This window comes from Marinactinospora endophytica (genome assembly GCF_054780875.1).
The window spans coordinates 115,343-343,486 of the sequence record NZ_BAAGVM010000003.1; the positions used below are offsets into that span (position 1 = coordinate 115,343).

210 protein-coding genes, 3 tRNA genes and 2 CRISPR repeat arrays (1 of these 215 running past the window's edge) are annotated in these 228,144 nt (G+C 71.3%); of the genes, 123 read left to right on the plus strand and 90 right to left on the minus strand.

What is annotated here, in order from left to right; all coding sequences use genetic code 11:
• Both ACYVHU_RS07135 and ACYVHU_RS07140 read right to left on the minus strand, forming a co-directional pair.
• Window positions 1-1,727: the 5' portion of a hypothetical protein gene (locus ACYVHU_RS07135; RefSeq protein ID WP_498947916.1), read on the minus strand. Its footprint begins 229 nt before the window's first position; the window shows 1,727 of its 1,956 coding nt (coding positions 1-1,727); its start codon is at window positions 1,725-1,727; the stop codon falls past the left edge of the window.
• 131 nt (window positions 1,728-1,858) lie between these two features.
• Window positions 1,859-3,283, minus strand: coding sequence for a sigma 54-interacting transcriptional regulator (locus ACYVHU_RS07140; protein WP_078763401.1), 1,425 nt, complete (start codon window positions 3,281-3,283; stop codon window positions 1,859-1,861).
• A gap of 165 nt (window positions 3,284-3,448) precedes the next feature.
• Between ACYVHU_RS07140 and ACYVHU_RS07145 the strand changes: the two genes are divergently transcribed.
• Together ACYVHU_RS07145 and ACYVHU_RS07150 are read left to right on the plus strand one after the other, a co-directional pair.
• Window positions 3,449-4,609 carry an FIST signal transduction protein gene (locus tag ACYVHU_RS07145; protein WP_078763497.1) on the plus strand — a complete coding sequence of 387 codons (1,161 nt, stop codon included), beginning with the start codon at window positions 3,449-3,451 and terminating at the stop codon, window positions 4,607-4,609.
• Window positions 4,610-4,692: 83 nt separating this feature from the next.
• The gene (locus ACYVHU_RS07150; protein ID WP_159457294.1) at window positions 4,693-6,087 is read left to right on the plus strand and encodes a DUF8814 domain-containing protein; all 1,395 of its coding nucleotides are present in this window, start codon (window positions 4,693-4,695) and stop codon (window positions 6,085-6,087) included.
• Here ACYVHU_RS07150 and ACYVHU_RS07155 read toward each other — a convergent pair.
• The 3 genes from ACYVHU_RS07155 to ACYVHU_RS07165 form a co-directional block, all read right to left on the minus strand.
• A complete protein-coding gene (locus ACYVHU_RS07155; RefSeq protein ID WP_498947919.1) occupies window positions 6,043-6,570 on the minus strand; it encodes an RDD family protein in 528 nt (175 codons plus the stop codon). The genes ACYVHU_RS07150 and ACYVHU_RS07155 overlap by 45 nt on opposite strands.
• Window positions 6,571-6,673: 103 nt before the next feature.
• Window positions 6,674-7,174, minus strand: a complete 501-nt coding sequence (gene greA / locus ACYVHU_RS07160) for a transcription elongation factor GreA (protein WP_078763400.1) — start codon at window positions 7,172-7,174, stop codon at window positions 6,674-6,676.
• A 200-nt stretch (window positions 7,175-7,374) separates the two neighbouring features.
• Window positions 7,375-7,803 carry a DUF4307 domain-containing protein gene (locus ACYVHU_RS07165; protein ID WP_078763399.1) on the minus strand — a complete coding sequence of 143 codons (429 nt, stop codon included), beginning with the start codon at window positions 7,801-7,803 and terminating at the stop codon, window positions 7,375-7,377.
• A 155-nt stretch (window positions 7,804-7,958) separates the two neighbouring features.
• Here ACYVHU_RS07165 and mca point away from each other — a divergent pair, with 155 nt between their 5' ends.
• The 3 genes from mca to ACYVHU_RS07180 all read left to right on the plus strand — a co-directional run bounded on the left by mca (window position 7,959) and on the right by ACYVHU_RS07180 (window position 10,071).
• Window positions 7,959-8,837 (plus strand): mycothiol conjugate amidase Mca, encoded by an 879-nt coding sequence (mca, locus tag ACYVHU_RS07170; protein ID WP_078763398.1) that lies wholly within the window; start codon window positions 7,959-7,961, stop codon window positions 8,835-8,837.
• Window positions 8,838-8,842: 5 nt separating this feature from the next.
• Window positions 8,843-9,037, plus strand: a complete 195-nt coding sequence (locus ACYVHU_RS07175) for a hypothetical protein (protein WP_078763495.1) — start codon at window positions 8,843-8,845, stop codon at window positions 9,035-9,037.
• Between the two features lie 191 nt (window positions 9,038-9,228).
• Complete coding sequence (locus tag ACYVHU_RS07180) at window positions 9,229-10,071, plus strand: SDR family NAD(P)-dependent oxidoreductase (RefSeq protein ID WP_432938515.1); 843 nt, start codon at window positions 9,229-9,231, stop codon at window positions 10,069-10,071.
• A gap of 39 nt (window positions 10,072-10,110) precedes the next feature.
• Here the strand turns inward: ACYVHU_RS07180 and ACYVHU_RS07185 are convergent, their stop codons facing one another.
• Window positions 10,111-10,491 carry a VOC family protein gene (locus tag ACYVHU_RS07185; RefSeq protein ID WP_078763397.1) on the minus strand — a complete coding sequence of 127 codons (381 nt, stop codon included), beginning with the start codon at window positions 10,489-10,491 and terminating at the stop codon, window positions 10,111-10,113.
• 116 nt (window positions 10,492-10,607) lie between these two features.
• Here ACYVHU_RS07185 and ACYVHU_RS07190 point away from each other — a divergent pair, with 116 nt between their 5' ends.
• The 7 genes from ACYVHU_RS07190 to ACYVHU_RS07220 all read left to right on the plus strand — a co-directional run bounded on the left by ACYVHU_RS07190 (window position 10,608) and on the right by ACYVHU_RS07220 (window position 19,344).
• A complete protein-coding gene (locus ACYVHU_RS07190; RefSeq protein ID WP_432938520.1) occupies window positions 10,608-12,638 on the plus strand; it encodes a thioredoxin domain-containing protein in 2,031 nt (676 codons plus the stop codon).
• 206 nt (window positions 12,639-12,844) lie between these two features.
• Window positions 12,845-13,450 (plus strand): RNA polymerase sigma factor, encoded by a 606-nt coding sequence (locus tag ACYVHU_RS07195; RefSeq protein WP_078763395.1) that lies wholly within the window; start codon window positions 12,845-12,847, stop codon window positions 13,448-13,450.
• A gap of 104 nt (window positions 13,451-13,554) precedes the next feature.
• Complete coding sequence (locus tag ACYVHU_RS07200) at window positions 13,555-14,316, plus strand: isoprenyl transferase (protein ID WP_078763394.1); 762 nt, start codon at window positions 13,555-13,557, stop codon at window positions 14,314-14,316.
• Between the two features lie 364 nt (window positions 14,317-14,680).
• Complete coding sequence (gene phoH2 / locus ACYVHU_RS07205) at window positions 14,681-15,946, plus strand: RNA 5'-3' helicase PhoH2 (RefSeq protein ID WP_078763393.1); 1,266 nt, start codon at window positions 14,681-14,683, stop codon at window positions 15,944-15,946.
• 132 nt (window positions 15,947-16,078) lie between these two features.
• On the plus strand, window positions 16,079-17,608 hold the full coding sequence (locus tag ACYVHU_RS07210) for an alkaline phosphatase D family protein (protein ID WP_078763392.1): 1,530 nt from the start codon (window positions 16,079-16,081) through the stop codon (window positions 17,606-17,608).
• Window positions 17,609-17,713: 105 nt separating this feature from the next.
• The gene (locus tag ACYVHU_RS07215) at window positions 17,714-18,328 is read left to right on the plus strand and encodes a histidine phosphatase family protein (RefSeq protein WP_432938528.1); all 615 of its coding nucleotides are present in this window, start codon (window positions 17,714-17,716) and stop codon (window positions 18,326-18,328) included.
• A 347-nt stretch (window positions 18,329-18,675) separates the two neighbouring features.
• Complete coding sequence (locus ACYVHU_RS07220) at window positions 18,676-19,344, plus strand: lysozyme family protein (protein ID WP_498947924.1); 669 nt, start codon at window positions 18,676-18,678, stop codon at window positions 19,342-19,344.
• Window positions 19,345-19,816: 472 nt separating this feature from the next.
• On the opposite strand, the gene ACYVHU_RS07225 is transcribed toward ACYVHU_RS07220, so the two are convergent.
• Complete coding sequence (locus ACYVHU_RS07225) at window positions 19,817-21,208, minus strand: class II fumarate hydratase (RefSeq protein ID WP_498947925.1); 1,392 nt, start codon at window positions 21,206-21,208, stop codon at window positions 19,817-19,819.
• Between the two features lie 266 nt (window positions 21,209-21,474).
• Window positions 21,475-22,071: a DUF1707 SHOCT-like domain-containing protein gene (locus ACYVHU_RS07230; protein WP_235001123.1), complete on the minus strand. Its 597-nt coding sequence runs from the start codon at window positions 22,069-22,071 to the stop codon at window positions 21,475-21,477.
• A 272-nt stretch (window positions 22,072-22,343) separates the two neighbouring features.
• On the opposite strand from ACYVHU_RS07230, the gene ACYVHU_RS07235 reads away from it, so the two are divergent.
• On the plus strand, window positions 22,344-23,297 hold the full coding sequence (locus ACYVHU_RS07235; RefSeq protein ID WP_432938533.1) for an ABC transporter ATP-binding protein: 954 nt from the start codon (window positions 22,344-22,346) through the stop codon (window positions 23,295-23,297).
• Window positions 23,294-24,106 carry an ABC-2 transporter permease gene (locus tag ACYVHU_RS07240; RefSeq protein WP_498947929.1) on the plus strand — a complete coding sequence of 271 codons (813 nt, stop codon included), beginning with the start codon at window positions 23,294-23,296 and terminating at the stop codon, window positions 24,104-24,106. The genes ACYVHU_RS07235 and ACYVHU_RS07240 overlap by 4 nt, the downstream gene beginning before the upstream one ends.
• 43 nt (window positions 24,107-24,149) lie before the next feature.
• On the opposite strand, the gene ACYVHU_RS07245 is transcribed toward ACYVHU_RS07240, so the two are convergent.
• Entirely contained in the window at window positions 24,150-25,730 is a 1,581-nt protein-coding gene (locus ACYVHU_RS07245; protein ID WP_498947931.1) for a DUF3352 domain-containing protein, read from the minus strand.
• Between the two features lie 137 nt (window positions 25,731-25,867).
• A complete protein-coding gene (glpX, locus tag ACYVHU_RS07250) occupies window positions 25,868-26,893 on the minus strand; it encodes a class II fructose-bisphosphatase (RefSeq protein WP_078763386.1) in 1,026 nt (341 codons plus the stop codon).
• Between the two features lie 160 nt (window positions 26,894-27,053).
• On the opposite strand from glpX, the gene ACYVHU_RS07255 reads away from it, so the two are divergent.
• The 3 genes from ACYVHU_RS07255 to ACYVHU_RS07265 all read left to right on the plus strand — a co-directional run bounded on the left by ACYVHU_RS07255 (window position 27,054) and on the right by ACYVHU_RS07265 (window position 28,780).
• A complete protein-coding gene (locus tag ACYVHU_RS07255) occupies window positions 27,054-27,659 on the plus strand; it encodes a TetR/AcrR family transcriptional regulator (RefSeq protein ID WP_078763385.1) in 606 nt (201 codons plus the stop codon).
• Window positions 27,660-27,729: 70 nt separating this feature from the next.
• Window positions 27,730-28,275, plus strand: a complete 546-nt coding sequence (locus ACYVHU_RS07260) for a DUF4245 domain-containing protein (RefSeq protein ID WP_498947933.1) — start codon at window positions 27,730-27,732, stop codon at window positions 28,273-28,275.
• Between the two features lie 136 nt (window positions 28,276-28,411).
• Window positions 28,412-28,780: a hypothetical protein gene (locus tag ACYVHU_RS07265; RefSeq protein WP_078763383.1), complete on the plus strand. Its 369-nt coding sequence runs from the start codon at window positions 28,412-28,414 to the stop codon at window positions 28,778-28,780.
• Window positions 28,781-28,867: 87 nt separating this feature from the next.
• Here ACYVHU_RS07265 and ACYVHU_RS07270 read toward each other — a convergent pair whose 3' ends face one another.
• The 3 genes from ACYVHU_RS07270 to ACYVHU_RS07280 form a co-directional block, all read right to left on the minus strand.
• Window positions 28,868-29,110 carry an exodeoxyribonuclease VII small subunit gene (locus tag ACYVHU_RS07270; protein WP_078763382.1) on the minus strand — a complete coding sequence of 81 codons (243 nt, stop codon included), beginning with the start codon at window positions 29,108-29,110 and terminating at the stop codon, window positions 28,868-28,870.
• On the minus strand, window positions 29,107-30,333 hold the full coding sequence (xseA, locus tag ACYVHU_RS07275; protein ID WP_498947936.1) for an exodeoxyribonuclease VII large subunit: 1,227 nt from the start codon (window positions 30,331-30,333) through the stop codon (window positions 29,107-29,109). The genes ACYVHU_RS07270 and xseA overlap by 4 nt, the downstream gene beginning before the upstream one ends.
• 82 nt (window positions 30,334-30,415) lie before the next feature.
• A complete protein-coding gene (locus tag ACYVHU_RS07280) occupies window positions 30,416-31,282 on the minus strand; it encodes a DUF8129 domain-containing protein (protein WP_078763380.1) in 867 nt (288 codons plus the stop codon).
• Between the two features lie 313 nt (window positions 31,283-31,595).
• Between ACYVHU_RS07280 and ACYVHU_RS07285 the strand changes: the two genes are divergently transcribed.
• Complete coding sequence (locus ACYVHU_RS07285) at window positions 31,596-32,600, plus strand: 4-hydroxy-3-methylbut-2-enyl diphosphate reductase (protein ID WP_078763379.1); 1,005 nt, start codon at window positions 31,596-31,598, stop codon at window positions 32,598-32,600.
• Window positions 32,601-32,617: 17 nt separating this feature from the next.
• Here the strand turns inward: ACYVHU_RS07285 and ACYVHU_RS07290 are convergent, their stop codons facing one another.
• From ACYVHU_RS07290 to ACYVHU_RS07300, 3 genes are all read right to left on the minus strand, one after another.
• The gene (locus tag ACYVHU_RS07290) at window positions 32,618-33,139 is read right to left on the minus strand and encodes a DUF6542 domain-containing protein (RefSeq protein WP_235001122.1); all 522 of its coding nucleotides are present in this window, start codon (window positions 33,137-33,139) and stop codon (window positions 32,618-32,620) included.
• Between the two features lie 32 nt (window positions 33,140-33,171).
• Window positions 33,172-34,557, minus strand: a complete 1,386-nt coding sequence (locus tag ACYVHU_RS07295; protein WP_144390227.1) for a DNA recombination protein RmuC — start codon at window positions 34,555-34,557, stop codon at window positions 33,172-33,174.
• An 81-nt stretch (window positions 34,558-34,638) separates the two neighbouring features.
• The gene (locus tag ACYVHU_RS07300) at window positions 34,639-35,592 is read right to left on the minus strand and encodes an FkbM family methyltransferase (RefSeq protein ID WP_432938557.1); all 954 of its coding nucleotides are present in this window, start codon (window positions 35,590-35,592) and stop codon (window positions 34,639-34,641) included.
• 234 nt (window positions 35,593-35,826) lie between these two features.
• On the opposite strand from ACYVHU_RS07300, the gene ychF reads away from it, so the two are divergent.
• Window positions 35,827-36,921, plus strand: coding sequence for a redox-regulated ATPase YchF (gene ychF, locus ACYVHU_RS07305; RefSeq protein ID WP_078763377.1), 1,095 nt, complete (start codon window positions 35,827-35,829; stop codon window positions 36,919-36,921).
• 122 nt (window positions 36,922-37,043) lie between these two features.
• Here the strand turns inward: ychF and ACYVHU_RS07310 are convergent, their stop codons facing one another.
• Both ACYVHU_RS07310 and ACYVHU_RS07315 read right to left on the minus strand, forming a co-directional pair.
• Window positions 37,044-37,307 carry a type II toxin-antitoxin system RelE family toxin gene (locus ACYVHU_RS07310; protein WP_032763468.1) on the minus strand — a complete coding sequence of 88 codons (264 nt, stop codon included), beginning with the start codon at window positions 37,305-37,307 and terminating at the stop codon, window positions 37,044-37,046.
• Window positions 37,300-37,569, minus strand: a complete 270-nt coding sequence (locus ACYVHU_RS07315; protein WP_078763491.1) for a type II toxin-antitoxin system Phd/YefM family antitoxin — start codon at window positions 37,567-37,569, stop codon at window positions 37,300-37,302. Before ACYVHU_RS07315 ends, ACYVHU_RS07310 begins: the two co-directional genes overlap by 8 nt.
• A 391-nt stretch (window positions 37,570-37,960) precedes the next feature.
• On the opposite strand from ACYVHU_RS07315, the gene ACYVHU_RS07320 reads away from it, so the two are divergent.
• The 17 genes from ACYVHU_RS07320 (at window position 37,961) to ACYVHU_RS07400 (ending at window position 58,780) form a co-directional block, all read left to right on the plus strand.
• The gene (locus tag ACYVHU_RS07320; RefSeq protein WP_078763376.1) at window positions 37,961-38,509 is read left to right on the plus strand and encodes a GNAT family N-acetyltransferase; all 549 of its coding nucleotides are present in this window, start codon (window positions 37,961-37,963) and stop codon (window positions 38,507-38,509) included.
• A gap of 746 nt (window positions 38,510-39,255) precedes the next feature.
• Window positions 39,256-40,227, plus strand: coding sequence for a conjugal transfer protein (locus tag ACYVHU_RS07325; protein ID WP_078763375.1), 972 nt, complete (start codon window positions 39,256-39,258; stop codon window positions 40,225-40,227).
• Window positions 40,228-40,312: 85 nt separating this feature from the next.
• Complete coding sequence (locus ACYVHU_RS07330; protein WP_078763374.1) at window positions 40,313-40,627, plus strand: hypothetical protein; 315 nt, start codon at window positions 40,313-40,315, stop codon at window positions 40,625-40,627.
• Between the two features lie 12 nt (window positions 40,628-40,639).
• On the plus strand, window positions 40,640-44,191 hold the full coding sequence (locus ACYVHU_RS07335; RefSeq protein WP_078763373.1) for a conjugal transfer protein: 3,552 nt from the start codon (window positions 40,640-40,642) through the stop codon (window positions 44,189-44,191).
• Window positions 44,192-44,447: 256 nt separating this feature from the next.
• Window positions 44,448-46,916, plus strand: coding sequence for an ATP-binding protein (locus ACYVHU_RS07340; RefSeq protein WP_078763372.1), 2,469 nt, complete (start codon window positions 44,448-44,450; stop codon window positions 46,914-46,916).
• Complete coding sequence (locus tag ACYVHU_RS07345) at window positions 46,916-49,267, plus strand: type IV secretion system protein (protein WP_200813726.1); 2,352 nt, start codon at window positions 46,916-46,918, stop codon at window positions 49,265-49,267. Before ACYVHU_RS07340 ends, ACYVHU_RS07345 begins: the two co-directional genes overlap by 1 nt.
• 187 nt (window positions 49,268-49,454) lie before the next feature.
• Window positions 49,455-50,108 carry a hypothetical protein gene (locus ACYVHU_RS07350; protein ID WP_078763370.1) on the plus strand — a complete coding sequence of 218 codons (654 nt, stop codon included), beginning with the start codon at window positions 49,455-49,457 and terminating at the stop codon, window positions 50,106-50,108.
• Window positions 50,108-51,271, plus strand: coding sequence for a C40 family peptidase (locus ACYVHU_RS07355; protein WP_078763369.1), 1,164 nt, complete (start codon window positions 50,108-50,110; stop codon window positions 51,269-51,271). Before ACYVHU_RS07350 ends, ACYVHU_RS07355 begins: the two co-directional genes overlap by 1 nt.
• 35 nt (window positions 51,272-51,306) lie before the next feature.
• Entirely contained in the window at window positions 51,307-52,071 is a 765-nt protein-coding gene (locus ACYVHU_RS07360) for a hypothetical protein (protein WP_498947940.1), read from the plus strand.
• A 699-nt stretch (window positions 52,072-52,770) separates the two neighbouring features.
• A complete protein-coding gene (locus ACYVHU_RS07365) occupies window positions 52,771-52,944 on the plus strand; it encodes a CsbD family protein (protein ID WP_078763367.1) in 174 nt (57 codons plus the stop codon).
• Between the two features lie 453 nt (window positions 52,945-53,397).
• Window positions 53,398-53,598, plus strand: coding sequence for a CsbD family protein (locus ACYVHU_RS07370; protein ID WP_078763366.1), 201 nt, complete (start codon window positions 53,398-53,400; stop codon window positions 53,596-53,598).
• 210 nt (window positions 53,599-53,808) lie between these two features.
• Window positions 53,809-53,985: a CsbD family protein gene (locus tag ACYVHU_RS07375; protein ID WP_078763365.1), complete on the plus strand. Its 177-nt coding sequence runs from the start codon at window positions 53,809-53,811 to the stop codon at window positions 53,983-53,985.
• A 294-nt stretch (window positions 53,986-54,279) separates the two neighbouring features.
• On the plus strand, window positions 54,280-54,720 hold the full coding sequence (locus tag ACYVHU_RS07380; protein WP_498947941.1) for a hypothetical protein: 441 nt from the start codon (window positions 54,280-54,282) through the stop codon (window positions 54,718-54,720).
• 239 nt (window positions 54,721-54,959) lie between these two features.
• Complete coding sequence (locus ACYVHU_RS07385) at window positions 54,960-56,168, plus strand: benzoate/H(+) symporter BenE family transporter (RefSeq protein WP_432938583.1); 1,209 nt, start codon at window positions 54,960-54,962, stop codon at window positions 56,166-56,168.
• A gap of 457 nt (window positions 56,169-56,625) precedes the next feature.
• On the plus strand, window positions 56,626-57,594 hold the full coding sequence (locus tag ACYVHU_RS07390) for an SEC-C metal-binding domain-containing protein (protein ID WP_078763362.1): 969 nt from the start codon (window positions 56,626-56,628) through the stop codon (window positions 57,592-57,594).
• A 394-nt stretch (window positions 57,595-57,988) separates the two neighbouring features.
• Window positions 57,989-58,276: a hypothetical protein gene (locus tag ACYVHU_RS07395; RefSeq protein ID WP_144390225.1), complete on the plus strand. Its 288-nt coding sequence runs from the start codon at window positions 57,989-57,991 to the stop codon at window positions 58,274-58,276.
• A gap of 66 nt (window positions 58,277-58,342) precedes the next feature.
• Window positions 58,343-58,780: a (deoxy)nucleoside triphosphate pyrophosphohydrolase gene (locus ACYVHU_RS07400; RefSeq protein WP_078763489.1), complete on the plus strand. Its 438-nt coding sequence runs from the start codon at window positions 58,343-58,345 to the stop codon at window positions 58,778-58,780.
• Window positions 58,781-58,827: 47 nt separating this feature from the next.
• Here the strand turns inward: ACYVHU_RS07400 and ACYVHU_RS07405 are convergent, their stop codons facing one another.
• A complete protein-coding gene (locus ACYVHU_RS07405) occupies window positions 58,828-59,874 on the minus strand; it encodes an iron-siderophore ABC transporter substrate-binding protein (RefSeq protein ID WP_498947944.1) in 1,047 nt (348 codons plus the stop codon).
• Between the two features lie 345 nt (window positions 59,875-60,219).
• Here ACYVHU_RS07405 and typA point away from each other — a divergent pair, with 345 nt between their 5' ends.
• Complete coding sequence (gene typA, locus ACYVHU_RS07410) at window positions 60,220-62,106, plus strand: GTP-binding protein TypA/BipA (protein ID WP_498947945.1); 1,887 nt, start codon at window positions 60,220-60,222, stop codon at window positions 62,104-62,106.
• A gap of 257 nt (window positions 62,107-62,363) precedes the next feature.
• The gene (locus ACYVHU_RS07415; protein WP_432938590.1) at window positions 62,364-63,539 is read left to right on the plus strand and encodes an FAD-dependent monooxygenase; all 1,176 of its coding nucleotides are present in this window, start codon (window positions 62,364-62,366) and stop codon (window positions 63,537-63,539) included.
• Between the two features lie 31 nt (window positions 63,540-63,570).
• Here the strand turns inward: ACYVHU_RS07415 and ACYVHU_RS07420 are convergent, their stop codons facing one another.
• The 5 genes from ACYVHU_RS07420 to ACYVHU_RS07440 all read right to left on the minus strand — a co-directional run bounded on the left by ACYVHU_RS07420 (window position 63,571) and on the right by ACYVHU_RS07440 (window position 70,298).
• On the minus strand, window positions 63,571-64,422 hold the full coding sequence (locus ACYVHU_RS07420; RefSeq protein ID WP_078763357.1) for a succinate dehydrogenase/fumarate reductase iron-sulfur subunit: 852 nt from the start codon (window positions 64,420-64,422) through the stop codon (window positions 63,571-63,573).
• Window positions 64,419-66,329 (minus strand): fumarate reductase/succinate dehydrogenase flavoprotein subunit, encoded by a 1,911-nt coding sequence (locus tag ACYVHU_RS07425; protein WP_078763356.1) that lies wholly within the window; start codon window positions 66,327-66,329, stop codon window positions 64,419-64,421. Before ACYVHU_RS07425 ends, ACYVHU_RS07420 begins: the two co-directional genes overlap by 4 nt.
• Before the next feature lie 30 nt (window positions 66,330-66,359).
• The gene (sdhC, locus tag ACYVHU_RS07430) at window positions 66,360-67,178 is read right to left on the minus strand and encodes a succinate dehydrogenase subunit SdhC (RefSeq protein WP_432938596.1); all 819 of its coding nucleotides are present in this window, start codon (window positions 67,176-67,178) and stop codon (window positions 66,360-66,362) included.
• Window positions 67,179-67,561: 383 nt separating this feature from the next.
• Window positions 67,562-68,932 carry an amidase gene (locus ACYVHU_RS07435; protein ID WP_078763488.1) on the minus strand — a complete coding sequence of 457 codons (1,371 nt, stop codon included), beginning with the start codon at window positions 68,930-68,932 and terminating at the stop codon, window positions 67,562-67,564.
• Between the two features lie 34 nt (window positions 68,933-68,966).
• The gene (locus ACYVHU_RS07440; RefSeq protein WP_078763354.1) at window positions 68,967-70,298 is read right to left on the minus strand and encodes an amidohydrolase; all 1,332 of its coding nucleotides are present in this window, start codon (window positions 70,296-70,298) and stop codon (window positions 68,967-68,969) included.
• Between the two features lie 609 nt (window positions 70,299-70,907).
• On the opposite strand from ACYVHU_RS07440, the gene ACYVHU_RS07445 reads away from it, so the two are divergent.
• Complete coding sequence (locus tag ACYVHU_RS07445) at window positions 70,908-71,861, plus strand: Lrp/AsnC family transcriptional regulator (protein WP_078763353.1); 954 nt, start codon at window positions 70,908-70,910, stop codon at window positions 71,859-71,861.
• A gap of 15 nt (window positions 71,862-71,876) precedes the next feature.
• Here ACYVHU_RS07445 and ACYVHU_RS07450 read toward each other — a convergent pair whose 3' ends face one another.
• Window positions 71,877-72,818, minus strand: coding sequence for a LysR family transcriptional regulator (locus ACYVHU_RS07450; protein WP_078763352.1), 942 nt, complete (start codon window positions 72,816-72,818; stop codon window positions 71,877-71,879).
• An 80-nt stretch (window positions 72,819-72,898) separates the two neighbouring features.
• Between ACYVHU_RS07450 and ACYVHU_RS07455 the strand changes: the two genes are divergently transcribed.
• Genes ACYVHU_RS07455 through ACYVHU_RS07465 form a run of 3 tightly spaced genes read left to right on the plus strand, consistent with a single transcriptional unit; the run spans window position 72,899 to window position 76,287 of the window.
• Complete coding sequence (locus ACYVHU_RS07455) at window positions 72,899-73,603, plus strand: succinate dehydrogenase cytochrome b subunit (protein ID WP_078763351.1); 705 nt, start codon at window positions 72,899-72,901, stop codon at window positions 73,601-73,603.
• Entirely contained in the window at window positions 73,604-75,544 is a 1,941-nt protein-coding gene (locus ACYVHU_RS07460) for a fumarate reductase/succinate dehydrogenase flavoprotein subunit (RefSeq protein ID WP_078763350.1), read from the plus strand.
• Window positions 75,541-76,287: a succinate dehydrogenase/fumarate reductase iron-sulfur subunit gene (locus ACYVHU_RS07465; protein WP_078763349.1), complete on the plus strand. Its 747-nt coding sequence runs from the start codon at window positions 75,541-75,543 to the stop codon at window positions 76,285-76,287. Before ACYVHU_RS07460 ends, ACYVHU_RS07465 begins: the two co-directional genes overlap by 4 nt.
• A gap of 160 nt (window positions 76,288-76,447) precedes the next feature.
• Here ACYVHU_RS07465 and ACYVHU_RS07470 read toward each other — a convergent pair whose 3' ends face one another.
• The 7 genes from ACYVHU_RS07470 to ACYVHU_RS07500 form a co-directional block, all read right to left on the minus strand.
• The gene (locus tag ACYVHU_RS07470) at window positions 76,448-79,264 is read right to left on the minus strand and encodes a DEAD/DEAH box helicase family protein (RefSeq protein ID WP_498947949.1); all 2,817 of its coding nucleotides are present in this window, start codon (window positions 79,262-79,264) and stop codon (window positions 76,448-76,450) included.
• Window positions 79,261-79,920 carry a TrmH family RNA methyltransferase gene (locus ACYVHU_RS07475; protein ID WP_078763347.1) on the minus strand — a complete coding sequence of 220 codons (660 nt, stop codon included), beginning with the start codon at window positions 79,918-79,920 and terminating at the stop codon, window positions 79,261-79,263. The genes ACYVHU_RS07470 and ACYVHU_RS07475 overlap by 4 nt, the downstream gene beginning before the upstream one ends.
• Window positions 79,921-80,031: 111 nt before the next feature.
• The gene (locus ACYVHU_RS07480) at window positions 80,032-80,397 is read right to left on the minus strand and encodes a hypothetical protein (RefSeq protein WP_078763346.1); all 366 of its coding nucleotides are present in this window, start codon (window positions 80,395-80,397) and stop codon (window positions 80,032-80,034) included.
• Between the two features lie 131 nt (window positions 80,398-80,528).
• The gene (locus ACYVHU_RS07485; protein WP_498947951.1) at window positions 80,529-80,912 is read right to left on the minus strand and encodes a DUF3054 domain-containing protein; all 384 of its coding nucleotides are present in this window, start codon (window positions 80,910-80,912) and stop codon (window positions 80,529-80,531) included.
• Window positions 80,913-81,017: 105 nt separating this feature from the next.
• Window positions 81,018-82,355 carry an MFS transporter gene (locus tag ACYVHU_RS07490; protein ID WP_200813723.1) on the minus strand — a complete coding sequence of 446 codons (1,338 nt, stop codon included), beginning with the start codon at window positions 82,353-82,355 and terminating at the stop codon, window positions 81,018-81,020.
• A gap of 241 nt (window positions 82,356-82,596) precedes the next feature.
• Entirely contained in the window at window positions 82,597-83,742 is a 1,146-nt protein-coding gene (locus ACYVHU_RS07495; protein WP_078763344.1) for a S1 family peptidase, read from the minus strand.
• Window positions 83,743-84,177: 435 nt separating this feature from the next.
• On the minus strand, window positions 84,178-86,346 hold the full coding sequence (locus ACYVHU_RS07500) for a S9 family peptidase (protein ID WP_078763343.1): 2,169 nt from the start codon (window positions 86,344-86,346) through the stop codon (window positions 84,178-84,180).
• A gap of 109 nt (window positions 86,347-86,455) precedes the next feature.
• Here ACYVHU_RS07500 and mshB point away from each other — a divergent pair, with 109 nt between their 5' ends.
• Window positions 86,456-87,316 carry an N-acetyl-1-D-myo-inositol-2-amino-2-deoxy-alpha-D-glucopyranoside deacetylase gene (gene mshB, locus ACYVHU_RS07505; RefSeq protein WP_078763342.1) on the plus strand — a complete coding sequence of 287 codons (861 nt, stop codon included), beginning with the start codon at window positions 86,456-86,458 and terminating at the stop codon, window positions 87,314-87,316.
• Between the two features lie 67 nt (window positions 87,317-87,383).
• A complete protein-coding gene (locus ACYVHU_RS07510; protein ID WP_144390223.1) occupies window positions 87,384-87,827 on the plus strand; it encodes a DUF6113 family protein in 444 nt (147 codons plus the stop codon).
• A gap of 10 nt (window positions 87,828-87,837) precedes the next feature.
• Here ACYVHU_RS07510 and ACYVHU_RS07515 read toward each other — a convergent pair whose 3' ends face one another.
• The 3 genes from ACYVHU_RS07515 to ACYVHU_RS07525 form a co-directional block, all read right to left on the minus strand.
• Window positions 87,838-88,773: a site-2 protease family protein gene (locus tag ACYVHU_RS07515; protein ID WP_078763340.1), complete on the minus strand. Its 936-nt coding sequence runs from the start codon at window positions 88,771-88,773 to the stop codon at window positions 87,838-87,840.
• 120 nt (window positions 88,774-88,893) lie between these two features.
• Window positions 88,894-90,264: a hypothetical protein gene (locus tag ACYVHU_RS07520; protein WP_078763339.1), complete on the minus strand. Its 1,371-nt coding sequence runs from the start codon at window positions 90,262-90,264 to the stop codon at window positions 88,894-88,896.
• A 97-nt stretch (window positions 90,265-90,361) separates the two neighbouring features.
• Window positions 90,362-90,610, minus strand: coding sequence for a putative acetyltransferase (locus ACYVHU_RS07525; protein ID WP_498947954.1), 249 nt, complete (start codon window positions 90,608-90,610; stop codon window positions 90,362-90,364).
• 172 nt (window positions 90,611-90,782) lie between these two features.
• Between ACYVHU_RS07525 and fdxA the strand changes: the two genes are divergently transcribed.
• Window positions 90,783-91,106: a ferredoxin gene (gene fdxA, locus ACYVHU_RS07530; protein ID WP_078763486.1), complete on the plus strand. Its 324-nt coding sequence runs from the start codon at window positions 90,783-90,785 to the stop codon at window positions 91,104-91,106.
• Between the two features lie 118 nt (window positions 91,107-91,224).
• Entirely contained in the window at window positions 91,225-92,343 is a 1,119-nt protein-coding gene (dapC, locus tag ACYVHU_RS07535; RefSeq protein ID WP_498947956.1) for a pyridoxal phosphate-dependent aminotransferase, read from the plus strand.
• A gap of 60 nt (window positions 92,344-92,403) precedes the next feature.
• Here the strand turns inward: dapC and ACYVHU_RS07540 are convergent, their stop codons facing one another.
• Window positions 92,404-93,258, minus strand: coding sequence for a hypothetical protein (locus ACYVHU_RS07540; RefSeq protein WP_235001121.1), 855 nt, complete (start codon window positions 93,256-93,258; stop codon window positions 92,404-92,406).
• Between the two features lie 259 nt (window positions 93,259-93,517).
• Between ACYVHU_RS07540 and ACYVHU_RS07545 the strand changes: the two genes are divergently transcribed.
• The 3 genes from ACYVHU_RS07545 (at window position 93,518) to ACYVHU_RS07555 (ending at window position 96,421) form a co-directional block, all read left to right on the plus strand.
• Entirely contained in the window at window positions 93,518-94,354 is an 837-nt protein-coding gene (locus ACYVHU_RS07545; protein ID WP_078763335.1) for a 2,3,4,5-tetrahydropyridine-2,6-dicarboxylate N-succinyltransferase, read from the plus strand.
• Between the two features lie 75 nt (window positions 94,355-94,429).
• Window positions 94,430-95,500, plus strand: coding sequence for a succinyl-diaminopimelate desuccinylase (gene dapE, locus ACYVHU_RS07550; protein WP_078763334.1), 1,071 nt, complete (start codon window positions 94,430-94,432; stop codon window positions 95,498-95,500).
• 99 nt (window positions 95,501-95,599) lie between these two features.
• On the plus strand, window positions 95,600-96,421 hold the full coding sequence (locus ACYVHU_RS07555; RefSeq protein WP_498947959.1) for an LOG family protein: 822 nt from the start codon (window positions 95,600-95,602) through the stop codon (window positions 96,419-96,421).
• Between the two features lie 4 nt (window positions 96,422-96,425).
• Here ACYVHU_RS07555 and ACYVHU_RS07560 read toward each other — a convergent pair whose 3' ends face one another.
• Window positions 96,426-96,755 carry a hypothetical protein gene (locus tag ACYVHU_RS07560; RefSeq protein WP_078763332.1) on the minus strand — a complete coding sequence of 110 codons (330 nt, stop codon included), beginning with the start codon at window positions 96,753-96,755 and terminating at the stop codon, window positions 96,426-96,428.
• Between the two features lie 79 nt (window positions 96,756-96,834).
• Here ACYVHU_RS07560 and ACYVHU_RS07565 point away from each other — a divergent pair, with 79 nt between their 5' ends.
• The 3 genes from ACYVHU_RS07565 (at window position 96,835) to ACYVHU_RS07575 (ending at window position 98,599) form a co-directional block, all read left to right on the plus strand.
• Entirely contained in the window at window positions 96,835-97,287 is a 453-nt protein-coding gene (locus ACYVHU_RS07565; RefSeq protein WP_235001119.1) for a hypothetical protein, read from the plus strand.
• Window positions 97,284-97,730, plus strand: a complete 447-nt coding sequence (locus tag ACYVHU_RS07570; RefSeq protein WP_235001118.1) for an SRPBCC family protein — start codon at window positions 97,284-97,286, stop codon at window positions 97,728-97,730. The genes ACYVHU_RS07565 and ACYVHU_RS07570 overlap by 4 nt, the downstream gene beginning before the upstream one ends.
• A 287-nt stretch (window positions 97,731-98,017) precedes the next feature.
• Window positions 98,018-98,599 carry a hypothetical protein gene (locus ACYVHU_RS07575; protein ID WP_235001117.1) on the plus strand — a complete coding sequence of 194 codons (582 nt, stop codon included), beginning with the start codon at window positions 98,018-98,020 and terminating at the stop codon, window positions 98,597-98,599.
• 45 nt (window positions 98,600-98,644) lie between these two features.
• Here the strand turns inward: ACYVHU_RS07575 and ACYVHU_RS07580 are convergent, their stop codons facing one another.
• The gene (locus ACYVHU_RS07580) at window positions 98,645-99,436 is read right to left on the minus strand and encodes an enoyl-CoA hydratase-related protein (protein WP_078763330.1); all 792 of its coding nucleotides are present in this window, start codon (window positions 99,434-99,436) and stop codon (window positions 98,645-98,647) included.
• A gap of 279 nt (window positions 99,437-99,715) precedes the next feature.
• Between ACYVHU_RS07580 and ACYVHU_RS07585 the strand changes: the two genes are divergently transcribed.
• Both ACYVHU_RS07585 and ACYVHU_RS07590 read left to right on the plus strand, forming a co-directional pair.
• Window positions 99,716-99,883 carry a DUF3117 domain-containing protein gene (locus tag ACYVHU_RS07585; RefSeq protein ID WP_078763329.1) on the plus strand — a complete coding sequence of 56 codons (168 nt, stop codon included), beginning with the start codon at window positions 99,716-99,718 and terminating at the stop codon, window positions 99,881-99,883.
• Window positions 99,884-100,013: 130 nt separating this feature from the next.
• Window positions 100,014-101,519 carry a leucyl aminopeptidase gene (locus tag ACYVHU_RS07590; RefSeq protein ID WP_078763328.1) on the plus strand — a complete coding sequence of 502 codons (1,506 nt, stop codon included), beginning with the start codon at window positions 100,014-100,016 and terminating at the stop codon, window positions 101,517-101,519.
• Between the two features lie 50 nt (window positions 101,520-101,569).
• On the opposite strand, the gene ACYVHU_RS07595 is transcribed toward ACYVHU_RS07590, so the two are convergent.
• Entirely contained in the window at window positions 101,570-102,178 is a 609-nt protein-coding gene (locus ACYVHU_RS07595) for an O-methyltransferase (protein WP_144390233.1), read from the minus strand.
• 328 nt (window positions 102,179-102,506) lie between these two features.
• Here ACYVHU_RS07595 and sigE point away from each other — a divergent pair, with 328 nt between their 5' ends.
• From sigE to ACYVHU_RS07625, 6 genes are all read left to right on the plus strand, one after another.
• Window positions 102,507-103,145 (plus strand): RNA polymerase sigma factor SigE, encoded by a 639-nt coding sequence (gene sigE, locus ACYVHU_RS07600; RefSeq protein WP_235001116.1) that lies wholly within the window; start codon window positions 102,507-102,509, stop codon window positions 103,143-103,145.
• Entirely contained in the window at window positions 103,142-103,927 is a 786-nt protein-coding gene (locus ACYVHU_RS07605; protein WP_078763326.1) for a zf-HC2 domain-containing protein, read from the plus strand. The genes sigE and ACYVHU_RS07605 overlap by 4 nt, the downstream gene beginning before the upstream one ends.
• 41 nt (window positions 103,928-103,968) lie before the next feature.
• A complete protein-coding gene (locus ACYVHU_RS07610; protein WP_498947962.1) occupies window positions 103,969-105,012 on the plus strand; it encodes a sigma-E factor regulatory protein RseB domain-containing protein in 1,044 nt (347 codons plus the stop codon).
• 136 nt (window positions 105,013-105,148) lie between these two features.
• Window positions 105,149-106,501: a S1C family serine protease gene (locus ACYVHU_RS07615; RefSeq protein WP_498947964.1), complete on the plus strand. Its 1,353-nt coding sequence runs from the start codon at window positions 105,149-105,151 to the stop codon at window positions 106,499-106,501.
• Window positions 106,502-106,677: 176 nt separating this feature from the next.
• Window positions 106,678-107,193: direct repeats of the CRISPR family, unit length 29 nt; unit sequence GTAAGCCCCGCGCACGCGGGGATGGACCG.
• A 574-nt stretch (window positions 107,194-107,767) separates the two neighbouring features.
• Window positions 107,768-109,507: a leucine-rich repeat domain-containing protein gene (locus ACYVHU_RS07620; RefSeq protein WP_498947966.1), complete on the plus strand. Its 1,740-nt coding sequence runs from the start codon at window positions 107,768-107,770 to the stop codon at window positions 109,505-109,507.
• A gap of 66 nt (window positions 109,508-109,573) precedes the next feature.
• On the plus strand, window positions 109,574-110,431 hold the full coding sequence (locus tag ACYVHU_RS07625; RefSeq protein WP_498947968.1) for a YwqG family protein: 858 nt from the start codon (window positions 109,574-109,576) through the stop codon (window positions 110,429-110,431).
• A gap of 763 nt (window positions 110,432-111,194) precedes the next feature.
• On the opposite strand, the gene ACYVHU_RS07630 is transcribed toward ACYVHU_RS07625, so the two are convergent.
• From ACYVHU_RS07630 to ACYVHU_RS07640, 3 genes are all read right to left on the minus strand, one after another.
• A complete protein-coding gene (locus ACYVHU_RS07630; protein WP_078763322.1) occupies window positions 111,195-111,395 on the minus strand; it encodes a DUF397 domain-containing protein in 201 nt (66 codons plus the stop codon).
• Between the two features lie 10 nt (window positions 111,396-111,405).
• Window positions 111,406-111,693 (minus strand): Scr1 family TA system antitoxin-like transcriptional regulator, encoded by a 288-nt coding sequence (locus tag ACYVHU_RS07635; RefSeq protein WP_144390221.1) that lies wholly within the window; start codon window positions 111,691-111,693, stop codon window positions 111,406-111,408.
• 294 nt (window positions 111,694-111,987) lie between these two features.
• Window positions 111,988-112,755: a GntR family transcriptional regulator gene (locus tag ACYVHU_RS07640; RefSeq protein ID WP_078763320.1), complete on the minus strand. Its 768-nt coding sequence runs from the start codon at window positions 112,753-112,755 to the stop codon at window positions 111,988-111,990.
• Window positions 112,756-112,926: 171 nt separating this feature from the next.
• On the opposite strand from ACYVHU_RS07640, the gene ACYVHU_RS07645 reads away from it, so the two are divergent.
• The 6 genes from ACYVHU_RS07645 to ACYVHU_RS07670 all read left to right on the plus strand — a co-directional run bounded on the left by ACYVHU_RS07645 (window position 112,927) and on the right by ACYVHU_RS07670 (window position 116,058).
• Window positions 112,927-113,442, plus strand: coding sequence for a hypothetical protein (locus tag ACYVHU_RS07645; RefSeq protein WP_498947970.1), 516 nt, complete (start codon window positions 112,927-112,929; stop codon window positions 113,440-113,442).
• Window positions 113,439-113,666, plus strand: coding sequence for a hypothetical protein (locus tag ACYVHU_RS07650; protein WP_498947971.1), 228 nt, complete (start codon window positions 113,439-113,441; stop codon window positions 113,664-113,666). Before ACYVHU_RS07645 ends, ACYVHU_RS07650 begins: the two co-directional genes overlap by 4 nt.
• Complete coding sequence (locus ACYVHU_RS07655; protein ID WP_498947973.1) at window positions 113,663-113,902, plus strand: helix-turn-helix domain-containing protein; 240 nt, start codon at window positions 113,663-113,665, stop codon at window positions 113,900-113,902. The genes ACYVHU_RS07650 and ACYVHU_RS07655 overlap by 4 nt, the downstream gene beginning before the upstream one ends.
• A complete protein-coding gene (locus tag ACYVHU_RS07660) occupies window positions 113,899-114,225 on the plus strand; it encodes a hypothetical protein (RefSeq protein ID WP_498947974.1) in 327 nt (108 codons plus the stop codon). Before ACYVHU_RS07655 ends, ACYVHU_RS07660 begins: the two co-directional genes overlap by 4 nt.
• Before the next feature lie 589 nt (window positions 114,226-114,814).
• Window positions 114,815-114,937 (plus strand): hypothetical protein, encoded by a 123-nt coding sequence (locus ACYVHU_RS07665; protein WP_432938647.1) that lies wholly within the window; start codon window positions 114,815-114,817, stop codon window positions 114,935-114,937.
• 62 nt (window positions 114,938-114,999) lie between these two features.
• Window positions 115,000-116,058, plus strand: coding sequence for a methyltransferase domain-containing protein (locus tag ACYVHU_RS07670; protein ID WP_432938650.1), 1,059 nt, complete (start codon window positions 115,000-115,002; stop codon window positions 116,056-116,058).
• 418 nt (window positions 116,059-116,476) lie between these two features.
• A CRISPR array of direct repeats spans window positions 116,477-116,928; the repeat unit is 29 nt; unit sequence GTAAGCCCCGCGCACGCGGGGATGGACCG.
• A 124-nt stretch (window positions 116,929-117,052) separates the two neighbouring features.
• Here ACYVHU_RS07670 and ACYVHU_RS07675 read toward each other — a convergent pair.
• Window positions 117,053-117,736 carry a response regulator gene (locus ACYVHU_RS07675; protein ID WP_078762601.1) on the minus strand — a complete coding sequence of 228 codons (684 nt, stop codon included), beginning with the start codon at window positions 117,734-117,736 and terminating at the stop codon, window positions 117,053-117,055.
• 232 nt (window positions 117,737-117,968) lie between these two features.
• Here ACYVHU_RS07675 and ACYVHU_RS07680 point away from each other — a divergent pair, with 232 nt between their 5' ends.
• The 3 genes from ACYVHU_RS07680 to ACYVHU_RS07690 all read left to right on the plus strand — a co-directional run bounded on the left by ACYVHU_RS07680 (window position 117,969) and on the right by ACYVHU_RS07690 (window position 121,949).
• Complete coding sequence (locus tag ACYVHU_RS07680) at window positions 117,969-118,556, plus strand: HD domain-containing protein (RefSeq protein WP_078762602.1); 588 nt, start codon at window positions 117,969-117,971, stop codon at window positions 118,554-118,556.
• A 241-nt stretch (window positions 118,557-118,797) separates the two neighbouring features.
• The gene (locus ACYVHU_RS07685) at window positions 118,798-120,258 is read left to right on the plus strand and encodes an outer membrane protein assembly factor BamB family protein (protein WP_159457279.1); all 1,461 of its coding nucleotides are present in this window, start codon (window positions 118,798-118,800) and stop codon (window positions 120,256-120,258) included.
• A gap of 836 nt (window positions 120,259-121,094) precedes the next feature.
• Window positions 121,095-121,949, plus strand: a complete 855-nt coding sequence (locus tag ACYVHU_RS07690) for a VanZ family protein (protein WP_078762604.1) — start codon at window positions 121,095-121,097, stop codon at window positions 121,947-121,949.
• A 378-nt stretch (window positions 121,950-122,327) separates the two neighbouring features.
• Here ACYVHU_RS07690 and ACYVHU_RS07695 read toward each other — a convergent pair whose 3' ends face one another.
• Window positions 122,328-122,888, minus strand: a complete 561-nt coding sequence (locus ACYVHU_RS07695; protein ID WP_078762605.1) for an NUDIX hydrolase — start codon at window positions 122,886-122,888, stop codon at window positions 122,328-122,330.
• Window positions 122,889-123,605: 717 nt separating this feature from the next.
• Window positions 123,606-124,799: an MFS transporter gene (locus ACYVHU_RS07700; protein ID WP_498947977.1), complete on the minus strand. Its 1,194-nt coding sequence runs from the start codon at window positions 124,797-124,799 to the stop codon at window positions 123,606-123,608.
• Between the two features lie 52 nt (window positions 124,800-124,851).
• On the opposite strand from ACYVHU_RS07700, the gene ACYVHU_RS07705 reads away from it, so the two are divergent.
• From ACYVHU_RS07705 to ACYVHU_RS07720, 4 genes are all read left to right on the plus strand, one after another.
• A complete protein-coding gene (locus ACYVHU_RS07705) occupies window positions 124,852-125,598 on the plus strand; it encodes an AraC family transcriptional regulator (protein WP_498947978.1) in 747 nt (248 codons plus the stop codon).
• Window positions 125,599-125,851: 253 nt separating this feature from the next.
• Window positions 125,852-126,619, plus strand: a complete 768-nt coding sequence (locus tag ACYVHU_RS07710; protein WP_078762607.1) for a DUF1963 domain-containing protein — start codon at window positions 125,852-125,854, stop codon at window positions 126,617-126,619.
• 159 nt (window positions 126,620-126,778) lie between these two features.
• A complete protein-coding gene (locus ACYVHU_RS07715; protein WP_498947979.1) occupies window positions 126,779-127,195 on the plus strand; it encodes a PNPOx family protein in 417 nt (138 codons plus the stop codon).
• A gap of 89 nt (window positions 127,196-127,284) precedes the next feature.
• Entirely contained in the window at window positions 127,285-127,884 is a 600-nt protein-coding gene (locus tag ACYVHU_RS07720) for a hypothetical protein (RefSeq protein WP_078762609.1), read from the plus strand.
• A 902-nt stretch (window positions 127,885-128,786) separates the two neighbouring features.
• On the opposite strand, the gene codB is transcribed toward ACYVHU_RS07720, so the two are convergent.
• The 3 genes from codB to ACYVHU_RS07735 all read right to left on the minus strand — a co-directional run bounded on the left by codB (window position 128,787) and on the right by ACYVHU_RS07735 (window position 131,879).
• Window positions 128,787-130,058, minus strand: coding sequence for a cytosine permease (gene codB / locus ACYVHU_RS07725; protein WP_078762610.1), 1,272 nt, complete (start codon window positions 130,056-130,058; stop codon window positions 128,787-128,789).
• Window positions 130,055-130,516 carry a nucleoside deaminase gene (locus ACYVHU_RS07730; RefSeq protein ID WP_144390171.1) on the minus strand — a complete coding sequence of 154 codons (462 nt, stop codon included), beginning with the start codon at window positions 130,514-130,516 and terminating at the stop codon, window positions 130,055-130,057. The genes codB and ACYVHU_RS07730 overlap by 4 nt, the downstream gene beginning before the upstream one ends.
• Before the next feature lie 223 nt (window positions 130,517-130,739).
• Window positions 130,740-131,879, minus strand: a complete 1,140-nt coding sequence (locus ACYVHU_RS07735; RefSeq protein ID WP_078762612.1) for an Mrp/NBP35 family ATP-binding protein — start codon at window positions 131,877-131,879, stop codon at window positions 130,740-130,742.
• 231 nt (window positions 131,880-132,110) lie between these two features.
• Between ACYVHU_RS07735 and ACYVHU_RS07740 the strand changes: the two genes are divergently transcribed.
• The 4 genes from ACYVHU_RS07740 (at window position 132,111) to ACYVHU_RS07755 (ending at window position 135,929) form a co-directional block, all read left to right on the plus strand.
• Window positions 132,111-133,334 carry a CPBP family intramembrane glutamic endopeptidase gene (locus tag ACYVHU_RS07740; RefSeq protein WP_498947981.1) on the plus strand — a complete coding sequence of 408 codons (1,224 nt, stop codon included), beginning with the start codon at window positions 132,111-132,113 and terminating at the stop codon, window positions 133,332-133,334.
• A gap of 53 nt (window positions 133,335-133,387) precedes the next feature.
• Window positions 133,388-134,047, plus strand: coding sequence for a DUF6758 family protein (locus ACYVHU_RS07745; RefSeq protein WP_078762614.1), 660 nt, complete (start codon window positions 133,388-133,390; stop codon window positions 134,045-134,047).
• Window positions 134,048-134,094: 47 nt separating this feature from the next.
• A complete protein-coding gene (locus tag ACYVHU_RS07750) occupies window positions 134,095-134,955 on the plus strand; it encodes a PHP domain-containing protein (RefSeq protein ID WP_078762615.1) in 861 nt (286 codons plus the stop codon).
• A 173-nt stretch (window positions 134,956-135,128) separates the two neighbouring features.
• Window positions 135,129-135,929, plus strand: coding sequence for an MBL fold metallo-hydrolase (locus tag ACYVHU_RS07755; protein WP_078762616.1), 801 nt, complete (start codon window positions 135,129-135,131; stop codon window positions 135,927-135,929).
• A 47-nt stretch (window positions 135,930-135,976) separates the two neighbouring features.
• On the opposite strand, the gene ACYVHU_RS07760 is transcribed toward ACYVHU_RS07755, so the two are convergent.
• Together ACYVHU_RS07760 and ACYVHU_RS07765 are read right to left on the minus strand one after the other, a co-directional pair.
• Entirely contained in the window at window positions 135,977-136,858 is an 882-nt protein-coding gene (locus tag ACYVHU_RS07760) for an alpha/beta fold hydrolase (protein WP_078762617.1), read from the minus strand.
• A gap of 84 nt (window positions 136,859-136,942) precedes the next feature.
• Window positions 136,943-138,457: a DEAD/DEAH box helicase gene (locus ACYVHU_RS07765; RefSeq protein ID WP_498947984.1), complete on the minus strand. Its 1,515-nt coding sequence runs from the start codon at window positions 138,455-138,457 to the stop codon at window positions 136,943-136,945.
• A gap of 541 nt (window positions 138,458-138,998) precedes the next feature.
• Here ACYVHU_RS07765 and ACYVHU_RS07770 point away from each other — a divergent pair.
• Complete coding sequence (locus tag ACYVHU_RS07770) at window positions 138,999-139,703, plus strand: ferritin-like fold-containing protein (protein WP_078762619.1); 705 nt, start codon at window positions 138,999-139,001, stop codon at window positions 139,701-139,703.
• Window positions 139,704-140,450: 747 nt separating this feature from the next.
• On the plus strand, window positions 140,451-140,693 hold the full coding sequence (locus tag ACYVHU_RS07775; protein ID WP_078762620.1) for a hypothetical protein: 243 nt from the start codon (window positions 140,451-140,453) through the stop codon (window positions 140,691-140,693).
• A gap of 104 nt (window positions 140,694-140,797) precedes the next feature.
• Here the strand turns inward: ACYVHU_RS07775 and ACYVHU_RS07780 are convergent, their stop codons facing one another.
• Window positions 140,798-141,421, minus strand: a complete 624-nt coding sequence (locus ACYVHU_RS07780; protein ID WP_078762621.1) for a TetR/AcrR family transcriptional regulator — start codon at window positions 141,419-141,421, stop codon at window positions 140,798-140,800.
• A gap of 173 nt (window positions 141,422-141,594) precedes the next feature.
• Complete coding sequence (locus ACYVHU_RS07785; protein ID WP_078762622.1) at window positions 141,595-141,822, minus strand: Rv3202a family protein; 228 nt, start codon at window positions 141,820-141,822, stop codon at window positions 141,595-141,597.
• A gap of 243 nt (window positions 141,823-142,065) precedes the next feature.
• Between ACYVHU_RS07785 and moeZ the strand changes: the two genes are divergently transcribed.
• The 5 genes from moeZ (at window position 142,066) to ACYVHU_RS07810 (ending at window position 150,759) form a co-directional block, all read left to right on the plus strand.
• Complete coding sequence (gene moeZ, locus ACYVHU_RS07790) at window positions 142,066-143,244, plus strand: adenylyltransferase/sulfurtransferase MoeZ (protein WP_078762623.1); 1,179 nt, start codon at window positions 142,066-142,068, stop codon at window positions 143,242-143,244.
• Between the two features lie 151 nt (window positions 143,245-143,395).
• Complete coding sequence (locus tag ACYVHU_RS07795) at window positions 143,396-143,749, plus strand: SPW repeat domain-containing protein (RefSeq protein ID WP_144390173.1); 354 nt, start codon at window positions 143,396-143,398, stop codon at window positions 143,747-143,749.
• An 89-nt stretch (window positions 143,750-143,838) separates the two neighbouring features.
• The gene (locus ACYVHU_RS07800; RefSeq protein ID WP_078762624.1) at window positions 143,839-144,156 is read left to right on the plus strand and encodes an MGMT family protein; all 318 of its coding nucleotides are present in this window, start codon (window positions 143,839-143,841) and stop codon (window positions 144,154-144,156) included.
• A gap of 40 nt (window positions 144,157-144,196) precedes the next feature.
• Complete coding sequence (locus ACYVHU_RS07805) at window positions 144,197-147,343, plus strand: ATP-dependent helicase (protein WP_498947987.1); 3,147 nt, start codon at window positions 144,197-144,199, stop codon at window positions 147,341-147,343.
• Window positions 147,344-147,408: 65 nt separating this feature from the next.
• Complete coding sequence (locus ACYVHU_RS07810; protein WP_498947989.1) at window positions 147,409-150,759, plus strand: ATP-dependent helicase; 3,351 nt, start codon at window positions 147,409-147,411, stop codon at window positions 150,757-150,759.
• A gap of 19 nt (window positions 150,760-150,778) precedes the next feature.
• On the opposite strand, the gene ACYVHU_RS07815 is transcribed toward ACYVHU_RS07810, so the two are convergent.
• The 4 genes from ACYVHU_RS07815 to ACYVHU_RS07830 all read right to left on the minus strand — a co-directional run bounded on the left by ACYVHU_RS07815 (window position 150,779) and on the right by ACYVHU_RS07830 (window position 155,985).
• Window positions 150,779-152,047 (minus strand): acyltransferase family protein, encoded by a 1,269-nt coding sequence (locus tag ACYVHU_RS07815; protein WP_078762626.1) that lies wholly within the window; start codon window positions 152,045-152,047, stop codon window positions 150,779-150,781.
• A gap of 23 nt (window positions 152,048-152,070) precedes the next feature.
• The gene (locus tag ACYVHU_RS07820; RefSeq protein ID WP_078762627.1) at window positions 152,071-152,910 is read right to left on the minus strand and encodes an alpha/beta hydrolase; all 840 of its coding nucleotides are present in this window, start codon (window positions 152,908-152,910) and stop codon (window positions 152,071-152,073) included.
• A 107-nt stretch (window positions 152,911-153,017) separates the two neighbouring features.
• Complete coding sequence (locus tag ACYVHU_RS07825; RefSeq protein WP_078762628.1) at window positions 153,018-153,671, minus strand: response regulator; 654 nt, start codon at window positions 153,669-153,671, stop codon at window positions 153,018-153,020.
• 58 nt (window positions 153,672-153,729) lie between these two features.
• A complete protein-coding gene (locus ACYVHU_RS07830; protein ID WP_432938697.1) occupies window positions 153,730-155,985 on the minus strand; it encodes a histidine kinase in 2,256 nt (751 codons plus the stop codon).
• A gap of 259 nt (window positions 155,986-156,244) precedes the next feature.
• Here ACYVHU_RS07830 and ACYVHU_RS07835 point away from each other — a divergent pair, with 259 nt between their 5' ends.
• Window positions 156,245-157,627, plus strand: coding sequence for a dipeptidase (locus ACYVHU_RS07835; RefSeq protein WP_078762630.1), 1,383 nt, complete (start codon window positions 156,245-156,247; stop codon window positions 157,625-157,627).
• Window positions 157,628-157,686: 59 nt separating this feature from the next.
• Window positions 157,687-158,652, plus strand: a complete 966-nt coding sequence (gene nudC / locus ACYVHU_RS07840) for an NAD(+) diphosphatase (protein ID WP_078762631.1) — start codon at window positions 157,687-157,689, stop codon at window positions 158,650-158,652.
• A gap of 35 nt (window positions 158,653-158,687) precedes the next feature.
• On the opposite strand, the gene ACYVHU_RS07845 is transcribed toward nudC, so the two are convergent.
• Both ACYVHU_RS07845 and ACYVHU_RS07850 read right to left on the minus strand, forming a co-directional pair.
• Window positions 158,688-159,173: an ANTAR domain-containing protein gene (locus ACYVHU_RS07845; protein WP_235001038.1), complete on the minus strand. Its 486-nt coding sequence runs from the start codon at window positions 159,171-159,173 to the stop codon at window positions 158,688-158,690.
• 76 nt (window positions 159,174-159,249) lie between these two features.
• Window positions 159,250-159,507, minus strand: coding sequence for a mycoredoxin (locus ACYVHU_RS07850; RefSeq protein WP_078762632.1), 258 nt, complete (start codon window positions 159,505-159,507; stop codon window positions 159,250-159,252).
• 271 nt (window positions 159,508-159,778) lie between these two features.
• On the opposite strand from ACYVHU_RS07850, the gene ACYVHU_RS07855 reads away from it, so the two are divergent.
• From ACYVHU_RS07855 to ACYVHU_RS07880, 6 genes are all read left to right on the plus strand, one after another.
• Window positions 159,779-161,866 (plus strand): ATP-dependent DNA helicase UvrD2, encoded by a 2,088-nt coding sequence (locus ACYVHU_RS07855; RefSeq protein WP_078762633.1) that lies wholly within the window; start codon window positions 159,779-159,781, stop codon window positions 161,864-161,866.
• Window positions 161,863-162,780 carry an acyl-CoA thioesterase II gene (tesB, locus tag ACYVHU_RS07860; protein WP_078762634.1) on the plus strand — a complete coding sequence of 306 codons (918 nt, stop codon included), beginning with the start codon at window positions 161,863-161,865 and terminating at the stop codon, window positions 162,778-162,780. Before ACYVHU_RS07855 ends, tesB begins: the two co-directional genes overlap by 4 nt.
• A 627-nt stretch (window positions 162,781-163,407) precedes the next feature.
• Window positions 163,408-163,686, plus strand: a complete 279-nt coding sequence (locus ACYVHU_RS07865; protein WP_078762635.1) for a WhiB family transcriptional regulator — start codon at window positions 163,408-163,410, stop codon at window positions 163,684-163,686.
• Window positions 163,687-163,753: 67 nt separating this feature from the next.
• Window positions 163,754-163,912 carry a hypothetical protein gene (locus tag ACYVHU_RS07870; RefSeq protein WP_200813677.1) on the plus strand — a complete coding sequence of 53 codons (159 nt, stop codon included), beginning with the start codon at window positions 163,754-163,756 and terminating at the stop codon, window positions 163,910-163,912.
• A 406-nt stretch (window positions 163,913-164,318) separates the two neighbouring features.
• Window positions 164,319-164,891 (plus strand): M48 metallopeptidase family protein, encoded by a 573-nt coding sequence (locus ACYVHU_RS07875; protein WP_235001039.1) that lies wholly within the window; start codon window positions 164,319-164,321, stop codon window positions 164,889-164,891.
• 45 nt (window positions 164,892-164,936) lie between these two features.
• Window positions 164,937-165,593, plus strand: a complete 657-nt coding sequence (locus ACYVHU_RS07880) for an NTP transferase domain-containing protein (RefSeq protein ID WP_078762636.1) — start codon at window positions 164,937-164,939, stop codon at window positions 165,591-165,593.
• A gap of 37 nt (window positions 165,594-165,630) precedes the next feature.
• Here the strand turns inward: ACYVHU_RS07880 and ACYVHU_RS07885 are convergent, their stop codons facing one another.
• Entirely contained in the window at window positions 165,631-166,449 is an 819-nt protein-coding gene (locus ACYVHU_RS07885; RefSeq protein WP_235001040.1) for a pentapeptide repeat-containing protein, read from the minus strand.
• An 837-nt stretch (window positions 166,450-167,286) separates the two neighbouring features.
• Here ACYVHU_RS07885 and ACYVHU_RS07890 point away from each other — a divergent pair.
• A complete protein-coding gene (locus tag ACYVHU_RS07890) occupies window positions 167,287-168,261 on the plus strand; it encodes a YbgA family protein (RefSeq protein ID WP_078762638.1) in 975 nt (324 codons plus the stop codon).
• Between the two features lie 13 nt (window positions 168,262-168,274).
• Here ACYVHU_RS07890 and ACYVHU_RS07895 read toward each other — a convergent pair whose 3' ends face one another.
• Together ACYVHU_RS07895 and ACYVHU_RS07900 are read right to left on the minus strand one after the other, a co-directional pair.
• Window positions 168,275-168,823, minus strand: a complete 549-nt coding sequence (locus ACYVHU_RS07895) for an NUDIX hydrolase (RefSeq protein WP_200813678.1) — start codon at window positions 168,821-168,823, stop codon at window positions 168,275-168,277.
• On the minus strand, window positions 168,820-170,211 hold the full coding sequence (locus ACYVHU_RS07900) for a zinc-dependent metalloprotease (RefSeq protein ID WP_078762639.1): 1,392 nt from the start codon (window positions 170,209-170,211) through the stop codon (window positions 168,820-168,822). Before ACYVHU_RS07900 ends, ACYVHU_RS07895 begins: the two co-directional genes overlap by 4 nt.
• A 61-nt stretch (window positions 170,212-170,272) precedes the next feature.
• Here ACYVHU_RS07900 and ACYVHU_RS07905 point away from each other — a divergent pair, with 61 nt between their 5' ends.
• From ACYVHU_RS07905 to ACYVHU_RS07915, 3 genes are all read left to right on the plus strand, one after another.
• Window positions 170,273-171,394 carry an NAD-dependent epimerase/dehydratase family protein gene (locus ACYVHU_RS07905; RefSeq protein ID WP_078762640.1) on the plus strand — a complete coding sequence of 374 codons (1,122 nt, stop codon included), beginning with the start codon at window positions 170,273-170,275 and terminating at the stop codon, window positions 171,392-171,394.
• Window positions 171,395-171,516: 122 nt separating this feature from the next.
• Entirely contained in the window at window positions 171,517-171,954 is a 438-nt protein-coding gene (locus ACYVHU_RS07910; RefSeq protein ID WP_078762820.1) for a molybdenum cofactor biosynthesis protein MoaE, read from the plus strand.
• A gap of 57 nt (window positions 171,955-172,011) precedes the next feature.
• Entirely contained in the window at window positions 172,012-173,061 is a 1,050-nt protein-coding gene (locus ACYVHU_RS07915) for a YlbL family protein (protein WP_078762641.1), read from the plus strand.
• A 52-nt stretch (window positions 173,062-173,113) separates the two neighbouring features.
• Here the strand turns inward: ACYVHU_RS07915 and ACYVHU_RS07920 are convergent, their stop codons facing one another.
• Window positions 173,114-173,632: a PPA1309 family protein gene (locus ACYVHU_RS07920; RefSeq protein WP_235001041.1), complete on the minus strand. Its 519-nt coding sequence runs from the start codon at window positions 173,630-173,632 to the stop codon at window positions 173,114-173,116.
• Window positions 173,633-173,877: 245 nt separating this feature from the next.
• On the opposite strand from ACYVHU_RS07920, the gene ACYVHU_RS07925 reads away from it, so the two are divergent.
• From ACYVHU_RS07925 to ACYVHU_RS07935, 3 genes are all read left to right on the plus strand, one after another.
• Window positions 173,878-176,892, plus strand: coding sequence for a UPF0182 family protein (locus tag ACYVHU_RS07925; RefSeq protein ID WP_078762643.1), 3,015 nt, complete (start codon window positions 173,878-173,880; stop codon window positions 176,890-176,892).
• Window positions 176,893-177,018: 126 nt separating this feature from the next.
• A tRNA-Met gene (locus ACYVHU_RS07930) sits at window positions 177,019-177,095 on the plus strand.
• Between the two features lie 229 nt (window positions 177,096-177,324).
• A tRNA-Met gene (locus ACYVHU_RS07935) sits at window positions 177,325-177,401 on the plus strand.
• Window positions 177,402-177,455: 54 nt separating this feature from the next.
• Here the strand turns inward: ACYVHU_RS07935 and ACYVHU_RS07940 are convergent.
• The 3 genes from ACYVHU_RS07940 to ACYVHU_RS07950 all read right to left on the minus strand — a co-directional run bounded on the left by ACYVHU_RS07940 (window position 177,456) and on the right by ACYVHU_RS07950 (window position 182,050).
• Window positions 177,456-178,865 carry a GntP family permease gene (locus tag ACYVHU_RS07940; protein WP_078762644.1) on the minus strand — a complete coding sequence of 470 codons (1,410 nt, stop codon included), beginning with the start codon at window positions 178,863-178,865 and terminating at the stop codon, window positions 177,456-177,458.
• A 171-nt stretch (window positions 178,866-179,036) separates the two neighbouring features.
• Window positions 179,037-180,650, minus strand: coding sequence for an N-acyl-D-amino-acid deacylase family protein (locus tag ACYVHU_RS07945; RefSeq protein ID WP_078762645.1), 1,614 nt, complete (start codon window positions 180,648-180,650; stop codon window positions 179,037-179,039).
• 71 nt (window positions 180,651-180,721) lie between these two features.
• Window positions 180,722-182,050 carry an alanine racemase gene (locus ACYVHU_RS07950; protein ID WP_078762646.1) on the minus strand — a complete coding sequence of 443 codons (1,329 nt, stop codon included), beginning with the start codon at window positions 182,048-182,050 and terminating at the stop codon, window positions 180,722-180,724.
• Between the two features lie 235 nt (window positions 182,051-182,285).
• Here ACYVHU_RS07950 and ACYVHU_RS07955 point away from each other — a divergent pair, with 235 nt between their 5' ends.
• The gene (locus tag ACYVHU_RS07955) at window positions 182,286-182,690 is read left to right on the plus strand and encodes a RidA family protein (RefSeq protein ID WP_078762647.1); all 405 of its coding nucleotides are present in this window, start codon (window positions 182,286-182,288) and stop codon (window positions 182,688-182,690) included.
• 95 nt (window positions 182,691-182,785) lie between these two features.
• Window positions 182,786-182,862, plus strand: a tRNA-Met gene (locus tag ACYVHU_RS07960).
• A gap of 108 nt (window positions 182,863-182,970) precedes the next feature.
• Here ACYVHU_RS07960 and ACYVHU_RS07965 read toward each other — a convergent pair.
• Both ACYVHU_RS07965 and hisN read right to left on the minus strand, forming a co-directional pair.
• The gene (locus ACYVHU_RS07965) at window positions 182,971-183,489 is read right to left on the minus strand and encodes a copper resistance protein CopC (protein WP_235001042.1); all 519 of its coding nucleotides are present in this window, start codon (window positions 183,487-183,489) and stop codon (window positions 182,971-182,973) included.
• Between the two features lie 93 nt (window positions 183,490-183,582).
• On the minus strand, window positions 183,583-184,389 hold the full coding sequence (gene hisN, locus ACYVHU_RS07970; RefSeq protein ID WP_078762648.1) for a histidinol-phosphatase: 807 nt from the start codon (window positions 184,387-184,389) through the stop codon (window positions 183,583-183,585).
• A 178-nt stretch (window positions 184,390-184,567) separates the two neighbouring features.
• Between hisN and ACYVHU_RS07975 the strand changes: the two genes are divergently transcribed.
• Both ACYVHU_RS07975 and ACYVHU_RS07980 read left to right on the plus strand, forming a co-directional pair.
• Window positions 184,568-185,275: an HAD family hydrolase gene (locus ACYVHU_RS07975; RefSeq protein WP_078762822.1), complete on the plus strand. Its 708-nt coding sequence runs from the start codon at window positions 184,568-184,570 to the stop codon at window positions 185,273-185,275.
• Between the two features lie 294 nt (window positions 185,276-185,569).
• On the plus strand, window positions 185,570-186,871 hold the full coding sequence (locus ACYVHU_RS07980) for a YeeE/YedE family protein (RefSeq protein ID WP_498947995.1): 1,302 nt from the start codon (window positions 185,570-185,572) through the stop codon (window positions 186,869-186,871).
• A gap of 61 nt (window positions 186,872-186,932) precedes the next feature.
• Here ACYVHU_RS07980 and rsgA read toward each other — a convergent pair whose 3' ends face one another.
• Window positions 186,933-187,955 (minus strand): ribosome small subunit-dependent GTPase A, encoded by a 1,023-nt coding sequence (gene rsgA / locus ACYVHU_RS07985; protein WP_498947996.1) that lies wholly within the window; start codon window positions 187,953-187,955, stop codon window positions 186,933-186,935.
• Window positions 187,952-189,226, minus strand: coding sequence for a 3-phosphoshikimate 1-carboxyvinyltransferase (gene aroA, locus ACYVHU_RS07990; RefSeq protein WP_078762650.1), 1,275 nt, complete (start codon window positions 189,224-189,226; stop codon window positions 187,952-187,954). The genes rsgA and aroA overlap by 4 nt, the downstream gene beginning before the upstream one ends.
• Window positions 189,227-189,376: 150 nt before the next feature.
• On the opposite strand from aroA, the gene ACYVHU_RS07995 reads away from it, so the two are divergent.
• A complete protein-coding gene (locus tag ACYVHU_RS07995) occupies window positions 189,377-189,871 on the plus strand; it encodes an OsmC family protein (RefSeq protein WP_078762651.1) in 495 nt (164 codons plus the stop codon).
• A gap of 80 nt (window positions 189,872-189,951) precedes the next feature.
• Here the strand turns inward: ACYVHU_RS07995 and ACYVHU_RS08000 are convergent, their stop codons facing one another.
• Window positions 189,952-190,470, minus strand: a complete 519-nt coding sequence (locus ACYVHU_RS08000; RefSeq protein WP_159457281.1) for a DoxX family membrane protein — start codon at window positions 190,468-190,470, stop codon at window positions 189,952-189,954.
• A 91-nt stretch (window positions 190,471-190,561) separates the two neighbouring features.
• On the opposite strand from ACYVHU_RS08000, the gene ACYVHU_RS08005 reads away from it, so the two are divergent.
• The gene (locus ACYVHU_RS08005) at window positions 190,562-191,422 is read left to right on the plus strand and encodes an SOS response-associated peptidase (RefSeq protein ID WP_078762653.1); all 861 of its coding nucleotides are present in this window, start codon (window positions 190,562-190,564) and stop codon (window positions 191,420-191,422) included.
• Window positions 191,423-191,657: 235 nt separating this feature from the next.
• Window positions 191,658-193,322 carry a phosphomethylpyrimidine synthase ThiC gene (gene thiC / locus ACYVHU_RS08010; protein WP_498947999.1) on the plus strand — a complete coding sequence of 555 codons (1,665 nt, stop codon included), beginning with the start codon at window positions 191,658-191,660 and terminating at the stop codon, window positions 193,320-193,322.
• 42 nt (window positions 193,323-193,364) lie between these two features.
• On the opposite strand, the gene ACYVHU_RS08015 is transcribed toward thiC, so the two are convergent.
• Entirely contained in the window at window positions 193,365-194,198 is an 834-nt protein-coding gene (locus ACYVHU_RS08015; protein WP_235001061.1) for a class I SAM-dependent methyltransferase, read from the minus strand.
• Between the two features lie 408 nt (window positions 194,199-194,606).
• Between ACYVHU_RS08015 and ACYVHU_RS08020 the strand changes: the two genes are divergently transcribed.
• From ACYVHU_RS08020 to ACYVHU_RS08045, 6 genes are all read left to right on the plus strand, one after another.
• Window positions 194,607-195,251, plus strand: a complete 645-nt coding sequence (locus tag ACYVHU_RS08020) for a sigma-70 family RNA polymerase sigma factor (protein WP_078762656.1) — start codon at window positions 194,607-194,609, stop codon at window positions 195,249-195,251.
• Window positions 195,248-195,535: a mycothiol system anti-sigma-R factor gene (gene rsrA / locus ACYVHU_RS08025; RefSeq protein WP_078762657.1), complete on the plus strand. Its 288-nt coding sequence runs from the start codon at window positions 195,248-195,250 to the stop codon at window positions 195,533-195,535. The genes ACYVHU_RS08020 and rsrA overlap by 4 nt, the downstream gene beginning before the upstream one ends.
• A 716-nt stretch (window positions 195,536-196,251) precedes the next feature.
• Window positions 196,252-197,598, plus strand: coding sequence for an HD-GYP domain-containing protein (locus ACYVHU_RS08030; protein WP_394330065.1), 1,347 nt, complete (start codon window positions 196,252-196,254; stop codon window positions 197,596-197,598).
• On the plus strand, window positions 197,598-198,887 hold the full coding sequence (locus ACYVHU_RS08035) for an HD-GYP domain-containing protein (protein ID WP_078762658.1): 1,290 nt from the start codon (window positions 197,598-197,600) through the stop codon (window positions 198,885-198,887). Before ACYVHU_RS08030 ends, ACYVHU_RS08035 begins: the two co-directional genes overlap by 1 nt.
• An 80-nt stretch (window positions 198,888-198,967) precedes the next feature.
• Window positions 198,968-199,180 carry a biotin/lipoyl-binding carrier protein gene (locus ACYVHU_RS08040; protein WP_078762659.1) on the plus strand — a complete coding sequence of 71 codons (213 nt, stop codon included), beginning with the start codon at window positions 198,968-198,970 and terminating at the stop codon, window positions 199,178-199,180.
• A 21-nt stretch (window positions 199,181-199,201) separates the two neighbouring features.
• Entirely contained in the window at window positions 199,202-199,579 is a 378-nt protein-coding gene (locus ACYVHU_RS08045; RefSeq protein WP_078762660.1) for a thioesterase family protein, read from the plus strand.
• Between the two features lie 34 nt (window positions 199,580-199,613).
• On the opposite strand, the gene ACYVHU_RS08050 is transcribed toward ACYVHU_RS08045, so the two are convergent.
• A complete protein-coding gene (locus ACYVHU_RS08050) occupies window positions 199,614-200,021 on the minus strand; it encodes a GNAT family N-acetyltransferase (protein ID WP_498948003.1) in 408 nt (135 codons plus the stop codon).
• Between the two features lie 35 nt (window positions 200,022-200,056).
• Here ACYVHU_RS08050 and ACYVHU_RS08055 point away from each other — a divergent pair, with 35 nt between their 5' ends.
• Window positions 200,057-200,224 (plus strand): hypothetical protein, encoded by a 168-nt coding sequence (locus ACYVHU_RS08055; RefSeq protein ID WP_498948005.1) that lies wholly within the window; start codon window positions 200,057-200,059, stop codon window positions 200,222-200,224.
• 112 nt (window positions 200,225-200,336) lie between these two features.
• Here the strand turns inward: ACYVHU_RS08055 and ACYVHU_RS08060 are convergent, their stop codons facing one another.
• Entirely contained in the window at window positions 200,337-201,998 is a 1,662-nt protein-coding gene (locus tag ACYVHU_RS08060) for an acetolactate synthase (RefSeq protein ID WP_432938742.1), read from the minus strand.
• A 132-nt stretch (window positions 201,999-202,130) separates the two neighbouring features.
• Window positions 202,131-202,871 (minus strand): GntR family transcriptional regulator, encoded by a 741-nt coding sequence (locus tag ACYVHU_RS08065; RefSeq protein ID WP_078762826.1) that lies wholly within the window; start codon window positions 202,869-202,871, stop codon window positions 202,131-202,133.
• 163 nt (window positions 202,872-203,034) lie between these two features.
• Between ACYVHU_RS08065 and ACYVHU_RS08070 the strand changes: the two genes are divergently transcribed.
• A complete protein-coding gene (locus tag ACYVHU_RS08070; protein ID WP_078762662.1) occupies window positions 203,035-204,591 on the plus strand; it encodes a sensor histidine kinase in 1,557 nt (518 codons plus the stop codon).
• Window positions 204,592-204,681: 90 nt separating this feature from the next.
• Here ACYVHU_RS08070 and ACYVHU_RS08075 read toward each other — a convergent pair whose 3' ends face one another.
• Both ACYVHU_RS08075 and ACYVHU_RS08080 read right to left on the minus strand, forming a co-directional pair.
• Window positions 204,682-204,945: a WhiB family transcriptional regulator gene (locus ACYVHU_RS08075; RefSeq protein ID WP_078762663.1), complete on the minus strand. Its 264-nt coding sequence runs from the start codon at window positions 204,943-204,945 to the stop codon at window positions 204,682-204,684.
• Window positions 204,946-205,282: 337 nt separating this feature from the next.
• A complete protein-coding gene (locus ACYVHU_RS08080) occupies window positions 205,283-206,221 on the minus strand; it encodes a diacylglycerol/lipid kinase family protein (protein ID WP_498948007.1) in 939 nt (312 codons plus the stop codon).
• Window positions 206,222-206,296: 75 nt separating this feature from the next.
• Here ACYVHU_RS08080 and ACYVHU_RS08085 point away from each other — a divergent pair, with 75 nt between their 5' ends.
• On the plus strand, window positions 206,297-206,710 hold the full coding sequence (locus ACYVHU_RS08085) for a hypothetical protein (protein ID WP_432938754.1): 414 nt from the start codon (window positions 206,297-206,299) through the stop codon (window positions 206,708-206,710).
• Between the two features lie 69 nt (window positions 206,711-206,779).
• On the opposite strand, the gene ACYVHU_RS08090 is transcribed toward ACYVHU_RS08085, so the two are convergent.
• The 6 genes from ACYVHU_RS08090 to ACYVHU_RS08115 form a co-directional block, all read right to left on the minus strand.
• Window positions 206,780-207,538, minus strand: coding sequence for an RNA polymerase sigma factor SigF (locus ACYVHU_RS08090; RefSeq protein ID WP_200813694.1), 759 nt, complete (start codon window positions 207,536-207,538; stop codon window positions 206,780-206,782).
• A 41-nt stretch (window positions 207,539-207,579) separates the two neighbouring features.
• On the minus strand, window positions 207,580-208,005 hold the full coding sequence (locus tag ACYVHU_RS08095; RefSeq protein WP_498948009.1) for an ATP-binding protein: 426 nt from the start codon (window positions 208,003-208,005) through the stop codon (window positions 207,580-207,582).
• 245 nt (window positions 208,006-208,250) lie between these two features.
• Complete coding sequence (locus ACYVHU_RS08100; RefSeq protein WP_078762667.1) at window positions 208,251-208,733, minus strand: GNAT family N-acetyltransferase; 483 nt, start codon at window positions 208,731-208,733, stop codon at window positions 208,251-208,253.
• Between the two features lie 124 nt (window positions 208,734-208,857).
• The gene (locus ACYVHU_RS08105) at window positions 208,858-209,649 is read right to left on the minus strand and encodes an amino acid ABC transporter ATP-binding protein (RefSeq protein ID WP_078762668.1); all 792 of its coding nucleotides are present in this window, start codon (window positions 209,647-209,649) and stop codon (window positions 208,858-208,860) included.
• Window positions 209,646-210,614: an amino acid ABC transporter permease gene (locus ACYVHU_RS08110; RefSeq protein ID WP_498948010.1), complete on the minus strand. Its 969-nt coding sequence runs from the start codon at window positions 210,612-210,614 to the stop codon at window positions 209,646-209,648. Before ACYVHU_RS08110 ends, ACYVHU_RS08105 begins: the two co-directional genes overlap by 4 nt.
• A 7-nt stretch (window positions 210,615-210,621) precedes the next feature.
• Entirely contained in the window at window positions 210,622-211,554 is a 933-nt protein-coding gene (locus tag ACYVHU_RS08115) for an ABC transporter substrate-binding protein (RefSeq protein WP_235001045.1), read from the minus strand.
• A 306-nt stretch (window positions 211,555-211,860) separates the two neighbouring features.
• Between ACYVHU_RS08115 and ACYVHU_RS08120 the strand changes: the two genes are divergently transcribed.
• Window positions 211,861-213,081, plus strand: coding sequence for an NAD(P)-dependent malic enzyme (locus ACYVHU_RS08120; RefSeq protein WP_498948012.1), 1,221 nt, complete (start codon window positions 211,861-211,863; stop codon window positions 213,079-213,081).
• 161 nt (window positions 213,082-213,242) lie between these two features.
• Here ACYVHU_RS08120 and ACYVHU_RS08125 read toward each other — a convergent pair whose 3' ends face one another.
• Entirely contained in the window at window positions 213,243-213,443 is a 201-nt protein-coding gene (locus ACYVHU_RS08125; protein WP_078762671.1) for a DUF397 domain-containing protein, read from the minus strand.
• A gap of 15 nt (window positions 213,444-213,458) precedes the next feature.
• Window positions 213,459-214,352 (minus strand): helix-turn-helix domain-containing protein, encoded by an 894-nt coding sequence (locus tag ACYVHU_RS08130; RefSeq protein WP_235001047.1) that lies wholly within the window; start codon window positions 214,350-214,352, stop codon window positions 213,459-213,461.
• Between the two features lie 202 nt (window positions 214,353-214,554).
• On the opposite strand from ACYVHU_RS08130, the gene ACYVHU_RS08135 reads away from it, so the two are divergent.
• The 3 genes from ACYVHU_RS08135 (at window position 214,555) to ACYVHU_RS08145 (ending at window position 216,583) form a co-directional block, all read left to right on the plus strand.
• On the plus strand, window positions 214,555-215,091 hold the full coding sequence (locus ACYVHU_RS08135) for an ATP-binding protein (protein WP_498948014.1): 537 nt from the start codon (window positions 214,555-214,557) through the stop codon (window positions 215,089-215,091).
• Window positions 215,092-215,214: 123 nt separating this feature from the next.
• Window positions 215,215-215,604, plus strand: a complete 390-nt coding sequence (locus ACYVHU_RS08140; protein ID WP_498948015.1) for a VOC family protein — start codon at window positions 215,215-215,217, stop codon at window positions 215,602-215,604.
• A gap of 10 nt (window positions 215,605-215,614) precedes the next feature.
• Complete coding sequence (locus tag ACYVHU_RS08145; protein WP_078762675.1) at window positions 215,615-216,583, plus strand: zinc-binding dehydrogenase; 969 nt, start codon at window positions 215,615-215,617, stop codon at window positions 216,581-216,583.
• Window positions 216,584-216,641: 58 nt separating this feature from the next.
• On the opposite strand, the gene ACYVHU_RS08150 is transcribed toward ACYVHU_RS08145, so the two are convergent.
• From ACYVHU_RS08150 to ACYVHU_RS08175, 6 genes are all read right to left on the minus strand, one after another.
• Window positions 216,642-217,607, minus strand: a complete 966-nt coding sequence (locus ACYVHU_RS08150; RefSeq protein WP_078762676.1) for a PadR family transcriptional regulator — start codon at window positions 217,605-217,607, stop codon at window positions 216,642-216,644.
• Window positions 217,604-218,458, minus strand: a complete 855-nt coding sequence (locus ACYVHU_RS08155) for a DUF4097 family beta strand repeat-containing protein (RefSeq protein WP_078762677.1) — start codon at window positions 218,456-218,458, stop codon at window positions 217,604-217,606. The genes ACYVHU_RS08150 and ACYVHU_RS08155 overlap by 4 nt, the downstream gene beginning before the upstream one ends.
• Window positions 218,459-218,656: 198 nt before the next feature.
• Window positions 218,657-218,833 carry a DUF6104 family protein gene (locus ACYVHU_RS08160; protein ID WP_200813681.1) on the minus strand — a complete coding sequence of 59 codons (177 nt, stop codon included), beginning with the start codon at window positions 218,831-218,833 and terminating at the stop codon, window positions 218,657-218,659.
• Between the two features lie 2 nt (window positions 218,834-218,835).
• The gene (locus ACYVHU_RS08165) at window positions 218,836-222,546 is read right to left on the minus strand and encodes a multifunctional oxoglutarate decarboxylase/oxoglutarate dehydrogenase thiamine pyrophosphate-binding subunit/dihydrolipoyllysine-residue succinyltransferase subunit (protein WP_078762678.1); all 3,711 of its coding nucleotides are present in this window, start codon (window positions 222,544-222,546) and stop codon (window positions 218,836-218,838) included.
• 284 nt (window positions 222,547-222,830) lie between these two features.
• Window positions 222,831-223,319 carry a pyridoxamine 5'-phosphate oxidase family protein gene (locus ACYVHU_RS08170; RefSeq protein ID WP_235001049.1) on the minus strand — a complete coding sequence of 163 codons (489 nt, stop codon included), beginning with the start codon at window positions 223,317-223,319 and terminating at the stop codon, window positions 222,831-222,833.
• Window positions 223,320-223,330: 11 nt separating this feature from the next.
• Complete coding sequence (locus ACYVHU_RS08175; RefSeq protein ID WP_432938783.1) at window positions 223,331-224,377, minus strand: NAD(P)H-dependent amine dehydrogenase family protein; 1,047 nt, start codon at window positions 224,375-224,377, stop codon at window positions 223,331-223,333.
• A gap of 219 nt (window positions 224,378-224,596) precedes the next feature.
• On the opposite strand from ACYVHU_RS08175, the gene ACYVHU_RS08180 reads away from it, so the two are divergent.
• From ACYVHU_RS08180 to ACYVHU_RS08195, 4 genes are all read left to right on the plus strand, one after another.
• Entirely contained in the window at window positions 224,597-225,493 is an 897-nt protein-coding gene (locus ACYVHU_RS08180; RefSeq protein WP_078762680.1) for an SDR family oxidoreductase, read from the plus strand.
• A gap of 212 nt (window positions 225,494-225,705) precedes the next feature.
• Entirely contained in the window at window positions 225,706-226,047 is a 342-nt protein-coding gene (locus ACYVHU_RS08185; RefSeq protein ID WP_235001063.1) for a BlaI/MecI/CopY family transcriptional regulator, read from the plus strand.
• Window positions 226,048-226,124: 77 nt separating this feature from the next.
• Entirely contained in the window at window positions 226,125-227,306 is a 1,182-nt protein-coding gene (locus ACYVHU_RS08190; protein WP_078762682.1) for a pyridoxal phosphate-dependent aminotransferase, read from the plus strand.
• 140 nt (window positions 227,307-227,446) lie between these two features.
• Window positions 227,447-228,067 (plus strand): class I SAM-dependent methyltransferase, encoded by a 621-nt coding sequence (locus ACYVHU_RS08195; RefSeq protein ID WP_498948082.1) that lies wholly within the window; start codon window positions 227,447-227,449, stop codon window positions 228,065-228,067.
• Window positions 228,068-228,144 lie beyond the last annotated feature (77 nt).

Genomic DNA, 228,144 nt, shown 5'->3' on the forward strand with positions numbered 1-228,144 from the left:
GAGAAGGACGAGGAACCGTCACGCTCCAGGTGGGCGGTCGGCTCGCCGTCGGTGACGACGAGCACGATCGGGTCGAACTCGGGGTGCCGATCGAGATGGCGGCCCGCCAGCATCAGCGCGTGTTGCAGGTTCGTGCCCTGGACGGGTTCCCACTCCAGCTCGGCCAGTCCCGACGCGGGGAGCTCGCGGGCGTAGTCGCTGAAGCCGACGACCTGTACCGCGTCCTGCGGAAAGCGCGTGGTGACCAGCGAGTGCAGCGCCATGGCGGTCTGCTTCGCGGTCGACCACAGGTCGCGCAGCGCCATCGAGTAGGACAGGTCCACGAGCAGGCACACCGCCGCGGCGTTGCGGCGCTCGGTCTCGACCACCTCGAAGTCGTCCGGGCGTAGCCGTAGCCGTCCCGGGGGGTCGCCGGGGGCGTGTGGCCGTGTGGCCGCGTTGCGCAGGGTGTGCACGACGTCGAGAGGCTGCTCGTCACCGTAGCGCCAGGGCCGGGTGGCGCCCGTGGGTTCCCCGGCGGCTCCGGCTCCCGTGCTGTCGTGGTGTCCGCTGCGGGAGGTCGGAGCGGCGGAGAGGACCTCGCGCAGCGCGGTCTCGCCGAGTCGGCGCAGGGCCTTGGGGGTCAGCTGGAGCCGGGACCGGGAGCCGCGGAGATACCCCTGGTCGTGTAGCTCCCGTTCCAGTTCGCGCAGGCGTGCGAGGTCGTCGACCGCCGAGCGTCCCAGCGCGCGCCGCACGGCGTCCTCGTCGATGTCGTCGAGCCCGGCGCCGGCGTAGTCCTGGCCCAACGAGGTTTCGAGTTCGGCCAGGTCGGCGAGTTCCTCCAGGACGGTGGTGGCGTCGCCGATGCCCAGCGGATCGGTCCCGCGCGTGGGCTCACCGCCGGTCCAGGCGAGCTCGGGACGGCGTGCCTGGAGGGCCGCGGACAGGCGGCCCATCTCGTCCTCAAGCCCCGCCTCCTCGACGGTGTGGGCCATGAGGTCGTTCAGCTCGGCGCGTTGTCGGGGGGTGAGGGAGTCCAGCAGCCGTCGTGCCGCGGCGGCCCGGCGGGCCAGGGAGTCCACCAGTTCGGTGAGGTCGCGTGGCCGATCGGGGAACATGTCACCGAATTCAGCCATGAAGCGGTCGAAGTCGTCCTGGGTGTGCTCGCCTCGGTCATCGGCCTCCAACATGGCGTTGAGGGCCCCGACCATCGCGCGGACGCGACGCAGGTCCTCGGGCCGTCCCGACTCCAGGGCGCGTTTCATCCCGCGGAAGTGGGAGTCGAGGACCTCACCGCGCAGGAGACCGCGCAGCTCATCGAAGGTGGCGCGGGCCGCGGCGGAGCGCCACTCGTATCCGGCCAGGCGGCGCACTGCCGCAGCGGTGTCGGAGGGGAGCGCGTCGAGTTCGGACTCGCGCAACCGGGCGTCGTCGGAGGGATCGGGGAAGAGCTCGGCCCGTTCCTGGCCGACGGCGCGGTCCAGCAGGGAACGGACCTGGTCCAGGGTGCCGTCCAGACGGCCCGCGGCGCGCAGGGCGGCGCGTTGTTCGCGGACCCGGCGCAGCAGGTGGTCCAGGCCCGGCACGTCCCGGGTCCCGTGGCGCGCGAGATCGCGCAATGCCTGTGCCGGGCGTGTTCCGTTCATGACCGAACGGCCTAGTTCGTCCAGTGCCGCGCGCACGTCGTAGGGCGGCGCCAGCGGATCGGGTCCGTCGTGGTACTCGCCGTAGCGGAACCGGCTCATCGGCTGCTCCCCGAGCATGGTGGGTGGATGTGCGGAGGCCGGGCGGCGTCCTCACCACGATCCTCGCCTCCGCCGGCCCCGCCCGCCAGCCGTGCCCCCCTTCCTGTGGACAAGCGATCCGGCGTGCCGTCTCAGAATCGGTAGACCGAGCGGTCTGCGAGGTCGTCCTTTGACAATCGGCGGTTCAGGTAGAGCCCCTCTAGCGCGAACTCCAGCGCGGCCGCCGCGTACCCCGGGGTCTCGCCCGGCCCCTCGTCCTCGGGCGCGACCCGGGCGACCAGCTCGGCCAGTCCCGGCAACGGTCCCACCCGCCGCAGCAGCTCCGCCGCGGTGACCGACTCGCCCGACTCGACCGTGCCCCCCTCGGCGAACCGCTCCAGCAGTGGACCCAGGTCCACACCGCCCAGCACGTGCCGGAACGTCTCGGCCGTCGCGCGACGCAGCAGATGGGTCAGCACCTCCGACTCGCGTCCCTCCTCGCCGACCTCGAACTCGACCTTGCCGCGCAGCGTCTCGACGACGGGGGCCAGGTCGCACACCCGGGCCATGGCGGGCTCCTCGCCCCACAAGGCGGCGCGGCGGGCGGCCGACGCGGCGACCGTCTCGACCGCGGCGATGGCGAAGCGGGCGGACACCCCCGAACGGGCGTCCACCGCGGACGACGCCCGGACCAGGCGGGTGAACCGGGCGACGATCTCCACCAGATGGCGGGGGACGGCCGGACCGCGCGAGGGGAGGTCGGCCTCTTGGAGGAGGAGCCCGACCTCGTCGTCGAGCGAGAGCGGATAGTGGGTGCGGATCTCCGCCCCGAAACGGTCCTTCAACGGGGTGATGATCCGGCCGCGGTTGGTGTAGTCCTCGGGGTTGGCGCTGGCCACCACCAGCACGTCCAGGGGGAGGCGCAGGGTGTAGCCACGGATCTGGACGTCGCGTTCCTCCAGCACGTTGAGCAGCGCCACCTGGATGCGCGCGGCGAGGTCGGGCAGCTCGTTGACACAGAAGACGCCCCGGTTGGCGCGCGGGATCAGCCCGTAGTGGACGGTCTCGGGGTCGCCCAGGCTGCGTCCCTCGGCGAGCCGGACCGGGTCGACGTCGCCGATGAGGTCCCCGACGCTGGTGTCGGGGGTGGCGAGCTTCTCGCCGTAGCGCTCGTCGCGGTGCCGCCAGGCCACCGGCAGGTCGTCGCCGAGCTCGGCGGCCATTCCGCGGCAACGGGCGCAGACCGGCGCGTGGGGCGAGTCGTTGATCGGGCAGCCCGCGACGACCGGGCTCCACTCGTCGAGCAGGCCGGCGATCGTCCGGATCAGCCGTGTCTTCCCCTGCCCCCGCTCTCCCAGCAGCACGACGTCGTGGCCGGCGATCAGGGCCCGTTCGAGATGGGGCAGCACGGTGGAGTCGAACCCCACGATGCCGGGGAACCGGTCGACCCCCGCGCGCATACGTTCCAGGAGGTTCTCGCGGATCTCGGCCCGGACCGTGCGGTGGGCGTGCCCACGGGCGCGCAGCGCGCCGAGGGTGGTGGGGCGGGGAGCGGATTCCCGTGTGGCGGCGGACATGGGGACGAGTCTATGCAGACGCGGGGGACAGGCCGGTGACGCGCGCCACCACGGGGTAGTGGGCAGGAGAAGGGAACAAGATCGTCCACGCGGAGGTTTCACCGAAGCGGCTCGGGAGCATGGACCCGGGTGTGCGCGGCACGGACGGACGTGAGGGGGCTGCCGGTGGCCAGGTTCGGCGATGCTCTGGCGACGGGGGCCGACCTCGTGAGCGCGGCCGAGCGCGCGGTGCGCGGGGCGCTCGCCCCGCTCGATGGCGCGGCCGACCTCGTGTGCGTGTTCGTCTCCGGTGCCGACCCCGAGGAGGTGGAGCTGGCGGCCGAGCGCGCCATGGCGCTGGCCGGCGAGGCCACCACGATCGGGTGCAGTTCGACCGGCGTGATCGGCGGCGGCCGTGGTGTCGAGGGCGAGGGGGCCGTCAGCGTCTGGGCGGCGATGCTGCCCGGGGTCGCGATCACCCCGTTCCGGCTCGACACCATCCCCGAAGGCGACCACTTGGCGGTGGTCGGCATGGTCGAGCCGGGCCCCGAGGACCGGGTCGCCCTGCTCCTGGCCGATCCCTACGAGTTCCCGGCGCACTCGTTCGTGCGCCGTTCGACGGCCGTGCTGGGCGGACTGCCGATCGTCGGTGGGCTCGCTGATGGGCTTCGCGGCCGGGAGTCGGTCCGGCTGTTCGCCGACGGGCACACCGTCGACAACGGCGCGGTCGGCCTCCTCCTGGGCGGGGAGGGGGTCGTGGGCACCACCGTCAGCCAGGGGTGCCGCCCCATCGGGCCGTCCATGGTGGTGACGGCGGCCGAGGGGAACACCGTGCTGGAACTCGCGGGCACCCCCGCCTACCGCAAACTGGAGCAGATCGTCAACGCGCTGCCACCGGAGGAACAGGACCTGCTGACGCAGGGGCTGCACATCGGCATCGCGATGGACGAGTACGCCGACCAGCACGAACAGGGAGACTTCTTGATCCGCGCCCTGATCGGCGCCGATCCGGAATCCGGGGCGCTGACGATCGGGGACGTGGCCGAGGTGGGGCAGACCGTCCGCTTCCAGGTCCGGGACCATGACACCGCAGAGGACGACCTCCTGCAACGGCTGCGCTCCTTCGGGGAGGACACCGGCGGCCGTACCCGGGCGGCCCTGTTGTTCTCGTGCAACGGCCGGGGGGCCGCGATGTTCTCCTCGGCCGACCACGACGTGCGCTGTGTCCGTCAGACCCTCGGCATCGAGGCGGTGACCGGGTTCTTCGCCGCGGGCGAGATCGGTCCCGTGGCCGGACGCAACCACCTGCACGGGCTCACGGCCTGCCTGCTCGCCTTCGAGAGCTGACCTCTCCGCAAGCTTTACCGATGAGGGCCGGGCTCCCCGGCGCGCCGTCTTCGTCGCCGAGCGTTGCTGCATGCTTACTGTTCGTGGTCGAACGCGCTCGTGGGATGGAGGAAGTGGTGCACGCCTGGAGGAGATGGGGGGCCGTCGCCCTGCTGGGGACGCTCGTGCTCGCGACGACGCCGAGCCCCCACCGGGGCGCCGCCGTGGCGGCGACGTGGCCCGACCGCGACGCCGGATGGTTCACCGAGGACCTGGCCGCGGCCGAACGGGTCGGCGCCCTGTTGGACGAGAACGGACTGGGCGTCGAGAACGCCGAGCGCGCGCCGATGGGGGCCTCGCTACGCGACGCCCGCGCCGCCGCTCCGGCCGCGCTCGCCACGTTCCCGGCGCGCGCCCTGGGGTACCGGACCGGGGCCGCCGAGATCGCGGTCGAGTCGACGGCCAGCGGACACGACCTCCTCGTGGAGGTACGGGGCAGGCGCGCCGACGGGCACTGGACCGAGTGGCGTGGTGCGCCGTCGCCGACGGGGGGTCGGTCCCGTCGGGTCGTGTTGCCCGTGCCGGTCGACCAGCTCCAGGTGCGCATCGGACTGGGTCCCTCGGCGGCGCGTGAGGACGCGAGGGTGAGCGCGGTACGGCTGCGTCCGCGCGTCGGGGCCGCCGAACGGCGCGCGCTGCCGGCCGAGCCCTTCTCCGCCCGGCTGTACGCCACCCGGATCGGCCGGGAGGGAGAGGTCACCGCCAACGGCCACGAGATCCGGGTCGCGGACCGCTTCGCCGCTCTACCGTCGCGCCGTCCCCTGGCCGCACGCGACGGTGGCGAGTACGTGGTGCGAGTGTGCGGTGAGCAACGCTGCGCCTACGTCCCGGTGTGGGACGTGGGGCCGTGGAACGTCAAGGACGACCACTGGAACGCGCGCCGGGAGATGTGGACCGACCTGCCAAGGGGTAAACCGCAGGCCCAGGCCGCCTACGAGGAGAGCTACAACGGGGGCGTCGACGGGTTCGCGCGCGACGTGCTGGACCCGGCCGGCATCGACCTCGCCGACGGGACGTTCCAGGAGGTGCTCGGAGCCGAACGGGGCGGATGGGTCGACGTCGACTACCTGTGGACCGGCCGCATCAGCCATCCGGTCCATCTCAGCGCCGAGAACGGCGGAACGGTCGAGCTGCGCTCCCAGCCCCGGAGCGGGGCCCGCCAGGTCGGCAGCGCGGCCTCGGGAGTGGTGGTGGACGTGGCCTGCCGGGTCCACGGGGACGAGGTGAGCGGTCCCCGCGGCACCGAGGACGAGTGGTACCGCCTCGCCGCGGGGGAGTACGTGCCCGCCGTCTTCGCCGAGGAGGACGCCGACGTCGAGGTGTGCGGCACGGCGGGGGAGACGACGGTTCCCGATGAGGCACCGCCCCACCACGCCCCCCTGGCGCCCGCCGGATCAGTAGCGGACGACGAGGGTGCGCGTCGCCCGATCGTGCAGTGACCGGCCCAGGCCGTCGAACCCCGCCCAGACGCAGTCGACGAGCGTGAAGACGTGTCCCAGGCAGGGCACCGACTGGGGCAGTCCGAACAGGGCGGCGCGGCCCAGGGTGCGCCACTGGCCCGGCCGCCCGGCGTCCTCGGCCCGGACCACCCGGATGCGCAGCAGGGCCTTGCCCGGGGTCATCCCCCAGCCGGCGTGGAACAGCCAGTCGTACAGCAGGGTCAGCGGCCCCCAACCGAACAGGAACAGCAGGGTCCAGGCGTCGACGAAGGCGACGGGGAAGGGTTCGTCCGGCGGGGTGGTCATGGCCAGGAGCATGACCACTCCGAGGAAGAAGAGGAGGGCGAGGACGGCTATCAGCACGTAGTCGACGATCCTGGCCATCAGGCGCGCGCCGAAACCCGCAGGACGCAGACCGGGAGCACCGCTGTAGCCCCCGAGGGCGGAGGAGGGTCCGGGATTCCAAGAAGGGGAGGAGTGCACTCTGGAATTATCGTCGCTTCGGACGGGGCGGGAGACGGTGAAAAGTGCCCCAACGCGGAAGGGGTGGCCCGTGGCCACCCCTTCCGCGTTGACGCTTCAGGGGTTATGCCCCGCCGTAGGGGACGGCGTCGAGAATCTCGACCGTCAGGTTGCGACCGTTGGGGAGGGTGTAGGTGGCCTTCTCGCCGACCTTCTTGCCGTTGATGGCGCTCCCCAGTGGCGACTTCGGCGAATAGACGTCGATCGGCGCGCCACTCTCCTCGCGGGAGGCGAGCAGGAAGGTGACCTCTTCGTCGTCACCCTCGAACTTGATGGTCACGGTCATACCGGGGCCGACAACGCCGGCGCTGCGCGGAGCCTCGCCGACGCGCGCGTTACTCAGGATGCTCTGGAGCTGGATGATGCGGGCCTCGATCTTGCCCTGCTCCTCCTTGGCGGCGTGGTAGCCGCCGTTCTCCTTCAGGTCGCCCTCTTCCCGAGCGGCTTCGATCCGGTCGGCGATCTCGATGCGACCAGGCCCCGACAGGTGCTCCAGCTCCGCTGTGAGCCGGTCGTACGCCTCCTGGGTGAGCCAGGTGACGTTGTCATCTCGGGTCTCGGTCACGGGAACTCCCTTGGTGCGTCTAGTGACCGCGTTACCTCATGAACGCGGCTGAACTTACGAGATTAGCACCGAGCCCCCTGGAAACCAGGGGCATGAAACCCTGCTCCCCAGGCCATGCGCCTCCCGGGTTTGCGGAGGTGACAGGCTGGGCAAGAGAATCTTTTCCCCTGGCGTCCGGACGGCCGGAGAGGCCGCTCGGGTCACTCCCCGGAAGCCTCCGCCGGCTCCTGTTCCCGGCAGGAGGCCACCTGAATCGAGGTGGCCTCGCGGACCGTCTCGACGGTCGCCCTGACGTCACGCAGTCCCGCCTCGACGGCCACCTCGGTCTGCCCCACCTGGACGTGCTGGGCGTCGGTGGCGGTGATGAGGCACAGGGTGGGGTTCCGGGCGTTGACCTGGAAGGTGATACTCGCCTCGGTCGCGGAGTCGACCTTCCAGGCGATCGTCTGGTAGTGCGCCTGGTTGAGGGTGCCGCTGTAGCCCAGCAACGCTGTTCCCCAACCGACGGTGAAGATCGCGGCAGCCAGGACGGCCAGGACGAAGAAGACCGGCCGGTTGCCCAGACGGCGTCGGGGTGCGGGAGCCGGCCCGTCGGCGTCGGATGCGTGGTCAGAGGGCTTCGGCTGCATACGGGAATCTCCGAACGTGGGGTCTACGTTGTCTAAGATAGCTCCGGTCCAGCAGGCTCCCGCTCCACCCCCACTTGGACGGGACCGGCGCGTCTTCCGCGCGGTTCCCGGAGCGGTCGACGTCGGCTTTCGCTATCCACCCAAGGGGATGTCCGTTGTCTGAGCGCTTGCGGCTGATGGCCGTTCACGCCCACCCCGACGATGAGTCCAGCAAAGGCGCGGCCACCATGGTCCGCTACGTCAACGAGGGTGCCGACGTACTGGTCGTCACACTCACCGGTGGGGAACGTGGCTCCATCCTCAACCCCGCGATGGACCGGCCCGAGATTCGCGAGAACATCGGCGAGGTCCGTCGTAAGGAGATGGAGCAGGCCCGTCAGATTCTTGGCGTCCGCCAGGAGTTCTCCGGGTTCATCGACTCGGGGTTGCCCGAGGGCGACCCCCTGCCCCCGTTGCCCGAGGGGTGCTTTGCCGTGCAGCCGTTGGAGGTGGCGGCCGAACCCCTGGTCCGTTCGGTCCGCGAGTTCCGCCCGCACGTGATCATCACCTACGACGAGCAGGGTGGCTATCCTCACCCCGACCACATCATGTGTCACAAGGTCTCGGTCGAGGCGTTCGAGGCCGCGGGCGACCCCGATCGCTATCCCGGTACGGGCAAGCCGTGGCAGCCGCTGAAGCTCTACTACCACGTCTCGTTCCCGCGCCAAAGGTTCGAGCGCATCGCCGAGATCATGGCCGAGCGCGGTCTGACCAATCCGTTCGCCGAGTGGATCGAGCGGATGAAGGACCGGAACTTCCCCCAGTGGGAGATCACCACCCAGGTCGAGTGCGGCGAGCACTTCGAGACACGCGACCGTGCGCTCATCGCCCACGCGACCCAGATCGACCCGAACGGCTTCTGGTTCGCGGTCCCGCTCGACATCCAGCGCGAGGCGTGGCCCTATGAGGACTACCACTTGGCGCGCTCGCTGGTCGACACCGAACTTCCCGAGGACGACCTCTTCGCAGGGGTCCGGGAGACGGTGAGAACATGATGGACATGAACGCCGCACCACTGTATCTGGCCAGCCTCTCGGCGGACTTCAAGGCCGACATCACGCCGGGTGTCCTCGGTTTCATCGTCATCGCGGGGATCGCCACCGCGCTGTACTTCCTGATGAAGAGCATGCGCCGGCACCTGTCGGTGACGAGGTCGGGGACCTTCCTGGCCGCGGGGGACAAGCACGAGGACTGAGCCGGAGCGGCCACCGCCAGGGGCGGGGCCACCGGTCGTGGGCGAGGGGCCGTTCGGCGCGTTGGCGCCGAACGGCCCCTCGCCGTCTCCCATCCCGCGCGCGGAGGGGGCGACTTGACGGGCAACGGGCCCGCGGGGCAGGATGGGCCCATCAAACAAGACGAGACGTCTCGTCTCGGAAAGGAGGGGGAATGACCCCGACCGGACAGCGGTCCCGAACCGCCGAACGCACCTGGTTCGTCACGGGTGCCTCGCGCGGGTTGGGCCGCGCGTTCGTCGAGGCCGCCCTGGAGGCGGGGGAGCGCATCATCGGCGTCGCGCGCGACGTCACCCCCCTCGACGACCTGCGCGCCCGCTTCCCGGAACGGCTGCACGCCTTCCCCCTCGACGTCACCGACCGCGACGAGGTCCTGGCGGGCGTCCAGCGGGCCTTCGACGTCTACGGCCGCCTGGACGTCGTGGTCAACAACGCCGGCCAGATGCTCTACGGGATGCTGGAGGAGGTCACCGAGGAGCAGGCGAGAAGGCACATGGACGTCAACTTCTTCGGCCCGCTGTGGGTGTGCCAGGCCGTCGTACCGCTCATGCGGGAGCAGGGATCAGGACACATCGTCCAGGTGGCCACCGTGGGCTCATTCGGCGGTTTCTCCTGCGTGGGGATGTACTCCGCGGGCAAGACCGCGCTGGACTCCATCAGCGAGGCCCTCGCCCTGGAGGTCGAGGAGTTCGGGATCAAGGTGACCGTTCTACAGCCCACCTCCTACGACACCGAGCTCTTCACCAGGGGCACCACCGCCACCGAGGAGCATCCGGCCTACGCCGGGCTACGCGCCCGCCTCACGCAGATGTGGAGCGGCGTGCAGGACCCGCCGCCGGCCAAAGCCGCCCCGGTACTCATGGAACTCCTCGACCTGGAGAAGCCGCCGCGGAGGCTGGCCGTCGGCGGCTACTCCCACGAGCTCGCGGCCCAGGCCGAGGACGCGCGCCGGGCGGAGGCCGAAGCGTGGAAGGAGCTGAGCCGCAAGGGCGACTAGGCCGCGCGACGGCCCCGCCCCGGCCGGAGGGGGCGGAACTCAGCGATAGGTGCAGACCTCGATCAGGTTGTGGTCGGGATCCCGGAAGTAGACGCTGAGGATCGGGCCGGTCGCCCCGGGCTGCTCGCCCGGCCCCTCCTCGATGGGAACACCGTGCGCGGCGAGCTCCTCGATCACCTGCTCCAGGGGTTCGACCGCGACCAGGCACAGGTCGGCGCTGCCGGGGAGCGGTCGGGCGGCCTTCGGCTCGAACTCGCGTCCGGCCTGGTGCAGGTTGATCTTGCTGCGACCGAAGGCGAGCGCGGTGCGCCCCTCGCCGAACCTCACCACCCTCATGCCGAGCACCGAGCTGTAGAAGTCCACCGTCGTCTCGATGTCGGCGACGGTCAACACCAAATGGTCCAACCGGTCGATGCGCATGGCCCCACCCTAGGAACCGCTCCTCCCCCCGTCCCTCTCCCCACGGACAGAACACCCATCCCTTGACACCGCGACCGGCCGTGTGTCGCCGACGCGCCGTGGGGCAGAGTGGGGACATGCCGAACCGTCTCGCCGACGCCACCAGCCCCTATCTGCTCCAACACGCCGACAACCCCGTCGACTGGTATCCGTGGGGGGAGGAGGCGTTCGCCGAGGCCCGGAGCCGCGACGTGCCCGTCCTGCTCTCGGTCGGCTACGCGGCCTGCCACTGGTGCCATGTCATGGCGCACGAGTCCTTCGAGGACCCGCGTACCGCGGAGATGATGAACGCCGGCTTCGTCAACATCAAGGTGGACCGCGAGGAACGCCCCGACATCGACGCGGTCTACATGGAGGCCACCCAGGCGATGACGGGCCAGGGCGGCTGGCCCATGACGGTCTTCCTCACCGCCGAGGGCGCCCCCTTCTACTGCGGGACCTACTTCCCGCGCGAACACTTCCAGCGGCTGCTGTTCAGCGTCTCCCAGGCCTGGCGGGAGGACCGGGAGGGGGTCGTCGGACAGGGCCAGCGCGTGGTGGACGCGCTCAGCGCCCCCCGGATCCTGCCCGGAGCCCAGCCGCCCGACGCGGCGGTACTCGACGCCGCCGTGCGCGGACTGGAGGACACCTACGACCGTTCCGGCGGCGGTTACGGCGGCGCGCCGAAGTTCCCGCCCTCCATGCTGCTGGAGTTCCTGCTGCGCCACCACGCGCGTACCGGCGACCCCGCACACCTCAACGGGGAGGCGGCGCAGACGCGCGGCACCGCGCTGGAGATGGCCGTCCACACCGCGCACGCCATGGCCCGAGGCGGCATCTACGACCAGCTCGGCGGCGGATTCGCGCGTTACTCCGTGGACGCCGGGTGGGTGGTGCCCCACTTCGAGAAGATGCTCTACGACAACGCGCTGCTGCTGCGCGCCTACACCCATCTGTGGCGTTCCACCGGGGACGCCCTCGCCCGCCGGGTGGCCCTGGAGACCGCGGACTGGATGGTCGCCGACCTGCTCACCCCCGAAGGGGGGTTCGCCTCCGCCCTGGACGCCGACAGCGAGGGGGAGGAGGGACGCTACTACGTCTGGACCCCTAACCAGCTGCGCACCGTCCTGGGAGACGAGGACGGGGCCTGGGCGGCGCGGCTGTTCGGCGTCACCGACGGGGGGACCTTCGAACGCGGCACCTCGGTGCTGCGGCTCCCGACCGACCCGGACGACCCCGACCGCTACGCCCGGATCCGCGACGCGCTTCTTCGCGCGCGGGCCGAGCGGGTGCCCCCGGCCCGAGACGACAAGATCGTGGCGGCCTGGAACGGCCTGGCGGTCGCCGCCCTGGCCGAGACCGGCGCGCTGCTGGACCGCCCCGACCTGATCGACCGGGCGCGTGACGCCGCCCGGTTGCTCACCGACCTCCACGTCACCGGCGACCGTCTGGGCCGGACCTCGCGGGCCGGGACACTCGGCCCGAGCGCGGGGGTGCTCGAGGACTACGCCGACGTCGCCGAAGGACTGCTCACCCTCCACGCCGTCACCGGGGAGGCGCGGTGGGTGCACGTGGCGGGACGGCTGCTCGACACCGTCCTGGAGCGCTTCTCCGACGGTCGCGGGGGCTTCTACGACACCGCCGACGACGCCGAAGGACTGTTCAACCGGCCGCAGGACCCCACGGACAACGCCGCCCCCTCGGGGTGGACGGCCGCGGCCGGGGCCCTGCTGTCCTATGCGGCGCTCACCGGTTCGACGCGACACCGCGAGGCAGCCGAGAGGGCGCTGGCAACGGTGACGCTCCTCGCGGAGAAGGCCCCCCGTTTCGCCGGGTGGGGGCTGGCGGTCGCCGAGGCCCGGCTGGCCGGCCCGCTGGAGATCGCGGTCGTCGGCCCCGCCGGCGACCCCGACACCGAGGCGCTGCACCGCGCCGCGCTGATGGCGACCTCGCCGGGCGCCGTGGTCAGCCGCGGCGACGGCGCCGACGACGGCGGGATCGGCCTGCTGCGCGGACGTCCGCTCGTCGAGGGCCGGCCGACCGCCTACGTCTGCCGGGGATTCACCTGCCGCCTGCCGGTCACCACCGTGGGGGAGCTCGTCGCGCAACTGGCCGCCGACGGGGGCTGAGCCCCCACCCGTTCTCGCGCGCTCGACTCTTCCGAGATGATCTTGGGGACGGCCCCGCCTCCACGGCGACATCGGGCCGTCCCAAGATCGATGTGGACCGGCCCTCTCCCGGCTGGGGCGTGACAGGGTGTCCGCCGCGTGAACCCCCGGGTGGGGGTCGCGCGTGTAATACCCAACCAACCGTTCCCAGTGGGGAGTTGTCAGTCGTGCGGAACACAGACGCGGGAGGAGCGGTCGTCCCCGAGGCGCGCCGTCCCAGCCCTACGATCACCGACTCCGTCGAAGAACTCGCGCGCAGGGCGAGGGACGGGGACAAGACGGCGCTGGAGGAGCTGCTGCGGCGCGTCCAGCCCGAGGTGCTGCGCCGTTGCGCGCGTTTCCTGCCCTACCGGCAGGACGCCGAGGTGGCCTGCCAAGACGCCCTGGCGCGGGTCGCCGCGGGCATTACCGGTTTCACCGGTGATTCGCTGTTCACCACGTGGCTGTATACGGTGGTGTCGAACTCGGCGCGGCAGACCTACAGGTCGATGAAACGGAGATCGGCGGAGCCGACCACCGGAGCCGAGCCCATCCCACGTCAACGTGATCCCCGGACCACCAGTGTCGTCGCGGGCTCGCGCATCGATCTGCTGGAGGCGCTGGACCGTCTGGAACGCGACCGTCCGCACCTGGTCGTCCCCCTGGTCCTGCGGGACCTGTTCCAGATGGACTACGGGGAGATCGCCGAGGAGCTCGACCTCGCGCTGGGCACGGTGAAGTTGCGCATCCACGAAGGGCGCAAGCACGTGCGCAGGTCGCTCAGCGCGGCCTGATCCCCGATCGTCACCGCGGTCGGGTCAGGCGACGGCGTGAGGGGGGTCCGCGCCGGGGACCGGAACGATCATGCGCTGTCGGAGCAGCGGGAAAGGTGCTAGTCATGGGGCTGCGTGATCCCCTCTACTGGCTGTACGAGCGGCGACTGGAACGCAAGCTCCAGTCCTGCCAGACCCCCCGGCACGTGGGGGTCATCCTCGATGGCAACCGGCGTTGGGCCAAGACGAGCGGACTGGCCAACGTCAACAAGGGGCACCAGGCCGGCGCGGACAAGATCTTCGAGCTGCTGGGCTGGTGCAACGAGGTCGGCGTCCAGGTCGTCACGCTCTGGCTGCTGTCCACCGACAACCTGTCCCGGGCGCGCGAGGAGCTCGACCCCCTCCTGCGGATCATCGAGGACACCGTCCGCCGTCTCCAGCGCGAGGGGTGGCACGTCAACCCCATGGGCGCGCTCGACCTCCTGCCGGGAGAGACCGCTGCTGTCCTGAAAGAGGCTGGATCGGCCACATCCGGCTATCCCGGTCTGATTGTGAACGTCGCCGTGGGGTATGGAGGACGGCGTGAGATCGCTGATGCGGTGCGGTCGCTCCTCCTCGCGGAGGCGGCGAAGGGCACCGGCATCGAGGAGCTCGCCGAGCGCCTCGATTCCGAGCACATCGCTGAGCATCTCTATACCCGCGGCCAGCCCGACCCGGATCTCCTCATCCGGACCTCGGGGGAGCAGCGCCTCTCCGGCTTCCTGCTCTGGCAGAGCGCCCACTCGGAGTTCTACTTCTGCGAGGTCTTCTGGCCGGCGTTTCGCAAGGTGGACTTCTTGCGCGCGCTCCGCTCCTACGGCGTGCGGCACCGACGCTTCGGCACGTGACCCCGGCGGCTTCCCGTTCTCTCCTGTCCCCGACCAGGGAACCGTCACGGTAACCCGGTGTTCACACGCCGGGAATTCCACGGGTCTTGCTCTTTTGCGCGCGCCGGGTAGCGTCGGTACCAGCGGACGGTGCGCATCCGTCCGTTCGGGAGGCCCCGACTCATTGACGGTCCTGGACACAGGAACCCAACGTGACAAGGGCCGGTCCCGGCCCTTTCGGGGCTGGACCCGGTCCTTGGAATCCCGTGAGTCTAGGGTGCCCTTGAGGCGCCCAAGGGGAGAACGCGTGGCTAGTTCCTCGTCCCACCGCCGCGACCTTCCGTCCGCTGTTCCCTCCGGCGAGGCAGGCGAACGGCGGACCTACGTGCTCGACACCAGCGTCCTGTTGGCCGACCCGATGTCGATCACTCGGTTCGCCGAGCACGACGTCGTCCTGCCGATCGTGGTCGTCACCGAGCTCGAGAGCAAGCGGCACCACCCCGAACTCGGTTACTTCGCCCGCGAGGCGTTGCGCCGACTGGACGATCTGAGGGTGGCCCACGGCTCCCTGGACGTCCCGGTACCGGTCAACGACCAGGGTGGGACCCTCCGTGTCGAGCTCAACCACAGCGATCCCAACGTCCTGCCGGCCGGATTCCGGCTCGGCGACAACGACACCCGGATCCTGACGGTCGCCGGCAACCTCGGGGCCGAGGGGCACGATGTCGTCCTCGTCAGCAAGGACCTGCCACTGCGGATCAAGGCGTCCTCGATCGGGCTCGCCGCCGATGAGTACCGCGCCGAGCTGGCGATCGAGCACGGCTGGACCGGCATGGCCGAGCTGGAGGTGCCCGCTCACGAGATCCAGGAACTCTTCGAGGACGGCACGGCCGAGATCGAGGCCGCGCGTGAGCTGCCCTGCCACACCGGTCTGGTGCTGGTGTCGGAGCGAGGCAAGGCCCTCGGCCGGGTCCTGCCGGACAAGTCGGTCAAGGTGGTGCGGGGCGATCGCGAGGTCTTCGGGCTGCACGGCCGCAGCGCCGAACAGCGCATCGCGCTGGACCTGCTCACCGATCCGGAGGTGGGCATCGTCTCGCTCGGCGGCCGGGCGGGCACCGGAAAGTCGGCGTTGGCGCTGTGCGCCGGCCTGGACGCGGTCCTGGAACGCCGCCTGCACCGCAAGGTCGTCGTGTTCCGGCCGCTGTACGCCGTCGGCGGCCAGGACCTCGGCTACCTCCCGGGCAGCGAGTACGAGAAGATGACCCCCTGGTCGCAGGCGGTCCACGACACGCTCTCGGCGCTGACCACCCAGGACGTCATCGACGAGGTCGTCGACCGGGGGATGCTGGAGGTACTGCCGCTGACCCACATCCGCGGGCGCTCCCTGCACGACTCGTTCGTCATCGTCGACGAGGCGCAGTCCCTGGAACGGGGCGTGCTGCTGACGGTGCTCTCCCGGCTCGGTGAGAACTCCCGCGTGGTGTTGACCCACGACGTCGCCCAGAGGGACAACCTGCGGGTGGGCCGCTACGACGGTGTGGTCGCGGTGATCGAGAAGCTCAAGGGGCACCCGCTGTTCGCCCACGTCACCTTGACCAGGTCCGAGCGGTCGCCGATCGCGGCACTGGTCACGGAGATGCTGGAGGGCTGATCGGGCGAGCCGTCCGGCTCCACGCGCGGGGCCGGACGGCTGTTCACGCGGCATTCGAGCGGAATTGGGGTCCGCGATGCGGGCCCCCGATACAACCTCTAGGCGTCCGTCTCCGAGCCGGAGGAGCGCCTGATGTCCCCTCACCCCCTGTCCCGACGAACCCTGCTGCGTGCCGGAGCGGTGGGGGCGGGAGCCGTGGCCCTCTCCGGCGCCGCGCCCGCCTTCGCCCAGGGACGTAACCGCCCGGTCCTCACCCACGGCATCCAGATCGGCGACCCGCGCACCGACGGCGCCGTCGTGTGGACCCGCGCCGACCGGGCCGCGCGGATGGTCGTCGAGGTGTCGACCCGCCCCGACTTCAAGAACGCCCGCACCGTCCGCGGACCCCAGCTCACCCCCGGCAGCGACGGCACCGGCCGGATCCGGCTGACCGGTATGAAGCCCGGAACCCGCGTCCACCTGCGCGTACACGCCGAAACGGAGCGGACGCGCAGTGAGGTCGTCGAGGGATCCTTCCGCACGCCCGGCGGCGAGGACGAGCCCATCCGCTTCGTGTGGGGCGGTGACGTGGCCGGACAGGGCTGGGGCATCAACCCCGACTTCGGCGGGATGAGGATCTTCCGCGCGATGGCCGAGCGCGACCCCGACTTCTTCCTGCACAGCGGGGACACCTGCTACGCCGACGGCCCCATAGCCGAGCGCGTCGAACTCCCCGACGGGCGGGTGTGGCGCAACGTGGTGTCCGAGGCCAAGTCCAAGGTCGCCGAGACGCTCGCCGAGTTCCGCGGGCAGTACGCCTACAACCTGTCCGACGAGGCGCTGCGCGCGTTCTCCGCGAGGGTGCCGCAGATCGTCCAGTGGGACGACCACGAGGTCACCAACAACTGGTACCCCGGCGAGATCCTGCCCGAGGGGGTCTACACCGAACGCGACGTCGACACCCTGGCGCGGCGGGCGCACCGGGCGTTCCACGAATGGCAGCCGATCATCGCCCGGGAGGCGGTCGACGGCCGGATCTACCGCAAGATCTCCTATGGCCCGCACCTGGACGTGTTCGTCATCGACATGAGGACCTACCGGGACGCCAACTCCGGCGGCTCGCTGCCCTACGAGCGGGTCCTCGGCGACACCCAGGCCCGCTGGTTGCTGGAGCAGGTCTCCGCCTCCACGGCCACCTGGAAGGTCATCGCCTCGGACATGCCGGTCGGCGTGGTCATCCCCGACGGGGAGGCGATCGAGGGCGTCGCCAACGACCTGCCGGGACAGGCGCTGGGGCGCGAGGCGGAGATCCAGTGGCTGCTGCACCACCTGCACCGCCGGGGGGTCACCGACGTGGTCTGGCTGACCGCCGACGTCCACTACACCGCGGCCCACCACTACTCGCCCGACCGGGCGACCACCCACCTGGACTTCTCTCCGTTCTGGGAGTTCGTGTCGGGTCCCCTGCACGCAGGGGCCTTCGGCCCCAACCGGCTCGACCCGACCTTCGGGCCGCGCGAGGTGTTCGTCAACGCGCCGCCGCGGGCCAACGCCTCGCCCATGGAGGGATTCCAGCACTTCGGGGAGGTCGAGATCGACCCGCGCAGCAGGGAGTTCACCGTCCACCTGCGCGACATCGACGGCCGGTCCCTGTGGACGAGGACACTGCGCCCCGAGAAGTAGGGCCGGGTCGGCCCCGGTCCGCGCTCCGCGGACCGGGGCCCTTCCGTTTGCTCCGGTCCGAACCGGTCAGGGGAGGGCCGTGAGTCCGGCGGAGGGGAGGACGCGATGAGCACCACGGTGGCGATCGCCCGGCATGGCCGCACGCCCTGGCACGCCGACCACCGTTATGTCGGGTCGAGTGACATCCCCATCGACGAGGTCGGCCGTAGACAGGCGCGTGAGCTGGCCGGCTGGGCGCGGGAGTTCGCGCCGTCCGCCCTGTTCTGTTCGCCGCTGAGGCGCACCCGGCAGACGATGGAGCCGGTCGTGGCGGCGGTCGGTGTCGAGGCGACCGTGGACCCGCGGCTACGCGAGGTCGACTTCGGGATCGGGGAGGGGCGCACCCTCGACGAGGTGGACGAGGAGGTGGCGCGCCGGTTCCGGGCCGATCCGGTCACCGACCACTTTCCCGGCGGGGAGGACCCGCGTGAGGCCGCCGAGCGCGCGGTGGAGTGGGTCGTGGAGGTGGGCCGGGGCCACGAGGGACGTCGCGTGCTCGCGGTCGCCCACGGGACGCTGATCCGCCTGGTGCTCTGTTCGGCCCTGGGCATCCCGCTGAAGGAGTACCGTCGCGCGATGCCCGCGGTCCGCTCGGTCGGCCTGACCCTGTTGCGGGTCGACGGCGAGCGCATCGCCATGGAGGGGTTCAACGTTCCGCCGGTTCCGGGGCGCATGGACTGAAACCCCTGTGATCCGGGCGGACCGTATCGAAGGTTTTCACACTTCGTAATAACCGCCTGGTCGTGACACCGCCTGCTGTATGACGCTATGTAGTGTGATCCACCCCACCGTGGATTTGGTGTTACTCGCCCGTGATCATGCGGCAGGCTGGGGGCCGTCCAGAAGGAACCCCCGAAGCGCGGTTGTGCGGCCCCCGACGGCCCGAAAGCCCGCGCAGAGATCCCGGTGGAGCCGGCGGCCGGTCCCCTCACAGTTCCCGCCGCTCCCGAACCTCCTCCCCGCCCACCGGAGACCGGGGGTCGATCGCGCGCGAAACACCGGGCGCGCGACTGACGAAAGGGCAGTCCTTGCTACTCAACCGGATTTCGCTGCGGGCCGCCGGTGCCGTCGGAGCGGCCGTCCTCGTCGGCGGCGGCGCATTCGCCATCTCCGCGTTCGCCGACAGTGGTACTCCGCCGGAGCAGGCCGCCTCCGCGGCCCTCCCGCAGCCCTCCGAGACCGCCTCGACCGCGTCCTTCTTCCCCGAGGCGCAGGAACTCCCCGCCGAAGAGCGCGAGGCGCGGATCAACGAGGCCCGCGCGCAGCGCGACGAGGCCAGCGGGGCCGCCTCGATCCGGGCCGCCGTCTCCGTCCAGGCAGAGAAGGAGGAGCCCGAGGAAGAGGAGGAGCCCGCCGGCGAAGAGAGCACCGACGACGGCGGCGCGCCCGCCCCCTCCGGCGACCCCAAGGCGATCGCCCAGGCCATGCTCGCCGACTACGGCTGGGGCTCCGACCAGTTCAGCTGCCTGGAACCGCTGTGGGAGAAGGAGAGCAACTGGAACCCCAGCGCCCAGAACCCCAGCTCCGGGGCGTACGGCATCCCCCAGGCGCTGCCCGGCGACAAGATGGCCAGCGCCGGATCCGACTGGCAGACCAACCCCGCCACCCAGATCAAGTGGGGGTTGGGCTACATCTCGGACCGCTACGGCACCCCGTGTGGTGCCTGGGAGCACTCGCAGGCCAACAACTGGTACTGACCCGAACGTGACGAAGGACCCGCGGACTCGTCCGCGGGTCCTTCGTCACGGATGGGGACGGAAGGAGTGGGAGACCTCCTCGATGATCGCCCGGTACTCCTCGCGTCCGGCCTCGGTGAGTCCTCGGGGAGCAGGATCCCCTTGACCGCGACTTCGCGCTCCAGGGGCGGATCCCACGCCCGCCACACGGCGCCCATGCCGCCGCGACCGAGCCGTCTGCGGATCTGATGGCGCCGGCGATGGCGCGGGTGTCGGGCGGGGAGGCCATGCCGCCGCCTTCCGGGGCCGCGGCGGTCCCCGCGGGGACGAGACGACGTCGACGGCCGGGAGGAGGCGCGCGCCCGCTCCTGGGGGCTGGGTTCCACGGCGGCGGACTTCGCCGCGGCCTCTCGAGGGAGGGAGAGGACGAAAGGCGGACGGGAAGGGCCGGCGCCCCCAAGGGAACGCCGGCCCGGCGGAGCGGCTGAAGGCCTCAGCGCCCGGAGTTGGTCATCGACAGCACGTCGAGGGCCTCGTCGAGCTGGGCCTCGGTCAGCTTGCCGTCGGCGATGTAACCGCGCTCGATGACGACCTGGCGGATCGTCTTGCGCTCGGCGAGCGCCTGCTTGGCGACCTTCGCCGCCTCCTCGTAGCCGATGTAGCGGTTCAGCGGCGTGACGATGGAGGGGGAGGACTCGGCGTACTCGCGGCAGCGCTCCTCGTTGGCCTCGATGCCGGCGACGCAACGGTCGGCGAACACCCGCGACACGTTGGCGAGCAGCCGGATCGACTCGAGGACGTTGCGCGCGATCAGCGGCAGCTGGACGTTCAGCTCGAAGTTGCCGCTGGCGCCACCGAAGGCGACGGCGGCGTCGTTGCCGACGACCTGCGAGGCGACCTGGAGCATCGCCTCGCACAGCACCGGGTTGACCTTGCCCGGCATGATCGAGGAACCCGGCTGGAGGTCGGGGAGGTAGATCTCGGTGAGACCGGTGCGCGGACCCGACCCCATCCAGCGGATGTCGTTGGCGATCTTGACGAAGCCGACCGCGATCGTGCGCAGCTGGCCGGACAGCTCGACCAGGCCGTCACGGGCACCCTGGGCCTCGAAGTGGTCGCGCGCCTCGGTCAGCGGCAACCCCGTCTCGCGGGCGATCTCGGCGATGACCCGCGCGGCGAAGCCCTCGGGGGTGTTGATGCCCGTGCCGACCGCGGTCCCGCCCAGCGGCAGCTCGGCCACGCGCGGCAGGGCGCTCTCCAGACGCTCCACGCCGTAGCGGACCTGGGCGGCGAAGCCCGCGAACTCCTGCCCCAGCGTCACCGGGGTGGCGTCCATCAGGTGCGTCCGGCCGCTCTTGACGACGGTCGCGAACTGCTCGGCCTTGCGCGAGAGCTCGCCCTCCAGGTGGCGCAGCGCCGGGATGAGGTCGTTGATGACGGCCGAGGTCGCCGCGATGTGGATGGAGGAGGGGAAGACGTCGTTGGACGACTGCGAGGCGTTGACGTGGTCGTTGGGGTGGACCGGCTCCCCCAGGCGGGCGCTGGCCAGCGTCGCGACGACCTCGTTGGTGTTCATGTTGCTCGACGTGCCCGAGCCCGTCTGGAACACGTCGACGGGGAACTGGTCGTTCCACTTGCCTGCGGCGACCTCCAGGGCGGCCTCGCGGATGGCCTCGGCGAGGTCGGCCTTGATCACCCCCAGCTCGGCGTTGACCTTCGCGGCGGCGGCCTTGATGTGGCCGAGCGCGGCGATGTGGGCGTGCTCCAGCCCCTGCCCCGAGATGGGGAAGTTCTCCACCGCGCGCTGTGTCTGCGCGCGCCACTTGGCGTCGACGGGGACCTTGACCTCGCCCATCGAGTCGTGCTCGATGCGGAACTCACTCATAGATGTAAGACACCTCCACGGAAACCTGCGTTCAAGACTGCCAGATGGGCAGGTGAGGTCGTGTCAGCGCCCCCGGGCACGGACACACGGATTCACAACCGGGGTGGCGGCGGACCATCCCCCGGGGACCGGCGCCGGCGGGCGCGTCCCACGCGCAAGGGCGCGGTTTCGCGTGGCGGGCCGGCGCGGGGGAAGGGCGCCGCCCCGGCGGCGAGTGGTGGAAGTCTCAGTTCCGCGTGGGCCGGGACGTGGGCGGTCAGGGAGGCTCAGGCCAGTCCCCGCCGCTCCCGGCCCCGGCCCAGCAGGCCACGGCGGCGCCGGGGTGAACTCACGCGCAGGCTGCCCAGCAGGGAGAACCCCTGGATCTCCAGGACCGGCGCGTCCCCGGACCGCGGCGGCCGGGTCGACGTGCTCCGCAGGCCCAGGAACGACCAGCCGCGTACCCGCACCTCGACCCCTTCGGGGACCTGGAGTCGGATCCGGCCGAAGAGGGCCGACGCCGTCATCCGAATGTGGCCGCGGACCAACAGGGCCTCGCGCATGTCCACCTCGGCCGTACCGCCCAGCGCGAACACCACCTGCCGGGCCTGGACCACCCAGCGTCCCGAACGGGTCTGGTTGCCGAACAGCGCCGCCACCGGGGCCTCGTCCAGCAGGATGGGTTGCCGCTCCGGCGGAAGCAGGTCGGCGGTCACCGGGGCGAGGTCCCCCAGGGTGCGCGCCGCGTTCACCCGGTCGGCCCGTTCGTCGAACTCCGAGAGGTCCAGACGACCGTCCGCCACGGCCGCGCGCAGGACCTCCAGGACACGCTCCCGATCGGCGTTGGCGGCCCGCAGACCGGCCGGCGGCACACTCTCGTTCACGAACATCACGTTATCCGTATTCTCCCTTTGCCGGCGTTACGTTCCTGTCGCCCCGTCGGCGGGAACGGCGGTGGCGGCATCGCGGAGGGAAGACCGACCCGTTCGGTGTACGCCTTCCCCGAAAGAGGATCGCGAATATCCATCCTCCCCTCTCGTTTTCTTTTCCCCCGACTGGCATCTTCCGCGTCCGCGGCGTGAATCCCACGGCAAGGTACGGCGGCGCGGGGGAAAATCGCTGGATAAATCGGGGAGACGGCTTCTAGCTTGTCCTCATGACTTCGTCTCGGCTTCGGGCCCCCTCCGAAACCCTCGCGCCCGCGACCTCCTCCGCCGTCTCCCTACGCGGGGTGGTCAAGCGCTTCGGCTCCTTCACCGCGGTGGACGGGCTGGACCTGGAGGTGGCGGCCGGGACCGTGCTGGGACTTCTCGGCCCCAACGGCGCGGGCAAGTCGACCACCATGCGGATGCTCACCGCCCAAAGCCGCGCCGACGAGGGAGAGATCACCATCCTCGGCCACCACATCCCCCGCGAGTCCAAGCGCGCCCGCGCGCTCATGGGGGTCGTCCCCCAGCACGACAACCTCGACGAGGAGCTCACGGTCCGGGAGAACCTGACGGTGTTCACCCACTTGTACCGGGTTCCCCGCGGCGAACGTCCAGCGGCGGTCCAGCGGGCCCTGCGCATGGCCCACCTGGAGGACCGCGCCGACACCCGCACCGACAAGCTCTCCGGTGGTATGCGGCGGCGCCTGCTCATCGCGCGTGGCCTGGTCCACCGGCCGCGCGTGGTCCTCCTCGACGAGCCCACCGTCGGTCTGGACCCCCAGATCCGTCAGGAGCTGTGGGGACTGATCACCGAACTGCGCGAGGACGGTGTCACCGTCCTGATGTCCACGCACTACATCGAGGAGGCCGAACGCCTCTCCGACGAGGTCGCGCTCATGGCCAAGGGCCGCGTCGTCAGCCGGGGGGCTCCGGCCGAGCTCGTCCAACGCTACGCCGGACGCGCCGTCGAGGAGTTCCCCGCCGCCCCCACCGACCTGGAACGGCTGGAACGCCTGCTCCGCCCCACCGGGCTCCCTACGCGCCGTACCGGTGCCTCCCTGGCGGTGCTGCGGGCCGAGGAGCTTCCCGACTCCGTGCGCGACGAGATCGGCGAGGGCGACCGCCGCGCCGCCAACCTGGAGGACGTGTTCGTGACCCTGACCGGGGAGACCGTGGAATGACGACGACCACCACCCCCGCGGCCCGCCCGCCCCAGACCCCGCCCGGCCGGTTCGAGTTCGCCCCGGTCCGCGGCGTGCTCGCCCGTGAATGGGCGCTGTACCGGCGCAGTTGGGCGCCGACCACCTTCGCCGCCGTCGTCGAGCCGGTCATCTACCTGCTCGCCTTCGGGTTCGGCATGGGGTCGCTGGTCGGCGCCATCGGCGGGTACCGCTACATCGAGTTCATCGGTACCGGGATCGTGGCGATGTCGGTCCTGTTCACCTCGATGTTCCCGGGCCTGATCGACACCTACGTGCGGCGCGTCTTCCAGCACGCCTACGAGGGCATGCTCGCCGCGCCGGTCGACGTGCGCGAACTGGTCACCGCCGAGGCCTCGTGGATCGCGCTGAAGTCGGGCGTCTACGGCTGCGCGCCGCTGCTCGTCGCGATCGCGTTCGGCCTGGAGCCCCGGGGCGCCATGCTGCTCGTCCCGCTCATCGCGCTGGTGACCGGATTCGGGTTCGCCCTCCTGGGCATCTGGCTGTCGGCGCTGGTGCCGTCCATCAAGACGATGGACTACATCATCTCGGGCCTGATCACGCCGCTGTTCCTCATCGCCGGCACCTTCTTCCCGCTCGACGACTTCCCGGAGTGGGCGCGCGCCCTCGCCCAGGTCAACCCCCTCTACCACTGCGTCGAGCTGGTACGGCACGCGGCGTTCGGCCTCAAGCCATGGGCCGACCTCGGCCACTTCGCCGCCATCCTGGCGTTCGTCGCGCTCGCCTGGTGCCTGGCGGTTTTCCAGATGAGGCGCCGGCTCATCGACTGAGGTCGGTGGCGGGGCGGGGGCGTGGCCCCGCCCCGCGCCCCTTCTAGGCGCCGCCGCTGGGGGCCCAACGGGCCACCAGGGAGCTGTTCCCCTCGTCGTCGTAGGAGACCGAGCCGCCGAGAGCCCCCCACTGTGCCGCGTCGCCCTGCCCCTCCGCTGCCAGGACATCGCGAACGTCCAGGTAGAAGCCGATGGTGGACTTCTCCAGACCGGCCATCGTCTGCCCGAACAGCGGATCGTCGCCGAGCCGCCCGGTGCCGGTGGTCCCGTAGGACACCACCACGGTGCCGCCGTCGTCGCTCACGCCGGGAGCCGGTCCGCCCCCGGAGCCGGCGAGCAGGTCCTCGAAGAGCTCCCGGTCGGCCCCCGCCGCGCGGTACTGGAACGAGGTTCCCGACGACCAGCTGTCCGAGGAACCCGCCAGCGAACCGGTGATCGCGAACGCGGTCCTGCTTCCCAGCAACCGGGGGAAGTCCCCCGGGAGGGACACCCCCATCTCGGCCAGGGCCATCTCGAAGTCGGGGAACTCCGGGATCTCCTCCAGCAGCTCCCGGTTGTCCTCCCACAGCCGGGTGGCGAGCGTGTCCAGGTTGTCCCCGCCCACCGCCAGCACCGAGTCGTCGGGGAGTTCGGCCAGCTCGCTGAGCCCCGGGTTTTCCCCGGCCAATCCCTCCATGGGGGAGCCGCCGTAGGTGACCTCGAACGTGTCACCACGCAGTTCCAGGTAGTCGCCCTCGATCCGCAGGGCCATGGCCAGGCGCCCGCTCACCTCGCCGAAGTCGTCGGGGTCGGTGCCATAAGGGGAGGACAGGCCCGTGGCGGTCGTGGCGACCTCCGCGGCCGCGGCCAGGTCGGCCCAGGCCGAGGCGATGTTGTCGGAGCCGATCGCGTTCATGTCGGAGGAGTAGTCGGGGGCGTCCGCCAGGGAGCCGTGCGCCTCCATCTGGGCGGCCAGGTCGTCGAGGGCGCCTTGGGAGTAGGACAGCAGCGCGAAGTCGTCGTCGACCTCGAAGAAGAAGTGCTCCTGCCGGGAGCGGACCTTGGCCAGGGCCTCGCCGGCCGCCTCCTCGTCCTCGACGGCGACCGCGAGCGCGAGGGCGAGCCCCTCGTCACCGGGCAGCGACGCCCCCGGAGTGCTGGTGGGCCACAGGGCCAGGCCGAAGCGCCGGCCGAGCCACGGCTCCACCTCGGAGTCGTAGTCGAGCTCGGGGAAGGCCTCCTCGACGAGCTGGCGGGCCGGTCCCTCCTCGACGTCACCGAGCTCGTTCTTGAGGGTGTCGGGAAGTTTTCCGGCGAACTGGGCGTAGGAGGCCCACTGCCGGCCGGTGGGCTTGAGGTCGAGCTCGGCGAAGACGATGGCCGAGGCGGGCAGCGCGCTCTCGGGCTGCGCGCCGCCGAAAACGTTGTCGACCAGCGCGGAGGAGGCCCACACGGTCGTTCCCATCAGCACCACGCTCAGACCGGCGGCGACGGGGATCAGCCAGGCGCGGCTGCGCGGCCCGGACGGCTGGGGCGGAGGGAAGGGCGCACCCGGAGGGGGAGCCTGGCCGCCGGGCGGCGGCGCCGACGGCCAGGAGGGCTGATTCGGGGGGTCGGGATAAGACATCAAACCTCCGGAAGGCATACGTATGCCGTACGAAGGTACCAACCCCTTTTTCGGTAATTCCCCCTGCTCTCAGCATCTTTGCGGTTTTGTGAGAAGGCGGAACGCGATTTCCCGGTCCCGGGAACGCCATTCCCGGGACCGCGGCGGGGACGCGTTCAGTTCGCGGAGTCGAAATCGATACCGCTGTAGGTGGCGAGTTTGCTCAGCCGGTGTTCGCTGCGGACCCGGCGGATCGTTCCGCTGCGACCGCGCATGACCAGCGAGTCGGTGGTCGCGCCGCCCGCGGCGTAACGGACCCCGTCGACCAGCTCGCCGTCGGTGATGCCGGTCGCCGCGAAGAACACGTCCTCGGAGGAGACCAGATCGTCGGTCGTCAGGATCCGGGACAGGTCGTGTCCGGCGTCCACCGCCTTACGCCGCTCCGCCTCGTCCTTGGGCCACAGCCGGCCCTGGATCACCCCGCCCAGGCACTTGATCGCGCACGCCGCGATGATCCCCTCGGGCGTCCCGCCGATCCCCAGCAGCAGGTCGACGCCGGTGCCGGCGCGCGCCGCCATGATCGCCCCGGCCACGTCGCCGTCGGTGATGAACTTGATGCGGGCGCCCGCCTCGCGGACCTGGCGGACGATGTCCTCGTGCCGGGGGCGGTCGAGGATGACCACCGTCACATCCTGGGGCCGCACGCCCTTGGCCGCGGCCACCGCGCGGACGTTGTCGGCGACCGGGGCGGAGATGTCCACGGCGTCGGCCGCCTCCGGTCCGGCGACCAGTTTCTCCATGTAGAACACGGCCGAGGGGTCGAACATGGAGCCGCGCGGCGCGACGGCGAGGACCGACACCGCGTTGGGCATGCCCATGGCGGTCAGCCGGGTGCCGTCGATCGGGTCCACGGCGACGTCGCACTCGGGACCACTGCCGTCGCCCACCCGCTCGCCGTTGTAGAGCATCGGGGCGTCGTCCTTCTCGCCCTCGCCGATGACGACCGTGCCGTTCATGGAGACCGTGCTGATGAGGTGGCGCATACCGTGGACGGCGACACCGTCGGCGCCGTTCTTGTCCCCTCGGCCGACCCAGCGCGCGGCGGCCAGCGCGGCGGCCTCGGTGACCCGCACCAGTTCCAGTGCGAGGTTGCGATCGGGCGCGTCTGCGGGAGTCGGCACGGGAGCTGACGGAGTGGTCATGGTCGGCCTTTCGTTCGGCTCTGGCACCCTGGTGGGAGTGGGCGCGCTGGTCCCCGGGGTCGCCGGGGCGTCCTCGGCTGCTGGGACCAGGGTAGTCACCTGGCGTAACCTCATCCCAGGCGGGCCGATCGCCCACTTATGAGCATGATGGGGTTGGAAGGTGGAGAAGGTGGACAGACCAGTGCGGACGTCGGTGCGAGGGGCGGCCACGCGCAGCGCCCTGCTCGACGCCGCGGCGAAGGTCTTTCGTACCGTCGGCTTCGCCAAGGCCGGGGTCAGCGAGGTCGTCGCCCAGGCGGGGGCCAGCGTGGGCAGCCTGTACCACCACTTCACCGGCAAGGCCGACCTGTTCCAGGCCCTGTACGAGGAGTTCCAGCAGCGCCAGCAGGACCGCACCCACCAGGCGGTCGCCGAGGCGCGCACCGCGGGTGAGTCCGATCCCACCCGGCTGATGAACACCGCCGCCCGCGCCTACCTCGAGGGGTGCATCGAGGAGCGTGAGACCGCCTGGTTGTTCTTCAGCGGGGACAGCCCGCCCGGGTTCGACTCCACGATGCGCGACCGGCTGACCGAGTGGACCGACCGCAACGTCGCCCTGTTCCGCAAGGCCGACGAGCCCGTCGACGAGGCGCTGCTGATGGTGGTCAGCGGGGCGATGCTCCTCGCCGTCACCGAGGTCGTGCGGCGCGAGGATCTGGCCCAGGCGCGCCGGCTCGCCGACGACGTCATCGCCATCCTCGCGCGTTTGGAGTCACCCCGGTCCTGACGACCGCGCGACCTGCGGCAAGCTGGACAATCGTGAGCAAGAGCAGCGAAGATCCCGGGGGCCGCGCGAGATGAGCAAGTACGACCGTTCCAACGCGACATTCGGCGGCTACGCGGTGGCCCTCGGCATCGTGGTCGCCGTGGTGGTGGCCATGGCGCTGGTGGTGAACGGGCGCCAGAAGGAGCACATCCCCAGCGTCGACTACAGGATCGACCTCGCGTCCTTCTCCGAGGAGGCCCCCTACCCCGTCTACGCCCCCGAAGGGCTGCCGGAGGGATGGGTGCCGACCAGCTCCCGCCTGGAGACCGGCGAGGAGGAGGGCGGCCCGGTGACCTGGACGCTGGGATTCGCCACGCCCGAGGACCGCCACGCCGCGTTCTCGATGAGCAACGCCCCCGCCGAGACGTTCATCACCGAGAAGACCCTCGACGGAGAGCCCGACGGGCGGTCCCAGGTCGGAGGACAGACCTGGGAGCGCTACTACAACGAGGACGAGAGCGAGCGTTCGCTGGTGCGCGAGGAGGACGGGGCGACCATCGTCGTCGCCGGCAGCTCCGACTACGCCGAGCTGGAGACCCTCGCGGGTTCGCTGCAACGTCCCGAAGGGGAGCGGTGAGCCTCCACGAGGGACGTGGGCCAGGTCACGGGCCGGATTCGGCGCGCTTTAGCGCGACGTTAAGGTAACAGCGGGTACACCTGGACCTCCACGACCCGGACGCGAACGAGGCGTCCCAGCTTGGAGTTGATGTCAGGTGCTCAACGAGATTTTCGACTGGTTCAAGGGGCTCGTCGGCGGCACGGTCGAGGAGGCCGCCGGAACCGTCCAGGAGACAGCCGGACAGGCCGGGGAGTGGGCGGCGGGGGCCGAGGGGCAGGTCGACGCCCTGGGGCAGACGTTCACCGACCAGGCGGCCGCCGCCGAGTCCTACGCCGCGGAGGCGGCCCAGACGTTCCAGGATCCGGCCGCCGCGGCCGAGGAGGCCGTCCAGGGCCATCTCGCCGAGACCGGACAGGTCGTCGACGGTTACGTCGACCAGGCGGGCCAGGTCGTCCAGGATCCCACCGGAGCCGCCACCGGCGCGATCATGGATCACCTGGCGGATCCGGACGCCGGGCGTTAGCCCGCTCCGGAACCGGGAGCCGCCGCCCCCAGGGCGGCGGCTCCTCCTCGTCTTCCGCCGGACGGATCGGACCGTTTCCGGCGGCGGTCAGAAGGGGGCGGAGGCGTCGTCCCCATCACCTGGTCCCTCGTCCAGGGCCGCGGCGAGCTTCGCCCGCGCCCCCTCCAACCACTCCTCGCAGGTCACGGCGAGACGTTCGCCGCGCTCCCACAGCGCCAGTGACTCCTTCAGCGTCAACCCGCCCGACTCCAGCCGGCGCACCACCTCGGTGAGCTGCTCGCGTGCCTCTTCGTAGCTCAGCTCGGGTTCGGCCGTTTCCTCGGTGCTCATTCGTCCCCCTCGTCGCCGGTCTTCTCCCCGGCCGTCACGGTGATGCCGTCCTCGGCGAAGCGCACCCGCAGCGTCTCGCCCGGTTCGACTTGCTCCGCCGAGCGCACGACGGAACCGTCCGCGCGTCGCACGATCGCGTAGCCGCGGGCCAGCGTCGTCGCCGGCGACAGCGCCAACAGTCGCGCCCGGGTGTGCCCCAGGTCGTCGCCGGCCCGGTCCAACGCCGTCGAGACCGACCGTCGCGCCCGGTCGCGCAGGCCCTGGACCTGTTCGGCCAACCGGTCGATCTCACGCAGCGGACTGGCGAGGACCGGACGCGACCGCATGCCCGCCAGCCACGCCTCCTCGCGGGCCAGGCCGCCGGTGATGACCCGCCGCGCCCGGTCGCGTAGCTGTTCCACGAGCTGGAGCTGCTCGCCGACGTCGGGCACGACCTTCTTGGCCGCGTCGGTGGGGGTGGAGGCGCGCAGATCGGCCACGAGGTCCAGGAGCGGGTTGTCCTGCTCGTGCCCGATGGCGCTGACCACGGGCGTGCGCGTCGAGGCGACCGCGCGTACCAGCGCCTCGTCGGAGAAGGGCAGGAGATCCTCCAGCGAGCCGCCGCCGCGGGCGACGATGATCACGTCGATGTCGGGGCGCGAGTCCAGCTCACGCACCGCCTCGATGACCTCGCCGACCGCGCGGTCGCCCTGCACCGCGACCTGCCGCACCTCGAACCGGACCGCGGGCCAACGCCGCCGACCGTTCTCCAAGACGTCGCGTTCGGCCGCGGAGTCGCGGCCGCAGACCAGGCCGACCGCGGTGGGCAGGAAAGGCAGCGGCTTCTTCCGGGTGTCGGAGAACAGGCCCTCGGCGGCCAGCGTTCTGCGCAACTGGTCCAGGCGGGCCAGCAGCTCGCCCAGCCCGACATGCCGGATCTCCAGCGCGCGCAGCGAGAACGTGCCACGCGCCACCCAGAAATCGGGTTGGGCGTGGACGACCACCCGCGCGCCGGCCTGCGGCTCGGGCGCCGCGGCGGCCAAGACGCTCGCCTGACACACCACCCGGGCCGAGACGTTGGCAACGGGATCGCGCAGCGTCATGAACACGGTCGAACCCCGGCGGTTCAGCTCGGCGATCTGCCCCTCGACCCAGATGCGGCCCAGTCGTCCGATCCACCCGCCGACGGCCTGCATGACGACGCGCACCGGCTGCGGTGATTCGGGCGAACTCTCCATCCCCATGGCAGTCGAGCCTAGAGGAGGACGAGGACAGGCGTGGGACGCGCGGGGGCGCGTCCCACGCGGGGACGGACCGCGTCGTGGATCACTCGGCGGTGGCCTCGGCCTCCAGCTTGGCGATGCGGTTGTCATACATCCGCAGGAACTCCGGCCGCGCGGCGTTGGCGCTCTCGTAGACGCGGAGCCGGCGCACCTCGTCGATGGTCAGGCGGCGCAGACGCGCCCGGATCGAGGGCAGCGTCAGCCCGTCGTAGCCGGGGACGGGCAGTTCCTCGGCCGGCTCGGGGCCACCGGCGCGGATCTCGGCGAGCAGGCGCGCGTCAGCCGCCTGGGTGGGCGCCTCGGCGACGTCGAGCTCGCGGGCGATCGCCGCGCCCTCGGCGGCGGAAGGGCCCTCGGCGGTCGGCGCGGCAGGGGCGCTCGGCTCGTCGGCGGGAGCGGTCACCAGCGCCGCGCCCGGGCCGGGGCGCGGGCCGCCGGCCGGGTCGTCGCCGGGAGGCTCCGGCTTCTCGTCCTTCTCGTCCTCACGGGGCCGCGCCGCGTCCCCCTGGGCGGCCGGGGCGTCCTCGGCCGCGGAGACGGCGGGTTCCTCCGCCCGGTCGCCGGCGTCACCGGCGGGGGGCTTCGCGGAGGCGTCCGCCCTCGACGGCTCCTCCCCGGCGGAGGGCTTCTCCGCTTCGGCGCGGTCCGACAGCGGGGTGGGCGTGGAGCCCACGTACCCGGTGGTCACGGGGGACTCGCTGGAGTTGACGGCCTCGGTGGTGAACTCCTCGGCGACGGAGGAGGAGGTGTCCGCGGGAAGCGCCTCGTTGGTCTCAGAGGAGCTGTCCTGCACGGCGGCGTCGCCGGCCTTGAGGTCTTCGGGCTTACTGGATACGACGGGCCGGGTGGATTTGCCGAAGAGGCGCTTGACCGCTCCGGAGAATCTGCTGGCGAACGACGGTTTCGACATGGACTCGGAGACTCCTGGGTACTCGCGGCCGGGAATGCGGAGTGTGTGCCTCCCCGGAAGGTGGTCGAGGAGGAGGGCCGTCCGGCGTGCGGGCCGCTGGCACGACGCTCTTGTATTACGCAGACTAGCCAGAATAAGGCAGAACAATGCGTCCACAGCGGGGCGAATGACGGCGAATTCGCTCTTCCGCGGCGGGGCGGGGCGGCCCGGAACCCCGTATCCGGCCCTCCCGTCCGGCCGGACCGGGGTGGAGCCGCTCACAGGCTGGTTCACACCGCGCCCCCGGCCCTTGCGTGGCCCTTAGGATGGGGGCATGACTGCGACGAATCGCCGCCGTGTCCTGCTCGCCAAGCCCCGTGGTTACTGCGCCGGGGTCGACCGTGCCGTCGTCACGGTCGAGAAGGCCCTAGAGCAGTACGGGGCGCCGATCTACGTGCGCAAGCAGATCGTGCACAACACGCACGTCGTGCGCACGCTGGAGGAGCGCGGGGCCATCTTCGTCGAGGAGACCGACGAGGTGCCCGAAGGCGCCACCGTGGTGTTCTCGGCCCACGGCGTATCGCCGGCGGTGCACCGGGAGGCGGCCGAACGCGGCCTCAAGACGATCGACGCCACCTGCCCCTTGGTCACCAAGGTCCACAAGGAGGCCCAGCGCTTCGCGGCCGAGGACCACGACATCATCCTGATCGGCCACACCGGCCACGAGGAAGTCGAGGGCACCAGCGGCGAGGCGCCCGAGCACATCCAGATCGTGGACGGCCCCGACGAGGTCGATAAGGTCGTCGTGCGCGACCCCGACAAGGTGTCCTGGCTGTCACAGACGACCCTGTCCGTGGACGAGACCAAGGCCGCCGTCGACGCCCTGCGCAAGCGTTTCCCCAACCTCATCGACCCGCCGAGCGACGACATCTGCTACGCCACCTCCAACCGCCAGGCCGCGGTCAAGGAGATCGCCCCGCAGTGCGAACTCGTCGTCGTGGTCGGCTCGGCCAACTCCTCCAACTCCGTGCGGCTGGTCGAGGTCGCCCTTGAGGCCGGCGCCGACGCCTCCTACCTCGTCGACAACGCCTCGTTCCTCAAGGACGAGTGGCTGGAGGGGGTCGCCACCGTCGGCGTCACCAGCGGCGCCTCGGTGCCGGAGATCCTGGTGCGGCAGGTGCTCGAATGGCTCGCCGAGCGCGGGTTCGGCGACGTCGAGGAGATCGAGACCGAGCGCGAGAAACTCACCTTCGCGCTGCCCAAGGAGCTGCGCCCCAGCCGCCGCGGCGACTCCGAGGGATCGCTGCGCCACCGCTCCCTCCCGGTCACGCCGGTCTGAGCCGGTCCCGGACCGGATCAGTGCGAGGTGTCGCGGTGCGTGCGTGGGCGCCGGCCGTTCAGCTCCGCGCTGAGGTCACGCACGTTCTGCGCCATCCCCCGCAGCAACGCCAGTACCAGGACCAGAATCGTGCCGCAGAACAGCCACGGCGCGGCCTCGGCCAGCCGGGTGCCCAACCCGATGGCCACGGAACGGGCGAACCCCGAACCGCCCAGGGATAGGACGATCTCGGCGGCCAGCGCGCCCACGAAATAGGCCAGCGGCGGGCTGACCGAAAGGGTCAACAGGTCCTCGCGTCGGACGAACAGCGCCGCGTTGGCGCCCGCCACCACGAACCCCGCGCCGTTGACCACGGGCAGCCCCACGGCCGAGTCGAGCAGCGCCGCCCCGAAGGCGACGAAGACGATTCCCAGGAGCGCGCCGCGCGCGGTGAGTCGGACGGGGCCGCGGGGAGCGGCGGCGGGCACCGCGCGGTGCCCACCGCGCCGCGCCCGGGCCGGGCGGGCCGGCCGGGATCCTTCCGCGTTGCGCGTGGGCATCGCCGTGGGCTCCCTCGTATAACTCACAGTGTTCAGTGTGTCATCTCGTGTGAAAAATCGTGATCTTTTCGACCGGCCGTGTCGCCGGACGGGGTGGGCCCGGCCGATTCCGCTCCCTGCCCGTCACCGTACCCAGGGGAACCCGCGCGCGGGAGTGACCCTCCACTCTCCTCCCCGACCGAATCCGGCCCCTCCCCGGCCAGCGCGGCCAACTCGGGCGCGGCCAGAGGACGCGCCTGCTCCTCCACCCCCGCCGGCGCCTCCAGCCCGCCCTCGACCAGCCCGAGACGTTCGAACCGCCGGGCCGTCACCAGCACCCGGCTCTCCAACGAACCCACCGCCTGGTTGTAGGCCACGACGGCACGCGACAGCGCCTTACCCAGCCCGTCGACGTGCCCGCCCAACGTGCCCAGCCGCGCGTGGAGCTGGCGTCCCAGCTCGAACACCTCACGGGCGTTCTCGCTCAACGCCTCCTGCTGCCAGGCGTACTGCGCGGTGCGCAACAGCGAGATCAGCGTCGTCGGCGTCGCGATGTGCACCCGGCGCCCCATCGCGTGCTCCAACAGCCCCGGATCGCGCTCCAGCGCCGGGGCGAGGAACGCCTCGCCCGGGATGAACAGCACCACGAACTCCGGGGCGGGGGAGAAGGCCGCCCAGTAGGACTTGGCGGCGAGCCGGTCGACGTGCGCGCGCACCTGCCGGGCGTGCGCGTCCAGCCGGGCGGATCGTGTCTTCGGGTCGTCACTCTCCACCGCCTCCAGATAGGCGGAGAGCGAGACCTTGGAGTCCACGACGATGTTCTTGCCGCCGGCCAGCCGCACCACCATGTCAGGACGCTGGAGACCGTCGTCGGTCACCGTCGACGGCTGCTCCTCGAAGTCGCAGTGTTCGGCCATGCCCGCGAGCTCGGCGACGCGGCGCAGCTGCACTTCACCCCACCGGCCGCGCGCCTCGGGGCGGCGCAGCGCCGTCACGAGCGCCCCGGTCTGGTCCCGCAACCGCTCCGACCCCTCGCGCACCATCTCCACCTGCTTGGCCAGCTCGGCGTGGGCGGCGCGACGACCGGCGTCAACCTCGCGGAGCTGTGCCTCGACCCGCGCGAGCGTGTCCTTCAGCGGGGCGACCAGGTGCTCGATCGCCTGGCGGCGCCGCTCCAGATCGTGGCCGGCGGCCTGGTTCTCCGCCCTCAACCGGCCCTCGGCGAGCTGGAGGAAACGCTCATTGGTCGCGTCGAGCGCCTGCGCTGACAGCGCCCGGAAGCGTTCGGCCAGCCGCTCCTCCACATACTCGGCCCGCTCCCGCGCCGCCCTCGCCTCGGCCCGCGCCTCGGCGTCGCGGCCGCGCGCCAGAACCCACCCCACCGCGGCGCCGACGCCCAGACCCGCCAAGAACACCAGGATCACGTAAAGCCCGTCCATGGCGGCCCATGCTCTCAGGGGCGCCGTCCCGCGGGCGCGGCGCCACGCCCGGCCAGACCGACGGCGGGGAGGGACGCGGGGTCAGGGAAGGCAGGCGCCGACGGCCTCCCGCCAGCCCAGGACGGTCCGCCAGAACCGCGGCCCGGGGGAGTCGGGGGCGAACATCCACATGCGTTCCCGCGCCTTGGGGCCGTGCCCGGAGATGCTGTCACGAGCCGGGTAGGGGGGATCGCCGCACAGGTGGTACCAGCCGTACCCCAGCGGCTCCAACAGCGCCATCAACCGTTCCTGCACGCTGTGATCGGGCAGCACGTCGCAGAACACCCACGGCCGGAAACGGCGCAACACCTCCAGCCCTCCGGCGATGACGTCGGGTTCGGTGGCCTCGGTGTCGATCTTGACCACGGCCGGCACCACGCAGGCGCGCTCCCGCCAGTGCGCCAACGTGTCCAGCGGCACCTGGATCCGGCCCAGCTCGCGCCGGTAGCCCGACGCCAGCGAATTGGACGCGTCGGTGGTCGCCGACAACCGCAACCACGCGCTCCCGGTGTGGTTGCTCAACGCCAGCTCCTCGACCCGCAGGTCGAGATCGTTGTCCGCGGCGATCGCCCGCGCCGTCACGGCGATCTCGGGGGTTGGCTCGAACGCGTGCACCGGACGGTAGGTGCGGGCGGCGGCCAGCACCGAGTACACACCGACGTTGGCCCCGACGTCCAACACCGCCCCTGGACGGGCGTGGTCCAGCGTGGCGAGGAAACAGGCCAGCGCCTCCGGCTCGTAACCGGCCAGGCCGGTGCGTTCCAGGTGCCGTGGCACCCAGTAGTCGCCGGGCGCGCGCACGCGCAGCACGTCGGGGCCGATGGCGGGGCCGCCCGGACGGCGGGGCAGCCGCAGATCGAACACGCGCACCCGGGGCGGCACCCGGGCCGGATCCAGGCCACCGAGACGTTCGGGCAGGTGGACCCGGATGCGCCGGGTCGCGTGCCGAATGGCCGGGTGGCGCCGGACGAACGCGCGCACCTGGTCAGGTACCACTGAAACCCTCCACTGCGGCCCGGGCCGGTCACGGCGGGGAACGCCGGTGCCGGACGCCCCCGGCACCGACGCTACTCCCAAGTCGGGGGAAGGCGCAGGTCATTGGATTTCCAGGGTGGGCGTGTGTCCCCTTGGACGTCCCCCCGGGGCCGTTCCCGGGGGTGGCCGACCTCGCGGGACGAGGGGAAACGGGCGGGAAGAGGGGAGGCGCGCGAGCGCCTAGACTTCGAAGTCGTGAGTCTGTCTATCGGGATCGTCGGCCTGCCCAACGTCGGCAAGTCCACCCTCTTCAACGCCCTGACCAAGAACGACGCTCTGGCCGCGAACTACCCCTTCGCGACCATCGAGCCCAACGTCGGTGTCGTCGGTGTCCCCGACGCCCGGCTCGACAAGCTGGCCGAGATCTTCGGCTCGGCCAAGATCATCCCGGCGACGGTGACGTTCGTCGACATCGCCGGCATCGTCCGCGGCGCCTCCGAGGGGGAGGGCCTGGGCAACCAGTTCCTCGCCAACATCCGCGAGACCGACGCCATCTGCCAGGTCATCCGCGAGTTCCGCGACCCCGATGTGACCCACGTCGACGGTGACATCGACGCCGCCCGCGACATCGAGACGATCAACACCGAGCTGATCCTCGCCGACCTTCAGACCCTGGACAAGGCGCTGCCGCGGCTGCACAAGGAGCTGCGGACCAACGCCAAGGACAAGGACAAGCAGCAGGTCCTCGCCGCGGCGGAGGCCGCCCGCGAGGTCCTCGACTCGGGGCGTACCCTCTCCACCGGGGGGCCGGCCGCCGGCATCGACCTGAGCCTGCTGCGTGAGCTCAACCTGCTCACGGTCAAGCCGTTCATCTACGTGTTCAACCTCGACACCGACGAGCTCGCAGACGCCGAACTGCGCAAGCGGCTGTCGGACCTGGTCGCGCCGGCCGAGGCGATCTTCCTCGACGCCAAGATCGAGGCGGAGCTGGTGGAGCTGGACGACGCCGAGGCGGCCGAGCTGCTGGAGTCCATGGGCCAGACGGAGTCCGGCCTCGCCCAGCTCGCCCGCGTCGGGTTCGCCACGCTCGGCCTTCAGACCTACCTGACCGCCGGTCCCAAGGAGGCGCGGGCCTGGACCATCAAGAAGGGGGCCACGGCGCCCGAGGCGGCCGGGGTCATCCACACCGACTTCCAGCGCGGCTTCATCAAGGCCGAGACCGTCTCCTACGACGACCTGGTCGCGGCCGGCTCCATGCAGGCGGCCAAGGCCGCGGGCAAGGTCCGCATGGAGGGCAAGGACTACGTGATGCACGACGGCGACGTCGTGGAATTCCGGTTCAACGTGTGAGCGGATGAAATAACACCACGTCGCTGACGCGACAAACATACAGGTCAGAAGGGGTCGGGCTCGTGGGAGCACGGCCCCTTCATGGATCCCGTGCTGGATTTCCGACCTGATGTCAGGCGCGCTCAGGTGTCGTAGACGGTGGAGCGATGCCCGACATGGACGACCCACACCACCAGCTCACCGTTGTCGATCGTGTAGATCACGCGGTAGTCGCCCACCCGTAGGCGGCGCCGGTCGGGCTGGGAGACGAGGGCCGTGGTGTTGAACCCCAGCGGGTCGCTCTCCAGCTCGGTCAGCTTGGCCAGAATGCGGAGGGCCATGTCTCGCGGGACCTTGCGGAGCTCGGCCTGAGCCTCGGGTCGGAAGACGGTGCGGTACTCACTCACTGCGCGCCAGGGTCTCCCTCATGACGTCCTCGATCGGGACGCCGGGAGCCGGGTTGGCCATGCGCTCGTCGATGATCCGGTTGATCTCGCGCTCTTCCCACTCCTGGTATTTCCGGAGCACTTCGATGGACACCACGGCAGCCACCTGCTTGCCCCGGCGCGTGATCACCGTGGGCAGGTCGTCGCGGTCAGCCCGCTCCACGACCTCGGCTAGGTGTGCCCGGACATCGCGGATGGACTCTATGGGCAGCGGCTGTGTCATGCGCACAAGAGTACCGAGTGTCGCAAGTGTACACAACGGCTCATTGTCGCGCTCCAGGGTGCCGGGTGGGCCGCTACCGTGCTGGATCTGTGCTGGATACGACCTCGAAAGGGTGCGTTTCCGCAGGTGGGGGCGTTGTGGCGGGAGTTCCGCTTCAACGTGTGACTCCTCGGGTGGCCTTCGCTCGGGACAGGGGAGCCCAATGGGGCCGGACCGTCAGGTTCGGCCCTTTCCCTCCTATGGTTCTGCGCCGGTCGGGCGGGTGGAGGTGCGGTCCTTCCGGATCGGGCGGCCTTCCCCGGAGCGGGCCGCGGGTGAAAATCCCAGGCGTTGGGATGCCGCTTATGCGAAGATCCTTCGCGTTGCGGGCTCGATGTGGCGGAAGGTGAAGATGTACGAGGTGTCCCTGGGAGACGACGGTGCCCGACTGCGTCCGCTGGAACCATGGCGGGCCGAGGAGTTCCTGGCCCACATGGACCGCGGACGCGAGCACATCGGGAGGCACGTCGGCCTCGCCGACGCCGTCACCGACCTGGAGTCCAGCCGCGCGTTCCTCCAGAGGTACGCCGACCGGGCCGCCGCCGACACCGGCCGGATCTACGGCATCTGGGCCGACGACAGGCTCGTCGGCGGGGTCCTCTTCCGCGTGATGGACGCCGGGCAGGGCACGGCCGAGGCCGGCTGCTGGTTGGAGCCGGCGGCGGTCGGCCGGGGACTGGTGACCCGGGCCGCGCGCGTGATCATCGACTGGGTCATCAGGGAACGGGGCTTCCACCGGGTCGAGTGGCTGGTCTCCACGGCGAACGAGCCCAGCATCGCCGTGGCCCGGCGGCTCGGGATGACGCGGGAGGGCGTGCTGCGCCAGAGCCACCTGCATCGGGGGGAGCGTCAGGACATCGAGGTCTGGTCGGTGCTCGCCCCCGAATGGCGGGCGGCCTGACGGGGCTCCCGCCCTCCCGCGCCGGCCATGGATCCTTGGCCCTTTGACGCCGTTGCGGCGGAGCTGAAGGGGGAGAGGTGTGCCACGCGCCGCCCGGCCGGACCGGTCTTCGGGCGGATGGTCCGCGCCTCGCCGCCATGACGATGGGGGAGGCCGGGGCGGCCGCCCCGGCGGTCTCGTGTGACGGGGAGGATCCGGCCCTCTGGGGCGTTTCTGGCGTCCTGCCCCGAATTTGTGTTCTTCCGGGGCAGGGCGGAGGGGAGAGCGAGATCACCTCCGCTCCCGGTCCGGACCTGTGGGCGTCCCGCGTCGGTATCCGACGCCCTCTCCGGGGCGGGCGGATGGGGGCGGGGGGTTGTCCACAGGGGCGTGCGTGTCCTCGACATCCCCAGGTCCGACCTCGGAAGATGGGGTTGCCTGAGTTGGAATAACCGGGAATGTTGAGCCCTCTTCGCTAAAAGATCCTCCAAGGTAACACTTGGCTAACGGAAAGGTGATTCTCTCCTTTCCGGACAGCCAGCAACGCGCCATCGGGTCAACCTAATTTCTCCGATTGGGTATGAAATACCCGGTCATGTGGCTTTGCTGGAATGTGGTGCGGGCAAGAAGCAGGAGTCCGGGAAGAAACACCATCCCGTAATGGCGATGGAGATCCCGGGTCATGCCGCACCATAGAGGATGGGACAGGCAGGCGACGGACGAACTCGGCCGCCGGCGACGGCGCGTCTGGGGTGGATGGAGGCGTGATGGCTCGCAAGTCGACCGCGAGGCGCGGCGGTGCCCTGGACGAGGGCGTCTCCTCCGCGCCACCGGCCGACGCCTGGGACGACGCCCCGGTCAAGGGCCGCCGTCCCCGTCGCCCCCGGGCGGGAGCGGGGGGACGCTGGTGGGTCTGGGTCGGCCGGGCCCTCCTGTGGGCCTTCATCCTCGTCGTCCTGATCAACGGAATCTGGATGCCCTTCCGATCGGGGATCGCCCAAGCCCCGGCCGGCGACTCCGAGGCCACCGAGACCGTCGACTTCCCCGAGACCGCGGCGGCGGCGTTCGCCCTGCGCTTCTCCCACGCCTACCTCAACGCCGACCCCGACCAGGCCCAGGAGCGCGCCGCGGCGCTCGCCGAGTTCGTGCCCGAGGGGCGGGCCAGCGCCCTCGCCCTCGACGGCGCCGCCCTCACCGGCGAGAACATCGAAGTCCTCGGCGTCGACGTCCAGGACGAGAACAACGCCGTCGTCCGGGTCAGCGCCGACGTCAACGACACCCCCATGAGCCTGGACGTCCCGGTCTACGCGGCCCCGGGCGGCGACGAGCTCGTCGTCTCCGGCGAGCCCGCCCTGCTTGCGGCGCCGGGCCGGGCCGAGCTGCCCGCCACCTCCGAGGGCGAGACCGACGCCCAGGCCCGTGGTGAGCTCGAACCGATCCTCGAGGGCTTTTTCGAGGCCTACGCAGAGACCCCCGAACACCTCTCCCGCTATGTCGAGTCCGAGGCGCGGATCACCCCTCTGCCCGCCGACACGCTGACCTTCGCGCAACTCCGCGACGTGGTGGTACCCGCGGGCGGTTCCGGAGGCGAGGACGTCCGTCAGGTCCGGGCCACCGTCGTGTGGCGGCTGGCCGGGAGCGAGGCCGACCTCTCCCAGAGCTACCGTCTGACCGTCGTCAGGGACGGCGACTGGTACGTGCGCGATATCCAGGGTGCCTCGAACTCCTTCGGCTCGTGACCGCCATGATGGTGAGCCGGCACAGGCATCAGTGAGGAGAACGATCATGAAATTCACATTCGAGACGAGGGAGGGCGTCCGCTAAATGCTCCCCCTGCTTTCCGACGCGGCGCAGACCGCCGCCGACATCGGCCCCCTCGTCCTGGCGGGTGCCGAGAGCACCGTGACGGACGGACCCGACACCTCCGGGCTCGCCGACTGGCTACGCGGCTTCTTCGGGCCGCTGTTCCTCGTGATCGTGTCCATCGTGGCGATCTTCTTCCTGTTCACGCGGGAGATCACGAGGTTCGCGCAATTCATCATCCTGGCGATCTTCATCGGGATCGTCTTCTATGTGCCGGGGATCATCGAGGTCATCGCCGTGGCCATTGCCCGGGCGATGGGCGTGCAGACCGAGTAGGAGGCCCTGGACGTGGATCTACCCACCTACACCAATATCTGGCGGATCGAGAAACGGCTCTACAAGCTGTACGATTTCCGGCTGCCCAGGCCGCTTCCGCTGGTCACCTTCGGTGTGTGGCTGGGTGTGTCCATCGTCTGGGCCTTTCTCATGAGCGTGCTACGCGTCCCCTTCCAGACGCCCTGGCACGTTCTGTGGCTGGTGCCGCCACTGGTGATCGCGTTCTTCGCGACCCGGCCCGTCATCGAGGGCAAACGGCTCACCGAACTACTGCTGTCACAGGCGCGCTTCCTCGCCGAGGCGCGCGTCTACACCCGACTCGCCCCCCAGTACGAACCCACCGAGGTCACCGTCGCGGTCAGGGTCTGGCATCGCCATCCCGATGCCGGACCCCTGCCCGCGGTCGGAGGCCGGGCGGCCCGCGGGCGCGGACGCGCGCGCGGGCCCGTCGAGGAGCGCGAGGTGGAAGAGCGCGAGACCACGGCCACCGACCTCGCCGTCCCCACGGCCGAGGACCACGCCGAGGTGGTGCTCCACCCCGCCGTCGAGACCGGACCCCGAAACGCCCCCCGATCTTCCTCTCGTCCCGCCACGGACGAGGAGCGCGAAGGGAGCGCCGATCGTGCGGCCGCCCCCTCAGACCGGCGCTCCCTGGGCCGCAAGGTCCTCAACTACTTCGGGTTCGCCCTGCCACGCCCGCAGGCCGAGGACACCGAGGCCGTGCCCACCGCCTCCCCGGCCGTCCCCGCCGCCGAGCGCACCGAGCTCGCCACCACCCGCCACCGCGACGACGCCCCCGACCCCTTCGGAGGCGACGGCCGCGAGACACGCGCCCGGGAGGTCGCGCCCCCGCCGAGGCCCGGCACCTCCGAGGAGCTGCGCGAAGCCGAGGAGGAACGCGAGAACGACGCCTGGTTCACGGCGCTGCGCACCCCCTCTGGTGAGACCCCGTGGCCGCTGTCCTCCAAGGTGGCCTACACCACCGGCGACACCGCTCCCATGCGCGTCCCCGATCCCGACCCCGAGCGCCTCATCGCGCGGCGGCGCGCCGAGGAGATCATGGCGGCACCGGATCCTTCGGTGTCGGACCGCGAATCGGCCATGGCCGTCCACGAGACCGCGCGGGCGGACGAGGGGACGGAGACGCCCCGCGTCCCAGAGGCCAACGGCTACTCGCGTCCCGCCGACATCAGCACCCCGAAGGAGCGGGCCGAGGCCCGCCGTGGAGCCGAGGCCCCCGGAAGGGAACCGGCCCCCGAAGGCGACCCGTGGCACGGCGCCGAAGCGCGTCGGCGTCTGCGCGGTCGCGTCCAGAGCGCGGCCGTCACCCGGCGGTTGGACCGCGAACGGTCCACCGTCGAGCCCGCCCCGCCGCCCTCCGTCGCGCGCGGGCTCGGCGATCCCGCCGGCCCGGAGGAGGCACGGGAGCAGGAACGGGTCGGCCGGCCCCGCCCCCGCCCGCACGCCGCCCCCTGGGACCTTCCTCCGGCCGGCTCCGGCACGGAGGGCGACGAGAGGCACGGCACCGCTCCACGCGAACAGGGACCGGACGACGAGAAAGCCGACGATAGGCCCACGACCGGACCGGACGTCCCGCAGGAGGCCGCGCCCGCACCGGACACCACGGCCGCGACCGTGTCGGCCACCTCCCGGACGGAGGAGGACGCCGAAGCGAGCGCCACCACCTGGCCCCGTATCGACGTCGTCCACTACCGGCGCGCTCCCAAGCCCACCGCCGACACCACCGCGTCGGCGACGGCGCCCACCGCCTCCGCCGAGGAACCGGTACGAACCGGATACGACGCTGGCGAACACGCGGACGCGCACGACCCCGTCGAGGGCCGGGCCGTTGACAAGGCCGAGGAGGAGCACGCCCCCGAACCGGCCGAGAGCACGGGGCAGGACCGCGAGGCCGGGCGGGCCGAAACCGACGAGGAGTCCCTCTCCGAGCGCGCGGCCACCCCCCGAGACGACACTCCCGTCACGGACGACACCCCCAAGACGGAGGAGACCCCACAGCCCTCGACCCCCCGGGCCGCTGACGACACGGCGCGGGAACCGGCCGTCGCCCCGTTGCTGCTCCCGGTCAAGCCCGTCCTGGAACTCGACCACGGCACCGGCGAGCACGAAAGCCTCAGCGACATCACCGACCCCCGGCCGCGCCGGACGCTGGAACAGCTCGAAGCCGCCGAACGCGCCGCCTTCCAGGCCCGCGACCGCCGGGACACGGGCGGACCCGAGGCCCGCGAGGAGGCCGCCACCCCCGACGACCACGGCGAACCGCGCCGCTCCGGCCGGCTCTCGCGCACCGTCCGTTCCGCCGGCACCGGACCCCAGCCCGCGGCCGGGCAGGAAGAGGACGCCCCGACGGGTGACGAACGCGGCGACCGGACCGGAGGGGGCGTCTTCTCCCGCGTCACCGACAACGCCCGCAGGCTCAGCCGCCTCTTCACCCCGCCCAATGGCGTCCCCACCCCCAACGGCCCCCAGGAGCGACCCTCCAGCGCGGCCGGCAACAAAAAACCCGAGCTCCAACTCGACCACGGCACCGGCGAACAGGAGGCGTTGCCCGGCGCCGCCGCTCCGGACGACGATCCGGTCGGCCGTCGCACCGGCGCCGGATGGCCCGCCCGTGGCAGAACCGAGCGGTCGGCGCCCTCCGACACACCCGACTCGGGGACGCGCGGATGGCGGCGTCTCGCCCGCGTCGTCACCGGAGGCAACGCCGTCCAGTCCCGCACCGACCTGCCAGCCGCCGACCTGGAACGGCTGCGCGCTCCCTTCGAGGGGAGCCGGCGCATCGTCGTGCTCGGCTGCACCGGCGGCGCCGGCCAGACCGTGACCACCCTGATGCTCGGCCACACCCTCGCCGAGCACCGCGACCGTCCGGTCGTGGCCGTCGACGTCAACCCCGGCGGCACGGGCCTGTCCCGGCGCATCCGCACCGAGACCCCCGAGACACTCACCTCGCTCCTGGCCAACACCGGCGGGGTCCAGGGCTATCTCGGCATGCGTCAGTACACCTCGCAGTCCAGCACCGGCCTGGAGGTCGTGACCACCCTCGACGACCCCTACGTGCAGACGCTCGACGACCGCGACTACGCCGGACTGACCGGGCTGCTGGAACGCTTCTACGAGATCACCCTGCTCGACCCGGCGGCCACCGGTGTCGCACGCGCCCTGCCGATCGTCGACGCGCTCGTGCTCGTCGCGCCGGCCAGCGCCGACGCCGCGCGCGCGGTCGCCATGACCTTCGAGTGGCTGGACGGCCATGGCTACGCCGACCTGCGCGCCAAGGCCATCGTCGTCATCAACGGCGTCAGCAGGCGCAGCCTCGCCGACGTCGACGCCGCGGAACAGGTCGCCCGAGGTCGCTGTCGCGCGATCGTGCGCGTCCCTTGGGACGACCACCTGGCCGCCGCGCGTGGCGTCGTCGACGTCACCACGCTGCGTGCCACCACACGTCGCGCCCACGCCGCCCTCGCCGGTGTCATCGTCACCGGATTCACCGGCGGGCACGGTGGCGCCGGAGGGTCCCGGGTCGCCTCGGAGGCGCAGAGGTGACCCGGGCGAGGCGGGCCGTGGCCTTCGCCCTGCCGGCCCACCGTCGTGCTCCGCGCCCGCCGGACGTCCCCACCACAGGCGGCGGAACCGTGGACGCGAGCGGGACCACGTCCGTTTCCCACCGCCCGTCCCCGGCCGGACGGCGTGTCCACGGCTTCCACAGGCCACCACACGGGTACCACTGTCCCGGGGCATCCCCGGACCACCCTTCCCGTGTCCACGAACCCGGTACCGCGACTCCGCAGGAGGACAACCGATGAACGGCAGCAGGGGCGCCAGCCGCCTGGCGGTCCGCTACTTCGACGATCGCGTCCTGCTGAGCGACGTCGAAGCCTGGGCCTACTTCCGGCTACCCACGGTGTCCTACGAGTTCTCCACCCCCGAGGAACGCGAAGCGCTCGCCACCAACATCACCATCGCCCTCGCCGCGATCCGCATGCCCGACGCCGAGGTCCACCTGCGCGTCGCCCACCGCACCTACCCCGCGGCCGACTGGGCCACCCGCCTCGACCGCACCTCCGACTCCGGGCCCGGCTGGTACGACTACCTCGACGAGATGTACCGCCACGTCTGGGCCAAGGACTTCTGGACCAAGGAGGTCTACCTCGGTGTCCGGCTCGGCCAGCGCGGCGTGCGGGCCCAGCTCTCCCAAGGGATGTTCGCCCAGCTCTTCTCCGCCTACCAGCGCACCGAGCAGGTCCTCGGCCTGGAGGACGACGCGATCGACGACAAGGAGATCGCCCGCTGGACCGAACAGGCCGAACGCCTGGGCCGGGCCCTCGCCGCCAGCTCCCTGCACGCCCGGCACGCCACCAGCACCGAGATCGCCTGGCTCATCCGCCACGCCGTCACCGGCAGCATCGAGGAACCCCGCCCCTCCGCGACGGGGCGCCGCACCTGGGGCAAGGGCGAGATCGAGGCGCTCGTCGAAGGGGTGCTGCACAACGGGCGTTCCATGCTGCGACTGGAACAGCCCAACGGCTCCACCCACGTGGCCTACCTCTCCTTCTCCCGCTTCCCCGACCTCATGCCCTTCCCCGACGGGGAACCCTGGCTGCACTACGCCGACGCCCTACCCTTCCCCGTCGAGGTCTCCCTGCGGATGAAGCTCGTCCCGCCGGCCAAGGCCAGCAAGGACGTCGGGCGCAAGCTCGCCCACGCCCGTGACATGGACGCGCACATCCGCGAGGCCGGGGTCGAGGCGCCCATCGCCCTCGCCGAGCAGATCGACGCCGCGCGCATGCTCGAACACGGCATCACCAAGGAACGGCTCCCCTTCGTCTACGGGTGGCACCGTCTCATGGTGTCCGCGCCGACCGAGGAGCTCCTCGTCCAACGGGTCGAAGCCGTCATCGAGCACTACCGCGACATCGGCATCGACATCGTCAACTCCACCGGAGACCAGTTCTCCCTGTTCTGCGAGTCCCTGCCCGGCGACCGCATCCGCCTCAACGCCTACGCGCAGCGCCAACCGTTGCGCACCATCGCCGGAGGGATGCCCACCGCCACCGTCGACCTCGGTGACCGTGTCGACTCCCACGGGGCCGGCTGGGTCGGCCCCTACATCGGCGAGACGCTGGGACGGGCGCGTTCCATCGTCCACTTCGACCCGATGCTCGCCGCGGCCCGCAACCGTCCCACCGCCATCGCCATCACCGGGGAACCGGGCGGAGGCAAGACGACCCTCGCGCTGCTGCTCATCTACCAGCTGGCCCTGCGCGGCGTCACCGTCGCCGCCATCGATCCCAAGGGGGACGCCGAGTCGTTGGTCAGGCTCCTCCAACGGCGCGGGCGCAAGGCGCGGATCATGTCCCTCGAATCGGCCGCGCCGGGACTGCTCGACCCGTTCGGGTTCGGTGACGACCTGCCCGCCAAGAAGACCATGGCCACCGAGACGCTGCGGCTGCTCCTGCCACGCATGAGCGAGGAACGCGAGTCGGCCATGATCCAGGCCGTCGCCGCCGTCGCCAACCAGCCGCGGCCCAGCCTCGCCAAGGTCGTCTCCTATCTGGAGTCCTCCCACGACCCCGCCTCCCGTAACCTCGGCGCGGTCCTCCGCTCCATGTCCGAGATGCGGCTGGCCAGCCTCTGCTTCGATCCTCAGGGCGACCAGCAGGTCGACACCGAGGGATGGACCACGGTGTTCACCCTCGGCGGGCTCACCCTGCCCGACTCCACCATCGGACGAGACGACTACAGCTACGAACAGCGCCTTTCCGTCGCCCTGCTGTACCTCGTCAGCCAGTTCGCCCGCCGGCTCATGAACGGGCTGGACCGGCGCCTGCCCAAGGCCATCTTCCTCGACGAGGCGTGGGCGGTCACCTCCACCCCGGAAGGGGCCAAGCTCGTCCCCGAGGTCTCCCGGATGGGACGTTCCCGCAACACCGCCCTCATCCTCGTCAGCCAGAACGCCGGTGACCTGCTCAACGAACAGGTCACCAACTGTCTCTCCTCCGTGTTCGCCTTCCGCTCCACCGAACGGGTCGAGGTCGACAACGTCATGGCCTTGCTCGGAGTGGACCCCTCAGAGGAACACAACGCCGTCCTGCGCAACCTCGGCAACGGCGAATGCATCTTCCGTGACCTCGACGGCCGCGCCGGACGCATCGCCGTCGACCTGGTGTCGGGTGAGCTGCTGCGCTGGCTCGACACGAACCCGACGCGACAACGGCCCGATCTTGAGGAGGACGGTGCTTTGGTGGGCACGGGGCAGGAGCTGCGGTGATGACGAAGAAACACGAAGGGCGCCTGCGTCGCGCCGCCATGATGGCGGTGCTCATGCTGGCGTTCCTCCTGGTTCCCCTCGGGTCGGTCAACGCGGCCGTCCCGGGCTGCGAGGGCGAACCGGCCCCTGTCCCCGAGGCGGCGGGATCAGGAGCCGACGGGTTGCTGGTGCCGCCGAGAACAGAGGCCGCGATCTCTGGTTCGCCTGACGGTCTTCCACCAGACGCGAGCCTCTACGGTCAGTACGGGACAGCTGGCCAACAATGGCATGTCATTCGTGAATCCTGCGTGGACAAGCTCAGCTCAAGTGCAGTCGCGACGCTCAGCAACACCGCATGGGACTTGTCGAAGACGATCAACCAGTCAACGATAACTGTCTATCAGGCAGCGACCTCTGACGGGCTTCTTAACAGTTTCAACTCTCTCGTTGAAGGGGTAATTGAAGGGCTCCGTGAAGGCGTCTGGCGACCACTTCTTCCGACGGTCGTAATCCTGGGGGCGGTCTGGCTCGGTTGGTATGGGCTAGTTCGCAAGAGGGTTACCTTGACCATCGAAAGCGCGGTTTGGATGGTCTTGGCGACAGTTCTTGGTATATGGATACTCGTCAACCCTTCGTATATCCTCTCGTCTGCGGGGACGTTGGTCAATTCGGGCGGCCAGCTCATTAACACGGCCATCTCTAGAGTGTCTGTTCCGGGTGCGGCTGTTGCATGTCCTTTGAATGCTCCAGAGATAGAAAAGGCTGATTGGGAAAGTCAAAATGACTTTGTGGTCAGAAATAATTCGCAGATGCTCTGGTCGGGACTTGTCTGCAGGCCGTGGGTTGCGGGTGTATTCGGAACCGGTCCTGCGGCTAATACGGCCGTCGAGCAGCACGGGGTTGCGCTGATTCAGGCGCAAGGGGTTAGTCGCTTTGAGCAGCAAGGGATAAGTGCTGGAGAGATTGATGCGGCACAGCTCTACGCGGACAAACAGGCTGCTTATGAAGATATAGCGGCGGATGTGCAGAATACTTACCCAGAGGTCTATCCTCTTTTTTCGGGTGAGCAGCAGGGGAGTAGGCTTGGAGTGGCGACTTTGGCGCTGTTTGCTGCAGTCTTCGCCGGAGGTCTAATACTCGCTGCTTCTGTGGCTCTCATCGTCTTGAAGATCGGTTTCCTGCTGCTTCTGCTTTTGGCTCCAGTATTCCTCCTGATTGGCATCCATCCGGGATATGGTAGGACTGTCCTTCTTCGCTGGTTTGAGATGCTGATCGGTCTGCTATTGAAGCAGATCTTTATCGTGTTGCTCATATCGTTGCTGGTGATGTGTTACGGGTTGGTTATGGCGACCAATCTCGGGTGGGGCCTACAGATGATTCTGCTGGCCCTGTTCACGTTGGCGACGTTCATCTACCGCAAGCCGTTCGCGCATCTCTTCGCCTCGGTCAACGCCAACACCTTCACCTCCCGGATGGTCAGCGACGCCGTGTCGAGCACCGCGCTGAGCAAGAGCGCCAACCTCCTGCCGCCGGTCGCCTACATGCGGGCGCAGAAGTGGGGACTGAAGCAGGCTCCGCAGCTCGCCGCCGCGGCCTCCGCGGTCTCGCCGGGTGGCGGTGTGCCTGATGGAGGCGAGACGGGACGCGGGGCCGCGGCCATCGCCGCTGCCGACACCGGTGCGAACGACGCTTCCACGGTCCGCGGCGACCAGGGGCGCGCACGCGGTGTCGCGGGGACCGGATACGGAAGGGCCCGGGGAGGGGCGAACCCGCCGCCGTTGCAGCTCGGAACGCAACCGACCGCGGGCGAGGGGGGACGGGCCTCCTCCGCTCCACCGTTGCGCGACTCCTCCCAGGCTCCTCGGCTCACCGAGACCGCCGCCGCCAGCGGTGGCCTCGGCAGTGGCCCCGCCACCCCGAGCGGGGCGATCCCGCCCCGTCCCGCCGGCGGCTACACGGGCGCGGGCGACACCGGATGGGCATCCGTGTTCGGAACGGGCGGGGGCAACGGCCGGCGGTCCGCCTCCGCATCGGACGGGGGAGCCGCGCCCGCCCCGCAGGCCCCGGAGCGCCCAGCCCCCGGCAACGGCCGGGGAATCTTCAACGGTCGTTCCGCCACCCCGCCCCAGGGCAACACCACCGCGAAGGGGTCGCGTTGGGGGGCCGCGCCCTCCCGAAGGGAACGTCCGGCACCTCCGCGAACCCCGCGACCGGCACCTGGCGGCGGTGGGGAAGAGGGTGGCAACTGGTTCAAGGGCTCACAGGGCGGCCGAGACAAGGACGCCCCCACGAGTCCCTTCTGGGCCTCCGATCCCCAACAGCAGCGGGACAGGAACAGGGACGTTCCGTTCTGGTTGCGGGACGAGGACTGATCCGGGGAGGCGGGAACGTGATGGCGAAGGCGCGTCTTCGACTCCATCGGTTTCCCGCCTCTCCCATGTTCCCGATATGGACGTCACGACAGTTGAAGCCGGAATGGGAACACGCGTGTCGGTGACGTCCGTCAGCAAAGACCCCCGTTTTGTCTCTACCGTCCATCGCTGAAGAGAAAGCCCCCACATGCCCAAGCCCCTCTCCGACGGCGCGCAGCGCCTCGTCTTCGGCGTCCTCGTCGTGGTCCTGGTCGCGTTCGGTGTCTATCTGAGTCTGGGAGGGTTCCAGGGGGATGGGGCAGAGGAAGAGCCACAGGCCGGAACGGTCGTGGAGACGCCACGGGATCCGGACGGTCAGGCCGCTGACGCGCCGCCTCCCAGCCCGATTCCGACCACGGACGCCCAGGACGCCGACGTCATGGAGTGGTTACCGTTCGGCGAGGAGGACTTCCGTGCCGCCGCCGCCGTGGCGCAGCAGTTCGCCACCGCCTACGGAACCATCGACTACTCCGAGTCCCCCGAGGCCTACTACGACCGGATGCGGCGCCTGGCGACCGCCGATTACGCCGAGACGCTCGCGAACAGCTCTGGCGCGGGCGCGTTGTGGGGCGAGATGCGGGAGGCCGAGGCCGTCGCCGAGGGACGGGCCTCCGTCGACTCGGTACGTGGATTCGACGACGACTCGATCGTCTTCGTCGTCACGGCCCAGTCCATCACCGAAGGCAGCAACGGAGCCCGCGAGGACCTTGGGGACTTCGCGGTGACCCTCGTCAAGGAGGAGGGCGGGTGGAAGGTGTTCGACTTCCAGCCCGCCGACGCCGGGAACCTGGGAGGCGGATGATGATCCGGCTGTTCGTACGGCCTACGCCCTCGGATGACGGGTCCTGCGCGACCCGTCTCGCGATCGGGGCCGGCCTGCTCATCGCGGGCGTGCTCGTGCTCGCGATTCTCGTCATCCCGATGGCCTCGATCAACCAGGGGATGACGGCCCTGACCTCGTTGCAGTGCACCCCGCGGACCGAACAGGTGGAGGCGTCGGGGTACGCGGAGGACTCCATCCCCGAGAACTACCTGGAGATCTACCGTGAAGTCGGGGAGGAGAAGGGCATCCCCTGGAACGTCCTCGCCGGTATCGGGCAGGTGGAGAGTCACCACGGCCGCTGGGAAGGACCGGGGATCACAGAGGGGCATAACGACTGGGGGGCCGCCGGACCGATGCAGTTCGGGGCCAAGGACGGCTCGGCGGCGGGCAACAGCTGGGGCGGCGAGCCGATCATGGAGGTGGAGGAACGGCCGGAGGAAGGCTACGGGCAGGACGGCAACGACGACGGGATCGTCAGCGTCTACGATCCGGCCGACGCCATTCCCGCGGCCGCCGACTACCTCATCGCCCACGGCGCGGAGGAGGACCTCCGCCAGGCGATCTTCGGTTACAACCACGCCTGGTGGTACGTGGACGACGTCCTCGGCTGGGCCGAGCAGTACGCCGAGGGGGACTACTCCACCGACCAGGCCATCGAGACCGCGGTCAACTGTCAGGTCAACGCCGACGGCACGCTGATCGGCCAGGCACCGGACGAACTGACGCAGGCCGTCGTGGACTGGGCGTTGGCCCAGCGCGGCAAGCCGTACGTGTGGGGCGGGGTGGGTCCCAACGGGTTTGACTGCTCGGGGCTGATGATGAAGGCCTACGAGAGTATCGGCGTCACGATCCCGCGTGTCTCACAGCACCAGTGGGAGTTCGGACCGCGCATCGAGAAAGGTGAGGAACAGCCGGGGGATCTGGTGTTCTTCGATGTCCAACGGGTCGGAACAGGCGAGCCGCCGGGGCCTGGGCATGTCGGAATGGTGATCGGGGACGGTCTGATGGTCGAGGCGTGGTGCACCAACTGCGGTCCGATCGCCGTTAGGGAGTACGACGATCCGAACCGCGCGGAGATTGTGGGATTTACTCGTCCCTTGGAGGAGCCGTCTGTGAAGGCGCAGCTAGAAGAGCGGGGATGAGGGGACGGTAAGATGCTTGTAGACGGAGGAGTTCTGTGTCCGAAGCGGCAGGGGCAGAAAAAAGAAGACGCGGTGTGAGTGGTTGGAAGGCTTTCTTTCTAGTCGTTTCTTCGGGAACAGCTGCCGCCTTCTTGGTTATAGGAGTCATATTTGGTGCCCTCCGTCTATTCTCATCTGCGATTAATGTAAATCCACAAGAGCGAGACTTCGCTGCTGCTGCGCCTACGAGGGGTGTGGTCTCCTCTTTGGCGCCCGGAGGATTTGATCTCTGTGATTCCCTAGGGAATATACAGGCTTTCAGTGCTGCCATGCCTCAAAGGGTGGACTCCGGGGAGAGGTATTCGGATACGGCTCTGGAAAACCCTGAGGAAGAGGCTAGGGTTATAGAGAACGAGTGCTCTTGGGTGTTGAATATTGGAGGGTTGGAACAGTCGCTCTTCACCCTCTCGTACAGGTCTATCGCTGCAGTTCCTTCTGGAGAGTCTGCGACGGAGAAGGCGTCTTTAGAATTCGAGCGGGAGAGGTCGGAAGTTGGCGAAGGGTTTTTAAGTGTTGTTTCTGAGGGGGATATCGGTGGACTTGAAGGAGGTGGATATTATGTCTACGGGGATGTGCGGGATGAAGAGGTGGTGCAGGCGATGCATTTCGTCGGTCTTGTCAAAAGTAGCGTATTTGAGATTTCCATAGAAGGGGAGAGTTCTTCGGGGGGCGGAGGGGATCTTGAAGAGGAGTATCGGTCCCTGATTCGACAGATGATGCCCGACATTCAAATGCGCTTCGATCGGATCATCCCCGATTGAGTGTAGAGATTTCTGTAGATGTTTCACGCTCTCTCGAGCGTCGAGCTGCTCGAGCGTCCCTTTCGGTGTCTTCGATGCTTCTCTGTCTGCTTTGCTTATTCTAGGGGTGAGTCGGTCCTTTCTGTCTTCAGTTGAAAGCCGTAGACTTGTGAAATATCGAGATACTCCTTTGAAGTTTTCTTCTGAGGTTCAATTTGTTCGATTCGCTCGAATGGGTTGCGACATCGTCCTTCCTGTCTGATTCGAGAATCATGGCGGATTTTATTAATGTCTTGTGTCATTTGCTTTTGGGGAGCTAGTGGTCATGGGCTTCTCGGAGTGAATGGCTGAGCATGGCGGGACGCCGCTCGTTCGGTGAGGGTGCTCTTGACGGGCTGACGTGCCCTGGCTGAGCGGGGTGCCTGTCTCTCGGGTCGGCCTGGTCGGTCGTGGTGGCGGGGTGGTCTGGTGGGGGCGCGTTCGGTCGGCTCTGAGTGTGGAGCCGGACGGTCTGGTCTTCCCCGGCCTCGATCCCGGCGGAACCGTGTTCTCGTCCCCGCTTGATCCGATGGCGCTCTGACGTGCGATATCGGCCGTTTTTGGGATTTTCTTGGCAGAAATATGTATAGGCGGCGCGTTGTGCGGCAGGCGTAAGGGCGTACGGACGGTTCGGACGCGGCACCTCGCCGCGCGGGCCACACGCACGAGCTGGAGGTCGAGATGAGCACCGGCAAGAAGGTCGAAGCCAAGGGCCAGCAGGTCAAGGGGAAGGCCGAGGAGACCGTGGGCAAGGCGACCGGAAACGACCGGCTCAAGAACAAGGGACGCGCCGACATGGTCGAGGGCAAGGGCCGAGAGGTCGGCCAGGACGCCAAGAGCGCCTTCAAACGCTGACCGGATCACACGCCGGCGTCGGCCGGTGTCCGGAAACGAGCGGCGGGTTTTTCGGGGGCCCGCCGCTCGTCCGCGTCGGGAAGGCGGCGTGCCCGCCGCGCCATCTGCCCGCGGCGGGACGGGGCGGCGAAAGGGGGCGACCATCCGTGCCGGCGCAACACGTTCCCGTGGTCACGCGGCCGTTTCGCGGCGGAACTCGCGCGCCGGCGGGAGGACGAACCGGGGCGCCGCCCCGACAGGAGGGCGGCCTCCGATCTCGGGGGCGGGGAAGCATGGTGCAGGGGCCGACCGGCGGGCGCTCTCCTCTCCTCACCGTGCTCCTGGAACGGTCGGTGACCGGCTCACGGCGCTCCTCCCGGTGCTTCCTCGCGCATGAAAGAGCTCAGGCGAGGCAGGGGATGGAGAAGGGGCGACCAGCCGTGGTCGGCTCGTACGAGTACCAAGGGGGACCAAATGGGGGATGGAAAGGCCCAGGGCAAGGGCGAGCAGATCAAGGGCAAGCTCAAGGAGGCCGCGGGCAAGGCCGTCGGCGACGAGAGGCTCAAGGCCGAGGGGAAGACCGAGCAGGCCAAGGGCAACGTGCGCGAGACGGCGCAGAACGCCGAGGACACCGTACGCGGCACGATTCGGGGCGCCCGCGACGACAAACGCTGACCGCTCGAACGCGGCATATGTGTTCCGCGTGTCGTGCGACCGGGACGGTGACCCTGCCAGGTCACCGTCCCGGTCGCGTTCCAAGGTGCTTTCGTCCTTTGGATGGGATCGCGGCCGAAAAGGATGCATGAAACCCCGGGAAACGCGGCAGGGGAAGGACACGAGGTCCGTTCTCCGATCCGGACCGACCATTCTCCGCTGGAGGTCCACGTGAACGCCGGCAGAAAGGCCGACAGCAAGATCCAGCAGCTCAAGGGCAAGGCCAAGGAGGCCGCGGGCAGGCTCACCGGCGACCGCCGTCTGGCCGCAGAGGGCCGGGCCGATCACGCCGAGGGGAAATTCCGCCAGGCCGGACACACCATCATGGACGTGTTCAGGAAGAGGTGACGCGGCGCCCGTGGGTGATCGCAGGAGCGGCGGAGCCGGTGGGCTCCGCCGCTCGTCTGTGCGGGCCGAAGAGGACGGACGTGACGTGACCCCGCGGCCACCCGTTCCGACGATCGTGCCGTCCGGGCCGCGATCCGGCGCTGTTTCGGAAAGGCATCCGAAAAAGACGGCTGGGGCGTTCCGTAAACCGTGTAGATCGTTTTCCCTATCGGATGGCGTTTTCCCGACCCGGGAATGAAGGATCTGAATTCGGAGAGGGAAGGGAAAAGGAAAAGCGCTCCGAGGAGGAGATCGATGAACCCCCCGATGCCTACCACGCTCAAAGTGGCGAGAGTGCTGCTCTTCATCACCGGAGGCACCGCCATCGTCCTCGCCGGATTCGCCCTCCTGGGGATCTCCCTGTTGTCGGACTCCCCGTCCGGGGGAGCGGGGGTGCCCGAGAGCGCCGTCCCCGCCACGATCTTCTCGTCGGTCTGGCTCGTCGCCTACGGGATCCTGTGCGTCGTGCTCGGTGTCGTCATGCGCAAGGGGCGCCGCTGGACATTTTGGACAATCGTCGGAATTCAGGGGCTCTCCCTGGTGATGGCCCTGGTCTCCCTGTCGTCCGGCTGGTCGGGTTGGGCGCAGCTTGTCATGCCGATCATCCTCCTCGCGCTCGTCCTGGTCACCCCGTCACGGGAGTTCTTCCTGCACCGGCGCTCGGGCGCGCCGGTGCGAGGGGCCGGCGGGGCCTGAACCGGCCGCGGTGGGCGGTACGCGCGGGGGCGTGGCCTGGTGGGCCGCGCCCCCGCCGTCGTGACCGTGAGGTGGGAACGCAGGAGAGGGCCGCCCCGGGGAAAGGCATGACAAGAGGGCGTCGGTAGGATCACCGGACCCTTTCCCCTCGCGGCCGTGGCGGCGTCCGGTGGGTGGCCGGCGGTCGCCCTCGGCTCCGGCTTCGCGGTCGGGTTCCCCGTCGTGGAACGCAGGTGCCCATGTCCGATTCCTCTCGCCTCGCCGGTTCCGAGCGCCTCCACCTCGCGGGAGCGGGGCTGGTCGCCGCCCTGGTCGGATTCTCGAGCTCGTTCGTCATCGTCCTCGCCGGGTTGCGGGCGGTGGGCGCCACCCAGGCCCAGGCCGCTTCGGGGTTGTTCGTCCTGTGTCTGGCCATCGGGGTGGCGATGCTGTGGCTGGGGCATCGGTACCGGATCCCCATCACCCTGGCCTGGTCCACCCCGGGCGCGGCGCTGTTGGCGAGCACGGGCGAGGTGGCCGGTGGATGGCCGGCCGCGGTGGGCGCGTTCCTACTGGTCGGCGCCCTTGTTGTGCTCAGCGGCCTGGTGGCCCCTTTGGGGAGGGCGATCTCCCAGATCCCGGTTCCGCTGGCTCAGGCCATGTTGGCGGGGGTGTTGCTGAGCCTGTGCCTGGCCCCGGTCCAGGGGGTGGCACAACAGCCGCTGCTCGTCGGCCCGGTGGTGCTGGTGTGGCTGGTGATGTTGGTGGTGGCGCGACGCTGGGCGGTCCCCGCGGCGTTGTTCACGGCCTTGGTGGTGGCCCTGGGGGCGTTGCGCGGTGGTGGCGCCGGTGTCGATCCGGCGGTCCTGCTCCCGGTTCCGGAGTGGACGACGCCGGCCCTGACCTGGCAGGCGGTCGCGAGCGTGGCCCTCCCGCTGTTCGTGGTCACGATGGCGTCGCAGAACGTGCCCGGAACAGCGGTGTTGGCCTCGTTCGGCTATCGGACGCCGTGGCGCTCGGCGATGGTGACGACCGGGGCCGCCACGGTTCTGACGGGGCCGTTCGGCGGGTTCGCGGTGAACCTGGCGGCGATCAGCGCCGCGTTGGCGGCGGGGCCGCAGGCCCATCCCGATCCGGCCCGGCGGTGGCGCGCGGCCGTCGCCGCGGGCTGGTCCTATCTGCTCCTGGCGGTCCTGTCGGCCGCGCTCGCCGCGGTGATCGCCGCCGCGCCGGCGGGCCTGGTGGAGGCCGCCGCCGGGCTCGCGCTGATCACGACCCTGGCCGCGTCTCTGAAGGGGGCGCTGGAGGAGGAGTCCTGGCGGGAGGCCGCCGCGGTGACGTTCCTGGTGGCCGCGTCGGGGGTGACCGTCGCCGGTATCGGTTCGGCGTTTTGGGCTCTGCTGGCCGGATTGCTGATGCGCGGGATCTCCGGCGGGCCGTGGCGCGCGAGGTCCACCGTCCCGCGGTGAGTGTGAGATGGGTCTCCGCGGCCTGGCCGGCGCGGGGCGGGCCGGGGGGCGACAGGTGCCTCATAAGGGGATAGAGAGGACGTCCTGCCGCTGATATTCGCGAAACTACCTAAAAAGCTACATAGTCCGCGATTCCATTTTTGATTTGTGCAGCACGCCCGTATTCGTCCGCGGAATTCGTGCAAGGTGCCCAATGGAATCCGTCCCCCGACGGTCTAGCGTTGGGCGTGCGGTCGCGTGGAGTCCTCCCCCTTATCCGACGTGTCACCGCGGGTCATGGCCCCCGCCCGACCTCCCTCCCAGGGCGCGGGCCATGTGGGCCGGGGCTGCCTGAACTTCGGGGGCTATTCTGCGAAACCCCTCCCTCGCAGAATGGGCGCGGGGCAGCCCCGGACCAGTACTCATCGATTTCCGGGTTTTCGCCTCCCGGTTCCCAACGTCGGTTTAGGCTCCCCTCATGAAGCTGAAACCGGGGGCGGGCCTGCTCGTCGGGCGGTCTCGGGAACAGGTCCGGGCCGAGGCCCTTCGCCTGGAGGCCGATGCGGAGGCATTCCCCGGCGACCGCGGCGAGATCCTGTGCGAGGCGGCGGGACTGTGGCACCGCCTGGGCGAGTCCGACCGGGCACTCGACCTGTGCGCGCGGGCGATCGCGTGCGGGGAGGAGGGGGTCGGATTCGCGCGGTTGCGGCGTATGGAGGTCTTCGCGGCCGAGGAACGCTGGGAGGAGTTCGAGGCCGAGCTCGGGGCGCTCAGAAGCGGCCGGATCGGGATCGGTCCCGCCCATCTCGTGGCCGAGCTGCTGGAGTCCCTGGGGCGGTATCGCGCCGCACTGGAGTTCTACGACCTCGCCTGCGCTCCGTTGCGGACCGATCTGGATCGGATCGATCCGGACGACCTTCCCAGGTACCTGGTCCAGTTCGAGTCGGCCGAGGGGCGGGCCCGCACCCGGGCCGCGCTGGGCATCGCACCCGACGACCTCGACGCCGTCGTCGCCCGTTCCTACGAGGAGGAGTCCGAGCCGTTCAACGGTGTCGACTGCGCGGCCCCCCAGCCCGTGGCCGGGCCGCCGGTGGCCGCCTTCGTGCCGCGCTCGGACCTGGCCCGGGCGTACGGGCGGGGGGTGTTGCTCCCGGGGGAGCTCGCCTCGGATGAGCCCGCCCATTACTTCGGGGTGCTGGAGCGCGAGTGGTGGGCGTTCGGTGGCCGGATCGCCCTGCTTCCGGTCCGCCTTGACGACTACCTCGGATTCGCCGCGCGGGCGGTCGCCGATCCGCGTTCGGGCCGCACCTGTGAGGAGTACCTGCGTCACCTGCTGGAGCGCCGGGTCGCACTCGCCTGGCCGCCGCGGCGGAACGCGCCCTGTTGGTGCGGGGCGGCGGCGAAGTACAAGAAGTGCTGTGGTTCCCTCTGGCGTCCTGGACGCTGACGCCCGCTCACTCCCCCTAGAGGGCGTCAGCCCCCGGGCACCGGCCGACCGTCCGGTGCCCGGGGTTTTCGTTCGGCGCGGGTGAGCGCGTGTCACCGGAGGTCGTGTGCCATAGCCTGCCCAGCCTGAAACGGAACGTAGCCAAACTGCAGAGCGGATGACCGTAATGGAGACCGGTGTTCTGGGAGGGGGAGAAGAGGGTGGGGAACCGCCCTGTTCCGAGCGAGTCTCCGTAATCAATTAGTAATGAAAATGAAAACGGAACGTTTACGCTTTCGGCCGGTACGGGTATGAGCCACGCTGGCAGCGGGACCGCACCTGCATGCCGCACCTCCTCGCAGTCATCACGGGTGTCCGGGGGCATCCGTGCGACCTCATGGAAAGGCACGCATCCGTGGGCACCATCTCGTGGATCGACGGCTCTCACCCTGCGACTCCCGCCGAGGCCGTCAGCATGCTGCACAGCTACCTCACAGCGGCGGGGGTGGAGCGGCTTTACGCCGCGAGCCGGACGACGGTCGCGTCGCTGTCCATTCGCGCGGGTCTCACGGTGTGGTGCATGAACGGGATGTTCCGCTGGCAGGACGAACTGGGACGCACGGTGACCCACTCGGCCGACGACCCCGAAGGCGCGGCGCGCCAGCTGTGCGGACTGGCGCAGCCGCTACGCGCCGCGGCCTAAGGCCGGACCGGGCCAATGTCCACCGCGTGCCTGTGGCGTCACAGCAGTTGAGTAGCGTTGGACGTCATGACCGAACCCCTGATCGTCGTCGGCGCCGCGATCGTCCGTGACGGCGCCCTCCTCGCCGCCCAGCGCGCCGAGCCGCCGCAGATGCGGGGTCGTTGGGAACTGCCGGGCGGCAAGGTCGATCCCGGCGAGACCGACGAGGCGGCGCTGGTCCGCGAGTGCGAGGAGGAGCTGGGCGTCCGGGTCCGCCTGCTGGAGCGCATCGGCCGGGACGTCGCCTTCCCGCAACGTCCTGGCGCTCCGCCGGCGCTGCTGCGGGTGTGGGTGGCCGACCTGGTCGAAGGGGAGCCGCGGCCGTTGGAACACCTGTCGTTGCGCTGGCTGTCGGCCGACGCGCTGCACGACGTCGACTGGCTGCCCGCCGACCTGCCCTTCCTCTCCGCCATCCGCCCCTATCTGGAAAGCGACGACCCCGTGGCCGGCGCCCGGGGCGGTTGAGCCGGCCGGGGCGGCACGGGGTCGTCTCGGTGGGAGCGCCGACGGTCTCAGGCCTTGCCCTCGGCGGCCTTGACGAGGTCGGGCAGGAACTGGTCGACCGCCCACGGCAGGCTCAGGGGGCTGACCGCGGACATCGCCATGGCCACCGCGTCGTCGTCGAACGCGACGTAGCCGCCGTCCTGCACCGCGGGGATCTGCTGGAATACCGGGTTGGCCTCGGCGGCCTCGCGCGCGTCCGCGCTGTTGTACCACATGACCATCACGTCGGCGTCGACCTTGTCGGCGTTCTCCATGCTCGTGGTGCCGAAGAACTGGCCTTCGGCCACGTCGAGCTGCTCGGTGATGCCCGCGGGGGTGAACCCGAGCTGCTTCATCACCTCGGCCCGGGGCTCACCGTCGATGTAGAAGGCGAGCTGCCCGTCCTGGGTGACGGTGCCGAAGGCGAAGGTCTTCTCCGCGAACTGGGGGTGCTGCTCGGCGATCCCGTCGATGTAGGCGTTGGTGTCGTCGACGAGCTGCTGCGCCTCCTCCTCCATGCCGACGGATCGGCCCACCGCCACGGTCTGGTCCTGCCAGGCGGTCTGCCAGGGCTTGTCCAGGTAGGGGATGGTCGGGGCGATCTGGGAGAGCTGCTCGTATTGGTTCTCCTCAAGGCCCGATTGGACTCCGAGGATGAGGTCGGGGGCGAGCGAGGCGACCTGTTCGACCGGGATGCCGTCGTCGTTGCTGATCAGCGTGGGCTTCTCGCCGCCGAGTTCCTCCAGCTTCTCGGCGTCCCACTCCAGCAGACCGTCCTCGCGGGCGCCGAAGGTGGACTCGGCGATGCCGACCGGGACGATGTCGAGGGCGAGCAGGGTGCCCTCGTCGGACCAGCCGACGGTCACGACCCGTTCGGGCTTCTCGGTGATCTCGGTGCTGCCGAAGGCGTGCTCGATGGTGACGGGGAAGGCGCCCGATCCCTCTCCGGAGGGCGCGGCGGTCTCTTCCTCGGTGGTGTCCGTACCGCAGCTGCTGAGGGCGATCGCGGCGACCGCGGCCACGGCCCCGGCGCGCAGGCCCCGGACGCGCCGGCCTGTCGGATGACTGAACAGCATGGATGACCCCCAGGTAGGAGAGGTGGTGTCCGCGGGCGGACGGAGCCGGGCGTGCGGCGGCACGACGGATCCACCCGCCCGTAAGGGTGAGGTTTGGCTATCCTAAGTCGGAGAGGGGGTTCTTGTCGCGTCAGGGTCCTTCGAGAGCGGGGAGCGGGAATAGCGGACCTGGTGACTCCGTTTCGTTGGGTGACGCGGCGCCCTCGACGGGCGGCCCGAAACCGCCATCGCGCCGTCGTCCCACGTGACTTGCCCGTTTCCCGGGGGGCAGGCCATCACCGCATAGACTGATGGACGGCCGCGGGAATCGCGGTGTTCCCCAGCAGATGAGATCGAGACTTTCGCATGTCCACCGCCACGCCCGAAGGCTCCGCCCGCCGCACCGACCTTCGTAACGTCGCCATCGTCGCCCACGTCGACCACGGTAAGACCACCCTCGTCGACGCCATGCTCTGGCAGTCCGGCGCGTTCCGCGCCAACCAGGACGTCGACGAGCGCGTCATGGACTCCAACGACCTGGAGCGCGAAAAGGGCATCACCATCCTCGCCAAGAACACGGCCGTCCACTACACGACGCCCGAGGGTGAGGATGTCGTCATCAACATCATCGACACCCCCGGCCACGCCGACTTCGGCGGCGAGGTCGAGCGGGGCCTGTCGATGGTGGACGGCGTCGTGCTCCTGGTCGACGCGAGCGAGGGGCCGTTGCCGCAGACGCGGTTCGTGCTTCGCAAGGCGCTGGCGGCCAAGCTCCCGGTCATCCTGGTGATCAACAAGGTCGACCGCCCCGACAGCCGTATCGCCGAGGTCGTCGACGACACCTACGAGCTGTTCCTCGACCTGGACGCCAACGAGGACCAGATCGACTTCCCGATCGTCTACGCCTGCGCCCGTGACGGCAAGGCGTCCCTGGAGCGCCCCGACAACGGCTCGGTGCCCGACAACGACGACCTCCAGCCGCTGTTCCGCACCATCTTGGAGACGATCCCGGCACCGGAGTACACGCCGGGAGCGCCGTTGCAGGCCCACGTCACCAACCTGGACGCCTCCCCGTTCCTGGGCCGTCTGGCGCTGTGCCGGATCCACCAGGGCGAACTCCGCAAGGGCCAGCAGGTCGCCTGGATCAAGGCGGACGGGTCCACCCAGCAGGTGAAGATCACCGAGCTGCTCATGGCCGAGGCCCTGGAGCGCAAGCCCGCCGAGAAGGCGGGCCCCGGTGACATCGTCGCCATCGCCGGCATCCCCGACATCATGATCGGCGAGACGCTGGCCGACCCCGAGGACCCGCGCCCGCTGCCGCTCATCACCGTCGACGAGCCCGCCATCTCGATGACGATCGGCACCAACACCTCACCCCTGGTGGGACGGGTCAAGGGGGCGAAGGTCACCGCGCGCCTGGTCAAGGACCGCCTCGACCGCGAACTGGTCGGCAACGTGTCGCTGCGGGTGCTGCCGACCGACCGTCCCGACGCCTGGGAGGTTCAGGGCCGTGGTGAGCTCGCCCTGGCGATCCTGGTCGAGCAGATGCGCCGCGAGGGTTACGAGCTGACCGTGGGCAAGCCGCAGGTGGTCACCAAGGTGATCGACGGCAAGGTCCACGAACCTGTCGAGCGCCTCACCGTCGACGCGCCGGAGGAGTACCTGGGGGCGATCACCCAGCTCCTCAGTGTCCGCAAGGGGCGGATGGAGCAGATGACCAACCACGGCACCGGTTGGATCCGCATGGACTGGCTCGTGCCCTCGCGCGGCCTCATCGGCTTCCGCACCGAGTTCCTCACCGAGACCCGCGGCACGGGCATCGCCCACCACGTCTTCGAGGACTTCGAGCCGTGGTTCGGTGAGCTGCGTACCCGCCAGAACGGCTCCCTGGTCGCCGACCGTTCCGGCTCGGCCATGACCTACGCCATGTTCAACCTCCAGGAGCGGGGCATCCTGTTCGTCGAGCCCGGCACCGAGGTCTACGAGGGCATGATCGTCGGTGAGAACGCGCGCGCCGACGACATGGACGTCAACATCACCAAGGAGAAGAAGCTCACCAACATGCGCTCCTCCACGGGGGAGGAGCTGGAGCGCCTGGTGCCGCCGCGCAGGCTGTCGCTGGAGCAGGCCCTGGAGTTCTGCCGCGAGGACGAGTGCGTCGAGGTCACGCCCGAGGCCGTGCGCATCCGCAAGGTCATCCTGGACCAGAAGGAGCGCGCCCGTATCACGGCGCACAAGAAGCGCTCCTCCTGACGGAGGTCCCGACGTCGAGCGCGGAGCGTCGCCCCGAGGGGGTGGCGCTCCGCGCTTTTCGCGTTCGGCGGGGAGGTCCGTCCGCTCCGGTGGCGCTGTCGGGATGGGAATGACGAGCTGGAAGTCCGGCTTGGGCCAGAAGTCCGGAAAAACGGGTGATCCGTGGCGCGTCCAGGGCCGGCCCGCCTAGCCTGGGGCATCAGGGCCCTTCCGGCATCCGGCGCCCAGGGGCCTCAGCCAATCCGGAGGTCGGCTCCATGGCACAACCGCACGCGGTCGTGGTCGGAGGCGGTATCGGGGGCCTGGCCGCCGCCGTGGCCCTGTACCGCAAGGGGTGGGCGGTGACCGTGTGCGAGCGCGCGCCGGCGCCCGACCCCGCCGAGGTCGGGTTGGTCCTGGCCCCCAACGCGCTTCGGGCGCTCGACACCCTCGGGTTGGGGGGTGCGGTCCGCGCGCGGTCGGCCCACACCTCGGGGATCGAGATCCGCCGGGGGGACGGGCGTCGCCTGCTGCGCCTGGCATCCCGCGCCAGACGCGGCTTCGACGGCGGGGCGCACGTGCTGCTCCGCTCCGACCTCGTCGACCTGCTGCTCACCCGCCTGCCGGCCGGCGTGGTGCACACCGCCACCGCGGTGTCCAGCGTCGAACCCGGCGACACCCGCAGGCTCGCCCGGGTCGGCACCGAGGCGGGCGAGGTGAGCGCCGACCTCGTCGTCGCCGCCGACGGCCTGCGCTCCGCCGTCCGTTCCGCGCTGTTCCTGGAGCACCCGGGACCGGTCTACGCCGGTTTCACGACCTGGAGCGCCGTCGTGCCGGACGCCGGTGTCCCGGTCGCCTTCGGCGAGACCTGGGGGCGGGGCGGCCTTGTCGGGGTGCTGCCGTTGCCCGAGGGACGCCTCCACTGCTACGCCACCGCCAACGCCCCCGCGGGCGAGAACGCCGGGGACGAGAAGGCCGAGCTGCTCGGCCGGCTGGCCGTCCGGCACGACCCGCTGCCGGCCCTGTTCGCGGCCGCGCCGTCGGAGTCCGTGCGCCGTGGGGACGTCTGGCACATCGACACCCCGCCGCCCGCCTACCACAAGGGGCGCGTCGCGCTGCTCGGCGACGCCGCGCACGCCATGACCCCCAACCTCGGGCAGGGGGCGGGGCAGGCCATCGAGGACGCGGTCGTCCTCGCCCACCACGTCAACGGCTCCACCGCCTACCTGCCGACCGCGTTGCACTCCTACACCGAGGCCAGGATGGAGCGGACGGCCCAGACCGTGCAACGGTCGGCGCAGCTCGCCGAGGCGGTGCAGAGCGAGTCCCCCTCGGCCGTCCGCCTCCGTGACGTCGGCGCGGGACTGCTCGGCCGGCTGGCGCCGGGGACGGTGACCCGTTTCCTGGACCGGCTCTATGACTGGCGTCCTCCCGTCGAACCCGCTCGGGTGTGACCCTTCCCCTGGCGGGGCGTGGGCGCCGCCGTCATGTCGTGTCCGGTCCGGGCTTTCGGCGGGGTTCCCCGGTCCGGGGGGCGGCGGCTCGGCCGTCCTGCCGGACGCCGGGCGGGATCGGGGTGTCCTGTGACGCCGGGCGCAGCCCGATGCGCCGGCCGAGCCACACCAGGGGGTCGTAGCGGCGGTCGGCCACCCGCTCCTTCAGGGGGATCAGCGCGTTGTCGGTGATCTGGATGTTCTCGGGGCACACCTCGGTGCAGCACTTGGTGATGTTGCAGTAGCCGAGCCCGAACTCCTCCTGGGCGATCTTGCGCCGGTCGGCGGTGTCGTAGGGATGCATCTCCAGTTCGGCGACCCGCATCAGGTAGCGCGGCCCGGAGAAGTGCGCGGTGTTGTCCTCGTGGTCGCGGATGACGTGGCAGACGTTGTTACACAGGAAGCACTCGATGCACTTGCGGAACTCCTGCTGGCGCTGGACGTCGGCCTGTGACATCCGGAACTCCCCGGGACGCGTCGCCGGGTCCGGGGTGAACGAGGGGATCTCGCGCGCCTTGCGGTAGTTGGCGGACACGTCGCAGACCAGGTCGCGGATGACGGGGAAGGTGCGCATGGGGGTGACGGTCACCGTCTCGCCGGGGGCGAAGAGGTTCATCCGGGTCATGCAGGCCAGCCGGGGACGCCCGTTGATCTCGACCGAGCACGAACCGCATTTGCCGGCCTTGCAGTTCCACCGCACCGCCAGGTCCGGCGCCGCGGTGGCCTGGAGCCGGTGGAGGACGTCGAGGACGACCTCCCCCTCCTCGACCGCGACGGTGTAGTCGACCAACCGGCCCTCGCCGCCCTCGCCGCGCCACACGCGCAGTGTCGTTTCGCCGTTCACGCGCCTTCCTCCTCGTCCGTGTCCTCGGGGGAGCCGTCCGCGAGTTCCTCCTCGGTCAGGTACTTCTCCAGCTCGCCGCGTTCGAACAAAGCGAGCAGGTCGCGGCGCATCGGCGGCGTCCGGCGGTGTTCCACGACGACGTCCGAGCCGTCGAGCCGGGCGGCCAGGGTGATCCGGCGCCACCGCGCCGACATCCGGGGGAAGTCGTCGCGGGTGTGGCCGCCGCGGGACTCTTCGCGTTCCAGGGCGCAGCGGGCGACGGCCTGTGACACCAGCAGCATGTTGCGCAGATCCAGGGCCAGGTGCCAGCCCGGGTTGTAGCATCGGCCGCCTTCGACGCGGACGCCGGCGACGCGCGCGTCGAGCTTCTCCAGCCTGGCGATGGCCTGCTCGATCTCCGCTCCGTTGCGGACGATGCCGACCAGGTCGTTCATCGTCCGCTGGATCTCGCGGTGCAGCAGGTAGGGATTGTCGCCTTCGGATCGGGAGAGGGGGGCCGTCGCCGCGGTGGCCGCCTCGGCGACCGCCGCGGCGGGGACGGCGGGCCGGTCGGCTCCCAGCGAATCGAGGTAGGCGGCCGCCCCCAGACCGCAGCGCCGGCCGAAGACCAGCAGGTCGGACAGGGAGTTGCCGCCCAGCCGGTTGGAGCCGTGCATTCCGCCCGCGACCTCGCCGGCCGCGAAGAGCCCCGGCACCGACGCGGCCCCCGTCTCGGCGTCGACGGCGACGCCGCCCATCACGTAGTGGCAGGTCGGTCCGACCTCCATCGGCTCGGCCGTGATGTCGACGTCGGCCAGTTCCTTGAACTGGTGGTACATGGAGGGCAGCCGGCGGGTGATCTCCTCGGCCGACAGGCGTTCGGACACGTCCAGGAACACCCCGCCGTGGGGGGAGCCGCGCCCCTCCTTCACCTCGGTGTTGATGGCCCGCGCGACCTCGTCGCGGGGCAGCAGTTCGGGGGGCCTGCGGTGGTTGCGCGGGTCGGTGTACCAGCCGTCGGCCTCCTCCTCGGACTCGGCGTACTGGGCGCGGAACACCTCGGGCACGTAGTCGAACATGAACCGTTTCCCCGCGGAGTTGCGCAGCACGCCGCCGTCCCCGCGGACCGATTCGGTGACGAGGATGCCGCGCACCGAGGGCGGCCAGACCATGCCGGTGGGATGGAACTGGACGAACTCCATGTTGATCAGTGCCGCGCCGGCGCGCAGCGCGAGCGCGTGGCCGTCACCGGTGTACTCCCAGGAGTTCGATGTGACCTCGAACGACCTGCCGATGCCGCCGGTCGCCAGGATCACCACCGGCGACTCCAGCAGCAGGAACTCCCCGCTGTCGCGGAGGTAGCCGAAGGCCCCGGCGACACGTCCGTTGTCGGTGACCAGTTCGGTGATCGTGGTCTCGGCGTGCACCTTCAGCATGGCCTCGGGGTCACCGTACTCGGCGGCGTCGGCCTGTTGGAGCTGGACGATCCGCTGTTGGAGGGTGCGGATCATCTCCAGCCCGGTGCGGTCGCCGACGTGGGCGAGGCGCGGGTACTCGTGGCCGCCGAAGTTGCGCTGGCTGATCCGGCCGTCCTCGGTGCGGTCGAACAGGGCGCCCCAGTACTCCAGTTCCAGGATGCGGTCGGGGGCCTCGCGGGCGTGGAGTTCGGCCATGCGCGGGTCGTTGAGGAACTTGCCGCCGCGGATGGTGTCGCGGAAGTGGACGCGCCAGTCGTCGTCGGAGGCGACGTTGCCGAGCGCCGCGGCGGCACCGCCCTCGGCCATCACGGTGTGGGCCTTGCCGAACAGTGATTTGGACACGATCGCGGTCCGCAGGCCGTGGAGGCGCGCCTCGATGGCGGCGCGCAGTCCGGCCCCGCCGGCGCCGATCACCACGGCGTCGTAGGCGAGGCGCGTCGTCTCGGTCATCTGCCCTGGCCTTTCGTGCCGGCGGGTGGGTCAGTTGAACAGCCGCACGTCGGTCAGCGTTCCGCTGGCCACCAGTGCCACGTACAGGTCGGTGAGCACGAGGGTGCCCAGGGTGATCCAGGCGAACGCCATGTGCCGGGCGTTGAGGTGGGACACCCAGGTCCAGGCCCGGTAGCGCAGCGGGTGCCGGCGGAAGCTGCGCAGCCTTCCGCCCACGACGTGCCGGCAGGAATGGCAGGACAGCGTGTAGCACCACAGCAGGATCACGTTGCCGAGCAGGATGAGGTTGCCCAGTCCGACGCCGAAGCCTCCGTTGTGGCCGTGCGCGAAGGAGACGAGCGCGTCGTAGGTGTTGAGCAGCGAGATGAGGACGGCGGCGTAGAAGAAGTAGCGGTGCAGGTTCTGCCCGATCAGCGGGAGGCGGGATTCGCCGGTGTAGCGCCGATGGGGTTCGCGTACCGCGCAGGCCGGGGGAGCCTGCCAAATCGCACGATAATACGCTTTTCGATAGTAATAACAGGTAAATCGGAAAAGTAGGAGGAAAGGAAGGGAGACGAGCGCGTAGGGGAGGAACCACGGGAATTCAAAGGGGAGCGTGCCGAACACGGCCGACCCCGGCGCGCACGCGGCGCTGAGACAGGGGGAGTAGAACGGGGTGAGGTAGTGGTAGTCGGCCACCCAGTAATGGTCCTGCTGGAACACCCGGAACGTGGCGTAGCCGACGAACGCGGCCAGCCCCAGCGCGGTGAACAGGGGTGGGACCCACCACCGGTCCCGGCGCAGGGTCCGCGCCCCCAGCCGGGCGCGGTCGAGTACGGGCTCGCGGGGTACGGGCGGTGGCGCTGTCATCGTCGCGGCATCTCCATCCCGTGAAGGGCCGGCCGGACGCCGCGACACGGAGCGGGCCGGCCACCCTCGCGCGTCGTACGGTCCGTGCGGAGGCGGGCGGGGTAGCCACGTTAAAACGGCGAGGCCGCGGAATTCGACAATGGGTTCACGTGTTTCCAGTGTGAAAAAAACCACTCGCCGAAATGGCGAAATCGCGTTTACGGAAAAGCGGACGAAAGGTGGGGCACATGGGGAACACACGCCCCACCGGTCCCTTTCCGCGCGCCCGGCCGGGAACCGGGAAGGGCCCCTGGACCGGGCGCGTCCGGCGTTTCGCCGGCGGGCGCGACGCCGGGGACCGTCCGGTCGCCTCGCCGCCCCGCGGCCACCGGCGGGATCCGGGCCTATCCCAGCGGCGGGCGGCGCCGACCGAACCCGGTGGCCTGTTCGAAGGCGTGGCCATAGCGGAGCAGGTCCAGGTCCGCGCCGTGGCGGGCGACCAGTTGAACCCCCACGGGCAGGCCGTCGGAGGTGAACCCGCCCGGTACCGACATCGCCGGGCAGCCCGTCACCGTCACCTGGTAGGCCGAACGCATCCAGTCCAGGTAGTCGGCCATCGGGGTGCCGGCGACCTCGGTCGGATACTCCAGGTCGGCGTCGAAGGGCGGGAGCTGGCTGACCGGCAGCAGGAGCAGGTCGTAGTCGCCGAAGAACCTCCCGAAGCGGTGGAAGAGCTCCGCGAGCCCCTGCTTGGCCCGGCCCACCTCCTCGCCGGACAGGGCCCGGCCGACCGCGGCGTTGGCGACCACCGTCTCCTTCACCCGGCCGGGGTTGGCCTCGATCAGCGGTCCGAGGTTCAGGTGGAACTGCCAGGCGCGCAGCGTGCGGAACACCTCGTCGGCGCCGGAGAAGTCCGGGGCGGCCTCCTCGACGTGGCAGCCCAGGGCGGCGAAGGTCTTGGCCGCCTCAGCGACGACGCGCGCCACCTCGGCCTCCACCGGGAGCGTCCCGCCGAAGTCGGGCGAGAACGCCACCCGCAGCCCGCGCAGATCGACGTGCAGGGGCGGGGCGAAGGTCGACCCCGCCTCGGCCAGGGCGAACGGGCAACGCGGGTCGGGGCCGGCGATGGCCGACAGCACCAGCGCGGTGTCGGCGACCGTCCGCCCCATGGGACCCGAGGTCGCCAGGGTCTCCCATGGCAGGGTGCTGGGCCAGGTGGGGACACGCCCAGGGGTGGGGCGCAGGCCGACCACGTTGTTGAAGGAGGCCGGGTTGCGCAGCGATCCCCCCATGTCCGTGCCGTCGGCGATGGGGTGCAGACCGGCGGCCAGCGCCGCAGCCGCGCCGCCGCTGCTGCCTCCCGCCGAGCGGCTGGTGTCGTAGGGGTTGCGGGTGGTGCCGAACACGGGGTTGAAGGTGTGGGAGCCGGCCGCGAACTCGGGGACGTTGGTCTTGCCGATGACGATGGCGCCGGCGGCGCGCAGGCGTTCGACGACGAGCTCGTCCCGTTCGGGAACGTGGTCGGCGTGGATGGGGGACCCGTGGGTGGTGCGGATGCCGGCGGTCTCGTGGGTGTCCTTGACGGCGATGGGCAGACCGTGCAGGGGGCCGGTGGGCCGTCCCGCGGCGTGTCGGTGGTCGGCGGCCGCCGCCTCGTCCAGGGCCCGTTCGGGGCACAGGGTGACGACGGCGTTGATCGCGGGGTTGACGGCCTCGATGCGGTCCAGGTGGGCCTGGACGACCTCGCGCGCCGACACCTCCCCCGATCGCAGCATCCGCGCGAGCTCGACGGCCTCACGGTGGTGCAACTCAGCGTTCAACGATTCCTCCGGTCACGGTGTCAAAGGAGCGGCGCAACTCCAGGTAGGCGTCGCGGGACAGTTTGGGGCCGCTGGTGGAGAGGACCTGCTCGGCGCGTTCGGCCCCCTCGCACAGCAGGTCGACGACGGTCATCGCCATGAACTTCGCCGGGTTCACCGCCGCGGCGACGTGGTCGGTGGTGAAGAACCCGGGACCGTGGAAGGGGGCGGCACTGCCCGAGGCCGCCCAGGGATGGGCGACCGGCATGATGTGGCCGAGGTCGCCCATGTCGGTGGATCCGCCCATGCGGCCGCTGTCGCGGATCACCGCGTCCGCGCCGAACAGGGAGACGCAGTTGTCGTGGAGGAGGTCGGCCAGCGGCTCGTCGACGGACAGCGGCAGGTAGCCGCCGACCGTCTCGACGCGCACGTCCACTCCCAGGGCGAAGGCGCCGGCGCGCAGGGCCCGGTCCACCTTGTCGGCGGCATCGCGCATGGCCGTGACCGAGCCGGCGCGGACCATCAATTCCATGTGGGCGTGGGCGGGGACGGCGCTGACGGCCTCGCCGCCGGTCAGGATCTGGCTGACCCGGACGGTGTCGGCGTCGTCGAACGTGTCCCGCTGGGCGTCGATCGCGGCGATCGCCAGGGTCGCCGCCTTCAGCGCGTTGGCGCCGGCCCACGGGGTCGCGCCGGCGTGGGCGGCCACGCCGGTGAAGGCGGCACGTTTGACCAGGGAGCCGTTGGCCGAGGCCGCGACCGCCGCCGCCGGCGCGGAGACCGTCGGGCCGGCGTGGGTCATCATCGCCATGTCCACGTCGTCGAACGCGCCGATCCTGATGAGTTCCGGCTTGCCCACGATGAACTCGAAGTCGCCGGCCTCGCGGCGCCGCAGCCGCCAGTCGACCTCGATGCACTCCTCAGCCGGCACCGCGAACAGGACGACGTCCCCGTCGAGCCGGTCCATCACCGGGGCCAGTCCGTAGCCCGCTCCGATCATCGACGCGATCTGGGCGTTGTGCCCGCAGGCGTGGGCGGCCGTGGTGGTGGGGTCGGCGTAGGGGTGGCCGTCGACCAGCAGCGCGTCGAGTTCACCCAGGACCGCGACGCTGCGCCGGGACGTCCGGCCGCGCATGCGGGCCTTGACCCCGGTCAGGGCGAGCCCGTCCTCGTGGGCGAGCCCCAGCCCGTCGAACCAGCGCCGGACCCGGTGCGCGGTTTCGCTCTCGCGCCAGCCGGTCTCGGGGTGGCGCAGCACCTCCTCGGAGATCGCGGTGATCTCGGCGGCGCGACGGTCGATCTCCGCGCAGACGGCCTTCTTGAGCTCGGCGTTTCGGGTCATGCGCGGCTCCTCTGCTCTTGGGCCGTGGACGGTTCCGAGGGGCGTGCGTCACGCCGGCGCGCGTTCACCGCCGGCGGGGCGACAACGACCGCCCCGACGTTCCCGGCCAGTCCCACGATTCCCTCACCGACCTGACCGAATCCCGCCGGTGCGAACGTCGTCGCCACGGCCACCCCGGTGCGGGCGAGCGGTGGGTGGGGACGGGGAATGGTTCGCCCGCCAGGGGGACCAGGGCGCCGGGGCCACCCCCGGTCCGCTGTGACCGGTTCGCCGTTGTCCCGTGGCCGGGCGTCCCGATGACGGCCAGGGCGGGGAAGGGAAGGGGGCCGGGTTCCGCGCCGGGGTTCACACGGCCAGGGTGGGAAGACCGGATCAGAGGCGGCCGGAGACACAGGACGCGGCCACATCGAGGAGGTGACCGAGGGGGGAGCCGGGTGGCGTTGTGTGGAGCATCGGACCGTCCCGGGGCGCGGGGAGAGACGGGACCCGGCATGACGGCCTCCTCGGACGAAGGAAATGTGGGACAGAGAATGCACGTCTCTTCCGTTACCGACAAGTGAAAACGGCATACTGACGAAAACAGCCACATTGCTGGCCGGGGAGGTTGGGATGGCCCGGGAATTCGACGCGCTGGACCGGCGCATCACGGCGGCGCTCCAGGTGAACGGGCGCGCCTCCTGGCGTCGGATCGCCTCGGTGCTGGGAGAGCCCGAACGCTCGGTGGCCCGGCGTGGCAACCGGCTCCTGGAGCGGCGGCTCATCACCGTCATCGGCCTGTGCGTCACCGGTGACCCGGTCATCGTCCGCACCCGCCACGCCAGCGGCGGTCTGCGTATGGGAGGCACCGCGCTGGCCCGCCGACCCGACACCACGTTCAGCTACGCCGTGACCGGAACGGTGGACTGCGTCACCGAACTGTTCTGCGCGCCGCGGCGGCTGCTGGCCGTCACCGTGGACGAGCTGCCGGGCCTTCCCGGGGTGGTCGGTGTCGAGACGCTTCCCGTGCTGCGCTACTACCGCACCGTCCACGAATGGTTCCCCGGAATCCTCGCCCCCGAGGAGGTCGCGGAGCTCTGCGACGTCGCACCGGCCCCGTCCTCCGCCGAGACTCCCATGGTGGAGGAGCTGAGCGACGCCGACCAGGCGATCCTGCGCGCGCTGTCGAACAACGGCCGGCTCACCCACGAGGCCCTGGGGCGTTTGGCGGGGGTTTCGGAGCCCACCGCGCGGCGGCGGGTGGAGTGGTTGCGCTCCAGCGGCCTGGTCCACTTGCGCGCCGTGGTGGAACCGGCGCTGCTGGGGCTGCCGGTCGAGGCGCTGCTGTGGATCACGACCGCGCCGCACGCGGTCGACCGGGTCGGTCGCGCGCTGCTCGAATCGGACTGGGTACGCTACGCCGCCGCGTTGATGGGGGAGTACCAGCTCCTGTGCCATGTGGCCGCGCCGTCAAAGGCGGACCTGTACGAGTTCATCACCGCAGGGGAGTGGGCGCGTGAGGCGACCGTGGTCGACACCGCGCTCGTCGTCGGGCCGTTCAAGCGCAGCGGCGTCCTGGTCGCCTGACGCCGGCGCTTCGGGTCAGACGACGGGGGAGGAGATGACCTCCAGATCGGCCCCGAGCTCCTCGGGGGGTAGCGCGCTCAGGTGGTTCATCAGGCCGCGGCGGAACGCCTTGGCGGTGTTGGAGGGCTCGACGTCCTTGCGGTGGGCCAGGGCGATCGTCCGGAGCAGCCGGGGGCGGGCCAGGGGGGTGCCGCGCAGGCCCGGTCGATTCTTCAGTACCATGCTGGGCACGACCGCCAGGCCCAGGCCGGCCTCGACGAAGCGTAGGACGGCGTCCATCTCGCCGCCCTCGACCGCCAGCCGTGGTTCGAACCCGGCGGCGCGGCAGGCGTGCAGGGTCGCTTCGCGCACGTCGTAGCCGCGGCGGAACATCACCAAGGGTTTGTCGCGCAGGTCGGTGATGCGCATCGATGCCCGGTTGCTCGGGGGCGGGGCGTCGCGGGGGCTGGCGACGACGAGGTTCTCGCGCAGGATCGGCGTGGTGACGAACGCGGGGTCGCTGCTGTGCAGCGGCAGGATGATGAGGGCCAGGTCGAGTTCGCCCCGGCCCAGGGCGCGGATCAGGTCGCGTGACCCGCTCTCCTCCACGTGCAGTTCGATACCGGGGAAGCGGGAGTGGAAGGAGGCCAGGGCGGGGGCCAGGAGCCCCGCGCACAGGGAGGGGGTGGCCCCCAGGCGGACGCGGCCGCGTCGCATGCCGGCGAGTTCCTGGACCTCGCGCCGGGCGGTCTCCATGTCGGTGAGGATGCGTTGGGCCAGGGGAAGAAGGACTTCACCGGCGGGAGTCAGTGTGATATTTCCCCGGGCACGAACGAATAACGGTGCTCCCAGTTCCTCTTCCAGGGCCCGGATCTGCTTGCTCAGGCTGGGCTGGGCGACGCGCGAAACCTCCGCTGCGCGGGTGAAATGCCGTGTCTTGGCGACCGCGACGAAGTAGGCCAGCTGCTGGAACTGCATGCTCGATAGCCTATGTCTATGGAGACCAGCGTTCTCATGACTTAGACGGTGCTGTTCACCAAGTTTTAAAGTGACAGGTTGTGGCGAACAGTACCCTGACCAAGCAGCGGTCAACGGCATTCAAGTCCACGGTGGCCCTCAAATCCGCGATGGCGGTCACCGGTGGGATCCTCGTGCTGTTCTTGATCGTGCACATGTACGGCAACCTGATGATCTTCGGAGGCCAGGAGGTCTTCGACGAGTACTCCCATCACATCCGGGTGATCGGTGAGCCGATGCTCCCGCCCGAGGGGGCGCTGTGGATCATCCGCATCGTCCTGCTGGCGAGCGTCCTGATCCACGCCTACGCGGCGTTCACCCTGTGGGCCCGGGCCCGCCGGGCGCGGCCGGCCGGGCAGCGCTACCAGACGCGGCGCAAGCCGGTCCAGCAGACCTACGCCTCGCGTACCATGCGCTGGGGCGGGGTCATCCTCGCGCTCTTCGTGATCTACCACATCCTCCACCTGACCACCAACAACATCGCTCCCGGCGGCGCCTCCGACAGCCCCTACGAGCGCGTGGTCAACGGATTCCAGATCTGGTGGGTGCTCCTCACCTACCTCATCGCGATGATCGCCGTCGGCTTCCACCTGCGTCACGGCATCTGGAGCGCGACCCAGACGCTGGGGGCCAACAAGGCCTCCCGTCAGCGCGTGCTCAACATCACGGCGACCGCGATCGCGCTCGTCATCACGGTGGGCTTCCTGATCCCGCCCTTCTCCGTCTTCTTCGGGCTGGTGAGCTAAATGACCGAGCTGTACATCGAGGGCGACCCGATCCGCGACGAGAAGGCCCCCGAGGGCCCGATCGAGCAGCGGTGGGACAAGCGCCGTTTCTCCGCCAAGCTGGTCAACCCGGCCAACCGGCGCAAGCTCTCCGTGATCATCGTCGGTACCGGTCTGGCCGGTGCCTCGGCCGCCGCCACGCTGGGCGAGGCCGGCTACCAGGTCTCGTCGTTCTGCTACCAGGACAGCCCGCGGCGCGCGCACAGCATCGCGGCCCAGGGCGGCATCAACGCGGCCAAGAACTACCGCAACGACGGCGACAGCATCTACCGGCTGTTCTACGACACCGTCAAGGGCGGCGACTTCCGGTCGCGCGAGTCCAACGTCTACCGCCTGGCCCAGGTCAGCGTCGAGATCATCGACCAGTGCGTCGCGCAGGGCGTCCCGTTCGCCCGCGAGTACGGCGGTCTGCTGGACAACCGCTCCTTCGGCGGCGTCCAGGTCTCCCGCACCTTCTACGCCCGCGGCCAGACAGGCCAGCAGCTCCTGATCGGCGCCTACCAGGCGCTGGAGCGCCAGGTGGCGGCCGGCACGGTCAAGATGCACACCCGGCACGAGATGCTGGAGCTCATCGTCGTCGACGGCCGGGCGCGCGGCATCATCGCCCGCGACATGGTCACCGGCGAGATCGAGACCCACTTCGCCGACGCGGTCGTCCTCGCCAGCGGTGGCTACGGCAACGTGTTCTTCCTGTCCACCAACGCCATGGGCTGCAACGTCACGGCGACCTGGCGGGCGCACCGCAAGGGCGCGCTGTTCGCCAACCCGTGCTTCACCCAGATCCACCCCACCTGCATCCCGGTCAGCGGCGACTACCAGTCCAAGCTGACCCTGATGAGCGAGTCGCTGCGTAACGACGGCCGCATCTGGGTGCCCAAGAAGGCCGGCGACCAGCGCGACCCGCGCCAGATCCCCGAGGACGAGCGCGACTACTACCTGGAGCGCATCTACCCGTCCTTCGGCAACCTGGTGCCGCGTGACATCGCCTCCCGCGCCGCCAAGAACGTCTGCGACGAGGGCCGCGGCGTGGGGCCGGGGGGCCTGGGCGTCTACCTGGACTTCGCCGACGCGATCAAGCGGATGGGCCGCCCGGCCGTCGAGGCCAAGTACGGCAACCTGTTCGACATGTACCAGCGCATCACCGGCGAGAACCCCTACGAGGTTCCGATGCGCATCTACCCGGCCGTGCACTACACCATGGGCGGTCTGTGGGTCGACTACGACCTCCAGAGCACCATCCCCGGTCTGTTCGTGACGGGCGAGGCGAACTTCTCCGACCACGGCGCCAACCGCCTGGGCGCGAGCGCGCTCATGCAGGGCCTGGCCGACGGTTACTTCGTCCTGCCCAACACGATCAACGACTACCTCGCCTCGGGGCCGTTCGAGAAGCTCGACGAGAACACGCCGGAGGCCAAGGAGGCGGCCGAGTCGGTGCGCGCGCGCATCAACAAGCTGCTCTCCATCGACGGCAACCGGACCGTCGACTCCTTCCACCGGGAACTCGGCCACATCATGTGGGAGTACTGCGGTATGGAGCGCACCGAGGAGGGGCTGCGCAAGGCCATCGAGCGCATCCGGGAACTGCGGGACGAGTTCTGGCAGAACGTCAAGGTCGTCGGCACCAACGACGAGCTCAACCAGTCGCTGGAGAAGGCCGGCCGCGTCGCCGACTTCTTCGAGCTGGCCGAGCTCATGTGCATCGACGCGCTGCACCGCCGCGAGTCCTGCGGTGGTCACTTCCGCGCCGAGAGCCAGACCGAGGACGGCGAGGCGCTGCGGCACGACGACGAGTTCGCCTACGTCGCCGCCTGGGAGTTCACCGGGACGGGCGAGCAGCCGGTGCTGCACAAGGAAAACCTCGAATACGAATACGTCGAGATGAAGCAGCGGAGTTACAAGTGAACATCACCCTGCGCGTTTGGCGCCAGAAGGGCCGCGGCGACGAGGGCCGGATGGTCACCTACAAGGTGGAGGACGTGTCCCAGGACATGTCCTTCCTCGAGATGCTCGACGTCCTCAACGAGAAGCTCACGCTCGCGGGCGAGGACCCGGTGGCCTTCGACCACGACTGCCGCGAGGGCATCTGTGGTGCCTGTGGTGTCGTGATCAACGGTGTCGCCCACGGCCCCGAGACCACCACCACCTGCCAGCTGCACATGCGCAGCTTCAAGGACGGCGACGTCATCGACGTCGAGCCGTGGCGGGCCAAGGCGTTCCCGGTCATCAAGGACCTCGTGGTCGACCGTGGCGCCTTCGACCGGATCATCCAGGCCGGCGGCTACATCAGCGCCCCGACCGGGACCGCGCCCGACGCCCACGCCAACCCGATCCCCAAGGCCGACGCCGACCGCGCCTTCGACGCCGCGACCTGCATCGGCTGCGGCGCGTGCGTGGCGGCCTGCCCCAACGCCTCGGGCATGCTGTTCACCGCCGCCAAGGTCACCCACCTGGGCATGCTCCCGCAGGGCCAGCCCGAGCGGGCGGCCCGCGTGGTCAAGATGGTGAACCAGCACGACGAGGAGGACTTCGGCGGCTGCACCAACATCGGCGAGTGCGCGGCGGTCTGCCCGAAGGGCATCCCGCTGGACACGATCTCCCAGCTCAACAAGGACCTGCTGGGCGCGCTGGCGAGCGGCAAGCTCTAAGGCGTCCCACACCGTCCGTGAACGGGGCCGTTCCCTTCCGGGGGCGGCCCCGTTCGCGTTGCCGGGCTCGGCCGTGACCGTGGTGGGGGCCGGCGGGCGCGCGGCGCCGCGGTGGTCCCGCCCCGTGAGGAGGGGCGGCATGTGGCCCCGGCGGCGGGGGTCAGGACCAGGTCAACCGCAGCGAGGTGGACACCGGGTAGGAGTCGGTCGCGTAGTACTCCCGCAGGAGCTTCGCCCCCGCCGGGCTCGCCGTGTACACCGGTTCGCTCAGGGAGATCCACCGGTTCCAGGCGGAGGCGAACGCCTCGATCCCCGCGCGGTCGCGGGCGAACAGCGCCGGAACGGGGTGGGGCGATCCCGGGTTCACGGGGGCGCGGCCACGCAGCCAGGCCGCCGCGGTGCGCCGCGCCGCGTGCGGTTCCGACACCGCCGGGGCGAGCGAGAAGCGCGCGATGACGTAACGCGGACTGCCCACCAGCGGCGACAGCGCGCCCTCCAGGGCCTCACAGAACAGGGACGCGGCGTGCGGGCCGGCGCCGCTCAGCGACATGAGGTAGGTGCCGCCGGGGCCGGGTCGCGCGCGCACGCCCTCGGCGCCGATCGTCGAGTGTCCCGCCAATCGCAGCGCGTCGGCGACGGCGTAACCGAACCGCCAGACCTCCGGCCCTTCGGAGGCGGCCATGACCAGTCCGGTGGCCGCGCGTTCCCGCACGGCGCGGGTGGCCAGCCGTTCGACGGTGGCGCCGGCCGCGACCGCGGCCACCAGCGCCACGACCGCCGGCAGGACCAGGCCGAGCAGCACCGTCCCGCCGGCCAGAGTGGCCGTACCGGCCAGCAGCGACGTTCCGTTGGGCCGCGATGACAGCGGTTCGCGTGGGGCGACCCCGGAGGCGGCCGGAATCGCCTCGGGAGGGTGCACCGGGCCGGGGACGGGGCGCGCAGGGGTGGCGGAGTCCTCGGACAGCGGCCGGACCCGCAGCGTCGGCAGCAGCTCGTCGGTGTAGGGCGCGCCGATCCGCCAGCGCGCCCGGGTCGCCTCCCGGTCCGCGGCGCGGGCCAGCATGCGCGCGTTCAGCGCGCCGAACTCCCCGGGGGACGGAGGGGCGTAGGAGGAGAAGGAGGGGTCGATGTGGGAGATCCCGCTGGTCACCTCGCCCTGCTCGTCGGCGCCCAGGACCCCTTCGTGTTTGCGGGCGAAGCGGTCCCAGTCGGCGGCGCCCTTGGGGTGGCGGTCGCTCACGCACACGACCGTCCAGGTGTGCGCGGCCTTGCCGGGACGGCGGGGGTCGAGCCGCAGCGCCCGGCCGCGGCTCTGCGTGACGGCGGTGGCCGTGGTCGCGGTGGTCAGGTCCACGATGGTGTTCAGCGCGGGGGCGTCCCACCCCTCGCCGAGCAGGGCCCGCGTGCCCACCAGCAGCCGGCTCGCCCCCTTGGTGAAGTAGGCGGTGGCCAGCCGTACCCAGTGCCGCGGCGTCCAGGAGCCTTCGACCCGCGCCAGCCGGCCGTCCTCGGTGGGGGTCACGTCGAGGCGCAGGTTGGGGCGTCGGCGTCGCACCCAGGCGACGAACGCCTCGGCCACGTCCGGCGCGGCCGCCACGGTGCGGCCGGTGACCAGCATGGGCGCCAACGGCCGGGTCCGCTCGTCGGCGACCAGCAGGTCCAGTTGCGCCCAGGCCGAGCCCGCGTCGTCGGCCAGGACCTCGCGCAACCGGGTCGAAGGGTGGCTCGTGGCGCGTTCGTGGTCGCACAGGATCAGGGCGCGCAGCTCCTCGCCCAGGGTCGCCGCCTCGGCGGCGGCGATCTCCACCGCCGCGTGCCCCTTCGCGGAGCTGCGGGCCAGCACCCGGTCCACGGGGGAACGCGCGGCGCGGATTCCCCGCTTGGTGAGCGTGCAGCCGACGGAGGGCAGCGCGGCGCGGATGCGCTCGATCGCCTTCTCGTCATCGGGCGAAGGCGCGGCGACCTGGAGTCCCGTCGTCACGTAGTCGCCGAGCAGGGCGGTCCAGTCCTCGGCCCGGGGCGGGCGGCGGTGGCGTTCCACCAAGCGCGCGCCCGGGGGAAGCTCGCACAGGCCCGCGTGGTGGAGCCGCAGTACCGCGTCGGCGCGTTCGGGGGTCTCGGCGGAGATCTGGGACCAGGGCACCGCCGTCCCGTCCGCGCCGACACGTTCGTGGAAGCGGGCGCGCAGCCAGGGCAGGAAGTCGGTCGAGGCGAACCCGGGGGAGAGCAGGTCGGCGCACAGGTCGGCGAAGCGCTGTCCCTCCTCGCCGATGTAGGCGTGTTCGGCGGGGGTGGGTTCGGTGATCCAGGCGAACTCGGCGAAGGGGGCCAGGCGTGCCTCGCGGACGAGCGCCGGGGTGGACGCGCCGCGCAGCGGCTCCCCGAACAGGCGGGTGACGAGCGCGGACTCGCTCGGGGTCAGGGCCGTTGTCGGCGTGCCGGTCAGGCCGATGACGTGGACGTCGGTGAAACCCGACAGGATCTCGCCGAGCAGGCGCCCCCATGCCTGGAGCAGGTGGTGGCACTCGTCGAGGACCAGGGTGAGGGGGCCTTCGGCGCGCAACGTGTCCAGGAGCGCCGAGCCGTTGCCGTGCAGCCGCTTGGGCTGGGCCTGGGGGCGGCCCTCCTCGTCGGTCTCGGCGTCGGGGTCGAACAAGGCCAGGGACGAGTAGGTGAGGACGGTGACGTCGTCGCGCAGCCGGCGGTCGACACCGGCGGTGCAGCCCTCGGGGCGTTCGAACGACCGCCACTGCGCGGCCCACTGCCCCTGGACCGCGGCGTTGGGGGCGAACACCACGGTGCGCCGGCCCAGTCGGCGCGCGGCCTCCAGGCCGACCAGGGTCTTCCCGGAGCCGGGCGGCAGCACCAGCCAGGCGCGGTTGCGGCCCGTGGCCCACCGCTCGGCCAGCAGCTCCAGCGCCTGGCGCTGGTGCGGGGCCAGCCCGCCCGACCAGCGCGCCTCGCCGACGCCGCTCATAGGCCCTGGCCGTAGACGTGGGCGCGTACCCAGGCGTGCATGGCGATCGCGGCGGCGGCGCCGGCGTTGATGGAGCGGGTGGAGCCGAACTGGGCGATCGACAGCACCGCGCGACAGACCGAGCGGGCCTCCTCGGAGAGTCCCGGCCCCTCCTGTCCGAAGACCAGGACGCAGGCCCGGGGCAGGGGATAGGTCTCCAACGGGACCGAACCGGGGAGGTTGTCCACCCCGATGACGGGAAGGTCCTCCTCCTCGGCCCAGGCGAGGAGGGCGGTGGTGTCGGGGTGGTGGTGGACGTGCTGGTAGCGGTCGGTCACCATCGCGCCGCGCCGGTTCCAGCGCCGCTTGCCGACGATGTGGACGGCCTTGGCGCCGAACGCGTTGGCGGTGCGCACGACCGACCCGATGTTGAAGTCGTGCTCCCAGTTCTCCACGGCCACGTGGAACGGGTGGCGCTGTGTGTCGAGGTCGGCGACGATGGCCTCGCGCTTCCAGTAGCGGTACCTGTCGACGACGTTGCGCCGGTCGCCCTCGGCGAGGAGCACCGGGTCGTAGTGGTCCCCCTCAGGCCAGGGCCCCTCCCAGGGGCCCACACCGACCTCGGGCCGGTCTGCTTCGGGAGCTGCTGCGGGGAACGCGACGACCTGCTCACTCACCCGATCCAGGGTAGACAAGGGACGGGACCGTTTCGCACCTTCCGGGAGGGGTGAAACGAAAACGGGACCTAGCGGCCGTCTCCGTTCACGTTGTGGCTCCTCCCGGCTCCCTCACAGCCGGATGTCGCCGTGGATCTCGCCGGCCTGGATCGCGGTTCCCGAGACGTCGCCGTGGATGGTGTTGACAACGTCACCCCGGCCGGTGGCGACGTGGGGGCGCAGGCGCGCGACGAGTTCGGCGATCTCGGCGTCGGTCGAGGCCACGGAGGCGATGTGGCCCGCCAGCTCCTCGACGGCGACCGCGTCGTCGTGGTCGTCCTGGGCGGCCTCCAACGCGGCGCGGGCGTCCGGCGCGTCGCGGAAGCGCTCCCGCAGCGCCCGGCGCAGCCGCTTCAGCGGCTCGCGCAGGTTCTCGGCGAGCGACTCGCCGACCTTGCCGGCCACCGCGGCGGCCAGGGCGATCATCACCTCGTCCATGGCGCTCCCATCAGGAAGGGCGGGGATCCGCCGGAGACGTCCGGCCGGATCGCGCAGGGCCGGTTTCCGCGGTCCAGCCTAGCCGTGGCGGGAGAGGCGGGACAGGGCCGCCGGCACGCCGGGCCGGCGTGTCAGCGGGACGCGGCCGGTGTGGCCCGGCCCGGGCGGCGGCGCAGCACCGCGGTGGCGACGGCACGCCAGCCGAGGAGCGTCACACCGAGGAAGACCGAGGTCACGACCACGAAGGACGGGGCGGTCCCCGCGTCGGTGACGGCCCGCAGCGCCATGCCGCCGGCCACGGTCACCACCCACACGCCCACCCCGGTGCGCAGGACCGCGGCGGGCGCCCGCCAGGCCCGGGTGAGCAGCCACCCGGCCGCGAGCGCGGCCGCGAACGGCCACAGGGTCGTGGCGAGGCCGAGCAGGGCGTTGCCCTCGCCGTGGCTGGAACGCCCGATGAGGACGAAGGCCAGGACGCAGACGAGGTCGATGAGAACGGCCCAGGGGAAACGCATGCTCCCAGGTTAGGGCCAGGCCCGCCGGGGGCACGGCCGCCCCCGGACAGGACGACGGGCGCGGGCCGGCCGCGACGGCCCGCCCGCGCCCGCGGTCGTGGGGTGTCAGGACTTCGCGGCGGTCCCGATCTCGTCGAGCGAGGTGTCGCGGGTCTCGCGGCTGATGACCAGCGCGACCAGGGTGATGGCCGCGGCGATCGCGAGGTAGCCGCCGACCCAGGCCAGCCCGAAGGAGTCGGCCAGCCAGGTGGCGATGTAGGGGGCGACCGAGGCGCCGAGCAGGCTTGCCAGGTTGTAGGAGATCGACGCGCCGCTGTAGCGGACGTTGGTGGGGAAGAGCTCGGGCAGGACCGCGCCCATCGGGCCGAACGTGAAGCCCATCAGCGCCAGGCCGATGATGAGGAAGGCGAGGACGGCGGGCACCGATCCCGCGCCGAACAGCGGGCCGAGGACGAGGCCGAACAGCAGGATCGCCGAGGTGGTGACGATCAGGGTGGGCCGGCGGCCGAACCGGTCGGCGAGCACGCCCGCCACCGGGACCGTCAGGCCGAAGAAGACCACGCCGACGAGCAGCAGCGCCAGGAACTCCGAGCGCTCATAGCCCAGTCCCTCGGGGCTGGTGCCGTAGGACATCGAGAACACGGTCATCAGGTAGAAGAGCACGTAGGTGGCGAGCATGATGAACGTGCCCAGCACCAGGGCGGGGGTGGCGGTGCGGAACACCTCGGTCACGGGGGCCTTGGCGCGTGAGCCCGAGGCGACGACCTTGGCGAAGGCGGGGGTCTCGTGCAGGGAGAGGCGCACCCACAGGCCCACGACGATCAGGACGGCCGACAGCAGGAACGGCACCCGCCAGCCCCACGACAGGAAGGCGTCGTCGCTCATGGCCTCCGACAGCAGCAGGAACACGCCGTTGGCCAGGAAGAACCCGATGGGGGCGCCCAGCTGGGGGAAGGTACCGAACAGCGCGCGCTTGGCCCGGGGGGCGTTCTCGGTGGCCAGCAGGGCGGCACCGCCCCACTCGCCGCCCAGGCCCAGTCCCTGGCCGAAGCGGAAGACGGCGAGGAGCAGGGGCGCGAACACGCCGATCTGGGCGTGGGTGGGCAGCAGGCCGATCGCGACGGTGGAGATGCCCATCGTCAGCAGGGAGGCGACGAGCGTGGCCTTGCGGCCGATGCGGTCGCCGAAGTGGCCGAACAGGGCCGAGCCGACGGGGCGGGCGACGAAGGCGATGGCGAAGGTGGCGAGCGACTGGAGGGTCGCCGCGGTCGGGTCCCCCGCGGGGAAGAAGAGCTGGGGGAAGACGAGGACGGCGGCCGTCGCATAGACGTAGAAGTCGTAGAACTCGATGGACGTTCCCACGAGGCTGGCCGTGATGACCCGGCCGGCCGGGTTGGTGGGCGGTGCCTTCTCGCCGGTTGGGTCCGTATTCTGCGCGACCACGGTGCCACTACCTCCGGTTTATTGCTGTTTGACCGCTTCAGGGTACGGCAGGAGAACCGGTGCATGAGATGCCTGTCCCGCATAATGAGACAGTGGACATGAGAGACCGACCGGTACGGGGATGGGGAGAGGTACCGGTCGGTGGCGTGTGGCCGGGGACGCGCGTTCCCCGGCGCCGCGAGCGACGCCGGGGAACCCCTACTCGGTCATCGGGGAGCGCGGAGGCTCACCCGAGGGGAGGTCAGCCGGTGACCAGGGTCAGGCCCCACTGGCTGAGGATCGGGTTGATGGGCTGGAAGTAGGTGGTCCCGCCGGTCCGGCAGTTGCCCGAACCACCGGAGGTGACGCCCTGCGCCTGGTTGCCGCTCAGCCAGGAGCCGCCGGAGTCGCCGGGCTCGGCGCAGGCGGTGGTCCGGGTCAGGCCGTAGACCGCGCCCTGGGCGTAGCGGACGGTCTGGTTCTTGGACTGGATGACACCGCAGCGCCAGCCGGTGGTGGCACCGGAGCGGCAGACGGAGGCGCCGATCGCGGCCTCCTGCGAGCCGCGGACGGTCACCGTGCCGCCGGAGTAGTTGTTGACGTAGGGACGCGGAACCCAGGCGCTGGTCGTCCGGACCCAGCCCATGTCGCGGCTGGGGAAGATCGAACCGGCGAACGTCCCGGCCGGGGAGTAGCTCGTCGCGCCGACGCTGCCGCAGTGGCCGGCGGTGGCGAAACCACCCTGGACGGCGAAGCCGACGGAGCAGTAGCTCGTGCCGGCGGCGTTCAGGCTGTTCTTGTTGCCGCCGATGATGTCGGCGTAGGTGCGGGGCTCCTCGGTGGTCTCCTTGATCTGCACCGCGTCGGCGGAGACCCCGGCGGCGGCGACCAGTTCCTCGGCCGCGGCCTCCTGGCCCTTCTCCACGGTGATCACCACGGCGTCGGCCGCGGCGTCGGTGTACCAGCCGGTGACCGCGGCGTCGGCCGTGGTCTCCTCGGAGTTGAGGTCGGAGACGATGGAGTCGAGCTCCTTCTCGCCGAACTCGACGACCCGGGGGGTGGCCCCGGCTTCGCGAACCTCGGCCGCGGCGGATTCGTCGGTGACCGAGACCGTCAGCTTCCCGGTCTGGACGTCGAAGACACTGCCGCCGAAGTCGTCGCCGAGCGACGCGCGCAGCTCCTCTTCGACCTTGACGGCGTTCTCCTGCTTCGCGGTGATCTCGGCGGCCTCGGTGGAGGACAGGCCGAGGTCACGCTCCAGCGCCTCCGCCTGGGTGGCGGCGGGGGCGGCCGGTGCGGCGGGGGCGGCGGGTGCCGGGGCGGCGCTCGCGGCGGGGACCGCGGTGAGCACCAGGCCGAACGCCAGGACGCTACCGCCCAGCGCACGGAACACGGGGGACTTCTTCACTTCCAGCCCTTTCTCTGGATGACCAGGGCGGATCCGCGTCAACGAGCGGGGACTCGACGCGAATCCCCGCTGGCGCCGCCCTTGTGGGGCGATGACCAGCGGTGTTCACCGGACACTCGGTAAACGATTGGAAACGATAAGTCATCGGAACGCTTCGCAATAGACCCAACACAAAGAGAAAAATCCCGACATGTAATGATGATCTTCAGAGGCCGGAATGCGGGGACATCCGCTCAGATGACGAATCTGTAAACACCGAAGTTGACCGGTCGTCTCCAACGCCCGGGGAGAAGCGGCACGAAAGAGCAAGAGGGAAGCGCTGGCCGGATCCGGCCAGTCCTGAGGGGTGCCTCCCGGACGCCCGGGTAGAGCGAAATGTCGCGGGGGGAATGCCAGATCCGGCATTCCCCCCGCGACATTGTCCGCGGCCTTTCGTCAGGAGCCGGAGCCCTCCCCGCGCAGCGCCTCACGCAGGAACTCCACCTGGAGCAACAGCAGATTCTCGGCGGTGGACTCCTCGGTCGGCATGTGCGTGATCCCCGACAGCGGCAACACCGTGTGCGGCCGGCCCGCCGCCAGGAGCGCCGACGACAATCGCTGGGAGTGGGCGAAGGCCACGTTGTCGTCGGCCAGCCCGTGGATCAGCATCAGCGGGCGGCGCAGGTTCGGCGCGTCCCCCAGCAGGGAGCTGGCCGCGTAGGCGTCCGGTCGTTCCTGGGGGAGTCCCAGGTAACGCTCGGTGTAGTGGGTGTCGTACAGCCGCCAGTCGGTGACCGGCGCGCCGGCGACGGCCGCGTGGAAGACGTCCGGACGGCGCAGCACGGCCAGCGCGGCCAGGTACCCGCCGAACGACCAGCCGCGAATGGCGACCCGATCCAGGTCCAGGTCCTCCGAGCGGGCCGCGGCGTCGTGCAACGCCGCCACCTGGTCCTCCAGAACCGCCGAGGCCAGGTCACCGGAGATCGCCTGCTCCCACTCCAACCCGATACCGGGGGTCCCCCGGCCGTCGGCCACGAGCACCGCGAACCCCTGCTCGGCGAACCACTGCGACGTCAGGTAGGCGCCACGGGCGCGCAGCACCCGCTGGGCGTGCGGACCACCGTAGGGGTCCATCAGCACGGGCAGCGGCCCCGACCCCGACTCGTACCACGAGGGCAGCAGCAGCGCGGAGGGGATGCGACGCTCCCCGGCCGCCCACATCCGCACCCGGGGGGCCGGCAGGTCGGGTGTCTCGGCGAAGCTGTCGATCGGGGTGACCGAGCGACGGGTCTCGGAGGCCGCCTCGCGGATCGCCACCGTGCGCACCCCGTCGTTCTCCAGGTCGCGACGCTGGAGGACCAGCGTCCCGCCGCGCAACCGGCCCGAGTGGACGCCGCCGGTCGACGCGCCGGGGAACTCCACGGGCAGCGCCCCGCCCTCGGTGACGTCCAACAGCCACAGCCCGACGTCGCCGGGCGACCCCGCCACCGACCCGCTGTACAGCAGCAGGCCGCCGTCGACGTCGACCAGGCCGCGGACGTAGTGGCCCCTGCCCTCCACGGCGCGCCCCGCGACGTACAGGTGGCGTTCGCGGTCCTCGCCGCGGGCCCCGATCCACACCAGGTCGCCCCCGGCGGTGAAGGCGGGGACGCCCGGCATGATCTCCACCCACGTGTCGTCGTCCTCCGACAGCAGGTCGAACACCAGACCGGTGGCGGGGTCCGCGCTGAACACGGTCATGGACCGCTGGTCACGGCTTTGCGCGGTGAACACGACGGTCGGCGTCCCGTCGGGTCCGGTCGTCCACCCGGCCGTCACCAGGTAGGGCAGCGCCTCGCGGTCCCAGTCGATCCAGGCCGGCTTGGCCGGCCCCTCCGCGCTCTCCCCGAGCGGCAGGACGGCCAGGCGCACCTCGGCGTTGGCGGTCCCGGCCGCCGGATAGGCCATGACCTGCGGGGCGGTCTCGGGGTGGGCGGGGTCGCCGATGTGCCAGCGCGCGACCGGGGAGTCGTCCACCCGGGCGGCCAGCAGCGCCGAGCCGTCAGGGGCCCACCACATGCCCCGGTAGCGGCCCATCTCCTCGGCGGCGATGAACTCGGCCAGTCCCCAGGTCACCCCCTCCCCCTCGGGGCCGGTGAGCGTTCGCACGTTCCCGTCGGCGATGGTGACGACGTGGATCGCGCCGCCGCTGACGTAGGCCACCGCCTCCCCGCGCGGGTCGATCACGGGGTCGACGACCGGGCCGGTGACGGGGAGCTCGCGCGCGGTCGCCCCGTCTCCCACCAGGTCGACGTGGTACAACCGCCCGGACAGGGTGAAGGCGGCGCGGGTGAGCCCGTCGTCGACGGTGTAGGAGACGACGCCGCCGCCGGTCTCGCGCAGCCGCTCGCGGCGCGCGCGCTCCTCGGGGGGAAGGTCCTCGTCGGTGCGGCCGAGCTCGCGGGGGTCGGCCACGACCCGTTCCCGGCCGCTGTCCAGATCCAGGAGCCACAGGCACGTCGCGGGATCCAGGCCGTGCCTGCCACGCAGGAAGGTGACGCGCCGACCGTCCGGAGAGATCTGGAAGGCCCGGGGCACACCGAGGGAGAACCGCCGGGTCCGGGCCTGTTGCCGTGGGAAACTCATGAGCCGATTGTGGCAGCGCGCGCGTGGCGGCGCGTGACGGCGGGGCGGCGCGGGTCACACCGGTAACGGCGTGGACTACCCCGGCCGGCGCACGGGTATCGTCCCGCATATGACGGATCGCCGCTTGCTCCTGGTTCATGCCCACCCCGACGACGAGTCCATCGTCACCGGGGCGACCATGGCCAAATACGCGGCGGAGGGCGCCGAGGTCACCCTGGTCACCTGCACGCTCGGCGAGCAGGGCGAGGTCATCCCGCCCGAGCTCGCTCACCTGGCCGCCGACCGCGAGGGCGGACTGGGCGAGTACCGCATCGGCGAACTGGAACGGGCGTGCGCCGCGTTGGGGGTGGGCGACCACCGCTTCCTCGGCGGGGCCGGCCGCTACCGCGACTCCGGCATGATGGGCGCCGCCACCAACGACGACCCCGACTGCTTCTGGCGGGCCGACGTCGAGGAGGCCGCGCGCGAACTCGCGACGATCGTGCGCGAGGTCCGGCCGCACGTCATGGTCACCTACGACGACAATGGCGGCTACGGCCATCCCGACCACATCCAGGCCCACCGGGTGGCCCTGCGGGCGTTCGCCATGGCCGCCGACCGCTCCCTGCCGGGAACCCCCTGGCAGACCCGCAAGCTCTACGCCATCGCCCAGCCCCGCTCGGTGCTCGCCGCGGCCGTCGCCCGGCTCCAGGAGGACCCGGGACCGTTCACCGCGCCGGCCGGGATCGGGGACATCGCCCCGGGAACCCCCGACGGGGCCGTCACCACCCGTATCGACGCCACGGCGCACTGGGCGGCCAAGGCCCTGGCCATGCGGGAGCACGCCACCCAGATCACCGTGGCCGGGGAGCGGTTCGCGCTGTCCAACGACATCGCCCAGGAGATCGACGCGGTGGAGTACTTCTCGCTGCTGCGCGGCCCAGCGCCGCGCCGTGGCCCCGACGGTTTCGAGACCGACCTGTTCGCCTGACCGGCGGGCCGCGGCCGGTCGCGCTCCCGCCCGTACGGTGCGACCGGTGAGCCGATACGCTGCGGACATGTCCGCTTCCGCATCCCGGCCGGCGTCGCGCAGTCAGGACGGCGCCTCACCCGGCCCCCGCCTCCTGCCCGACGCCATCGTCATGGCCAGTTACGCGGCGCTGCTGGTCCTGGGGTTCGTGGCGGGAATCGTCGCGGGGATCGCCCAGGGGTGGCTGGCGTGGCTGTCGCAGACGGGCACGGCCGGCACGGTGGTGGCGGTGTCCGGGCTCGTCGCGTTCCTGCTGCTGCTGTTCCTGGCCTGCCGGCTCGCCGGACGCGAGCTGGGCCGGCCGGGCGCCGGGTTCCCCGCGGCGGGGTGGGTCGCCGCGAGTTTCGCCCTGATCGGCTGGTCCTCCGGCGGTGACGTCGTGCTGACCTCGGCGACGATCAACTACGGGTTCGTCTTCGGCGGCATCGCCGCCGTGGTGGTGGCGACCGTGCTGACCCCGCCCCGGGGCTGACCCGGCGAGGTCAGCTCACCCAGAACCGGAACAGCAGGTCACCGAACGCGAAGTACTCCTCGTTCATCCCCACGAGTCCGAGCAGGGCGTGGACGGCGTTCAGGAAGACGGTGTTGACCTGCGGGAACCACAGGATCGCGAACACCACCACCGAGCCGAAGACCGCGGTGGTGAGCGAGCGCCGGCCCAGGCGCCCGGGCAGGTACGGGGCGATCGCGTCGAACCCGTCGAGGCCGGGGATCGGCAGCACGTTGACCAACGCCGAGGTGACGTTGAGGAAGCACAGGTAGATCAGGCCGACGATCATCCAGTTGTTGGTCACCGACCCCTCGGGGATCAGCGCCTTCACCACGACCGCCAGGACAACGGCGATCAGGAGGTTGGCGGCGATGCCGCCAAGGGCGATGACGCTGCGGCGCACCCGCCCGGTGACGGCGGGCCGTTCCGGGTGGACGGCCGGGCCGGTCAGGCCGAACCCGCCGAAGAACAGGTAGACGAGGGGGAGGACCCACCCGGCGAACCCGTCACGGTAGGCGAACGGGTTGAGGCGCAGGCGGGCGCTGCCGCGCAGCGAGCGCTCGCCGAGCGCGTAGGCCAGCGCCGCGTGGGCGAACTCGTGTACCGCGATCGACACGATCCAGCCGCCGAGGATGAACACGAACGGCGCGTAGACCTGGGAGCCGGTGAACCAGTCCTCCTCGCCGCGGGTCCACGACAGCCAGCCGGCCAGCGCGGTCAAACCGACGAGCAGGACGAACACCGGGCTGGGCAGGACGTCCACGATGGAGCGGGACGGCCGCTCCCCCTCGGGCTGGACGGGCGAGGACGCTTCGGCCGGTGTGGCCGCTCCGGCGGAGGCGGACTCGGCGCCGGCCGCGTTCGGCGCGGTCGCGTCCCCGGACGTCTGCGCCGGCTCGTCGCGCTGCTCCGGATCGGGCGTGGACATGCTGCTCCTGCTGGTGGTGGTCGCCTGGTGTCGGCGCGGACGAGGGCGTCCGCGGCTCACCTGCAAGGCTAGGGGGTCGTCTCCCCGTCTCGGTACCGGGTGACCGTTCGCCGCGCCGGGCTAGAGCGAGGCGCGGGGCGAGGTGGCCGAGAGGTGGATCGCCGTGAGCGCGAACGCCCGGCCGACCTTCGTCAGCCGCGGGGAGGTGCGTCCCTCGCCGAGCAGGTCGTGCCCGCTGACACAGCCGAGGGTCTCCAGCAGCCAGGTCACCGTGATCAGCACCGATTCGACCCTGCGCCGGCCGCACCGGCGGGAACCGTCGGGGGAGTCCTCGTCCGTCTCGTCGTCGCCGGAGGGGTGTTCCCAGCCGGCGTCGGCGAGCGCCAGCCGCGCCTCCTCGGCGATGTCGACGTTGCCGTCGCGCGAGTGGCTGCCGCGCGAGCGAGGGGAGCGCAGAAGCAACAGCCCCAGCAGGGTCTCGGTGGCGGCCTGTTCGAACCCGTCGGTGCACAGCACGCTCTCGGCGACCGCGCGCCACAGCGCCTCGGTGCTCTCGTGGAGCTGGCGGCCCCGTCTGGTCAGCACCAGGCGCCGGCCGCAGCGGCGGACCGCCCGCATGGTGCGCAGCAGCTTGTGCAGCGCGATGATCTGCATGACGTCGGTCTCGCTGCGGGGCGAGGACGGGGTGGTCTCCCAGGCGAACTCGCCGCACAGCTCCCGCACGACGGAGGGGGAGATGTAGCCGATCTGGGTCAGGCCGATCCCGTCGTCGGCGTAGTCGAGCAGCCGTTGCACCGGCGCGAGGGCCCGCGCGGCGTCGTGCGGGGGTTCGGCGCCCACGGTGATCTGGTCCAGCAGCGGCCACAGGCGGCGGCGGTGGGGGTGGGAGGGGGAGGAGAGCCATTCGCGGACCCGCTCCTCGCGGATCCGGTCGAGCCGGCTGCGTCCCTGCCCGTCGGGCCGGGTCAGGAACGCGCGGGCGTGCCGTTCCTGCGCGGAGCGCCAGCCGCGCGAGCCGGGTCGGACCTCGCCCGCCGCGATGCTCAGTTCCAGGGCGGCCGACGCCGCCTGGTAGGCCTCGATCTCGGCCTGGCCCAGCGCCGTGCCCCAGGTCAGCTCGGCGAGGTCGGGGGGTTCCACGCCGGAGGCGCGCATGCTCCGTTCGTAGGCGAGCACGCCGCGGCCGTGCCCGGCGGCGTGCGCGGACAGGATGTCGCGGGTGCGCCCGGAGGTGCAGATCTCGGCGTAGCGGGGAAGGTCCAGGAGGGAGAACAGGTGGCCGAGAGACTCGGCGACGAACCCCCACTCGGCGGATTCGGTGGGAAACCGCAGGGGGAGCACGTACCAGCAGAACTCCTGGACGGCGCGCTGGCTCAGTGTCTCCAGGCCGCGTCCGGCCGTGAGGGTCTCCAACGCGCTCTCGGCGGAGCGGGCGGCCTTGGGGTCCAGCCGCGCCATCTGCGCGAGGGCGGACGCGACGGTCTCCTGCATGACGGAACCTCGTCACCTCCAGATCAGGCCGTTCGCGTGGGGATACGGCTCCACATCATGGTCGGCGCCGCTGGGGAGCGGCGTTCGCGGGCGGGACTCAGGCGCCGGTCCGGGGACGGCGCCGGGGCGGGGACGGGGGGATGACCCTGCTCGCGACCACGTCGTCAGCAGTGACCTCGGTCACAGTGTCGTCGCGCCTGCGGACGGTGATGAGGCCGTCCTCCCAGGCCTCCAGCATCCCGACGATATCCCGGAAGCGCCCGTCCGGGAGCTGGATGCGCACAGTGACGCGCCGACCGATGTCCTGCGGCGTAACGGAATCGGAGAGCCGTGCAACGAAACCCACCTGTTACCCCCAATTAGTCTCGGCACCCCGACCACCGCAATACTGGAAGCAGCGAATCGCGTGTCAGATGGTCTCGGCGTACCCGCTGCCGGCGTTCCGGCAACGTCAGGCTATGTGACATCGGAGACACCCATATGCGGTCAGCGTGGCGAAGACCGAAGAGGAGTACGACGTGACCTACGTCATCGCGCAGCCCTGCGTCGATGTGCTCGACAAGGCGTGCATCGAAGAGTGCCCCGTCGACTGCATCTACGAGGGCAAGCGCATGCTCTACATCCACCCGGACGAGTGCGTCGACTGCGGCGCCTGCGAGCCGGTGTGCCCCGTAGAGGCCATCTACTACGAGGACGACCTGCCCGAGCAGTGGTCGGACTTCTACAAGGCGAACGTGGAGTTCTTCGACGAACTGGGTTCGCCGGGCGGCGCCTCCAAGGTGGGGCAGATCGACAAGGACCACGCCGTGGTCGCGGCCCTCCCGCCCCAGGGCGAGGAATAGGCGAGACGCGCGGGACCGCCGTGCCGCCGCGCGGCACGGCCGCGCGCGATCATGGTGTCGCGCCGTCCCTGATGGGGCGGCGCGACGGTTTTTCCGCAGGTGAGCGAGGACGTGAACAATGGCCGAACGACGGCGTGTGGTGGACCGGTTGCCGACCTTTCCCTGGGACCGGTTGGCCCCCGCGAAGAAGGTCGCCGCGGCGCATCCGGACGGCATCGTCGACCTGTCGGTGGGAACCCCCGTGGACCCGGTTCCCGAGGTGATCCAGCGGGCGCTGGGCGAGGCGGCCGACACACCGGGGTATCCGGCGACCTACGGGACGCCCCGGCTGCGCGAGTCGATCGCGGACTGGCTGGGACGGCGCCACGGGGCCGTCATCGACCCGGCCGCCACGCTGCCCACCATCGGCTCCAAGGAGCTCGTCGCCTGGCTGCCGACCCTGCTGGGGGTGGGACCGGGCGACACCGTCGTCCACCCCGAGCTCGCCTACCCCACCTATGACGTGGGGATCCGGCTGGCGGGGGCCACCCCCGTGGCCTCCGACGGGCTGACCGCGCTCGGCCCGGCCCGTGTGCCGCTGGTGTGGATCAACTCGCCGGCCAACCCCACCGGCCGGGTGCTGCCGGTCGAGCACCTGCGCAAGGTGGTGGCGTGGGCGCGCGAACGCGGCGCCGTGGTCGCCTCCGACGAGTGCTACATCGACCTCGGCTGGGACGGTGTCCGCCCCGTGTCGATCCTGCACCCCGATGTCTGCGGTGGCTCCCACGAGGGGCTGCTGGCGGTCCACTCGCTGTCCAAGCGCTCCAACCTGGCCGGCTACCGGGCGGCCTTCCTCGCCGGTGATCCCGCGCTCGTCACCGAGCTGCTGGAGGTGCGCAAGCACGCCGGGATGATCGTCGCGGCGCCGGTGCAGGCGGCGATGGTCGCGGCGTTGGACGACGACTCCCACGCCGACGAGCAGAAGGAGCGCTACCGGGTGCGCCGCGAACTGCTGCGCGGGGCGCTGGAGCGGGCGGGATGGCGCATCACCCACTCCGAGGCGGGGCTGTACCTGTGGGCGTCCCTCCCCGGCCACGACGCCTGGTCGGCCGTTCGGCTGCTCGCCGAGCACGGCATCCTGGTCGCCCCCGGCGAGTTCTACGGGCCTTCGGGGGCCGGCCACGTGCGCGTGGCGTTCACCGCCTCCGACGAGCGGGTCGCGGCCGCGGTCAAGCGGCTGGAGGCCGTGGCCGGCTGAACCGGCCCGTGACGGCGTCCGGGGCGCGGCCCCCCACCGGGGGAGCCGCGCCCCGCTCGTTCAGCCCAGGACGATCTGGCCTTCGGGAGAGGCGTCGGACACCTTGACCCACCCCTCCTGGCCCTCGGCTGCCCGCCAGCGCATGCCGTCGTAGGTGACCGAGGACAGGCCGTACTCCTGGGCGTGGGTGACGGCCCAGATCGCCATCGCCCAGCCCAGGTCGCCGGTCTGCGGGGGCGAGGCGACCGGAAGCGAGCCCGGTGCCACGCCGAACACGCGCTCCATCTCCTGCTCGGCCGCCGCCACGTCCGTCTCGGCGGCCTCCTCCGCCTCGAAGCGGCAGCTCACCGCGGGCCCCTCGGAACCGCTGAAGGCCGCGGCCATGGTGCGGGACCGCTCCTCGTGTTGGTCGTAGGCGAAGCCGTCGGCGCTGCGCTGCACCGCCTGGGCCGCCTCGTAGACCGGCATGTCCTGGTAGTCGGGGATCTCGGCCAGCGCGTCGTAGAACTCGCCGCTGGCGTAGACGGGGTCGATGATCTGCTCGGGGTCACCCCATTCCATCGACGGGCGCTGCTGGAACAGGCCGAGGGAGTCCCGGTCGCCGTGCGCGATGTTGTAGAACTTCGTCTCCTGCCACACCGTCGCGTAGGCGATGACGACGGCGTGTTCGGGCAGGTTCCGGCTGAAGGCCACGCCGCCGATCGTGGCGGCGTTGGCGGCCTGCTCCGGTTCGAGTTCGTCCATGTCGTCGCGGGCGGTGACGGTGCAGGCCGCGACGGGCTCGGGGGGTGTCAGCTCGATCGGTCGGATCGAGTGCATGAGGTAGTACCCACCGGCGACGAGCGCGCCGCAGACCACCGTCAGCACGATGAGGATCTTGAAGAACGCGGAGATTCTTCGACGCTTGCTAGGCACACGTAGACCAAATGGTTCGTGGGGCGCGATCACGGACGGCATGCGGCCGTGTCCCGCCTCGGCGTACAGGGTGGGTGGTGTTTCCCGGCCGTGTCATGGACGGTGCCGGCGCTGGGCAGCGGGACCGGTGGGGCCGGGAGACCGGTACCGATAGTAGGCGCTCGGAGGAGGAGCGTCGTGGTGGCGCCCGCCGGGTGTCCCCGTGGCCGCGGGCGGGCCGTTCGTGGCCGAGGGACGGGAAACGGTAGGCTCCACAGCCATGACCACCTCGTTCACCAGTCCGCTCCCCGAGGCCGTCGACGAACTCTGGGAGCGCCGTTCCGAGCTCACTCCCGACCACACCGAGGCCCGCGACGTCATCGTCGGCGCGGTCGACGAACTCGACGCCGGCAAGGCCCGCGTGGCCTTCGTCGACGCCGCGACGGACGAGGTCGTCGTCGACGAGCGCGCCAAGCGGGCGATCCTGCTCAGCTTCCGCGTGCTCGGCATGGAGGAGTCGAAGGTCGGTGACTTCTACCACCACGACCGCATCCCGCTGAAGAAGCGCTTCGACGGCGTGCGCGTCGTCCCCGGGGCGATCGCCCGTTGGGGCGCCTACCTCGCGCCGGGCGTCGTGCTGATGCCGTCGTTCACCAACTTCGGCGCCTACGTGGGCTCCGGCACGATGGTCGACACCTGGGCGACCGTCGGCTCCTGCGCGCAGGTCGGCGAGAACGTCCACCTGTCCGGTGGCGTCGGTCTGGGCGGCGTCCTGGAGCCGCCGCAGGCGTCCCCGGTCATCGTCGAGGACGACGCCTTCATCGGCTCGCGCAGCATGGTCGTCGAGGGCGCCCGGGTGCGCCGTGGCGCCAAGCTCGGCGCCGGCACCCTGCTGACCTCCTCGACCCGGGTCTTCGACGCCGAGACCGGCGAGGAGCTGCCCCGGGGCGAGGCCCCGGCCTGGTCGGTGTGCGTCACCGCCAACCGGGTCAAGAGCTTCCCCGGCGGCGACTTCGCCATGCCCTGCCTGCTGGTGCTCAAGCGCCTGGAGGAGGGGCAGGAGCACGACAAGCTGGCGTTGAACGACCTGCTGCGCGAGCACGGCGTCAACGCCTAGGGTCCCTTCCGTCCCGTCCGCTTCCCGCCCGGCACGCCGCCGGGCGGGGAACGTCCCCGACCTCGAAAGCGCGCCATGCTCGACCTCACCGCCGACGTCCGTGACCTGACCGCCCGCCTCGTCGACATCGAGTCGGTCAGTGGGGGCGAGCGCGTCCTCGCCGACGCGATCGAGACGGAGCTGCGCGCCCTGCCGCACCTGCGGGTCCACCGCGACGGCGACGCCATCGTGGCGCGCACGGAGCTGGGCCGTCCCCAGCGGGTGGTCCTCGCCGGGCACATCGACACCGTGCCGATCGTGGGCAACGTCCCCTCGAAGGTCGTCGACGGCCGTCTCTACGGCTGCGGCACCTCCGACATGAAGAGCGGTGTCGCCGTGCAGCTCAAGCTGGCCGCCACGGTGACCGAGCCGGTCCACGACGTCACCTACGTCTTCTATGACTGCGAGGAGGTCGACGCCGAGCGCAACGGGCTGCGCCGGCTCTCCCTCACCTCGCCCGAGTGGCTGTCCGGCGATTTCGCGGTCCTCATGGAGCCCACCGGCGGCGTGATCGAGGGCGGCTGCCAGGGCACCATGCGCGTCGAGGTGGTCGCGCGCGGCGAACGCGCGCACAGCGCCCGCTCCTGGATGGGGCGCAACGCCATCCACGAGGCCGGACGCATCCTCGACGTGTTGCGCGCCTATGAGCCGCGCCGGCCGGAGGTCGAGGGGCTCCGCTTCCACGAGGGCCTCAACGCCGTCTTCGTCTCGGGGGGCGTGGCCGGCAACGTCATCCCCGACGAGTGCGTCGTCACCGTCAACTACCGCTTCGCCCCCGACCTGAGCGTCGCCGACGCCGAGGCGCACCTGCGCGAGGTGTTCGACGGCTTCGAGGTCAGGGTCACCGACGCCGCCCCGCCCGCCCGTCCCGGCCTGGACCACCCGGCCGCGGCGGCCTTCGTCGAGAAGGTCGGCTCCGGGCAGGCGCGGGCCAAGCTCGGCTGGACCGACGTCGCCCGGATGTCGGAGCTGGGCGTCCCCGCGGTCAACTACGGTCCGGGGGAGCCGACCCTCGCCCACACCAGGGACGAGTGGGTCGAGCTGGCGGCCGTCGTCGAGGCCGAGCGCCGCATGGTCGCCTGGCTGAGCGGGGCCGGGACGGTCTGAGCGCGCGGCGCGTCGACGTCATCAAGCGTTCCCCACCACGTCACACCAGGGTGATCAACACGCCAGTGGAGGTGGGGGCGGAACGGGTAGCGTTACGCCATGACGGAATCTCGATCCAACGTCCGGCGGGCGGGCCCCCTGACCTACCGCGGGCAGGCCATCCCCGAGACCACCACCGACCAGCGCCTTCTCGATCGACGCGGCCCCAGCGACTGGGTCCACACCGACCCGTGGCGGGTCATGCGCATCCAGTCGGAGTTCGTCGAGGGTTTCGGCCTGTTGTCGGAGGTCGGTCAGGCCGTCAGCGTCTTCGGCTCCGCCCGGATCAAGCCGGACAGTCCCTACTACGCGCTGGGCGAGCGCATCGGCGCCAAGCTCGCCGAGGCCGGGTACACCGTCATCACCGGCGGCGGCCCCGGCATGATGGAGGCCGCGAACAAGGGCGCCAAGGCGGCCGGCGGCCCCTCGATCGGCCTGGGCATCGAGCTGCCCTTCGAGCAGTCGCTCAACGAGCACATCGACATGGGCGTGACGTTCCGGTACTTCTTCGTCCGCAAGACGATGTTCGTGAAGTACTCCCAGGCGTTCGTGGTGCTGCCCGGCGGGTTCGGCACCCTCGACGAGCTGTTCGAGGCCATCACGCTGGTGCAGACCGGTAAGGTCACCCGCTTCCCCGTCGTACTGGTCGGAACGGAGTTCTGGGGCGGCCTGGTCGAGTGGATCCGCGGCCGGTTGCTGGACGAGGGGGTCATCTCGCCCTCGGACCCGGACCTGATGTACCTCACCGACGACGCCGACGAGGTCGTCGAGACCATCCGCAAGGCCCACGTCGACCTGGAGCGGCGCCGGTTCGAGGCGGAGCGGGTCGAGGAGACCGCTCACGAGGTGCAGGACGCCCAGCAGGCCGGTAACGGCACCTGAGGGGTCACACCAGTCCCCGGCGCGCCACGGCGGGGGGTCGCACGCCGCTGATCGAGGCCACCATGTCCAGGGCCTGGCCGACCTCCCGGGGGTGGCCGGTGGCGAACACCCGCGCGCCCGACCAGGCGTAGACCACCACCGCGGCGATCGTCTCGGCCGGTCCCGGCTCGCGGCCGGGGCCGGCCTCGCCGGGGGGAGCGCAGCGGACGAGCACCGGCCGGTCGCCGGCGGCGAGTTCGCGCACGCGCGCCACCGTCGGCCGGTATCCGGCGTCGACCGCGCCGTCGACCGTCGCGTCCGGCGGAACCACGCTGAATCCTGTTGCCTCGCGCACCCGTCGAGTCTCGCATGGCCGGTGGGGCGCGCGGTGCGGTCCTTGGCCCGAGCGGCGGCCGATGTGGCACGATCGGAGCGTGAACCTAGCCATCCTGATCCTGATCGCGTTGGCCGCCGTCGCCGTCCTCGCCGGGGTGGCGCTCGTGGTCATGGGCGGAGGCGGCCGGCTGGCCCGCTTCGAGGCCGACCATCCGCCGTTGGAGCTGCCCGTGGATCGGCCGGTGACCGGGGCCGACGTCGGCCGGGTGCGGTTGCCGTTGGCGCTGTGGGGCTACCACGTGCGCGGTGTCGACGAGGTGCTGCGCCGGGTCGCCGTCGCGCTGGGGGAGCGCGACACCCGCATCGCGGAGCTGGAGGAGCGCGTCGCCGAGCTGTCCGCCAAGCCGGCCGGCCCCCGCGTGCTGTACCCCCGCTCGGAGGAGCCGGCGCCGCCGCGCGACGGCGACGCCGATGACGAGTCGGCCTCCCTGCCGGTGAGCGCCGGACGGCACGAGGCCCCCCGCGACTCCGGCGCGGGCGACGAGGCGTGAGCCCGGTGCAGGGCGTCGCCGTGTCCCAGGTGTGCCCGGCCCCGGCCGACCGGGTCTGGCGCACCCTGGTCGACTGGCGGCTGCACGAACGCTGGATGTACCGCACCCGCGCCCGGGGCGGTCAGGGGGTGGGCGCCCGGGTCGAGGCGTTCACCGGCGTGGGGCCGGTGGGCTTCACCGACCACATGGAGATCACCGCGTGGGTCCCCGCCACCCGCGAATCCGCGGGCCGCTGCGAGGTCCGCCATCTCGGCGGCCTGGTCCGGGGCCGCGGCCGGTTCGACGTCCTCCCGCTGCCCGACGGGCGCAGCCGGGTGGTGTGGGTCGAGTGGCTGGAACTCCCGCTGGGGGCGCTCGGCCGGCTGGGCTGGCCGCTGGTCCGCATCCCGGTGAGCGTGCTGCTGCGCCGTTCCCTGCGCCGACTGGGCCGGCTGGCCGGGTAGGCTCTCCCGCGCCACTGTTTCCCGCCCGGGGTCGCCCATCGCACACCCGGCGTGGCCGCCCCGCCCCGCCGACGATCGCGGGCTCGTTGTGTCCTTCGTCACTCGTGACGGTACCTTTGGGAAAGTCCTGGTGGCTTATCCTCTTTCGCTGTACCCGCGAGCGGTCCCCTGCGTCCGCTCGTATTGGAGGAAGCGATGACCTACCCGGATCAGGCTGCCGTGTGGGCGGGACCCCTCGTCCGAGCCGGCCACGACCGGTCCGCGCCGCGCCGCTCGGGGAAGAACCGGTGAGCGCCGTGCCGACGCGCCCCGAAGACCCGGCGGCCCCCGGCGCCGCGACCCCCGACGCGGCCTCTCCCATCCGACAGATGTCGCTGTGGCCGCCGCCCCGTTCCACCCGGCACGCGGGACGGCGCCGTCGCAGCATGCTCCTCATGGGCGTCGCGGCCGGCGCGGCGCTACTCGCCGCCGGCGGTGTCACGGTCTGGGCCCTGTCCTCGGGCGGCGACGACGCCACCGGTGTCCCAGCGGCCTACGCCGGCGAGTGGAGCGGCGAGATGTCGCAGCACGACCAGGACGGGACGCACGTCGCCGACTGGGAGGCGACCGTGCACCTGGAGGCCGGCGCCGAGCGCGGCAGCAGCCAGTTCGTGTCGTTGGGATGCCGCGTCAGCCTCGAACTGACCGCGCGCGAGGACGACCGGATCGTCTTCGACTACGTCGAGACCTACGACGGCGACGAACGCTGCATCGACTCCGGCACCCTCGAACTGCGGCCGGGCGCCGAGGAGGGCACGCTGGAGGCCGAGTGGGGGGCGTCCTCCCACAGCGGCAGCCACATGACCTCGACCGGGACGATGACCCGCTGACCCGCCGCCGCCCCGGTCGCGGACCGTTGCGGCGGCGGGCCGCTGTCAGCGCCCCTCGAACTCGGGCTGACGCTTGTCGACGAAGGCCAGGGTGGCGTTGAGGTGGTCGGCGGTCTGCGCGCACTGGTCCTGGAGGGCCGCCTCCATCTCCAGCGCGTTCTCCAGGTCCAGTCCGGAGCCGAAGTTGAGCTCGCCCTTGATCGCGGCGTAGGCAACGGTCGGCCCCGAGGCCAGGCGCCGGGCGAGTTCACCGGTGGCCCCGGCCAGCTCGTCCGCCGGGACGACCCGGTTCACCAGGCCGATCTCCAGCGCGCGGGCCGCCTTCACCGGCTCGGCGAGGAGCAGCATCTCCATGGCCCGGGCGTGCCCGATCAGCCGGGGCAGCGTCCAGGAGGCGCCGGAGTCCGACCCCAGGCCCACGTTGGCGAACGCCATCAGGAAGGACGCGCGCTCCGAGGCGACGCGCAGGTCGCAGGCGAAGGCCAGCGAGGCCCCGGCGCCGGCGGCCACGCCGTTGACCGCGGCGATGACGGGCTTGGGCATCCGCGCGAGCGCGAGCGCGATGGGGTTGTAGTGCTTGCGCACGGTGTCGCCCAGTCCCTCGCCGGATCCCAGGACGGCGGCGTGCTCGCGCAGGTCCTGGCCGGCGCAGAACGCCTTGCCGCGCCCGGTGAGGACGACCGCCCGCGCGGAGTTGTCGTTGCGGGCCCGCTCCACGGCGGCCAGCAGGGCCTCCTTGGCCTCGACGGTCAGTGAGTTCATCGCGTCGGGCCGGTTGAGGGTGATGGTGGCGACGCCCTCCGAGAGCTCGTAGACGACGCTGTCTGACTCGGACAAGGGGGACTCCCTGGTGTGGTCGGCGGGCGGCCCGGGAGGCGTGTCCGGGCGCTGCGGCTATAACCTTAACCGTTCACGATCTTCGGGCCAGTGGGTCTGGGGGACGTTCGATCGTTCCCATTCAGGTCCCAAACCCGAGATAATGACAGACCAGTGATTCATTCCCTGAATCACGCGGATGCGGCTCCACTCCCGGTTCGCGCTCGCCGGAAGGCGGGCCGAGCAGCCGAAGGACCGGCCCATTCACGCGAGGAATTTTCCGAGGAAAGGGGATACGGCATGGCGGCGATGAAGCCGAGGACCGGTGACGGTCCGCTGGAGGTCACCAAGGAGGGTCGCGGCATCATCATGCGGGTCCCCCTGGAAGGCGGTGGTCGGCTGGTCGTCGAGCTGACCCCTGACGAGGCCGCGGCGCTGGCCGAGGCCCTGAACGGGGTCGTCGGCTAGCCGGTCGGCCCTCCCACCACCCGAGGTCCTGTCCATGGGCGGCCACACCTGACCACCACCTCCCGACATCCACAGGGTCAGTCGCGCGAGATCGCCCAGGCAGCCGAGTACGCACAGAATGTGAGCGTTCGTGCCTTTCGCAACGGAGATTCGTCCCGTCCGAGGAGACCTCGTCGACTCCGCCGCCGATCTTCTCGCCCTCCCCGTGCGGGGCGGCGAGGCTCCGGCCGTGGTGCGCGACGGGATCGGGCTGGAGCCCGCCGCGCTCGACGCGCGTCTTCCCGCGCCCCTCGCCGACCTGGTCGCCTTCTACGACCTCGCCGGCAGACCCGGAGAGACGGTCGAGCTCCCGGTCGACCTGGGCCGCGGCCTGGTCCGGCTGGTCCTGCTGGGGGTCGGGGACGCGACAGCGGGGCACCTGCGCAAGGCCGGCGCGACCCTGGCCCGGCTGGCCAAGGGGCGCGAGCGCGTCGCCACCACGGTGGGAGCGCTCGGGGACGGTTCCGTCGAGGCGGAGGCGGCCCTGACCGCGTTCACCGAGGGGGTGCTGCTCGCCTCCTACACCTTCTCCCTGCGGTCGGAACCGAAGAAACCCCTCCCGGTCCCGGCCGTCGACGTGCTGGGCGCCGACCCCGAGGACATCAGGCGCCCCATCGACACCGGTCGGGTCCTGGCCGAGGCCACCGCGCTCGCCCGGGACCTGATCAACACCCCTTCGGCCGAGAAGGACCCGGCCTGGCTGGCCGCCCGCGCCGAGGAGGTCGCCGTCCGGGTCGGGCTCACCGCCACGGTGTGGGACGAGTCCGCCCTGGCCCGTGACGGGTTCGGCGCGATCCTGGCGGTCGGCGCCGGGTCCTCCCGCCCGCCCCGTCTGGTGCGGCTGGACTACGCGCCCGAGGGGGCCGATCGGCACGTGGTGCTCGTCGGCAAGGGCATCACCTTCGACACCGGCGGTCTGTCGTTGAAGCCCAACGACAACATGAAGCTGATGAAGACCGACATGAGCGGGGCGGCGATCGTCCTGGGGGTCATGTCGGCCCTGGCCGAACTCGGCGTCCCGGTCCGGGTCACCGGTCTGCTCGCGATCGCGGAGAACTCCTTCTCCGGTTCGGCGCAGCGTCCCGGTGACGTCATCACCGCCTACGGCGGGCGGACCATCGAGGTCCTCAACACCGACGCCGAGGGGCGCCTGGTCATGGCCGACGCCATGGCCTACGCGGTGCGCCACCTGGCCCCCGACACGATCGTCGACGTCGCGACGCTCACCGGCGCAGCCAAGCTCGCCCTGGGCACCGGCATCGGCGCGCTGTTCGCCACCGACGACGGGCTGGCCGACGCCCTGCGGGGCGCCGGCGAGGGCTCCGGCGAGACGGTGTGGCGGATGCCGCTGGTCGAGGAGTACCGCGACGCCCTGCGGTCGCCGGTGGCCGACCTGGCCAACATCGGCACCAAGCGCGACTACGGCAACCCGGGTGCCACCGAGGCGGCCCTGTTCCTCCAGGAGTTCGTCGGCGACGTGCCCTGGGCGCACCTCGACATCGCCGGCCCCGGCCGGTCGATGGCGGAGGAGGGCGTCCTCACCAAGGGCGGCACCGGGTTCGGCACCCGGCTCCTGCTGCGCTGGCTGTCGTCGTGAGCCTCCCGTCGTCTTCCCGCGGGGCCGCGGCCCCGCGGGAAGACGACGGGTCAGGCCGTGCGGATCGCCGCGAGCAGGCCGCCGCCCGCCGGGATGAGCAGCGGCACCAGCCGCTCGTCCTCGCGCACGAGCCGGCCGACCTCGCGGACGGCCATGGTGCCGGGGTCGCTGGCGCCCAGCGGCCCGTCGTCGAGCGAGCCGGCGGCCAGGGCGTCGTTGAACACGACGACGCCGCCCTGGCGCAGCAGGCGCAGGGCCTCGTCGAGGTAGTCGGGGTACTCGCTCCTGGCCGCGTCGACGAACACCATGTCGTAGGCGCCGTCGGTGAGCCGGGGGAGCACGTCGAGCGCGCGTCCGTGGATGAGCCTGGCCCGGTTCGCGGGGAATCCGGCCCGCCGGTAGGCCTCGCGGGCGAAGGCCTGGTATTCCGGCTCGATGTCGACGCTGGTCAAAATGCCGTCGGAGCGCATGCCGCGGAGCAGCCAGATGCCGGAACTGCCGCACCCGGTGCCGATCTCGACCACGGCCCGGGCCTCGATCGCGGTGGCGAGGAAGCGCAACGCGGCGCCGCCCGCGGCGCTGATCGGATGGGTGTCCGCCCGTTGGCCGAGCCGGCGCGTGGAGGTGAGCGTGTCGTCCTCCACGGCGTAGCGCTCGATGTAGGCCAGTGTGTCGTCTCGGCTGGCGATGACGGCCTCCCGTGCGTGGTGGCGTGATCGGGGACGGGGACGTGCCCGCCCGTACGCGACCCGACGTCGCGGCGCCGCGCGCGTTCCCGGGGGAACGGCGGTCCCGGAGGTCACTCGGTGTCATGTACCGGTCACACCCAGGTGGTGTCCCTGGGCAAAGCGTAACCCGCTGGAAGCTCCGGGAGCGGTACGGGAACTTAATCCGGCGTCGTGGCGTTGCAGAGGGGGAAGGTTCCCTCGTGTCGATGGGACCGTGCCTCACGCGGAACACCACTCCGCGGAGACGAAAGGAGCGTCGGTGGCGGATTCCGGACCTGCGGTTGAATTCGACCAGTGGGAGCCGCCGAGCTGGGACGAGGTGGTCCGCACCCATTCCGCGCGGGTCTACCGCCTGGCCTACCGGCTCACCGGCAACCAGCACGACGCCGAGGACCTCACCCAGGAGGTCTTCATCCGGGTCTTCCGCTCCCTCGCCAACTACACCCCGGGAACGTTCGAGGGGTGGCTGCACCGCATCACCACCAACCTCTTCCTCGACATGGCCCGCCGTCGCGCCCGCATCCGCTTCGAGGGGCTGGCCGACACCGCCGACGAGCGCATGCAGGGCCGCGAGCCCTCCCCCGCCCAGGCCTACGACGACCGCCACTTCGACGCCGACATCCAGACCGCGCTCGACGCGCTTCCCCCCGAGTTCCGCGCCCCTGTCGTGCTGTGCGACATCGAGGGGCTGTCCTATGAGGAGATCGCCGCGACGCTCGGCGTCAAGCTGGGAACCGTGCGCAGCCGCATCCACCGGGGCCGCGCCCAGTTGCGCAACGCCCTGGAACACCGGCGGCGCCAGGCGGCCGAGCGTGACGGACGCGGCGAACAGGCCGACGCGCCGCCGCGGGACGACCGGGTGGCGCCTAGTGCGACCCAGGAGGTGGAGGGCCGGTGAACCACTTGGGGGAACGACTGTCCGCGCTCGTCGACGGGGAGCTCGGGCACGCCGAGCGCGATCGCGCGCTGGCACACCTCGCGGTCTGTGAATCCTGCCGTTTCGAGGCCGACATGCTGCGCCGGCTCAAGCGACGGCTGACCCGCCTCGACCCGCCGGAACCGTCGAGCGACTTCATGGGCCGCCTGGCGGCCCTCTCCGGTCTCGACGCGCCGCCGCCCGACGACCGCTTCGATCCGCCGCCCGCGCCCTCCTCGCGCGGGTTCCTGTCCGGGCTGCGCCGCCGCGACCCCGGCGGAGGGCCGTCAGGCCCCTTGGGCACGACCCCGCCGCTCGGTTCCAGCCGCCCCCTGGGCGAGGGGCGGCCGCTCGGCTGGGGGCACCCGTTGGGGGGCTCCTCCGCGGCCGACTCCGCCCCCACCGCGCTCGCCGACCCGCCGGCCGACGAGGCGCCCCATGACGCGATCCCCGCGCCCCGTTCGCGGCCCCGCTGGGCCCAGGCCCGTTACGCGCTGGCCGGCGCGTCGGTGGTCGGCTTCACCCTGGGCACGGCCTTCGTCGCCGGAGGACAGGGCGACCGGGCGCCGGTGGTCACCCCGCCGTTGGCCGACTACGCGGTCGAGCACGCCGTCACCTCACGTCAGGCCTCCCTGGCCGATCCCGTCTCGATGACCGCGGTCGGGCTCACCGTGGCCCCCGCCGTCCAGGGCGACCGGGACGGCGCCGCCGAGGTCCTCCCGGTGGACGGCGTCGCCCGCGTGGGCGAGTCCACGCGGCGGTGAGCGCGGGGACCTTCCGGTCCGGTCGGCGTCCCAACGTCGTGATGGCGGTCCTCCTGCTGTGTTCGGCGCTGCTCCTGGTGACCATCACCTCCTCCGACAGCGGACCGGTCTGGCAGGCGCCGCCGGGCGTGGACGACGGCATGGCCGAGCTGCGCCGCGCGGCGGCCGAGGGGCCCGCCCTGTCCTACTCGGGCGTGCAGTTCGTGGCGTCGTGGAACGGCAACGACACCGACACCGAGCTGATCGAGGTCGTCCACCGGCCGGGCGAGGGCACCTCCTACGTCGGCGCCGGCCACGCGGACGAGAAGGGCGGCCCGGGGCTGCTGGTCGGCTCCGCGACCACGTTGGACGTCGACGACCCGTTGCTGGACCTGCTCGGCGCCAACTACACGGTGGTGCGCGCGGGCGAGGGGTCGGTGTGCGGGCGCCCGGCCCGGGTGGTCGAGGCGCGCGGGCGCGACGGCTCGGTCATGGGCCGGTTCTGGATCGACGTCGAGTCCGGTCTGCTCCTGCGCCGCGAGACCTTCGACGAGGCCGGCCGGGTGGCCCAGGCCAGCGCCTTCGTCTCGATCGAGTTCGGCCCGCAGGAGCGGCCCGACAGCACCGAGGTGGTGCGGGGCGCGCCGTGGGGCGACGTGCTGGACGAGCGCGAGCGCGCCGCTCTGGCCGACGACGGCTGGTGGCTGCCCGAACGGCTCGACGGCGGCCTGTCGCTGGTCGAGGCGCGGTCCACCGGCGAGGGCGCGGAGCGGGTCGTGCACCTGTCCTACTCCGAGGGGCTCTCCTACGTCTCGGTGTTCGTGCAGTGGGGCCGGCTGGGCTCCCGCACGAGCGAGCCCGTCGAGGGGCTGCGGCCCGTCGTCCAGGACGGGCGCACCGTCTACGTCAGCGAGTCCGGGCAGCAGCGCAGGGTGTGGGAGTCCGGCGGTTTCGTCTACACCCTCATGGCCGACGCGCCGCCCGAGGTCGTCGACACCGCGGTGGGGTCCCTGCCGGCGGTCGGCGACGACGGTTTCTGGGCCCGGGTGGGGCGTGGATTCGACCGGTTCGGGTCCTGGCTGGGCCTGGGATCACCGTCCCGATAAGGCGCTTTTCTCCGCTTTGATGCCTTCGCGTGGTGTTTTATAGCTACAGGCGGTCAGAATCGTATGGAATATCCGCTGAATGCCTCTTCGTGGCCGCTCTTCCGGATAGGGGCGCGCACCGACGGACGGAGATCTCATGACGGACGAGACCGGACGCCGCGACCAGGAGGAGCCGGGAGACGACGGAGCGGGTCACGACGCCACGCACCCGATCGGGGATGACCGTCCCGGCCCGGAGTGGGGGCCGCGGCACGGGTACCCGTCCCACGCCGCGCACGGCGGAGCCTGGGGCGGGTACGGAACGGGAACGCCGGGCGGCCCCGCGCAGCCCCCGTACACCGGCGCCCACCAGGCCGGGGGAGCGGGGGCCGATCCGGGACGCGGGGGCCGGCCCCGCCGCACCGTCCCGCTGTGGTCGCTGGCCGCGGTGACGCTGCCAGTCGCGCTCGTCGCGGCCGGGATCGGCGGCCTGATCGGCGGCCGTATCGGCGCGGACGAGCCCTCCCTCTCCTCGTCGGGCCGGCTCGCCAACGAGGTACCCGAGGGGGTGCCGAGCCGGCCGCCGGACACGATCGCCGGCGTCGCCCAGCGGGTGAACCCGAGCGTGGTGTCGATCCAGGGCGCAGGGGCGCAGAGCAGCGGCAACGGGTCGGGCTTCGTCATCCGCGACGACTACGTGGTCACCAACGACCACGTCACCGCCGCCTTGGAGGGGCAGGGAATCGAGATCGTCTACAGCGACGGCAGCACCAGTTCCGCCTCCGTGGTCGGCAGTTCGCCGGGCTCCGACCTCGCGGTGCTGGACCCGGCCGATCCCGTCGACGTCGAGCCGCTGGAGTTCGGCGACTCCGACGCGGTGACGGTCGGGGACACGGTGATCGCCGTCGGGGCGCCGCTGGGCCTGGAGGGGACGGTGACCAGCGGCATCATCAGCGCCGTGGAACGGCCGGTGACGGTCGGCGAGCAGGGCAGCGAGACCTACATCAACGCCCTCCAGACCGACGCGGCGATCAACCCGGGCAACTCGGGCGGCCCGCTGGTGGACGCCCGGGGGCGGGTCATCGGGGTGAACTCCGCGATCGCGACCATGGGCGGCCCCACGGGTGAGCAGACCGGCAGCATCGGCCTGGGGTTCGCGATCCCGTCGGCGCAGGCCGAGCGGGTCGTCGGTCAGCTCATCGAGACGGGGCGGGCGCCGCACGCGGTCATCGGGGCGCTGCTGGACACCCGCTACCAGGAGGAGGGCGCGCTCATCGCCGAGAGCGGCGGCGGCGGCGAGGAGGCGGTCCAGCAGGGAGGCCCCGCCGACGAGGCCGGCCTGCGGCCCGGCGACGTCATCGTCGAGTTCGACGGGACGGCGGTGCGCGGCTCCGACCAGCTCATCACCCTCATCCGCGGCAAGCTGCCCGGTGACCGGGTGGACGTCGTCTACGAGCGCGACGGCGAACGGCGGACCACGACCCTCACCCTGGGCGCCTCCGAGGAGTGACCGCCGGCGGGCGGGTGTTCCCCGCGGTCGGGGCGTCTTTTCAGCCGCCCTTGGTGCGGACGGGACGGTTCTCCGGCAGAATGACCGTCACCGGCGTGGGGCCGTCGCCCACTCCGGTGCGCTTCCAGGTTTGGTAAAGCGGAGATAACGGCCCGCAAAGCCGCAGGTCATCTTCTGTAAGCCCCGCGCACGCGGGGATGGACCGGGTCTGTGCCTGGATGTGGGGGCCGCTGTGGGGTAAGCCCCGCGCACGCGGGGATGGACCGCTGTGCCCCGGCGTGAGCCGGGGGTAGGCAGCGTAAGCCCCGCGCACGCGGGGATGGACCGGCCCCCATCAGGTCGGGGTAGTCGGCCTGGAGGTAAGCCCCGCGCACGCGGGGATGGACCGGGCGCGGCGTTGACCGCCTACCTGCGAGGCATGTAAGCCCCGCGCACGCGGGGATGGACCTCCTGCGGGTCGCCGACCAGGGCCTCGATCTCGTAAGCCCCGCGTACGCGGGGATGGACCGGGCATGTACTCGGTGCCGTCCGGGCGGACCCGGTAAGCCCCGCGCACGCGGGGATGGACCGGACATCCGCGCCGCCCTCAAGGCCGCCGTGCGGTAAGCCCCGCGCACGCGGGGATGGACCGACCCAGGTCCCGCATTTGGTCTGCCAGACCCGGTAAGCCCCGCGCACGCGGGGATGGACCCCGCGCCGGAATGCGTCTTCCTCATGGAAGCGAGTAAGCCCCGCGCACGCGAGGGAGTCCGCTCGAGGCGTCGGCGTCGCTCGGCGGCGGCCTCGTAAGCCCCGCGCACGCGGGGGGAGTCCCGGGCTGGTTGGAGTACAAGGCCCGAGAGTGCGTCCCTGGCGAGAGGGCACTGTGTCCCCACTATCAACTAGGGACCACCTAGACATTCGTCATCCAGATGTTCGCCATGAGGGAGATGGCGCCCCGAGGGGTGACAAGGGCTGCTGACTCCCAGGTGAGCCGGTCCTCAGTGTGAAGGCGAAGAGCCGTCCTTCGCTGTTGCGGCGGTGGAGACGCTGCGGTGCGGACGGACCGTGCAGACGGTGGTGGAGACGCGGCCGCCTGGTTGCGGCCTCCATCTGCGGGTGAGCCCCCGCAGATGGATGTCGGTCGTGTGCCTGGAGCCGGCGTCGGCGGGAACGCCGTCCCTCACTGGCGTTCCGCGGTGACCGTTTCGGGCTCAGGCTTGGGGCCGGCCCCGTCCGCTGACCGCGCCGCTCCCGTCGTCGTCCCCTACCTCTACAGTCCCTCCCATGACACGACCGACCTCCCCTGGCGCTCCCACCGGCGACTCCCATGAAGACGACGACACCGCAGCCCGGATCGACCGGTTGCGGGCATTTCTGGAGACCGCGAGTCCCGCCGAGGCGGGTGAGGCCGTGCGGGAACTCATGTCGCTGGCCGCGTCGGGTGGCGGCAGAGAGGCCCTTGACCTGGCCGTCCGGTACAGCGGCAGATCCGACTGCTCCACTGAGGAACTGGTCCGGTTATGGGCGATCGCCGACGGAGACCCGTTCGGCTTCTGCGAGAACCTGCCGGCTCCGGCGTACCGCGCGCGCAAGGCGGTCGGGAAACTCGTGGAGCTGTCCGAACCGGGTGACGGCGGCCATGCCCTGAAACTCGCCGCCCGGCTCATCTCGGCGGACACGTACGCATCCAAGTTCCTTGTCCGTCTGTGGGGGACGGTCCGCGACCCGGACGGTTTCGCCGAGCACCTGCTCGCACCGGTGTTCCGGCGGGAGGGCAGGACGGAACTGCGGTTTCCCCGCGTCTCCCACCCGCGCGGTCTGCGCCATCTCACCATGCTCGAATCGCTCCGCTTCGAGTGGTGTGGTGAGTTCACCGACCTCGGTGAGGTCGGTGAACTCACCGGCCTCACGGACCTCGTTCTCTACGGTTGCGGCAAGGTGGAGGATCTCACCCCGATCGGCCGTCTCTCCCGGCTCACCCGCCTTGATCTGGGCGGCTGCGGTGCGATCGAGGACTTCGAGCCGTTGCTGCGTCTCAGTGGTCTGCGGGAACTGATCCTGCGCGGGACCAAGGTGGGTTCGGTCCGTGGTTTCGGTCAGGCGCTCCCCGCTCTGGAGACCCTGGATCTCCGTTCCTGCCGGTCCTTCACGGACCTGGACGGACTCGCCGAACTGCCGAGCCTCACCGACCTTCGGCTGAGCGACCTCGACGGGCTTCGTGACCTCGCGCCGTTCGCCGCTTTCCCGCACCTTCGCTCGCTCCACGTTCAAAGTCGCAAGGGGCTGCGGACGCTGGACGGGCTGAGCGGTCTTCCCCAGCTGGCGGAGCTGGAGATCGACGCCGGCCCCGAACTGCGCACCCTCGAAGGGCTGGGGGGCCTTCCCCGGCTGACGAAGCTGGCGATCCGTGCCCCTGAACTGCGCACCCTCGAAGGGCTGGGTGAGCTTCCGGCGCTGCGGAAGCTCACCCTGACCAGTTGCCCGGCGCTGGCCGACCTCACGGGGCTCGGCCGGCTGCCCGCGCTGCGGTCGCTGCTGATCAACGGCACCGCCGTTCGCGATCTCGGCGGCCTGTCCGGTTCTCCGCTGGTCACGCTCTCCCTCCTCTACATGAAGGACCTGGAGTCCCTCAGCGCTCTCCAGGACTGCCCCGGCCTGCGTGAACTGAAGCTGACCGACTGTCCCTTGGTGGAGGACATCCCACTGGACCGCCTCGAACGGCTCTCCTTGTCCGGCGCGCGCTGGGCGGACCTGTCGTCTCTGGTCGGCCCGCGCGGTCCCCGTACAGGTGGGCCGGGGACATCCGAACCGGAGGACGCCGCCCCCTTCACCGCGCTCTCCCACCTCGCCGAACTCGACCTGCGGAGCCACCAGTCGCTCAAGGACATCCGGCTCCTGCTCGACCTGCCGTCGCTGCGACACGTCCACCTGGCCGAGAGCGCGTGCCTCTCGTCCTCGGCTGTCGTCGATCCCGTGGTGACCGACCTCAGGGCACGAGGTGTGACGGTCACCATCCACGGCTGACCGTCCACGATCGGCCGATCATCCGGCGTGTTCCCACCGTCGCCCCCCTTTCAGCAGGAGATCCCGTTGACCTGGTTGACCCCTGACATGCTCGACACACTGAACGAGTTCCGTGAGAACGCGCTCGCGGCGGGCATCCCCCCGGACGACATCGCGCGATGGACGGACACCGCCCGCCCCTGCGCCATCCTGGAACGGAGGGGAGACGGGCCGGTGGTCGGCCGGCTCGGCGGCCCCCTCCTGCTCCCCGTGGACGCCCCCGACCCCTGGTGCAAGCTCGCCGCCACTCTCGATCTCGCGGCGCTGCCCGCCGGGGTGACCGACCTCGCCCTTCCCGCCGACGGTCACCTGCTGCTGTTCGCCGACCCCGATCCCGACCGGATCGGCGAGGGGAACCTGGGCGCTGCGCTGCACATCCCGGCCGGCACGGCCGTCGAAGAGCGCCATATAGACCACGATCCGGAATGGAGGAACTACCCGCACGAAACGGACTTCCCGGAGGGGCTGCTCCACCTGAGAACCGGTGTCTCCCTGCCTTTCCACACCTCGGTCCACGCTCCCGGGTTCCCGTTCGGTAAGCCCCTCCCGGAACACCCCAGGGCCCACGACCTGATCGACGTGTGGGCGGAGCTGCCGGGCAACGACTACGGCGTCGGGCTTCAGCTGGGCGGATACGCCGAGGACGAGTACCAGGCGGAGGACCCCAGCGTTGCGGCCGGACGGGAGGCGGCACGGGCGGAGGCGCGGGGCGAACTGCCCCCGTCCGATGCGGACGTGCGCCCTGAGGACTGGGTGTGCCTCGCCCAGTGGCAGCACGGTATCGACGGCCTGGAGATGGCCCTCTACTCGTGGTCGATCGCCCGGCAGGACCTGGCCGCGGGGCGCTTCGATCGGGTCTACGCCACCATGACCTGGAACCCGTGACCCACGCGGGGTGGAGCCGGGCCGCGTCCGCCCGGTTCCGGCCGTCCCCGTGCGGGCGCTCCGCCTGGTCATGGGCGCTGCCGGGTCGGCGGAGTGGATCCTTCGGGCGGGCGACACCACCTGGCGACCTCCGCGAGCCCCGAAAGGGCTTCTCGCATATGGACCGACATGGAAGCCCCGCTTCGGCGGGGGCGGGGCGACCGGGCGAGGGCGGGAATGGCGCCTTTCACCACCACGGTGGCCTGGATCGACGTCCGCGAGAGGCTGCCGAGGATCGGAATCCCGGTCGTGGTGGCCATCAAAGGCATATACCGGCGGCGGATCGGAGCCGGTCCGCCGCCGGTGAGCAGGGGATGCGGGCCGTGGTGCCGAGGGCTTCGGGACGGCGGCCCTCGCCCGCCTGGTCAGGCCGGCCACGCGGCCGGCCTGACCAGGCGGGCATGCTGCTCCCCGCGCACGCGGGGGAGTCCCGGGCGCCTTGGAGCGCTAAGGCCCGGGAGTGCGTCCCTGACGAGAGGGCACCGTGTCGCCAGCGTGAACTGAACCAGGGACTACCTGGTCGTAGGGCATCTCTGCTTCTTCTCGGGTATCCACTTGTGAGGATGCCCGAGAGGAAGGCCCCAATGCTACGTCGGGGCTCGGTTCATCGGCGGCTCGCGTGGCCGGCCGTCGATGGGTACGATTCCTTGTGGGAAATGCATTGGGTATGCATACGAAGAGGCACCGGCGGTTCGCTGGTGCCTCTTTTGTTTCTGTTGTCCGGTTACAGTCGGCCGGTCTTCACGGCGTCGAGGAACGCGGCCATCTCAGCGGCGGGGAACGTCAGGTGGCCGAGGTCGGGGTTCTGGGAGTCACGCACGGCCTGGGCGCCGGGGAGGTCGGCGACCTCGACGCAGTTCTGCGTTTTGGCTTGGCTGTAGCTGGACTTTCGGAACTTCATGGAGTGGGAGTGGGAAATGTTCATGGGTATCCCTCTACGACATGGTGTTCAGTAGATCGGTGATGTAGGCGACGGAGTCGTCGACAGACAGAGCGGATGGCTGGATGCCCCTGTACAGATGCTCATACCGCTGTACCTCTTCGTCCCTCTCTAGGTACAGCTCGTCGAACGCTGACTCCAAGTAAACGACACTGGGGTCCGGGGTCGGAAAGTCGAGGATGACGAAGCCGCCAGTCAACGCCGCGTGCGGCCCGATCATCACCGTCGAGGTCTCCACGTGGTCGGGGTGGTCATTCACATGATGTTGGCTGAGGCGCTTCACCGGTGGATCACCGATGCGATTCGCGACGGCATCGTGTCCGTATCGCTGCTGGCTCCCACGGACAGACGTCGGAGAGTGCGTTCTTCTCGGGAATCGGTCGCAAACGGCCCCCGCGCGATCGGTGAATTCCAGGGGCCATTCTGCTTCTCGGTCTACAGTCGGCGGCCTAATCTGGCCGCATGAGCGAGCAGTGCGGTGAGCAGGTCTGCCCCACCTGTCACGGTACGGGGGAGATTGTTATTTCTCCCGAGTGGGGAGAGGTCGGCCCCTGTCCCACTTGTCACGACTAGTCGTTTACTCCTCTGTCGGGGATGGCATCGGCATGTCGTAGGACAGCCGGTATCGGTCCGCGGGGATGGCGATTTCGGACACCTGCACAGGTCCACTCGCGGTGTGCGCAGTCTGCTCGATCACGAACAGCGGGGTGCCACTGGGAATGTCGAGCGTTTGCGCCTCGGCGGTGCTCGGCATCCGCGCGCTGATCACCTCCGCGATGCCGGTGATCGGTCGTCCGATCGCGGCGTACCGCGCGACCAGGCCGGCGCCGGCATGCGGGCCGGAGGTCGGATCAGCGATCGCGGTGCCGTCGGTGATCCGGGCGACCTCCCAGCAGACCGAGGACGACACCGGTTGCCCGTCCATCGTGATGCGATACGTCACCTGTACCACGGCGTCACCCACCTCAATGCCGAGCCACTCGGCCACCCGCTCGGAGGCCGTGGTGCGCACCGACTCGGCCATGACGTCGACGGACCGTCCGGCCGTCTCGGCCTCGCGGTAGTAGCTCGCCTGCGGGTGGTCCTGAGGCCAGAATCGGTGTGGCGCGTACCGTATGAGCGGTCGGCGCCCCTCTCGGACGAAGACGCCACGCCCTTGGTGACTTTCCAGTAGCCCGAGGTTTTTCAGCTCGGCCAGAGCGCGGCGGATGGTCGTCGCGGACACGGCGTGTTCGTCGCACAGCTCTCGCTCGGACGGGAGTTGTGAGCCGGGCGTGAGCTGGCCTTCGGTGATCTGCCTCCGAATGCGCTCAGCGATGATGGCGTACGTCGGTTTCCATCCCATGTCGGGTCCTCTCGTGACGGTGAACCGAGAATCTTCCGCATCCCCCTTGCGCTGTCAACGCAGGTGACTCTAACTTCTAATACTAAGCATTAGAAGATGCTGACCGAAAAAGCCCCGGCGAGCGTGCGTCCGCTCCCGGGGCGTGGCCTCGCCTGAAGAGAGCAGGGAGACATGGCTCATCGTAGTCCGAAATGGACACGGATCTTCGCGATTCGTCTTCGAGAAGAAATCGTTCTGGCGGTCGGGAACCTCCGGGCGTTCTTCGTTCCCATCCCCGAACTCGTGGGCGTTCCCGGCACAGCGCCATGCCCGGTCGAGCCGTCCCGCTCATCGACTCCTACAAGAGAGCTTCGCGCGGGTGGATCTCCTTCTGGGGAGCTCGCGCAGTATGCCGAACGTGTACCGGATCACTACGGGTGGTGCCTGCTCGCGGAGCGGTATGCGCATAAGTGGGAGCTCACCTATGACTACGACGCGGTGATGCCGTATCGGGCGCGGCATCGGGGGCAGCCGGATCTGGTGTTCGCGGCGACGGATCGGGAGTTGTTCGAGGTGATGTTGTCGGTGGCGGAGCCGCCGTCGCGGGTGCGCCGTTATGTGGTGGAGGCCGAGGAGCGCCAGCGCGCCGAGGAGTTGGCGGCGTTGAATGATCTGGTGTTCATGGCCCCGGCGGGAGGGGCGTGGTGAGCGCCTGTACCCCCGCGGGGCCGGAAACGAGCCGGGAGCATTACGCGGCGCAGTGCCGGGTGTCAGAGCGGGCACGGTTGCTGGGCCTGCTCTTGTCGTGGGAGGAGCACCGGCACGGGTGGGAGTACTGCCTGTTGTGGCCGGATGGCCGGTGCGAGGTGTATGGCCTGCTCTCCCGGGTGCAGGAGCGCCTGAACCGTTTGGAGCGGGAGGTCCGGTGGTGAGCGTGCAGGTGACGGTCAGGGTGAACGGGCGTCACCTTCCCATCGCGCAGACACCCGCCGCGAAGTGGCCGGAGTTGTTGACCACGATCGAGGTCGCCGATCTGTGCCGGGTGGCCCCCAGCACCGTCGGCCGATGGCTACAGGAAGGACGGCTGCGCGGACAGCGGACGTTGGGAGGTCACTGGCGGATTCCCGCCGACCAGATCCGCGCGCTGCTGGAAGGGGACCGGCGGTGAGGCGGCCCTGTCTTCCCGGTCACGCTGTCGCGCGTGATCTGTCCCGCCGAAGCGGCGTGCTGGTGTGGCACGGGGAAACCTCACGCGGCTATCTGGCTCTGGTCGGGCATGAACTGCTCATCGCGGCCACCGCTGAGGAGATGTGGATGAGGCTCGCCGCGCGCGGCCTCATCCCGACACGGGAGGAACCTCCCCCGCGCTCCATGGTTCTGCCCGGGCGCGATCACCTGGCCGACGCCGACACGACCGACACCACCTGGACCCAGACCAGACCGGTCAGACCAACCGGCCCGGTCTCGTGGGGGCGGCCCGCCTCCGCATAGACGGCCGCGTCGGGGTGAGCGTCCTGCTCACCGGAAACCCCGGCGTTGGCCGGCCGCCCGTCTCAGGCGCGGGGCGGGCGGCCCACAAGGTTCCCGCGCGTCGTTCTCAGAGCCCGGCGCGCGGGACCCCGGGGAACCAATGAGGGGTGTTCCCCGGTCCGGGACGGTAGAGGGACCGTCCCGGACCACCCTCTGTCCGTCACGGAGCCGGCTTCAGGCATCGGTCCGCCCATTCCGAGCAGCGAATGGAGTCCGCCCATGGAACGCACCGACTCCGAGACATGCGGCATTCGCAACGGACAGGACATCGACCACAACGGTGATGCGTGCACATGCTGCAAGCGCCAGGGAACGCAGTGACCTGCCTCCCGCGCCGTGTGCTGATCTTGTCCGCCTCAGACCAGCAGCCCCAGAACGCAACGAACCCCCTCACCGGGCAGAGGCAAGGGAGTGGCGTTCTTCCCGATGGTCCGTGTTCGTAGAGTCACCGACGTGCCGCATTCGGTCACCCTGTTCTCGTTTCCGAGGTTCCAAGGCCGGGGACCGGTGAACACGTCCGGTCGTTCCCCCTGGCCCCGGAGGTGCCGCAGTGAGCAAGCACGACGACCCGTCCCGCTGGGATGGCCAGAAGGACAAGCCGATTCCTCCGCCGACCCCCGACGGCGGAGGAAGTGGCGGCGGGAAGCACGAGAGGGACGAAAACGACAAGTGAGTCCTGATGAGCTTCAGGCCCGCTTGGCCCGAAAGATTCCCCCGGCGTGGCGGGCCGCGTTCATGGCTGTCCCCCGGCACCTGTTCATCCCGGACACGGTCTGGGTTCGTGAGGAAGGCCGTCCCGTCCCACTGCGCAGAGCCGACTCACCGGAGCGGTGGTTGGAGGCCTGCTACAGCGACGAGCCCATCGCTGTGCAGCTCGACGACGGCGATGGCAGTGGGCGCGGCTACGTGACGTCGTCAGCGTCCATGCCCAGCGTCGTCGCGCTCATGCTGGAAGCGGCAGAGCTGCGCTTCGGGCACCGGGTACTGGAAATCGGCACCGGGACCGGATTCAACGCCGCCCTGATCGCCTGCCGTGTGGGGATCGACAACACGACCACGGTCGAAATCGACGCCGACTTGGCCGAGCAGGCCCGCGAAGCGTTGAAGAATGCCGGATGGCCGGTGGAGACCGTGGCCGCAGACGGGACCCAGGGGTACCCGCCGGGCGCCCCCTACGACCGGATCCTGTCCACGGCGTCGGTCTACAAGGTCCCCTACCCGTGGATCGAACAGGCCGCCCCCGGAGGGAAGGTGGTCACCCCCTGGGGAACCGCCTTCCACAGCGGCGCCCTGCTCCGCCTGTACGTCAACGGCGACGGGGCCGCATCGGGCCACTTCGAAGGCGACACCGGGTTCATGTGGGTCCGCGACCAGCGCCCCCCGCACGGCGCGGTGGAAGACCGGGTGAGCCCCGAGCACGACTACGCCGAGACGGTCACCGATCTCCACCCCTACGAGCCCGTCGGGGACTTCTCCGCCTCATTCGCGATCGGTGCCCTGGTCCCAGGGATGACATCGACTCTGGTCTATGACCGGGACGACCCCGCTTCCCAGCGCTACACCGTCTATCTCATGGACCCCCGATCCGGGTCGTGGGCCTCGTGGCACATCCAGCCGGGTCCTCGCGAGTACGTGGTGAAGCAGCATGGCCCTCGCAGCCTCTTCGACGAACTGGCTCGCGCCTACCAGTGGTGGAAGGAGGTGGGGAAGCCCGACCACACCAGGTTCGGCCTCACTGTCACCCCGGACCGGCAAATCGTGTGGCTGGACGACCCGGCGCACCCGGTTGCCTAGCACGGGACGGGACATCCCCTTCTGTATGGTGACCCGGCCCGCTCGCCCTTATGGCCCCGCAACCTGCCCGGCGCTGGAAACCACGACGGGGTGGGGGATGAGAAGTCCAGGCGCCCACCAGCGGGACCGCTATCGAGAGTCATCGGAGCTCGTAATCCAGATAGCGGCCCTGGATCAGGGCCGCAGCATCGATCACCGAGGGCCGCGTGCCGGGGTGCGTAGGAGCGGATCCGGGAGTGGCCGGACCGCTGCGCGGCGGGACAGACGGGGCGTGCGGAAGGGCGCGTGGAACGTTCGAGGGGAACGTGTCATGTGAGAGGGCGGTTCTCCGGCAGAATGGCTGTCGCCGCCCACTCCGGTGGGCTTCCGGATTTGGTAAAGCGGAGATAACGGCCCGCAAAGCCGCAGGTCATCTTCTGTAAGCCCCGCGCACGCGGGGATGGACCGGGAGGGGGAGGATGGGACGCGCGCGCGCGTGTAAGCCCCGCGCACGCGGGGATGGACCGGGAGGGGGAGGATGGGACGCGCGCGCGCGCGTAAGCCCCGCGCACGCGGGGATGGACCGCGCTCAGGGTTGGGACCGATGATGCGCACGGCGTAAGCCCCGCGCACGCGGGGATGGACCGGCGTCGGCGACGTCGTCGAGGATGCGGGCGCCGTAAGCCCCGCGCACGCGGGGATGGACCGCCCTGCTCATGAGCGCGTTGCCCACACCCTCGGTAAGCCCCGCGCACGCGGGGATGGACCGCCCTATGACGGCAACCCAGGTAAGGAGGGATAGTAAGCCCCGCGCACGCGGGGATGGACCGATCCTCCGGCGCCGGGCGAGGCCCCGGTGCCGGTAAGCCCCGCGCACGCGGGGATGGACCGGTTTCGCACAGGTCAACGCCCGCCTGGACCGGGTAAGCCCCGCGCACGCGGGGGGTGGGCCGGTCGGCAGTAGTCGCTCCTTCTCGGGGAAGGGGTAAGCCCGTGCAAGCCGGGACGAACCGGGCTAGTCCCCGAGTCCGGCCTTCTGGGCGTACAGGGCGGCCTCCATCCGCGTGTGCAGCTGGAGCTTGTCGAGGATGTTGCGGACGTGGTTCTTGACGGTGTTCTCGGAGATGTAGAGGCGCTGGCCGATGTCCCGGTTCTTCAGCCCGCGCGCCACCAGGCGCAGGACCTCCGTCTCGCGCTCGGTCAACCTCGGCGCGGACTCCGCCGGGGAGCGTGAGGAGCCCTTCTTCGCCAGCGCGGCGAACTCCCCGATCAGCTTCGCCGCCATCGACGGGTTGATGAACGACTGACCGTCGGAGACCGCGCGCACCGCCGCCGGCACCTCGTCGACCGGGATCTCCTTCAACAGGTAACCGGTGGCCCCCGCCTTGATCGCCTCGAACAGGTCCTCCTCCTCGTCGCTGACCGTCAGCATGAGGATCTTCGCCATCGGGGCGATCGCCTTCACCCCGGCGCAGGCGTCGATCCCGCTGCTGCGCGGCATGCGGATGTCCATGAGCACGACATCGGGCGACAGGTCGCCGGCCTGCCGGACGGCCTCTTCGCCGTCACCGGCCTCGCCGACCACGTCGATGTCCGGCTCCACTTCGAGGACCGACACCAGACCGCGCCGGAACAGGGCGTGATCGTCGACGACCAGGACCCTGATGGGTTCGTAGCGACGGGTGGGGGGCGTGCTCATAGCAGGTCCTCCGGCGGCGGACGGGGGGGACCCCTAGTTTTTCACAGACAGTGAGTGGAAGACGGCGGGCATCCGTGCCGGGCGTCCGCCGCTCACCGGGCCGTCTCCGGCGGGGCGCCGCGGCCCGCGCGGCCAGGCGCGGCGCCGGAATCCTCCGCCCTGGTCCCGCCGTGGATCCGGGGGAGGTGTTCTACGCTCTACGGACCACCCGCCGGCGCCGAGAGGGGATCGTATGGCCGACGACCAGGACGCCCGTACCGTGGACTTCCTCTACGAGATGGGACTGCTGAAGCGGCTCCCCCGCACCGGTTGGGTCATCGCCGGCGTCTCCGACCCCGAGAGCGTCGCCGACCATTCCCACCGCACCGCGATCATCGCGGCGGTCATCGCCTCGTCGGAGGGCGCGGACCCGCAGCGCGCCGCGTTCCTCGCGCTGTTCCACGACACGCAGGAGACCCGGACCACCGACATCCCCCACCTGGGCAAGCGCTACCTGAAGGCGGTGCCGAATGGCGAGGTGACCGGCGACCAGGTCGCCGGCCTGCCCGGGGAGCTGGCCGGCGTGATCGCCGATGCGGTCGCCGAGTACGAGGGGCGGGAGTCCGTCGAGGCGGTGTGCGCCCGTGACGCCGACAAGCTGGAATGCCTGCTCCAGGCCGTGGAGTACCGGGAACAGGGCAACAGGCATACCCGGGCGTGGATCGACACCTCGCTGGCGTCGCTGACGACGGAATCGGCCAAGCGCCTGGCGGACCTCGCGTTGGCCCGCGGGCCTCTCGACTGGATGCACCGCGCGCGGAAGGGGAGGCCGCCGTTGTAGGGACGGGGCCGCCGCCCAGGTCCCGCGGAGTCCCGCGCGGCCGCCGCCCGGTTTTCCGGACGGCCGTGGCCCTGCCCCGCCCGCGCCACCGGGCATCTCCGCGCCGGGGAGGAAGCGTTGCCGTCCCCGCGAAACGGAGGCTCCACGGCCACAAGTGGCCTTCTTTCCGATTCGGACGTGTGGTAGATCCGAGGCCGCTCTAGGATCTCTCGTGCCCCTCGCAATGACGGCCGGAGTCAGCATGAGCCCCGAACACCGACGTCCCCTCGCGACCGCGCTGTCCCTGGCGGCCCTGCTGGCCGTGGGCGGGTGTTCCACGCCGGCGGAGGACGCTCCCTCCCCGAAGCCTTCGGAGAGCGGCGCCGCGCAGCCTCCCGCCGAGCCGATCGTCCCGGCGACCCGGTTCGACACCGACGCCTCCGTGACGCTCCAGCGCGACTTCCTGGGGGAGGGGGCCGAACGGCTCCCCGTGGCGTTGCGCGGTGGCGTCGCCTACTACACCTCCGGCGACAGGCTCATCGCGCACGACACCATCCGGGACGAGTCCCTGTGGACGCTGAGCACCGAGGAGACGTTCGACGCCGAGAACCCGGGCCACAGCGCGGTGCTCGTCGAGACGGACGACGGTCCCGTCGTCTTCGGGGCCTTCCGCACCCACACCACCGCGTCCGGGACCACGCGGGCCTCGTCGAAGGTGGAGGTCATCGCGGCCGACGCCGACAGCGGCGACCTGCTGTGGCACGCCGTGCACGACCACGAGGAGTACGAGGAGTACACGCCCCGCGTCGTCGGGGTCAGCGGTGACAGCGTCATCCTCAACGCGGGCACGACGCTCGCCCTTGACCTCGCCGGCGGCGAGGTGACCTGGAGCGACGAGTCCGAGCCACGCCTGGTCATGGGGTCGACCGTCATCGGGACGGTCAGCCACTTCGACCGCTCCACCTGGATGCGGGCCGTGGACGCGGCCACCGGTGAGGAGCTGTGGACCGCCTGGGAGGACTACGCCGAGGACCTCGCCTCCGACCAGCGCCTCGACCTCCTCGCCGAGTTCCAGGAGGGCGGGGCCGAACCGGGCGAGGTCGCCGACGCCGCGGCCGAGTACTACGGGTACTTCGTCCACAGCCAGCGGCAGGGCGCCCCCGTGCGCGAGGAGTTCTTCCCGGCGGGGCCGGGACGGTTCGCCGTCGTGGCCTTCAACTACCTCAACACGAACCTCCACATGCAGGTCGCCGGAGGCAAGGAGCCCACCCAGGTCTTCGGAACCGTCCTGCTCGTGAGCGCGGAGACGGGGCGGATCGAGTACAGCTTCGCCTTCGACCCCGAGATCCGGGAGCGGATGGACAACGACTGGGGCGGATGGGTGGACGGCAGATGCCGCCACGACGGCGAACGCACGCTGGCCTGCTGGGGATGGGCGCCGCAGATCCGCTCCACCGTGGTCTTCGCCCTGGACACCGAGGAGGGCGCGCTCCGCTGGGTCGAGGAGTTCGGGGGCGAGGCGGAACGCGCCGACATCGACCCCACGGGGGCGTGGAGGGGCGCCCTCTACGGCGAGGCCGGCGGCGGAGCGGTGGTGCTCGACCTCGACGACGGCGCCGACTTGGAGACCCTGGCGGAGATGGCGCCGGCCACCACCAACGGTGTCGTCGCGGTCGAGTACGGCGAGAACGGGGAGTTCACGGTCGCGCCCGTGACGGGCTGAGGCGGGCGGGGAGGCCTCGCGGGGGTGTGGGGCGGAGGGCCGCGCGCCGCGGGGCCGGTGGACGGAGCCCTGACCGCCGGGCCGGGGAAGGCGAGGACCGTCCGCCTCCCCGGAGCCGGCCGGGTCCGGACCGCGTGGCCGAGGCGGCGCCACGGGGCCGGCAGCGGGGTGGACCAGCGGTTTCGCGCTCCCATCGGATCAGCGAGCGCGGTGGGGGTGGAGCCGACTGTGGGGGAGCCCCCAACGGTGTCTCCAGCCGAGCGGCCGCCCCTCGCCCAGGGGGCGGCTGGAACCGATCGGCGGGGGCATGCCCACGCGGGGATGGGCCGTACCCGCCCGCCGGTGTTCACTCCACCCCTCCACCCGCCGTTCGTGCGGTGCCTCGGCCGGACGCAGGTGTGCTGAGGGGGACATCCGGCCAGGGGTTCCCGTCCTGGTGCGCCCGCGTGCGGGCGTCAGGCTCGCGGGAGGGCTCTTCGTATCACGGATTTCCCGCTGTGACTTCAACCTGCAATTAGTTCACCTTTCTTACCTGCTGCTATATGGCGCGCAGTGGCCTACCTTGGTCAAAAGATGGACTGTGCGTAGAAATCTGGAATGCTGCTTCCCGGTAACCGGAGACATGCGGCCTTCTGTGACGAGTCCTCCTCGCATTTCCCGGCCAGAGCGGGCTTGGAAAACGCTTCTGCTTTCTCCGGGTATCCCTGAACACGCCGGGCGATCCAGGTCCATCGGTCTGCCTGAGAAGAAACAGACATGACGGCTAAGCCGTCTGCTCTTCCGGAACAGGGCCGGAATGGGCAGGCGGTTCAGCAGTTTTATAGGAGTCTTCGAACATGTGGCAGGTCCTGCTCTACACCACACCGTTGACGGTGGGGATCACCCTCGCGGTGCTGGCGGTGGCGGCGGTGGTGGTGGCCCGCCTGCTACGGAACAACCCGGGAACCTTCCCCCGTGAGGCGAAATGGATCCTGGCCGCGGCCACACCGGTCTACCTGCTCATCCTGGCCGCGCCCATCCTGAGCTGGGACCAGATCGGGGAGGGCGATCGCGAGATCATCTGGAATCCCGTCGCCTACTACAAGGCTGACAACGCCCCGACCGAGGGCGTCTCCATCTCTTATCCCGCAGACAGATCCCAGACGGTGAGCCTGCGGGTCATCCCCGTCTCACCGGAACGGCTGGAGGAGGTCCAGGCCGAGATCGAACGAGAGGGAGAGGACTACTATCTGGCGGCCGACTACCACCGGTACCCGCTCACCACCGGCGAAGTCGCCTACTTCGACGCGGAGGGCGAGGAGCTCGCGCCTGACGTGGCCGCCCAGCTCGACGAGCTCTACGAGGAACACGCCGCCGGCGTCGACGACAACGTCGCTCCCAGCCTGCTGGTGCAGGAGAAGACGGTCAACACCCTGCTGTTCATCCCCATTGGCATCGTGGCCTTTGCCGCCTTCTCCTCGTGGGCCGCGCGCCTGGCCTTCGGCCCAGGGTTGTCCTTCACCATCGAGTTCCTGCAATGGGCCATGGCGGCCACCCGCAGCAGCGAACTCGCCGACTTCGTCGTGAACTCCGCCGGCCACCTCATCGGCCTGGCCATGGCCGTGGCCGCCTTCCGGTTCGCTGCCAGGTCTCGGCGTCGCTCTCACCACCATCAAGACCCCGCGAAGACACCCGAGCACCTCACCGTCTGACCGACACTGATCCCCGGCTCGCCCAATCGCGCCGAGGGCGACTTTCTCGACACGCCGCGAGCCCGCATACGCGGAGAGGTCCTTCGGTTATCTCCGTAGAGAGGGGAACCGCTTCTCGCTGATGAAGCGATAAGTTATTTGAGAACGGTTCCTGAGGATACTCGTCTTTATCCGTTTCCATCTGTACTGATGAATCGCTAACGGGTCGCTGTGGAAACGGGGTTCCAAGAGGACGGCAAGATACGGACTTCCCCTCGCTCGCTGATCATTCCTGGAGGGATTTCAGCGAACGGTCTGTTCTTCGACCGCGAGTCGGTGCAGACGAGTCCCCTGCGCGCGGGAACGGAGCGGTCGGCATGCCCATCGGGTCGCCCACCGTCAACCGCTCCGCCCCGGCGTGCCCACGGCGCGTGCGACGCGCGGCCCGACCAGCCGTTCGGCCATCGGGAGCGAGTACCAGCCCGCACCTGTGACCTCGGCCTCCTGGACGCGCCCGATCTCGGCGCGGACCGTCGTGAACGCGAACCCGATGTCGAGGTGATGGTGCTCCGGCTCGCCCTTGTCCGGCCGCGCCGGAACCCGGCCGTACTCGATGTAGGCGGGGGAGTACGAGACGGGGAGCACGGCGTCGGTGTCGACACCGGTCTCCTCCGCCAGCTCGCGGACGGCCGCGCCGATCAGCGTCGTGTCGGCGGGTTCGAGATGTCCACCGGGCTGCAACAGCAGCCCGTATGCGCGGTGTTCGACCAGAAGGATCTCGGCCTCACCGCGTACCAGGAGCGCGCCGACGGTCACGTGCATGGGGAAGGTCCAGCGCGAAGCGAAATCCCGGCCCTGCCGCAGCAACAGCGCCGGCTCGGCGAGCCCCGCGGCCTCTTCGGGAAACCGCTCCAGGTAGGCGGCCAGCGTGGCCGAAATGTGCGCGTCAGCGATCGCCACCCGCCACCTCCACCCCGGTCTGGAAGCAACCCCCTCCATGGCCGACCGCGCGCAGGCGGGAGACGGGAGAAGCCGCAGGCCGGCTCACCGATGGTGTTCGAGCCTACAAGGCGGTGGCCGGCCGGTGGGCGTGTACCACGCAGAGGGGCCTCGCGCGTGTGGGGTGGGCCGGCTGTCCCCCTGACCTGGGGTGGGCGGGACGCCGTTCCTTCGAGTCACGACCAGGGGCGCCCACCGCGGGGTGAAGCCGGTCCGTGGAGCATCGCGCCGGGGCCGTCTCCGCCGGTGCCCGGTCCGTCTTCGTCCTCAACCCGCGCACAGGAGTCGCCGATCCACCGTTGGGCGTTCGCGTCTCCCCGATTCCGCCACTCGATCCCCGGATCACGTGTTCGATCTTGTCGGCGTCCTCAGCGGGCCTCTGGGGCCGCGTACGCCGGCCGTCCACCGGTCGGTGCGACGCTGCCTCCCCGACGTCGCGGCCTCGAAGCGGCCCCGGGGCGGCCGTCCCCGAGCAGCCTCCTGATCTCGGTGTGCCGTGGCCGGGCGGAAGGCGTCCAGGACGCCGCCGGGCTTGGGACGCGCCCGCGTCGATGTGCCGGCCTCGTCCAACGGCGGCAAGGGCGCCATCGCCCCCACGCCCTCCCCGTCGGCCCGCCACGGTGGACGGCGGGTTCCGTGATCGGACACCTCCTCGCCCTCCCGGCGGGCCAGGCGCGCTCACCGGTCCGCGCGGGGCTCCCCGTCCTGCCGTGCCGGCGCGGCGGCCTGGGGCGGGCGGGCGGCGGGTTCGGGGAGGGAGCGGAAGAGCAGCCAGCTCAGGGCGGGCATGGCGATCAGGGGGAGGAGAGCCGTCCGCAGGGAGGTGGCGTCGGCCAGATACCCCAGCAGGGGGCTGACGAGGCCGCCGACGCTGACGGTGAGGCCGAGGGTGACGCCGCTGGCGGTGCCGACACGGGAGGGCAGGTAGTCCTGGCCGAGGGTGACCTGGAGGGAGAAGGGGACGTACAGGCCGGCGGAGGTGAGGGCCACGAAGAGGAACATCGCCGGGCCCGGCAGGTAGATCACCCCGGCGACGGCGGCGATCGAGAGCAGGTAGGACCAGCGGGAGACACGGACCCGGTCGTAGCGGTTGGCCAGCGATCCGCCCAGGAGCGAGCCGACGGCGCCCCCCAGGAACAGCAGGAACAGGGCGACGGTTCCCGCGGTGGCGCTGCCCTGCATGCGCTGCTGGGCGTAGAGGAAGATGAAGGTGCTCAGGCCGGTGAAGACGATGGAGCGGAAGACCACCGCCAGGGACAGCTTCACGAAGGAGGCCACGTCGTCGGCGCCCGCGGGCACCGGCGTCTTCGACGGGCCGGCCTGAGACCGGGCGAGCATCCGGAGCACGGGCACGCACAGGGCGGCGCCGACGAGCGCGGGCAGCACCAGGACCGGCGTCCAGCGCAGTGAGCCGTTTCCGATCACGGCCGACACCAGGAGCGGGGCGAGGGCGAAGCCGATGTTGCCGCCGAGGGAGAACCAGCTCATAGCGCTGTGGCTGCCCCGGCTGGCCAGCCGGGCCACGCGGGCGGACTCCGGGTGGTAGGCGGCCACCCCGATCCCGGAGACCGCGACGAAGACCAAGGTCAGCCCATAGGAGCCGCTCAGGCCGCTCAGCGCGATGCCCAGGCCGCCCAGCAGGGTGCTGACCGGCAGCAGCCACGGCATCGGCCATCGGTCGGTGAGCGCGCCGAACAGCGGCTGGGCCACCGACGACAGCAGCGACGCGGCCAGCACGATTCCGGAGGCCACCGCGTAGCCGTAGTCCCGTTCGGCCACGAAGAACGGGATCAGCGCCGCGACGGAGCCCTGGTAGACGTCGACGCAGGCGTGCCCCACGGCCAGCAGGGAGATCGGGATGTTCCTTCGCACCCGTCCCATGCTGGAAGACCCACCCGCTGGCCCGCTTTCGATAGATTGCCAGGTGTTGCAGAAAATCCGCCACACGCCTGTCGCGCCGACCCGGACCCAGCATCTCGCCTCCGGCGGCGAGATCGACGCGCACCGCCATGACGACCACCAGATCGCCTACGCCAGCCGGGGCGCCATCGCGGTGACGACCGACGCCGGCTCCTGGGTCGCCCCCGCCACCCGCGCGATCTGGATCCCCGCCGGCACCGTCCACCAGCATCAGGCTCACGGCGAACTCGTCCTCCACCTCGTCGGTCTGCCCGTCACGGAGAACCCGCTCGGCCTCGACAAACCGGCCGTCCTCGCCGTCAGCCCCCTCCTGCGCGAACTCATCGTCGCCTACACGCGCGCCCCCGAGGACGACAGCCCGCCCCGCCTGCGCCTGCGCGCCGTCATGCTCGACCAGCTCACCGTCTCCCCCGAGCAGCCCCTGCACCTGCCGGTTCCCACCAGCCCCCTGCTGCGGGAACTGCACGACATCCTGCGCGCCGACCCGGCGGACAACCGCTCCCTCGACGAACTCGGACGGCAGATCGGCGCCAGCGCCCGCACCCTCTCCCGCCGTCTCCGCGCCGACCTCGGCCTCACCTATCCCCAATGGCGCACCCAGATCAGGCTCCACCACGCCCTGATCCTCCTGGCCGACGACACCCCCGTCACCACCGTCGCCCACCGATGCGGCTGGTCGTCCGCCAGCACCTTCATCGACGTCTTCCGCCGAGCCTTCGGCCACACCCCCGGCTCCCGCCCCGCCGCCTGACGCGGGACCGGCCGGCGCGGGGGCGGACGGGGGAACGCCGGTGGGCGAATGGGGGCGGAACCCGCCACGGAGGAGTCCGGTCACGGTCCACGGACCCGCCCCACCGAGAGGGATCGTCTTCACGCGCGTGGAGACGGCCGGCCGCCCCACCCGCGGTTTCCGCCGCGCGGAGTCCACGGCCGGCCGGGTCGTGGATCTTCCGAGATTCAGGCGTTCATAGGCCGGGATGAACATGTGACAGACTTCTCACCTCATGGACAGACGCCAGGAATTTCGCGAATCCGCCCTCGAAATGGGGATCCCCGAACACACCGTCGACTGGGCGCTCCAGTTCGCGCTGCCGCAGATCGAACTGCGGCCGGAGGGGCAGAGCGACGGTCCCGTCGTCGGACGCTACGGGGGTCTGCCCGCCCTCCCGGCCGACGTCGAATGGTCCGGCTACCCGCATTTCTTCGCCTCGGTCGACTGCGCGGCCCTGCCCGCCGGCGCGCTCGACCTTCCAATGCCCACGGACGGCCACCTCCTGTTCTTCGCCAGCAAGGACGACCCGACGTGGGCGGACGACTCCGAGGACATCGAGGGTCGGGTGGTGTACGTCCCGGCGGGGACACCGACCGCCGAGCGGCGGCCCGAGGAGAAGTACGCCGGCTACCTCGACGAGCCGTTCCCGCTCCACGGGCACGTCGCCTGGAACCTGCCGGGTCCCGGCCACGACGTCATCGACTCGGACGAGGAACGCGCGCAGATCTGGGAGGAGTTCGGCGACCTCGGCTACGACAACTCCTCCGCCGGCGAACTCACCCTGGGCGGGCACGCCTCCCCCATCTGGGACGATCCGTGCCTTCCTCCCTATCCGGGCGGTGACGACACGCCGTGGCGGCTGCTGGCCCAGGCCCATCGCCCGGCAAGGGAGGGATCCTCGAACAGCGGCACGGTCTTCTGGCTGATACGTCCCGAGGACCTGGCCGAGGGAAGGTTCGACAGGGCCAAGGTGCGGCTGGAGATGTACCCGCCCGAGTGACCAGGCCCGTGGGAAGGGCCATGTGCGCGGGGACGGGCCGATCCGCCGGAACGGCCCAGGGCGAGGGCTCCCTCCGCCGCAGGTGCCGTGTGGCCCACGGGGAGCGGTGCTCGGCCGGAGAGGCTTCGCGCGGCGGGGGCGCCGTGCGAGCCTCGGACCATGAGACTGACACCGCACGACGCCCGGGAGCGGTTCGCCGCGAGCCGGGTCGCCCGCCTGGCGACCGCCGACGGGCGGGGACGCCCCCACCTCGTGCCGGTCACGTTCGCCGTCCGCGGCGACACGGTCGCGATCGGTATCGACCACAAGCCGAAGAGCGGCCACAACCTGAAACGGCTCGCCAACATCGCGGAGAACCCGCTGGTGTGTCTCCTCGCCGACGAGTACGACGAGGGCTGGGAACGGCTGTGGTGGGCGCGGGCGGACGGGAGGGCGCGCGTCGTCCGCGACGGCCGGCCGTGGACGGAGGCCCGATCCCGGCTGATTGCCCGATACCGGCAATACCGTGACATACCTCCCGAGGGGCCGATGATCCTGGTCGACGTGCTGCGCTGGTCGGGATGGTCGTTCACCTGAGACACGTTCCGGAGCCCGGTTCGTCCAGAAAGGTCCTACCGCTGCGGCAGGATCTCCTCGACACCTGAAAACCGGGAGGTGGCGCCCGCATGCGTCAAATACGGGACGAACTCGTGCTACGGCCCGATCGCCGGTCGGGACGGACGAAGCTGGCCGTCTCGGCGGTGATCGCCGTGGTCATGACGGTGAGCATCGCGTTCCGCGTCGGCTGGGAGGTCGCCCTGGCCTCGGTCGTCTTCTGGATCGTGCTGTTCGCGGTGGTCATCGGGCATCTGCGCCACGCCCGGATCGTCCTGACACCGTACGAGATCGCCGTGGAGGGGATGGTCTTCCGGCAGCGCCGGCCACGCTCCCAGGCCGTGCGGGTGGTTCGCGCGACCGTCGTCCCATCACGGGGATGGGCCTCTGACACCCTGTTCCTGCTCGACGCCCACGACAACGTGCTTTTCCGGGTGTACGGCCTCAACTACGCGACCGAGGACATCAACCGGCTGGTGGGCGCGCTCGGACTGCCCTGCGAAGGCCCCGGCCGTCCCGTCAGCGCCGGAGAACTGGCCAAGATCTACCCGGGCATCGTCCCGTGGTACGAGCGGCACCCCTACCTGCTGGGTCTCCTGACGACCGGTGTCGTGGCGCTGGTCGTGCTGGCCGTCGTCCTGATCGCCATCTCCATGGGAGCAGGGTCGTAGCGTCCTCGCCCGGCGGGGCCGCCCGCGCCCCTCTCGGCGGTCATCGCGTCCCGGAAACGGGAACCGGCCGCACACGTGACCTTTTCCGGCTCATGCCCCCGGACGGGGCGACCGTCCGGCAGAATGACGGCCACCGGCGCCGGTCCGCCGACCGGTCCGGCAGGTCCCGGGATTTATAAAGCGGAGATAACGGCCCGCAAAGCCGCAGGTCATCTTCTGTAAGCCCCGCGCACGCGGGGATGGACCGCGACGTACATCGGACCGCCACACACGTCGCACGTAAGCCCCGCGCACGCGGGGATGGACCGGTCTCCTCGACGTCGGCACCTACCACCGACGAGTAAGCCCCGCGCACGCGGGGATGGACCGCGGCCGTCAGCGGCGACGTGTTCGAGTCCGCGGTAAGCCCCGCGCAGGCGGGGATGGACCGGCTCGCCCGATGACACGCAGGCGAGTTCCTTCGTAAGCCCTGGGCGCGCGGGGGAGTCTTCGGCTGTCTCCGTGAAGATGTTCGCGGGGCGCCTGCTGCCCTCTCATGACGGAAAAGGCCTTTGAAAGCACCGCCCTGAAAAGGACCATCGCAGCCTTTCTACCTGCGCTGATGCATTACCGGCGGACCGCTGCAAAAATGGGGTCTGGAGAGACCAGTAAGACGGCTTTGACCTGCGACTTTACTCTTGGGTCGCTGATCATCCCTAGAGGGATCGCAACAGGGGGAGCGCGTCCGGCCGCTGCCGGATGTGGGACGTCGCTGATCATCCCTGGAGGGACCGCGGCTCCGGTCGTGGGACGGTGCGGGTGGGGCCCGAGTGCGGGAGGTCTCCTGTGCCGTGGTCGGCGGGAGGCATGGTGAAGGGGCCGGGGGTTTCCCGGCCCCTTCGCATGTGATGGGAGGAGCGGCCTCAGCCGGTCCGGCGGCGGGACAGGGCGCTGAGGGCCAGGGCGCCGCCCGTGGCGACGAGGATGCCGACCACCGGCGGCACGAACCAGCCGGCCTCGTTGCTCCACCAGGCCGCCAGCGACGCGACCGCGTAGACCGCGATGACGTCCCAGCGCGCCACCGGCAGGGTGGCGGCGTCGGGCAGCTCGCCGCGCCGGCGCAGCAGGAAGTCGCCGATGATGACACCGCCCAGCGGCGGGATGAGGATGCCCAGCCAGGTGAGGTAGGCGGTGAGGTGGTCGTAGATGCCGGTCACCGCCAGCAGGGTTCCCAGCACGACGCACACGAGCACCCAGGGCTTGCGGGAGCGGGTGTTGAAGATCTCCGCCCCCGCGACTCCCACGGCGTACGCGGCGTTGTCATTCGTGGTCCAGATGTTCGCGACCAGGAAGACGACCCCCCAGACCACCAGCCCCATCTGGAACAGCACGAGAACGAAGTCGCCCTCGCCGAAGGCGAGGGCGCCGATCGCCCCGCAGAACAGCATGAGGAACTGCCCGCCGAAGAACGCGACGACGCAGGCCCAGAACCCCGCGGAGGGGGTCCGCGCGAAACGCGACCAGTTGGGGGCCTGGGTGCCGCCGGAGGCGAACGTGCCGACGATGACGGTGATCGCCGCCGTGAGGGTCATGCCCTGCGTGGGCTCGACCGCGTTGAGCCCGGCCAGGCCGCCCGTCTCCGCGAACGCCCGCCACGTCACCCAGCCCGCGAGGATCAGCAGCAGCGGCACCGACACGACCGACAGCCAGTACATGCCCTTGTAGCCGATGTAGGCGGTGACGCCCATGACCGCGCCGGCCGCCACCATGACGAGCTGTCCGGGCAGGTCGCCCTCCCAGCCCGCGGCCTGGGCCGTCAGCAGGCCGACCGTGGCGATGGAGACGCCGTACCAGCCGATCTGGGTTCCGCCGAGCAGCAGCGACGCCAGCTTCGCGCCGCCGGTGCCCAGCGAGTAGCGCGACATCATGACGGTGGTCAGGTTGGTGCGCGCCCCGATCCAGCCGATCACGCCGACGTAGAGCCCCAGCACGAGCGAGCCGAGCAGGAGCACGCCCACGAGCGGGCCGAACCGGAAGGCCGCGCCCACCTGCGCGCCCGCCAGCATCGTCGGCGTGAACAGGGTGAACCCGACCAGGACGACGCTGAGCGACAACAGCGACTTGCGCGCGTGGACGGGGACCGGCTCGACCGGGTAGTCGGGGTCGACGGTCTCCTCCGGCGCGGTGGCGGTCATTCGCCGTCCTCGCCGATGTCCTCATTCCACAGGGCCGGGTTGGCGGCGATGAAGTCCGACATCATCCGCACGCAGCCCGGGTCGTCCAGCAGCACGACCTCGACGCCGTTCTCGGCGAGCCATTCGTGGCCGCCGCTGAAGGTGCGGGCCTCGCCGATGACCAGGCGGGAGATCCCGAACTGGCGGACCAGGCCGCTGCAGTACCAGCACGGCGACAGGGTGGTGACCATGGTGGTGCCGGCGTAGGAGCGCTGCCGTCCGGCGTTGCGGAACGCGGCGGTCTCGCCGTGCACGGACGGGTCGTCGTCCTGCACCCTGCGGTTGTGGCCGCGGCCGAGGACCTCGCCGTCGCGGCCGATGAGCGCCGCGCCGATGGGGATGCCCCCGCCGGCCAGGCCCGCCTCGGCCTCCTCGACGGCGATCTGCAACCACTGCGCGTACCGCGCGGAATCGGACATGGAAGCCCCCATTCGACGGTGGGATGGAAGAACGTGTGGCCTCCGTGCGACGAGGAGACCACCCCGCCGGCGCGAGGGCAACAGGGCGAATCGGGCGCGAGTCCCGAACGGCCTCGAAGACTCTATACGTATGTCCAGGTCAGATGGACGGTCGGGGGTGTGTTCCCGGACACGCGCGAGGCCGTCACCCACAGCGGTGACGGCCTCGCGCGTGAAGAACGGTCTAGCGGCGGGCGGGGCTGATCCCCAGCTGCAGGCCCGACAGGCCGCGCGGCTTGCCCACCAGCTCGCCGGCGATCGTGCGCAGCACCTTGGCCGCCTCGGAGTCGGGCTGGTCCAGCACCAGCGGCTTCCCCTCGTCGCCGCCCTCGCGCAGCGCCATCTCCAGCGGCACCTGGCCCAGCAGCGGGACGTTGGCGCCCAACGCCTTGGTGAGGCCGTCGGCCACGGCCTGGCCGCCGCCCTCGCCGAACAGGTAGGTGCGCTCCTGGCTGCCGGGGGCGACGAAGTAGGACATGTTCTCGATGACGCCGGCCACCCGCTGGTGGGTCTGCGCGGAGATGGCGCCGGCGCGCTCGGCGACCTCGGCCGCGGCGAGCTGCGGGGTGGTCACCACGAGGATCTCGGCGCCCGGCAGGAGCTGGGCGACGGAGATGGCGATGTCGCCGGTGCCCGGGGGCAGGTCCATCAGCAGCACGTCGAGGTCGCCCCAGAAGACGTCGGCGAGGAACTGCTGCAACGCGCGGTGCAGCATGGGGCCGCGCCACACGACGGGCTGGTTGCCCTGGGTGAACATCCCGACGGAGATGACCTTGATGTCGTGCGCGGTCGGGGGCAGGATCATGTCCTCGACCTTGGTGGGACGGTCGGAGACGCCCAGCATCCGCGGCACGGAGTGGCCGTAGATGTCGGCGTCGACGACGCCGACCTTGTGGCCCTGGGCGGCCATGGCCGCGGCGAGGTTCACCGTCACCGACGACTTGCCGACCCCGCCCTTGCCGGACGCGACCGCGAACACCTTGGTCAGCGAGCTCGGCTTGGCGAAGGGGATCTCCTTCTCGGCCTGCCCGCCGCGCAGCTTGGTCTGGAGGGCCTTGCGCTGCTCGTCGCTCATGACGTCGAGCTCCACCGCGACCCGGGAGACACCGGGGACCTTGGCGACGGCCTCGGACACGTCCTTTTCGATGCGTCCCCGCATGGGACAACCGGCCACCGTCAGGAAGACGCCGACCTTCACGACGCCGTCGTCGCCGATCTCGACGCTCTTGACCATGTCGAGGTCGGTGATGGGACGGCGGATCTCGGGGTCCTGGACCGTTGCCAGGGCCGCGTTCACCTGCTCGGTGGTGGGTGTGGAGGACATGTACTCAATGGTACGAAAGTCGGGGCGGCCCGTGGGCCGCAGACCCGCGCGCGAGGGCGCGTTCCCGCGCGCAACAGGCGTATTCCCGATGGGGCACCGGGGAAGGTCCACAGTTCCCGCCCTGCTCCGGGGCAGGTGGGAGCGCTGCCGGGGCGGTGTGCCACGTGGCGGCCCGTTGCGTCCGGCGCCTTAACACGGTCGATACACCACCGGCTAGTAACCTCGGCAGCGATGGGAAACGTGTCACCACCGCCGGGTTCGTCCTGGGCGTCCGGAGCCGAAGGGCCCGATCGTCCGGAGTTCGAGCCGTCCTCCCCGGCCTGGGCGTGGCCGCCCGGAGCCGAGGGGGACCCGGTGTGGGCGTGGCCGCCCCCGCCGGCCGCGCGGGTGCGCCGTTCCCGGGTGGTGTCCGCGCCGCCCGGCACCCCGTACCACCGTCTCGCCCGCACCGCCCGCTTCCGCTGGTGGGTGCCGCCGCTGGCCGTCGTCGCGGCGGTCGCGCTGTATCTCCTCGTCCAGATCCCGCTGGTGCTCGCGGCCAAACTGGTCGCGGTCGTCGCCGGGGCGCCGTTGGACGTGACGGTCTTCTTCGGCTCGGAGGTCCCCGACCTCGCCGTCGAACTCGTCCTGCTGGCGGCCATGATCCCGGTGGTCATGTTCATCGCCCGGTTCGTCCAGTGGCGCCCGGTCGGGACGCTGTCCTCGGTCGAGGGCAGGCTGCGGGTGAGGTGGCTGCTGACGTGTTCGCTGGTGGCGCTCCTCGTCGTCGGGGTGATGGTGCCCGCCCGCTTCGGGCTGTACCTGGCGACCGGTGTCAGCGGCCCGCTGGTCGGCGAGTGGGTGGGACCGCGGCTGTTCCTCGGCGCGCTGCTGGTGGTCGTGCTTCTGGTGCCCTTCCAGGCGGCGGCCGAGGAGTACGCGCTGCGCGGTTTCGTGATGCAGGCGGTCGGCTCCTACGGGGCTCCCGGACCCGGGGGAGGCCCCCTCACCCGCCTGCTGCGGTCCCCGCTGCCCGCGATCCTGGTCAGCGGCGGGGTGTTCGCCCTGTTGCACACCTACAGCGCCTGGGCGCTGGCCGAGGTGCTGTGCTTCGGCGTCGCCATGGCCTGGCTGGCCTGGTACACCGGGGGGCTGGAGGCGCCGATCGCGCTGCACGTGCTGCACAATCTCGCGGCCATGGGCATCTCGGCTTATGAGGGCACGCTCGGCGCCAGCGGCGGCTCGGGGAGCTGGCAGAGCCTGGCCGGCACCGTGGCCCAGCTCGTCGTGTACTGCCTGGTGGTGGTGTGGCTGGCCCGCCGCGCCGGGCTGCGGCGCGTGGTTCCCGGTTCCGCCCCCGCGCCCGACCCCGCCTGTTCGCCCGCCCCCGACCCCGGATCGCCCGGCTGGGCGCTGCGCCCGGCCGCCTCCGAGACCGAGGAGCGGCGGGACCACCGGCACCGTTACGGCGGCTGACCGGCGGGGACGTGTTTTCCCGTCGGACCGTCCGGGTATCACCTCCCTCGATCATGAAGGCTGACCCGTCGTGTCCCCGATGTGGCCACGCCGTACACCCGCCCAGCGTGTGGACGAGCGCGTGGCACTGTCCCCTGCACGGCCCCGTGGCGCCGTTGCAGCCCGTTCGCCGGCCCGGGGCCGAGTCGCTGGAACTCGTCCTGTCGGCCGCGCAGGTTCCCGTGTGGGTGCCGTGGCCGCTGCCCAGCGGCTGGGTCATCACCGGTTTCGCCGAGGCCGGTGACGAGCGCAGCGGTTCGCTGGCCGTCGCGGTCGCGTTGTCCGGCCCCGCTCCGTTGGGCGGGGTGGGCGAGCTCCTGATCGTCGCCGAGGACCCCGGTATCGGGCTGGGCGCCCGGCTGGCCGGGCTGGAGGGCCCCGATCCCGGCGACGGGTTCGACTCCGGTCCTCCCCACGATCACGTCCGCCACGACGGGCACGAGATCGCCCTGTGGAGCGTCGACGCGGGCAAGGAGTGCGCGGTCTACGTCGGCGAGGCCATGGCCAGCTGGATGTGGTTCCTGCTCGCCCCCTCCGACACCGGGCTCATGATGTGCGAGCTGTCCACGGTGCGCGACCTGCGCGACCGGCGTGACGGGGGAGCGGCGCTCGAACCCCCCTTCGGCGCCCTGTCGCCCTTCCTCGACGGACGGCTGCGCCCGATGAATCCCTGAAATCCGGCCCCTCCCCGCGGCCGCGCCCCCTCCCTACAATCGTTGCGATGCGCATCGATCTGCACTCCCACAGTTCCGTCTCCGACGGCACCGACGCGCCGGCCGAGGTCATCGAGTACGCCGTCGCGGCCGGCCTGGACGTCCTCGCCCTCACCGACCACGACACCGTGGCCGGGATCCCCGACGCCGCAGGGAACCTGCCCCCGGGGTTCACGCTCGTCCCCGGCATGGAGCTGTCCTGCGCCCACCAGGGCTCCTCGGTCCACCTGCTGGCCTACCTCTTTGACGCCCGCCACCCCGGGCTGGCCGCCGAACTCGTCCGCATCCGCGACGATCGGGTGAGCCGCGCGCGCGGCATGGTGGAGCTGCTGCGGGAGGCCGGGGTCGGGGTCACCTGGGAACGGGTGCGCGAGATCGCCGGCGACATCGACGGCGACGACGTCGTCGGCCGGCCGCACATCGCCCGCGCCATCGTCGAGGCCGGCGCCGCCGACAGCGTCCAGGACGCCTTCGACCGCTGGATCGGCTCCGGAGGCCCCGCCTACGTCGCGCGTTACGCCCTGGACCCCGTGCGAGCCGTGCGGCTGGTGCGCGAGGCCGGAGGCGTGTGCGCGCTCGCCCACCCCGCCCGCGGCGAGGGCGCCTTGACCGGGGCCGTCCCCGACGACCTGGTGGAGCGCATGGCCGCGGCCGGGCTCGGCGCGATCGAGGCCGACCACCCCTCCCACGACGAGGCCGAGCGCGCCCGCTGGCGGGCCCGCGCGGCGGAGCTGGGGCTCGTGGTCACCGGGTCCAGCGACGACCATGGCGACCTGACCGGGCACCGGCTGGGGCGGTGCACCACCGACCCGGACGCCTACGCCGAGCTGATCGCGCCGGCCACCGGCGCCACGCCCGTCGTGGGCTGATCCGCGGCCCCGGTCCCGACGCCCGCGGTCGGCGATTCAGTGACTTATCCGGACTTTACGAAACGGGCACGACGCTGATGTGCCGCGAACCGGACGGTACACATCTACACAGCGGGGCCGCGACAATAGGCCCGCACAACGTCATAGTCAGACGGAATCGAAGGGTCGGCACCGTGTTCTGGAAGCGGAAGGACAAGAAGAAGGCCGAGCAGGCTGAGGAGGTCACCGGCACGGGCGGCACCGAGACGGAGACCGTCGAGGAGGCGGGCGACGAGGAGAAGACCCCCGACACCGCCGCAACGGCCGACTCCACCGACAGCGCGAAGGAGACGGCGGAGAAGGACGCCCCCGCCATCCAGCGCGTCGAGATCCCCGGAAAGCTGGAGGTGGACGGCGAGGAGCACGACGTCCTCACCAACACCTGGATCGTCCCGGCCGACGACGAGGGCGTCATCGTGATCGACCCGGCCGACGACGCCGAGGCGATCCTCGAAGCCGTCGGTGACCGCGAGATCTACCTCGTGGCCTGCACCAACGGCTACGCCCCGCACATCGCCGGCGCCGTGGCCGTCGCCGAACGCGACGAGGCCCCCATCGCCCTGCACGCCCGCGAACTGCGCGCGTGGCGCAAGCTCCACGGGATCGAGCGCAAGCCCGACTGGGAGGTCGAGGGCGGCGGCGTGCTCGACGTCGGCGACCTGGAGGTGGAGATCCTGCCGACCCCGGGCACCGCGCCCGGATCGGTCTCCTACTACATCGCCTCGCTCGGCGTCGTCTTCAGCGGCGACACCCTGGTCGCGGGCAACCTGGGCACCGTGGGCGGCGGCTACGTCGACTACACCCGCCAGCTCGCCTCGGTGGGCGAGATCCTGCTGTCACTCCCCCCGAAGACCCGCGTGCTGCCCTCCAGCGGCGAGGAGACCACGGTCGCGGCCGAGTCGGAGAACTTCGACAGCTGGGTCGCCGGCGACTGACGGCCCCACGGCCGTCCCAGGGCGAGGGGCGGCCGTGGCGGGCCGGGTCACGGCTTGCGGGTCTTCTCCACCGAGTTCCAGAAGTCGGTCAGGGCGCTCGCGGTCGTCTCGGGCGCCTCGACGTTGGGGGAGTGCGCGGCCCCGGGCACGACGACGCGCTGGGCCTTCAGACGCTCGGCCATGTCCGACTGGACCTGCGGCGGCCAGGCGTCGTCGTTCTCGCCGTAGAGCACGAGCTTGGGCAGGTCGACGGCGGCGAGCTCGCCCGTGCGGTCGGCCGCGCTGGTCACCTCGTGCGCCATGCGCACCAGGCCGATCGGGGAGTTGGCGAGCATGCGGTCGCGCAGGAAGGCGTACAGCTCCTCGGTGGGGACGCTGGAACGCGCCTGGCTGTCGAAGTGCTCCCACCATATGGCGGCGAGCACCTCCGAGGTGGGGGAGTCGCCGAGCAGCGCCATGAGCGCCCGCGCGTTGGCCGCGGAGGTGCCGGCGATCCCGCTGGGCCCCGACCCCATCGCGGTGTAGGAGAGCAGCGGGACCTCGCCCGAGAGCACGGTCTCGCGGGTCACCAGGCCGCCGAAGGAGTGCCCGAGGAGGTGGACCGGGCCCTCGTCCAGGGCCCGGATCAGATCGGTGACGCACCGCCCCAGCGCCGCGCAGGTGTAGGCGGCGGGGTCCTCGGGGCCGGGCGACTCGTACTGGCCGGGCAGGTCGATCGCGTACACCCGCCGCCCGGCCTGGGCGAGCGTCTGCAGCAGCGCGATGAAGTCCTCTTTGCTGCCGGTGAACCCCGGGACGAGGACGGCGGCCTGGAACTCACAGCCGCCGGCGGCCGGGACCGCCGCCAGGGCAGCGATCGGGCCGTCCGGGGTCGCGACGTCCATCCGCCGCACTCCGGGCGGCAGGTCCAGAAACCGAGGCGTACTCACGACGATTCACCCTAGACGATCGATGGCCACGGGGGGCCGTGGGCGACCGGGGGAAGAACCTCCGGCCGTCCCGCCCGTCCGGGGTCAGTCCTGGTCGTTGCGGACCTCGACGCCGCTGCGGGTGCGCCGGCGGCGCCGGACCCGACGCGGACGTTCGGCCTCGTTGTCCCCTGGGGTGGGCTCGGCCGCCGCGGGGGAGTCGGCGGGACGCTCCGCGCCGGAGCCGCCACGGGTGCGCCGCCGGTTACGGGAGCGGCCCCGGCGCGGGGACTCCTCCGCGCGGTCGCGGCGGGGACGCCCGGTGTCGCCGATGTCCTCGACCTCCTCGGCCTCCAGCCCCGCGCGCTCGCGCCGCTCCTTGGCCAGCGTCCCCTTGGTCCCGGCGGGGATGCGCAGGTCCGAGAAGAAGTGGTCGGAGGTGGAGTAGGTCTCGGCCGGATCGCCGAAGGACAGCCCCAGGGCGTTGTTGATCAGCTTCCAGCGCGCGATCTCGCGCCAGTCGATGAACGACACCGCGGTCCCCGAGCGGCCGGCGCGGCCGGTGCGGCCGATCCGGTGGGTGTAGGTCTTCTCGTCGTCGGGACACTCGTAGTTGACCACGTGGGTGACGTCGTCGACGTCCAGCCCGCGCGCCGCGACGTCGGTGGCGACCAGGACGTCGATCTTGCCGTTGCGGAACGCGCGCAACGCCCGCTCGCGCTGGCTCTGCCCGAGGTCGCCGTGGACGGCCGCGGCGGCGAACCCGCGTTCCTTCAGCGTCGAGGCGACCTGGTCGCACACGCGCTTGGTCTGGCAGAACACCATGGTCAGGCCGCGGCCCTCGGCCTGGAGCAGCCGGGCGAGCATCTCCGGCTTGTCCATCTGGTGGGTGCGGTAGACGTACTGGTCGATGCCGCCGGTGCGGCGCCCCTCGGGCTCGTCGTCGTCGCCCGCGCGCACGTGGGTGGGGCGGCGCAGGTACTTGCGCGACAGGGTGACGATCTCGCTGGGCATGGTCGCCGAGAACAGCATGATCTGCCGTTCCTGCGGCACCTTGTTCAGGATGCGCTCGATGTCGGGCAGGAAGCCGAGGTCGAGCATCTTGTCGGCCTCGTCGAGCACCAGCGCCGCGGTGCCGTCCAGCACCAGGTGGCCCTGGCCCTCCAGGTCGAGCAGCCGTCCCGGGGTGCCGACGACGACGTCCACGCCGCTCTTGAGACCGGAGATCTGGGGCTCGTAGGCGCGACCGCCGTAGACGGTGACGATGCGGGCGCCGGTGCGCTTGCCGGCGGTGGCGAGGTCGGCGGCGACCTGGATGGCGAGCTCGCGGGTGGGGACCACGACGAGCGCGCGGGGACGCTTGGACGTCCCGGGCGTCTCCTGGCAGCGCTGGAGCAGCGGGATGCCGAAGGCGAACGTCTTGCCGGTGCCGGTGCGGGCCTGGCCGATGATGTCGGTACCGGTCAGCGCCAGGGGGAGGGCGAGGGACTGGATGGGGAAGGGCTCGACGATGCCCTCGGCCTCAAGGGCGTCGGCGATGTCGTCGGCGACGCCGAGATCACGGAATGTCCGCTTGGTCTGTGTGGTGTTCTGTGTGCTGGTCAGGGCTCGTGCCTCCATCTTGGGCGGGCCGCACAGGGTGCTGAATGGCCTGAAACGTGCGCGGACCGTCCCGCCGGCGAGCCGGGCGCCTGGTGTGGACCCCTCAGAAGGGAGGTACGGCGCTGCTCACGCATTCCGGGCCAGCCGGAAGGCGGTGGCGCGGCCTCACGTCCACGGGCGCCGCAGGTGGTGGTCTGCGATCAGCATGCGGGGTCGTCCGCTGGGTTGTCGTCGTGCGCGGCGGCACGCCGCGCTGTGGGTCCCGGGTGTCGGGGGCACCGCGGGGTCGGCCCCGTGCCGGGTTCCGCGACCTTCGCGTGCTCGTGTGCAGCGGGGGACTCCGCGCGGTGACCAGCCGGTGCCGGTCACAGGGCTGAGTCTATCCTGAGGGCTCTGCCGCTGGATATGCCGCTTTTACCGCGAGTCCGGGACGGCCCCCGCGGTCTCATGACAGGCAACGACGCGGCGGCCCCGATTAGTCCCGCCCGCAGGGCTGGACGTCCAGGTGCCCGTGAGCTCCCGGCCGAGGGCGGTGTCGGCCGGCCGATAGGCTGCACCCATGACCAACGGTTCCGCGTCCGGTTCTCCGGCTCCCACCGACGGCTCCCGCGCCAGCGGCGCGGTCCTCGACCTGCTCGGCCTGCTGGCCTACGCCGAGCTCGTGGCCTTCTTCCGGTTGACCGACGACGCCGAACTGGCCCCCACGCTCGTCGACAAGGGCGAGCTCGCCGGGCTCGCCGCCACCGAGTACGGCCACTACCGGATGCTGCGCGACCGGCTGAGGGAACTGGGGGCCGACCCCGAGGAGGCCATGCGCCCCTTCGTCGCCCCGCTGGACGCCTGGCACGCCCGGACCGAGCCGCAGGACTGGCTGGAGAGCCTGGTGAAGGCCTACGTCGGCGACGGCATCGCCGGCGACTTCTACCGCCAGGTCGCCGAGCTCACCGACGCCCAGACCCGCGACCTCGTGCACGGCGTCCTGTCGGAGGCCGGCCGCGCGGAGTTCGTCGCCGCGAAGGTCCGCGCCGCCGTCGCCGACGACCCCAAGCTGGCCGGCCGGCTCGCGCTGTGGGCCAGGCGCCTGGTGGGCGAGGCGCTCAGCCAGGCCCAGCGCGTCGCCACCGAGCGGCCCGAACTGGCCGCGCTGCTGGCGGCCGAGGACGAGACGGACTCGCACAGCGACCTGGCGTCGGTCAGCAGGGTCTTCGCCCGGATCACCGACGCCCACGCCGCGCGGGTCAAGGCGATGGGCCTGTCCGCCTGAGACGGGCCGGCGGGAATTCCAGCACCCCCGGCGGTGTTGACCCCTTCAGAGGCCGCGAGGCGCCACGGACGGGACGGCCCCGCGCGGTACCCGCACCCGGTGCTGTCCGATCCGTCACACCGCCCTTGGCACCACGGGTTCCGATATATAGTCGGCTCCGTTCCCTCCGGCCACGTCCGCTTCGAGGTTCCTCACAATGTCTTGTGGGTCCGTCGCCGAGCGTCCGCCGCTTCGGCCTCCGCGGGAATCCGGTCCGGCGACCGGCTTTCCGGCCCTCAGGACCGACATCGGTCCCCCGCCGCGCCTCGCGGTCCGGTGCCGCGCCCCGCGTCGCCGCCCCGCCGCCCGAGGCGGCCACGGCCCTCTCCCCCGACCCGGGGGACACCCGGGTCCACCGTTTCGGCCCGCCCTCCCCTCAAGGACCGAGGCCGGCGGACGGACGGGCCCGCCCACGTTCGCCGATCCCCGAGTGGCGGGGGAACGGGGATTCGTCCGCTAAGTTGGTTGCGCTCTCGGCGGGACCGCCGAGTGCCGCGTTTTCGGCGATCCGCGAGGTGATCACGGGGACCCGCCCGCCGGGCGTACTCTGAGCCGTATCTGGAGTGTGCCCGCCGCGTGTCCCCGCGTGAGTGCAGCGGAGCACATCGGGCGGCGCGATCGACGCGCCCGACCCGTTCGAACGAATCAGGGGACCCGCCCCGTGACCAAAAACGCGGCCGTCAAGGTGCCGCGAGAAAGGAAGAGCACATGAGGAGCGGCCGGCATGGGGCGGCGCGTCCACCGCTCAGCGTCGTGATCTACCAGGATCGCGTCGACTTCTCCCTCTTCGCCGTGCTGGCGGTCATCACTCTGGTCGTCATGATCCTCAGTGGTGTGACCAGCCTGGCCTTCTGGTTGTCCTTCCTCGGACTGCTCACGCTCATCGTGCTCGTGGTCCGACGCATCGACCGGCTGTCCCGGGACGAGGTCAACGCCGAGGAGTTCCTGTAGGCCCCCACCACGCCCTCCCGGGGACATAAGCCGAGGGCGGAGCCCCTGGCCCCGCCCTCATCGATCTCGCGCCCTCGACGCGGTCGCCCCGACCGTCCGGGCCGTCACTCCCGGGTGAGGTCCCAGCCGCTGATCCCCCGCCACGCCAGCCGGGCGATGAGCTGCTCGGCCGCCTCCTTGGGGATCGTTCCGTACTTGCTCAGCCAGTAGCGGGCGCTGGTCTCGGCCAGGCCGACCAGACCGACGCTGAGCAGGTGCGCCTCGTCGTCGGAGATGCTGGTGTCCTGCCGGATGACGGCGCCGATCAGGTCCGCGCACTGCAAGAGCGTCTGCTCGGTCTTCTCCCGGACCGCGGGCAGGTTGCGCAGGTCCGACTCGAACACGAGCCGGAACGCCTCGCCCTCGCCCGCGACGAAGTCGAAGTAGGCCCGGAAACTGGCGATGACGCGCTGGCGGTTGTCGTCGGTGGACTCCAACGCCTCGCGCTGCTTCTCCACGAGCGCCTCGGAGTGCTGCTCCAAAAGGGCGAGGTAGAGTTCCAGCTTGCCCGGGAAGTGCTGGTAGAGGACCGGCTTGCTCACTCCGGCGCGCTCGGCGATCTCGTCCATCGCCGCGGCGTGGTAGCCCTGGGCGACGAAGACCTCTTGGGCCGCGGCCAGCAACTGGCGGCGGCGCGCGACCCGAGGCAGCCGGGTTCCCCTCGGACGGGCGTCTGAAGGAGCTGTCACACCCACACTCTCCGAACTGGTCGCACGGCGCGGGCCGGGCCGCGCACGCTCCTGTCGAACATGGCCGGGTACGGGACGGGACGTCGCGAACCAGGCGCATATCGCACCATCCTACTCGGCCGTAGGTTCCGCTGGAGTCGCGGAACCCACGGCCTTCGGGACGCAACCCCTGGTCAGCGGTAGTCGTCCTCGTCGAGCTGGACCTCGATGGCCTGCTCCACGGCGTCCCCCTCGGAGACCTCGCGGTCGGCCTCGGCCGAGGCCCGGTCGAGCCAGTCGCCCTCCTCGTCGCCGAGGGAGGCGCGCTGTTCGGCGGCGTCGGCCTCGGGGGCCTCGACCGAGGACTCCTCGAGGGGTTCGTCGGGGCGAGAGGCGGGCGTCCGCTGCGGATCAGACGTCACAAGAGGCTCCCTGGTCGATTACTGAACGTCCCTCCTACGCTACTCCGCCCCTCCCCGGCCCATGTCAAGGGTGGGTGGGGGTTCGGTCGGAGGTGAGCAAGGAAGCACTTCACGGGCCGACCGGGTGGGGATCCCGGGGCGGGAATGCGAAACCCCACCGCGTAGGTTGGGTAAGGAAAGACCGATCGCGTCCCCCGCGCGTCGCCGGGGGCCGTGGCGACATCACCATTTTGAGGAGCTACCGTGTCGCTGCCGCCGCTGGTCGAACCAGCCGACGAGCTCACCGTCGAGGAGGTGCGCCGCTACTCTCGCCATCTGATCATCCCCGACGTTGGCATGGACGGCCAGAAGCGTCTGAAGAACGCCAAGGTCCTGGTCGTGGGCGCCGGCGGGCTGGGTTCCCCCGCGCTGCTCTACCTCGCCGCCGCGGGTGTGGGCACCCTCGGCATCATCGACTTCGACGTCGTGGACGAGTCCAACCTCCAGCGTCAGGTCATCCACGGCCAAAGCGACGTGGGCCGGTCCAAGGCGGAGTCGGCCCGTGACTCCATCCGGGAGATCAACCCGCTCGTCGAGGTCGTGCTGCACGAGGAGCGCCTGGACACCGACAACGTCTTCCGGATCTTCGAGCCCTACGACCTCATCGTCGACGGTACGGACAACTTCGCGACCCGCTACCTGGTCAACGACGCCTGCGTCCTGCTCGGCAAGCCCTACGTGTGGGGCTCCATCTACCGCTTCGACGGCCAGGCGTCGGTGTTCTGGGCCGAGCACGGTCCCTGCTACCGCTGCCTGTACCCCGAGCCGCCGCCGCCGGGCATGGTCCCCTCCTGCGCCGAGGGCGGCGTGCTGGGCGTGCTGTGCGCCTCGATCGGCTCCATCCAGGTTAACGAGGCCATCAAGCTGCTCGCCGGATTCGGCGACCCGCTCGTGGGCCGGCTGATGATCTATGACGCCCTGGAGATGAACTACCGCTCGGTGAAGGTCCGCAAGGACCCCGAGTGCCCGCTGTGCGGCAAGAACCCGACGATCACCGAGCTGATCGACTACGAGGCGTTCTGCGGCACGATCTCGCAGGAGGCGCAGGACGCCGCCGCGGGCTCCACCATCACCGCGGGCGAGCTCAAGGAGATGATGGACCGGGGCGAGGACTTCTACCTCGTGGACGTCCGCGAGAAGAACGAGTACGAGATCGTCAACATCCCCGGCGCCGTCCTCATCCCCAAGGGGGAGTTCCTCAACGGCGAGGCGTTCGCCAAGCTCCCGCAGGACAAGAAGATCGTCCTGCACTGCAAGTCCGGCGCGCGTTCCGCCGAGGCGCTGGCCGCGCTGAAGGGGGCCGGCTTCGCCAACGCGGTGCACGTCGGGGGCGGCGTGCTGGCCTGGGTGAACCAGATCGACCCCAGCCTGCCGACCTACTGACCGGATCGGGAGGGCCTTTCGGCCGTCCTCGACGGGGCCGTCACGCTAGCGCGTGGCGGCCCCGTCGCGTTCCCGGTCCGCGCCGGTTGGGACCCCGCCCGCGCGGGGTAGGTCCGTCGAGAGAGACCGGTACCGACCGGGGAGGTGCGACATGAGGACGAAGGGACGCTGGGAGGACTGGGTCTCCCTGGTCGCGGGGCTGGCCGCGGCCGTCAGCTGGCTCTGGCACGGCATGACCGGGGTGGGCACGGCGGCGATGTTCGTGATCGGCGTGCTCGTCGTCTTGGCCTCGGTCATGTCCATCACCCGCCCGGGCGTCATCGCGACCGAGGGCGCGACCTTGCTGCTGGGGGCGCTGTTGTTCATCACCCCGTGGGGGCTGGGCTTCACCGACGTGCCCGCCGCGGCGTGGACCGCCTGGCTGGCGGGGGCGGTGATCGCCGTCGTCGGCCTGGTCGGCCTGCCCCTGAGCACCACGGCGCACCACCGCGCGATCCCGCACTGAGCGCGACGGTCGGAGACGAGACGCCCCCTCCGCGGGCCGGGTCCGCCCGCGCGGAGCCGGTCCCGGGGGCGGGCCGCTAGGGTGGGCCCATGGCCCGGCCCCCCTCCCACCCCGACGACTACGCCGAGCGCGTCCTCGACCTGGTCGAACGCATCCCGTCAGGGCGGGTCATGTCCTACGGCGACGTGGCCGAGTACCTCGGCCAGGGAGGGCCACGCCAGGTGGGGGCGGTCATGTCCGCCTGGGGCGGGGCCGTCCCGTGGTGGCGGGTCATCCGCGCCGACGGCAGCCCGCCGCCCGGGCACGAGGTCCGGGCGCGCGAGCACTACGCGGCCGAGGCCACGCCCCTGCGCCCGAACGGGCGGGTGGACATGCGACGGGCCAGATGGGACGGCGGTGAGCCGTGACGTGCCCGCTTCGTCCTGATCATCTGGTGAACTAGGTGGAGTGAGTTCCTCCCCGTACCGTCTCGTCCGGCGGGCGCGCCCCCCCGCGGCCCCGCCCCCGCTCGACGACGACCAGCGCCGCGTGGTCGACCACCCCTCGGGTCCGCTGCTCGTGCTCGCCGGCCCCGGCACGGGCAAGACGACCACGATCGTCGAGGCCGTCGTCGACCGGATCGAGCGGCGCGCCGTCGACCCCGCGCGGATCCTGGTGCTGACCTTCGGCCGCAAGGCGGCCCAGGAGCTCCGGGAGCGCATCACCGCCCGCCTGGGCCGGACGACGCGCGAACCCCTCGCGATGACCTTCCACGGCTACGCCTACGCGCTGATCCGCCGGGAGTTCCGTCTCGCCGGCGACCAGCCGCCGCGCCTGCTGTCGGGACCCGAACAGCTCATGGAGGTGCGCGAGCTGCTGTCCGGCGAGGTGCTGGACGGCGCCGGGGCGTGGCCCGAACGCCTCCGCCCGGCCCTGGAGACCCGCGGGTTCGCCGAGGAGCTGCGCGACTTCCTCATGCGCGCCGAGGAGCGCGGCCTGGACGCGGACCGCCTCGGTGGGCTCGGCCAGGACCTCCGCCGCGACGACTGGACCGCGGCGGGCGGCTTCCTGGCCCGCTACACCGGCCGCTTCGACGTCGCCCCCGTGCCCACCCTCAACTACGCCGAACTGGTGCGGATCGCCGCCAACCTGCTCACCGACCCGGAGGTACAGGCCAGGGAGCGGGCCGCCCGCGAGATCGTCTTCGTCGACGAGTACCAGGACACCGACCCGGCGCAGGAGGCCCTGCTCCAGGCCCTGGCCGGCGGCGGACGGGACCTGGTGGCGGTGGGCGATCCCGACCAGTCCATCTACGGGTTCCGCGGCGCCGACGTGCGCAACATCCTGGACTTCCCCCGCCGCTTCCCGACGGTCACGGGCGACCCCGCCCCCGTGGTGGCGCTGCGTGTCGGCCGGCGCGGGGGCGCGGCACTGCTCGCCGCCTCGCGCGGCGTCGCCCGCAGGCTCCCCGCCGCGCCCAGCCCCGGAGGCGGACCGGTCAACGCCCACCGCGCCCTCGTCCCGGCGCCGGAGGCGCCCAACGGCGACGTGTCGGTGCTGGTCGCCGAGAGCCCGGCCCAGGAGGCCGCGATCGTCGCCGACACCCTACGCAGGGCCCATCTCGTCGACGGCGTCCCGTGGTCGCGCATGGCCGTCCTGGTGCGTTCGGCCACCCGGCAGGTCCCGACCCTGCGCCGGGCGCTCATGGCCGCGGGCGTGCCGGTCGCCGTCGCGGGGGACGACCTGCCGCTGGCCGTCGAACCCCTGGTCCGGCCGATGCTCCTGCTCATCCGCTGCGCGCTGCGTCCGGCCAGCCTCGACGAGGCGTCCGCCCACGAGCTGCTGAGCAGCGCGTTCGGTGACGCCGACAGTATCGCGCTGCGCAGACTCGGCCGCGCGCTGCGCCAGCTCGAACTCGACTCCGGGGGCCAGCGGCCCGCCGCGGTGCTGCTCGCCGACGCGCTGCGCGACCCCCGTGACCTCGCGACGATCGCCCCCGAGGTGCGCGCGCCGGCCGAGCGCGTCGCCGCCCTGCTCGAACTCGTCCGGGGCCGCACCGCCGCCGGGGCCTCCGCCGAGGAGGTGCTGTGGGCGGTGTGGGAGGCCAGCGGCCTGGCCGACCGGCTGTCACGTGCCAGCCAGGCCGGGGGCCGGCGCGGGGCCGCCGCCGACCGCGACCTCGACTCCGTCGTCGCGCTGTTCGAGAGCGCGGCCCGCTACTGCGACCGACTGCCGCCCGGCACGCCCGAGGGGTTCCTCGACGACCTGGAGGCCCAGGAGATCCCCGCGGACACCCTCGCCGAACAGGCGCCGACCGGCGAGGCCGTGCGCGTCCTCACCGCCCACCGCGCCAAGGGCCTGGAGTGGGACGTCGTGGTCGTCGCCGGGGTGCAGGAGGGCGACTGGCCGGACCTGCGCCTGCGCGGTTCGCTGCTCGGGGTGGAACAGCTCGTCGACACGGTCGCGGGCTTCCCCGAGAACAGCGGCGCGGCCGTCGCCTCGCGGCTGTTGGACGAGGAGCGGCGGCTGTTCTACGTCGCCGTCACCCGGGCCCGCCGCCGTCTCGTCGTCACCGCCGTGGGCGGACAGGACACCGACGAGCGGCCCTCCCGCTTCCTCGCCGAGCTGGGGGCGGGCGAACCTGAACGGGTGACCACGGGCCGGCGCTGGCTGTCGCTGCCCGCGCTCGTCGCCGACCTGCGTTCCGTCGTCACCGACCCCGCGAGCCCCCTGCCGCTGCGCCGGGCCGCGGCCGCGCACCTGGCCCGGCTCGCCGACGAGGGGATACGCGGCGCCGATCCCGGCGGCTGGCACGCCCTCACGGAGTGGTCCGACGACCGCCCCCTCGTCGACGAGGGGGCCACCATCCGCGTCTCCCCGTCCCAGGTCGAGGGGTTCGCCACCTGCGAGCTGCGCTGGCTGCTGGAGAACGCGGTGGGCGCCTCGGCCGCCGAGACCTCCTCGGCGCTGGGCAAGGTCGTGCACGCGGTCGCCGTCCTCGTCGCCGAGGGCGCCGGCCTGGAGGACGTGCACCGCCGCATGGACGCGATCTGGGCCGACCTGGACTTCGGCGGTCCCTGGTACGCGGACAAGATGCGCGAACGCGCCGACGGCATGGTCGCCAAGCTCCTGGCCTGGCACGAGTCCAACCCCAGGGAACTCGTCGCGACCGAGGAGGGGTTCAAGGTCGACATCGGCGGCATCGAGATCACCGGCCGCGTCGACCGCCTGGAACGCGACGAGCGGGGACGCGCCGTCATCGTGGACATCAAGACCGGCGGCGGCCGGCCCAAGGACGACGAGCTGGCCCGCCACCCCCAGCTCGGCGTCTACCAGCTCGCCGTGCTCAGGTCGGCGTTCGCCCGGCTCGGCCTGACCGAACCGGGCGGCGCCGAACTCGTCCAGGTCGGTAAGGCGGGCTACGGTGACCGGGTACGCGAACAGCCCCAACGCCCCCTGGACGAGGACCCCGACCCGGCCTGGCCGGAGAAGATGGTGCGCGGCGTCGCCGACGGAATGTCCGGTTCGCGGTTCCAGGCCATCCCCAACCTCAACTGCGACTCTTGCGCGGTGCGGGCCAGCTGCCCGGCGCACAACGAGGGGCGGCGGACCTGAACCCGCGCCACCGCCCCGCCCCCGAACCCCACCGCCCCACACCCCCGACCACGGACCGGGAGACGATGTCCGACAACGAGACCGAGCCGACCACGGCCCCACGCGGCCGTGACCTCACCCCCGCCGAGCTCGCCCGGCTGCTCGGCCAGCCCGAGCCGACCGCCGAGCAGGCCGCCGTCATCTCCGCGCCGCTCGGCCCCGGCGTCGTCGTCGCCGGCGCGGGGTCCGGCAAGAGCGAGACGATGGCCGCGCGGGTGGTGTGGCTGGTCGCCAACGGCCGGGTCCGCCCCGAGAACGTCCTCGGTCTCACCTTCACCCGCAAGGCCGCCGCGGAACTCGCCGAACGTGTCCGTAAACGGCTGGAACAGCTGCGCGCCACCGAGCAGGTGCCCGCAGAGGTCCTCGACGGCGAGCCCACCGTCTCCACCTACAACGCCTACGCCGCGCGGCTGGTCGGCGACCACGCGCTGCGCGAGGCCGTCGAACCCTCGACGCGGCTCATCAGCCAGGCCCAGACATGGCAGCTCGCCTCGCGCATCGTGTCCTCCTACAACGGGCCGATGGACGCCATCGACGCGACGCCGGCGACGGTCACCGAACGGATGCTGGCCCTGGCCGGCGAGCTCTCCGAGCACCTGCGCGCCCCCGATGACGTGCGTGGCGTCGGCGAGTGGCTGCACGGCCGCGCCGAGACGCTGAAGAGGATCACGGCCAAGACACGTAACGTGCTCGCGACGCAGCGCCGCCGCGAGCAGCTGCTGCCCCTGGTGGAACGCTACGCCCGCGAGAAGGCCGCCCGCGAGGTCATGGACTACGGCGACCAGGTCGCCCTCGCCGCCCGCATCGCCCAGCGCCACGCCGAGGTCGGCATGATCGAGCGCAGCCGCTACCACGTGGTCCTGCTCGACGAGTACCAGGACACCAGCCACGCCCAGCTCGTCCTGTTGCGCGCGCTGTTCGGCGACGGGCACCCGGTGACCGCGGTGGGCGACCCCTGCCAGTCCATCTACGGTTGGCGTGGGGCCAGCTCCGGCAACCTCACCGGCTTTCCCACCGACTTTCCCGAGTCCCCCGGCCGCCCCGCGCCGGTCCGCCAGCTCGCCACCAGCTTCCGCAACGGGGAGCGGGTCCTGGAGGTCGCCAAACGGATCTCCGCCGACCTGCGCGCCGAGGCGTCCTACGTGCCGGTGCTGCACCCGGGACCCGCCCGGCGCGGCCGGGGCGCGGTCACCTGCGCGCTGCTGCCGACCGAGTCCGACGAGGCCGAGTGGATCGCCCGTACCCTCCAGGCCGCCCTGGAGACGCCCGAACGGTTCGCCCCCGACGGGCGGGAGTGGCCCGAGGGGGAGGGACCCCGGCGCGTTAGCCCGGGGGACATCGCGGTCCTGTGCCGCAAACGGTCACAGTTCCCGCTGCTGCGCGAGACGCTGGAGCGGCACGGCATCCCCGTCGAGGTGGTCGGCCTGGGCGGGCTCATGACGGTGCCCGAGGTGCGCGACATCGTCGCGACCCTGCGGGTCCTGCACGATCCGGCCGCGGGCAACGAGCTCGCCCGGCTGCTCACCGGCCCGCGCTGGCGGATCGGCCCCCGCGACCTGGTGGCCCTGGGCGAACGCGCGGCCCGGCTCGCCAGGGAGACCCGGCGCGACCTGCGCGACGGGGAGGACGGGGCCGAGCCGCCGCGCACCGACCTGCTGCGCCAGACCGTCGTGGACCTGACCGCCGAGAGCGGCAGCCTCGTCGACGCCCTGGACGACCTCGGCCCCGCCGACGCCTACTCCGCGACGGGCCACGCCCGGTTGACGGAGCTGGCCGCCGAACTCGCCGCCCTGCGCCGCCTGGTCGCCCAGCCGCTGCCCGACCTCATCGGCGAGGTCGAGCGGGTCCTCGGCCTGGACATCGAGGTCGCCGCGCGGCCGGGGCGCGACCCGATCGCCGCGCGTGCCGACCTGGACGCCTTCATCGACGCCGCGGTCCGGTTCGTCGGCAACAGCGACGATCCGACACTCGGCGCCTTCCTGGCCTTCCTGCGCTCCGCCGAGGACGCCGAGAACGGCCTGGAGCCGGGCGAGCGGGTCGGCGGCGCCGACACGGTCAAGCTCATGACCATGCACGCGGCCAAGGGACTGCAGTGGCCGATCGTGGTCGTCCCCGGTCTGTGCGGGGGCAAGCACCCCCTGTTCCCCGGGAAGCCGCGGGGCAAGGGCGCGTGGATCAACAACGAGCGGCAGCTCCCCTTCCCGCTGCGCGGGGACGCCGCGGGACTGCCCAAGCTCCACGATGTCGACCCCAAGAGCATCACCGCCTTCGTCGAGGCCGACGAGGCGCGCCATCTCATGGAGGAGCGGCGGCTGGCCTATGTCGCGGTCACCCGCGCCTCCTACGCGCTGCTGTGCACCGGACACTGGTGGGGCAGCAGCGGCACCACGCCGCGCGGCCCCTCGATCTTCCTGGAGGAGGTCCGCGCGGTGTGCGAGGCGGGCGCCGGCCGCGTCGCCGAATGGGCGCCGCCGCCCGAGGAGGACGAGACCAACCCCAACCTGGCCGAGGTCGTCCCGGTGTCCTGGCCGCAGACCCCCGCCGACTACGACGGCGCGAGCGCCGAACGCCACCGCGGCATCGTCGCCGGCGCCGAACTCGTCCGGCGGGCCGGGGAGGGCGAGGGGGCCAGGTGGCTGGAGAGCCTGGACCGCGCCCAACTGCCACCGGCCATACGACGCCGCCTGGAGGGGTGGGCGCGTGACACCGAGCTGCTGTTGGCCGAGCACGCCGCGAACGAGCCCTCCGACGGCACCATCCCGGTCGAGCTGCCCGCGCACCTGTCGGTGTCCTCCCTGGTGACCCTCGCCCGCGACCCGGCCGCGCTGGCGCGCCGGATCCGCCGCCCGATGCCCCGCCCGCCCGCCCCGCACACCCGCCGCGGCACCGCGTTCCACGCCTGGTTGGAGCAGCGGTTCGGCCAGGACAGCCTGATCGGCCCCGAGGAGCTGCCGGGCGCCGCTGACGAGACCGCCGGGGGCGACGAGGAGCTGGCGGAGCTGCGTCGATTGTTCGAGGAGAGCGAGTGGGCCGGCCGGGTCCCCCTCGACGTCGAGGTGAGGTTCGAGACGGTCATCGGTGACCGGCTCATCCGGGGCCGGATGGACGCGGTCTTCCACGACAGCGAACGCGACCACTACGACGTCGTGGACTGGAAGACCGGACGCCCGCCCGGCACCGAGCGGGAGCGGCGGGCGGTGGCGGTGCAGCTCGCCGCCTACCGTCTCGCCTGGTCGCGCATTCGCGACGTCCCATTGGAGAACGTGCGCGCCGCGTTCCACTACGTGCGCGCCGGCCTGACGGTCCGGCCCGCCGACCTCCTCGACGCCGAGGGGCTGGCCGCGCTCATCGAGCGGGTCCCCGACGTGGACGCCTGACCCGTGCCCGCCCGACCGCTCAGATCACCACCAGGGCGAACGCCGTGAACCCCACGGCGGCCAGCGCCACCACCGCGCGCGGCCCGGCCCGGCCCAGGACGGTGCGCTCCCACGGCCCCTCGAACCGGCGCGCGGCCACCGTCACCGCCACCAGCAGCGCGGCCAGCACCGGCAGCCACGACAGGCGGGCCGCGATCCACTCCGGCCCCGACGGCGTGGAGGTCAGCCCCGGTACCACGCCGACGCCCGACGCCGCGGTCGCCGTCAGCACCAGCACGCCCTGGTGCCAGCAGAACACCGTCATCGCCGCCAGGTTGAGCGCGGCCACGGCGGCCCACAGCGGCGGACGGCGCAGCAGCCGCTCCAGCCGTTCGCGCGCGAGCACCGCCACCCCGATCTGCGCCGCGGCCAGCGAGGGGACGAACAGCGACGGCGGGTTGGCGTTGCCGCGTTCGGCGCCGGGAACCCCCACCGCGCTCACCGGGTAGTCCAGCGGCCCCACCAGCACCACCAGGCCGGCCGCGCCGACCACCAGCAGCGTCCACGCCGCGCGGCGGCCCACCCCGCCCCGCGCCCACGCCACGCCGACCTGGTAGGAGAACAGCCAGGCCGGCAGGATCGTGAGGAGACCCACCCAGGCGGGGACGGCCTCCCGCCAGGGACCGAAACGGGCGAGGTCGACCGCCGCCACGACCGCGAGCGGCGCCACGACGGCGGCGAGCCCCCAACGCCGGTCCGCGGCCACGACCACGGAGGTCGACGCGGTGATCGCCGCGTACACCACGATGAACCACATCGGCTGCACGACGAGCAGGGCCGCGGTGCGCAGCGTCTGGTCCGCGACGCCGGCCGCGGCGAACAGCCCGGTGAGCACCCCCCACACCGCCGCCGTGAACACCAGCGGACGGGTCAGTCGCACCACCCGGGCCCGCACCCAGGCGCCGGTGGTGCTCCCACGCTCCCGCGCCCGGGCCAGGCCGCGCGCCGACACGTAGCCGCCCACCAGGAAGAACAGGCCCAGCGCCTGGAAGATCCAGCTCAGCGGCGCCAGGGCCGGCATGTCCCGCAGCGGGCTGGCCACCCGCAGCCCGCCGTCGGCCCACACCACCGGCGCGGTCACCAGCCAGTGGCCGGACACCACGCAGCAGACGGCGAACGCCCGTATCCCGTCGACGGCGCGTTCCCGCCCGGTCGGGGTGGCCCGCCCGATCCGCTCCACCACGCCGTGGAGGAGCGCCCGGACGCCGGAACGGGCGCCCCGGGCGCCGGTACCGCGCCGGCAGGGCATCGGCGGTTCCCCCTTCGCGGCGGTCACGAGCGGGCCGGGGTGACCGAGGAGAGGTCGCCGAGCACGACGCGCGCCACGTTCGCCAGCGACTCGCTTCCCGGTTGGTAGTAGGACTCATGCCCACTGATCGGCCCCGAGGCGACCACCCGGGCCGGCGAATCCGGGGCCATCGGATCGGCGCCCAGGCCGATCGGGCCGAGCGAGAGCGAGGGGACGAACCGGATCCAGTCGTCGGGAGCGCGCACCGACCACACCCGCGCCCGCACGTCGGCGACCGAGCCCACCCCCAGGCCGGGCGCCGCCAGGGCCACCACCTCGTCGGCGACCCCCGCCTCCCGCGCGGCCAGACCGCACACCACGGCCCCGTAGCTGTGGCAGACCAGGCTGACCCGGGCGTCGGCGGGCAGTTCCCGGCGCAACCGGGCGAGCTCCCGCGCCCCCTCACGGGCGGGTACCAGGGTCACCGCGTCGGGGAAGGCGTCCTGGGGAGCCCGATAGCCCAGCCACGCCACCACCGCCACCTCGGCCCCGGGACGCTGCCGGCGCAGCTCCTCCCACAGGGCCCGCGCGTTGGCCAGTGGAGCGGTGCCGGGATGTTCGGGATTGTCGCGGAAGACGTCGCGGTTCTGGCCGCTGCCCGGCACGATCACGGCCACCGCGTCGGCGCCGTCGAGGTCGCCCAGCACCTCGACGATCCGCCCGCCCTCGGGGTCGTCGGCGAGCAGCAGGCGTCCCCCGACCGTCCGGGCCTCATAGCGCAGCGGTTCCACGGGGTCGGCCGGCGCGGCCGGGCGCAGCCAGGCGGCACCGCATCCCAGGAAGGCCGCCACGGCCGCCAGCAGGGTGAGCAGGCGTGTAGTCATGGCCCCGACGCTAGGAATCGGGAGGCCGCCCGGTCGTCCCCTCGTGGAGGGGGTCGGCGGGTCACCCGTGAGGGTGAGGGACCCTCACCCTCACGGGTGACCGAGGGTCAGGCGAGCCCATTCTCGTAGCAGAACACCACGGCCTGGGTGCGGTCGCGCAGCCCCAGCTTCATCAGGATCCGCCCGACGTGGGTCTTGACCGTCTGCTCCGACAGGAACAGCTCCGTGGCGATCTCGGCGTTGGACAGGCCCCGCGCGATCTGCCGCAGCACGTCCACCTCGCGTGGGGTGAGCTGGTCGAACGCCTGCGGCCGGGCGTGGATGCGCTCGCGCCGACGCCGGGCGATGTCGCCGATCAGCCGCCTGGTCACCGACGGGGCGAGCAGCGCGTCGCCGCGGGCCACGACCCGCACGGCGGTCCGCAGGTCCTCCACCGGGGCGTCCTTGAGGAGGAAGCCGCTCGCGCCGGCGCCCAGCGCCTCGTAGACGTACTCGTCCAGGTCGAACGTCGTCAGCACGAGCACCCGGGGGCCGGTCCCGTCCGCCTCGGTGATCTCGCGGGTGGCGGCCAGGCCGTCCAGCACCGGCATGCGCACGTCCATGACGACCACGTCGGGACGGTGCTCGCGGGCCAGGTCGACGGCCTCACGGCCGTCGGCGGCCTGCCCCACGACGTCGATGTCGGCGGCGGCGTCGAGCAGCGTGGCGATGCCGTCGCGCACCATGGCCTGGTCGTCGGCGACGATGACGGTGATGGGCACGGCGTTCAGCCTAGTGCGCGGGGTCGGGCCGCGCGGACTCCGGCGCGGACCGGCCGGCTCACTCCCCGCCGTCCATGGGGAGCCGCGCGACCACTTCGAACCCGCCCTCCGGCAGCGGACCGGCGCGCAGCGTCCCGCCGAGCATCGCCACCCGCTCGCGCATGCCCACGAGACCGTGTCCGCCCACGTCGGCGGCCGGCCGCGGGCCCGGTCCCCCCGCGTCGTTGACGACGCGGACCACGATCTGGCCGTCGTCCTCCTCCACTGTGACCCGCACCGGCGCGCCGGGGGCGTGGCGGCCGGCGTTGCTCAGCGACTCCTGCACGATCCGGTACACCGACAGGCCCACGGTCTCGGAGGGTTCGGCGGACAGCCCGGACACGCGCGCCCGCACCGGCACCCCGGCCTGCCGGGCGCCCTCGACCAGGTCGCCGATGTCGGACAGGCCCGGCTGCGGCGCGCGCTCGGCGTCCTCGGCCTCCTCGCGCAGCAGCCCCACGACCCGGCGCATCTCCACCAGCGCCTCGCGCGCGGCGTCGCGGATCGTGTGGAAGGTGCCCGCGGCGGCCGGGGACAGGTCCGGGTACTTGTAGGGGGCGGCCTCCGCCTGGATGGCGATCATCGACATGTGGTGGGACACGACGTCGTGGAGTTCCCGCGCGATGCGCGAACGCTCCTCCAGCACGGCCTGGCGGGCCCGGTCCCGGCGGCGCAGCGCGCTCTCCTGGGCGAGGTCGCGCTGGGCCGCGCGCCGGCCGCGGACGTTGTGGCCGAAGGCGAGGACCCCGACGACCGCGACGGAGATCCACAGCGCCTGCGCCACCGGGGCGGCGACGAACAGGCACGCCGACAAGATGTCGGCCACCACGGTGACGGCGCCGACCCCGACCGTGGTCCTGCCGGGATAGGCCAGCGCCACCAGGTACAGGACCGGGACCAGCGCGAGCAGGACGGCGATCGGCCACGGCCACAGCACGGTGGGGGACATCCCCCCGGGCACGCTGGGGGGCAGGGAGGTCCCCACAAGGGCGTAGGCCACCAGGGTCGCCAGCAGGCCGCCGGCCATGAACCTCCAGGCCAGCAGCGGCGAACGGGGGAGCAGCGCGATCGGCATCCCGGTGACCAGGCCCGACACCACCGCCACGGGAACGGGCAGGCCCAGCATCCCCGTGGCCTGCACGGCGGCGGTCGAGGCCGTCGCGGCGCCCAGCCCGAACAGCAGGAACCAGGCGGCCGACCGGCGCGCCCACACAGCGTCCCGCCGCTCCTCGGGGTCCTCGCCCGGGGGCCGCTCCCCGGGCAGCAGCAACCACAGCAGCAGGTACAGCGGGACGCCGACGACGGCCCACAGCGGGACCGCGAACAGCGCGCGCACGGCGGTCAGCGCCCGGGGGGAGCGTCCTCCGGCCAGGGCGCGGCACACGCCGGCGACCAGGCGCCCCTCCAGCGGCCGGACCGGTCCTCGGGGGAGCCGCAGCGTCACCTCCGGCCGTGGCAGGGGCCGCCACACGGCGTCGAGCACCCCGTCCCACAGGGGGACGGGGGCGCGGGGCGGCCGGTGCGCCCGGACGGTCCCCCGGGAGATGCCCGTCTCCTCGCGGCGCACCCGCATGTTGTCGCCGGCGACCAGCACACCGACCAGCACCGCCGACGTCCACACGACCGCAGCGGGCGGCGCCGCGAACAGCAGCGTGTAGCAGGGGAGGACGAGGACCAGCGTCCAGGCGCCGACGGCGACCACCACCGGACGCGGGTGGCGCGCCGCCACCGCGTAGAGCACGGGCAGGTAGGCGACGATCACCGCGACGGGGAAGGGGACGTCCACGCCGGTCGCGCCCGCCCCCCACAGCAGCAGGAGCACGGCCACCACGCCCACGGTCATCGACCGCCAGGTCAGCAGGGCCGACCGGGGGAGGGTGAGCAGGGACGATCCCAGGAACAGGCCCGCGAGCAGCGCGCGGATCTCGGGGAGGCCGAAGTCGATGAGCTGCACCGCCGAGAAGAGGGCCAGAACGCCCGCGGCGACCGTGAGGAACAGCTGCCGGTTCGCCCGCCCCCGGCCGCCCGCCGGTGCCGGCCCGGCCGTACGCACCAGCCACGCCACCGGGTAGAGCAGCGCCGGAAGCACCAGCAGGACCGTCGCCAACCGCACCGCGCCCGGTCGCCACCCCCGGCGTTCGGCGATCCCCGCGCAGACGCCGCCGAGCACGGGGTCGGTGCCGGGCGGGTCCGGCGCGGGCAGGCACGCCACCTCCGAGGTGGGCGCCCACGCCGCCGCGCGCAGCGCGCGGATCGCCCGGCGCGCCGTGTCCACGGGCGGGGCCGACCGCCTCCCGTCCTCCCCGCCGTCCGGCGGGACCGTTCCTCCGCCCATCACCCACCCGCAGGATCGACCGTGTTACGCGCCCACCCTAGGTCGCGCGGCGCCCTTCCACGCGGATCCCCGGGGCGAGGCCCCGTTCCGGGGGCGACGTCGGGCCCGCCGTGCCGGACGCGGGGGCCGAGAATGGGACGGAACGGCATTAGGCTCATTTATGGTCAACAGAAAAGTACGGAAGGGGTCGGTCCGCCAAATGGAAGCGCGCACCTACATCGAAGAACACCGCGACGAGTTCGTCGCCGCGCTCAAGGAATGGCTGTCGATCCCCTCGATCTCGGCCGACCCCGCCCACCACGGCGACGTCCGCCGCTCGGCCGCCTGGCTGGCCGACCACCTGACCGCCACCGGCTTCCCGACCGTCGAGATCTGGGAGACCGCGGGCATGCCCGCGGTCTTCGCCGAGTGGCCGGCGGCCGACCCCACGGCCCCCACCGTGGTCGTGTACGGCCACCACGACGTGCAGCCGGTCGAACCGCGGGAGGAGTGGCACACCGACCCCTTCGCCCCGGTCGAGCAGGGCGACCGCCTCGTCGGTCGCGGGGCCTCCGACGACAAGGGGCAGGTGCTCTTCCACACCCTGGGCCTGCGCGCCAACCTCGCCGCCTCCGGCGCCTCCGCGCCTCCCGTCACCATCAAGCTGCTGGTCGAGGGGGAGGAGGAGTCCGGCTCGCCGAACTTCGCCGAACTGCTGAAGCGCCACCGCGACCGGCTCGCCTGCGACGTCGTCGTCATCTCCGACACCACCATGTGGTCCGCCGACACCCCGTCCATGTGCGTGGGCATGCGCGGCCTCACCGACTGCCAGATCGACGTGTACGGCTCGGCGACGGACCTGCACAGCGGCTCCTTCGGCGGAGCGGTGCCCAACCCCGCCCGCGAACTCGCCGCCCTCCTCGCCGGAATGCACGACGCCGACGGGCACATCGCGATCCCCGGCTTCTACGACGACGTCGTGGAGATCTCCGAGCGGGAACGGGACCTGATCGCGCGCCTCCCCTTCGACGAGGAGGAGTGGCTGCGCACGGCCGGCAGCGCCGCCGTCGCCGGCGAGGAGGGCTACTCCACCCTCGAACGCCTGTGGGTGCGTCCCACCGCCGAGATCAACGGCATGTGGAGCGGGCACACCGGCGCCGGCACCAAGACCATCGTGCCCCGCTCCGCGCACGCCAAGGTCAGCTTCCGGCTGGCCCCCGACCAGGACCCGCTGCGCGTCCAGCAGTGCGTCCGCGACTACGTCACCGCCAACCTCCCGCGGGGGCTGCGCGTCTCGATCGAGTTCGGCGGCCCCGGCGTGCGCCCCTGCGCCTCGGACCTGGACTCGGTGGGCGTGCGCGTCGCCCGCGACGCGATGAGCCGCGCGTTCGGCACCGAGGTGCTGTTCACCCGCGAGGGCGGCAGCGGCCCCGAGGCCGACATCGCCGAGATCCTGGCGGCGCCGCTGGTCTTCGTCGCGGTCGGCCTCGACGACGACCGCATCCACGCGCCCAACGAGAAGGTGGAGATCCCGCTCCTCCTCAAGGGAGCCGAGGCCATCGCCTACATGTGGGACGGCCTCGCGGCGCAGGCGCGGGCCTGAAACACCCCGTCCGCCGGGCGGAGCGACGCCCGGCGGGCCCCGTCCATCTGGAAGGCAGCATGACATCCTCACCCGCCCCGGCCCTGTCGCGCGGCACGATCGACCTGGCGGGGCACCGCCGCACCGACGAGACCTGGCTGGCCGAGGCCTGGGCGTCGCCGGACACGCGCGTCCTCGTCCTGGAACGCGGGGAACCGCAGACCTACGGCTGGCGGGCCCTGCTCGCCAAGCAGTCCCGCGCCCTGGTCACCTCCGACGCCGAAGAACCCGAACTGGTCTTCACCACGCCGGAACTGGCCCCCGAGGGGGAGCGCTACCTCCTCGGGGTCGACGACGAGGGCCGCGCCTACTTCGCGGTCCGCGCCGAGGCGGGGGTGGAGCTGGAGGAGGCCGAGGGGACCGAGCTGACGTCGCTGCGCGAGGTCGGCGCGCTCCTGGGGCCGCGCGACTCCGGCCTGCTCACCCACGCGGTCGCGCTCGCCAACTGGCACGCCACCCACCTCTTCTGCCCGCGCTGCGGCTCGCCCACGAGGATCGCGGCGGCCGGGCACGTGCGGATCTGCGAACGAGAGGGGGCGGAGAACTTCCCGCGGACGGACCCGGCGGTGATCATGCTGGTCCACCGGGGGCAGGGCGAGGCGGAACAGTGCCTTCTCGCGCACAACCCGCAGTGGCCGGACGGCCGCTACTCGGTGCTCGCCGGATTCGTCGAACCCGGTGAGTCACTGGAGCAGGCGGTGGTCCGGGAGGTCGCCGAGGAGGTGGGGATCGCGGTCGCCGAGCCCCGCTACCTGGCGTCGCAGCCCTGGCCGTTCCCGCGCAGCCTGATGCTGGGGTACACGGCCCGCGCGGTGGGACAGGCCCTGCGCACCGACCACGAGGAGATCGAGCAGGTCCGCTGGTTCACCCGCGAGGAGCTGTACGCCGCGGCCGACAGCGGCGAGGTGGTGCTCCCGGGACCGGTGTCGATCGCGCGCGGGCTCATCGAGCACTGGTACGGCGGTGAGCTGCCCGGCGCCTGGTGACCGCTCCCGCCACGGGAGCGGACGGCAGGCGCCGCTCAGCCACGTCGTCGCCGGGAGCCGCCGCGGACCGCGCCGCCCTCGCGGGCCAGCTCGGCGGGCAGCGGGATGAGCGGGTCGGCGCTGCTGGCGACGACCTCGCGGGCCAGGTCGGCCACCTTGCGCCCACGCGAGCGCGCGGCCTGACGCAGGCGTTCGAAGGCCACGCGGGGCGAGAGCCGGTGCCGTTCGGCCAGGACGCCGATGGCCTGCTCGATGACGACGCGGGTGCCCAGGGCGTGTTCGAGCTGGGCCACGGTGACCCGGAGCCGTTCGGTCTCCGACGCCTGGACCGCGGCCTTGGGCGGGGCGGGGGGAGGGGACAGCCGTGGCCCCTCCTCGGCGTAGAGGAGGTCGGCCAGCACCATCGCGCCGAGCAGGTCGGGTAGCTCCTCACCGCTGTGGACCCGCCACCCGGTGGGCGTGCGGCGGATCGTGTCGACGGCGATATCGCCCCCGTTGTCGACCGGGCTCTCAGGCGTCACGTCTTCCCCCAAGTTCCTCGCCCCCAAGGCTGGTAGGACGGGGCCGCCGCCCGGTGGTGCCGAGCGGCGGGTCCGTCTACTGCGCGGCCAGTTTCTCCTTGACCTGTGACAGCGATGGGTTCGTCAATGCCGTACCGTCGGCGAACAGGACCGTGGGAACGGTCTGGTTTCCGCCGTTGACCTGCATCACGTACTCGGCGGCCTGGGGGTCCTGTTCGATGTTGATCTCATTGATCTCGATGCCCTCGCGGGCGAGCTGGCTCTTCAGCCGCTTGCAGAAACCGCACCAGGGGGTGGAGTACATGGTGATCTGCGCGGTCGTGGGGGTGGTCATGGGCGGTCTCCTTCTCACGGGTCTGGCGTTCGCCGCCTACTACCAACACCGGCAACCGTACTGAGCTTCCCCGATGTGATCAGGTCGGAGGGTGGGACGCTGCCGGGTGTGTCCCGGTTCCCGCTTTGTTCCCCGCTGTCCCGGTGGGGTTGTCCACAGCCCCTGACTCCGGTGCCGTCGCTGTTCACCGCCTCGCCGATACTTGAGAGACTGACCGGGCAGGAGTAGCCGCCGGGGCCTAAGTGGCCGGGGGGATTGGAGACGACCGCACATGGACGCTGACCGCCTGCTGGAAGGGCTCGACCCCGAACAGAAGGAGGTTGCGCGCTCGGTGCGTGGTCCCGTCTGCGTCCTGGCGGGGGCGGGCACCGGAAAGACCCGCGCCATCACCCATCGCATCGCCTACGCCGTGGCCAGCGGCGTCGTCGCCGAACAGCAGATCCTCGCCGTGACCTTCACCGTCCGCGCGGCCGGCGAGATGCGCGGACGGCTCCGCTCGCTGGGCGCTCCCCGGGTGCAGGCCCGCACCTTCCACGCCGCGGCGTTGCGCCAGCTCTCCTACTTCTGGCCACAAGCGGTCGGCGGCCCCAAACCGCGGCTCATCGAGAGCAAGCTGGGCGTGGTGGCCGAGGCGGCGCACGCCTGCGGACTCCAGCTCGACCGGCTGGGCCTGCGCGACGTCGCCGGTGAGATCGAGTGGTCGAAGGTCACCCAGACCCGCCCCGCCGACTACGAGGCCATCGTCGACAAGGCCGGGCGCACGCCCCCGATCCAGGCGCGCGACATCGCCCGCGTCTACGACGCCTACGAGGAGATCCGGCGCGAGCGCAACCTCCTCGACTTCGAGTCGATGCTCGAACTCACGGCCGCGATGCTGACCGACTCCCCCAAGATCGCCGAGGAGATCCGCGCCCAGTACCGCTATTTCGTCGTCGACGAGTTCCAGGACGTCAACCCGCTCCAAAAGCTCCTGCTCGACGCCTGGCTGGGCGACCGCGACGACGTGTGCGTGGTCGGCGACCCCAACCAGACCATCTACTCCTTCGCCGGGGCGACCCCCGGCTACCTCACCGGGTTCCCCGCGGCCTACCCGCACGCCACGGTGGTGCGGCTGGTCCGCGACTACCGGTCCACCCCGCAGGTCGTGCGGGTCGCCAACGCCTCGCTCGAACACGCCAGCGGACCCGCCGCGGCCCAGCGGCTCCAGCTCGTCGCGCAGCGCCCCGACGGCCCCGACCCCTCCTACACCGAATACGACGACGAACCCGCCGAGGCCACGTCGGTCGCGCGTAAAATCGCCGCCCTGATCGAGTCCGGGACACCGGCCCGCGAGATCGCCGTGCTGTTTCGGACCAACTCCCAGTCCGCCACCTACGAGCAGGCCCTCTCCGACCTCGGGGTCCCCTACACGGTCCGGGGGAGCGCCCAGTTCTTCGACCGTCCCGAGGTCCGAGGCGCCGTCCACACCCTGCGCGGCGCCAGCCGGGCCGACGACCACGCCCCGCTGGTCGAGACCGTCCGGGCCATCCTCGCCCCGCTCGGTCTCACCCCGCAGCCCCCCGAGGGACGCCAGGCGCGCGAGAAGTGGGAGGCGTTGGCGGCCCTCGCCCAACTCGCCGAGGACGTCGTGGCCGAGCGCGCCGACGCCACCATGGCCGACTTCGTCACCGAGTTGGAGAACCGCGTCGCCACCGAGCACGCCCCCGAGATCGAGGGGGTGACGCTGGCCTCGCTGCACTCGGCCAAGGGGCTCGAATGGGACGCGGTGTTCCTGGTCGGGTTGACCGAGGGCATGCTGCCGATCATCTACGCCGAATCGGCCGAACAGGTCGAGGAGGAGCGCCGGCTCTTCTACGTCGGTGTCACCCGCGCGCGCGAGTACCTGGCCATGTCGTGGTCCCTCGCGCGTTCCCCCGGCGGGCGTAAGACCCGCAAACCCTCCCGCTTCCTCGACGGCCTGCGCCCGGCCTCGCCGTCGCTGGCCGGCCGGCGTGCCGAACGCGCGTCGGCGAAGATCGTGCGCTGCCGGATCTGCGGCGCGACGCTCACCGAGGCCGTCGAACGCAAGATCGGCCGCTGCGCCGGCTGTCCGGCCGACTACGACGAGGAACTCCTCGAACGGCTGCGCGAGTGGCGGCGCGCCATCTCGTCCGAGCAGAAGGTCCCGGCCTACGTCGTCTTCACCGACGCCACCCTCCAGGCGATCGCCGAACACGTGCCCACCAGTTCCGCCCAGCTCTCCCGCATATCCGGTGTGGGCGCGGTCAAGCTCGACCGTTACGGTGAGGCCGTGCTGGCGCTGTGCGCGGGCGAGGAGCCGGCGCGCGCCGGCGCGGCGGGACATGAGGAGGAGCAGTGACCGGGCCGACGACGCCGGGGGACGGCGAGGACAACCCGCCGGTCCCCGAGGGAGGACAGACCCTTCAGGGGCTGCTCTCCATCCTCGACCTCGAACCGATCGAGGTGAACATCTTCCGCGGGCGCAGCCCCGACGGCGGACCGCAACGGGTCTTCGGCGGACAGGTGGCCGGCCAGGCCCTGGTGGCGGCCGGTCGCACGGTTCCCGCCGACCGTCACGTCCACTCGCTGCACGCCTACTTCATCCGTCCCGGCGACCCCGCGGTGCCGATCGTCTACACCGTCGACCGCGTGCGCGACGGTCGTTCCTTCACCACCCGCAGGGTCACCGCGGTCCAGCACGGCAAGGCCATCTTCGCGCTGTCGGCGTCGTTCCACCACGTCGAACCCGGCCTGGAGCACCAGGTGCCGATGCCCGACGTCCCGCCGCCCGAAGAGCTGCCGACCATGCACGACCGGCTCTTCGAGGTGTTCGGCCGGGTTCCCCGCTTCGCCACCTGGCATCCGATCGAACTGCGTCCGGCGGGTCCCCTGTCGTTCGAGGTCGAACACGACCCACAGTTGCGGACCACGCGCAACCTGGTCTGGCTGAAGGCCGACGGCCGGTTGCCCGACGATCCACTGCTGCACGTCTGCCTCATGACCTACGCCTCGGACATGACCCTGCTCGACACGGTGCTGCTGGCCCACGGGCGTTCCTTCTCGGGGATCTCCATGGCCAGCCTCGACCACGCCATGTGGTTCCACCGGCCGTTCCGGGCCGACGACTGGCTGCTCTACGCCCAGGAGACACCGGTGGCCGGTGGGGCCCGGGGGCTGGCGCGCGGCCTCGTCTACACCCGCGCCGGCGATCTGGTGTGCTCGGTGGTCCAGGAGGGGCTGATCCGCGTGGTCGAGGACGCCCCGCGGGGGTGATCCCCTCCCTCGGCCGTGGCGCCCGACGTTGCGCCGGCCGCTCAGGTTCCGGCCGGTAACGGACAAAACACCAGGTCAAAAATAGGTTGCCGGTTCTCGTTCGACCCCTCTAGGGTTGTCCCATCAAGTTCGCGCCCGCCGCGGGAGAAGATCCCTGCGGCCGATTGAAGAAGGAGGTGCTCCGATCAAATGACCACGATAACTCTCGCTTTCGAGCTGTCCGCGTCTGTTCGGGGCATTACCCGGCGCGGCAATGGTGTGTGCGGATATGGCGCTGATCTCTCCAAGACCTTCCAGGGCTTCGGCGGTGGTCTGCCTTCTCGCGAATCCTCGCACCAGCTCGACGGAGTCACGCTCGCACGATCCCCGCGCCCTTGGGGCGCCGTGGGGTTGACGTGTCCACGGAGCACACCGGCCTGATCCACTAGGGCCGGGAACTCCTCCCGTGGCCGCGGAACCCCACACAGGGGCCGCGGCCATTTTGGTGTCCCGCACCGGGTCTTCTCTTTGCCAGAGGAGCCGGTCGCCGGGGCTTACCGCAGGTCAACGCCCCCTCATCGGATCGGGAAACCGATCCGGTCGACGTTGTCACCTACCGCGTAACACCAAGAATCAGGGAGGACACCGATGCTCGCGTCGGTCCTGGAAACCCCGTGGCTCGCAGAGGCCGAGGTCCCCTGCCGTCGGGAACCAGACCTCTTCTTTGCGGAAGCGCCGGCCGATGTCGAGGCGGCCAAGGCCGTCTGCTCGGACTGCCCGGTACGCGAACAGTGCCTGGCCGACGCGCTGGAGCGGCGGGAGCCGTGGGGCGTGTGGGGCGGACAGCTCCTCGTCGCCGGGCAGGTCGTGGCGCGCAAGCGTCCGCGCGGCCGTCCGCGCAAGGACGCCCAGCCTGTCGCCGCCTAGCCGGCCTTCCGGCCCCTTCGGGCCACCGATCCATCCGCTCGTCCCTACCCCCAGGTGAGGAAGTCCCATGCTGTTCCACGAACTCGTCAACCTGCAGAAGACCGTCGATGACAAGCGCGAACGCCGCCGCCAGCGGCTCACCGCGCGAGGACTCCGCGTCCAACTGCGCGAGCAGCGTCGTGCCGAGCGGGCCCTCATGGAAATGAGGTTCTCGCGATTGTGTTGACGCGGGTGTGACACGGGCCGGTGCCTTGGGCGCCGGCCCGTCCGGTTTCGGGGACATCGCGACCGGGAGCGTGCAAGGCGCTCTTCCGGGAGGGCGGGCGTGGCCCGAGCGGTGGCGACGACACGGTCTGCTCCGTCGATGGTCCGGAGCGCGGACCCGCCGGACGGGGACAGGCCGGTCGTGCGATCGGCGGTGTGACGTTCCCCTCGTCCGGCGCTCGGGACCGTCGCGCGCGGTGGCCGGAAGCGGTCGTCATCGTGTTCGGGTCCTTTGCCCAGGTCATGTGGTGGGGACGGGGTGCCCGCGGACCCTTCGGGAACGTGAATAGGTACTTAAGTGTCTTTTGTTGACAAAAACCGTCATAGGTTCTCTGTGGCCTGTCCTAGCCCTGAGCTACGTTGAAAACGTGCCTCCCACGACCAAAGTCGAGGTGCGCCGCAGTTCCCGCCGCCGGCGGACCGTGTCCGCCTATCGAGACGGGGACAAGACGGTCGTCCTCGTTCCCGCGACGTTCTCCCGCGCCGAAGAGAAGCGCTGGGTGGAGCGGATGCTGGAACGGCTCCAAGCACGCGAGGAGCGCCGCCGACCCGACGACGACGCGCTACGGGCTCGCGCGGTGGAGCTCTCGCAGCGTTACCTCGACGGCAGGGCCGAGCCACGCAGCGTCCGCTGGGTCGACAACCAGAACACGCGCTGGGGGTCGTGCACACCCGAGAACGGGTCCATCCGCCTATCGCGACGCCTGGTGGGGATGCCGTCCTGGGTCGTCGACTACGTGCTCGTCCACGAGCTCGCCCACCTCGTCATCCCCGGACACGGCCGCGACTTCTGGGAGCTGGTGGGGCGCTACCCCCGGACCGAACGCGCTCGCGGATACCTGGAGGGCATCGCCGCCGCACCGAGGCTCGGCCACGGCCCCGAGGGGGATCCCCTCGAACTCGGGGACGATCCCGGCGAGAACCGCGAGGCGCGGACGTGAGGAACGCGCCCCCTGCCATCCCCGCGGCCGCCTAGCATCGGCACCGTGGACAACGCCCCCCGCCCCGCTCCCGTCCGTGTCGCCGCTGTCCTGGTCACTCCCGACACCGGCGCCCTGCCACCCCCCGGAATCGATCCGGACGTCTACGCGCTCGCCCTCGTCGAGGACACCTACGAGGTCGCCGCGGGACTCACGGGGTGCGAACCCGTCGTCGTCGTGTGGCGCAGACCACGGATCACCGACCGAGTGGCCGAGCTGACCTGGCCGGGGACGACCGTGGCCGACGTCGACGGCCCGCAGCCGCTGCGCGCCGCGCTGGAGGCGGTGGAGGGCCGGGGCGCCGAGCAGGCCGTCATCGTCGCCGCCGACGCCCCGGACCTGCCGCCGCTCCTGATCGGCAAGCTCCTTCGTGGGCTGGGGTCCGCCGAACTCGCGGTCTGCCCGGCCGAGGGCGGTGGTCTCGTGGCCTTGGCCTGCCGGTTGCCGCCGCCGCCGTGGCAGCAGGGCGCCGACCTGGACGCCCCCGACGCGCTCGCCACCCTGGCCCGGGCCCGGCCGACCCGCAGGGCGCTGTCCGTCGCCCCGGGCTGGCACCGGCTACGCGCCCCCGCCGACATCGACCGTCTCGACCAGGGCCTGGAGGGATGGGAGTCGACCCGGGCCGTACTGGCATCCGGGACGGTCAACCGACCGCCCGGCTGAACCCGAGGGGAACGCGGACCGGCGGTCCGCGGGGAGCTCACCAGTGCGCGGGACGGGACAGGGAGGCCGGCAGGAGGGTCGTGTCGTCCCCCTTGGCCGAGGTGACCTGGGGGCCGGTCAGGAAGACGCCGCCGGTGAGGTCGGCCCCGCGCAGATCGGCGTCGCGCAGGTCGGCCCCCAGCAGGTCGGCCCCCCGCAGATCGGCGTCGCGCAGATCGGCCGCGATGAGGTAGGAGCCGCGCAGATCCGCCCCGCGCAGATCGGCTCCCCGCAGCCGGGCCCCGATGAGGTCGGCCCCCCTGTGGTCGGCCCGCGGCCCCGGCAGCGCGGCCCGGGCCTGCGCGCTGCTCTGGGAGAGCAGGTCGCCCACTTCCCGGTGGAGCGCCGCCAGGTCCAGGGCGAGCAGGGTTCCGGCGTCCTCGAGGGAGAGCCGTTCGACCTTCGCCGCGGCCCGGCCGAGTCCGTCGCGCAGGGCGGGATCGACGGGCAGCGACAGCGCCTCGTCGAGGTGACGGAGCAGCTCGTGGAGCAGCCGCATGACCGGGAAGACCGCGAACATCTGCTTCGCCGTCCGTCGGTCCCGGCGCCAGTCACGCCCCTCGAAGGTGATCTGGGAGACCTTCTGGCCCGCGCCGAAACAGTCGAAGACCGTGCAGCCGGAGAACCCCTTCTCGCGCAGGTGGGAGTGGATGCCGCAGCGGGAGTCCTCGCGCAGGTTCGGGCAGGGGCGGCCGGCCTCCTTGTCCAGCGCGAAGTCGGCGGAGGCGGCGAAGGGGAGCGCGACGCAGCACAGCCCGAAACAGGAGGCGCAGTCGGCGCGCAGGGCGGAGCGACGGTCGGGGCCGGACGGTGGCAAGGCGAACGGTTCTCCTCGGGACGTGTGCGGGGTCTCCTCCCCATCCTCCCCCATGTCCGCCACCCCTCCGGTCTGGTGGGGGAGGGCAGCGGGTGGGGAAAAGCGGTGGTCACGGCAGGGGGCGCAGCACCATCCCCGCCGTTTCGAGGGGGGACGCCGTACGTGGACACCGCCGGGAACGTCTCACGGGAGTGCCGCGGGGGAGGGAGATCCGGCCGGACCGGTACCCCGGCCCGCCACGGCCGGCCGCCGTGGTCGCCGGCGCGGATCCGCGCGACCTCGGGAGCCGGTCGCCGTGGACGTTCTCGGGCCGGTGCGGGGCGGCTCGCGCGAGACGCCGCCGAGACGGGCCAGGCCGGACAGGACACCCGGTCCCGGGCCGCCAAAAGAGCGCGGTCCTTGGCGCGCCGCGAGCGTCGGAGGCCGGGGACGGGCCTGCCCGGTCGCCGTGAAGCGCTTCGGCGCGGCCGGCGCAGCGGCCTGGGCGGGCCGCGGCGCCCCGACCCGCTCGCCGGCGGCGGGCTCGCGCGGCCTTCGGTCCTGAGCCGCGGGGTGGGAGGCGGGGTCTTCCAGGCGGACGCCGGCGCGCCCGCGCCATCGCGGCCGCTCGCGGAGGGCGTCCCTGGCGGGGGGCGGGCCGCCACCGCGTTCGCGCGGCGACCTCGGGGGAGAGCGGCGCGTTCCTGCGGTACAGGACCCGGGAGGGCCATGGGCGCGGAGGACTCGGGGCAACGGCGTGACGGTCGTGGCCGCGCGGCGCTCCTCGACGGCGGATGTTCCCGATAACGCCGGTGACCTGCGAGGTTGGCTCCCAGCGCATCGGGTATCGCCCGCTGTATGAGCACCGAGCAACCCGAACCGGACGAACGCCCTCGGATCGGGGTATCCAGTTGCCTATTGGGGGCGCCCGTCCGCTACAACGGGGGACACTCCCGACACCGATTCCTCACCGACGAACTCGACCGCCACGTCGTGTGGGTCCCGGTCTGTCCCGAGGCCGAGATCGGGCTGGGCACCCCACGCGAGACCCTCCGCCTCGACCGCTCCGCGGACCAGCGCACGCGCATCGTCACGGCCAGGACCGGGACCGACCACACCGACGCCATCGCCGCCGTCGCCGACCGGCACGAAGCCCAGCTTCGCCGCCTGGACGGCTACGTGCTGAAGAACCGGTCGCCGAGCTGCGGACTGTACGGCATGCCGGTGTTCGAGAACGGCCGGCGCGTCGACGGAAAGGGCCGCGGCGTGTTCGCCGAACGCCTGGTCGTCCAGCACCCGGGACTCCCCGTGGAGGAGCAGGGCCGCCTCTGCGACCCGGGCCTGCGCGAACACTGGGTGGAGAGGGTCTTCGCGCACGCCCGGCTGCGCGCGCTGTTCGAGTCCGACTGGCGTCCACGCGACCTTGTGGCCTTCCACGCCCGGCACAAGCTCCAACTCATGGCGCACGATCCCGAGGGGTACCGTCGTACCGGGCGGATCGTCGCCGCGGCCGGCCGAAACGATCCGGAGACGACCGAGGAGGACTACACCCGGGAGTTCCACACCACGATGGCCCGACGCGCCACCCCGGGGAAGCAGACCAACGCGCTCCAACACGCGTTCGGGATGATCAGCCCGCTCCTCGACGACGTGCGCCGCCACGACCTGCTGGCCACCGTGGACGCCTACCGGGCGGGACGGCTCCCCCTGAGCCTGCCGATCGCGCTGCTCCGCCACCACTGCACCGCCGAGCGGGTCGAGTGGGCGTGCGAGCAGACCTATCTGGCGCCGTTCCCCGAGGATCTGAGGTTGCGCAACACGGTCGGGGTCTGAGGGAAGGCGGGGATCAGGCCCGTCGCGCCGCCTCGGCCGCCGCCGACACCAGGGAGCGGCAGGCGGTGTCGGTCGGCTCGGGCAGGTCCGCCACCGGGAACCAGCCGAGGTCGTCGGACTCGTCCACGAGCCGGGACAGCGTGGCACCGGCGGGCGCGACCACCGCGTACTGCACGTCGAGGTGGACCGAACCACCGCCGCAGGGGACGGCGTGGCGGTCCAGGCGGATCGGGCCCGGCAACAGACGCAACCCCGGGATCCCGGACTCCTCGGTCGCCTCGCGCAGCGCGACGTCGGCCAGGGTGGCGTCGTCGGCCTCGCAGTGACCACCGAGCTGGAGCCACAGCCGGATGGAACGGTGCAGCGTGAGGACGGTGGCGGTACCCGAGGGATCGACGATCGCGGCGCTGGCGGTGAGGTGGCCGGGACGGCAGGAACGCCACATCGCGTCCTCGTGCCGGTCGAGGTGGGCGAGATAGTCGCGGCGCAGTTCCTCCTGCTCGGAGCTGGGCGCCTCCCACGACTCCAGGACGGCCCGCGCGTCGGCGAGCAGACCGCTCACTCGCGTTCCCCGTCGTCGCCGTCCTTGCCGTCCTCGTCGCCGGGCCGCTCCCGAGGGCCGGCCTCGGGGTCGGTGAGCTGGGACAGGTCGAACGGGTCGGAACCGGCCCGGCCGGAGACGAACGACTCGGGGTCGTCCAGGTCCGAGCCCGAGGGCATGAGGTCGGGGTGCTCCCACACCGCGTCGCGGCCCTCGACGCCCCGGGCCTCCTCCAGCGCCCGCCACAGCGCGGCGGCCTCGCGCAGTCGGCGCGGGCGCAGCTCCAGCCCCACCAGCGTCGCGAAGGTGTGCTCCGCCGGACCGCCCGAGGCGCGCCGACGGCGGATGGCCTCGGCCAGCGCAGCGGCCTGGGGCAGCCGCGTCGAGACCGCGGAGTCGACGACGACCGACACCCACCCCTCGACCAGCGCCAGTGTCGTCTCCAACCGGGCCAGCGACGCCTTCTGCTGCGGGGTGTCCTGCGGCTGGAACAGCCCCTCGCCCTCGGTGCCCGACAGCGCCTCCTGTAGCGCGTCGGGGTTGGAGATGTCGATGCGGCCGAGCTTCTCCTCCAGGCCGCTCATGTCGAACGACATACCGCGCGCGTACTCCTCGACCAGGCCGAAGACGTGCGAGCGCAGCCACGGGACGTGGCCGAACAGCCGGTGGTGGGCGACCTCGCGAGCCGCGAGGTAGAGACGCACCTCGTCCAGGGGGACGCCCAATCCCTCGCCGAAGGCCGAGACACCGGCCGGCAGCAGCGCCGCCCGGCCCTCGCCGGCCAGCGGAAGGCCGACGTCGGTGGACCCCACGACCTCGCGCGCGAGCTCGCCGATGGCCTGGCCGGCCTGCTGGCCGACCAGCATGCCGCCCATCTGGCGCACCATGCCCAGCAGCGGGCCGGCCATGCCCTGCATCTCCTCGGGGATGTTGTGCCCCATGGACTCCACGACGCGGGCGGTCAACGGGTCGCACAGCGTGGTCCAGGTCGACATGGTGCGCTCGATCCACTCCGACCGGCTCCACGCCTGGGCCGTGGTGACGCCGGAGGGCAGCACCGTGGACTCGTTCACCCACAGGTCGGCGAGCCGCAACGCCTCCTGGACGTGGGCGTACTCGGCGGCGCCGACGCTGGAGTCGCCGCGCTCGGAGACGACGTGCCGGGCGATGTTCTTGGCCATGTCCCAGTTGATGCCCGACGCCGAGGCGCCGGAGGAGGACTGGGCCGCCATCATGTCGGCGAACTGGCGCAGCATCTGGGCCATCTGCTGCGGGTCGCCCATGGGGAAGCCGGGCGGCATGTTGGGGAAGTCCCCGCCTGGGCCGCCGCTGCCGGACCCGCCGGATCCGCGTCCGGACTCGTCGTCGGGGTCGTTCGGCATGCTGAAACCGAAAGGATGGTCACTCACGATTAGACCTCAGGCAGGATAGGAACGTCTCCACTGTCACGTTAGCTGGGAGCCGCCCGGAGTGAGTACTCGATCTGGCCAGGTTCGCCCACAGCACAGCCGCGACACCGAAGGGCCGGTCGTCGCGGTCACGGGAGCGGCCAACGGCGTCGGGCGGATACTCGTGGAACGACTGTTGACCTCCAGAGGTTCCGGGGAGATCTCCGAGGTGGTCGCCATCGACGGGCGGTGGGGAGACACCGAAGGGGTCACCTGGCGCGTCGCCGACGTCTGCGACCCCCGGTTGGCCGCCCGGCTCCACGGCGTGGACGTCCTCGTGCACACCGCCGACGACCGTTCCCCCGAGACCCCCCAACGCGAGCGGCACGCCCACAACATCCGCGCCGCCCAGACCGTCCTCACCGCCGCGGCGGCCGAGCGCGTCTCCCGCGTGGTGCTGCTCACCGGGACGATGGTCTACGGCGCCGACCCGGCCAACCCGGTGCCCATGGACGAGGACGCGCCGCTCAGCCCGGCGAGCGGGCCCGGCCTGGCGGGTGACTTCACCGAGATCGAGGAGCTGGCCCGGCTGGCCCGGCGCGCCCATCCCGGCCTGTCCGTCACCGTCGTCCGCCCGGCCCCCCTCGTCGGCCCGGGGCTCGACACGTTGGTGACCCGCCACTTCGCGGCGCCCCGTCTCCTCGGGGTCAAGGGGTGCGAACAGGCCTGGCAGTTCTGCCATGTCGACGACCTCGCCGACGCGCTCGACTTCGTCGTGCGCAACGAGGTCACCGGGCCCGACGGGGCTCTCGCGGTGGGATGCGAGGGGGCGCTGTCCCACGACGTCGCCCAGGAGGTCGCCGGACTGCGCGGTTTCGAACTGCCCGCGCACCTGGCCTTCGGCACCGCGCGCCGGCTGCACCAGGTCGGGCTGACCCCCGAGGGGGTCGACGACCTGCGTTTCCTGGTCTACCCGTGCGTGGTCGACTGCGCCACGCTGCGCCGGGCGGGGTGGCGGCCGGCCTACGACAACGAGACCGCCCTGCGCGTCCTGTTGGAGGCGCGGGCCGGACACGCCCTGGTGGGACGCAACCTCGGCCGCAAGGAGGCCACGATCACGGCGGCCGGCGCGGCCGGCGCCGCGGTCGCGGCCATCGGCACCGCGGCCGCCGTACGCCATCTGCGCAAGCGCCGCCGGGGGTGAGGCCGGCCGGTGGCGCACCTGCCGGGCGGCGGTTCGGGAGAGGCGTCCCAGGGGCCGGTCGCGCGCCGCGCCCCGGACGTCGCTTCGTCCGTCCGTGATGCCCAGTTGATACCGTCGTGACCGTGGAACAGATCACGCTGTTGGGGCTGCGCGACACCCCCCTCTCCATCGACGAGGTCGTCTCCGCGGTCCAGGACGACCATGCCGGCGGGACCGCCTTCTTCGTCGGCACGGTCCGCGACCACGACCACGGACGCCAGGTGACCGATCTCTCCTACTCCGCCCACCCGACCGCCGAGGCGCAGATGCGCCGGGTGATGGAGAAGGTCGTGGCCGACACCTCGCGGGACGGACGTCCGGTGTGGCGGGTGGCGGCGCTGCACCGTGTCGGCGACCTGCGTGTCGGCGACATCGCGGTCGTCGTGGCCGCGGCGGCGGCCCACCGCGAGGAGGCGTTCGCGGCCTGCCGCCGGCTCATCGACGACATCAAGGCCGAGGTCCCCATCTGGAAGCACCAGACGTTCACCGACGGCGACGCCGAGTGGGTCGGCGCCTGCTGACCCAGCGGGACGGGAGCGGCGGAACGGGGCCACGGCGCGCCACGTAGGCTTGCCACCATGTTGCGTCGTGCCCGGACCCTCATCGTCGCGCTCCTGCTGTTGGTGGCACTCGCGGTCGGCGCGAGCCTCCTGCCGGTGCCCTACCTCGTCGCCTCCCCGGGGGTCGCCCTGAACACCCTCGGCGAGCACGAGGGCGAGGAGGTCATCCGGATCGAGGGGCGCCGAAGCTACGACCACGAGGGCGGCCTGGCCATGGTGACCGTGCAGTACGCGGGCGGGCCGGGCGCGCGCATGGACCTGTTCACCGCGCTGGGGGCGTGGCTGTCCCCGACCAACGCGGTGCTGCCGGAGGAGGCGGTCTTCCCGCCGGACCGCAGCCTCGACGAGATCACCGAGAGCCAGTCGATGCAGATGGACGACTCCCAGCAGGCCGCCGTGGCCGCCGCGCTCACCGAGCTGGGGATCGACTACGACACCAGCGCGATCGTCGCGGGGGTCAACGAGGGGGGACCGGCCGAAGGCCGGGTCGAGGTCGGTGACGTCATCGCGAAGGTGGACGGCGAACCCGTCTCCGACAAGGAGGAGGCCGTCGAGCTCGTCCGCGATCGCGAGGTGGGCGACGAGGTCGCGCTCACCGTCGAGCGGGACGGCCGTACCCGCGAGGTGACGGTGACCTCGACGGAGTCGGAGGAGGGCGAACCGCTCATCGGCGTCATGGTCGGCAACGACATGGACTTCCCCGTCGAGGTCGACATCAGCGTCGGCGACATCGGCGGGCCCAGCGCCGGCATGATGTTCGCGCTGGGCATCATGGACCGGCTCAGCCCCGAGGGGCTGACCGGCGGGCACGTCATCGCGGGCAGCGGCACGATCACCCCCGAGGGCGAGGTCGGCGGTGTGAGCGGCGTGCAGCAGAAGATGGTGAGCGCCCAGCGACAGGGCGCCGAGTACTTCTTCGTCGCGGCCGAGAGCTGCTCCCAGACGTTGGACTCCGCGGCGACCGGCGAGATCGAGGTCGTGCGGATCGAGCGGCTCTCCGAGGCGGTCGACGCGCTCGAGGCCATCCGCACCGGCGAAGGGCTCCAGGACCTGCCCCGCTGCGAGTGACCCCGGACGGCCCCGCCTCCCCGGGAAGCGGGAGGCGGGGACGGGGCCGGTCTCATTCCTCCAGGGTGAGGGCGAGCGCCGAGGTCAGCGCCGGGACCAGGTCCTGGCCGTTGAGAACCTGGTCGGGACTGTCGTGGCTGCGCATGCGCAGCGCCGAGTGGCGGCTGCCGTCACGCAGCACGCCGGCGACCATGCGGATCTCCTCGCTGCCCGGCTGTTCGGCGGCCCAGGCCGCGGCATCGGCGCCACGGGGCGGATCGAGGGTCTCGTCCGAGCCCTTCACGACCAGGCGCTCCATGACCAGCGCGCAGCCGGCGACGGCCTCGGGCCAGGCCATGCGGCCCAGGGCCTCCTCGATGGGCACCCCCTCGGGGAGGGGCTCCTGCTCGATGGGGGTCAGGTCGGCGGCGTCCACGGGCTCACTGACGCCCAAGAGGCCGGCCAGGTGCGGCTCCTGGGCGATCAGGTCGGCGGTGGGCACCAGCGCGTAGACACGTACCGGCTGGTCCCACCCCTGGTCCGCGGCGTGCCGCTCCAGGTCCAAGACGACTTCGCGAATGTTGAAAGACACCCCTCTATGGTGGCCGATCGTCCGCGCGGTTTCGCTGGCCCCGGCGAGTAAGGTCAAAGTGGCGGCAGCGGCGATCGGATCGATGCGGGTTCGAGACCTCGTAACGGGGGGTTCACGGGAACCCCGAGCGGTCGTGGCGAGTTGCCAAGGCGGGGACATCCCCGTGTTCCGACACCCGACCCGACAACAGCCATGAACGAGGGGGAGGCGTGAGCTTCCGACCGCCCGGCGCACCGAATGCGCGCATGCCCCGTCGATCTCGACTTCTCGCGCCCGTCGCGGCAGCCGTGGTCGTCATCGTCGCGGGCATCATGCTGGCCGCGAACTTCTGGACCGACTACAAGTGGTTCGACTCGGTCGGCTACACCTCGGTCTTCTTGACCGAACTCCGTACCAGGGCGCTGTTGTTCCTCGGTGGGGCCCTGGTGATGGCCCTGATCGTCGGGTCCAGCATCTACTTCGCCTACCGAACCCGTCCCGCCTACCGTCCGTTCAGCCTCGAACAGCAGGGCCTGGACCGTTACCGGGCCTCGGTCGACCCCCACCGCAAGATGTTCTTCTGGGCGATCGTCGGCGGTCTGGGCCTGCTCACGGGGGCCTCGGCGAGCGCGGAGTGGCAGACCTACCTGGAGTTCGCCAACGCCGCCGAGTTCGGGGTCAGCGACCCGCAGTTCGGCATCGACGTCTCGTTCTTCACGTTCGTCTACCCGTTCCTGCGGGTGATCCTGGGCTACCTGTTCGCCGCGGTCGTCATCGCCTTCATCGCGGCGGTGGTCGTCCACTACCTGTACGGCGGGGTCCGCCTGCAGTCGCAGGGACAGCGCGCCACCCCGGCCGCGCGGGTCCACCTGTCGGTGCTGCTCGGCTTCTTCGTGCTGCTCAAGGCCGCCGCCTACTGGCTGGACCAGTACGGCCTGGTGTTCTCCGAGCGCGGTTACACCAGCGGCGCGTCCTACACCGACGTCAACGCGGTGCTCTACGCCAAGATCATCCTGTTCATCATCGCGCTGGTGTGCGCCGCCCTGTTCTTCGCCAACATCTACTTCAAGAACGCCATGGTGCCGATGGTCAGCCTCGGCCTGCTGGTGCTCTCGGCGGTCCTGGTCGGCGGCGTCTACCCCACCATCGTCCAGCAGTTCACCGTCGACCCCAACGAGCAGCGTCTGGAGCGGCCCTACATCCAGCGCAACATCGACGCCACCCGGGCCGCCTACGGTCTCGGTGACGCCGAGGTCCAGACCTACGACGCGCAGACCGAACTGACCCCGGCGCAGCTCGCCGAGGAGGCCTCGACCATCCCCAGCGTCCGCCTGGTCGACCCCTCGGTGGTCTCCCAGACCTTCCAGCAGATGCAGCAGGTGCGCGGGTTCTACCAGTTCTCCGAGGTGCTGGACGTCGACCGCTACCAGACCCCCGAGGGCGACACCGTCGACACGGTCATCGCCGCCCGCGAGCTGAGCGGCCCGCCCGAGGACCAGGACAACTGGCTGACCCGCCACCTCGTCTACACCCACGGCTTCGGCATCGTCGCGGCGGCCGGCAACCAGGTCGACGCCGAGGGTCGCCCGGTGTTCACCGAGTACAACATCCCGCCGAAGGGCGAGCTGTCGGAGACGGCCGGCGCCTATGAGCCGCGCATCTACTTCGGCAGCGAGGGCGCCGAGTACGTCATCGTCAACGCCGAGCCCGAGTACGACTACCCGCTCGACGCGACGACCGAGGAGGTCCCCACCACCGAGGACGCGGTGACCCCCACGGCCGAGCCCTCGCCCGAGGCCGACAACGCCCAGGCGCCGGCCAGCACCGAGGAGTCCCCCGCGGCCGAGGAGAGCCCGGCTGCGCAGGAGAGTCCCGAGGCGCAGGAGAGCCCGGCGCCCGAGGAGTCCCCCGCGGCCGGCGAGGCCAACGACTCCGGCCAGGCCACCAACCACTACGACGGCGAGGGGGGTGTCCAGCTCAGCAACTTCTTCGACCGCATCCTGTACGCGGTGAAGTACCAGGAGCCGGCCATCCTGCTCAACAACGCCATCAACAGCGACTCGCAGATCATCTACGAGCGCGACCCGGCCCAGCGGGTGGAGAAGGTCGCCCCCTTCCTCACGGTCGACGGCAACCCCTACCCCGCGGTGGTCGACGGCAAGATCGTCTGGGTCATCGACGCCTACACCACCTCGCGCGGCTACCCCTACGCCACGCCGATCGACCTGGCCGACGCCACCGAGGACACCTTCACCCAGAGCACCACCTCGGTCGACACCCTGCCGGGCAACCAGGTCAACTACATCCGCAACTCGGTGAAGGCCACCGTCGACGCCTACGACGGCACGGTCACGGTCTACGGCTGGGACGAGAGCGACCCGGTGCTGAAGACCTGGTCGCAGGCGTTCCCCGACCTGGTCACCGAGCGCGATGAGATCAGCGACGAGCTCATCTCGCACATGCGCTACCCCGACGACCTCTACAAGGTGCAGCGCGAGATCCTCAAGCGCTACCACGTCACCGACGCCAACGCGTTCTACGGCGGTCAGGACTTCTGGAACGTCCCCGACGACCCCACCAAGGAGGGCGACAGCCCCGAGCCGCCCTACCGTCAGACGCTGCGCTTCCCCGGTGACGAGCAGGCGAGCTTCTCGCTGACCTCCACCTTCGTGCCGCGGGGACGTGAGAACCTGGCCGCCTTCATGGCGGTGGACAGCGATCCCACGTCGGACAACTACGGCAAGGTGCGCATCCTGGAGCTGCCGCGCAGCACCGTGATCCTCGGTCCGGGACAGGTGCAGGCCCAATACGAGGCCGACGCCGACGTCCGTAGCGTGCTGCTGCCCCTGGAACAGAGCGACTCCTCGCGGGTCATCTACGGCAACCTGCTCACGCTGCCCTTCGCCGGCGGTCTGCTCTACGTCGAGCCGCTGTACGTCCAGTCGGAGAGCAGCGCGTCCTCCTACCCGCTGCTCCAGCAGGTCCTCGTGGGCTTCGGCGAGGAGGTCGCGATCGGCCGCAACCTCCAAGACGCCCTGAACAACCTGTTCGAGGGCGGGGAGCAGCCGCTGCCCGAGGAGGGGACCGAGGAGCAGCCCGAGTCCGGTGGCGAGGGCGGCGACCCGCCCGCCGGCGATCTCGCCGCCGCGCTCCAGGACGCCACGCAGGCCTACGAGGACGGGCAGGAGGCCCTTCGCGACGGTGACTTCGCGGCCTACGGCGAGGCCAACGAGCGCCTGGAGGAGGCGCTGCGTCGCGCCGAGGAGGCCGGCGGGTCCTGACCCGGGTCCGGTCTCCCGGTGGGGTCGTCGTCCGCGCGCCGCGCGGGTGGCGGCCCCACCGCCGTTGTGGCCGGGGCAAACGATTTGGCCTGTTCCGCCGACTGCGCTACTGTGGTGGAACACCGACGCGGGGTGGAGCAGTTCGGTAGCTCGCTGGGCTCATAACCCAGAGGTCGCAGGTTCAAATCCTGTCCCCGCTACCACGTGGTACGGCCCGGATCTCATCGAGATCCGGGCCGTCGCCGTTCCGGGACCCTCCCGGCACCACCGGACCGCCCGGTCGAGGCGATCGCGCGGTCCATCCCGTGGCGAGGGGCGGCGCTGCCCACCGCGCGGCCGTCCGGCGGTCTCCGCGGGTTCGGTCGGCGCTCGCCCGCCCGTCAATCCGAGTTGGTACTGGGCCGTCTTCGCGATAGTGTGGGGACACATCGACGCGGGGTGGAGCAGTTCGGTAGCTCGCTGGGCTCATAACCCAGAGGTCGCAGGTTCAAATCCTGTCCCCGCTACCACGTGGCGCGGCCCGGATCTCATCGAGATCCGGGCCGTCGCAGTTCCGGGGCCGGCTACACCAGCAGCCAGAGCAGGCCCGCCATCGCGAAGCCCACCACCGACAGGATGGTCTCCAAGACGGTCCAGGTCTTCAGGGTGTCCTTGACACTCATGTTGAAGTACTTGGCGATGATCCAGAAGCCGCCGTCGTTGACGTGGCTGGCGATGATCGAGCCGGCCGCGATCGCGACCGCGAGCAGGGCCAGCTGGACCTGGCTGTAGTCGCCGCCCGCGACCAGCGGGCTGACGATACCGCCGGTCGTCACGATCGCCACGGTCGCCGACCCCTGGGCGATCCGCAGACCACAGCTGATGACGTAGGCCAGCACGATCAGCGGCAGGCCGGCCCCCGACAGCGTCTCGGCCAGGGCGCTTCCCACCCCCGTCGCCGAGATGACCTTGCCGAAGAACGCGCCGGCGCCCACCACGAGCAGGATCATGCCGACCGGCCGCAGCGACGCGCCGGTCAGCTCGCTGAACTCGGCGACGGTCATGCCTCGGCGGACCCCCAGCAGGTAGAACGCCAACAGCACCGCGATGGTCAGCGCCACCGCCGGGTTGCCGAGGAAGGTCAGGATCTGGAGGGCGGTGCCGCCCTCGGGCAGCATGATCGTCCCGAAGGTCGCGCCCAGGATGAGCAGCAGCGGGATCGCGATCACCAGGGCCACGGTCGCCAGGGACACCGGGGAACGCGGACCGTCCTCGGCCGCGTCGCCGTCGGAGCCGGCCGCGAGGAAGTCGTCGGGGATGCTCACCGGCACGCGCGGCGCGATCCACAACGGCCAGGCGATGCCCGCCGCGACGAAGGCCGGGATGCCGCAGACGAAGCCCATGACGATGAGCCAGCCCAGTCCCACGCCGAGCAGGCCGGCGGCGGCGGTGGGGCCCGGGTGCGGCGGCAGGAAGGCGTGTGTCATGGACAGCCCCGCCAACAGGGGCAGCGCGTACAGCACCAGCGACCGTCCGCCCCGTTTCGCGGCCACGTAGACCAGGGGCGCGAGCACGAAGATGCCGATGTCGAAGAAGACGGGGATGCCGAAGATCAGGCCGGCCAGGCCCATGGCGACCGGTGCGCCCTTGGGGCCGAACAGCTTCAGCAACCGGCGGGTGAGCACGTCGGCGCCCCCGGAGCGTTCCAGGATGGCGCCCAGGACCGTGCCCAGGCCGATGATCGGCGCGATGTGTCCCAGGATCCCGCCGAAGCCGGTCTCAAGGAGCGATTCGCTGCTGCTCAGCGCGGTGCCGACGATCTCGTTCACTCCGAGACCGGCCGCCAGGGCGAGGAACAGGCCGCTGATCAGCAGGGAGACGAACGGCTCCAGCTTGATCTTGATGATGAGGAACAACAGGACCGCGATGGCGGCGGCGCACAGGAGCAGCAGCCCCGGCGTCGTGCCGTGCAGCCAGCTGAGGAGAGCGGTCATGGGTCGGGTGTCTCCGATGGGGAGGTGGTGAGGAGCGCCCCGCCCGCGGCGCGGGCGGGGCGGGGAGCCGGGGCCGCCGGGAAGGCGGGCCCCGGGAGAGGCCCGGAGCGGGCCGCCGGCGCGCGTGGGAGGCGCCGCCGGTGGTAGGTGGTGGCAGACCCGGGAACGGGCTCAGAGGGCGCGGGTGCCCTCCGCGGTCCGGCGCAGCGCCCGGCCGGGCAGCGCCTCGGTGCGCTCCCCCTCCTCGACGACGGCGACGCCGTTGACGAAGACGTAGGGGATGCCGGTGGCGGGCCGGCGCGGTGCATCGAAGGTCGCCTCGTCGCGAACGGTGTCGGGGTCGAACAGGACGAGGTCGGCGTGGTTGCCGACGCGGACGACGCCGCGGTCGCGCAGCCCCAACCGGGCGGCGGCGCGACCGGTCAGGTGGTGGACGCACTCCTCCAGGCCGAGGATCCCCAGCTCGCGCACGTAACGCGCCAGGTAGCGGGGGAAGGTCCCCCAGGCGCGCGGGTGGGGCAGGTCGCCGACGAGGATCCCGTCGGAGCCGCCCGTGTGCGCACGGTGGCGCATGATGGTCTGCACGTTCTCCTCGTGGCCGACGTGCTGGAGGATCGTCGTCGCCAGGTTGTCGGCGATGAGGTGGTCGAAGTAGAACTCGGTGGGGTCGCTGCCGCTCTCGCGGGCCAGCTCGGCGATGGTCCGCCCGACCCGGTCGCCCAGCTCCGGGTTGCGCACACCGCTGATCTGGATCGTGTTCCAGTCCACGACGACCCCGTGGCAGCCGTCGGTCCCCTCGTGCTCCATCTCGTGGCGGATGCGGGCGCGGTCCTGTGGTGTGGCCAGCCGGCGCAGCAGTTCGCCCGGCCCGCCGGAGAAGGCCCAGCTCGGCAGGATCGCGGCGAGCGTCGTCGAACCGGGGAGGTAGGGGTAGGTGTCCAGGGAGATGTCCACACCCTCGTCCAGTGCCGCGTCCAGCAGCTCCAGCAGCTCCCCCGCGCGGCCGCGGTTGGGTTCGAAGTTCATCGTGGCGTGGGCGAGGTGCAACGAGCAGCCGGAACGTCGCGCCACGTCGATCATCTCGGCGTAGGCGTCGAGCGCGCCGGCGCCGTAGGAGCGGTGGTGCGGCGCGTAGAAACCGCCCCATTCGGCGACGGCGCGGCACAGTTCGGTCAGCTCGCCGTCGTCGGCGTACATGCCCGGCGTGTAGGTGAGCCCGCTCGACATGCCGACCGCGCCCTCGCGCATGCCGGTGGCGACGATCTCGCGCATCCGGGCCACCTCCTCGGCGGTCGCCGGACGCGCGTCCGGGCCGACCACCAGCATGCGCACGGTCCCCTGGGGGACGAGGTAGCAGGCGTTGCAGGCGATGCCCTGGTCGAGCCGGTCGAGGTAGCCGGCGACCGTGCGCCAGGAGAAGTCGAAGTCGTCGGGTTCGCCGTTCCAGCCGGCGATCTGCTGCCGGATGGCCGGCAAGGCGGTGTCGTCGATCGGGGCGAAGGACAGTCCGTCCTGGCCCAGGACCTCACAGGTCACGCCCTGGGTGACCTTCGCGGTGTGGTCGGGGTTGGCCAGGATCTGGAGGTCGGAGTGGGCGTGCATGTCGATGAACCCGGGGCTCAGGGCCAGCCCGTCGGCGTCGATCACCCGCCGCGCCGGTCCACGATGGCCGGGGGAGACGGGGTGGATGCCGGTGATCCGGCCGTTGTCGATCTCGACGTCGGCGGGGTAGCCGGGGGCCCCGGTCCCGTCGATGACCGTCGCGTTGGTGATGAGGATGTCCATGGCCGCCTCCAGAGGGCGAGGGCGTCGGGTGACCGTCCCCGGCCCAAGAGGAGTGGGGCCGGGGACGGCGGCTAGAAGAAGGTGCGCACGAGCCCCACGACGAGCGGGTCCGCGGAGTCGGCGTCGTCGACGACGGGGATGAGCCCCCACTTGTCGAAGGCGGTGCAGGGGTGGGACAGGCCCAGGCGAAGCTCGTCACCGATCCGGACGGGCGGAGCGGAGCGGTCGGACCAGCGCAGGAAACCGTGCTGGTCGTTGACCGCGGTGACGGACAGGCCCTCGGGGGCGGGGAGGAGACCCCCGTCCCGGTGGATGTAGTGCACCTCGGGGAGCCCCTCGTCGAAGGGCACGTCCCGCTTCCCGGCGTCGAACAGGGCGAGGCCCGGCTCGGGGAGGGAGGAGACGCGGGCCCAGCCGTGCATCGCGGAGCGCAGGGTGGCGTCGCCCGTCCGCCGGAACGGGGTCATCGTCCGGTAGAAGCCGTCGTCGTGGGCGATGTAGGCGCCCGAGCGCAGGACCACCCGCGCGGGTTCGCCGGTCCGGCCCTGCGGGTCGTGGAGCGGGGCCAGGACCTCGGTGACGAGGTCGAAGTAGGAGCTGCCGCCCGCGGTGAGCACGGGAACGGCGTCCTCGGGGTAGTGTCCGGCGGCGCGGATGCGGTGGTGGGCGGTCGCGAGCGTGCCGAGGTAGTCGCGCACGCGCTCCAGGTCCTCGGGGGCCGTGCCGTGGGCGAGCGCGCCCTCGTAGCCGCTGACCCCGGCGAGGGAGAGCACGGGGGAGGCGGCGATGGCCGCGGCGATGTCCAGCGCCTCCTCCAGGGTACGGGCCCCGGTACGGCCTCCGGTTCCGCCGACCTCGACGAGGACCGGCAGCGGCCGTGGAACCTGCTCCATGGCCAGCGCGGCACTCATCAGCTCGACGATGCGGACGGAATCGGCCCAGGTGAGGACGGTGAAATCGGGGTCGGCGGCGAGTTCGGCGGCGAGCCAGCGCAGCGTCAGCGGGGACAGCACCGCGTTGGCGACCTGCACGCGGGACACCCCGAAGGAGCGGGCGACGAACAGCTGCGCCCCGTTGGCGACGGTGATCGCCCAGGCCCCGGCCGCGAGCTGGCGTTGCCACAGTTCGGGGGCCATCGTGGTCTTGCCGTGGGGGGCGAGGTCCACGCCGCGCTCGTGACACCAGGAGGCCATGGTGGCGATGTTGTGCTCCAGCGCCGCCTCCGACAGGGTGAGCAGCGGTGTCGGCAGGTGCGACCGGCGCGGTCGGGTGGCCAGGTACTCCTGGACGGTCAGCCCCCAGGCGGCGGGCGGCAGGCCCTTGTCGTGGGGGCCGAGGACCCGCGTGGAAAGGGCCGCGACGGTGTCGTCGCGCAGGTGGGCGGAGGGAGTGATCGGCATGCTCGGCCTTTCTCCTGGGCCGGCTCGTCAGGTTGGGCCGGACCGAGCGGCTGCGATGAGGCGGACGCACTGGAGTGCGTTGCAACATATGCAACGTGCATTGCATATGATGTTGAACTCGTTCTAGCATGGGCGAAATGCCGAGTCAACGGCGAACGGCGGACGAAAAACGGGTGACATCCGCCCCTGCCTCTCCGGGTCGGAGCCGATGTCACCGTGGAAAGGGAAGAACGCGATGAGCGGCAAGGAAGCGATCCGGACCGAGGCGGCCCCCGCGCCGGCGCACACCTTCTCCCAGGGGGTTCGCAAGGGCCCGATCCTCCAGGTCTCCGGCCAGGGGCCGGTCGACCCGGTCACCAACGCCTACGTCCACCCCGGTGACGTCAAGGCCCAGACGCTGCGCACCCTGGAGAACATCGCCGCGATCCTGGAGGCCGGCGGGGCCTCGCTGAACGACGTCGTCATGTTCCGCGTCTACCTGACCGAGCGGGCCCACTTCGGCGAGATGAACGAGGCCTACGGGGAGTTCGTCTCCTCGCGCGTCACCGACGGGGTGCTGCCCTCGCGCACGACCGTCTTCACCGGGCTGCCCCGCGAGGAGATGCTCGTCGAGATCGACGCGCTGGCCGTCGTCGACTAGCGGCCGGCCGCGGGGCCGGACGCCTCCGTCCGGCCCCGCGCCCTATCGTCGATTTGGTCGGGGGACGATGACGCGCTACTGTGGTGGAACACCGACGCGGGGTGGAGCAGTTCGGTAGCTCGCTGGGCTCATAACCCAGAGGTCGCAGGTTCAAATCCTGTCCCCGCTACCACGAACGAGGGCCCGGGACTCATCGAGTCCCGGGCCCTCGTCTCTGTCCGCGCCCCCCCGATGAGCGCGACGCCCCTGGGTGGGGCGCCGCTTGAGCGACGGGGCCGCCTCAGGCCACCTGGAAGCCGTCGCAGGAGACGAAGGCCTCCTCCTCGGCCGTCCACACCACGGTGTACACGCCGGAGGCGGGGGTCTCAGGGGCGGATTCGAAGTCCGCGGGGAAGGCCACCTCGGCCCAGTCGGTCCCGGTGGTCTGGGTCTGGGCGCGGTAGGTGTCTCCCGAAGGGGCCACCACCAGGGCGGTCAACAGACGCTCACCGGTCCCCTCGGCGTCACGCAGCCGAAGGTTCGCGGGCGCCTCGGAGACCTCCGTGCGCGGGGCCGCGGTCTCCCACGCGCCAGGGGCGGCGCTGTTCTTACGGGGTTCGCAGCTCATCGTCTCGGCGTTGAACCGCAGCGTCTCGTCCGCGGGTTCGGGTGAGACGGAGGCGGAGGAACTGGGCGCGATCATCGCCTCCAGTTCCTCGGTCGTCGGATTGTCGGCGTTCGCGCAGCCAGTCAGCAGCAGCACGCCGGCGGCGAGCGGTAGAAGGCGCGCCAGATGTGAGGAAGAGGGGAGGGCAGGCACGAGCGGCAGATTACTACGCGCTCGCCCCTCGACCGACCCGAACCGGGACGGAGCCGCCGAAGGCACACGGGTCCGTCCCGGTTCGGGCGCCCCTCAGAGCAGGCGTACCGGTGTGGGGCCGCCGTTGAGGTGGGTGAGCGCCGCGTCGTGCAGGGCGCCGTTGCTGCACACCAGGGCGCCGCCATCGGTGAAGTCCCGGCCGCGCAGATCGGTGGCGCGCCCTCCGGCCTCCTCCAGGATCACGGGCAGCGGCGCGGCGTCCCACAGCGACAGCTCCGGTTCGGCGGAGATGTCGACCACCCCCTCGGCCACCATCACGTGCGACCAGAAGTCGCCGTAGGCGCGCGTACGCCACACCGAGCGGGTCAGGCCGAGGAAGGACTCCAGGCGCTGCTGCTCCTCCCATCCCGTCAGCGACGAGTAGGACAGGGACGCGTCCTCGATCCGCGCCACCTGCGAGACGCGGCAGCGTGTCGCCTTGGCCAGGCTGCGCCCGCTCCAGGCCCCGCCGTCCCGGGCCGCCCACCAGCGGCGGTTCAACGCCGGCGCCGACACCAGCCCGACGACCGGGCGGTCCCCTTCCAACAGCGCGATGAGGGTGGCCCACACCGGGACACCGCGCACGTAGTTCTTCGTGCCATCGATCGGGTCGATCACCCAGCAGCGGGACGCCGATCCGGTACGGCCGTACTCCTCACCGACCACCGCGTCCCTTGGCCGGGCCCGCGACAGCACGCCGCGCAGCGCCTCCTCCACCGAGCGGTCGGCCTCGGTCACCGGGGTGAGGTCGGGTTTGGTGTCCACCTTGAGGTCGAGGGAACGGAAGTGCTTCAAAGAGATGTCGTCGGCCGCGTCAGCGAGGACGTGGGCGAGACGCAGGTCATCGTCAAAGGCCGCCATGGCCGGTAACGCTACCGTTCCCCGCGGCCGCGTGTCCGCAGGTCCGCGTGGGCGGGATCGAACCGGTCGCCTCCCGTGGCCGTCCGAGGCCGTGAACCGGCCGGGGCGGCGCCACGCCGCGGGCGGTGTTCCGCTTCGCGGCCCGCGTTGAGGAGACTGGGGAGCCGTGAACGAGATCATGGAGGACCCCTCCCCCCTCACCGAGCCGCCGGCGTTCCTGTTCGACCTCGACGGGACCCTCATCGACAGCGTCTACCAGCACGTCATCGCCTGGCGCAACGCCCTGGCGGAGATGGAGATCGACCTGGCGGTGTGGCGCATCCACCGCAGGATCGGCATGAGCGGAGGACTGTTCGTCTCGGCGCTGATACGCGAGACCGGCGTCGACCTCACCGCGGAGCAGGCCGAGCGGCTCCAGAAGGCGCACGCGCGCGAATACCTGCGCCAGCACGGGTCGGTGCGTCCGCTGCCCGGCGCGGCCGACCTGCTGGCCACGCTCTCCGAACGCGGCATCAGGTGGGCGATCGCCACCAGCGGACGCCGCGCGACCGCGGGGCGCGCCCTCGGCCTGCTCGGACTGCCCGAGGACACCCCCATGGTCACCCGCGATCTCGTCCGCCACGCCAAACCGGACCCCGACCTGTTCCTCGCCGCCGCGCGCCGGCTGGGCGTGCACCCCTCGGCGACGATGGTCGTCGGCGACAGCGTGTGGGACCTGCTGGCCGCGCGGCGGGCCGGCGCGTTGGGGGTGGGCCTGATGTCGGGAGGGTACGGGCGCGAGGAGCTGGAGCGCGCCGGCGCCTACCGGGTGTACCGCGACCCCTTGGACATGCTGGAACACCTCGACGAGCTCGGCGTGCGCGGCGGCGCCGTCATCGATCCCTGACGGCGCCGCCGCCGATCCGCGCGCCGTCCCCACCCCGGTTCCACCGGACCGGACCGCGGCACCCGATGCCGGGGGAGGGGCCGGGAACGGCGTGACGTATTCTGGTGGATCATGTCCGGTCCCACCGCTGATCTGCGCATGGTCCTGATCTCCATGTCGCTGACGAGTACCGACGACGCGCTGTGTCGTCCCTTCGGCCTTGGCGAACGCTGAAGCGTAGCCGCCCTCCTCAGCGAAAACCGGCTTGTGGAGGGCCGCCGTCGCGGCCCTCCGCCTCTCCTTGGAGATCCATCCGTGACCACCTCGGCCACTCCTCCGCTCTCGCCTGCCCCGGAACGGGACCGATCGCCCGTCTCCCGTCTCCTCTTCCACAACGTCTTGTCCGTCCCGCCGCCCGCGGCCCCGGGGCTCGACCCCGTTCGACGTCTCCCCCTGGCCGTGGTGCTGGTGGGGCTGGCCGCGCTCACCGCCTACGTGTGGACGGCCTATGGCACCCGTCAGGGACTGCTCCTGCTCCTCGGCGGGGGCCTGGGTGTCGCCCTCTTCCACGCCAGGTTCGGTTTCACCTCGGCCTGGCGGCAGTTCATCGCCGTGGGCAACGGAACCGGTCTGCGCGCCCACGCCCTCCTGCTGGGCACCACCGCGACCCTGTTCGCCCTGATCATCGGCACCGGGACCGGTCTGTTCGGTGCCCAGCCCACCCCGTCGGCGGGCCCGCTGGGCGTCGCGCTGCTGCTCGGCGGGCTTCTCTTCGGCATCGGCATGCAGCTCGGGGGAGCCTGCGCCTCGGGAACGCTCTACGTCGTCGGGTCGGGACAGACCTCGGTGCTGCCGACGCTGCTCGGCTTCATCGTCGGCTCGGTGATCTACAGCCGCATGTGGGAGTCGGTCAACGACCTGCCGGCCCTGCCGCCCTTCCTGATCTCCGACCACATCGGCTGGTTCGGCTCCTGGGCGGTGACCATCGCCGCGTTGCTCGTGGTCGTCCTCCTCACCCGACTGGTGCAAAGGCGGCGCACCCCGCCGCCCGTCGCCCCGGTGCCCACCACCACCGGCCCGGCCCGGATCCTGCGGGGCTCCTGGCCCCTGCTGGCCGGCGCGGTCGTGCTCGCCCTGCTGGGCGCCGGCGTGCTCCTGGTGTCCGGCGGCGCGTGGGGGGTGACCAGCGCGTTCAACCTGTGGGGCGCCAAGTTCCTCCAGCTGCTCGGCGCCGAACCGCAGAACTGGGCGTTCTGGCAGCAGCCGGCGCAGGCCCAGCAGCTCGCCGGCCCGATCCTGGCGGACAAGACGAGCCTCACCGACATCGGCATCATCCTCGGCGCGGCGGTCGCCGCCGCGGCGGCCGGCTCGTGGCGGCTGTACAGCCGCGTCCCGTGGAACGTCGTGGCCGCGGGCCTGGTGGGCGGTGTCCTGATGGGCATCGGCGCCCGGCTCGCGGGCGGCTGCAACATCGGCGCCTACCTGGCCGGCATCGCCTCGGGGAGCCTGCACGGCTGGCTGTGGGCGGTGGTCGCCCTCCTCGGCACCTGGATCGGGCTCAAGGCCCGCCTGCTCTTCGGGCTGTCCAACCCCAAGCCGGGCGACGGCGCCTGCTGACCCGCTGTCCCCTCCGGCCCGCCGGCGTGTGGCGGCCGGAGGGGGTGTCGCCCCGGACCGTTCAGGAGCGGGCCCGGCCCGCGCCGTCGGCCGCGGCGTCCTCGCCCTCGCGGCCGGCCAGCAGGCGGCGCAGCGAGACGACCCGCGCCGCCTCGACCCGCCCCTCGTCGACCCAGGCGTCCAGCGCGCACCCGTCGCCCAGATGGGTACAGCCCGGCGGGCACTCGTCGACGGCGTCGGCGAGGTCGGGGAAGCCGGCCACCACGTCGTCGGGTTCGACGTGGGCCAGGCCGAAGCTGCGCACCCCCGGGGTGTCGATGATCCAGCCCCCCTCGATCGGCAGCGCGACCGCCGACGTCGAGGTGTGCCGGCCCCGGCCGGTCACCGGGTTGACGTGGCCCACCGCCCGGTCGGCCTCGGGGACCAGCAGGTTCACCAACGTCGACTTGCCCACGCCGGAGGAGCCGATCAGCACGCTGATCCGGCCGCGCAGGTGGTCGAGCAGGGGGGACAGGTCGCCGTCGCGCCGCGTCACCACGTGGGGGAGGTCCAGCGCCGAGTAGAGCGCCAGCAGCTCGTCGGGGTCGGCCAGGTCGGCCTTGGTCAGGCACAACAGCGGCTCCAACCCGGCGTCATAGGCGGCGACCAGGCAGCGGTCGATGAAACGGGGCTGGGGGTCGGGGTCGGCCAGCGCGCAGACGATCACCAACCGGTCGGCGTTGGCCACGATGACGCGCTCGACCGGATCGGTGTCGTCGGCGGTGCGCCGCAGCACCGAGGAACGCTCCTCGACGCGCACCACGCGCGCCAGGGTGTCGGGCCGGCCCGACAGGTCGCCGACCAGGGCCACCCGGTCTCCCACGACGATGGAGCCCCGGCCCAACTCGCGCGCCTTCATGGCGACGACCGAGCGGCCGTTGACCAGGCAGCGGTAGCGCCCCCGGTCGACCGCGGTCACGAACCCCTCTTGGGCGTCCTCGTGCCGGGGACGCTTGCGGGTGCGTGGACGCGAACCGCCGCGCGCCCGCACCCGGATGTCGTCCTCGTCGAGGTCGGGCCTGCCCCGTCCGGACCCCGCCCTCACGCCACCACCCGCGACCACAGCTCGGGGAAGTCGGGCAGCGTCTTGCCGGTGGTGGCGATGTCCTCCACCTCCACCCCGGGCACCGCGAGCCCGATGACGGCGCCGGAGGTGGCCATCCGGTGGTCGTCGTAGCTGGCGAACACCCCGCCGCGCAGGGGCCGCGGCCGGATGACCAGGCCGTCGGCGAGCTCCTCGGCGTCGCCGCCCAGCGCGTTGATCTCGCGTACGAGGGCGGCGATCCGGTCGGTCTCGTGTCGGCGCAGGTGGGAGATCCCGGTGAGGCGCGACGGCGTGTCGGCCAGGGCGGCCACCGCGGCGATCGTCGGGGTGAGCTCGCCCACGGCGCGAAGGTCGGCGTCGATGCCCCGGATCCGCCCGGTGCCGCGCAGGGTGAGCCCGTCGGCCTCCAGCGTCACCTCGCCGCCCATCGAGGCGAACAGGTCGCGTAGGGCGTCACCGGGCTGTGTGGTGTGCCGCGGCCAGTCGCGTACCGTCACCCGGCCACCGGTGACCAACGCGGCGGCGAGGAAGGGGGCGGCGTTGGAAAGGTCCGGTTCGACCACGAACTCGTCGGCCTTGATCGGACCGGGGGCCACCCGCCAGGTGTCGGGCCGGGAGGTGTCGACCCGCACGCCGGCGGCCCGCAACATCTCCACGGTCATGTCCAGGTGGGGGCGCGACGGCAACGGGCCGCCCTCGTGCCGGACCTCGACCCCCTCGGCGAAGCGGGGACCGCTGAGCAGCAGGGCCGAGACGAACTGCGAGGAGCCCGAGGCGTCCAGAGTGACCGAGCCGCCGCGAAGCCGCCCCCGCCCGCGGATGACGAGCGGCAGGGCGCCGCGGCCGCCGTCGTCGATGTCGGCCCCCAACGAGCGCAGCGCCTCGAGCAACGGGCCGACCGGCCGCTCCCGCGCGCGGGGGTCGCCGTCGAAGGAGACGTCGCCGTCGGCCAGGGCGGCCAGCGGCGGGACGAACCGCATGACCGTGCCGGCGTTGCCGACGTCCACCGAGGCGGGACCGCGGGGCGGGGCCGGGGTGACCGCCCAGTCGGCGCCCGACTCGACCACGCCGATCCCCAGCGACCGGAGCGCCGCGGCCATGAGCTCGGTGTCGCGGCTGCGGAGCGGCCGGCGCACCACCCCGGGGGTCTCCGACAGCGCCGCCAGGACGAGCGCGCGGTTGGTCATGGACTTGGAACCGGGCAGGCTCACCGTGGCGTCCACGGGGCCGGCGGCGGTGGGCGCGGGCCAAAGCGGTGCGGAGTTGGGCATGGTCAAAGGTTAGCCGTCGTGATCGGGGCGAGGGGCGGTCGCGCGCGTGCGGGGACCCCGCCGCGCCCACCGTCCGGCCGGATGCCCCCGCCGGACGAGGTCCTGCGATGCTGGGGACTCTCGCCGCCCAAGGACGCAGAGGAGGGCCAGATGGCCACGACTTCGAAGGAACACCACTACGACGTCCGCGTGCGCTGGACCGGCAACACGGGGTCAGGGACGAGGTCCTACCGCGGGTACGAACGCGCCCACGACGTGGAGGCCCCCGGCAAGCCGGTCCTCCAGGGGTCGGCCGACCCGTCGTTTCGGGGAGACGCCACCCGGTGGAACCCCGAGGAACTGCTCGTCGCCGCCCTCGCCCAATGCCACATGCTGTCCTACCTGGCCCTGGCGGTCGGCGCGAAGGTCGACGTGGTCGCCTACGAGGACGCCGCCACCGCCACCATGGTCACCCACGCCGACGGGTCGGGAAGCTTCACCGAGGTGACGCTGCACCCGGTGGTCACCATCGCCGACCCCGCGATGTCGGAGGAGGCCGAACGGCTGCACGAACGCGCCCACCGGGCGTGCTTCATCGCCAACTCGGTCGCCTTCCCGGTCCACCACGAGCCGCGGATCCGCGTCGCGGACCGGTCCGAGGGCTAGGAGCGCCCGGATCCGGCCGGCGAGCGCGCTGGGGAAGGGAGCGGCGCGCGTGGGGAGGACGACCGAGCCGGCGGGTCCGGTCAGCGGCCGAGCCGGCCCACGGTGGAGCGCGCCTTGCGCTCGACCCGTCGACGGGTCCGCGCGCCCGTGTGGCGGGCCCGTCGCGCCATGTGCTCGGCCTCCCAGCGGAGGTGGGAGGGGCGCTTCTTCGGTTCGGTGGCGACCAGGAGCAGGGCGCTGAACAGGCTGACGTCCTTGACGGCGTCGGCCCTGGCCCGGCCCTGCTCGGCGGGGTCGCCGTCCCTGAACCCCCGGTAGCGGGCGTACAGGGTCGGTACGGACTGGACGGCCAGGAGCAGGCATCCCAGCCGGCCGGCCTTCCCGGTCACCAGGAGGGCGCCCCCGGCGAGCGCGGTGGCTCCCTGGGCGCGCACCAGCAGTTCGGGGTCGTCCGGCAGCCAGGAGTAGCGCTGGGCGAGCCGGTGCACGGTGGGTGCGAGCTCCTTGGCGCGGGGTGCCGGATCACGGAGGGTCTCCACGCCGTCCAACAGGAACGGGGCGGAGAGCAGTCGGCGGACCTGTTTGCGTAGAACTCCCATGGCCCTGCGCCTACCCGGCCGGCGGGGGAACATCCACCGGAACGGCCGGCGATTCGGGGCGAGCCACCGCGATCCCCTCTAAGCTGGACGCATGTGCGGTCGTTACGCGCTGGGGCGCGGCATGGACGAGATCCGCCAGGCGTTCGGGCTCGCGGAGGAGGCCGAGCCCGCCGTGGCCGGGGACCCTCGATCCTGGCCGCCCCTGGAGGAGCTGGAGCCCGACTACAACGTCTCCCCGGGCAAGCGCGTCTACGCGGTGCTCGGTCCGCCGCCCGGCCGGCCCGACCCCGCGCCCGCGGGTCCACGGCATCTGAGCACCCTGAGGTGGGGGCTCGTCCCCTCCTGGGCGAAGGACCCCAACGTCGGCTACAAGATGATCAACGCCCGAGGCGAGACCGTCGCCGAGAAGCCCGCCTACCGGGCGGCCTTCGCCCGTCGGCGTTGCCTGCTGCCGGCCGACGCCTACTACGAGTGGCAGCTCCTGCCCGACGCGGCCCCCGGGACGGCCGAGCCCGGCACCTCGCCGGCCACCGACCCCGAGCACCGCTCCCGCAAGTCCAAGTCGCGCAAGCGCCCCTACGCGGTGCGCTACGCCGACGGCTCCCCCCTGGCGCTGGCCGGCGTCTTCGAGCGGTGGCGCGACCCCTCGCTTCCCGAGGAGGACCCCGCCGCCTGGTTGTGGAGCTGCGCCGTCATCACCACCGAGGCGGCACCGGAGCTCGCCCACATCCATGAGCGCATGCCGGTGGTGGTGCCCGAGGACGAGTGGGGCACCTGGCTGGATCCGGCCACGGACGCCGCCGACCTGCGGTACGTGCTCGACACGACCCCGGTCTCACGCTTCGAGGTCCACCGGGTGGACACCGCGGTGAACAGCATCCGCAACAACGGGGCGCGCCTGCTGGAACCGGTCCCCGACGGGCCGGAACCGGGCACCGAGACCCTGTTCTAAGGACGTCCGTCACCCCGGAGGGCTGGATCGGGTGCGGCCTTCCAGGGTAATGTGGCCGCGCCACGTGGCTGTGCGTGCCCGTTCGGGCACGGCACGTCGTGACGACGGCGTGTGAACAAGAAGAGAACGCGGGAGCTCGCGCCTTGGCGGGCTGAGAGGGCGGCTGGACCCCCGAGGGGCCGGTGCCGCCGACCGCAGAACCTGTTCGGGTAATTCCGACGTAGGGAGGCGCGCCATGACGGCGCTTGAGGGCCGGGACGTCCGGCCCGGCATCACGACAGGCCCCATCACGGGCTCGCGCAAGGTCCACCTGGAGATCTCCGACCCCTCGTCCGCACGCGTCCTGCGCGTTCCGCAGCGTCGCGTCGAGCTGTCCGACGGCACCCACGTCGACCTCTACGACACCTCAGGCCCCTACACCGACCCCGATGTGCCGATCGACCCGGCCAGGGGGCTGCCGCCGATCCGGCGGGACTGGATCGCCGAGCGGAAGCCGATCGGCGGGGCCGTCACCCAGGTGGCCTACGCCAAGGCGGGGACCATCACCCCCGAGATGCGTTTCGCCGCCGCGAGGGAGGGGGTGGACCCGGAGCTGGTCCGCGAGGAGATCGCGGCCGGCCGGGCGGTCCTGCCCGCCAGCCGGTGCCACCCCGAGAGCGAGCCGATGGTCATCGGCTCGCGCTTCCTGGTGAAGGTCAACGCCAACATCGGGAACTCCGCGGTCACCTCCTCGGTGGCCGAGGAGGTCGAGAAGATGGTGTGGGCGACCCGCTGGGGGGCCGACACGGTCATGGACCTGTCCACGGGACGGCGCATCCACGAGACACGCGAGTGGATCCTGCGCAACTCCCCGGTCCCCATCGGCACCGTGCCCATCTACGAGGCGTTGGAGAAGGCCGGCGGCGACCCCGCGAAGCTGTCCTGGGAGCTCTACCGGGACACCGTCATCGAGCAGGCCGAGCAAGGGGTCGACTACATGACGGTGCACGCGGGCGTGCTCCTGCGTTATGTCCCCCTGACGGCCCGGCGGGTCACGGGGATCGTCTCGCGGGGCGGGTCGATCATGGCGGCCTGGTGCCTGGCCCACCATCGGGAGAACTTCCTCTACACCCACTTCGCCGAGCTCTGCGAGATCCTGCGCTCCTACGACGTCACCTTCTCCCTCGGTGACGGCCTGCGGCCCGGCTCCATCGCCGACGCCAACGACGAGGCGCAGTTCGCCGAGTTGCGCACGCTGGGCGAGCTCACGGCGATCGCCCGGGCCCACGACGTCCAGGTGATGATCGAGGGGCCGGGACACGTTCCGATGCACAAGATCGAGGAGAACGTCGCGTTGGCGCGCGAACTGTGCGACGGGGCGCCGTTCTACACCCTGGGCCCGCTGGCCACCGACGTCGCGCCGGGCTACGACCACATCACCTCGGCCATCGGCGCGGCCCAGATCGCCTGGCACGGCACCGCGATGCTCTGCTACGTCACCCCCAAGGAACACCTGGGACTGCCCGATCGGGACGACGTCAAGACCGGGGTCATCACCTACAAGCTGGCCGCGCACGCCGCCGACCTGGCCAAGGGACACCCCCGCGCCCAGGAGTGGGACGACGCGCTGTCCAAGGCCCGGTTCGAGTTCCGTTGGCAGGACCAGTTCCACCTGGCGCTGGACCCGGACACGGCACGCGGGTACCACGACCAGACGTTGCCGGCGGAGCCGGCCAAGACGGCGCACTTCTGCTCGATGTGCGGACCGAAGTTCTGTTCGATGCGCATCACCCAGGACGTCCGCAAGTACGCCGAGGAGAACGGATTGACCACGGTGGAGGCGATCGAGAGGGGGATGCGCGACAAGGCCGCCGAGTTCGCCGAAGGCGGCGGCCGTATCCACCTGCCGATGGCGGAGTGACCGCGCGCCGGTGGGGGAGGGGCGCGCCCTCCCCCACCGGGGTCAGCCCGGCTTGACGGCGCTGGCCAACAGGTGCACGCCGACGTAGTCGTCGGCCTCCTCGGCCTTGAGCTCCATCTCGACCAACCGGTTGAGCGCTCGGGGGTCGTCGTCCATCACCATCTCGACCGTGGAGGCCGAGAGCACGGTGCGGGGCCGGACCCACTCCAGCTCCAGCCCGACGTCGGTGAGGAGCTCGGCGAGCTGCTCGGCGGTGAAACAACGGGTGATCGTGCCATCCGGCCATGGGACGAGCAGGACGTCGGCGGAGGGCGCGTAGCTCAGCTCAGGCCAGCAGTCCTGTTCGGCGAGCAGGGCCATGCCGAGCACGACGGAGTCGACGCACAGCAGTGTCCGCCCGCCCGGCCGCAGGACCCGGGCGATCTCGGCCAGCGAGGCCTCGGTGACCAGGTGCTGGGAGAGCACCCGGTTGTCGGCGATCACGCCGTCGAACACGCCGCTGGCGAAGCTGGACAGGAAGGTGGAGTCGCCGACCACGGAACGCAGCCGGCCGGGAGGACGACGGCGCTGGGTGGGGGTCTCGGCGTTGCCGTTGACGAGGGTGAGGGTGCGCCGGGGCGCCAGTTCCACCGAGGGAAGCAGGGTGACGACGTCGTGACCGGCCGCCACCGCGCGTGGCGCTCCGCGGTACTCGGGGCCGGACAGGTCGAGGATGCGACCCGGTTCGCGAGGAAGCCACCGCGCGAGCTGGGCGCCGGCCACCGCCCAGTAGAACTGCCAGTACGCCGACAGGGAGTCCGTGGTGGCGAAGTGGGCGGCCGGGGAACGGGGTGGCGGTGGTCCGGTTACGGGGTTGGCGGTTCTCCGGGGCGCCACCGGATGTGCCGCGGAACTGGAGGACGGTCGCACGCGCGCTCCTCTCCCAACGCCTGCCGTGAGGGTCTCACTCCTCACTCTATTCATGCTGCCCCTTGCGGGATCGGCTGAAAACGAAAGTTCCGCTGGGAGCGGATCGCGTCCGCCAGGAATCAGGCGGGGGCGGACGTTGTTGGCAACGGCATCACCTCAGGACCGACCGCCCGCGCTGTCGCGAAGCAAGCCGGGACACGCGGACGGGCGGGAGTCGAGAGCAAAGGCAGGTCGATGCCGGGTTCAACAGGATGTCTGCTGGACGAGCCCCTGACCGGGGCTCCGCCGGGTCGTGGTGTGCGCTTCTCCTCCTCCGCATCGTATGGTGTGGCTACGGTTGCCCCACGGGACACCAGCAGGAGGAGGCCGGCGGGCTTGAGTCAGGGCCAGGAAACCATCGACGAGCGGGGGGCTCGGTTCGAACGGGACGTCATGCCGTTCCTGGACCAGCTCTACTCGGCCGCGTTGCGGATGACCCGTAACCCGGCCGACGCCGAAGATCTCGTCCAGGAGACGTTCGCCAAGGCGTTCGGTTCGTTCCACCAGTTCAAGCAGGGGACGAACCTCAAGGCCTGGCTGTACCGCATCCTGACGAACACGTTCATCAACTCCTACCGCAAGAAGCAGCGGGAGCCGAAGCAGGCGGGGACCGAGGACGTCGAGGACTGGCAGCTCGCGCAGGCCGCCTCGCACTCCTCGTCGGGCCTGAAGTCCGCCGAGGCCGAGGCCTTGGAGCACCTTCCCGACAGCGACGTCAAGCGCGCCCTCCAGGAGCTCCCCGAAGACTTCCGTATCGCGGTGTACCTCGCCGATGTCGAGGGCTTCGCCTACAAGGAGGTCGCCGAGATCATGGACACGCCCATTGGAACGGTGATGTCCCGGCTCCACCGCGGTAGACGCCAGTTGCGCTCGATGCTCGAGGAGTACGCGGCGGAGCGGGGGTTCCTCCCCCGCGAGGTCAGGGAGTCCATGTCCATGGGCGCGTCACGCGGCGGGGCGAAACGGGAGGACCAGGGATGAGCTGCGGCAAGCCGCACGCCACTCCTTGTAGCGAGGTGCTGGCGAAGGTCTACACCTACATCGACGGCGAGCTCGAAGAGGCCAACTACGCGGAGATCCGCGAGCACCTCGACGAGTGCGGCCCGTGCCTGGAGGAGTACGGCCTTGAGGAGGCGGTCAAGAAGCTCGTGGCCAAGCACTGTGGCTGCGATCCTGTGCCGCAGGACCTGAGGGCCAAGGTGCTGAGCCGGATCGAGGCGGCGCGAATCGATCTTGAGGCTCGGGAGACCCAGGCGGCGGAGTAGTCGCCGCGCGCCCGCGCGACGGGCGCGGACGCGGCACGTCGGCGGCGGCCGGGAGCGATCCGGTCGCCGCCGACGTGTGTCGGGGTGGATCACACGGGGAGGACAGGCGCGGGGGTTTCGGACACTGGTACCGTCGGTGGGCGATGCCGGCGGTGGCGCGACACGCCCGGCCCGACCTGTCCGGCCCCGTGCCGGCCTGGCTGAGAGGCGACGAAACGTGTGTGTCGCAAGAGTCAGAACCCGACTACCCAGAGTGACCGTCAAGGTTGGCCGAGGGTGGCGGTCCGTCGAAGATCATCGGGTGTGCCGGCGATCGCGCAGGAATCGTACGGTGGTGGTGACTGCGGAGAGTGACCGTAGGCATTACGAATAGCATTCGTATTTAGCTTTTCCAGAAATCCTTCCGGGCCTTTCTGTCGTTCACCCGTCTCATGGTTCGGGATATCGCAATGAGGGCCCTGGGCGCTGCCGCTAAACTGACCGCTATATCGACCGTATGGGGTAATTTCGAGTGTCGCGCGCAGGGGGTGTGACGTGCGACGCCGCGCAAGGAGGAGAGGCAGGGACATGAGTCCGTTTCCGCTAAAGCTGGCCCTGTTCCTTATCTCCGCTGCCCAGATTGCCGTCGCCTATGGCGGTTGGAACTGGTGGTAGTGCGCCGCGAACGCTGAGAAACGCACCGGACGGGGCGGTATCGAACCGGAGGTAACAGGAAATTGCGTGCGCTTCCCGTGGCCGCGCGGTTGTACGTGGGTCTCATCGGGCTCGCTGCCGCCCTCGTCCTGACCTTGGGCTCCTACGACGGCATCGACCCTGTCACGCTCGTTCTCCTCGTCGTCCTCTTCATCGTGGCCGAGTCCATCACCACGGTCGTGGACAACGGGAACACCGGGATCTCGCCGAGCGCGGCCATCGCCCTGGCCGCGGTGGTCCTGACCGGCCCCGTGGGGGCCGCCGTCGTCGGGTTCGGCTCCTGTCTGGCCGTGCGGCGCCAGACGCTGGTCAAACGGCTGTTCAACGGCGCCCAGCTCGGCCTCACCGGGTTCGTCACCGGCTGGGTCTTCCTCATGCTGGGGGGCAAGCAGGGCGTTCCCGGCCCCGAGGACTTCCCGTGGATCGTCATCCCGTTCTCCGGCGCCCTGCTCGTCCACACCTTCGTCAACATCGCGTTGGTCGCCGGTCTCATGTGGTGCCTGGGGGTGGTCCGCTGGCAGCGGCCCCGCCGCGTCCGCTGGCGCCCGCTGGCCACGCTGGAGCTGTCCTCGGTGGGCTACTCGGTGCTGGGCCTGTGCGTGGCGGCCATATGGGGGGCCGTCGGCGCGTTCGCCGTGCCGCTGGTCCTGCTGCCGTTGTTCATCGCGCGTTGGGCCTTCGACCAGTACATCTCCGAGCAGCGCGCCCACGACTCCACGCTGGCCACCCTGTGTCAGGCGGTGGAGACCAAGGACTACTACACGCGGGGCCACTGCATGAGGGTCTCCAAGGCGTCGGCGATGATCGCCCAGGAACTGGGGATGCACGCCGAACGGGTCCAGACCATCCGCTACGCGGGCATGCTCCACGACGTCGGCAAGCTCGGGGTGCCCACGAAGGTGCTGCAGAAGTCGGGCAAGCTCACCGAGGAGGAGTACGCCGCGATCCAGCTCCACCCCATGCGGGGCTATGAGATCGTGCGCGAGATCGGCTTCCTCGACGAGGCCCTGGCCGGGATCATGCACCACCACGAGCGCATGGACGGCCGCGGCTACCCCATGGGCCTGGCCGGTGAGGAGATCCCCGAGTTCGCCCGGATCATCTCCGTCGCCGACGCCTTCGACTGCATGACGTCGACCCGTTCCTACCGCAAGGCCCGCAGCACCGAGGAGGCGTTCGCCGAGCTGCGCCGCTGCGCCGGTCCGCAGTTCGACCCGGTCATGGTGGACGCCCTCATCAGCGCGGTGTCCCGGGACGGCTGGGAGGCCCCCGACATCGTGGAACTTCCCGACGGCGACATGGCCGAGGTCTCCCAGCAGGATCACGACGATCCCAGCGTGCCGCTGCGGGTCGCCGGAGAGGGCGAGTGATGGGGACGCGGGGAGCGCGGTCGGCGCGTCGGCAGGTCCGTCAGCGCATCGACCCGGTGCGCTCGTTGCTGATCGCCACGGCGGCGCTGTGCGCCGCCGGATCCCTGGTGTGGACGTTCCTCACCGGCTTCGCCGAACCCCGCATCGCCCTGGCCTTCGGGATCCTGATCGCTCTCGGCGAGCTCGCCCGGATCGCGCTGCCCGGGCAGCGCGAGGTGTCGCCGATCGCCTCCGCCAGCGCCCTCGGCTACACGTTCCTGCTCACCGTCGGCGCCGACCCCGTGGCCCAGGGCGCCGCCCAGGTCATCGCGGTCACCGCGGTCGGCCTGGCCCTGGGCGAGCTCCCCCACGTCGCCGTGGGGCGGATCCCTCGTTGGGGCGACCTCGCCCGGCGGTTGCTGGTCATCGGTCTTGTCGCGCTGGCCTTCCGGCCGCTCGCCTCGGTGCTCGGTTCGCCCGAGCCCCACTGGTGGCTCGCCCTCACCGCCATGGCCTCGATCGTCATGCTGTCCTGGCTGGCCGACTCCGTGATCGCCGCGGTGCTGCGGGCCGAACGCCTGCGCACCCGGTTCCCCGTCGCCTTCCGCGACGAGGTGCGCGCCCAGTTCCCCATCAGCGTGGCCACCGGTGCGTCGGGCATCCTCATCGCCCTGGCCTCCAGTGTCATGGGGCTGGCCGCGCTCCTGGTCTTCACGGCGCCGCTGATCGTCACCCAGGTCGCCTTCCGCAGGTTCGCCGAGATCCGCCTGACCTATCTCCAGACCGTGCGAGCGCTCTCGCGGGTCACCGAGGTGGGCGGGTACGTCGAGACCGGCCATTCGCGGCGGGTGAGCAGGCTGGCCCACGCGGTGGGCTGCGAACTGGGAATGCGCGAGTCGGAGCTGCTGGAGCTGGAGTACGCGGCGCTCATGCACGACATCGGCCAGCTGTCGCTGCGCGACCCCATCCCCAGCGGCGCCACCGTCCTCGCCCCTCCCCGGGAGCAGCGACGCATCGCCGAGCTGGGGTCGGCGGTGATCCGCGAGACCGGCGTGCTCGACAACGTCGCCGAGATCGTGCGCCGCCAGTGCGAGCCCTCCGCGGGGGAGGGCGAGACCGGGCCGCCGCCGCTGGCCAGCAGGATCATCAAGGTGGCCAACGCCTTCGACGACCTGGTCGGCGAGTCCACCGACCGCGACCGGATCGAGGCGGTACTCCAACGTCTGCGCATGGACACCGACCGTGAGTACGATCCCGACGTGGTCGCCGCGGTGGCGCGCGTGCTGGACCGGCCCCGGTCGCGCTGGTGAATCTACCCGTGGGTACTCCCATAGGATCGGCTGTCGATCACGGCGCCATGCGGGGGCCGGACGAGAATGAGGAGTCGGAGATGACCGAAATCCGCGCTGAGATGGTGGCCAACGTCTGGAAGGTCATGGTCGCGGAGGGGACGAAGGTCGCCGAAGGGGACACGCTGTTCATCCTGGAGTCCATGAAGATGGAGATCCCGGTGCTGGTCGAGGACCCCGGGACCGTCATCAGCCTCAACGTCGGCGAAGGGGACGTGGTGCAGGAGGGGGACCTGCTCGCCGTCGTCCAGTGACGTTCCGAGACACTGTCGACCATGACGATTTCCACGGGATTGCACGGCCGGGTGGAGCACACGGTGTCCGCGGAGGACACCGCCGTAGCACTGGGCAGCGGTGACGTGCCGGTTCTGGGCACCCCGCGCGCCGTGGCCCTCGTCGAGGCCGCGACCGTGGCCGCTGTGCGCGACCACCTGGAGCAAGGCCGCACCAGTGTCGGCACCCGTGTCGACCTCGCCCACCTCGCGCCCTCCTCCCCGGGCGTGGTCGTGGTGGCCACCGCGCTGCTGCGCGAGGTCGCGGGCGGCCGTCTGGTGTTCGACGTCGAACTCGCCCAGGACGGGCGGCCGGTGGCCAAGGGGACGGTCGAGCGGGTCGTGGTGGACCGCGAACGCTTCCTGACCGCCGCGCGCTGAAGCCGGCCGGACGGGCCGCGGCGACACGACCGGGCTAACAGCCGAACAGGGGCAGACAGGGCTCCAAACCCCCGATCTCGACCGACACGGTGCGGTGAGCCTGCCACGCGGCCCGGTCCAGACGCAGGCGCTGCACGGTTCGGGCCCGTCCCTGGACCGCGACGACGCTGTGGCCATCGGGCCGGTAGCCGAGCCTGCGCGACACTCCCAGGGAACGCCGGTTGTCGGTCATCGCCCCGGAGACCGCCCAGTGGGCGTCCAGTCCCTCGAAGGCCAGGGCCAGGACGGCGGCCCGCATTTCGGTGCCGATCCCCTGTCCCTGGTGGGCCAGGCCCAGCCAGGAGCCGGTCTCGACCTCGCGGGTGACCGCGAAGTCGGTGGCGAAGAGGTCTTGGAGGCCGACGACCGTCCCCGGTGGAGGACGGCCAGGCCCAGTGCCCACGACTCCGGCCGCCACTGGCCGATCAGCCCCAGGTTGTGCTGGATGACCGAGCGGCCGCGCTCCTCGGGGGAGCCCGCCGTCCACGGCACGGTGAAGGGCATCGCCGACTCCTCGTGCACCCCCTCGGCGGCGAGGGAGGCCAGGGCGGTGAGCAGCTCCAGATCGGGGAGCCGGAGTTCGAGCCGTGGCGTGGTGATCCGTAGGTCGTACAGGGGCCAGAAGCGATCCGCCATGGCATGAGCCTGGCGTATCGGGGACGGGAAGGCCAGCGAGCCGCGCGTTCCCGCCCGACACACGGGCGGGAACGCGTGACGCTCAGACGCCCATGGTCTTGCGCGGGTAGACGTTGTCGGGGTCGGTCGCGATGTTGACGAGGTAGGGCACGCCGGAGTCGAACGCCCGGCGCAGCGCGGGGCCGATCTCCCGCGGGTCGGTGACGAGCTCGCCGCCGCCTCCCAGCGCGCGCACCACCTCGTCGTAACGGGTCTGCGGCGCGAGCTCGGCGATGACGTCGTAACCGTAGATCATCTGCATGGGGGCCTTCTCCAACCCCCAGATCCCGTTGTTGCCGCACACCATGACGACGGGGAGTCCGTGCCGCACCAGGGTGTCGACGTCCATCAGCGAGAAGCCCGCGGCGCCGTCTCCCAGCAGGGTCACCACCTGCGACGACGGCCGGGCGAGCCGGGCGGCGATCGAGTAGCCCATGCCGGTGCCCAGGCAGCCGAACGGGCCGGGGTCCAGCCAGTTTCCGGGGCGGGCGGGTTCCACGTACTTGCCGGCGTAGGAGACGAAGTCGCCGCCATCGCCGATCACCACGGCGTCGTCGGCGAGGAGCCGGTTCAGCTCGCCGTAGACGCGGGCGGGGTGGATGGGGTCGGCGTCGCTGTCCAACGCCTCGGCGTCCGCCGCGACCGCCGCGGCGTTGGCCTCGGCCAGCTGGGTGCGCCACGCCTTGACCGAGGCGCCGGGGGCCGCGGTGTCCCCCAGGCCCCGCAGAATCGTCGACAGGTCTCCCGCCACCGAGGCCGCCAGGGTCAGGTGGGCGGCGATCTGGCCGGGGGAGTCGGCGATGTGGACCACCTTGGCGAGCGGCGCCCCGTCGCGTCCCCCGAACAGGCCGTGGCCGATCCGGAAGTCCAGGGGGGTGCCGACGACCACGACGAGGTCGGCCTGGCCGAAGGCGAGTCCGCGTGCCCGTGTCACCAGGAGGGGGTGGCCTCCGGGCAGCACCCCGCGCCCCTGGCCGTTGGTGATCACCGGGACGCCGAGCTCCTCGGCCACCTCCAGGGCGGCCTGCTCGGCGTGGTCGAGCCACACGTCGGATCCGAACACGAACAGGGGACGCTCGGCCTCGCCGATCAGCCGCGCGGCGGCGGCGACCGCGTCGGGGTCGGGGGTCCTGTCGGGGGCGGGAGCCGACGCGGGTGCCTCCACCTCGGCCTGGTCGTAGAGGCGGTCCATGGGGATGTCGAGGAACACCGGACCTCGATGGGCCGTGTTGGCCAGCACGAACGCCTCGTGGACGGCCGCGCCGATGCCCGCGGTCTCGTGCACGGTCCGGGCGCTCTTGGTGACCGGGGCGAGCAACGGGGGCTGGTCGAGCTCCTGGAGCAGCCCCTGGCCCCAGCGCCCGTCAGGGGCGCGGCCACCGAGCACGACCAGTGGGGAGCCGTTGAAGTGCGCGGTGGTGACACCGCTGACTCCGTTGGTCACGCCGGGACCCGCGGTGAGTACGGCCCAGCCGGCACGCCGGGTGAGCTTGCCGATGCCCTCGGCCGCGAACACGGCCGTCTGCTCGTGTCGGACGTCGAGCAGCCGCATCCGGGGCTCCGGTTTGACCGCGCCGTCGTACAGGGGGAACACGTGCCCGCCGGACAGGGTGAACATCGTGTCGACGCCGTGGTGCAGGGCCACATCGACGGCGTGGGTTCCGCCGTGGCCACGGAGACGGCCCGGGGAGGGGGAGGGGCTCATGTGGGCGTTCACACTCCTTGGAACTTACCTGTCGGTAACAGGAGCGTAGTGATCTCCCCCACACGGGGACAAGGCTCTCCATACGGGCACAACGCCCGCGCACCGGCGGGGGACGCGCCGGTGCGCGCGACATCACTCCTTCGGAGGCCGCAACCGGGTGACGAACTTGTAGCGGTCGCCCCGGTACAGCGTGCGCACCCACTCCACCGGGTGCCCGTCGGCGTCGAAACTGTGCTGGCAGTGCAGGACGAGGGGAAGACCCACGTCGACTCCCAGCAGCCGGGCCTCGTTGGGGGTCGCCAGGACCGTCTCGATCGTCGCCTCGGCCTCGGCCAGCCGTACGTCGTAGGCGCTGGCGAGCGCCTCGTACAACGAGGCGTAGCGGTCGAGCTGGCGGCGCAGGCCGGGAAAGCGACGAGCGGCCAGGTGCGCGGTCTCCACCGCCATGGGCTCGCCGTTGGCCAACCGGAGCCGCTCGATGCGCAGCACGCGGCCGCCGGAGCGGATCGCCAGCAGCTCGGCCAGCTCGTCGTCGGCGTTGACGTAGCTGACGTCGAGGATCCGGGTGGCCGGATGCAACCCGTGCGAACGGATCTCCTGGGTGTAACTCGTCAACTGCAGGACCTGGGCGACCTTCGGTTTGGCCACGAAGGTGCCCTTGCCCTGGATCCGCAGCAGGCGCCCTTCGACGACCATCTCCGTCAGGGCCTGGCGCACCGTCGTGCGCGACGTCCCGAACTGGGTGGCCAGCGCGCGCTCCGGCGGAACCGGGTTGCCCGCCGGCATCGCCTCGATGAGCTCCAGAAGTTGTTTCTTCACCTGGTAGTACTTTGGAACTCGCGGTCCGTCCTCGAGTGTTCGCTGACCCGTCACGTCGGTTTCCTCCACCGCTTCCCACCCGTTCAGCATGTGCCGCATCCTCGCAGCCGAGAGACCCGTTTCCCAGTGGCAGGGGCCTTACGGCCACAACTGGTCTGGACCAGTTGTGGAGAGACGCGTTCCTTGAGTATGCCCGCACTCGTGGGATGATTTGTGAGTGCCTCACCTCAGCGATCTGATCCGACGGTATACGGCGCTGAAGACGGCCGACCTGGAGTGGTTGCACGCCCTGGTCTCCGACTGGCAGCTCCTCGCCGACCTCTCCTTCGCCGACCTGGTGCTGTGGGTCCGCCTCCGGGACGACAGCGGCTGGGTCGCCGTCTCCCAGATGCGTCCCACCACCGGTCCCACCGCCTTCCAGGACGACCTCGTCGAGACCTTCCTGCGTGATGATGAGCCCGGCTCCACGGAGACGGCCCCGCTCACGCCGCAGGCCGTGGCCAGGCGGGCGCTCATCGACCGCGCCTGGAACGAGGGCCGTATCTGCCGCGAAGGCGATCCGGACTGGTCGGGTGGGGTGCCGGTGCGCGAGGAGACGATCCCGGTCCGTCGCGAGGGCAACCTGCTCGGCGTCATCCAGCGCAGCACCAACCTCAGCTCCGCCCGCACGCCCAGCCGACTGGAGCTGACCTACCTCCAAAGCGCCAGCGACCTCGCGCAGATGATCGCCGAAGGCGAGTTCCCCTTCAGCGACCAGGGGCCGCTGATGGTGCGCTCGCCGCGGGTCGGGGACGGTCTGCTGCGCCTGGACCAGGACGGACGTGTCGTCTACGCCAGCCCCAACGCGCTGTCGGCCTACCGTCGCCTGGGGCTCACCGCCGACCTCGTCGGAACCCGCCTGGCGCGTACCACGCTGGACCTCGCCCTGACGGGAGACCCCAGGGACGAGTCGCTGAACTGGACCGCGAGCGGACGTATCCCGCAGGAGGCCGAGGTCGAGGCGCGCGGCTCGACGATCCAGCTCCGCTCCATCCCGCTGGTCATCAGCGGGGTGCGGACGGGGGCGCTGATCATGGTCCGCGACGTCACCGAGCTCCGTCGGCGTGAGCGTGAGCTCATGACCAAGGACGCAACGATCCGTGAGATCCACCATAGGGTGAAGAACAACCTGCAGACCGTCGCCGCCCTACTGCGGTTGCAGGCCCGCCGGCTCCAGATCCCCGAGGGGCGGGCCGCGCTCGACGAGGCCGTTCGCAGGGTGGGGTCCATCGCGATCGTGCACGAGATGCTGTCGCACACCCCCGACGAGATCGTCGACTTCGACGACATCGCCGACCGGGTCATCGAGATGGCCGCGGAGGTGTCGTCCACCGGCACCGCGGTGGTCCCGCGCCGCAACGGCAACTTCGGCCTGCTCTCGGCGCTCGTGGCCACGCCGCTGTCGATGGTCCTGACCGAGCTCGTCCAGAACGCGGTGGAGCACGGGCTCGCCTACGGTCCGGGCAACATCGAGGTCGCCGTCCGCCGGGAGGACCCGTTGCCCGGTGCCGAGGACGCGGGGAGCCGCCTGATGATCCAGGTCCGTGACAGCGGCGGAGGGCTGCCCGAGGAGTTCGACGTCGAAGGGACGACGAGTCTCGGTCTGCAGATCGTGCGGACCCTGGTCGTGGGGGAGCTGGGGGGCCGGCTGGAGTTCCGGCCGCGCGAGGGAGGCGGCACCGAGGTGGCCATCGAGCTCCCCGTGGAGCACGAGGAGCAGATGCCGGTCCCGTGAGACCGGGAGCGGGGCGGGGGGTTCCGCGCCGCTCCCGTCCGGAGGGGGCGGTGTCGGGAGTGACGCCGGCCGGGGCTCGTGTGAGGGACGTCAGACCGTGGTGTGCAGCCGGCGCAGGGAGGAGGCGCCGCGACGGCGCTTCAGCGCCCGGCGCTCGTCCTCGCTCATCCCGCCCCAGACGCCGCCGTCCTGTCCGGTCTCCAGGGCCCACTGGAGGCAGGCGTTCATCGCCGGGCAGCGGCGACACACCTCTTTGGCTTCTTCGATCTGGATCAGTGCCGGCCCGGAATTTCCGATGGGGAAGAACAGCTCGGGGTCTTCGTCACGGCAGGCAGCTTGGTGGCGCCAGTCCATGCGGGTCACTCCTCGGTGAGGCGATCGGGGGCGTGTGCCTTGTGAACGAATTCACGAAGGTAGACGCTGTTGTCGGGGCCACCTCGTCGTTGGTCCCCGATTCGCTTACGCCCGGGTGTACGGGCCGGACCCGACCCGTCCCTGCGGTCCACCCTGCGCGGATACCCGGGTGTCGGACCGCCAACCTCGGAACGAACCGTTAACCTGCCCGTAACGTGCGGCGATACTTTGAGCCTGTCAGGCTTGATCGGCGCATGCAAGAGCTCGCGTGGTCTATCCTTACCGATAAGGTGTCGTGTGCGTCACAAGCCGTTTACGGCGATGTTCTCGTGCGCTTTCAGCACACCATTCGTAATGCCTTTGGAACCGATCGGAAATCGACCTGTTTCCGGTGGCCCAGATATTCCCCGTCGATCTGGAACGCCCTCGGACGCCGCGTTCGAATCGTGAACCGCTCCTCGTTGTGCCAGGTGACATAGCCCCGCCCGGCCGGTGGTACCCCCCGGGGGGAGAGCATCCGGCGCAGCAGGTCGGCCGTCGTCAGCGCGTCCGCCTGCGTCAGGGCGAACGCGTCCAGCCCCAAGCCCAGCCGGGAACGGGGCGTCGGCTGCACCGGGAGGGTCCCCGCGTAGGTCCAGGGGGTCGTGTTCGTCACGAGCGCGAGGTAGAGATCCTTCGACAAGGGGCGCCCGGGCACCTCCAGCTCCAGTGACGGGTCGCGTACCTCCTCGCCCTTCAGGAACATCTGCAGCGCGATGCCCATGTACAGCGCCGGCGAGGCGCGCCGGCCCCGGCGACGCTGCCGCTCGACCTCGTGGACGACCTCGGCGTCCCAGCCGAACCCCGCGCAGAAGGTGAAGTAGCGGCCGTCCTCGGGACCGTCGATCCGTCCCAGCCCGACCGTGCGCTGGGAACCGGTGCGCAGCGCCTCCAGGATCGCCCCGGTCGCCTCGACCGGATCCGGGGGCAGGCCCAACGCGCGGATGAACACGTTCGCGCTGCCGCCGGGCAGCGCGGCGTAGGCCGGACGCTCGGCTTCGGGTGGCGCGGTGAGGATGCCGTTGACCACCTCGTTCACCGTGCCGTCGCCGCCGAGGCTGATGACGAGCTCATAGCCCTCGACGGCGGCCTGCCGGGCCAGCTCCTTGGCGTGGTCACGGTACTCGGTCTGGACGAGGTCCACATCGAGGTCGCTGGCGATGGCACGCACGATCACGTCCCTCGCCCGGGGGGTCGTCGTGGTGGCCTGGGGGTTCACGATGAACAGCGCGCGCACGGGCACAGTCTAGTGACCACCGCGCGGACGCCCGGGCGGCGCCGGCCTGTTGTGGCGGGCGGTTACAGTGAAATCGTGTTCCGACGTCCGCTCACCATCACCCTCGCCGCCCTGATCGAGGCCCTCCTCGGGCTCGGTCTGGCCGTCGGAGGGATCTACGTCCTCGCCATCACGCTGCTGGGGCGGGGCGCCGACGGCTCCTTCGGTCTGCCGCTGGTCGTCTTCGTGCTCGGTGGCGCCGCGGCGCTCGGCTATGTCGCCTGGGGGTTGTTCACGCTGCACGACTGGGCGCGCACGCCGGTCGTCCTCACCCAGATCTTCGCGCTGGTCACCACCTACTATCTGTGGACCAGCGAGCAGTACGCCGCCGCGCTGGGACTCGGCGCGCTCGCCGTCGCCGCCCTCGCGCTGGTCCTGGCGCCGTCGACCACGGCGACCCTGTTCCCCGACGAGGCCGGGGGAGCGTCCCGGCGCTCCAGGCAGGGGTGAGCCGTCAAGCGGCCGTGACGTCGAGTGGCCCCCGGGGAACCTCCTCGGGGGCCACTCGACGTCACGGGTTCAGTCGTCGGTGGTGAGGGCCTGGCGGAGCTGGGCCAGGGTCCGGGCGAGCAGACGCGACACGTGCATCTGGGAGATGCCGAGCTCCGTCGCGATCTGCGACTGCGTCATGTTGCCGAAGAACCGCAGGAGCAGGATCCGCTTCTCGCGCGGGGGAAGCTGCTCCAGCAGCGGTTTGAGGGATTCGCGGTACTCGACGCCTTCGAGGGAGTCGTCCACGATCCCCAGGGAGTCGGCCACCGCGGGAGCGTCCTCGTCACCGCTGTCGGGAGCGTCCAGGGAGACGGTGGAGTAGGCGTTCGCCGACTCCAGCCCCTCAAGGACCTCCTCCTCGGTCATGCCCAGGTGTTCGGCCAGCTCGTGCACTGTCGGCGCGCGACCCTCGCGCTGGGAGAGGTCGCTGACCGCCTTGGTCAGCGAGAGCTTCAGCTCCTGGAGCCGGCGCGGCACCCGCACCGCCCAGCCCTTGTCCCGGAAGTGGCGTTTGATCTCGCCGACGATCGTGGGCGTGGCGTAGGTGGAGAACTCCACGCCGCGCTCCAGGTCGAACCGGTCGATCGACTTGATCAGGCCGATCGTGGCGACCTGGGTGAGATCGTCCAACCATTCGCCACGGTTGCGGAAGCGTCGCGCCAGGTACTCCACCAAGGGAAGGTGGAGTTCGACGAGTTCGTCGCGAATCCGCTGCCGTTCCGGCGCGTCCGCGGGAAGCTCGCTCAGGCGCTCGAACAACTCTCGTGCACGGGCCCGATCGGGCACGGCGTGCTCCGTCTTCGCCGTCAGAGCGGGCCCCCTCTCGCTCACGCCGACTCCACCACGTCGCGGCGTTTGTGCAGGACGATGGACACTCGGTCGTCAGGGCCGACACGGGCGTCGACCTCGCCTGCCAGGGCCGAGAGGACGGTCCACGCGAACGTGTCGCGGGCCGGCAACCGGCCGTCGGCGGTCAGTACCGAGACGGCGATGCGCATGCCGTCACCGGTGAGTTCGAACTCGGTCGTGAGATCCGTGCCGGGCAGGGCTTGGGAGAGCAGCATGGCGCAGGCCTCGTCCACCCCGATACGCAGGTCCTCGATCTCGTCGAGGGTGAAATCGAGCCGGGCGGCCAGGCCTGCCGTCGCCGTTCGCAGAACGGACAGGTAGGCGCTGTCCGCCGGCATGCGGACGGTCACCGCGTCCCGTACGTCCGTTCCGCCTGTCATCGGCACGGCGGTTTCTTCGGTCACGTCCCTCCTCCGGGAAGCGAGATTGCCGCTTGAGAGCAATCTATCTTGTCAGCCCTCCCCGTGCCGCACGCGATTCGATCTGTGTTCGTCGATCGACGTGCCCGCCGGGCGGCAGGAGAGGACGATTGGTGACACAACAACCGGCTCGGTCCGCGGACAGCGGCGGGATCGTTACCTCCGAGGCGCCTGACCGCACCTGGACGTCCCACCGCCTCGGGCCGCCGGGGACCGGCCGGGAAGGGGCGTCAGCCCGCCAGCTCCCGTAGGGCCTCGCCGTCCAGCCGGTAGACGGTCCACTCGTCCATGGGACGGGCGCCCAGCGCCTTGTAGAACGCGATCGACGGGGCGTTCCAGTCGAGCACCGACCATTCCAGCCGGGTGTAGCCCCGCTCCACGCAGATGCGGGCGAGCTCGGTCAGGAGCGCCTTGCCGTAACCGTGGCCGCGCAGCTCCGGGCGGACGTAGAGGTCCTCCAGGTAGATGCCGTGCCGCCCGGTCCAGGTCGAGAAGTTGCGGAACCACAGGGCGAAACCGGCGACGGTGGTGGTGCCGTCGGCTCCGGTGTGTTCGGCGACGTGCGCGAAGGCGGCCGGAGCCGGTCCGAACAGGGCCTCGGTGAAGTCCTCCTCGCTCGCCTTGGCCGACTCGGGCTCGCGCTCGTACTCGGCGAGCTCACGGACCAGCCGATGGATCGTCGGCACGTCCTCGGGGCGGGCGGGGCGGATCACGGCTGCTCCTCGTGGGATCGACGGGTCTGGTCGTGAGGCGTGCGGGGACGCCACCCCGTTCACGGTAGCCGAGACCGGCTCCGGACGGGGCGGCGTCCCCGCGTCCACCGGGCAGGACGGTCCGCTACAGCACCTTGGACAGGAAGGAGCGGGTGCGTTCCCGGCGGGGGGCGGACAGCACCTCCGCCGGGGTCCCCCGCTCCACGACCACGCCACCGTCCATGAAGACGAGGCTGTCGCCCACCTCGCGGGCGAAGCCCATCTCGTGGGTGACCACGATCATCGTCATCCCGTCGCGGGCCAGGTCCTTCATCACGTCGAGGACCTCCCCGACCAGCTCGGGGTCGAGGGCGCTCGTCGGCTCGTCGAACAACATCAGCGACGGTTGCATGGCCAGCGCGCGGGCGATCGCGACACGTTGCTGCTGACCGCCGGAGAGCTGGTCGGGCAGGCTGTTCGCCTTGTCCGCCAGGCCGACCCGCTCCAGCAACCGCATCGCGCGTTCCCGCGCCTGCGCCCTGGGCTCGCCCTTGACCTGGACGGGCGCCTCCATGACGTTGCCCAGCGCCGTCATGTGCGGGAACAGGTTGAAGCGCTGGAACACCATGCCGATGTCACGGCGCTGGGCCGCGACCTCGCTCTCGCGCAGCTCGTGGAGCCGGCCGCCCTTCTCGCGGTAGCCCATGAGCTGGCCGTTCACCCACAACCGTCCGGCGTTGATCTTCTCCAGGTGGTTCACGCAACGCAGGAAGGTGGACTTGCCCGAGCCCGAGGGGCCCACCACGCACATGACCTCGCCCCGGCGCACCTCCAGGTCGATGCCGCGAAGGACCTCGACCCGCCCGTAGCTCTTGTGGACGTTCTCCGCGACGACCATGCGATCGTCGGACACGGGGCCTCCCGCCGCAAGCGTCATCCTCTGCCTCCCCCGCCGCTGAGCAGCCGCCCCCCGACGCCGGCGCGCGCGCCGCGCTGTCCGAACGTCCGTTCCAGGAAGTACTGCCCGATCATGAACAGGCTGGTGATCGCCAGGTACCACAGGCACGCGGCGACCAGCATCGGAAAGAGCTGGAAGGTGCGCGACCCGATGGCGCTGAGCTGGAAGAACAGCTCGGTCGTCACCGGGACGTAGGCCACCAGCGCGGTGTCCTTGAGCATGGCCACCGTCTCGTTGCCGGTGGGCGGCACGATCACCCGCAACGCCTGGGGCAGCGTGATACGGCGCAGTACCTTCGACCGGTTCATGCCCAGGGCCTGGGCGGCCTCGGTCTGTCCCTTGTCCACCGACTGCAGGCCGGCCCGGACGATCTCCGACATGTAGGCGCCCTCGGACAGCGCCAGGGCGAGGAGACCGGCCATGAAGCCGCTGAGGAAGGTGCGGGCGTCCAGGCTGAAGATGCGGGCGTCGCCCTCCAGCCCGAGCAGGGGCATCCAGTAGTTGTCGAAAGGCAGGCCGAACTCGATCTGCTGGTACAGGATGCCGAGGTTGCCGAAGAGGACCGCGAGCACCAGACGCGGCACGGCGCGGAAGAACCACGTGTACAGCCAGGCCATGCCGGACAGGACCGGGTTGCTGGACAGGCGCATCACCGCGATGACGACGCCCAGGGCGACGCCGATCAGCATCGCCAGCACGGTCAGCAGCAACGTGGTGCGCACGCCGATCAGGACCGGTTCGGCGAACATGTTCTCGAAGACGAAGGCCCATTGGAAGGCCTCGTTGGTCACCAGCATGTGGACGAACATGGCGGCCAGCACCACGATGACGGCCGCGGCCACCCACCGCCCCGGATGCCTGACGGGAACGGCCTTGATGGGATCGGGCGGGGACTGCGCCGGAACCGGGGGTTCCGACGTCCGCGAATCTCTCTGTGAGGTCACGTCGGTATTACTCTTCGATCTCCGGGTCGACCTCGGGCTGCTCGATCGCGCCCTGTTCCAGACCCCACTTCGCCAGGATCTCGGTGTAGGTCCCGTCCTCGATGATGGCGGTGTAGCCGGCCGCGATCGCCTCGGCGAGCTCGGTCTCCTCCTTGTTCACCACCGCGCCGTAAGGAGCGGCCTCGTACTGCTCGCCGAGCGTCTCCAGCCGGTCGCCGGTCTGCTCGACGGCGTAGACGGCCACGGGCATGTCGGCGAGGGCGGCGTCGTTCTTGCCGGAGACGATCGACTCGGTGGCCTGGTCCTGGCCCTCGAACTGCTCGATGACGATCTCGGGGTCGCCCGCCTCGACACACGCCTGGCTGCGGGCCTCGATGTCGGGCACCTGCACGGTGTTCTTCTGGACGGCGATCCGCTTGCCGCAGGCGTTCTCGGGGTCGACATCAGCGGGGTTGCCGGCCTGGGTGAACCACTGCGTGCCCACGTTGAAGTAGCTCACCATGTGCACCTGCTCCAGGCGCTCGGCGTTGATGGTGAACGAGGAGACGCCGGCGTTGTACTTGCCCGAGGCCACACCGGTGACGATGCTGCCGAAGGGGGCCGGCTCCCAGCGCGTCTCCAGGCCGAGCTTGGCCGCCACCGCGTCGAACAGCTCCACGTCGAAGCCGATGACGGTCTGCCCGTCGGTGTCGAGGAACTGGCCCGGCGCGTAGCTGGCGTCGACGCCGACGGTGATCTCGCCCGCGTCGCGGATCTCCTGGGGGACCATCGCCGAGAGCTCGGAGTCGGCCTCGACGCTCGGTGCCGGAGAGGACGCTTCCCCGCCCTCACCTCCGCCACCGCATGCCGACAACGCCAGCACGGACACGAGCGACAGGGCGGCGATGGGGAACGGGCGGCCGGCGAGGGCCGACTCGGCGAGGTGCTTTGGCACGGCCACGTCTGTCTCCTTTGCAGGGATGGGCGGCGGCGTCCCGGGGGATCGGGGGTGGTGGCCGGGAGCGCCGTCGGGCATCACGCGGGGCGCGATGGGGGTGGGCGCCCATCGTTCCGGAGCGGGTATGTGCCTGCGGTCACCATTGTGAGATGATTGCGTAACGGGTAATCCCCGTGACACCGACAGCGCCGAGCTTGTACGAGCACCGTGAAGGCCGGCTCCCTTCCGGGCGCATGGCAGCCCCGGCCCGGGAGCCTCCCCTAGCACCCGCCTTCACGCGCTGTCCCGGCATCCACGTCCGTCCGCGCCATGGCCGACGCGGACGGGCACGAAGACCGAGGGGTTTTTCACGTGACCACCACTGCCCATGACCGTTTGGACGAGGATCCCGCCTTCGCGTTGCACCGGGGCGGCAAGCTCCGGGTCGAATCGTCCATCGAGGTCGCCGATCACGAGGGGCTGGCCCTCGCCTACACGCCGGGCGTGGCCCGGGTGTGCAGCGCCATCGCCGACTCCCCCGAACTCGTCGACACCTACACCTGGAAGAGCAAGGTCGTCGCGGTCGTCACCGACGGCACCGCGGTTCTGGGGCTGGGCAACATCGGGCCCGAGGCCTCCCTGCCCGTGATGGAGGGCAAGTCGCTGCTGTTCAAGCAGTTCGCCGGGGTCGACTCGGTCCCGATCGCGCTGTCGTGCACCGACACCGACCAGATCGTCGAGACCGTCGTGCGCATGGCCCCCTCCTTCGGGGGCATCAACCTGGAGGACATCTCCGCGCCGCGGTGCTTTGAGATCGAACGGCGGCTGCGCGAGGTCCTGGACATCCCGGTGTTCCACGACGACCAGCACGGGACCGCCATCGTCGCGTTGGCGGCACTGCGCAACGCGGCCCGGGTGACCGGGCGCGAGCTGGGCGACCTGCGCGCGGTGGTCTCGGGGGCGGGCGCCTCCGGTCTCGCCGTCACCCGGATGCTCATCGAGGGCGGTATCGGCGACATCGCCGTCGCCGACAGCAAGGGCATGATCTACGCGGGCCGCGAGGGCCTCAACGCGGCCAAGGCCGAGATAGCCGCCATCAGCAACAAGGCCGGGTTGCAGGGGTCCATCGAGAGCGCGCTGGCCGGAGCCGACGTGTTCATCGGCCTGTCCGCCGGAGAGGTCCCCGAATCCGTCGTGGCGACGATGGCCAAGGACGCCATCATCTGCGCCATGGCCAACCCCAACCCCGAGATCCACCCCGACGTCGCCCGCTCGTACGCGAGCGTCGTCGCCACCGGGCGCAGCGACTTCCCCAACCAGATCAACAACGTCCTGGCCTTTCCCGGGGTGTTCCGCGGGGCGCTGGACGTCCGCGCGACCGACATCACCGAGAACATGAAGCTGGCGGCGGCCGACGCCCTGGCCGACCTGGTCGGGGACGACCTCGCCCCCGACTACGTCATCCCCAGCCCGTTCGACGAGCGGGTGGTCCCGGCGGTCTCCGCGGCGGTGGCCGCGCAGGCGCGCGAGGACGGGGTGGCGCGGGCCTGACCGCCGTGATCCGACCGGACGCGACGTGATCGTCCGGTGATCCAGAGTGACCGATCCGGAGCGGGGTTCTCCCGCTCCGGATCGGTCGTCATGGGGGCGGCCGACCGAGGTCGGGTCTCGAAGCGGTGCAGGGTTTCACCTGCGGTACCGCGGTGCGGGGGTCAGAGCTTGTCGCGTGCGGCGGCCCCGAGAAAGGCCGCCCACGCCTCGGGGGGAAAGCCCAGCACCGTTCCGCCCGGTGTTTTGGAGTCGCGGACCATGATCCTCCTGTTCAGGTCTGCGACCTCGACGCACTGTCCCCCTCCGGTACCGCTGTAGGAGCTCGTGCGCCAGCGAGCGCCTTCCGTTTCAAACGCGGCCATGCCGCGCCCCCTTCCCTATTCATCTTCTTCCTTTGCTTTTCTCGACCGGAATTGTTCTTCCAACTCGGTCAAGAGTCCCCGTGTCTCCACGGGGTGCAGTGCGGCCGTACGCAAGTGGTCGAACGCCATCGTGTAGAACCGCACCTCTTTCGCCTTTTCGATGTAGAGACTGCTGGTCAGGTTTTCCAAATGGACGAGTCGCGGCGCATAGACGTCCGATTCCGCGAACTCCAGGATGTCGAACGAGCCATTCAGTCCTGAATGAGAACCTCGATCGAAAGGCAGGACTTGTAGTGTTATGTGGGTCTTACGTCCCAGATCGGATAGATGGCGAAGTTGGTTCGCCATGACCTCCGGGCCTCCGATGGGTCGGTGCAACACGGCCTCGTCGAGGATGACCCACACGTCCGGCGGATCCTCGCGCGCGAGGATCTCCTGGCGTCGGATGCGCAGTTCGGTCCGCCGTTCGATCTCGCGCGGTTCGACGGGAGTGGGGTGCGACTCCAGCAACGCGCGGGCGTAGTCCTGCGTCTGGAGCAGCCCTGGGACGATCTGGGCCTGGTAGAAGCGGAGCGTGCTGGCCTCGGGCTCCAGGCCGAGGTAGACCTCGAAGCGCTCGGGCATGATGTCGCCGTAGACGTGCCACCAGCCGCGCCTGCGGGACTCCCGGGCCAGCATGACCAGTGTCTGGCGCAGGCCGTCGTCCTTGACCTCGTACAACTCCAGCAGGTCGCGCACGTCGTCGGAGTTCGTGGCGACCTGGCCGCGTTCGATGCGTGAGAGCTTGCTGCCGGACCAGGACATGCGTTCGGCGGCTTCTTCTCCGGTCAATCCGGCATTTTCTCGCAGACGGCGCAATTCGACACCAAGGCGGCGGCGTCGGACGGTGGGGTTATAGCCAGCGGCCACCGGGAGCCTCCTTTTCCGGGGGAGAGGCTGTTGGGAGAACGGGAGAAGGCTACTTCACACCGAAGGAGGGAAGGGACTTGGGGGGAATTCTCCAAAGCAATTGCACGGCCTCTTCCCGGCGTGCATGATGGCCACTATGCCATGCGGAGAAAGTCCTGCTGGGCCTCTTTCCGCAACGAGCGCCATGACCGAGGGTGGTTGGATGATCGCGCATTCCCCCAGTGGTGGACCGGTTACCGGAAATACCCGGCGCGGCGAACGGCGGCGACACGCGCAAACGTGCGGGTGCGGCCAAGAGGATGTTCACAGGGCGCAATTCCCCGGTCTGGAGGGACGCGTCCGTGACGTCCGGGCGTTCGTCGAGACATCCCTGCTCCCGCGACAGGACGGGCACGCCCCCTTCGACGACGACCTCGTCGACACCGCATTGCTTCTGGTCAGCGAACTCGCCTCCAACGCGGTCCGGCACACCCGCAGCGGCGAACCCGGCGGAATGCTCATGGTCGAGGTCCGCCGGCACGCCCACGAGGTGACCGTCGAGGTCTGCGACCAAGGCCCGCGGGAGGGACATCCTCCCTCCCGCCCCGTAGTGCGCTCCCTCTCCCTGGAGACCGAGTACGGGCGCGGCATGGCCTTGGTCGACGCGCTCGCCACCCACTGGGACGCCCGCCGCCACGGCCCCGGCCTGGCCGTCTGGTTCACCCTGACCGCATCCGAGGCCTCCCCGCGCCGCGTCTGACCTCCGCCCCCACCCCCGGTCCGCGGGGAAGGGCCGCCCCACCCGTTTCCCGCCCCCTGTGCCGGGCAGGCGGAATCGACCGGCCGCCTGGAGCGGCCACACCGCGACGGACGGGAGAACATCGTGCGACTGGTCTGGGTCCTGGACACCTGCGACGCCGAGCGACTGGCCGTCTTCTGGGGTGCCGCGCTGGGGTATGAGCGGGACGAGGCGGACCCGCCCTATACCTTCCTGCGCGACCCGGGAGGACTCCGCCCCGACCTGATCCTGCAGGACGTCCCCGAACCCAAGACCGGCAAGAACCGGATGCACCTCGACATCGTCGTCGAGGACCTCCACGGGGAGGTGTCGCGCCTGATCGGACTGGGCGCGGTACAGCGCTGCGCACCCGTCGCGGAGGTCAACGGCGGTCGCCTCGTCGTCATGGCCGACCCCGAGGGAAACGAGTTCTGCGTCGTGCGGGAGGCGACATTCCCCGAGCCCGTTCCGGCCACGGCGAAGGCGGATGGTTAGGGTCGGGGCCATGTTCGCCATCACTGCCGCGCGTATCGACAAGGACAATCCGCTCTCGGCCCTGGAGGCCACGGAGCGACCCGCCCCCAAGGTCCCCGACGGCTGGACGACGGTGACCGTGAAGGCCGCCTCACTCAACCACCACGACCTGTGGAGCCTGCGCGGGGTGGGCCTGTCCGCGGACAGGTGCCCCATGATCCTCGGCTGCGACGCAGCGGGACTGGACGAGGAGGGCAACCCGGTCGTCGTCCACGGCGTCATCGGCGACGTTGCGGCGGGGGGCGGTGACGAGACCCTCGACCCCCGCCGCTCCCTGCTGTCCGAGGTCCACGACGGTACGTTCGCGGAGAAGGTCGCCGTGCCCCGCCGCAACCTCGTGCCACTGCCGGAGGGATTGTCGTTCGAGGAGGCGGCGTGCCTGCCCACGGCCTGGCTGACCGCCTACCGGATGCTCTTCGAGAAGGCCGGGCTTCAGCCGGGCGGGTCCGTACTGGTCCAGGGGGCCGGCGGGGGCGTGTCGGGCGCGCTGATCCGGCTCGCCTCGGCCACCGGCTACCGCGTCTACGCGACGAGTCGCAGCGCCGCCAAGCGCGCCCGCGCGCTGGAGCTCGGCGCGCACGCGGCGGTGGAACCGGGGGAGCGGCTGGCGGAGAAGGTCGACGTGGTGTTCGACAGCGTGGGGGCGGCCACCTGGGCCCACTCGGTGCGCTCGCTCAAGCCCGGCGGGCGCATCGTGACCTGCGGCGCGACCAGCGGCGACGCGCCGCCCGCCGAGCTGACCCGGGTGTTCTTCCTCCAGCTCTCCGTTGTCGGGTCCACGATGGGCACCCGCGACCAGCTGGAACGGCTCGTCGGCCTGTGCGCCCGCACCGACGTGCGCCCCGAGATCGACCGTGTCCTGCCCCTGACGCGGGCGGCGGAGGGATTCGCGGCCATGGCCGAGGGCGACCTGTTCGGCAAGATCGTCTTCACTCTCTGAGACCGACGGACGGGGCCGCCCCGGCGACCGCGCGGTCGCCGGGGCAGCCCCGTGTCGATCAGCCCTGGGGGCGTGGCCCGTCCTCGGTGTCGGCGGGCGGCTCCCGGGTGGCCGAAGCCCAGGGATCGCCGCCGGGGTCCGACGGCCGGGGACCGGAGTCCTGACGGGGCGTGTCGCCCTCGCCGGCGGGTCCCGGCTCGGGGGGCCGTGGGCCCGGCGCCCCCTCGGAGGCGGGTCGGTCCTGCCGCTCCGGCGGACCCCACGAGGAGATGTCGCGACGGATGACCTCCAACGTGTCGTCGAGGATGCGGCGGAGGTGGCCGGCGGCCTGCGTACTGGTCTCGCCGGCTCCGCGGACGGTGTCGCTGACACGTTCGGAGAAGTCGCGGAGCGCCTGTTCGAACTCGGGGCGCTGACCGTGCTCGCCGCGCCGCCCCCAGGCGGGGAAGCCCTGGGAGAACCGCTCCCAGTCGTGCCCCCACCAGGGCCCCTTGCGTTCGCCCTCCTCGCCCTCGCCGCGTTCGTGGCGACCGCGTTCGCCACGGGACCGCCCGGCGGAGGCGGTGGGGTCCTCGGCGCCCGCCCGCGCCCACACGTCCTCATCCGACTCGGACGGGGTCTGGCGGTCCCGCCTGCCACGGGAGCCGCCGGCCGCGGACTTCAGCTCCTCGCGCAGGGAGCTGATCGTGTCGCGCACGTCCTGCTTGACCGCGCGGGCGATGTCGCGGACGGAGTCGGTGATCTCGCGCTCCAGGTCGTCGAGCTCGGAGGCACGCGCGTGCAGTTCCTCGCGTCCCTTGTCGGTGAGCCGGTAGACCTTGCGCCCGTCCACCACCTCGTGGGTGACCAGGCCCTCCTCCTCCAGCCGGGACAGCCGCGGGTAGATGGTGCCGGGAGAGGGGGAGTAGACGCCAAGGAAGCGGTCCCGTAGCAGGCTGATGATCTCGTAGCCGTGCCGCGGGCTCTCGTCGAGTAGTTTCAGCAGGTAGAGCCGGAGCCTGCCGTGGCCGAAGATCGTGCTCATGCGTCCCCCCTCAGGAGAGCGGCCGGAGCGTCGGGGGCGCGGCGCAGCAGTGAGACCGACCCCGACACGGTCGTGGTGGTGACGTCGGCCGGTTCGATGCCGCTGCCGATCGTTCCGCTCAGCCGGCTGCGCCCACGCTGGTCGCGCCGCTCCAGGCCGAACGCGGAGTCGAGCGCGCCGGTGGCCGTGCGCAGGTCCACGTTCGCCGACGTCTCCGCGGGGACCCGCAACGCGATGTCACCGGAGACGGAGGCGAGCCGGACCCTGGCCGAGGGGGTGAGGTCGACGTCGGCGAACAGCTGTCCCGAGCCGGACTTGGCGGAGAAGGCGGAGAGCCGGTCGCCGGCGACGGCGAGCCGACCGCTCACGCTGTTGAAACCGAGACTGCCCGACAGGCCACGGGCCTCCAGGCCTCCGGAGACCGTGTTGACGTCGATCTCGCCGCCGAGGCCGTCCAGCGTGACGTCACCGGAGGCGCTGCGCAGCCGGGTCTTGGCGCGTACGCCGGCGGCGACGATCGGGGCGGTCACGGTGGTCACGTCGATCGGGCAGTCGGTGGGCACCCGCAGGCTGATGGTGGCCGAGCGCCGTCCCACGTCGCGGTAGCCCGTCAACTGTGGTGGCCGGAGCCGGTCGAGCAGGCCCTCACGGGTGAGGTCCTCGTAGGTGATCGTCAGGATGCCCGCCTCCTGGGAGACGAGCACCGGACCACCGACGATGTCGGAGACCTCGAAGGTCACCGGGTCGTCGGTGGGGAGGACATTGACAAGACCGCCGACGATGCGGACGCGCAGAGCCACGATTCCATCGAGGGTGCGGGTCGTCGACTGGTCGATGGTCCATCGCGCCATCGCAGTCCCTTTCCATCGCTGTGCTTCTGGGAAACACGATATGTCGCGATGGCGGAAGTCTCAAGATATGTCGCAACTTCAAGGGGGAAGTCAGGGCGTTCTCAGGGAAACCCCTGGCCCTCCCTTGGCCCTCAACAGACGGAGAGGGGCCACGGCCGAGACCGTGACCCCTCTCCCGCGCTCATGGACGCGAACCGCTCAGTCCTCGTCGTCGTCGAGCCGGGCCAGCCAGGTGGCCAGCCGGTCGACCGCCGTCTCGAACTCCGGGTTCAAGTCGGTGAACGTGCGCAACTGGTCGGCGACCCAGGCCAGGGAGACCTCCTCCTCGCCGCGCCGCCGCTCCAGCTCCTCGATACCCCGATCGGTGTAGTACATGACTAGTCCGCCGGCGGGAACACCGTGTTGACCAGCGCCTGCTGCTCCACCTCATGCCGCTTGGCCGACCCCGCCGCGGGCGAGGAACTGGCCGGACGCGACACCCGGGTGAACGGGCGGTCGAGCTGCTCGGAGAAGACCAGCGCCACGAACGGCCACGGCCCCATGTTCGCCGGCTCCTCCTGCACCCACAGCACCTCTCCCGCGTTGGGGAAGGCCGCGAGCTGCTGGCGGATCTCCTCGATCGGCAGCGGGTAGAGACGCTCGACCCGCACGATCGCGGTCGTGGTGTCCCCCGTCCGCTTCCGCGCCGCGTCCAGGTCGTAGTAGACCTTGCCCGAGCACAGCACCACCCGGCGCACGTCCTCGGCCTTGATCCCGCTGGTGTCGGGGATGAGCGGCTGGAACGAGCCGGAGGTGAACTCCGAGGTCGCCGACGTGGCGGCCTTCAGGCGCAGCATCGACTTGGGCGTGAAGACCACCAGCGGGCGGCGGAACGACGACTTGACCTGCCAGCGCAGCAGGTGGAAGTAGTTCGCCGGGGTGGTCGGCATGGCCACCGTCATGTTCTCCTGCGCGCACAGCTGGAGGAAACGCTCGATCCGCGCGGAGGAGTGGTCGGGCCCCTGCCCCTCGTAGCCGTGCGGCAGCAGCAGCGTGACGCTGGAGCGCTGACCCCACTTCTGCTCACCGGAGCTGATGTACTCGTCGATGACGGTCTGGGCGCCGTCGACGAAGTCACCGAACTGGGCCTCCCAGGCCACCAGCGCGTCCGGACGCACCACCGAGTAGCCGTACTCGAAGCCGAGCGCGGCGTACTCGCTCAGCAGCGAGTCGTGGACGTAGAACTTCGACGTGCCCTTGTCGAACCGCTTGAGCGGCGTGTGCACCTCGCCGGTGTTGCGGTCGACCAGGGCGGCGTGGCGCTGGCCGAAGGTACCGCGGCGGCTGTCCTGGCCGACCAGCCGGACCGGGTGCTCCTCGATGAGCAGCGAACCGAAGGCGAGGGTCTCGCCCATGGCCCAGTCGATCGTGTCCTCGGCCACCATCTGCGCGCGACGCTGCAACTGCGGCAGCAGACGCGGGTGCGGGGTGAACCCCTCGGGCAGGTCGGTCTGGGTCTCGACGACCCGCTTGACCACGTCGGAGCTGATCGCGGTCTCGACCGCGGCGTGGTCGATGCGCCCCTCGTCGAACACCTCGGGCTTGATCACCGCGCCCGGCTCCACCGGCTTGCGGCCGGCCTCGCGGGTCTCGGTGAAGGCGCGCTCCAGCTGCTGCTGGTAGTCGCGCAGGGCCTGCTCGGCCTCCTCCACGGAGATGTCGCCGCGTCCGATCAGCGCCTCGGTGTAGAGCTTGCGGGTGGACCGCTTGGCGTCGATCACGTCGTACATCAGCGGCTGGGTGAACGAGGGGTTGTCGGCCTCGTTGTGCCCGCGGCGCCGGTAGCAGACCAGGTCGATGACGACGTCCTTGTTGAACGTCTGCCGGTAGGCGAACGCCAGCTGGGCCACCCGGACGACGGCCTCGGGGTCGTCGCCGTTGACGTGGAAGATCGGCGCCTGCACCATCCGCGCGACGTCGGTCGCGTAGACGCTGGAACGGCTGTCGGCCGGAGAGGTGGTGAAGCCGACCTGGTTGTTGACGATGACGTGCACGGTGCCGCCGGTGCGGTAACCCCGCAGCTGCGACAGGTTCAGCGTCTCGGCCACCACGCCCTGACCGGCGAACGCGGCGTCGCCGTGGATCAGGATCGGCAGCACGGTGAAGCCCTGCGGCCCCTTGTCGAGGATGTCCTGCTTGGCGCGGACGATGCCCTCGGCGACCGGGTTGACCGTCTCCAGGTGGCTGGGGTTGGCGGCCAGCGAGATCGCGATCTTCTCGCCCTCGGGGGTCTCGAAGGTGCCCTCGGTGCCCAGGTGGTACTTGACGTCACCGGAACCGTGCGCGCTGCGCGGGTCGAGGTTGCCCTCGAACTCGCCGAAGATCTGGCCGTAGGACTTGCCGCAGATGTTGGCGAGGACGTTCAGCCGGCCGCGGTGGGCCATGCCGATGACGACCTCGTCCAAGCCGTTCTTGGCCGCCTTGGAGATCACACCGTCCAACAGCGGGATCAGCGACTCGCCGCCCTCGAGCGAGAAGCGCTTCTGGCCGACGTACTTGGTCTGCAGGAACGTCTCGAAGGCCTCGGCGCTGTTGAGCCGGCGCAGGATGTGCAGCTGCTCGTCGCGGGTGAGCTTCTCGGGCTCACGCTCGACGTGCGACTGGATCCACTCCCGCTCCTCCGGGCTCTGGATGTGCATGTACTCGATGCCGACGGTGCGGCAGTAGGTGTCACGCAGCACGCCCAGGATGTCGCGCAGCTTCATGACGGCCTTGCCGCCGAAGCCGCCCGTCGGGAAGTCCCGTTCGAGGTCCCACAGCGTCAGGCCGTGTTCCAGGATGTCGAGGTCGGGGTGGCGGCGCTGACGGTACTCCAGCGGGTCGGTGTCGGCCATGAGGTGGCCGCGGACCCGGTAGGCGTGGATCAGCTCCTGGACCCGGCTGGTCTTGTCGAGCTGGTTGACGTTGTCGACCGAGATGTCCTGAACCCAGCGCACCGGCTCGTAGGGGATGCGCAGGGACTTGAAGATCTCGTCGTAGAAGCCGTCCTCGCCCAGCAGCAGCTGGTGGATGCGGCGCAGGAACTCGCCCGACTGCGCACCCTGGATGATGCGGTGGTCATAGGTCGAGGTCAGCGTCATGACCTTGCTGACCGCGAGCTTGTTCAGGGTCTCGGGGGAGGCGCCCTGGAACTCGGCCGGGTACTCCATGGCGCCCACGCCGACGATGGTGCCCTGGCCGGGCATCAGGCGGGGGACGGAGTGCACCGTGCCGATGCCGCCCGGGTTGGTCAGGCTGATCGTGGTGCCCTGGAAGTCCGGGACCCCCAGCTTGTTGTTGCGGGCCTTGCGGACCAGCTCCTCATAGGCCGTCCAGAACTCCTTGAAGTCCATGGTGTCGGCGGCCTTGATGCTGGGCACCAGGAGCTGGCGCGTGCCGTCAGGCTTCTTGAGGTCGATCGCCAGGCCGAAGTTGACGTGCTCGGGCTTGGCCACGCCCGGCTTGCCGTCGATCTCCACGTAGGAGTGGTTCATCTCCGGCAGCGCCTCAAGCGCCTTCACCATCGCGTAGCCGATGAGGTGGGTGAAGGAGACCTTGCCACCGCGACCGCGCCGCAGGTGGTTGTTGATGACGATGCGGTTGTCGAACAGCAGCTTCACCGGGACCGCCCGCACGCTGGTGGCGGTCGGCAGGGTGAGGCTGGCCTCCATGTTCGTGGCGGTGCGGGCAGGGGCGCCGCGCAGCCGTTCCTCGGTGACGGCCAGAGCGTCGACGCCGCCGGACTCCTTGGCGGAGCCGCCGTCGTCCTTGGCGGCCGGCTTCTTCGGCTCGTTCTTGGTGGTGCCGCCGGCCTTGGCCGGGGCAGCGGTCTTCGCGGCCTGGGTGGCACCGGAAGCACGCGCGGGGGACGCGGTCGGCGTCCCCCCGGAGGGGGTGCCCGTCCCGTTGGCGCTGGTGGATCCGGACTTTCCGGACTTGTAGTCCGCGAAGAAGTTCCACCATGCCTTATCAACCGAGTTCGGGTCGTTCAGATACTTCTGGTGAAGTTCGTCGACCAGCCACTCGTTGGGGCCGAAATCTGTCAGGGGTTGAGACGCCTCAGACGACACGGCGGAGATCGCCCTCTTCCGCAGCTCGTTTGTGAATGTGATGGAGAGATGGCCACTTACGCAGGGCGGGCATAGGTATAGCGACTCCACTCGGCCGCCTCGCGACGCGCCCGGCCGGCAATCTCGCCTAACAGGCTACTTGGCCGCGGGTCGCGCTGGGGACCCCGGGGCGGCGCCGCACTGGGATATACCTAACAATATTTCACACGCGGGCGCCAGGGGAAGAGCGCGGAGGTCGGAGACGGCCCAGCTCACACGCCCGTGGCCGTGACCGGATCAGGCCGTCACCTCATCAGCTTGGTGTGGTCCCAACTGGCCACACGTCGCACGGAAAGAAACACCGCGACACGCTTGCGGCCCGCCCGCTCCAGCCCGGCCCGGACGTCCCCCAGCTCCTCCACCCCCACGCCGGCCATCCGCGCCGCGACGGCCGCGCCCACGTGCAGCACCGTCGTGGGGTCGGCGTGGATCTCGGCGGTGCCGTACAGCGTCACACCGCGCAGCCGCGCGTACTCCTCGCCGTCCTCGACCAGGCAGGTCATCGTCGGACGTCGACGCAGGTTCACCACCTTCTGCGAGGCCGCGTAGGTCCAGAAGGCCAGCCGTCCCTCGAGCATCGCGTAGAACAGCGTGGACAGGTGCGGCTCGCCGTTCCGGCCCACGGTCGCGACCTGCACCTTGCGGTGTTCGGCGAGGAAGGCGGCGACCTCGTGGTCGCTCATCCTGATCCGGTCCCGCTGGTGCGGGGAACGGGAGGCGCGGCCGTTCGACACGTGTTCCCCTCTCAGCCCAGCCGGACGGTTCCCCGCCCGGTGATCAGCGGTAGGTCCAGACAGGTGCGGATACCGGGGCGCGCGGCGCACACAGCGGGGATCGCGTTGACCGCGTAGGCGGCGACCCCGGCCAGGCCGTGGTTGAAGTCCTCGATGCGCACCACGTAGTCGGGCACCCCCTCCACGCGCAGCACCACACCCGGCCGGCCCCACTGGGGAACCCGCCTGGCATCGCTCTTGCAGGCCCACTCGACGTCGATGACCGGCCGGCCGGCGATCGTGCCGGAGAACGTCCACAGGGCGCCGGCCACGGTGCCCGCCCGGACGGTCCCCGCGGCGACCTCGAAGTCACGGTCGGCGACCACCACCTCGCCGCGCGACTCCACGTCGTCGAGCTCCAGGCCGAGCCCCTCGGCCACCAGGTGCATGCTCTCGGCGAACGAGCGTTCGTGGAACGAGCGGAAGGGACGCACGGTCCGGGCGTGGGAGTCGGGCGAGCGCCCCAACCCCATCAGCCCGCTGACGACGTCGGCCGAGGGGTTCCCCGCGAAGTCGGAGCACTCGCGCAGGTAGATGTGGTCGATGCGCATGCCCAGACCCGACAGCGCGAGCGGCAGGACCTGGGACAGGAAACCCGGGTTGACCCCGGTGCCGTGCAGGGACGCGCCGCCCGCGGCACACGCGGCCTCCAACCGGGCGGGCAACTCCGGTCCGTAGACACGCGGGTTGACGAACCCCGTGGTCGTCACCACGTTCTTGCCCGAACGCAACAGCGCGCAGATCGTCCGGGCGTCGTCGTCGGGGTCCTCGGAGAAGAAGGCCGACGGAAGCGGCGTGTGCGTCACACAGTCGGCGTCCAGCGCCAGGATCTCCTCGGGATCGTGCGTGGCCCGCACCCCCACGGGGCCCAGCCCGGCGAGCTCCCCCGCGTCGATCCCCGCCTTCTCCGGCGAATGGACGTAGACGCCGACGAGCTCGAACTCGGGCCGGCCGAGCAGCGCGCGCAGCGCAGCCCTCCCCACCGAGCCCGTCGCCCACTGGATGACACGGATCGGCACGAGCGGCCTCCGGCGTGTTGTCGCGGCAGGTGCTTCCCGGTTCCGACGCTGATCGGGAGATCACGAATCTACCAACGGCGGACGCCGCGGCACAGGGGCTCACCGCCCCGGCCGTCAAACGGTTCGCGCGCCCCCCGCGGATCGGGTAGTTACAGTCGAAGACCACGGTCCGGGCGGCGCGCAGAGCCGCGGACGTCACGGTGGGATCAAGGAGGAGAAATGACCGACCTGCGGTTCGATGGGCGGGTCGCCGTCGTCACCGGTGCCGCACAGGGACTGGGCCGCTCCTACGCCCTCGAACTGGCCGCTCGCGGGGCCAAGGTCGTCGTCAACGACCTGGGCGGACGGGACGGCGGGACGACCGGCGAGGCAGAGGGGCCGGAAGGCGTCGTCGAGCAGATCGAGGGCGACGGCGGGGTGGCGGAGGCCGACACCCACGACGTCTCGACCCAGGAGGGCGCGCAGGCGCTCGTGGAGGGCGCGCTGGACCGCTTCGGCCGTGTCGACATCGTCGTCAACAACGCCGGCATCCTGCGCGACAAGTCGTTCAAGAACATGTCCGTGGCCGACTGGGACGCCGTGATCGGGGTCCACCTGCGCGGGACCTTCCTGGTGTCGCAGGCCGTGTTCGGCCATTTCCGTGAGCACGGGTACGGTCGCATCGTCAACACCACGTCCCCCTCGGGCCTGTTCGGCAACTTCGGGCAGAGCAACTACGCGGCGGCCAAGATGGGCATCGTCGGCCTCACCAAGGCCCTCGCGATCGAGGGGGCGAAGTACGACGTCGCGGTCAACGCGATCGCCCCGCTCGCCTACACCCGGATGACCGAGGACCTCTTCCCGCCGGCCGCGGCCGCGAAGCTGGGACCGGAGAAGGTCACCCCGCTCGTCGTCTGGCTCGCCCACGAGGACTGCCCGGCCACCGGAGAGGTGTACTCGGTGGGGGGCGGGCGCATCGCGCGGGTGTTCGTCGCGGAGGGGCCCGGCGTGGTGCTCCCCGACGCCACGCCCGAGGACATCGGGGACAACTGGCCCGACATCAACGCCGAACGCCCCTACGTCATCCCCCGTAACCTCGCCGAGCAGACCCAGGTCATCCTCAACGAGGTCATGTGACCCCACGGCCGTGCCCGGATCGGGCCCAAGGCCCCGAAACGGGCGCCGCCGCGGCGCAGCTGATCATGAAACGCACGTGTTCGAGGGAGCCTGGCTGCGAATCCCTCCGCTGGTCAGCGTTTCCCGGCGGAGCCCCCACCTCCACTCCTAGCATTCCGAATCGGAGGTGGGGAGGGTTGAAGAAGGAGTTCGGCGAGCTCGAATCCGCGATCATGGACGCACTGTGGCGGGCCGATCGTCCGCTCGTCGTGCGCGAGGTGCGCGAACGCATGACCTATGACCGCGAGGTCGCCTACACGACCGTGATGACGGTGGCCAACATCCTGTACCACAAGGGCCTGCTGGACCGCGAGAAGTCCGGCAGGGCCTGGCGGTACCGGCCCAGGGAGACACGCGAGGAGCACACCGCGCGTGTCATGAGCGAGGTGCTCAGGTCCAGCGGCGACCGCGGCGTCACCATGCTCCGCTTCATCGAGCGTTTCAGCGACGAGGAGATGGCCCGCCTGCACGACGTCCTCCACCAGGTGCGCGTACGCAGGGGCATCGCCTCCTGACCCCCGAGCCCGGGCGTCGCAGGGGCCGCCGCCCGCGCCCCGGGGCGCGGGCCCCGGCCGGTCTATGCTGGCGTGTCGTGGACGAACCCCTTGTCACGCGCCTACGGGACTTCGGCGAGACGATCTTCGCCGAGATGACCCGGCTGGCCACCGAGACCGACGCCATCAACCTGGGGCAGGGCTTCCCCGACACCGACGGGCCAGCGTCCCTGCTCCACGACGCCGCCCAGCACATCCTCGGCGGCGTCAACCAGTACCCGCCGGGTCCGGGACGCCCCGAACTGCGCGCCGCGGTCGCCGCCGCGCGGGCCGAGTCCCACGGCCTGGACTACGACCCGGCCACCGAGGTCTACGTCACCGTCGGCGCCACGGCCGGCATCGCCGCCGCCGTGCTCGGCCTGGTCGAGCCGGGGGACGAGGTGATCGTCTTCGAGCCGATGTACGACTCCTATCCGGCCGTCATCGCGATGGCCGGGGGCGTCCGGCGGCCGGTCACCCTCCGTCCCACAGGCCAGGCAGGTGCCGCGCGGTTCACCTTCGATCCGCAGGAACTGCGTGCCGCGGTGGGACCGCGCACCCGGATGATCCTGGTGAACTCCCCGCACAACCCCACCGGCACGGTGTTCTCCCCCGAGGAGCTCGCCGTCATCGCCGAGGTCTGCCGGGAGCACGACCTCCTCGCGCTCACCGACGAGGTCTACGAGCACCTGACCTTCGACGGGGTCGCCCATGTTCCGTTGGCCACCCTGCCCGGCATGCGCGAGCGGACCGTGGCGGTCTCGTCGGTGGGCAAGACCTTCTCGGTCACCGGGTGGAAGACCGGGTGGGTCATGGGACCGGCACCGCTCGTCCGCGCGGTGAGCACCGTCAACCAGTTCCTCACCTTCACCGCCAATGGGGCGCTCCAGCTCGCGGTGGCCGAGGCGCTGCGTTCCGAGATGGCCTGGGTGGCGGCCCAGCGTGACGCGCTCCAGGCCAAGCGCGACCGGCTCTCCGAGGGGCTGCGCGCGGCCGGCTTCGAGGTCATGCGCCCCCAGGGCACCTACTTCGTCATGGCCGACATCCGCCCGCTCGGCTTCACCGACGGCATCGAGCTGGCCCGGACGCTGCCCCGCGCCGCGGGGGTCGCGGCCGTACCGGCCCAGGTCTTCTACGACCGTGCGGAGGAGGGGCGCCACCTGGTCCGCTTCGCCTTCTGTAAACGAGACGAGGTCCTGGACGAGGCGGTCACCCGGCTGTCCCGGTTGTCCAAGGGCTGACCCGTGGCACTCCCGGACGGACGGACCGGCCGTTCGCGGTGACCTCGCCGCGGCGCGGCCGCGACGGGCCGGATAGCGTGCCACCCACCGCGCAACCCGCGGGCAGGCACGACGAAAGGCGGACCGCAGTGACCACGACCATGCCCGACGACCTCCTGCGCGTCGCGGAGGAGGCCAAGGGGTTCATGCCCACCGAGGAGGGGCTCGCCCTGTACGAGACGGCGTTGTCCTACGCGCGGCTCGGGCCGGTCCTGGAGATCGGCACCTACTGCGGCAAGTCCACCGTCTACCTCGGGGCCGCGGCCCGCGCGGTCGGTGGCACCGTCGTCACCGTCGACCACCACCACGGCTCGGAGGAGCACCAGGTGGGGTGGGAGTACCACGACCCGTCGATGGTCGACTCGGTCACCGGCCGGCTCGACACGCTGGGAACGTTCCGCCGGACCATGGCCGCCGCCGACCTGGAGGACCAGGTGATCGCGGTCGTGGGCCGTTCCGCCGACGTCGCCCGGCTGTGGAACGCCCCGCTGGGCATGTTGTTCATCGACGGCGGTCACACCGAGGAGGCCGCCCAGGCCGACTACACCGGGTGGAGCGGCCACGTCGCCCCGGGGGGCGCGCTGGTCATCCACGACGTCTTCCCCGATCCCGCCGACGGGGGGCGCCCGCCCTACAACATCTACCGACGCGCCCTTGACTCCGGGGACTTCGTCGAGATCCGCGCGCAGGGTTCGCTGCGTGTCCTGGAACGCCGGACCTGACCGGCGTCGCCGGGAGCGGCGCGGATATCCAACCGTGACGTCGGTGTGACGAAACGGGTGGGGACGCCCGGGAAAGT

Coding starts and splice junctions, on each gene's coding strand:
- ACYVHU_RS07140 (WP_078763401.1), bottom strand. CDS start 3,283: ATGTCCGCCGCCACACGGGAATCCGCTCCCCGCCCCACCACCCTCGGC.
- ACYVHU_RS07165 (WP_078763399.1), bottom strand. CDS start 7,803: ATGCAGCCGAAGCCCTCTGACCACGCATCCGACGCCGACGGGCCGGCT.
- ACYVHU_RS07175 (WP_078763495.1), top strand. CDS start 8,843: ATGAACGCCGCACCACTGTATCTGGCCAGCCTCTCGGCGGACTTCAAG.
- ACYVHU_RS07180 (WP_432938515.1), top strand. CDS start 9,229: ATGACCCCGACCGGACAGCGGTCCCGAACCGCCGAACGCACCTGGTTC.
- ACYVHU_RS07185 (WP_078763397.1), bottom strand. CDS start 10,491: ATGCGCATCGACCGGTTGGACCATTTGGTGTTGACCGTCGCCGACATC.
- ACYVHU_RS07190 (WP_432938520.1), top strand. CDS start 10,608: ATGCCGAACCGTCTCGCCGACGCCACCAGCCCCTATCTGCTCCAACAC.
- ACYVHU_RS07200 (WP_078763394.1), top strand. CDS start 13,555: ATGGGGCTGCGTGATCCCCTCTACTGGCTGTACGAGCGGCGACTGGAA.
- ACYVHU_RS07210 (WP_078763392.1), top strand. CDS start 16,079: ATGTCCCCTCACCCCCTGTCCCGACGAACCCTGCTGCGTGCCGGAGCG.
- ACYVHU_RS07215 (WP_432938528.1), top strand. CDS start 17,714: ATGAGCACCACGGTGGCGATCGCCCGGCATGGCCGCACGCCCTGGCAC.
- ACYVHU_RS07225 (WP_498947925.1), bottom strand. CDS start 21,208: ATGAGTGAGTTCCGCATCGAGCACGACTCGATGGGCGAGGTCAAGGTC.
- ACYVHU_RS07235 (WP_432938533.1), top strand. CDS start 22,344: ATGACTTCGTCTCGGCTTCGGGCCCCCTCCGAAACCCTCGCGCCCGCG.
- ACYVHU_RS07240 (WP_498947929.1), top strand. CDS start 23,294: ATGACGACGACCACCACCCCCGCGGCCCGCCCGCCCCAGACCCCGCCC.
- ACYVHU_RS07245 (WP_498947931.1), bottom strand. CDS start 25,730: ATGCCTTCCGGAGGTTTGATGTCTTATCCCGACCCCCCGAATCAGCCC.
- glpX (WP_078763386.1), bottom strand. CDS start 26,893: ATGACCACTCCGTCAGCTCCCGTGCCGACTCCCGCAGACGCGCCCGAT.
- ACYVHU_RS07260 (WP_498947933.1), top strand. CDS start 27,730: ATGAGCAAGTACGACCGTTCCAACGCGACATTCGGCGGCTACGCGGTG.
- ACYVHU_RS07270 (WP_078763382.1), bottom strand. CDS start 29,110: ATGAGCACCGAGGAAACGGCCGAACCCGAGCTGAGCTACGAAGAGGCA.
- xseA (WP_498947936.1), bottom strand. CDS start 30,333: ATGGGGATGGAGAGTTCGCCCGAATCACCGCAGCCGGTGCGCGTCGTC.
- ACYVHU_RS07280 (WP_078763380.1), bottom strand. CDS start 31,282: ATGTCGAAACCGTCGTTCGCCAGCAGATTCTCCGGAGCGGTCAAGCGC.
- ACYVHU_RS07285 (WP_078763379.1), top strand. CDS start 31,596: ATGACTGCGACGAATCGCCGCCGTGTCCTGCTCGCCAAGCCCCGTGGT.
- ACYVHU_RS07290 (WP_235001122.1), bottom strand. CDS start 33,139: ATGCCCACGCGCAACGCGGAAGGATCCCGGCCGGCCCGCCCGGCCCGG.
- ACYVHU_RS07295 (WP_144390227.1), bottom strand. CDS start 34,557: ATGGACGGGCTTTACGTGATCCTGGTGTTCTTGGCGGGTCTGGGCGTC.
- ACYVHU_RS07315 (WP_078763491.1), bottom strand. CDS start 37,569: ATGACACAGCCGCTGCCCATAGAGTCCATCCGCGATGTCCGGGCACAC.
- ACYVHU_RS07320 (WP_078763376.1), top strand. CDS start 37,961: ATGTACGAGGTGTCCCTGGGAGACGACGGTGCCCGACTGCGTCCGCTG.
- ACYVHU_RS07325 (WP_078763375.1), top strand. CDS start 39,256: ATGGCTCGCAAGTCGACCGCGAGGCGCGGCGGTGCCCTGGACGAGGGC.
- ACYVHU_RS07330 (WP_078763374.1), top strand. CDS start 40,313: ATGCTCCCCCTGCTTTCCGACGCGGCGCAGACCGCCGCCGACATCGGC.
- ACYVHU_RS07340 (WP_078763372.1), top strand. CDS start 44,448: ATGAACGGCAGCAGGGGCGCCAGCCGCCTGGCGGTCCGCTACTTCGAC.
- ACYVHU_RS07345 (WP_200813726.1), top strand. CDS start 46,916: ATGACGAAGAAACACGAAGGGCGCCTGCGTCGCGCCGCCATGATGGCG.
- ACYVHU_RS07350 (WP_078763370.1), top strand. CDS start 49,455: ATGCCCAAGCCCCTCTCCGACGGCGCGCAGCGCCTCGTCTTCGGCGTC.
- ACYVHU_RS07355 (WP_078763369.1), top strand. CDS start 50,108: ATGATCCGGCTGTTCGTACGGCCTACGCCCTCGGATGACGGGTCCTGC.
- ACYVHU_RS07365 (WP_078763367.1), top strand. CDS start 52,771: ATGAGCACCGGCAAGAAGGTCGAAGCCAAGGGCCAGCAGGTCAAGGGG.
- ACYVHU_RS07370 (WP_078763366.1), top strand. CDS start 53,398: ATGGGGGATGGAAAGGCCCAGGGCAAGGGCGAGCAGATCAAGGGCAAG.
- ACYVHU_RS07380 (WP_498947941.1), top strand. CDS start 54,280: ATGAACCCCCCGATGCCTACCACGCTCAAAGTGGCGAGAGTGCTGCTC.
- ACYVHU_RS07385 (WP_432938583.1), top strand. CDS start 54,960: ATGTCCGATTCCTCTCGCCTCGCCGGTTCCGAGCGCCTCCACCTCGCG.
- ACYVHU_RS07390 (WP_078763362.1), top strand. CDS start 56,626: ATGAAGCTGAAACCGGGGGCGGGCCTGCTCGTCGGGCGGTCTCGGGAA.
- ACYVHU_RS07400 (WP_078763489.1), top strand. CDS start 58,343: ATGACCGAACCCCTGATCGTCGTCGGCGCCGCGATCGTCCGTGACGGC.
- ACYVHU_RS07405 (WP_498947944.1), bottom strand. CDS start 59,874: ATGCTGTTCAGTCATCCGACAGGCCGGCGCGTCCGGGGCCTGCGCGCC.
- typA (WP_498947945.1), top strand. CDS start 60,220: ATGTCCACCGCCACGCCCGAAGGCTCCGCCCGCCGCACCGACCTTCGT.
- ACYVHU_RS07415 (WP_432938590.1), top strand. CDS start 62,364: ATGGCACAACCGCACGCGGTCGTGGTCGGAGGCGGTATCGGGGGCCTG.
- ACYVHU_RS07425 (WP_078763356.1), bottom strand. CDS start 66,329: ATGACCGAGACGACGCGCCTCGCCTACGACGCCGTGGTGATCGGCGCC.
- sdhC (WP_432938596.1), bottom strand. CDS start 67,178: ATGACAGCGCCACCGCCCGTACCCCGCGAGCCCGTACTCGACCGCGCC.
- ACYVHU_RS07435 (WP_078763488.1), bottom strand. CDS start 68,932: ATGCTGCGATCGGGGGAGGTGTCGGCGCGCGAGGTCGTCCAGGCCCAC.
- ACYVHU_RS07440 (WP_078763354.1), bottom strand. CDS start 70,298: ATGACCCGAAACGCCGAGCTCAAGAAGGCCGTCTGCGCGGAGATCGAC.
- ACYVHU_RS07445 (WP_078763353.1), top strand. CDS start 70,908: ATGGCCCGGGAATTCGACGCGCTGGACCGGCGCATCACGGCGGCGCTC.
- ACYVHU_RS07450 (WP_078763352.1), bottom strand. CDS start 72,818: ATGCAGTTCCAGCAGCTGGCCTACTTCGTCGCGGTCGCCAAGACACGG.
- ACYVHU_RS07460 (WP_078763350.1), top strand. CDS start 73,604: ATGACCGAGCTGTACATCGAGGGCGACCCGATCCGCGACGAGAAGGCC.
- ACYVHU_RS07470 (WP_498947949.1), bottom strand. CDS start 79,264: ATGAGCGGCGTCGGCGAGGCGCGCTGGTCGGGCGGGCTGGCCCCGCAC.
- ACYVHU_RS07480 (WP_078763346.1), bottom strand. CDS start 80,397: ATGGACGAGGTGATGATCGCCCTGGCCGCCGCGGTGGCCGGCAAGGTC.
- ACYVHU_RS07485 (WP_498947951.1), bottom strand. CDS start 80,912: ATGCGTTTCCCCTGGGCCGTTCTCATCGACCTCGTCTGCGTCCTGGCC.
- ACYVHU_RS07500 (WP_078763343.1), bottom strand. CDS start 86,346: ATGAGTTTCCCACGGCAACAGGCCCGGACCCGGCGGTTCTCCCTCGGT.
- mshB (WP_078763342.1), top strand. CDS start 86,456: ATGACGGATCGCCGCTTGCTCCTGGTTCATGCCCACCCCGACGACGAG.
- ACYVHU_RS07510 (WP_144390223.1), top strand. CDS start 87,384: ATGTCCGCTTCCGCATCCCGGCCGGCGTCGCGCAGTCAGGACGGCGCC.
- ACYVHU_RS07515 (WP_078763340.1), bottom strand. CDS start 88,773: ATGTCCACGCCCGATCCGGAGCAGCGCGACGAGCCGGCGCAGACGTCC.
- ACYVHU_RS07520 (WP_078763339.1), bottom strand. CDS start 90,264: ATGCAGGAGACCGTCGCGTCCGCCCTCGCGCAGATGGCGCGGCTGGAC.
- dapC (WP_498947956.1), top strand. CDS start 91,225: ATGGCCGAACGACGGCGTGTGGTGGACCGGTTGCCGACCTTTCCCTGG.
- ACYVHU_RS07545 (WP_078763335.1), top strand. CDS start 93,518: ATGACCACCTCGTTCACCAGTCCGCTCCCCGAGGCCGTCGACGAACTC.
- dapE (WP_078763334.1), top strand. CDS start 94,430: ATGCTCGACCTCACCGCCGACGTCCGTGACCTGACCGCCCGCCTCGTC.
- ACYVHU_RS07555 (WP_498947959.1), top strand. CDS start 95,600: ATGACGGAATCTCGATCCAACGTCCGGCGGGCGGGCCCCCTGACCTAC.
- ACYVHU_RS07585 (WP_078763329.1), top strand. CDS start 99,716: ATGGCGGCGATGAAGCCGAGGACCGGTGACGGTCCGCTGGAGGTCACC.
- ACYVHU_RS07610 (WP_498947962.1), top strand. CDS start 103,969: ATGGCGGTCCTCCTGCTGTGTTCGGCGCTGCTCCTGGTGACCATCACC.
- ACYVHU_RS07615 (WP_498947964.1), top strand. CDS start 105,149: ATGACGGACGAGACCGGACGCCGCGACCAGGAGGAGCCGGGAGACGAC.
- ACYVHU_RS07620 (WP_498947966.1), top strand. CDS start 107,768: ATGACACGACCGACCTCCCCTGGCGCTCCCACCGGCGACTCCCATGAA.
- ACYVHU_RS07630 (WP_078763322.1), bottom strand. CDS start 111,395: ATGAACATTTCCCACTCCCACTCCATGAAGTTCCGAAAGTCCAGCTAC.
- ACYVHU_RS07640 (WP_078763320.1), bottom strand. CDS start 112,755: ATGGGATGGAAACCGACGTACGCCATCATCGCTGAGCGCATTCGGAGG.
- ACYVHU_RS07645 (WP_498947970.1), top strand. CDS start 112,927: ATGGCTCATCGTAGTCCGAAATGGACACGGATCTTCGCGATTCGTCTT.
- ACYVHU_RS07670 (WP_432938650.1), top strand. CDS start 115,000: ATGGCTGTCCCCCGGCACCTGTTCATCCCGGACACGGTCTGGGTTCGT.
- ACYVHU_RS07675 (WP_078762601.1), bottom strand. CDS start 117,736: ATGAGCACGCCCCCCACCCGTCGCTACGAACCCATCAGGGTCCTGGTC.
- ACYVHU_RS07680 (WP_078762602.1), top strand. CDS start 117,969: ATGGCCGACGACCAGGACGCCCGTACCGTGGACTTCCTCTACGAGATG.
- ACYVHU_RS07685 (WP_159457279.1), top strand. CDS start 118,798: ATGAGCCCCGAACACCGACGTCCCCTCGCGACCGCGCTGTCCCTGGCG.
- ACYVHU_RS07690 (WP_078762604.1), top strand. CDS start 121,095: ATGTGGCAGGTCCTGCTCTACACCACACCGTTGACGGTGGGGATCACC.
- ACYVHU_RS07710 (WP_078762607.1), top strand. CDS start 125,852: ATGGACAGACGCCAGGAATTTCGCGAATCCGCCCTCGAAATGGGGATC.
- ACYVHU_RS07715 (WP_498947979.1), top strand. CDS start 126,779: ATGAGACTGACACCGCACGACGCCCGGGAGCGGTTCGCCGCGAGCCGG.
- ACYVHU_RS07720 (WP_078762609.1), top strand. CDS start 127,285: ATGCGTCAAATACGGGACGAACTCGTGCTACGGCCCGATCGCCGGTCG.
- codB (WP_078762610.1), bottom strand. CDS start 130,058: ATGACCGCCACCGCGCCGGAGGAGACCGTCGACCCCGACTACCCGGTC.
- ACYVHU_RS07730 (WP_144390171.1), bottom strand. CDS start 130,516: ATGTCCGATTCCGCGCGGTACGCGCAGTGGTTGCAGATCGCCGTCGAG.
- ACYVHU_RS07735 (WP_078762612.1), bottom strand. CDS start 131,879: ATGTCCTCCACACCCACCACCGAGCAGGTGAACGCGGCCCTGGCAACG.
- ACYVHU_RS07740 (WP_498947981.1), top strand. CDS start 132,111: ATGGGAAACGTGTCACCACCGCCGGGTTCGTCCTGGGCGTCCGGAGCC.
- ACYVHU_RS07745 (WP_078762614.1), top strand. CDS start 133,388: ATGAAGGCTGACCCGTCGTGTCCCCGATGTGGCCACGCCGTACACCCG.
- ACYVHU_RS07750 (WP_078762615.1), top strand. CDS start 134,095: ATGCGCATCGATCTGCACTCCCACAGTTCCGTCTCCGACGGCACCGAC.
- ACYVHU_RS07765 (WP_498947984.1), bottom strand. CDS start 138,457: ATGGAGGCACGAGCCCTGACCAGCACACAGAACACCACACAGACCAAG.
- ACYVHU_RS07770 (WP_078762619.1), top strand. CDS start 138,999: ATGACCAACGGTTCCGCGTCCGGTTCTCCGGCTCCCACCGACGGCTCC.
- ACYVHU_RS07775 (WP_078762620.1), top strand. CDS start 140,451: ATGAGGAGCGGCCGGCATGGGGCGGCGCGTCCACCGCTCAGCGTCGTG.
- ACYVHU_RS07795 (WP_144390173.1), top strand. CDS start 143,396: ATGAGGACGAAGGGACGCTGGGAGGACTGGGTCTCCCTGGTCGCGGGG.
- ACYVHU_RS07800 (WP_078762624.1), top strand. CDS start 143,839: ATGGCCCGGCCCCCCTCCCACCCCGACGACTACGCCGAGCGCGTCCTC.
- ACYVHU_RS07810 (WP_498947989.1), top strand. CDS start 147,409: ATGTCCGACAACGAGACCGAGCCGACCACGGCCCCACGCGGCCGTGAC.
- ACYVHU_RS07815 (WP_078762626.1), bottom strand. CDS start 152,047: ATGCCCTGCCGGCGCGGTACCGGCGCCCGGGGCGCCCGTTCCGGCGTC.
- ACYVHU_RS07820 (WP_078762627.1), bottom strand. CDS start 152,910: ATGACTACACGCCTGCTCACCCTGCTGGCGGCCGTGGCGGCCTTCCTG.
- ACYVHU_RS07835 (WP_078762630.1), top strand. CDS start 156,245: ATGGAAGCGCGCACCTACATCGAAGAACACCGCGACGAGTTCGTCGCC.
- nudC (WP_078762631.1), top strand. CDS start 157,687: ATGACATCCTCACCCGCCCCGGCCCTGTCGCGCGGCACGATCGACCTG.
- ACYVHU_RS07850 (WP_078762632.1), bottom strand. CDS start 159,507: ATGACCACCCCCACGACCGCGCAGATCACCATGTACTCCACCCCCTGG.
- ACYVHU_RS07855 (WP_078762633.1), top strand. CDS start 159,779: ATGGACGCTGACCGCCTGCTGGAAGGGCTCGACCCCGAACAGAAGGAG.
- ACYVHU_RS07865 (WP_078762635.1), top strand. CDS start 163,408: ATGCTCGCGTCGGTCCTGGAAACCCCGTGGCTCGCAGAGGCCGAGGTC.
- ACYVHU_RS07870 (WP_200813677.1), top strand. CDS start 163,754: ATGCTGTTCCACGAACTCGTCAACCTGCAGAAGACCGTCGATGACAAG.
- ACYVHU_RS07890 (WP_078762638.1), top strand. CDS start 167,287: ATGAGCACCGAGCAACCCGAACCGGACGAACGCCCTCGGATCGGGGTA.
- ACYVHU_RS07915 (WP_078762641.1), top strand. CDS start 172,012: ATGTTGCGTCGTGCCCGGACCCTCATCGTCGCGCTCCTGCTGTTGGTG.
- ACYVHU_RS07925 (WP_078762643.1), top strand. CDS start 173,878: ATGCCCCGTCGATCTCGACTTCTCGCGCCCGTCGCGGCAGCCGTGGTC.
- ACYVHU_RS07940 (WP_078762644.1), bottom strand. CDS start 178,865: ATGACCGCTCTCCTCAGCTGGCTGCACGGCACGACGCCGGGGCTGCTG.
- ACYVHU_RS07945 (WP_078762645.1), bottom strand. CDS start 180,650: ATGGACATCCTCATCACCAACGCGACGGTCATCGACGGGACCGGGGCC.
- ACYVHU_RS07950 (WP_078762646.1), bottom strand. CDS start 182,050: ATGCCGATCACTCCCTCCGCCCACCTGCGCGACGACACCGTCGCGGCC.
- ACYVHU_RS07955 (WP_078762647.1), top strand. CDS start 182,286: ATGAGCGGCAAGGAAGCGATCCGGACCGAGGCGGCCCCCGCGCCGGCG.
- hisN (WP_078762648.1), bottom strand. CDS start 184,389: ATGGCGGCCTTTGACGATGACCTGCGTCTCGCCCACGTCCTCGCTGAC.
- ACYVHU_RS07975 (WP_078762822.1), top strand. CDS start 184,568: ATGGAGGACCCCTCCCCCCTCACCGAGCCGCCGGCGTTCCTGTTCGAC.
- aroA (WP_078762650.1), bottom strand. CDS start 189,226: ATGCCCAACTCCGCACCGCTTTGGCCCGCGCCCACCGCCGCCGGCCCC.
- ACYVHU_RS07995 (WP_078762651.1), top strand. CDS start 189,377: ATGGCCACGACTTCGAAGGAACACCACTACGACGTCCGCGTGCGCTGG.
- ACYVHU_RS08000 (WP_159457281.1), bottom strand. CDS start 190,470: ATGGGAGTTCTACGCAAACAGGTCCGCCGACTGCTCTCCGCCCCGTTC.
- ACYVHU_RS08005 (WP_078762653.1), top strand. CDS start 190,562: ATGTGCGGTCGTTACGCGCTGGGGCGCGGCATGGACGAGATCCGCCAG.
- thiC (WP_498947999.1), top strand. CDS start 191,658: ATGACGGCGCTTGAGGGCCGGGACGTCCGGCCCGGCATCACGACAGGC.
- rsrA (WP_078762657.1), top strand. CDS start 195,248: ATGAGCTGCGGCAAGCCGCACGCCACTCCTTGTAGCGAGGTGCTGGCG.
- ACYVHU_RS08035 (WP_078762658.1), top strand. CDS start 197,598: ATGGGGACGCGGGGAGCGCGGTCGGCGCGTCGGCAGGTCCGTCAGCGC.
- ACYVHU_RS08040 (WP_078762659.1), top strand. CDS start 198,968: ATGACCGAAATCCGCGCTGAGATGGTGGCCAACGTCTGGAAGGTCATG.
- ACYVHU_RS08045 (WP_078762660.1), top strand. CDS start 199,202: ATGACGATTTCCACGGGATTGCACGGCCGGGTGGAGCACACGGTGTCC.
- ACYVHU_RS08060 (WP_432938742.1), bottom strand. CDS start 201,998: ATGAGCCCCTCCCCCTCCCCGGGCCGTCTCCGTGGCCACGGCGGAACC.
- ACYVHU_RS08075 (WP_078762663.1), bottom strand. CDS start 204,945: ATGGACTGGCGCCACCAAGCTGCCTGCCGTGACGAAGACCCCGAGCTG.
- ACYVHU_RS08105 (WP_078762668.1), bottom strand. CDS start 209,649: ATGACGCTTGCGGCGGGAGGCCCCGTGTCCGACGATCGCATGGTCGTC.
- ACYVHU_RS08120 (WP_498948012.1), top strand. CDS start 211,861: ATGGCCGACGCGGACGGGCACGAAGACCGAGGGGTTTTTCACGTGACC.
- ACYVHU_RS08125 (WP_078762671.1), bottom strand. CDS start 213,443: ATGGCCGCGTTTGAAACGGAAGGCGCTCGCTGGCGCACGAGCTCCTAC.
- ACYVHU_RS08135 (WP_498948014.1), top strand. CDS start 214,555: ATGATCGCGCATTCCCCCAGTGGTGGACCGGTTACCGGAAATACCCGG.
- ACYVHU_RS08145 (WP_078762675.1), top strand. CDS start 215,615: ATGTTCGCCATCACTGCCGCGCGTATCGACAAGGACAATCCGCTCTCG.
- ACYVHU_RS08150 (WP_078762676.1), bottom strand. CDS start 217,607: ATGAGCACGATCTTCGGCCACGGCAGGCTCCGGCTCTACCTGCTGAAA.
- ACYVHU_RS08155 (WP_078762677.1), bottom strand. CDS start 218,458: ATGGCGCGATGGACCATCGACCAGTCGACGACCCGCACCCTCGATGGA.
- ACYVHU_RS08160 (WP_200813681.1), bottom strand. CDS start 218,833: ATGTACTACACCGATCGGGGTATCGAGGAGCTGGAGCGGCGGCGCGGC.
- ACYVHU_RS08180 (WP_078762680.1), top strand. CDS start 224,597: ATGACCGACCTGCGGTTCGATGGGCGGGTCGCCGTCGTCACCGGTGCC.
- ACYVHU_RS08185 (WP_235001063.1), top strand. CDS start 225,706: ATGGACGCACTGTGGCGGGCCGATCGTCCGCTCGTCGTGCGCGAGGTG.
- ACYVHU_RS08195 (WP_498948082.1), top strand. CDS start 227,447: ATGCCCGACGACCTCCTGCGCGTCGCGGAGGAGGCCAAGGGGTTCATG.